Raw genomic sequence first — 216735 nt, forward strand, 5'->3', positions numbered from 1 at the left:
TGTTCCACCCGGCGATGAAGGCCGTCATCGGCCCGCGCAAGGAACTCGGGATGCGGACCGTCTTCAACATCCTCGGGCCGCTAACGAACCCGGCAGGCGCGAACGCACAGGTGCTCGGCGTCTACGACCCCGAACTGGTCCCGATGGTCGCCGAGGCGCTGGCCCGCCTGGACGTCGACCACGCGCTCGTCGTCCACGGCGACGGGCTGGACGAGATCGGTATCCACGGCGAGACGACCGTCGCCGAGGTCCGTGGCACCCACATCGAGGAGTACACGCTGGTTCCCGAGGACATCGGCCTCGAGACGGCCAGCATCGACGCCGTCGCGGGCGGGAGCCCCGAGGAGAACGCCGCGGACCTCCGCGGTATCGTCACGGGCGAGGTCACGGGCGCGAAACGGGACATCGTCCTCGCGAACGCGGGCGCGGCCATCTACGTCGCCGGCGTCGCCGACTCCCATACGGAGGGGGTCGACATGGCGCGGGAGGCCATCGGCTCCGGCGCAGCCGCCTCGAAACTCGACGACCTGGTGGGTGAATGACGCGCGTGAAAGTCTGCGGGGTGACGAACGCGGCCGACCGCGACGCCGTCGTCGCGAGCGGAACCGATGCCGTCGGCGTCATCCACGGCGTCCCGGTGGACACCCCCCGCGAGGTCGACCTCGGGACGGCCACCGACCTCCTGGCGGGCGTCCCCCCGCTCGTGACCAGCGTCCTCGTGACGATGCCACGGACGGTCCAGGATGCCGTCAAGCGCGTCGATACGGTCGAACCGGACGCCGTGCAGGTCCACGACGGCCTCAGTCCGGCGGAACTGGGTGCGCTCGACCGCCGGGTGACGCAGTCCATCATCGCCGTCGTCGACGCCACGGCCGACGATATCGAGGCCTACGCCAGCCACGCCGACGCCCTGCTCGTCGACTCCGTGGACGCCGAGGGCGCCGGCGGGACGGGCGAGACCCACGACTGGGACCGTACCCGCGAGGTCGTCGATTCGCTCTCGGTGCCGGTGATACTCGCCGGCGGCCTCACGCCCGAGAACGTCGGCGAGGCCGTCGAGACGGTCCGGCCCTTCGCCGTCGACGTGGCTTCGGGCGTCGAGGAGTCCGGCGGGTGGAAGGACCATGACGCGGTCGAGCAGTTCGTCGAGGCCGTCGGCGCGGCCGACCGGGAGGTGTCGGCGTGAGCCTCGACGTCACCCGCGAGGAGTTCGTCGAGTACGCCGCGGCCGACCGGCCGGTGGTCGTCCGCGCCGCCGCGCAGCTGGACGTCGATGTCGAACCGCTGACGGCCTACGCCGCGCTGACCGGACGGACCGGCCACGTCGACGCCAACGACTACACCTTCCTCCTGGAGAGCGCCGAGAAGGTCGCCTCCAGCGACCCCGACGGCGCGTTCGCCCCGGAGACCGACGACCGTCACGCGCGGTTCTCCTTCGTCGGCTACGACCCGCGGGCCGTCGTCACTGTCCGGGGCGAGGAGAGCGACGTGGAAGTGTTCGACGAGCGATACGCGGACCTCGTGGGGACAAACGGGGGCGACGTGGTCGACGACCTGCGGTCGGCAATGCCCGACGCAGAGTTGCGCGGGTTCCCGGAGATGAACCGCCAGCACCTCGAGGGCGGCCTCGTGGGCTTTCTCTCCTACGACGCCGTCTACGACCTCTGGCTCGACGAGGTGGGTCTGGACCGCCCGGACTCACGGTTCCCCGACGCCCAGTTCGTCCTGACGACGGCGACACTCCGCTTCGACCACGTCGAAGATTCGGTCGAGCTGGTGTTCACGCCCGTCCTCAGAGTCGGCGAGGACGCCAGCGAGCGCTACGACGAACTGGCCGCCGAGGTCGACCACGTCGAGGCTGTCCTGCGCGACCTGGAACCGCTCTCGACCGGCGAGTTCACGCGGACCGACGAGGTCGCGGGCCCACAAGACGAGTACGAAGACGCCGTCGAGCGCGCCAAGGAGTACGTCCTCTCGGGAGACATCTACCAGGGGGTCATCTCGCGGACCCGCGAACTCTACGGCGATGTCGACCCGCTGGGGTTCTACGAGGCGCTCCGGGAGGTGAACCCCTCGCCGTACATGTACCTGCTGGGCTACGACGACCTGACGATCATCGGGGCCAGCCCCGAGACGCTGGTGTCGGTGGCCGGCGACCACGTCGTCTCGAACCCCATCGCGGGCACCTGCCCGCGCGGAAACTCCCCGGTCGAGGACCGACGGCTGGCCGGCGAGATGCTCGCCGACGGGAAGGAGCGAGCCGAGCACACGATGCTCGTCGACCTGGCGCGAAACGACGTTCGACGGGTCTCCGAAGCCGGGTCGGTGCGCGTCGAGGAGTTCATGAACGTCCTGAAGTACAGCCACGTCCAGCACATCGAGTCGACGGTGACGGGCAAGCTCGCGGCCGAGTGTGACGCCTTCGACGCGGCGCGGGCCGCGTTCCCCGCCGGAACGCTCTCGGGCGCGCCGAAGATCCGGGCGATGGAGATCATCGACGAACTCGAACGCTCGCCGCGTGGCCCCTACGGCGGCGGCGTGGGCTACTTCGACTGGGCCGGTGACACCGACCTGGCCATCGTCATCCGGTCGGCGACAATCGAGGCCGGCGACGTTGCCGACGACGGCCCGGCCGGCGACCGAATCACGGTACAGGCCGGTGCCGGTATCGTCGCCGACTCGGACCCCGAAAGCGAGTACGTCGAGACCGAACAGAAGATGGACGGCGTGCTCACGGCGCTCGAGCGCATCGAGGCGCCGCCGGCACAGCAGCAGTCCGCGAGCGTGGAGGGGGACCGATGAGTTCCGCCTCGGCCGCGACCGCCATGGAGGCCGTCGACGAGGACCTCCGGGTGCTGTTCGTGGACAACTTCGACTCCTTTACCTACAACCTCGTGGAGTACGTCTCGGAGTACGCCGAGACGGAGGTGGTCCGCAACACGGCGTCCATCGAGGACGTCGACGCCTACGACCCCGACGCCATCGTCCTCTCGCCGGGGCCGGGCCACCCGAAGAACGGGCGCGACGTCGGCGTCACGATGGACGTGCTCACCGAACGCAGTCCCCAGGTGCCGACGCTGGGAGTCTGCCTGGGTCTCGAGGCGGCCGTCTACGCCTACGGCGGCACCATCGGGCGCGCACCGGAACCCGTCCACGGGAAGGCCTTTCCCATCACCCACGACGGGAAGGGTGTCTTCCGCGGCCTCGAACAGGGGTTCCAGGGCGGGCGATACCACTCGCTGGTCGCCGTCGACGTGCCGGACGTCTTCGAGGTGAGTGCGACGACGCCGGCCGACGCCGCGGCCGGCAACGACCACGCCGACGGGGCGGACCTGGTGATGGGCGTGCGCCACCGCGAGTACCCAATCGAGGCGGTCCAGTTCCACCCCGAGTCGGTGCTCACGTCGGTGGGCCACGACGTAATCCGGAACTTCCTCGCGGACGTCTAGAGTATCTGGAAGCCCAGGATACCGAGCACCCACAGCGCCGCGACGGCGATGATGGCCAGGACGACCAGACGCCAGGCCACCTTCATCACGACGCGGCCGACGAGCAAGACGACGGCGAGAGCGACCAGGCCGACAAGCAGCGCCGGCGGCGAGGTGAACTGCCCGAGTTGCAACAGGGGAAGCATACGTAGTATGATGCATCCGTGACACAAGTACTTCGTGGCCAGCGAGCCCCTGCCAGCAGGCGGGCGGCCGGCGTGGTCGGGGCGCGCGCCCTGTGGCCACCGAGTTACCGACAAACCGCAGGACGGCAGGCCGTCGTACGCCGACGGGGAGCGACAGGCGCTGTGGCGCCGGCGCGCGATCTCCACCCGAAAACCCCCTCTGATTTCTACTGGATATTCCGACTTCGTCTGTCGGTTCTGTCGGGTCCGGTTTCACTTTCACTGCGGTCTGCTCACCATTAATAAGATGCCGCCGTTTTCTACTGGTCGTACGCGAGTCCGTTCGCGCGATCCAGGCGACGCACCGACAGACAACCACCGTAGTCACCACTCCGAGTGACCGACGGCACGCGAGAAATCTGCAGTTCAACAGGGTTATACGCCATCCATGAATACGTATCTGCCGCCAGAAATGACAGGGATTCGGCCAGCACTCACACGAGGTATCGACCGGCAGCGGGGCGCTGCGGGTGGGAGGACGGACAGATGAGCGACGCGGACCTCTCCGCCGACGAGCTCACGCTCCCGATCAAACGAACCGACGGAGACACGCTCGAAGAGCGTCTGACCGGGAACGCCTACAACAACATCCTCCCGGCGCGGTACCTCCGCAAGGACGCGAACGGCGACATCGTCGAGGCCCCCGAGGACCTCTTCGAACGCGTCGCGAAGAACATCGCGCTCGCCGAGGCCGTCTTCGAGGCCGAGAAACAGGACGTCGAGATCACGGTCACGCCGGCCCAGCTCAAGCCCGACCACCCCCGGCGCGACGAGCTCGCCGCCGAGGTGTTCGGCAAGGGGACCACCACGGAGGACGACGCCGAGACGACGCTCTCGGTGTACAACGTCAACAAGTTCGCCTACGACACCGTCGTCCCCGAGCTCCCCGAGGACGTGCGGAGTCACGTCGAGGAGACCGCAGACGCCTTCCAGGAGCAGATGGAACAGCTCTCCTTCATGCCGAACTCGCCGACGCTGATGAACGCCGGCGACGAGCTCCAGCAACTGTCTGCGTGTTTCGTCGACTCGCCCGACGACGACATCGACGACATCCACCAGACCGCCAAGGAGGCCGCCCAGGTCTTCCAGTCCGGCGGTGGCATGGGCTATGCGTTCTGGCGGCTCCGCCCCTACGGCGACCCCGTCGGGTCGACCGGCGGCATCGCCAGCGGCCCCATCACGTTCATGCGGACCTACGACCAGATGTGCGAGACCATCGCCCAGGGTGGGGCGCGACGGGGGGCCCAGATGGGCGTCATGCGCGTCTCCCACCCGGACGTCATCCAGTTCATCCACGCCAAGAACAAGGACGTCTCGCTGGCCGAGACCCTGCGGCTGAACGATCCCGACGACTTCACGCACAACTCATTCGCCGAGGCCCTAGAGGAGGCCCGCGAGCTCATCGACGACGATGGGAAGGTCCCAAAGCACCTCCGCAACGCCGTCGAGGGCCACCTCTCGAACTTCAACATCTCGGTGGGGATCACCGACGGCTTCATGGAGGCCCTGCGGAACGGCGAGGACTTTACCTTCACCAACCCCCGCACCGAGGAACCGCACGTCGCCACCGCCGAGACCGTCGAGCTGTACGAGATGTTCGACCTCGGCGAGTACGTCGAGGCCGGCGAGGTGCTCTCGATCCCCGCCGAGAGGCTCTGGGAGCGCATCGTCCAGGGCGCCCACGAGAACGGCGAACCGGGCGTCATCTACCTCGAACGCGTCAACAAGCAACACTCGTTCGACGTCGAGAAACACCCCGACCACCGCATCCTCGCGACCAATCCGTGTGTCACCGGAGATACACTCATCAGCACCGAGAACGGTCTCCTTCCGGCCGAAGAACTCTACGAGCAGGGCGCCGCTCGCGACGTCGTCGTCGACGGTCGCCTCAGCGAGGAGACAGTCAAAGAGGCCAGCAGCGTCTACAAAACCGGTGAGAAAGACGTCTACAAGCTGACTACCGAGGAAGGCTACGAACTCCGCCTCACCGCCGACCATCGCGTCATGACCGACGACGGCTGGGTCGAAGCGCGGGATCTCGATACCGGCGATACCGTTCACATCCAGAACCGCAAGGGCGCGTTCGGCCAGCACGGCACCGCTGCGGAAGGGCGCGTCCTCGGTTGGACCGTCGGTGACGGCCATCTCAAGCACGGCGAGGAGCGCGCCGTCCTGAACTTCTACGACGAGGACGCCGAGATATCCGAGCAGTTCGCCGAAGACGTAAACGAGGTCGTCCGCGACCCGGTCGGCAATGCGGACTACGATGTCGGCGTCAGCGAAATAAGTCGGGACGACGACTATCGCGGTGCGCAGGCCGTCGAGCAGCGTATCCGCTCGGCGCGGCTGTACGAGTACGCCGAGGACGCCGGACTCGTCGAAAAGAAACTCCAGGTCCCCGACGCCGTCATGCGCGGCAGCGAGGAGATGGCGCGTGGCTTCCTGCAGGCGCTTTTCAGTGCCGACGGGAGTGTGCAGGGGAGCAGTCGAAACGGGCGGAGTATCCGTCTTTCGAGTTCCGACCGCGAGCTCCTCAAACAGACACAGCGACTCCTTCTCAACTTCGGGATTGCAAGTCGTATCTACGAGGAACGCCGCCCCGCGCAAACGAAAGAACTTCCGGATGGGAACGGTGGTACGAAGGAATACGAGACGAAAGCACAGCACGACTTGGCAATCACGAAGGAAAACCAGATCCGGTTCGCCGAAGAGATCGGCTTCCTCCACGGAGACAAGGCCGATGAATTAGCGGAGAATCTGGAGTCGTACACCTACACGCCGGAAAGCGAGTCCTTCACCGCTACAGTCTCGAGTGTCACTCTTGACGGCCACGAGGAAGTGTATGATCTGACTGAGCCAGAAACCCATTCATTCGTCGCTAACGGCCTTGTGACGCATAATTGCGGGGAGCAGCCACTCGAGGAGTACGAGGCCTGCAACCTCGGACACATCAACCTCTCGACGCTCGCCGCCCAGGACGCCCCCGACTACCGCGTCTGGGCCGAGGAACACGCCGACGAGTACGACGCCACCGAGGACGCCATCGACGCGTTCCTCGCGGAGTCGATGGACTGGGAAGAGTTCGACCGCCGCATCGAACTCGGGACTCGCTTCCTCGAGAACGTCGTCACGATGTCGGACTTCCCGGTCGAGAAGATCGAACAGAAGGTCCGCGAGATGCGCAAGATCGGCCTGGGCATCATGGGCCTCGCGCAACTCTACATCCAGCTTGGCGTCGAGTACGGCTCCGAGGAGGCAAACGAGGTCGCCCGCCAGCTGATGCGCCACATCAACCACGGCTCGAAGGCCGCCAGCCACGACCTCGCCCAGGAACGGGGCGTCTTCGAGGAGTGGGACAACTCGAAGTACGCCGACCCGACGGCGTACCGCGAGTGGTTCGAGAACCAGACCGGCGAGGACGCCGACGACTGGGAAGACGGCTACCCTATCCGGAACCACAACACGACGACCATCGCCCCGACCGGGACGACGTCGATGATCGGCAACACCACCGGCGGGTGTGAGCCCATCTACAACGTCGCCTACTACAAGAACGTCTCCGACGACGTCCAGGGCGACGAGATGCTCGTCGAGTTCGACGACTACTTCCTGCGGGCCCTAGAGGAGAACGGCATCGACGTCGAGGCCGTCAAGCAGGAGGCCCAGGAGCAGATGGCCGAGAACCGCTTCGACGGCGTCGCCGGTCTCTCGACGGTGCCGGACGCCATCGGCGAACTGTTCGTCACCACCGGCGACCTCTCGGCGCGCGACCACGCGGGCGTCCAGGTCGCCTGCCAGGAGGGGGTCGACTCGGCCATCTCGAAGACGGTCAACGCCCCCAACGACTCGACCATCGAGGACGCCGCCGAGGTCTTCGAGTACATCTACGACCACGGCGGGAAGGGCGTCACCTACTACCGCGACGGCACCCGCTCGAAGCAGGTGCTGACGACGCGTGCCCAGAACGCCGAGTTCGCCGACATGGACGCCGACGAGATCGTCGCCCAGATCGAGGAGCTGTTCGGCGGCATCGAGGGCTTCCTCGAGGACGAGGCCGTCCAGGCCGCCCTGGAGGAGTCCGTCGACGACATCCTGAGCGTCGCCGACGGCGAGCAAAGCGAGTACGCCAAGAAGCAGTCCCGACCGGACGTGCTCCACGGCGTCACGCAACGCATCGACACGGGCTACGGGAAACTGTACGTCAACATCAACGAGGACCCCACGGCCGACCGGCCGTTCGAACTCTTTGCCAACATCGGCAACTCCGGCGGCTTCACCGCCTCCTTCACCGAGGCGCTGGCCAAGACCATCTCGACGGCGCTGCGCTCGGGCGTCGACCCCGAAGAGATCGCCGACGAACTGCAGGGCATCCGGTCGCCGAAGGTCGCCTGGGACAAGGGCGAGCAGATCCAGTCCATCCCGGACGCTATCGGCACCGCCCTGCGCCGGTACCTCGACGGCGACGTCGACAAGGCCTACCCGCAGCAGGTGACCCTCGAGGAGACCGCCGAGGACGAGGACGTCGCCGAAGCCGAGGCCGACCCCTCGACGCACACCGACGGCGGTCCGTCGTCAATCGACGACGGAGCACGTCAGACACAGTCTGACGGCGGGCCACAGGCCACACAGGGAAGTGCCAGTACGGACGCCACCGGTGACCAGCAGGAACTCATCGACGCGGGCGAGAGCCCGGAGTGTCCGGACTGTGGGTCGCTGTCGCTGTACTACTCGGAGGGCTGTAAGACCTGCGAGTCCTGTGGCTGGTCCGAGTGCTGACGCGGTCAGTGTGACACGCGGAGTCTGAATTTCGTCTTCGCCGTCGGCGGTTTCTATCGCGGGACGTCCACCCAGCCGCTGATCCAGGACTCTCCCTCGCCGGGGACGTACGCGACCCGGATACCGCCGAACTCGGTTACCTCGACGTCGTCCGGCACGGGGTCCTGCCGGCCGGGTGCCTCCTGGTTGCTCATCGGGGCCCCGTCTGTCGGCCGTCGGCGAGGCGGTTCGGGTGCGGGCGGGCACGATACATGCCAGTTCGACCGGCACTCTGTCGGCGAGCCACCTCGTTATGCACCGGTAAATCGCCGTAATCGACCGTGTACGCGGCCGGTAGTCGGGCGTTTCTACTCCGGGAACTGCTTCGAGACCCACCCGGACGGGCCGCTGGGGAAGTTGCCCGCGATCTCGTCGGTCTGGACCGTCCCGCTGTCGTCGACCATCCGGACGACGACCGTGTGGGTGTCCCCGGGACGGTCGTAGGTGTACTGCCACTGGCGCCAGACGTCCTCGCCCGGCAGCGGGTCCGACAGCGTCGCCCGGTCCCAGGTCGCGCCGTCGTCGGTCGAGACCTCGACGCGGGAGACCCCGCGAAGGCCGGCGTAGGCGTGGCCGCCGACGCGGCGACGGCCGTTCCCCAGCGTCTCGTCGTAGTGTAACTTCGCGACGGGTTTGACCGGGCCGGTGCCGTGCCAGCCGCGTTTCTCCCAGTAGCCGTCGGCCTCGCGTTCCAGCAGTTCGATTTCGGTGAGCCACTTGACGTTGACCTCGCCCCAGTGGCCGGGCACCAGCGCGCGGACGGGGTAGCCGTGCCCTCGGGGGAGGACGGCGCCGTTCATCCCGTAGGCGAGCAGGCCGCCACGCAGGGCGTCGAGCGGGAACTCCTCGAAGTAGCCGTCGGCGGCCCGGAGCATCACGCACTCGCAGTCGCTCTGGACGCCCGCTTGCTCGAGGAACTGGTCGACCGGGACGCCGGTCCACAGCGCGTTGTCCATCTTCTTGCCGTTGAGCATCTCGCCGACACAGCGCAGCGTCACGAAGCGGTTCTCGGCGTCCATCTCGCGGAGGTCGTCGTACTCGAGGGTGACCTCCTGCTCGACGGCGCCGGTGATGGTCAGCGACCACTCGTCGGCGTCGAGGGCGGGGTCGATGGAGTTGATGTCGACCTCGTAGAACCGGTCGCTGACGAGTGGGTCGAGTCCCTCGACGTCGAAGGAGCTGGCCTCGGCCACTGCGAGTTGCTGCTCGACGTCGGCGAGGTCCGCGCCGGGGGCCTCGAGCGTGGGCGCGTCGGCCCCGAAGGCAGTCGCGGGTCGGCGGTTCCCCAGCGTGTAACCCAGCGCGCTCACCCCCAGCGCCGCACCGATGGTCGTCAGCGCGCGGCGGCGCTTTGCCGACACCGGTGAGAGCCGGTCGCTGGCCTCGTCGAGCACCTGGGCGAGGACGACGACGGCCGCCGCCGCCAGGGCCGGCCCGGCCGCGAGGACGAACGCGCCGGTCAGTGCGGCCGCCACCGCCCACGTGACGGCGGCGGTACCGACGCCCGGGACGAGGCGGTTGTTCGTTGCCGCGCCCGTCAGCAGCGCCGCCCGTGCGGCGAGCGCGACGAAGACGACGGCCACGAGCAGCGCCACCGCGAGGTTGAGTCGCTGGCCGAGGTTGCCAAGGTACGTGATGGCGTACGAGACGACGACGCCCGGCATCGACCGGGCGAGCGCCCGTTCGATGGGGGAGGCGACGAACGCCGGCGCGTATCCCGTGACCGCGTACGACCCGGCGAGTCCGGCAATCCCGGCAGCGAGGCTGACCAGCAGACGGCCGCCCCGGGTCTCGAGGACGTCGTTCGACATACGGTATCGAAGGGCGTGGTCGGCAAAAGGGTTTGTTCCAATTTCGACCCGACTCGGCGGCCGGGGCCGTCCGCAAGAGCGAAGCCACCCGGGAACGAGGCGTCGACAATGAGCGATGACGCGGGGGGCCGGCCCTGTCCGATGTGCGACCGGCCGATGTACCACCGCCACTGCAAGTACGTCTGTCCGGAACACGGCGTGGTCTACGACTGCGCGGACACCTTCTACTGAGCCGTGTGTCGGATTTATACGGGCGGCCCTCGCAAGAGCGGGCAATGAGTAGCGACCCGGACGGCATCGACGTCCTGCACGTCGACGACGACCCGGACTTCGCGGCGCTGACCGCGGTGCAGGTCCACCGCGTCGCGGACGACATCGCCGTCACCACCGAGTCGGACCCGTCCGCCGCCCTCGACCGGGTCGAGACGGGACCGTTCGACTGCGTCGTCAGCGACTACGACATGCCGGTGATGAACGGCCTCGAGCTGTTCGAGGCCGTCCGGTCGGCGGCCCCCGACCTGCCGTTCGTGCTCTTTACGAGGACCGGCGACGTCGCGGGCGAGGCCATCGAGGCCGGCGTCACCGAGTTCCAGCGAAAGCGGACCGGGAGCGACCAGTTCGCGGTGCTCGCCAACCGGGTCCGGCGGGCGGTCGAGCACCGGCGGGCGACCGACGGGCTCGCGGCGACCCGACGACAAGTCGACCAGTACGAGACGCTGGTCGAGAACGTCGGGGACGCGATGTACGTCCTCGACCGGTCGGGGGAGGTCCGGGTCGCGAACGACGCGATGGCGTCGCACCTGGGCACCCCGAAAGCCGACATCGTCGGCGCCAGACCGGCGGCGTTCATGCCCGAGGCCGACGTCCAGCGGGCGACGGACGAGCTCCAGCGACTCGCGGACGACGACGAGCGGACGTGGGCCCGCTTCGAGATGCGCACCATCGACGCCGACGGGACGGCGACGGTAAACGAGAACAAGGTCGCCCCGCTGCTGGACGACGAGGGGCGGGTCGTCGGCTCTGTCGGCGTCATCCGGGACATCAGCGAGCGGAAGGCACGCGAAGAAGAGCTCGAGCGGTACGAGACCATCGTCGAGGCGGTCGGTGACCCGGTGTATACACTCGACGCCGACGGCCGGTTCACCTCCGTCAACGAGGCGCTCTGTCAGATGACTGGCTACGACCACGACGAACTGATCGGCGAGCACATCGGCCGTATCATGACCGAGGCTGACGTCGAGGCCGGCGAGTCGGTCATCCGCGACCTGCTCGATGGCGACAGCGACCACGCGACCCTGGAGATGGACGTGGTGACCCAGGCCGGGGACCACGTCCCCAGCGAGAACCACATCGCCCTGCTTCCGCAGGCGGACGGCGAGTTCACCGGGTCGGCCGGCGTGGTGCGGGACATCGCCGAGCGCAAAGAACGGGAGCGACGGCTCGCCGAGTTCGCGTCGGTGGTCAGCCACGACCTGCGGAGTCCGCTCAACGTCGTCCAGGGGCGAATCGAACTCGCACAGTCCTCGGGTGACCTGCAACACCTCGAGACGGCCGCCGAGGGCGCCGCGCGGATGGAGGAGCTCATCGAGGACCTGCTGCTGCTCGCCCGGAAGGGTGAACTGGTCAGCGAGACGGGCCCGGTCGACGTCGAACAGGCCGCCCGGGCGGCCTGGCAGCACGTCGACGCGTCGGCGGCGACGCTCCGGGTCGAATCGACGGCCGTCATCGAGGCCGACGCGGCACGGCTCGGGGAGGTCTTCGAGAACCTGTTCCGCAACTGCCTCGAACACTGTGGCGACGAGGTGACGGTCCGGGTCGGTTCCGTCGAGGGAACCGACGGCACCGTGACCGGCTTCTACGTCGCCGACGACGGCCCCGGCGTCCCCGAGGCGGAACGCGACCAGGTCTTCGAGCGCGGCTACACGACCAACAGTAACGGGACGGGCTTTGGCCTCGCCATCGTCCGGGACGTCGTCGACGCACACGACTGGACGGTCGACCTCCGGGCGAGTGCGGCGGGCGGGGCGCGCTTCGACGTCACGACGACTCCGGCCGACCGGTGACGTGGCGGTAGGCCGGGCCGGCGAGCACCAGCAGTCCCATCGCGCCAAAGAGCAGGACCAGCTGCGGGAGCGCCTCGATGGAGAGGCCAGACAGCGACAGCGAGCGCATCGAGGCCCCGGCGAGCACCTCGACGGCGACCCACGGAATCTCGCCCACGAAGGTACCGACCACGAACGAACGCGTCGAGACGCCGGCGAACCCGGCGCCGTAGGAGACTGGGTCGGCCGGTACGGGCGAGAGGCGCGCGGCGAGCACCCCACGGGTCTCGCCGGTCACCTCGATGATCTGGCGGCCCGAGTCGCCGAGCCACCCGAACATCCCGCCCTGCTCGCCGGCCCGGCGGGCGAACCGGTAGGGGATGAGACAGGTGACCAGCGCGCCCATCAGCGCCACCGGGAACCCGTACTCGAACCCGAGGACGAACCCGACGAACGCCGAGAGCGGCATCGTCGGCCAGGCAAAGAGCGGCCGGACCAGGTACAGGCCGACGATGACCCCTGCCAGGTACACCGGGTGGTCCGCGAGGTGCGTGACCTCTGTGACGACCCGTGCCGGGGAGAGGATCGCCGTCGCGACAGCGACGACGGCAACCAGGGCCGCGGACCCGACCACCTGCCGTTTCGCGAGACGGTCCATCTACCTCCGAGAGTGGGACACAGCGACAAACCTCTTGTGGTAAGGGTTAATCCGTCGGCCCGAGTACGCAGTCGCGTGCCCGACGCCGACCGCGACCCCGTCGAACTCGGGGTCGAACTGCTCGCCCACCTCGAGCACGCCGAGCTGTCGGTGGCCGACGCCATCGACCGCATCGAGACGGTGACGACGAACCCGCAGGTCCAGCGCGAGATTCTCGACACCGCCGCGATGCGCGGGGTCATCGACCGCGAGGACGGCCTCGTCAGGCCCCGCTCGCGGGGCACCTACGTGAACTTCGACGCCGACGTCGTGGTCCGCGAGGGGTCGTTCACCTGCAAGCGCTGCGGGGCCGACATCGGGACCGGCCACTTCGTGCAACTGGACGGCGGCGAACTCGGGGCCTTCGGCTCGACGTGTATCAGGAAAGTGCTCGGCCGGGACGACGAGTGAGCGGCCTCAGCGGCCCTGGCGGAGCTCTTTGATGAGCTGCTGTATCGTCTCTTCCTGGCGCTGAATCCGCTCGTTCTGTCGCTCGACGGCGTCGGTCAGCTCGGCGATCTGGGATTCGAGCGCCGTGATGTCCGGGTCGGACCCGTCGGTCGACCGCGTCGGCGTCGCCTCGGCGGTGGCCGATGCCGTCGCCGGGGACTGTGACTCCGCCGTGGCGCCGGTCGAGGACTGGGGCTGGACGGCCACCTCGTCGGCGTCGGCCGCCCCTTCGCCCTCGTCCTCGTCTGGCTCGTCGCTGACGAGCGGGTCGATGCCGCTCTCGAGGCCCAGGCCGTCGGCCGCGTCACCGTCCTCGTCCTCGTCGGGACCGACCTTCGCTGCGAGCTCGTCCAGCGAGGCGACGTCGTGGTACGCGAAGACGGCGTCCTCGAGCGCCCGCCGGACCGCGTGGGCCTGCTCGTTTGGCGCCTTGATGCGCTCCGGCCGCTCCCCGAAGGCGATGACGATGGCCGTCGCGACGCTCCCCTCCTCGAACTGGAGGTCGGTGAGGTCCGCGAAGGAGAACTGCTCGAAGTCGGCGTCCCAGGTCGCGCTCCCGACGTGTTTGAGCAGCTGCGCCTCGGTGACCACGAGGGTGAGTTCGCTGAAGCGAAAGACCCCGGTGACGCTCTCGTCGGCGTCGACGACGCCGCCGGCCCGGAGTTTCCCCTCCAGCAGCCGTTCGAGCACCGGGTCGCCGCGCTTGAGTGGGACGGTCAGTTCGCGTTTCTCGTCGACGTACAGCAGCGTGAACTTGGTCTTGCGTCGGCCCTCCGAGATGGCGAGGCGTTCGAACTCCAGCGGATAGGCTGTGACTTTCTCGTCGCTGAGCAACCCCTCGCCACGGTAGACGAGCGCCCGGGTCGGTGTGAAACAGACGACGTCGTCGTCTCCGAGTTTCACGCCGGCCCGGACAGCCTCGTCCCCGAGCTCCTGTCGGACGAGGTCCGGAATGTCCATGGGAGGGAATTCCTGCCCTGTGGCTTAAATCCGGGGGTCAGGTGTGGTCTGGCTGACGGTGTGCCCGTGTGAGAGCCCCACAGCCTGCGCGCAGATGAGAACCTTCAAGACGGCAAGCGGCCAACGACAGACTGCACCCGCGCCCGGGTGGCTTAGCTGGACATAGCGCCGCACTCATAGGGTCTTCCGACTCATGCGGTACCTACCCGACATGACCCGTGGGGTGCTCGTCACACCCCGGACCTGGGCCATGCGGAGATCGAGGGTTCGGAGCCCTCCCCGGGCATTTTCCGACGAACCGCGAACGCCAGCCAGCGGTGACGCCGTGAGATGGCCCGCCGGCGACGAACTCGACCGGCGAAGGAAACTACGATTCCGTTTCGTCGAGGTAGTCCTCGATGGCCGCCGTGACTGTCGCCGCTTGCTCCCCGTCGAGCGGTTGCTGCGGGGCCCGCGGGGCGGGGTTGTCGATCACACCGAGGACCTCCAGCCCCTTCTTGATCGTGATCTGTGGATTCTTGACGAGCACAGCGTCCTCGAGGCGGACCATCGCGTGGTGCAGGTCCCGGACGGCGGCCCCGTTGCCGTCCCTCCCGGCCTCGAGGAGTCGAACGGCGTCCCCGGGGAAGAGGTTGGCACAGACCCCGACGAGCCCGACGGCCCCCGCCGCCGTCGCCGGGAGGGCGAGCGAGTCCCAGCCAGACATGACGTCGAAGTCCATGTCGGCCGTCCGGGCACAGAGGTCGTTTAGCTGGCCCATGTCGCCACTGGAGTCCTTGATGCCGACGATGTTCTCGTGGGCAGCCAGCGTCTCGACGACGTCCGGGGTGATGTTGAACCCCATGCCCGCGGGGAAGTTGTAGATGACCAGCGGCAGGTCGACGGCGTTCGCGACGGCCCGGTAGTGTGCCACGGTGTCGTCCTCGCTGGGCCGGGAGTAGTAGGGACCGAGGACGAGCGCGCCGTCGGCACCGACTTCCTCGGCGTGGCGGGTCAGTTCGATGGTCTCCCAGGTCGAGGGCGACCCGGTGCCGGCGATGACGTTCGTCGAGGCTTCCTCGACGGCGAACTCGATGACGTCCCGGTGCTCGTCGGGCGCGAGGGTCGACCGCTCGCCGGTCGTCCCAACGGGGGCGAAGCCGCTCACGCCGCCCGATTCGACGTGGTCGATCACGTCCGCGAGCGCGTCGTAGTCCACGTCGTCGGTATCGTCGAACGGTGTCGGGATCGGAGGAATGACGCCATTGGCAAGTGATGACATACAGGGGGTGGATCGGCGGGCGAGTAATAGGTTCCGATTTGATATGTCGTCGCGGCGTCACACGACCAGCGGTCCGCGATGCTCGCGAACGCGAGTGACCACTCGGAGTGGACGCCACGTGTGGACGCGCTGGACACGCTCTCGGTGATGATTGCTGTCACAGAGTGGCGTACGGCGTCGACGACCACACCCGGACTGTCACTCCCACGGCGGCCCGAGCCACGACCCCGGGTATCCGGTGTGGATATCGTGACGACGGGCCAGTCAGTGTGAAATGTCACGCCGGGGTAACACAGGGGTTAACGTGTCGGCAGACCGTAGTGGACCCATAATGGTCACCGTCACCGGGGCGTGGACGTCGGACGAGGCCGAGCGGTTCCTCCAGTCGACCGTCGTCCCCCTCCGACTCGGCTGTCGGCGGCCGAGCGGCGACCTGTGGATGCTCTCGCTGTGGTACCGGTACGACGACGGCCGGTTCGAGTGTGCGACCTCGGCCGACGCCGACGTGGTCCGCTTCCTCGACGCCGACGCGCACGTCTCCTTCGAGGTCTCGACGAACGAGCCGCCGTACCGCGGCGTCAGGGGCAACGGCACTGCGAGCGTCACGCCGGACGACGAGAAGGCGGTGTTGGGCGCGCTCATCGAGCGATACCTGGACGACACCGACTCGCCCCTGGCCCGGCGCCTGCGCTCGCCAGAGCGTCGCGAGGTCACCATCACGGTGACGCCGGACCGCCTCCACACCTGGGACTACACCGCCAGGATGTAGAGCAAAGCGCGTGGTTTTGATACCCGGAGACCCTAGTCCCTCGCGATGACCGGCCCCGAAACGATTCGCTCGCTCGCGATACACGCCCAGGACCTTGTGGCGGCCGCCGAGGCCAACGCCCGCGAGACGAAACGGGTCGTCCTCCGGGTGACGCCGCCGTACAGCGGTCGGATGCGCGCACGCCTGCACGTGGTAGACGGCGACGGCGGCGAGGACGGAAGCAGCGACGAGGACGGCGACGGCGGCGAGGACGGGACGGTCCACGTCGAACCGGAGACGCTACTCGGCGACGCTGTCCCGCCGTTCCCGACCCCGGACGTGACCGAGGACGAGCTGCGCGAGGCGTCCGACGACGCCTACAGCGTCGAGCGACACCGGACGTACCACGAAGAGCGCGTGCGGGAGTGGCGCGAGGCCGTCCCGACCCACGTGGTCGACGCCGTCGTGGTCCCCGCGGTGGGTCACGAAGTTAGCATCTCGATACTCGGATCCTGAACGACGGGCACCGTCTGTCACCGCCCCGTGGCGCCGTTACCGGACGAGCGGAGCCAATAAAACGTCTCGGAGTTGCTCTCCCGGTGATGAAATGTCCTAGTCGCCGTGTTCGACCCCGTGAAACGAGCCGAAACGTGCCGAACTCTCGCACCGTTATAAGATATTCCCGTCTGTACCTGTGGGTGAGTCCCCCCATGTCGAGTTCACCAGCAAACGAGTTGTTCGCCCTGCTCGACAGGTCGGTCCCGACCTCGAGCGAATCCCTCCTGGTACCGATCCGCGGCATCGCGTTCTGGATGGCCATCGCCCTCCCCTTCCTGTACGTCCCGCTCCTCCTCTCGGGACTGGGGTCTGCGTCCACGCGGACGGCCTTCGTCGCCCTGGTCGCCTGTAACGCCGTCGCGCTGCTGGTCGGACACTCCCACCGCGGTCGCTGACTTTCCCGGGGAATATTTATGATGCAGGTCGAATAAGTAGACGTATGGCCGCATACGGCCGGCCGTCACTTCGGGACCTGTTCGACGAATCACCCACCCCTCACATTGCGCACCCGCCGCGCAGTCACCACCGAGACTTCTACATCGCGACCGACGGCTCCTTCCGTCCCCACGGGACTGGCGCGGGGACAGACGGCGCCTGTGGGGGCCTCGGGATCGTCGTCGAAACGCTAGACGGAGAGCGCGTCGTCCGCCTGTCCGTGCCCGACTCGGCCCCGGACAACAACGTCGCGGAGTACCGTGCGCTCCACCTCGGCCTGGACGTCCTGGCGGCGCGGGCGCCACCGGACGCCAGGGTCGGCCTGCTCATCGACCACGACCAGCTCGCCGAGAACGTCAACGCCGAGGTCCTGGCGACACACGGCTCTACCTACGACCCGCCCCACGCGGTGTCGGTGCCGCGGGGGACCGGGCTCCACTGGCGGGGCATCCAGGCCCGCATCAACGGCTTCCAGGAGGTCCGTGCCGCCCGTATCTCCGGCGACCGGAACCCCGCCCATCCGCTCGCGAACGCGCCCGACCAGTACGCCCACGTCAACAGCGAGGCCGACCGCTGCGTCCGCCCGGGGATGCGAGCGACCGACGAGCAGGTCCCACCGCCCTCCAGGGCCGAGCGCGGCGTCTCGGACTGACCGACACCGGCCACCGGCGTCCCTCTGTCCGGGGGAGCCTCGCCCAGCGCTGCCGATCAGTTCGAGGAGTGATCGTCGAACGAACGCAGCGGCGCCCGTAGCGACGGGTAGCACGTCCGTGAGGCGTTCTGTCCCTGTCGAAGCCTCTCGTTTTACTTACGGATAAGTTATGTGGATAGTCAGAAGCCATTTGAGGGAGAGTCGAACGACGTTCGCTCGTGGTCACGGGGGAAAATTTTACTACCGATCGATACATAGCTAACGACGGGAGGTGGAACGATGAGTACCGGTGACCGACGATACGACCGCAGCAGCGCGTATCGCAGCGAAACGACGCCCCTCGAGTCGTTGACCAGGTACGACCTGGTCCTGCTGGGTATCCCGGTCGCGTTCGTCCTGACGGTAGCCGTCTCGGGACTGTTCGACGTCCCGTTGCGAACGGCCCTCCTCGGCGGGGCGTTCGTCGGTATGCTCGGCGTCCTTGACACCCTCTTTCTCAACCCGCCGACCGGTGGCCGTCGGACGGTCTGACTCTCGCGACCGACGGCACAGACGGAGCGACGGCCCCGAATACCGCAGTCACTCCTGCTGGGCGTCCACGACGGCCACGCCGGCGAGGTTGACGATGTCCTTGACCTCGTCGCCGCGCTGGAGGACGTGGACCGGTTTGTCCATCCCGACGAGCATCGGACCGATGGCCTCGGCGCCGCCGAGTCGCTGCAGCAGCTTGTAGCCGATGTTCCCGGCCTCGAGGTTCGGGAACACGAGGACGTTCGCCGGGTCCTCGAGCTCGGAGAACTCGTAGGTGCCGTTCAGGATGTCTTCGACGACGGCCGTGTCGGCCTGCATCTCGCCGTCGACGGGGAAGTCGACCCGCGAGTCGTCGCGGAGGCGCTCGACGGCGCGCCGTGGCTTCCGGGTGCCGGGGGTGTCGACGCTCCCGAAGTTCGAGTACGAGAGCATCGCCGCCCGCGGGGAGACGTTGAACCGGCGGGCCAGGTCCGCGGTGTGTCGGGTCACCTCGGCCAGGATCTCCGCCGTCGGGTCCTGGTTGACCGTCGTGTCCGCACAGAAGACGACCCGGTTCTTGAACGTCAGCATGTAGACGCCCGCCGCGTAGTTCGCGTCCTCGGCCGTCCCGATGACCTGGAGCGGCGGCCGCAGGGCCGACGGGTAGTGGTGGGTCAGGCCGGTCAACATCGCGTCGGCGTCGCCCATCTCGACCATGACGCTGCCGAGGTAGTTGCCGTTCCGGACCAGCTCGTCGGCCTCGCGGCGGGTGACGCCCTTGCGCTGGCGGAGCTCGTACAGGCGGTCGGCGTAGGCCTCGACGTCGGCCGTCTCGGGGTCGACGACGACGGGGTCGAACTCCAGCCCGAAGCGCCGGCGCGTCGCCTCGATGCGGTCGGCGTCGCCCAGCAGGACGGGTTCGGCGATGCCCTGGTCGACGAGCTGGTAGGCGGCCCGGATCATCTTCTCGTCGTGGCCCTCCGCCAGCACCACCCGCTTGGGGTCGCTCTTTGCCTTGTTGAGGACGACCCGCATCATCTCGCGGGACTTGCCCAGGCGGGCCTCCAGGCGCTCGGCGTAGGAGTCGAGGTCGATCTCCTCGCGGGCCGCGCCGGACTCGACGGCCGCCCTGGCGACGGCGGGCGTCACCTCGAAGAGGACGCGCTGGTCGAGCGGTTTCGGGATGATGTAGTCCGGCCCGTACTGCATCGGCGTGTCGCCGTAGGCCTTGACCACGGCGTCGGGGACGTCCTGGCGGGCGAGCGTCGCCAGCGCCTCCGCGGCGGCGACTTTCATCTCCTCGTTGATCTCCGTCGCACGCACGTCGAGTGCGCCACGGAAGAGGAAGGGGAACCCGAGCACGTTGTTGACCTGGTTCGGGTAGTCCGAGCGGCCCGTCGCCATGATGACCGTGTCGTCGCGGGCGCGCTTGGCGTCCTCGTAGGCTATCTCGGGGTCGGGGTTGGCCATCGCGAAGACGATCGGGTCGCTGGCCATCGACCGGATCATCGACTGGTCGACGATGCCACCGACCGACAGACCCACGAACACGTCGGCGCCGGCCATCGCGTCGGCGAGGTCGCCCTCGGGGACGTCCCGGGCGAACTCCTCCTTGAAGCGGTTGAGGTCCTCCGAACGGGCGCGGGCCTCGGTGATGACGCCCGAGGAGTCACACATCGTGATGTTCTCCTTCCGGGCGCCAAGCGAGACGTAGAAGCGGGCGGTCGCGATGGCCGACGCGCCGGCACCGGAGAAGACGATATCGAGGTCCGCCAGGTCCTTGCCCGCGAGGTCGGCGGCGTTTATCAGGGCGGCCCCGGAGATGATGGCCGTCCCGTGCTGATCGTCGTGGAAGACGGGGATGTCCATCGCGTCGCTGAGGCGCTGTTCGACCTCGAAACACGCGGGCGCGGCGATGTCCTCTAGGTTGATGCCCCCGAAGGTCGGTTCCATGGTCTTTATCGTCTCGACCATGGTGTCGGCGTCGTCGGCGTCGAGTTCGATGTCGAAGACGTCGATGTCGGCGAAGCGCTTGAACAGGACGCCCTTCCCCTCCATGACCGGCTTCGAAGCCTCGGGGCCGATGTCGCCGAGACCGAGGACCGCGCTGCCGTCGGAGACGACGGCGACGAGGTTCCCCTTGGCGGTGTACCTGAACGCGTCTTCGGGGTTCGCCGCGATCTCCTCACAGGGGGCGGCCACGCCCGGCGAGTACGCCAGCGAGAGGTCGCGCTGCGTGTTCGTCGGTTTCGTCGTCGCGATCTCTATCTTCCCGGGCGGGTCCCGGCTGTGGTAATCGAGTGCGTCCTCGTCTAATCCCATAGCAGGAGGTGACACGGACCCAATAAAAATCCCGCTATTGCGTCAAATGACGGGTCTTTATTCGACGTTCGACGAATCCCCGCGGGGGCGTCGACGACCTCCTGGATGCCGTCGGTCACCGCCTCGACCCCATCTTTGGCCGCCGAGAGCACGCGGCCGACGACGCGACCTCGCTGGACGTGGCGGTGACCGCCTCCAGACCGGCGCTGACCTCGTGGACCGCGTCGGCAGCCGTCTCCAGGGCCTCGGTCTGTTCGGCGACGCGGGACCCGGCGGTCCTCGCGGCGGCGGTCTGGTCGATGGCGTCGGCCAGTTCGGCCGTCTGGATGCCGACCTGCCGGGTCATCCTCGCCAGCTGGTCGGCCATCCGGTCGAGCGAGTCGACGACGTCGTGCACAAACCACCGGAATTCGGAGAGGTCTGCCGACGACACGAGCACCGCAGCGAGTGTCGCGGACGAGGCGCACAGCGACCCGCTGGCCCGCGAACCAACGCGGAGAACGCGAGGGCCTGCAGGCTGTCTGTGGCTATCGTCGCTTGACTGGACACCCTCGAGAGCGAAAGGGCCGAAAATATATACCTACAGTCCCGAGGTCCAGCCATGACCGTCCGCTTTCGGCGACTGCTGGCGGCGACGACGGGGCTGACGTTCGCGCTCATCCTGCTCGGCGTGTACACGGGTGCCGTCGGGGCCGGACTGACCTGTGCGGGACGGTGGCCGTTCTGTGACGGGTGGCTCGGCCTCTTTCCCGCCAACTGGATGAGCTTCGTCGAGTGGTTCCACCGGTTCGTGGCGATGATAACCGGCTTCATGATTCTCGGGTCGGCCGTCGCGGCCTGGCGGGGCGAGTACGCGACCCGGATCAGGTACGCCACGGGCGTCGCGCTGGCCGTCCTGCCGGTCCAGGTGCTCCTCGGGGCCAACACCATCTTCAACTTCGGCGCGGTCGCACAGGTGCTCCACCACGCCGCCGCGCTGACGATCCTGACCGCTCTCGTCGCCGGGACGGCCTGGGCCTACACCGACGTCGGCGCCGACTCCGGCCGGGTGGCGGCCGACGCCGGGACCACCGCCAGCGCCGACGACTGAGCCGGTTTCGCCAGTTCGACCTCGTTCGTAACACCTATTCGGACCCTCTCCGACAGTGGGGGTATGTCAGAGTCAACCCTTTCACGCAGGAAGTACCTCACGACCGTCGGCGGGGCGGCAGTGACCCTCTCTGTCGCCGGCTGTTCCGGCGGCGGGGGCAGTTCACAGACCATCACGGCCGGCACCGCACCCGGCTTCCCGCCGTTCGAGATGAAGGAGGGCGGCGACCTGGTCGGGTTCGACATCGACCTGCTCGAGGCCGTCGTCGCCGAGACGGACTACGAGTTCGAGGGCTGGGAGGAGTTCGAGTTCGACTCCCTGATCCCCGCGCTCACCAACGAGAACATCGACGTCATCGCCGCCGGGATGACCATCAACGACGAGCGCGACCAGACCATCGACTTCAGCGACCCGTACTACTCCTCGGACCAGGCCATCGTCGTCCGGACGGACGGGAGCTTCTCGCCGGGTACCCTCGGCGACCTGAGCGACCGCCCCATCGGCGCCCAGAAGGGGACCACCGGCGAGGGCGTCGTCCAGGACGAACTGGTCGGCGACGGGATAACCGAGAACCAGTACAACGCCTACGACAACTACGTGCTGGCCATCCAGGACCTGGAAAACGGGAACGTCGACGCCGTCGTCATCGACGTCCCCGTCGCGGACACGTTCGCGGCGAACCGCCCCGTCGAGGTGGCCTTTACCTACGAGACCGGAGAGCGCTTTGGCTTCGGCATCCGGGACGGAGACACGGACCGCCAGACCGCCCTCAACGAGGGGCTGGCGACGGTCCGCGAGGACGGCACGTACCAGGAACTGGCCGGCAAGTGGTTCGGGCAGTAGCGCCATGCTCCAGGCTGGCGACTGGGCGTTCGTCTTCGCGAACGTAGACTACCTGCTGGCCGGCGCCGGCATCACCGTCGGCCTGACCCTGACCAGTCTGTTGCTCGGCTTCCTCACCGGGTTCCCCGCGGGGGCCATCGAGGTATACGGCGACGGCATCCTGGCGCGCGTGGTGAGCACGGGCGGCGTCGTCCTCCGCGGGACGCCCATCGTCGTCATCATGCTCGTGCTCTTTTTCGTCGTCTCCATCTCGAAGTCGGCGTTTATCACGGCGACGGTCGGACTGGGCCTGCGGAGCGCGGCCTACCAGTCACAGATCTTCCGTGGGGCGCTCCAGAGCGTCGACGAGGGCCAGATGGAGGCGGCCCGCTCGGTCGGCCTGAGCCGGTTCGAGGCAATCCGGTACGTCGTCGTGCCACAGGCGCTGCGCCGGAGCATGCCGGGCTTTCAAAACGAGTTCACCATCGTCCTGAAAGACACGAGCATCGCCTTCGCCATCGGCCTGGCCGAACTGCTGACCAGGGGGAACGACCTGTTCACCCAGAGCGGTCGGTCGACGGCCGTCCTGGAGGTCTTTCTCGCCATCAGCGCCATCTACTTCGTGCTGACGTTCGCGACGAACCGCGGCCTGGACCGGCTGTCCGACTACTACGCGATCCCCTCGGGTGAGAACAGATGACACTGCTACGCGTGGAGGACGTACACAAGTCCTACGGCGACGAGGAGGTACTGAAAGGCGTCAGCTTCGAGATGGACCGGGGGGACGTCGACGTCCTCATGGGTCCCAGCGGCAGCGGCAAGTCGACGATGCTGCGCTGTATCAACCGACTGACCGAGATCGACAGCGGTGACGTCTGGCTCGACGGGACGCCGGTCTACGGCCCCGAGACCGACGTCAACGAGTTGCGCCAGGACGTCGGGATGGTGTTCCAGGACTTCAACCTCTTTGCACACCTCACCGCCGTCGAGAACATCACGCTGGGGCTGAAGCGGGTGCTCGGCGTCCCGGAGGCCGAGGCCCGGGAGCGAGCGATGGAACACCTAGACCAGGTCGGACTGGCCCCACAGGCGGACTCGTATCCGGCCGAGCTCTCCGGGGGCCAACAGCAGCGCGTCGGGATCGCCCGCGCGCTCGCGATGGAACCCAAACTGATGCTGTTCGACGAACCGACCAGCGCGCTGGACCCGGAACTCGTCGGCGAGGTCGTCGAGGTGATGCGTGACCTGGTGGCGGGCGGGATGACGATGCTGGTCGTCAGCCACGAGATGGGATTCGCCCGCTCGGCGGCCGACGACATCCACTTCCTCGACAGCGGCACCGTCGTCGAGTCCGGCCCGCCAGAGCAGCTGTTCGAACGCCCCGAACACGACCGGACGAGGACCTTCCTCACCGGCCTGCAGGCAGAGAACAACCAATGAGCACCGACGAGCCGTCCGTCGCCGACGAGGTCCGGACCACCGTCACCGTCGACACCGACCAGCCCTGGGCGCTCCTCGGCCTCGCGGCGTTCTGGGGGTGGCTACTCGCCCGCTGGACCAACGACTTCCTGCTTCCCGCCGGGCTGGCGGTGCCCAGAGAGCAGTCGTTCTTCCCGGTCGGACCGTTCGAGGCCGCACGGGAGACGCTGCTCTCGGTCGCGGCCTCGCTGGGCCTGCTGGGCGCCCCGTTCGAGTTCTTTGCCGGGCTGTTGTCCTTCGTCGTCGGGGCGATTCCCTCACTGCCGGCGCTCGGTCGCGGCGCGTGGCTCACCATCGTCCTCACCGTCGGCGGCATCGCGCTCGGGTTCGTCCTCGCGGTGCCACTGTCGGTCGCGCGGGTCTACGGCGGGCGCGGGCTGCGGTGGGTCTCGCTGTCGTACACCGAGCTCATCCGCGGGACGCCGCTGCTGGCCCAGCTGTTCGTGCTGTACTTCGGCCTGCCGCTGACGCAGATCATCCGGGAGGTGCCCGGCGTCGGCGTCGGATACGTCCCCGGGACCGCAGCCTGGGTGGCCATCATCGGCTTCACGCTCAACAGCGCGGCCTACCAGGCCGAGTACATCCGGTCGGCCCTGGAGTCGGTCGACGTCGGCCAGCTGACCGCCGCTCGCTCGATCGGTCTCTCGAAGGTGCAGGGCATCCGCTACGTCGTCCTCCCGCAGGGCCTGCGCTACGCCATCCCCAGCTGGTCGAACGAGCTGGTCTATCTCATCAAGTACTCCTCGCTCGCGGCGTTCATCACGGTCCGCGAGCTGTTCTTCCAGGCCGAGTCCATCGCCAACGAGACGTTCCGCTACACCGAGTTGTACGTGCTCGCGGCGCTGTTTTACCTGGTGCTTGTCATCTCCGCGTCCGTCCTGATGAACGGCGTCGAGACCCGGACCGCACTCCCCGGCCTCGGCGGGAAGCGACAGACCTGACGACCGGTCACATGAAATCCGAGAGGCCGGACTGCTGGTCGTCGTCGGCGTCCGCGTCGTCCGCGGCCTCGTCCGCGGCCGGCTCGTCGCCGTCGTCGTCGCTGTCGCCGAGGAGCGTCGCCTGCTGGTCGCCGGCGGCGTCCTCCGCGGCTCCGGCCGCCTCGTCGCCGGCCTCGTCGTCGGCCGGTCCCGCCGCGGTCGCGCCCTCGAAGGCGCCCCCGGAGTGCTCGACGGCCGCGTCCTCCTTTCGCGCCTCGGCGTCCTCGACGATGGACTGGACCTTGTTGGTGTCCTTGCCCGATCCGGTGACGTAGGCGACGTGTTCGGCCTCCAGATCGTAGGCGGCGGCCATCGCCACCGTCAGCTCCCGGTTGCGGCAGTGGTGGGTCATCGTCGAGAGGAAGGGGAGAATCTCCCGGCGGGCGGTCCGCATCGAGACGCCGTCGACGACGGCGATCTGCTGGGCGACGTAGTCGCGGGTGTTGCGCGTCCCCTTCGACCGGCCGAGCTTCGACCAGTAGCTCGGCGGACCGTACCGGGTCCACCCGCCCTTGGTCCCGTCGCGGGCGGCGGCGACCCCCGCGGTCATCGCGTCGCCCGCGTAGCGCCAGAACGAGTAGTTCTGGGTCTCCCGGACCCGCCCGAGCCACTGGTCGGCATTCGAGAGGGCGGCGTAGGCACGGGCGAGTTCGGCGCCCTCGTAGTCCTTTGGCATGTTGTCCTCGATCCAGTTGATGAGGTCGTCGGGCGTCTCGTCGACGTCGTAGCTCGCCTTCAGGGCCGTCTCGGCGTCGGCCTCCTTCAGGACGACGTCCAAGTACTCGAAGATGCCCTCGGTGGTGTCGCGCTCGCCGGTCACCACGTCGTCGGCGGTGAGACGCTCGGCCGTCTCGGCGATGGCCTGGAGGTCCTTGATTGCCCCGCGCAGGTCGCCGGCGTTCTGCTCGGCGAGTTGCTCGAGCGCGTCGGACTCGTACTCGACGTCTTCCTTCCGGCAGATGTCCCGGAGGACGGGGACGATAGAGCGCGGCGAGACGTCGCGGAACTCGATGTCCCGGCAGGCGTTCCGGAGGCCGTTGGACATGTCGTAGAACTCGTTGGCGATGAGGACCATCGGCTGGCTGGCCTCCTTGACCAGCGCCGTCACGGCACGGGACCCGCCGCGGTCGGCGTTCCCGTGGATGTTGTCGGCCTCGTCCATGATGACCAGGCGGCGCCCGCCCCCGCCCGCGGTGAGCGTCCCCGACTTCGCGGCCTCGCCGGCGACCCGCTCGATGACGTCTTTCGTCCGGGAGTCGCTGGCGTTGAGCTCGATGGTGGGCCAGCCCATGTCGTTGGCGAGCGCGTGGGCGGCCGACGTCTTGCCCACGCCCGGCGCCCCGTGGAGGACGACGGCCTTGCGGTGGTCGTCCCACGTCCGGGCCCAGTCCTCGAAGGCGTCCCGGGCCTTGTCGTTGCCGCGGACCTCCGACAGCGTCGTCGGGCGGTACTTCTCCGTCCAGTCCATTACCGGGACGCAGGTGCGTGGCGGGGTTAGTTGTTGCGGAGTCTGCGGTTCGTGCCGTCGCCACCGCGTTCCACGCCGGCCAGAAGACATTTTCTCCCGGCACGACTCGACCGACGTGTTATGAACGAACCCCGCCGTAGCCTCGCGGCCGGCGCCGTCGCCGGGCTCGTGGCGTTCGTCCTCGCGTACGTGTTCGTCTACGCCCTCACCATCTCGACGGTCCGGGACTCACTGCTGACCGGTCTGGCCGAAGCCTTCGGGGACGAGAACGCGTCGTGGAAGATCGTCGGCTGGATACTCTTCAACGCGCAGTTCGTCACGACGACCATCACCGTCGACGTCCCGTTGCTGGGTGGCACCGACGCGGTGAACTTCATCGCCGAGTCCGAGGCGCTGTCGGCGCTGCTGTACGTGATACCCCCGGCGCTGCTGACCGCCGCGGGACTGGCCACCGCCCGACTCGGCGGCGCGACAGACGCCGCCGATGCCCTGCGGTACGGCCCCACCGTCACGCTGGGCTACCTCCCGGCCACGCTCGTCGGCGCCGTCCTGTTCACCGTCAGCGTCGGGGAGGGCAGCGGCGGGTCGCCGACGCTGCTTGCGGCCGTGGTGTTCGCCGGCATCGTGTACCCGGTGGTGTTCGGGAGCCTCGGTGCCGTCGGCGGCGCCGCGCTGGCCGAGTGACCGGCGGGCGACCGTTTTTATACGAGGACGGAACCAGGGCGTCGTGTGTCCGGCACACAGCATTCAGGACCGGACGACCGCGCGACCACGGCCGTCGTCGGCGTCGTCCTGCTGGTCGGTCTCACGGTCGCTCTCGTCGCCGTCGTCGGTGGGGCCGTCGGCGGCCTCGACGTCGGAGCGCTGGCCCCTGGGCCGTCGGTCAGCCACTCGACAGCCACCTTCCAGACCGGACCGTCGGCCGGCTGTGGCGAGAACGCCGTCCGGGTCGTCCACGAGGGGGGCGACCCCATAGCGCCCGCGGCCATCTCACTCGTCGTCAGCCTGCCGGCCCGGGGCGCGAGCGCACGCATCCGCGGCGTGCCCGTGGCCGGGACACAGCTCCAGGACCGCCACGTCGTCGACGATGACCACAACATCGTCTACGACAACTGCGTCGGCGGCGTCATCGCCGACGGCGGCCGGCGCTGGGTCGCCGGCACGGCCATCGCCGTCCAGCTGAACGGCGGGGGCGGGACGATAGCACCGGGCGACCCAATCGAGGTGGCCGTCGTCCACGAACCGACCGGAAACGTCGTCGTCGAGGCGACGCTCTCGGCGACCTGAGCCCCCGAGCGGCCGCCGTTCCGATACGCTTTAGTTCCAGACTCCCAACCCTTCGACCCAATGGCCCGGGGAACGCGAGCCCAGCTCGCCGAGAAGATGGCCGGTGAGGTCGCACTGAGCGACGACCCCGGCGCGACACTCAGGAAGTGGCGCACGGACTTCGAGGTGCCACAGACCGAGCTGGCCGACCACATCGGCGTCTCGCCGTCGGTCATCTCCGACTACGAGAGCGGGCGGCGCGACAACCCCGGTATCGGCATCGTCCGCCGACTGGTCGGGGGGCTGCTCGACATCGACGAACGACGCGGCGGCGAGCACATCCGCCAGCACGCTCGCGTCCTCTCGGCCGGGTTCGACAGCGACGTCGTCCACGACCTCCGGGAGTACCCTGCCAACGTCGGCGTCGACCGGGTGTACGACGCCATCGGCGCCGAGGAACTCTCCCGTGGCGGCCAGGACACCGTGGCGGGCCACACCGTCATCAACTCCATCGCGGCCATCACCACGCTCTCCTCCGACGAGTTCTACCAGCTCTACGGCCAGTCGACCAACCGGGCGCTCGTGTTCACGAACGTCACCCGCGGCGAATCGCCGCTGGTCGCGCTTCGCGTGGTCTCGCCGACCCCCAACGCCGTGATCCTGCACGGCCTCGACGGCGACGCGGTCTGGGACCACGCCGAGGACCTCGCCCGCATCGACGACTTCTCGCTCGCGGTCACGGACGTCGACCTCGAGGACCTGCTGTCGGGACTCCGCTCGCTGCCCTGAAACAGGCGCGTTCGCGATTCGAGTGGGGCAGCGGTCGGTCGACGACCGCTGGGTACGCGCGCCTCGTGAGGCAGCCGTGACCGAGAACCGTGATTCGGGCGTCGTGGGCCAGGCCGAACCTGGGACGCCCGGACCGCGTCACTCGACGAAGCGGTACTTGCGCTCGCCCATGCGGCCCCAGCCGTCGAAGACGAACTCCTGTTCGGGGGCGGTGAACTCCTCGGCGTCGGATTCCTGCTCGTGGTTGTGGACGTCGTGGACCTCCTCGTACTCCGCGAAGGTGAGGTCGTGCCGGTTGCGGATCTGCTCGTCGACGTTCAGCTAGGCGATCTCCTGCTCCCAGCCGGGGACCACGCGCTCGGCGTGGACCTCGGCCTGGGCACCCGAGCCGTAGGAGGCCACGAGCAGTTGCTGGTCGTCCAGGTCGCGACCGTGCTCGCGGGCGTGCTTGAGCCCGGAGGCACGTGCGAGGTGGACCGAACCGGTGTACCAGTTGCCGACGTGGCGCGCGATGTCGAGCGTCGGTTCGATGGTGTCGGCGTACCAGTCACGGTAGCGCTCGGTCTCGGTCAGCGCGTCCGTGTACTCCCTGATGGCGGCGTGCCACTCGTCGTCGGTCTCGAAGTCCGCGGGCATCGGCTGATGGCCGATCTCCTCGGCGAGCAGGTCCTCGACGTCGGTCCCGCGGACGATGTGGCGATACCCCAGCGCCGCGGCCTTCCGGACCATCCCCGGGAAGGGGGTGTGAAACGGGATGAGCGGGTAGTCCTCGGGGTGGATGTCGCCGGCCACCGAGGCGTAGTCGTCGAGCGCTTCGCGCATGCGAGCCAGGTAGACGTTCACCGAGCGCTTGCCGTCGACGGAGGGGAACTGCTGGTTTGGCTTGAGGAAGTCCGTCTCGTCGGCGCTGCCAAAGCCCTGCTCGGCCGAGAGTTCGACCAGACCCGGGTCCTCGGCGACGAGCATCGCCACGGCACCGGCCCCCTGCGTCGCTTCGCCGGGGTCGTCGCGGGCGTAGAGCGCGGTGTCGGTGGCGATGACGATGGCCGCCCGGCCGCGGTTGCGTCCGGCGCGAATCCAGTTGTACGCGTCGTCGAGGCTCTGTGTCCCCGAGATGCACGCGAACTTGCGCTCGCCCTTGTTGGCGTGGTGGAAGTCGCCGTCGTAGACCTGCTCGAGACAGCCCGCGACGTACGTGGAGACGGGCTTCGAGTTGTCGAAGGAGCTCTCCGTGGCCACGTCGATGCGGCCGATGTCCTCGGGCGAGAGCCCCTTGCGCTCCATCAGTCGATAGGCGGCGTTGGCCCCCATCGTGACGATGTCCTCGTAGACGTCCGGGAACGAGGAGGCGTGCAGTCCCAGGCCCTTGGTGTACTTCTCGGGGTCGTCGCCTTGCGCGGGCGCGAACGTCTCGGCGAGGTCGAGTTTGAGTTTGCCGGTCCAGATCTCTATCGCGTCGATGCCGACGGCAGTCATACCTGGAGGGTCACTGCGGCCGCTTAAGGGTTTGTCGACTGTTAGTTCGACGGTCGTCGAAATAGTTTTTCATAGGCCTTGAGAGCCTGTCATAGAAACGTTCACAGGGATTTGATTTCGACCCAGATAGAACGAAATAGACGCTCAATGTGTCTGCGTATCGATCATCTGCCTTGCTTGTCCCAGCTGATCTGCGCCAATACTTAACACACTTCTTGACCTATTCTCAGATGCGGTTAGAACAATGGTAAGAAACGTTATCATCGTCGGAGCTGGTCGCGTTGGCCGCCGCGTTGCAGAACAACTCAGTGAGGTGCAGAACACGGTCACTATCGTTGAATTGGACCCCGAGAAGTGCGAGCAGGTGTCGCCAAAGGTCAGCCAGGTAATCGAAGGTGATGGAACGGACCCCGACATCCTCGAGCAAACTGATCTGGCCACCGCCGATGTCTTTGCTGCCCTCACAAATGACACCCGTGTGAACATCTCTGCCGCTGAGATGGTCCACGAGATGGCCCCTAATGTCCGAACGATCCTTCGGATTTCCCGGGATGGTGAGGAGGATTACGGGCATCGTCGGTTCGTTGACAGCATTGTATATCCTGCGGCCGCGGGTGCAACTGTCGCAGTTGATCAAATCACCAGAGATTGAAGCCGACAAACGGGGCGATAGAGAGGAGCGAGTGGATTACATTTGCCATGAATCCGTTTCGCCCGACCGAGAGAAAGAGCGCGCAAGAGACACCTACTGTACTGAGCGTTCCTTGCTGGACGCGACAGGGTTTGCGAACCGTTCTATGACACGCTGTAGGCCTTGAGGTAAGCCAACCATCGAGCCTAAGCAATGAATCCTATTTCGAGGCGGGAGCATTGATTTTCACTGGAAATTTTACTCACATCACACTCTACCGCTGTCAGGTCAAGTGTTGACGGCGACAGCACACAAGAACAGTCAAATAGGATGGAACGAGCGGGGACGACGAGCCCCAGAATCAGTTCACATTGAACGTATCCGTTGTGGAACTACCATCAGCGCCGGTGAATGTGACTGTGTACTCACCACCCGCGTTGTTGCCCGGAGTTGCGTCAACGTTGACAGTTGCCGTGTCCCCACTCGACTCACCACCCTCAGGTGAGTATGTGATGGTCTTCGCACTGAGCGAAACGGTACCCGAAGCCGTCTCGTCGTAGGTCGAGGCGTCCTCCGTTCCGTTTCGATAGACGTGGATGCGGCACCGAGAACGACGACTGCAGTCAACAGTAGCATCCCGATCAACTCCGATTGCGCACGTCCACGCCACATGCTGACTCTACCACTGTGGACTGTCGGGAAGATAGATGCGTGCGATTACAGCGTCCGAGAACGGAGCGCTATCGCGCTACAATATTCAGCGGCGCAACAATTCGTATCAGTAAATACTGTGATGAGGTGAGATACTCTGTATTAGTTCTGATTCTCGATGTCTGTGTCGACTTGACTGTCTTCGTTGCCGGCCGCGTCCCGTGCGATCACTCGGACCTGTGCAGGTGAGTTGGACCCAGTATCTTTGACGCTTACTGTCCCTGAGACACTGCCCGTCTGTGGATCACTCGGAGACAGGACTTCGACCACGTCGATGTCAGTTCCGCTACTGTCCTCGAGAATTACAGACACCTCCGAGAGATCGCCGTCGGAATCAGTCGCGCTGTAGTCGACCTGGTACTTGTTACCGTCGCCCGGATAACCGTCTGCGTCGGTCACCGATGGTGAGGCCGAACCACCGCCACCGCTCCCGACGGTCACCGTCTGACTCGCCGTCCCTGTCGCCCCATCGTTGTCGGTCACTCTGAGCGAGATGGGCTTGTCGCCGGAGGAACTGTAACTAGTCGAGACGGACTCGCCCGAAAGGTCGTCGTACGCCCCGTCGTCGTCGGTGTCCCACTCGTAGCTGACAATCGAACCGTCCGGATCACTCGAATCGCCCGCGTCGAGCGTAATCGACTGGTCGACATTGGCCGGGTCCGGTTCCGCGGTGAAACTGGCGGTCGGTGCCTGATTGCCACCACTACAACGACTGGAACCACTCGATCCCGCATCGTCGATGGCTGCGAAGTAGGTCCGGTCCTTATCAGCGCCGAAGAACGCGTTCCAGACAAAAAAGTCGCCGTCTCGGACGTCGTACTCACCGGTACCGTCGGCATTGCAGTAGAACTCGACGGTTATCGTACGGGTTTCGCCCGGCTGGAATTTGATGTCGACCGGCTCTAGCCCACCAACCCGCTCGGCGACTGTACCGCCGAACTTCATGCTCTCGGGCAATGTCACACCGGAACCGCTTTGGGCAGAGGCCGAATAGAATGGGAATCTGACCGACGTGATGTTCTGATAGTCGTTCTCGTTCGTATTCCGAAGCTGGAGTTCGACTACGTTGGGGTCGCCGGGGCTGCTGACGTCCTCGAGGACAACATCGTTTCCAAAATTGGGGTTGAGACTGTCCGAGTCTCCGCCGGTAGTCGGTTCGTTGCCAGGCGCTTCCCCTGCACCGGCAGGCGAACAGCGTATCTCGTAGGTCGTGCCGGCGGGGAACGTGATCTCGACGGCCTGCCGGTCGCCACCCACGGGTGCCACGTCGAGACCTTCGTCATCGAGAAGGTCTTCCCACTGACCTGCCGACAGTCGGGTCGGGAGAATAAGATCGAACTCGCCACTAACAGAGCTGTTGACGCCGGTCACGCCTCCCTTCAGTGTGACCGTTGCAGTACCACGCCCGCCTTCGTCGAACTCTCCAACTAGGGGGTACAGATGTATCGTATCGCCGTCCACCAGCTGCTGTTCAGCCTGGAACGACTGACCGCTGAACGCTCCGCTGGTGTAAACGACCGTGTTCTCGTACGAGATATTGCCGACGGAGTCGAGATAGGAGTACCCTGGACGGTACGTTGCTGTCCGCGTCGTCGGCGAATCTATACCACAGATATCAGTGATATCCGCGTCGGTACGTCGTAGTTCGATTTCGTTCGTCGAATCTCCGATAGTCGCTGTTCGTAACGTGCCGTCTGAACCCGCTGGCTGCGCGGCTATGAGTCGTGCTGGATACTCAGTACCGAGGCGGACATCGACGGGAACAGTTCGGCCCGTCTGTCCGGCCTCGATGACCCCATTCCGGAGGTCTTCCATCTCGGCTTGCGTCTGGGTGAAATGGTTGAACTCAACCTGCCGGTTTTGATTCGGCACGACGAACGCCTGATAGCCGGAAAAAGAGACGATGAGGACGGCAAAGAGCAAGACCGCCCCTATCTGGACGGACTGTCCGCGCTCGTCACCCACCAAACCCATGCACACGGCTTACGGAGTCCGCGGTAAAAAGGTATCCACCCCAGTATCAGAAATGTCGTCGCCGGGTCAGTCCTCGTCGTCCGCCTCGACGACTTCCGGGTCCGAGAGCGCCGTCTGGAGGCTGTCGAGGCCGTTGACCCACTCGGAGACGAGGCCGTAGTCGATGTTCTCGGCGACGTCCATCGCCAGGTCGTCGCCGTCGATGATGCGGGTGCCGGCCTGGACGCAGTAGCCCAGTGCGGCGTCGAGGTCGTCTTCGGCCTCGGCGTCGGCCGCGGCCTGGACGTACTCGGCGATAGTCGCATCGTCGGTCACGCCCTCGGCGACGTACTCCTCGGCGGCGTAGAAGACACAGACCAGCGAGGTCTGGACGCCGTCGATGAGCATCAGTTTCTCCTCGTCGTCGATATCGATCTCCGAGAGAACGATCTCGCGGACGTCGGCGAGTTCGCCGAGGGTCGTCTCTTCGTCTATCGTCCCGTCCTCGTAGTCGGTGAGTATCTTCGCGACGGCGATGGCAGCGTCGTCCTGGAGGTTCAACAGGAGGCGCGCGGAGTCCTCGTCCTCGGGGTCGACGTCCTCCTCGTCGATGCGTTCGATCCAGTTCTGCCAGCGTTCGTCGGTGTAATACTCCCCCGGCGGTGTGCTCATACCCACCCGTACGTCCGACCGGGGATAGTAGTTTCGACAGTGGCCTGCAGGTGGGTGACAGCCCCCGTGTGCGGCGGTTGTGCGGCCACGGACATCGTAGACCCGTGCGCCGGGGACGACCGTTGGTCCGGGCCGGTGTCGACCGAGCACACAGACGCGAGCATGTCGGGGATTTATCATTCCAGGGCGTGTGTCGTTATGACATGTCACAGCGGCAGCCCACGCGCGGTCGGCGACCCCCCATCAGTCCCGCACGAGTGGGCGCCGTGGCCCAGCAGGCGGGGCTCGTCGCCGTCGTCGTCACGCTGCCACTCGTCGTCGGCACGCTCGCCGGTCTCCTCGCGTCGGCGAGCTCGCCGCTGGCTGGTCTCGAAGCGGCCACTCGGGCGTTGTACGCCACGCCGGTGGTCGGCACCGGGCACGCGGCACTCTTCCAGCTCGGGACCTACGCGCTGCTCGTCGGGTGCTGGTCGGCCGGCCTGGGCCTCCTCCTGGACGGCCTGTTCGACTAGTCGCCGTCGCCGTCGGCGACGACACGCTCCTCCCCGGTCGCGATTCGCGCGTCGAGGCCGTCGTCGCGCCCCGACAGGGTGCGCTGTGGGAACGGAATCGTGATGCCCTCGCCGTCGAAGCACGTCTTGATCTCCCTGACGACCGACGAGACGGCCCGCCACTTCCGCGGTGGCGTCGGGTGGTCGATCCAGAAGCGCAGTTCCATGACGATCGCCGAGTCACCGAACTGCTTGGGGACGACCTGGGGCGGGGGCGAGTCGACGACGTGGTCCACATCGACCATCGCCTCGTGGGCGACCTCCTCGGCCCACTCGATGTCGGTGTCGTAGTCGACGCCGACGTCGAGCGTCAACCGCAGAAGTCCCTTCTGACTGCGGTTGGTGATGGCCTGGTCGGCCACCCGGTCGTTCGGAATGACGACGAACTCGCCATCGAAGTTCTCGACGCGCGTGTTGAAGATGGTGATGTCCGTGACGATGCCCTCGCTCTCGCCGATCTGGACCCAGTCGCCGATGGTGAACGGCCGGGAGAACATCAGCACGAACCCGGCGATGCCTGCCCCGAGGGTCTGGCGAGCGGCCATCCCGACGACGATGCCGAGGAAGCCGGCCCCGACCAGGAGGCCACTGAGGTTGACGCCCCACAGCGTCAGCGCGCTCGCCACCACCGTCACGACGATAGCGACCTGGCCGACCCGGAGGATGATCTCCTCCTGGTGTTGCGTGATTCGGTTGGAACCGTCGCCGAGGCGGTCGACGGTCGTCTTGAGCTGTTCGGAGACCGCGAACCCCAGGACGACGAGGAACAGCGTGAGACCGCCCTTGAGAAGGTCCGGGACCGCAGAGACGAAGAAGTCACCGAGCGTCACGGCCCACTCGAAGAGTCCCCAGACGACCAGCAACCCGAGGCTGGCGACGACCAGCACACTCAGTTGCGTGATCCGGAGGAGAAGGCTCGAAAACGAGGTCGGTACGTACTTGCCGACCGCGTCCGCCGTGTCGGCGACGTGGCCGGTCATATACCGCGAGGCGATGATCCGATTGATCTGCCTGACGACGAACGGCAGCACGAGGAGTGCGAGGAGGGCAGTCAACAGGAGAAGGCCGACGCTGACGGCAAAGCGGCCCTCGGTAGTGGTCAGCCGTTCCACCAGGTCGAGAGCCTGCTGTGTGACTCTGGCGACCGCTGACTGCTGCATACGCTGTCGCTAGGGGGCGGTTGTCTTGTGTGTTGTCTTCTCAGTAGACGAGAGAAGCGGTCTCACTCGAACGTCCGGTTCGCAAAGCGGTCGCGAATCTCCGGCTCGGGCACCGGACAGGCGTCTTTCTTGCCGAACACGCGATAGCGGTTCTCCGCGACGAGGTCGTACACCCGGTCGCTGACCCTGGTCGGGACCACAGAGAAGGCCGACAGCAGGGGCCAGGGGCCATCGAGGCGGCGGCTGACCCGGAGGACGGCTTCGGACTTCTTGTACACCTGGCCGTCTTCGACGAGGACCACGGTGTCGAAGTCCTCGGTCTCGAGACCGTGGCGCCGGGACAGCTCCTGGCCCACGTCCGACTGCAGCGGGGCAAACAGGAACTCACCGGCGTCGTCGAACTGCACGACGAAGCGGACGAACCCGTTACAGAGGTTGCAGACGCCGTCGAACAGCAGTAGTGGCTGGTCGAGTTCGTCCACGATGGTCGCCGCGTCACGGTCGGTCTCGGCGGGAGGGTCCATACGGGCCTATACGCCCCGGCCCTGCATCTTCTCTTCGTCCGGCAGGTCGACGTTGGCGTCGCCTTTCATCCCCTTGCCGACGTTCGTGCTGATCTCGGCGAGCGTCTCGGGGTCGTCCCAGTTGTTGACGGCCTCGACGACGGCACGGCCCATCGCCTCGGGGTCCTCGGCGCCGAAGATACCGGAGCCGACGAAGATGCCGTCACAGCCGTGATGCATCATCAGGGCGGCGTCGGCGGGCGTGGCGATACCCCCCGCGGCGAAGTTGACGACCGGCAGGCGGCCCATCTCGGCGGTCTCGTGGACGAGGTCGGCGGGAGCCTCGTGCTCGCGGGCCCACTTCTCGCGTTCCTCGTGGTTCATGCCCTCGAGTTTGCGGATCGCGCCCTTGATGTTGCGCTGGTGGTGGACGGCCTGGTTGACGTCGCCGGTGCCGGCCTCGCCCTTCGTGCGAATCATCGCCGCGCCCTCGTCGATGCGCCGCAGGGCCTCCTGGAGGTTGCGGGCCCCACAGACGAACGGCGCGGTGAACTCGCGCTTGTCGATGTGGTAGCGGTCGTCGGCCGGCGTCAGGACCTCGCTCTCGTCTAACATATCGGCCCCGGCGGCCTCCAGAATCTCGGCCTCTTTCACGTGGCCGATGCGAGCCTTGCCCATCACCGGGATGGAGACCTCGTCGATGACCGCCTGCAGGGAGGCGGGGTCGGCCATCCGGGCGACGCCACCGCGCTTGCGGATGTCGGCCGGGACCGCTTCGAGGTTCATGACCGCCACTGCACCGACGTCCTCGGCGATACGGGCCTGCTCTGGCGTGACGACGTCCATGATGACGCCGCCCTTCTGCATCTTCGCGAAGCCGCGCTTGACGAGTTCGGTGCCGCGGCGGAGGTCCTCCAGGTCGGTAGCTTCGGTCATTGAGTGCAGGTTGGGACTGGATTTACTTAACCCGTGTCCTTGGCGGTTCACACACGCCGCCGAGGCTGTGGCGCTGTCGGCCTATTCGTGCGCCCGACCGGTTGCATCGGGCGTTCAGTCGTGAGAGGCGATGGGATGATTTTTTATGAACGAACCGCGCTACTTCGAGTAATGGCGCTTTCGCGGGACCAGTTCGAACCGCCACCGACCGCGCAGGTCGTCCTCGTCGACGACGACCGCGAGTTCCTGGACCTCTCGGCGGAGCTGCTGGCCCGCCACGCCGACGACGTGACGATCACGACCCTCGCGGACCCGCTCGAGGTCCTCGACCGACTGGAGACGGCGACGGTCGACTGCGTCGTCTCTGACTACAACATGCGGCCGCTGAACGGCATCGACCTCCTGCGGCGGGTCCGGGAGGTCGACCCCGACGTCCCCTTCATCCTCTTTACCGGGCGGGGCAGCGAGGCCGTCGCGAGCGAGGCCATCTCGGCCGGCGTCACCGACTACGTCCAGAAGAGCGGGGACAGCGAGACCTTCGAGATGCTGTCGAACCGCATCCAGAACGCCGTCGACCACGCGCGCAGCGAGCGCGAACTGGCCCGCAAGAGCAGCCTGCTGGACAGCATCTTCGCACAGATCCCCCACCACGTCTACGTCAAGGACCGCGAGGGCCGTCACGTCCGGGTGAGCGACGCGTACGTCCGGGACACCGACGAGATGATCGGCAAGACCGACGCGGAGCTGTACCACGGCACACACGGCGAGGAGACGTTTCGCGACGACGTGCGCGTCATCGAAGCCGGCGAGGCCATCGTCCACAAGGAAGAACAGAAGGTCGAGGGCGTGGACGACAACTACAGTTCCGAGTACCTCAACGACAACTACGACCAGAGCGTCGTCGACGACCGGCGGCGCTACGACGAGTGGGTCCTCACCTCGAAGGTGCCCTGGCGCGACGAGGACGGCGAGGTGCTGGGACTCATCGGCGTGACCGTCGACATCAGCGACCGGAAGCACTACCAGCAGTCCCTCGAGCGCCACACCGAGCGGTTAGAGCAGTTCCTCGCCGAAGTCGCCCACGACATCCGGTCGCCGCTGCAGGTCGCCAGTTCGAACGCGGCCTTGCTCGAGGACGTCGACGAGGAGCGCATGACGGCAATCGAGCGGAGTCACGAGCGCATCGCGGCCCTCGCCGACGAGCTCAGCCGGTTCGCCCGCCACGGGGACGCGGACCCGACGCCGGAACCGGTCGACCTGGCCGACGTGGTCGAGCAGGCGTGGGCCAGCCACTCCACCGGGGAGGCGACGCTGTCGGTCGGCGACCTCCCCACAGTCGAGGCCGACTCGACGGAACTGGGGCGGCTGGTCGACAACCTGATCGACAACGCCATCGACCACGCTGGGCCGGACCCGAGCGTCACCGTCGGCCCGCTCGAGGACGGCGGGTTCTTCGTCGCCGACGACGGCCCAGGCATCCCGCCCGACGAGCGCGAGGCGGTCTTCGAGACGGGCTACACGACGGCCCTCGAGGGGACCGGACTCGGACTGGCAATCGTCTCGACGGTTGTCGAGCGCCACGGGTGGACGCTGTCGATAACCGAGAGCGAGGCCGGCGGTGCCCGCTTCGAGATACGGACCTGAGCAGGGAGCGGCGCCGGTGCGGTCGGTTCGCGCGACCGCTACCGTTTTCATCTCGCCTCCCCACGCCACGGATATGGCTACCGAGGAGAGCGTCGGCGGTCGCATCGAGGGCGCCGTCGCCCGGGTCTTCGACGCGCCGCTCCCGCCCCCCGAAGGGTTGCCCCGCTACGTCGCGCCGCTCCCGGAGTGGGTCGAGAACGTCGGCCTGCGGCTGGCCTGGCCCATCGCGCTCGTCAACCTGCTGGGGACGCTCTTTGGCTTCTGGTACTACGCCGGCCGGCCCCTGGAACTCTCGGCGCCGCTGGTCGAGGGGCAACTCGGCGCCGCGCCGGCCCTGGCCTACCCCCTGATCCCGGACTCGCCGGTGGCGACGCTGTTCATCGGACTCTCCTTTGCCGCCTGGAAGCTCGGTCGGGACGCCGAGTGGCTCCACGCGCTGGCCTTCTTTGGCTGTATCAAGCTCGGCCTCTGGACGCCGTTCGTGCAACTGGTCATCAACGGCCCGGAGGGCATCGCGGCGTGGCTCTACTGGTTCCTCGTCCTCTCGCACATGGCGATGGCCGTCGAGGCCTTTGTCATCCACCGCTACGCGTCGTTCAGCGTGCCGGCGGTCGCCGTCGCCCTCTTCTGGTACGGGGTCAACGACGTGGTCGACTACTTCGTTCCGGTGTTCGGCGGTCCACATCACACCTGGCTGCGGGGCGAGCCGCTCGTGGCGGCCGGCCAGTTCGACCACACCGTGCTGGCCCACGACCTGGCGGCCGGCTGGGCCGTCGTGCTGACGCTGCTGGCGACCTTTTTCGCGCTCGCGACCCGCATCGAGAAGCTGAAACGGCGGTCAGACGGGGCCTGATCGGACGGGGCCGGCTGCGGGCCGAGCACTCACCATCCGTCGACGGAGATCGTCAGCCCGGCCGCCCGGAGGCGCTCGACCAGCGGGAGGCCGATGCCCGACGCGGGGGTCAACACGCCTCCAGCGAGCGGCGAGTCGACCGCCCCGTTCGCCAGACACCGGGCGGCTTCACCGATCAGTACGCCGCTGGTGCCGTAGGCGTCCCGGTTGGCGGCGATGCGCCCCTCGACGGTGAACACGTCGCCCCCATCGGCCGCCGCGCCGGTCCCCCGGAGCCGGACCTCGAAGCCGCCGCGCTCGATGGCCTGCCGACTCGGACCCTCGCCCGGGTCCGGGAGCACGTAGCGCTCGAGCTGCCGGCGGAGCGGCCCGACGGACATGATCCCGTCCAGCAGTACCAGCCCGCCGGTGACCGCTCCGGCGAGGGCGGCCCCCGCGGGGCCGTCGCCGGTGACCATGCTCTCGTGGTAGGCGAAACTCCGACCCCACGGATAGCCACGGAGGGCGTTCGAGCGGTGGACCACCTTCTCGTTGACCTTGGCCATGAAAAAGGGCGCCGTCCACGTGCCGGCCTCGCGGTCGTACTGGGGGAGGGCTCCACGGACCGCCGACCGGGGGTCCGGGTGCCCCTCCGGGACGAGTGCGTGGGGGTCGGCGAGCGCCCCGGCCAGCGACGGGTCGTCCTCCAGGACCTCGTAGAGGTCGACCATGGAGGCCGCCGTGCCGCCGCTGAAGCCGCCCCCGTCCAGCGCGACGTTGGCACGGACCGTCGAACAGGGGGCACCGGACGTCTCCATCGCGTGGGTCTGGACCAGCAGCGTGCCGAGGTCGCTGGGCACGGAGTCGAACCCACAGGCGTGGACGATGCGGGTCCCGTCCTCGACGGCGCGCTCGTGGTACCGCTCGACGGTCTCGCGCATCCACTGGAGTTCGCCGGTGAGGTCGCAGTAGTCGGTCCCCGCGTCCAGACAGGCCTCGACCATCGGCGTTCCGTACTCGGCGTAGGGCCCGACGGCCGCACAGACGACGTCGGTCTCCTCGGCGATGGCGGCCAGGCTCTCGCGGTCGGTCGCGTCGCCGACCAGGTACTCGCGGTCCGCGAGCCCCGGGTCGATGTCGGCGAGGTCCTCGCGGAGCGACTCGAGTTTCGACGGCGACCGCCCGGCGACGGTCCACGAGAGGTCGTCGCCGCCCGCGCGCGCCAGGTGTTCGGCCGCGAGTCGGCCGGTGAATCCGGTGGCGCCCCAGACCACCACGTCGGAGGAAGTGTGTCTAGACATCGAGGGTCGTGTGCCGTGTCGGCCCGGAGCGGGGTAAGCGTTGGTCCGGAGTGCGTCGCGGCGCTGGAGGGCATCCCGAACCCGTCGCCGGAATCGAGGTCCCGGAACGCCCAGCGCGGCCGACCGGCTTACCGGACCACGACGACGGCGCGCTCGGTCTCGGTCATCTCGCCCTCGCCGGAGTACGTGCGCGATTCCTCGACGGCGAACATCTCGTCGTCGAGTTCGAACTCCCCGCCGGCGACGACGAGCGTGTCGCCGGCTATCTCGTAGTCGCCCGCCTCGATGGCGGCGTCGATGTCGCCCACGTCACTGCCGAACTCGGGGCCGACGATGGAGTAGTCGAGGTCGATGTCGCTGATCTCGGTGGTGATGTCCGGGGCGTCCTCGAAGACGTCCAGCGTCGCGACGTGCATCGCCTCGGCGATGGCTTGCTCGAAGCCCGCGACGTGGCCGTAGACCTCGACGTGCTCTACGTCCGCGTTCAGCGGGAGGCCGTGCTCGGTCTTGTACCGGCGCAGTGCGGAGACGACCTCCATCGCGGTCTCGCCGGCCTCCAGGTCGGCCTCGTAGCCACCCGGCGTCGGCCAGTCGGTGGTGTGGACCGAGCCCTCCTCGTGGTAGATCTGCACCCACAGTTCCTCGGTGACGTGCGGGAGGAACGGGGCGAACAGTTTGAGGAAGGTCCGGTGGGCGTGGACCAGCGTGTACTCGGTCGAGGCGTCGCTATCTCGCGGTCCCCGACCGCTCGATTGCTCCGAGGCGCTCCGCGCCTCGCTCCCGCCGGCCAGGCGCTGCTTGGCGATCTCGAGGTAGTCGTCGCAGTAGGTGTTCCAGAAGAACGACCGCAGTTCGTTGCGGGCCTTCGAGAAGGCGTAGTCCTCGAACTTCGCCGTCACGGAGTCGACCGTCTCGTCGAGTTCCGCCAGCAGCCAGCGGTCGACCGCCGAGAGGTCGTCGGGTTCGGCCGGCACCTCGGCGGGGGTCAGCTGGTCGACCAGCCGCGAGGCGTTCCAGAGCTTCTGGAGCAGGCGCTCGCCGGCCTCCAGGTCGCCCTCCTTGTACGGGAAGTCGTCGCCGATGGAGGTCCCGGCGGCCCAGTAGCGGGCGGCGTCGACCGGGAACTCCTCGAGCACCTCGCTGGGCGGGATGACGTTGCCCTTCGACTTGGACATCGCCTCGCGGTTCTCGTCGAGGACCATCCCGTTTATCATCACGTTCTCGAACGGGACCTCGCCGGTGTGCTCGTAGCACTTGACGACGGTGTGGAACAGCCAGAAGGAGATGATGTCGTGGCCCTGCGGGCGCAGGTCGAACGGGTAGAGTTCGGGCATCGACATCTCGAACTCGCCGGCCTCGACGCCCACCAGATCGGCTGTCTCGGCCGACCCGTCGGCGTCCACCGAGTCGGCTGTCTCGGCCGACCCGTCGGCGTCCACCGGGTCGGCTGTCTCGGCCGACCCGTCGGCGTGCCAATCCCAGCCAGCGTTGACCAGCGGCGTCAGCGACGAGGTGGCCCACGTGTCGAAGACGTCCTCCTCGGGCGTGAACTCGGCGTGGCCGCACTCGGGACAGGCGTCGACCGGCGGGTCGTCAGAGAGCGGGTCGGCGGGCAGCTGCTCGGGTTCGGCGAGGACGGGGTCGCCGCAGTCCTCGCAGTACCAGACCGGGATAGGGATGCCCGAGTCGCGCTGGCGAGAGATACACCAGTCCCACTCCAGGCCCTCGATCCAGTGCTGGTAGCGCGAGTACATCTTCTCGGGGAACCAGTCCATCTCGCGGCCGGCCTCGAGGTATTCCGCCTTCTTGTCGAGCAGTTTGATGTACCACTGCTCGGTGACGAGGTACTCGACCTCGACGCCGCAGCGCTCGTGAACCTGCACCGTGTGCTCGTGGTCGCGTGACTCGAGCAGGTACCCCCCGTCGTCTAAGTCCTCGATGATGGCCGCGCGGGCCTCGGTGGTGTGCATCCCCTCGTAGTCGCCGGCCAGGTCGGTCATCGTCGCCGACTCGTCGATAGCCAGGCGCAGGTCCAGGTCGTGGGCCTGGTACCACTCGATGTCGTTCTGGTCGCCGAAGGTACAGCACATGACGATGCCGCTGCCGGTCTCCATGTCGACGCGCTCGTCGGCGATGATAGGGACCTCCTGGCCGAACAGGGGGACCCTCGCGGTGCCCCCGACGAGGTGCTGGTTCTCGTCGTCGTCGGGGTGGACGAACACCGAGACGCAGGCCGGCAGGAGTTCCGGGCGCGTCGTCGAGATGGTAAAGGTCTCGTCCTCGACCGGCCCATCGCCGTCCTCGACGAGGTCGAAGGCGATGTCGTTGAACTTGGTGTGCTTGTCCTCGTCTTCCTGTTCGACCTGCGAGATGGCCGTCTCGCAGTCGGGACACCAGATGGTCGGCGCGCGCTGGCGGTACTCCCGGCCCTGCTCGTAGAGGTCGAGGAAGGAGAGCTGGGAGATGCGCTGGACGCGCGGCTCGATGGTCTTGTAGGTGTTGTCCCAGTCGACCGAGATGGCCAGCGACTGGACGTCCTCGGTGAACTCCTCCTCGTACTCGGCACAGACCTCGCGGCACTTCTCCTGGAACTCCCGGCGCGGGTAGTCCTGGTGGCGGATGTCGAGTTCGCGCTCGGTCAGGCGCTCTGAGGCGATGCCGTTGTCGTCGTAGCCGAAGGGGAAGTAGACCGTGTCGTCGGCCATCCGGTGGTAACGGGCCACGAAGTCCTGCAGCGTGAACTGGTAGAGGTGGCCCATGTGGAGGTTCCCCGACACGGTGGGCGGCGGCGTGTCGATGGTAAAGCGGGTGTCGGCGTCCCCGTCGTAGGCGTACGTGTCTGCGTTGACCCAGTGGTCCTGCCACTTGGGTTCGACCTCGCTGGGGTCGTACTCCCCGTCGAGGGCGTGCTGGTCGGCGGTCGATTCCTCCGTCGGTGGGTCCTGTGTGTCACTCATATCTGAAGGCTGCGTGGGTGGTCGAAAACGGTGCGGGCGTCGAGCGGGTGGTGTTAGTGGGGCGAGGGGGCCCCTACTACTGGTACGAGAACGGGCGGCGCGGGTACTCGACGCGGCATCTACCCCTAGATGGGCCAACCGGGGGCTAAACGACTTCGGTTTCTGAACGAGCACGGCGGACCCGGGGCTACGGGGTAGGGTGAAGTGCGTCGATAAAAAAGTGAGCGCGGTTCAGTACTGTCGCCGTCGGCCGACGATGGCCAGCCCGACTGCCAGCATACTCAGCCCGAGGTTCAGCAGCGGCGAGAACTCGCCGAGAGATGCCAAGGGTCCGGACGGCTGTGGGATACTGAGCGTCAGCGTCCCGGTCTCACCACCGGCGAAGGTCCCGTTCGCGACGGCGTACAGCTCCTGCTCGTCGACTTCGTCGTAGTCGAACGGACCCGGGAGGATGAACACCGCGAGGTGGAGGTCTCGCTCCGGGGCCCCCTCCGCGACAGTGAACTCGACGCTGACCTGCGTCGGGGCGTCGGCGTCGTCGAACGTGAACGACCGCCCCTCGATGGTGACGTTCTTCAGCTGGCCCGACCGCTCCTGGCGCAACACCGACGGGTTCTGGGTCACGCCGTCGTCGGAGTTGCCCAGCGCCGCCATCAGGTCCAGCCCGTTCGTCGCGTAATACGGCGGATCCGGCGGCCGGTCGCCCGGACCGAAGTCGACCTGCCAGTAGACCGTCTCCGAGTCGGGTGACTCGGTCGTAGTCGTGGTCTGCGTCTCAGTTTCCGTCTCCGTTTCCGTCTCGGTCTCGGTTTCTGTCTCAGTTTCAGTCTCGGTCTCGGTCTCGGTTTCTGTCTCAGTTTCAGTCTCGGTTTCAGTCTCGGTCTCCGTCTCCGTCTCAGTCTCGGTCTCGGTTTCTGTCTCAGTTTCAGTCTCGGTCTCGGTCTCGGTTTCTGTCTCAGTTTCAGTCTCGGTTTCAGTCTCGGTCTCCGTCTCCGTCTCAGTCTCGGTCTCGGTCTCGGTTTCCGTTTCTGTCTCGGTTTCAGTCTCGGTCTCCGTCTCCGTCTCAGTCTCGGTCTCGGTCTCGGTTTCCGTCTCGGTCTCGGTTTCCGTCTCGGTCTCCGTCTCCGTCTCCGTTTCTGTCTCGGTTTCAGTCTCCGTTTCTGTCTCGGTTTCAGTCTCGGTCTCGGTCTCAGTCGGTTTCGTACAGAACGCGAGGAAGCTGATACCCCTCTCCGTGGTGACTGTCCCGGACGTCGTTGCGGGGTCGTTCTCGATGACCTGCTCGGCCTGGTTACCCCCGCCAGCCTGGACCACGACGACGTCGACAGGTACCGTGGATTCCCACTCCACTTTGGTCGGGCCCTCTGCGGGTTCGTTGTCGGAGTACGTCTGGACGTCGAAAGTCACCACGTCGTCGCCCCGGTCGAGGACGAAGTCGTAGCTGCCGTCGACCGCTGTCCACTCGTACTTCGCGAGGAGTTCTTCCTCCGGGAGACACGGCGAGCTGGGGCTCCGGTCTTCGGAACCGACCTGATTCGACGGTTCGGCGAGGTCGGAGTCGACCTGATTCGACGGTTCGGAGAGTCCACTCACTCCGAGACCACCGCCGATAGTGGCCGAACCGACGACGAGAAGTATAGCCGCGAAGCCGATCGCGACCGTCGCGAGGTCGACGGCGCCCGAATCGCGGCTCATCTGTTCCCCCCTCCCGGACGGCGTGCGTCCGGACCTGCATGTGGAACTAGCACAGGGTGTGAACTGTCACCAGAGTGGTTTTGTAAATATCAAATTTCGACGATAGTGTCCCTGTACCGTACTGGGCGAGACAGCGCCTGTGTACCCCGGACGAGGAGGGGACCTGCACGTGGCTGCCGAACGGATAGGTTACGCCGGTAACAACGTGTTACGATACCGTTCCCCGTGGGACTCGCGGCCGAGAACGCCCGTCCGCTACAGCAGGTCGTGGTCGCGCTCGTCGGCCGAGTGCGCGCGGACCCACAGCTCGCCGATCCGCGAGAGGCGCGTCCGGTACGATTTCCCGTGTTCCTCCTGCTCGATGTAGCCCTTGCCGCCGGGCCCCAGGCGGTCGACGTTGTAGATGACCTTCGAGCGGAAGGAATCGGTGTACTCCTCGCCGAGGTCCCGGGCGAGTTGCTGGGCGAGTTCGGAGACGGACTCGAACTCGTCGTGCTCGCCGAGGGTGAAGAGGATGACCTCCTCGAAGGGCTTGACGTTCGAGAAGGAGGCGACGGGGAGTTCGACGATGTGCGAGTCGTCTATCTCCTTGGCGCCGATGGTGGTACCGCGCTCGTCGAACTCCGCCAGCAGGTCCCGGGCAGTCTCGAGGCGGTCGGTGGCGCGGTCCGCGACGTCGCTGTCACCGGACTCCCGGAGGTCCTCCAGCAGGTCGATCTGCTTGTGGAGTTCCTCGGCGAGTTCCGTCTCAAGGTACTTCTCGGGGACCGTGTAGTAGGTGTGGATGCGGTCGCGGTCCCCCTCGCGCTCGACCATGATGGAGTGGGCGGCCGTCGCGAAGGCAAAGGAGACCGTGCGGGGCATCGCCGAGACGTTGACCCAGACCTCGCTGCCGGCGTCGAGTTCGGCGTTGATGAGTTCGAACGCCTGCTCGAAGGCGTCGTCGTAGTCGTACACGTCCGAGATGACGAACCGCTCGGTCTCGGCGCCAAGCAGGTTCCGGAAGTCCTGCTCCAGTTTCTCGGCGAGGTTGCGCGAGTACTCGACGTTGGCCTCGGACCCGACCGCCCCCTCGAGTAAGATGACGCGGTCGACGCCGAGGCGCTCGCGGACCAGCGGCGCGATGAGCCGGTCGTAGTCGAAGCCGACCGGGACGATGTGGGTCTGCATACTACCACAGCGGCTCGCCGGCTATAAAAACCGTCAGACTCCGGTCCGCCACCAGCAGCTCACTCACACGAGTCGTGGACGATGTCGCCCTGGGCGTTGGGGCTGCGACGCTGGCCCGGGACGATGGGCTCGCCACAGAACGCACAGGTCAGCTGACCCCGCTGGGTCGCCGTCTCGCCGTCGCCACCGACGGCGACTGTCACCGTCTCCGTGTCGTCGGTCGCGGTCTCGTCGATGCTCGCAGTGTCGCTGTCTGCCACTAGGTCGCTCCTGTCCTCGATGTCGATGTCGGCGATGCCCTCGGCCGTGTCGATACCGAGCCGTGCGTTGGCCGGACAGTGCTTCGTGACGGCGGTGAAGCCCGCGACGAGCGCGCCGCCGGCGACGAGGAGGGCGCGCTTTCGCTTCCCGCTCCGGAACGCTCGAACCGCAGCGACGGTGAGGAGGGCCGCGAGCGCGGCGCGGGCCCGGCGGTCGTTTCCACCGACGTTCTCTGGAAGTTCCATACACCCCGGTAGGGCCCGGACGGTCTTGTATATTCACCTCCCGGCGAGGTCAGATACCGGCGCCCGGACGCGGTCGACGGCGCGGTCAGTCGGCCTCGACGCCGTCGACGCGGTAGACGCTGCGGTTCTCGTCGGGGGCCGCGGTGGTGACGAGCGAGACGCCGACGGTCAGCAGGAGGCCCAGCAGGATACCGACGACGCCGGGCGTCCAGCCCATGTAGGTGCCCGGAAGCGCCACCGAGAGACCGGCCAGTCCGGCGAGCGTCTCGACGACGGGGAAGACGTGCAGGACGTAGAACGCCTGCGTGCCCACGACACCGGCGTACATGCCGTAGCGGGTCGTCCCATCCCAGTACAGCGCCAGCGCGACGGGGACGGTGAGCTGCGCGAACCCGCTGAATGCGGTGTCGCCGATCTGGACGAGCGTCCCGGGCGAGTAGAGGCTGGCGACGAACGAGAGCGTCGCGAAGACGACGACGCCCACGCGGGCGATCAGCGCCTCGCGGGCGTCGTCGGCGTCGCTGGAGCCGGATCCGAGGGCGCGCTTCAGCGGCCGGTAGACGTCCCGGGTGAGGTACGACGACCCGGACAGCAGCATGGAGTCACTGGAGGACATCATCGCGGCCATCGCGCCGGCGATGACCAGCGCGGCGAACCAGGTCGGCGCGAACTCGCCCAGCAGGACCGGGACGACGTTGCTCCCCTGTGGGACCTCGACGCCGAGGCCGACGGCCCACGCACCAAGCATGAACGCGGGGACAAAGAGGAGGAGCACGAGCACCGGCCACAGGGCGAAGGTCCGCTTGAGGACCGTCTTGGAGCCGGCGGCGAAGAACCGCTGGTTTATCTGTGGGAACATCGTCACGCCGAAGGCGATGCTCACGGCGCTGGAGATGATGAACTGCGGCGTGTAGAGCCCGCCGCCCAGCGCGAGGAACTCGCCGTTGGCCGCACCCATCTGTTCGGTGGCGACGCCGGCGCCACCGATGTCGGTCAGCAGCCACGCGACGGCGAGCCACACGAGCGAGAGCATGAACAGGCCCTGAATAGTGTCGGTCCAGGCCACGCCGCGCATCCCGGAGACGGCGACGTAGGCGATCATGAAGAGCGTGATGCCGCCAGCGCCGACCCAGAACGGCACCGCGCCCTCGGTCAGACCGACGATGGCCTGGCCCGCGCCCTTCTGCTGGAGCATCACGTAGGGAAACAGCCACACGAGGCTGACACCGGCCACGAGCACGCGCAGCGGCGTCGAGCCGAAGCGGTCGCCGAGCATCTCGCCCAGCGTGACGTAACCGTGGCGTTTGCCGACGAGCCACTGCTTGTAGCCGATGACGTACCACAGGACGGCGAAGATGATGCCGTCCATCAGACCCATCACCAGGATCCACTCGGGGCCGGCGGCAAAGGCGAGGTTCGGGCCGCCGAAGAACGTGAACGCCGACAGGAGCGTTGCGAACGTGGTAAACAGGAGGACGACCGTGCCAAGCGTCCGGCTCGCGAGGTAGTAGTCCTCGGCGCTGCGGTCGGTCAGCCGGTAGGCGACGACGCCGACGGCGAGCGCGACCAGCATGTACGCGCCGACGATGCCAAGCTGGAGGGCGGTCTCGGCCATCTCAGGCCACCTCCTCGACGCCCAGGCCCCAGTCAGTCCGCGCGAAGACGGCGAAGACGACGCTCGCGAGCACCATCCAGCCGACGTGCCACCACAGCCACACGGGGAGTCCGAAGACGACAGTCGCGTCGCGCCAGAGGAACCACGGCACCGCGAGGGCAACCAGCAGCAGTGCGACGACGGTCCACCCGGCAGTCCGCACTAATCTCATATCGATCATGTCTAAACAGTCCGGGTATATATCAATAACGAATCTTCACCCTGTTCCGGTGAAGAATATTTTTCTTCAGTACACCCGTGTGCCAGGTTCGACGTCTCGTTCGGTCGTGAGGTGGACCACGCCGTCGGGGCCGTCGACGCCAGTGACCAGACACTCGCTCTCGAACCCCGCGACGGAGACGGGTCCGAGGTTGACGACGGCGACGACCTGCGCGCCCAGCAGGTCGGCCTCGTCGTAGCAGTCGGTCAGGCCCGCGGCGGACTGCAACACCTCGTCGCCGACGTCCACGCGCAGTCTGTAGAGGTCCTTGCGGGCCTCCGGGAACAGTTCGACGTCGACGACCTCGCCGACGCGCATCTCCACGTCCTCGAGGAACCGCTCCGGGTCGATGTCGGGTTCGGTGAGTCCCATACCCCCGCCACGGGCCCGGGGAACGTGAACCTCCGGGCCTCAGGGGGGCTACGGCCGCGCCCGACGGCGAGATGACAGCGAGCGAGGACGCTCCCGGCCGGTGCGCAAGGTTATTTTGTTGTCACCAACTACGTCTGGGCAGTGACAGCGGTTCGTCGGGTCGTGCCGGCCGACGGACCAGGTTCGGAGTCCGAGGATGAACGATACAACCAAATACCTGATACACGCGAACATCACCGCCGCGGGCGTCGTCGAGCGAAACGACGTAGTCGGCGCCGTGTTCGGGCAGACGGAGGGACTGCTGGGCGAAGAGATGGACCTGCGGACGCTGCAGGACGCGAAGAAAGTCGGCCGCATCGACGTCGATATCCAGTCGGAGGCCGGCCAGACGTTCGGAGAGATAACCATCGCGAGCGGCCTCGATCGCGTCGAGACGGCGACGCTCGCGGCGGCCCTAGAGACCATCGAACAGGTCGGCCCCTGCCGAGCCGAGATCGAGGTGTCGAACATCGAGGACGTGCGCAGCGCCAAGCGCCGCGAGGTCGTCGAACGGGCGACGGAGATCCTGTCCGAGTTCGAGGCCGAGTCGATGGGTGTCGAGGACATCGTCGAGACGGTCCGGCAGAAGGCCCGCGTCGCCGACATCGCCGAGTACGAGGGGCTGCCGGCGGGGCCGCGCGTCGCCGACTCCGACGCCATCGTGGTCGTCGAGGGACGGGCCGACGTGCTCCAGTTGCTGAAGTACGGCGTGAAAAACGCCATCGCCGTCGAGGGCACGAACGTCCCGGAGAGCGTCGCGGACCTGACCGCCGAACGGACCGTCACGGCCTTCCTGGACGGAGACCGCGGCGGCGACCTCATCCTCAAGGAGCTCAGCCAGGTCGGCGACGTGGACTTCGTCGCCGTCGCGCCCCGGGACCGCTCCGTCGAGGACCTCTCTCGGGGCGAGGTGATGGCGGCGCTGCGCGACAAGATACCCTACGAGACGGTCGCCGACGCCGAGTCACCCGCCCACGCCCTCGCGGACCGCGACCGCGAGGCCGCACGCACCGACGGGGCGGCGGCCGTCGAACACGCGCTCGACGCCACGGACGAGGAGGCGGCGGCCGTCGCCGCCGGCGAGGGTGCCACCGAGGCGACCGTCCCCGAAGCCGACGCGGAATCGACGGCCGAGACCGAGACGGAGACGGCCGCGTCCGCCGACTCGGAACCGACGACGCTCTCTGAGCACGTCGCGGCGGTCATCGAGCGCGGGAGCGACACGGTGCGCCTGCTCGACGCCGACGGCAAGATTCTCGACGAGGGGCCCGCTTCGGACGCCGTCTCGCTCGTCGAGGCCTGCGAGGAGCGCCCGAGCACCGTCGTACTCGACGGCGAGTGCACGCAGAAGGTCGTCGACGTGGCCGCACAGCGCGGGGTGGACGTCGTCGTTGCGGCCCGCGACGGCGAGTACGTGAAACAGCCCACCTCGGTGCAGGTCCGGACGGCGGGCTGAGTCGCAGTTCTCCGGACCCAGTCAGAGGTCCAGGACCAGCAACACGCCGTCGCCGTCGTCGTAGTGGTCCGGCAGTTCGGCGCGCTTCTCGAACCCGAAGCCGTCGTAGAACGACCGGACCCGCTCGTCGTCGGCCCGGGCGGTGAGACGAAGCGTCTCGAAGCCCGCCTCGCGGAGGCGTCCGAGGAGCGCGTCCAGAAGGCGACTCCCGTAGCCCTGGCCCTGGAGGCGGGGGTCGACGGCGAGCTCCGCGAGGTAGGCGACCGGGTGGTCGGGGACGACCAGCGCGTAGCCGACGACGACGCCGTCGGTTATCACGAGCAGTGTCGGCGGGCCGTCGACGGCCACGTCCAGCAGGCCCGGCCAGGGTGCGTCGAGCGCGGCGGCCTGAATCCGGCGGAGGCGGTCGTGGTCCTCCGTGGCGGCCTCGCGGATCATACCAGTCCGACGGCGACGACGATGCCGACGCCGGTGAGCGCGGCCACGAGCGTCGCCAGCATGTTGACGGCCTGGTTCCCGACGACACCGCCCTCGACGGTGGCGCCGAGGATGCTGTCGACGAACATCCCGACCAGTCCGCAGGTCAGGACCACCGTCGCGCCGAGCGACCCCATCTCCTCGAGCAAGAGCGCGCCGATGCCGGCGATGATGGCCGCGCCGGCCAGGCCCGCGAGGATGCCCTGCCAGGTTACGCCGCCGTCCGTGCCCGGTTCGACCGGCTGGAGGGTCGTGATGAGCCGCGGGTTGTCGTAGAGGCCGCCGAACTCGCTGGAGAAGGTATCGGTCATCGCCGCCGACACCGCCCCGGCGAAGGCATAGAGGAACAGCGTCGGGTCGACGGCGAGGTGGCTGGGGCTGGCGGCGGCCGCGAGGACCGCAAAGAGCGCGACGATGGAGTTCGCCAGCACGTTCCCGCTGCCGCGGGCTCCCTCGTTTTCCTCGGCGATGCCCCGGTCTTGCTTCTCGTCGTAGCGGTACTTCGTCGAGAGGCCGCCCAGCCCGAAGAAGGCGATGAGCATGGCGAACCAACCGAAGCCGCCGAGCACGATGGTCAGCAGAGAGAGGAGGACGCCGGTGAGCATCCCCGGGAGGGAGGCCGTATCGAGCGCGTACGAGAGGTACCCGAGCGCGGCGGTCACGGCCAGCGCGACGGTGATACGGACCGGGGCGACCGTCGGGTCCAGCTCGAAGAAGAGCCAGGAGAGCAGGCCGACCGAGAGCAACACGAGTGGGTAGTCCCGTTCGAACAGGACCGCCCGGAGCAACGCGGCCACGAGCGCACCCGTGACCGCGAGGAAGACGACCTGCGGGAGCCGTGCAGGCCCGACCTGGAACAGCGCCGCGACGACGAACCCGGTGGTCCCGGCCGCCGCCCCGAAGACGACGAACCCGGCGGTGGCGACGACCCCGTCGCTGCCGTAGGCATACGACAGGCGCTGGCCCAGGTTCCCGTAGGCGACGATGAGCACCGTCGCGACGAACACGGGGACCGGCAGGCCAAACTGGACGGCCAGCAGTGCGAGGCCGGCGACGGCCAGGGCGAACGCCGCGAGGCCGTAGAGTTTCCCGTCCTGGTAGTCGCCCGGGAGCGCGAACAGCTCGAAGACCGCCGAGTCCTGGTCGACGGCGACGAGCGAGAGTACCGCGACGAGCACGAACGGGCCCGTCGCGACGACAGTCGCGAGGGCGGGCGACCGCAGTCCGGTCGCGGCCGGCACGGCGAACGCCAGCGTCGCGACGATTGCGAAGGCCCCCGCTCGTCGGACTGCCGTTGTCACGTCCCGCCGCTATCCCCGAGAGGCACTTACCCTTTCCGAACTACGCGGCACCGGGGGTAGCAGGCGGCGCGGGCGACCTGGCCGCGTCCGTGCGTTTATTTGCGCTCGTCTCACAGTGGTCGTCGTGGGCCTGTACGAACGGTACCTCGCGGTCCGACTCCGCCGGAGCGACGCCGCGCTCCCCGGGACCGTCGCCCTGGTCATCACGGAGCGTGACCTCCTAGCCGAGGGCGCGTACGCGACCCTGGAACAGTTCTTCGAGTGGGCGGTCCAGTACGGCGCCGAGACGCTCGTCGTCTACGTGAGCGTCTTAGACGAGGAGGTGGTCGGGACGCTCCGGCGCGAACTCGACGGCCTCCGGGCGCCCAGATCCATCGCAGTCAGAGGCCCTGGCGACGAGACGGCCGCGGACGCCCCCATCCAGATATCCATCGGCCTCGGCGGGCAGGCCGAGTTCGCGACGGCGGTCGAGAAACTCGCCGAGGGCGTCGAGCGGGGCGACATCGCGCCCGCGGACATCGACGAGGCGGCCGTCGAGGAGCACCTGGTCTTCCCGACGGCGCCGGACCTCGTGGTCAAGACCGGTGCGGAGCGCCTCTCGGATTTCATGATCTGGCAGTCGGTGTACTCCGAGCTGTACTTCACCGACGTGAACTGGCAGAACTTCCGCAAGCGCGACTATCTGCGGGCGCTCCGGGACTACCAGGAGCGCCAGCGCCGGTTCGGACGGTGACGCGGCCACAGAAAGCCTATTCCGCCGGCGCCGGGACCGTCGACCATGTCCCCCTGCACGACCCGACGTGCCCTCCACCGGGCGGGTGGCCTGGCGCTCTGTGGCGTCGGCGGCGGCTGTCCCGGCCGTGACCGCCCGGGTGGCGGGCTCTGGGTCCACCGGCCGCCGTTCGGGAGCGTTCGGGAGCGCCGACTCAGTCGGCCGTCCCGTAGTCGTCCTCGACCTCGGCGGCTTCGCGCTCGCTGCTCGGCAGCGCGTCCCGGAACCGCGAGAGAACCCGCCGCGCGTCGGGCAACTCGCTGTGTTCGAGCGCGCGGACGAGCGCGAGCGCGCGCCGGGCACGCGTGGTCCGCCAGGACTGCTCGCGGTTCTCGTAGGTCCGGATGGCCCGCAGGAAGTCGATCTTCCGGAACTCGGGCCAGTAGGGCGTACAGAAGAACGTCGCCGCCTCGTTGCCGTTGGCGTGCCACGGGAGGAAGTTCGAGGTGCGCTCGTCGCCGCCCGTCCGCACGATGAGGTCCACGTCGCTGGTCGGTCCCTCGTAGAGGAACTCCTCGACGACGTCCGCGTCGACGTCTTCGGGTTCGAGGTCTCCGGCCTCGACGGCCCGGGCCACGTCGCGGGCGGCCCCGAGCAGTTCCGCGCGGCCGCCGTAGGCCAGCGCGACGTTGAGGTGCAGGCGGTCGTACTCCGCCGTACGGCTCTCGGCGTAGTCGATGGCGTCCCGGACCCGCTCTGGCAGCAGGTCCGTCTCGCCGATGGCGCGGATGCGGACGCCGGCGTCGTGGATGCGCTCGGAGTCGGCGAACTCCCGCAGTCGCGACTCCACGAGGTCGAAGATGTGCTCGCGCTCGTCCTCGGGTCGGTTGAAGTTCTCCGTCGAGAACGCGTACAGCGTCACCTCCTCGACGCCCAGTTCGTCACACCAGTTCAACAGCGCCTCCGTCGTCTCGGCACCCTGTCGATGGCCCTCGGTCGTATCCTCGCCACGCTCGCGGGCGTAGCGTCGGTTCCCGTCCTGGATGACGGCGACGTGGCTGGGCGTCCCGGACAGTTCCCATCGAAGCAACCGCTCGTAAGCGGCGTACCCCACCTCGCGGACCCGCTGTCGCATCGTCTGAAGTATATCAACGAGTCGATAAGGATTTTGTGGCTCGCAGCCGCGACCTGATTTCGACCGTCCTGTCGAAACATAGCCACATAATTTTAATACGCCGGTGTTCTACGGCGAGGTGCAATGGCGACCGGTACGGTAGACTTCTTCAACGACACTGGCGGCTACGGCTTCATCGACACCGAAGACGCGGACGAGGACGTGTTCTTCCACATGGAAGACGTCGGCGGTCCGGACCTCGAGGAAGGCCAAGAGGTGGAGTTCGACATCGAACAGGCCGAGAAGGGGCCCCGCGCAAAGAATCTCAAACGACTGTAAGCGAGCGGCTCGCTTCTGACAGCGTGTCTCTGTCGGGACGAGAGTTCGGTCCGTGGCACGCTCGATACCCCACGCCCCCAGCCACAGGCACGGATTTCGAAGTACATTAAGGCGCGCGCGGCCGACCGACAGGCATGACCGACGCCGACGCGTTAGACGAGGACCTGTACCGCCGGACCAAGCAGTTGCTGGAACCCGGCGAGATACAGCTCAACGGGGCCATCGTCCATACCGAGTACGACGGCAGCGACGAGATCGAGATGATGGAGGCGACCATCGAAGTCGGCGAGCTAATCGCCGCGGCCGCCGGCCACGACCCGCAGGACACCTTCGTCTACTCCGGCAGCGACGACCCCGAGTTCGCGTCGAACCAGCACCAGGGGCTGACCCTCGACGGCGAGGAGTTCGTCTGGGAGTGCCAGCAGCTGCTCCGCGAGGGGTCGTTCGACCTGGTCTTCTACTACGAGGCCAGCGCGGACCACGAGGGGATTCTCGCGGACGTCGAGGCGGCGGGCTACGCTGTCACCGGCGTCGAGGGCGAGTAAGGCTACGTCCGGAGCCGTTCCTGGCAGTTGTGGCAGTAGGTGTAGGTCTCGCCGTTGGCGACGCCACAGATGTGGCAGGTGACGGAGTCCGTGTCGGCCCGCTGGAAGTAGGCGTTCAGCTGGCCGGTGTCCATCCCGACGCGCTTCCCGCGGAACTCCTCGACGAGGGGCTCGTGGGCGGCGTAGTCGATGAGCCGGAACATGAGGATAAAGGACAGCGGCGCACCCACCAGTACGAACAGGAAGACCAGCAGCCGAACGGCGAGTTCGGCGGTGGGTATCGACATCGGTGAAACTACGGCCGCAAAGGGGTAAAATCCTCCGCCACCGGGTGCCCGCCCGTCACCGCGTCCCGCGTCCCTTATACTCACCGAGGCCCGAGCACGCGGTATGAGTGAGGACCTCGGGACGGTGGACCGCGCCGTCCTGAACGCGTTCCAGGGCGGGTTTCCGGTGGTCGAACGGCCCTTCGAACCGGCGGCGGCCGCGCTCCGCGAGGCCGGGGTCGACGTCGACGCCGACGCGTTGCTCGAGCGCGTCCAGCAACTGGACGAGGCGGGGGTGTTGAGCCGGTTCGGGGCGCTCATCGACGCCGAGGAGATCGGTGGGACCGCGACGCTGGTGGCGACCCACGCGCCCGAGGACCGGTACGACGAGCACGTCGACCTGATCAACGCCCACCCGGAGGTGGCCCACAACTACGAGCGCGAGCACCCCCACCTCAACATGTGGTTCGTGCTCTCGGTGGCCGACGAGGCCCGCGTCGAGGCGGTGCTGTCCGAAATCGAGGCCGAGACGGGCGAACAGACGTACAACCTCCCGAAACAACAGGAGTTCCACGTCGGCGCGAAGTTCCCCGTCGAGGGGCCACAGACCCAGGCCGTCGACTGCTCGGCCGCCGGGCCGGACGTGACCCCGACCGACCGGCGGTCGCTGACGCCCGAGGAGCTCGACCTCGTGCTTGAGATTCAGGGTGGGCTCCCGGTGACCGAGACGCCCTACGCCGACGTGGCCGACGCCATCGGCGCCGACGTCGAGTGGGTCCTCGAGACCGTCAAGCGGTTCAACGAGGAGGGGAAGGTCCGTCGCGTCGGCCTCATCCCGAACCACTACGCGCTCGGGTACAGCGAGAACGGGATGACCGTCTGGGACGTGCCCGACGACGTCGTCGACGAGGTGGGCCCCGCTATCGCCGAGTTCGACTTCGTCACCCACTGTTACGAGCGCCCGCGCCACGAGGGGGTCTGGCCGTACAACTTCTTCGCGATGACCCACGGGCGCAGCGAAGCCGAGAGCGACGAGCGCATCCAGCAGGTCCACGACCGCATGAACGAGTACTGGGACGTCGGCGAGGCCGACTGGGACACGCTGTTCTCGACGCGCATCCTCAAGAAGACGGGCATCCGCGTAGACGAGCGAGCGAAGGCCAACGTCGAGACACGGTGAGGCGAGCGTTTATATCCGATGCCCAACCACACCCTGACGATGGAACGGACGGCGGGGGAGGTGCCCGGATGATACCGCTGTTGCACGACTTCGAGGGCGAGACCGTACTCGTCCTCGGTGGGGGACCGGTGGGAGCGCGGAAGGCCCGCCGGTTCGCGGCCGAGGCGGACGTCGTGGTCGTCAGTCCCGCCTTCGGCGACCGCGAGTTCGGGGACGCACAGCTGGTCCGGGCCGCCCCGGACGCCGACGCCGTCGCCGGCTACGTCGAGCGACTCGACCCCGCGCTCGTCGTCGCCGCGACGGACGACGCGACGGTGAACGACGCCGCGGCCGACGCGGCACGGGCCCACGGCGCGCTGGTCAACCGGGCCGACGACCACGGTGGGCAGGACGTCGGGACCGTCACCGTCCCGGCGACGGTCCGGGACGGCCCCGTGACCATGTCGATCGCGACGGGCGGTACCGCACCGGCCCTCTCGAAGTACCTCCGCGAGCGGTTCGAGGCGGACTTTGCCGGCGCCGGAGAGATGGCGCGACTCGCCGGCGACCTGCGCGAGGAGCTGCGGGCCCGGGACGTCCCGCCGGCGGAGCGACGCGATGCTGTCAGACGCGTTGTCAGGTCACGAGACGTTTGGAAGGCTTTAGATAGGGGCAGGTCCAAGGCACGACAAGTAGCGGACGACGAGATTGCGGACGTCCCCGGTGATCTGTCGTGAAACACGAGACTGGTGTCATCGTCGGCGCAAGCGTCTCCCACGGGAACGCGAGCGTCGATCAACTGGAGACCGCCGCGGCCGATAGCCAGCGCCACACCGTCGAGTCACTGCTCTCGGAACCGGGCGTCGAGGAGGCCATCGCGCTCCAGACGTGCAACCGGACCGAGGCCTACGTCGTCGCACCGAGTCACGAGCTCGGCCAGCGGGCGCTCGCGACGGTCACGGCCACCGTCGACGACGACGCCGTCGTCGAGCTGGACCACGAGGCGAGTCTCAGACACCTCCTCCGGGTGGCCGCGGGACTGGAGTCGATCGTCCTCGGCGAGGACCAGATTCTCGGCCAGTTGCGCGACGCCTACGAGGACGCCCGTGCCGTCGGCGGCATCGGGTCGACGCTCGAGGACGGCGTCACGAAGGCCATCCACGTCGGCGAGCGCGCCCGCACGGAGACGGCGATAAACGAGGGCGTCGTCTCGCTGGCCTCGGCGGCCGTCAGACTCGTCGAGGCCGAACAGTCCCTGGCGGGCGAGACGGCGCTGGTCGTCGGCGCGGGCGAGATGGGACGGCTCGCGGCGAAGGCGCTTTCCGACCGCGTCGATCGCGTCATCGTCGCCAACCGGACCGTCCCCCACGCCGAACACATCGCGGCGACCGTCGACGCGGCCGGGAGCGCCGTCGCGCTCGACGCCGCCGAGGCCGCCCTCGCGGAGGCGAGCGTCGTAGTCACCGCCACCGGGAGCCCGGACCACGTCTTCGACACCGGGTCGTTCGCCGACGCGGGCGAGACGTACGTCGTCGACCTCGCCCAGCCGCGGGACGTGTCCGCCGACGCCGGCGAGGTGCCAGACGTGACGGTCTGGGACCTCGACGCGCTGGAGTCGGTGACCGAGGAGACGCGAAAGCAGCGCCGGGAGGCCGCCGAGGCCGTCGAGGCGCTGGTCGACGAGGAGTTCGACCACCTGCTGACCCAGTACAAGCGCAAGCGCGCCGACCGGGTCATCTCGACGATGTACGAGAGCGCAGAGCAGGTCAAGGCCGCCGAGCTCAACACGGCGCTGTCGGCCGCGGACTTCGACGAGGACCAGCAGGAGGTCATAGAGTCGATGGCCGACGCCATCGTCTCGCAGCTGCTCGCCGCGCCGACCCGGAGTCTCCGGGACGCCGCAGAGGACGACGACTGGTCGACCATCCACACCGCCCTGGAGCTGTTCGACCCCGAGTTCGGCCCCGAGGACGCCCCGTCGCCGGCCGCACTCGAGGGGGCCAGCCCCGAGGACGTCCCGGCCGAGATGCGCGACCGGATGCCCAAGGCGGCACTCGAACAGCTCACCGACGACTGAGATGGTCGAGCCCGTTCCGGTCGTCGTGGGCGTCGGTATCGTCGTCCTCGCCGCGAGCGGACTCCTGGAGGTGACCGGCTACACCGAACAGCAGCGCCTCGACCACCGCCGCCTGATGCAGGCGTTCACCTACGGGAGCCTTGTCGTGGTGGCCTTCGGCCTCGCCGCGGTGTGGTACGGCCTCCGGAACGCGTCGCTGCCGACCTGGCTCTTCGTCGCCATCAACGTCACCGTCGTCACCGTCGTCATCGCCCAGTGGCGCCTCCGGAGGGCCCTCTCGAACGACGAGTGAGCGGCGGCCGCCACGGGCGACGCAACTGTTTTGCACCTGGCAGCCGACTGATGGGACATGGCAGACGTACTCCCCGACGCCGAGATAGCGGACCGGATGCCGGACGGCTGGGCACGCGAGGACGACGAGATCGTCCGGGCCTTCGACTTCGACGGCTATCTGGACGCGTCGGGCTTCCTGAGCGCCGCGGCGGGACTAGCCGAGGACGCCTGGCACCACCCGGAGATGACCATCACCTGGGGCGAGGTGGCGGTCCGGCTCACGACCCACGACGCCGGCGGCATCACCGAGAAGGACATCGACCTGGCCGAGCGGCTCAACGGCATCTACGGCTGAGATGACCCCGAGCGAGGGAGCGCCGACGCCTCCCCGCGACGCCCCGGCCCGCTACGTGTTCAGAGTCGAGTTCCGACTCGACCCGGCGACACCGGATCTGTCCGCCGACCCCGACACCTTCGAGACGACGCTGTACCGCCGGGCAGACCCCCCGGACGAGGAGGGGTGGCGATTCTTCCGGGACAACTGCTGGCGCGGGAACCTCGCCGACGAGGCGCACTTTTGCCGACTGGCCACGGAGGCGCTCGGCGTCCGGGTCGTCTCGGCGTCGTTCCGCGAGCTGCAGGCGACCGACGACTACCTCGAGGACCTCGAGGGCGCCATCGCGGCGGACCTCGAGGCGTTCAACGCCGACGACGTCACGGAGGTGCTCTCGAAGTACCTCGGGAGCTCGATTCGCAGTGAGGCGAGCGACTGAGGCCGCCGGTCGTCGACCGGGGGTCTGTAAGCCATTCGCTACCCGGGAGTCGGGGCAGAAAGACTTTATCGGTCTCGCCCCTAGTCTCACAGTCCCCTGATGACCGACCAGTACGACTTCTGGTTGTTCGATCTCGACGGCACGCTCGTCGACATCGAGCCCTGGTATCCCCGGCGCGTGATGGACCGGGTCGGCGACCGACTCGGCGTCGGGTTCACCGACCGGGAGGTGCGGTTGCTCTGGTACGGCTTCGGCGGCGCGCGCGACAGGTTCCTCGCGGATGAGGGCATCGACCCGGGGCGGTTCTGGGCGGTCTTCCACGAGGAGGAGGACCCACGGAAGCGCGCCGAGGCCACCTATATCTACGACGATGCCGAGCGGTTCCTCGCGGAGCGTCCGGAACCGGTGGGGCTGGTGACACACTGCCAGGAGTACCTCACCGCCCCCGTGCTCGAGCACCTCGACATCGGCGACTGGTTCGAGACGGTCGTCTGCTGTGACGAGGACATCGGCTGGAAACCCGATCCCACTCCCGTCCAGCTCGCGATGCGCGACATGGGCGTCGCCCACAACGGCCACGTCGGCGCCCTGGCGGGCGACAACCCCGCCGACATCGGCGCGGCGTGGAACGCCGGCCTCGACGGCGTCCACGTCCAGCGCCGCTCCCACGAGGCCGACGGCTACTGCGTGATGGGCGACCACCGCGTCGAGTCGCTGCTCGACTTGCGCTAGGGCAGATAGTCCCAGTTCTCGACGGCCACTGACTCCCCGGCAGGGAACCCCTCGTGCCCCGACGGCACGGCCACCCAGCCGTCGGCTCGCGTCACCGTCTCGAGGTCGGCGCCCGGCATCGGCGTCGCCTCGCCGTCGCCAAGCGAGACGGGGGCGAACGACCGGAGCGACGCGTCGCTCGCCAGCCCGTCGGTCAGCGTCGCCGTCCGGGTCGGGTGGGCCGCGAGCGGGGCCCCGGCAAAGCTCTTGAGTAGCGGCCTGAGCAACTTGACGGCCGCGACGCGGGCGCCGACGGGTGACTCCGGCAGGAGGAGCACTGGGCGGTCCTGGACGACGGCCAGGCCCGTCTCGCCCCCGGGGTCGACGGCGATGCAGTCGGCGGCGACGTCGCCGAGGTCGGCGACCACCGATCGGAGGGTATCGCCCCGTTCGGTGCCCGTCACCACGACCACGTCACGGGTCAGGTCCCGCTGGACGGCCATCCGGAGCGCGGGCGCGTCGTCGGCGACGGCGTTCCGGTAGGTCACCTTGCCGCCCCAGCGGTCGACGTACTGGGCGAGCGTGAACCCGGCGGTCTCGACGCCGCCCTCGCCGCCCGCCTCGGGCGCGGCCACCTCGTCGCCCGTCGGAACGATGCCGACCTGCGGGCGCTGTCTGACGAGCAGTTCGCCGACGCCGGCGGCCTTCAGCAGGCCGACGTCGCCCGGGCGCACCTGCGTCCCGGCCTCGAAGACGACGTCGTCGGGCGCGATGTCGGCGCCCTGGACGGGGGCGTTCGCCGTCGCGTCCGTCGCCAGCACGCGACCCACGGCCACCGACAGGGGGACCCGGTCGGTCCGGTCGACCGGGATCGCGTAGCCGCCGAGGGTCCGTCGCGCTGTCTCGAGCGAGAGGCGGCCCCCATCCCCGGACGATGCTGCGGTCATACCCGCACCTCGGGCCGGTGGGCAAAAAGCGACGGGGCCGAGAGCGGGGCCGAACAAGATTTATCTCCCGTCCAGTTCGCCCAGACACCATGGTCCTCCCGCAGTTGCTCGCCCTCGTCTTCGCCGCCGTCGGCCTCTATCTCCTCTGGTCCGGCCTCCGGCAGCTGGTGCCGGTCTATCACGTCCTCCGGAACGATCCGATGCCGGTGCGGTCGCTGTCGGGTCACGCCGGTCCCGTGGAACTCCTCGGGACGGCCGTCGCCGGCGACGAGGGCACCGTCACCGCGCCGTTCACCGGCAGCGAGTGTCTGGCCTACACCTACGAGGTCGAGGAGCGCCGCTCCTCGGGGAAGACCACCCACTGGGAGACGCTGGATTCGGGGCAGGGCGGCGTCGACTTCGTCCTCGACGACGGCACCGACCGGGTCCGTGTCGACCCCACGGGCGCCGACGTCCACTTCGAGGCCCACAGCGTCACCGTTCCGCCGGGGACGGAGCTGCCCGACCGGCTGGCGCGCTACGTCGCGTCGACCGATAGCGTCGACGCCCAGGATCGGACGGTGAACCTGCTGGTGACGGAACTCGACGTTGGCAACAGGCAGCGGTTCACCGAACGTCGCCTCGACGTGGGCGAGCAGGGCTACGTCTACGGCGTGGCCCGTCGCGGCCCCCCACCGGAGTGGGGCAGTGACCTCGTCGACGCCGTCGTCGGGGCGGGCGACGCCGCGCCGGCGTTCGTCATCTCCGATACGAGCGAGCGGGGCACCGCCTGGCGGATCGCCCGGGAGGCGCTGTGGCGTCTCGTCGTGGGCGCCGTCCTCACGGTGGTGCTGCTCGGGTTTCTCGCCTCGTTCGTTCCGTGACGGAATCCGGTGGAATCCCCGTGCCCTGGTGACGTGGAACACGACGCCGACCGCCGGGTTTAACGCACCGCCACCCCAAGGAGCGGGTATGTCAGCGCTGCGAGAGGCGTTACGAGACCTCCCCGATGCCGTGTTTGCGGACGTACTCGAATCCGAAGACGCGTACCTGTTCGTCCTCGACCTGCCGGGCGTCGATGCCGGGACCCTCGACGTCAGCGTCGAGGGCGGGCGACTCATCATCGAGGGACAGCGCACCAAAGAGGTCCCCCGGGAGTTCCGGTTCGTCCGCGAGGACCGGTCCGTGTTTCTCGACGTCGAGCTCCCGCTCCCGCCGGACGCCACCGGCCGCGGGGCCGAGGGTACCGTCGAGCGCGGCGTCCTCGAGCTCCGGCTCCCGAAGGCATCGTCCGCGCCGAGCACCACGATTCCCATCGACGAGGCCTGACATCGGGGTGCCCTGTCGGTGAACTTCCGCGCCTACTGGCGATTCTTCGTCGTCGCCCGCCAGTTCCTCCCGCTGTTGCTGGCGTACGCCCGCGACCGCAAGCGGTTCGTGCTGTTCGGGTCGTCCCGGCAGGTGACACCCGAGCAGCGTCGCGCCCGCGCACAGTCGCTGCTCGACTCGCTGCTCACCCTCGGACCGACGTTCATCAAGCTCGGACAGCTGCTCTCGACGCGCCCGGACGTCCTCCCGCCCGAGTACATCGACGAGTTCTCGAAGCTCCAGGACCGGGTGCCACCCGCCGCCTGGGCCGAGGCGAAGGTCGTCCTGGAGGAGGACCTCGGCCCGATCGAGGAGCGCTTCGACGAGTTCGAGACGGAGGCGATAAGCGGGGCGTCGCTCGGACAGGTGTACCGGGCGTCCGTCGACGGCGACCCGGTCGCGGTGAAGATTCGCCGCCCCGGCATCGAGGACCTGGTCGAGGCCGACCTCCGGGTCATCAAGTGGTCGCTCCCGATAATCATGTACTTCGTCGGCGAGGCCCGGTCGTTCTCCCTGGAGACGCTGGCCGACGAGTTCAGCAAGACCATCCGCGAGGAGATGGACTACGAGCGAGAGGCCCGCATGCTCACCGAGATACGGGGGAACTTCCTCGAGAACGACCGCATCCGCATCCCCACCGTGCGGGACTCCCACTCGACCCGGCGGGTGCTGACCATGGAGTACGTCCCCGGGACGAAGATTAACGACCTCGACGACCTGGACGAACGGGGCATCGACCGCACCGAGCTCGCAGAGACGCTCCAACGGTCGTACCTCCAGATGATAATCGACGACGGCGTCTTCCACGCCGACCCCCACCCGGGCAACCTCGCGGTCCAGGACGACGGGACGCTCGTCTTCTACGACTTCGGGATGTCCGGCCGTGTCGACCCGTTCGTCCAGGACAAGATCGTCGACTTCTACGCGGCGGTGGCCGACCAGAACATCGACGCCATCCTCGACGCCCTCATCGAGATGGGTACCCTCTCGCCGGAGGCCGACCGGCAGGTGATGGGCGACGTGATGGAACTGGCCATCGCCGACGCCCGCGGGGAGGACATCGAGCAGTACCGCGTCCAGCAGATCGTCCAGCAGGTCGAGGACACCATCTACGAGTTCCCCCTTCGCCTGCCCTCGAACCTGGCGCTCGTCTTGCGGGTCGCGACGGTCGTCGAGGGAGTCTGTGTGACGCTGGACCCGGACTTCGACTTCATCGAGGTCGCGACGGGGTACCTCCAGTCGCAGGGCTTCATCGCCGCCGGCGCCCGGAGTTTCGTCGAAGACCGGGCCCGGGAGGTCCAGGATGCCACGCGGTCGGCGGTCCGCATCCCGCCGAAGCTCGAGTCGGTGCTGGACCGCGTCGAGCGCGAGGACCTGGTCGTCAGGGCCGACATCGAGGACTCCGACCGCCTGCTCGAGCGGATGACCAAACGGCTCATCCTGGGCATGTTGCTCGCGAGCACGCTGTTCTCGACGGCGTTCCTCTATGCCGAGTCGACCCAGCTCGTCGCGGCCGTCGCCGGTGCCGTCGTCCTGGCGCTCGTCGCGGGCCTGTGGTGGTCGTTCCGGACGAAGAAGGGCGTGCGAGCCAAGCCCCAGTTCACCCGCCAGAGCATGCGCGAACGGGAGGTGGAGCCCTCCGGGGGGCTCGCGACCTCGTTCGACGACGAGGGCGGCGACGGGTCCTGAACGGGCCCGACGGCCGCGCTTGCGCCATTCCAAACCGTTTATACCGGCACGGGAGCAATCCCGCCGTATGGCAAAAGAGCAGACCGAGGTTCGTGAACTCGACGAGGGCAGCTACGTGATGATCGAGGACACCCCGTGCAAGATAGACTCCTACAGCACGGCAAAGCCCGGCAAACACGGCAGCGCGAAGGCCCGCATCGACGCCCGTGGCGTCTTCGACAAGAAAAAGCGGTCGCTGTCCCAGCCCGTCGACGCGAAGGTGTGGGTCCCCATCATCACCCGAAAGCAGGGCCAGGTCGTCTCGACGGACGGCGACGACGCCCAGGTGATGGACCTGGACACATACGAGACGTTCACCATGCGCCAGCCCGAGGACGTCGACCTCCAGCCCGACGACGAGATCGAGTACTTAGAGTACGAGGACCAGCGCCTCATCACCCGGTCGTAAGGATGTTCCCCGGCGCTGGCGCGGCGCGCGAGAACGCCCGGTACGCGCTCGTGGGCGCGCCCCTCGACGCCTCCACGTCGTTCCGGCCCGGGGCCCGTTTTGGCCCGCGCCGCGTCCGCCAGTTCGCCGAGCAGTTCGACGACTACGACCGCCACACCGGCCAGCACTTCACGAAACTGGCCGTCTACGACCACGGCGACGTCGGCCCGACGGCCGACACCGCGGAGTACCTCACGTTCCTGGAGAGCGCCCTCGGGGAGTTCGACCGCGAGGGCGCGACGCCGCTGCTGGTCGGCGGCGAACACACCGTCTCCGTCGCCGGCGTACGCGCGCTCGACCCGGACGTGTTCGTCTGTCTCGACGCCCACCTCGACCTGCGGGCGTCCTACGCCGGCGACGTGTACTCGCACGCGACGGTGACCCATCACGCACTGGAGGTCGCGGACCGCGCCGTCGTACTGGGTGCCCGGACCGGGTCCGAGGCCGAGTGGGATCGGGCCACAGAGAGCGACGTGACCGTCGTCCCGCCCGAGGACGTGGCCGACTGGACGCCCGACATCGAGGGCGAGCGGGCCTACCTCTCGGTCGACGTCGACGCGGCCGACCCCGGGTTCGCACCGGGGACCGGGACGCCGGAGCCGTTCGGCCTCGACCCCACCGAGATGCACGACGTCGTCCGGGCGGTTGCGCCCCACGCCGTCGGGTTCGACGTCGTCGAGGTCAACGACAGGGACGACGGCCAGGCGGCGACGCTGGCCGCGAAGCTCCTGCGGGCGTTCGTCTTCGCCCACGCGGCGTAGATACATTCGGGACCGGACTGCTACATACACCGATATAGCCCTGTTAGCAACTGTTTTACGCGGGTCCGGTGTGTGACCAGGTACCGAGGATGGGAAGGGCACTGCACTGTACGGCCTGTCGGCTCCGGAGCGCGTACAACCGGGCCGTGGTCGACGTCGTCCGCGACGAGGCCATCGGCTGTCTCTGTACGAACTGCATCGCGACCTTCTTCGGGAAGTCGCTCGACCGGTACGAGCAGGACGACGGTGGCTGTGTCCTCTGTGACCGCGACGGGTTCATGGCCCTCCCCAAGTGGGAAGCCGTGACCGTCCAGGTCGACGGCGACGTCCACATCCACGGTGTGGACTTCGACGTGACGCCCGAGACGCCGCGGCTCTGTGACCATCACCTCCACGACCTGTGTGACGAGCGGGTGCGCGACGACCTGCCCGACCCCGCGCCCGGGACGCCCTGAAACCACCTGGGGCCGTTTTATTAGGGGCGACGGAATAGACCGACCATGGACCGTCTCTCGTCGTGTTACTTCTGTGGCGTCGCCCACGACGTATCGCTCTCCGAGTATCCGGTCGTACCCAAGCAGCTCCACCCGAGCGAGCAGACCCAGCAGACCGTCGTCCTCTGTTCGACCTGCCGCCGGAAGCTCGCCACCGTCGTCGAGACCGTCGTCACGGCGGCCCGAGAAGACCAGGGCCCCCGGGAAACAGCGGCGACCGGCGACGCGGAAACGGCCGACGGGGACGTGAGCGGTCTCGTCGACGAGTCGGGCCTCGACCCACAGCCGGAGTCGACGGTAGTCCACGATGCGAACGAGACCCCGGTCGAGGAGAGTCCCGAGAGCGACACGGATGCGGTGGCGCCGGCCGAAGACCCGCCGACCGCGAGCGCGGCGGAATCGGGTGACGGTGCCGGGGCCGACGAGCGCGGCTCGGGCGCCGACGTGGCAGGTGCCACGCCGGCGGACCGCGAGGCGGACGCGGACGAGCCCGACCCACCGGCCTCGAGCGACGAGGACGACGGGCAGCCGGCCCTCACCAGACTGGAGTACAGCAAGGTGATGCGCCTGCTCCAGAATCGCCCGTTCCCGGTCGACCGGGCCGAGATTCGCGAGGTGGCGGTCAACGCCTACGACATCGACCCCGAGCAGTTCGACGCCATCACCGAGGCGGCGATAGAGCGGGGCCTCATCGGCGAGGAGGACGGGCAGTTCGTCAGCACGGAGTGAGAAAAGCATACCAGCGGGGGGCCTGAACCCCCGTCTATGAACGCAGGCGACATCGCGGCACGACTCGACGACCGACTGGACATCGACGCCTACGCCGACGTCGACGCGAGTCCGAACGGCCTGCAGGTCGGACCGGCGACGCAACCGGTCGAGACCGTCGCGTTCGCCGTCGACGCGGCCGTCGAGACCATCGACCGCGCGAGCGACGCGGGCGCGGACCTGCTCGTGACCCACCACGGCATCGTCTGGGGCGGCATAGATCGGGTCACGGGGACCCACTACCGGCGGGTCGCGCCGCTCGTCGACGACGACCTGGCGCTGTACGTCGCCCACCTCCCGCTGGACGGCCACCAGACGCTCGGGAACGCCGCCGGCCTCGCGGACCTGCTGGACCTGGACAACCGCGCCCCGTTCGGGACGATGGGCGGCGTCTACATCGGCCAGCAGGGTCGGCTGACCGAGCCGGCCACCGTCGCCGACCTGGCCTCGACCCTGGACGACGCGCTCGACACCGGCGGGCGGGACGTGCGCGTGCTCGATTTCGGCCCGACGACGGTCGAGGACGTCGCCGTCGTCACCGGCAGCGGCGTCGACTGGCTCGACGAGGCCGTCGAGGCCGGCGCGGACGCGCTTGTCACCGGCGAAGGCAAACAGCAGGTCTACCACGAGGCCCGCGAGGCGGGCATCAACGTCGTGCTGGCGGGCCACTACGCCACGGAGACGTTCGGCGTCCGCTCGCTGGAGTCGCTCGTCGGGGAGTGGGGACTCGAGACCACGTTCGTCGACTGCCCGACAGGGCTTTAGCCGGGGCGAGCGAGGCCACGACCGTGCACGAGTCGCCGGCCTACGAGGCTATCGAGGGACACGACGACCTCCTCGCGTGGTCACGGACCTACTGCCGCGAGGTCCGCCGCGAGTGGGGCGTCGACGTTCGGTTCGACCTCGTCGACTGGGAGGTCTCGACGCGGGCCAAGCGGCGGGCGGCGGCTGTCAAGCGACCGAAGCTCCCCGACGCGACGGTCGGCGAGCCCTACGACTGGGAGGCGGTCGAGGGGGCCGACGGGCGGCCCCTCCCCTGCACGGTGTCGCTGACCTGGGCGGCCTTCGAGTCGTTCGACCGGGCGGAGTGGGAGGCGACGCTGCGTCACGAACTCGTCCACGTCGAGCAGTACCAGCGCGACGGGACGACCGACCACGGCGCGGCCTTCCGGGCGCGCGCGGCGGACCTGGAGACCGACGTCACCTGTCCGGCCTTCTCGGAGCCGAAGTACGTCCTCACCTGCGAGTCCTGTGGCGACCTGGTCGCCAGACGCTACCGGGACTGCAAGCTCGTCCGGGAGCGAGCGCGGTACCGCTCTGACTGCTGTGGGGCGGCGCTCGAACTGGCCTGACCGGCCCGGGTCTGGGCTCGAACCACGACGTTCAAGCCCACGGACGGACCAGGGAGGCACAATGACCGACCACGAGGACCGCGAGACGTTCAGCCACGACCCCATCGGCCACGCGGAGGTCCGAGCGGGCATGACCGTCGGCGACCTCGCCGAGAGCTACGGCGAGGCCGGCATCGGCGCGAGCGACCTCCACGAGGCCGTCGACGTCTACAGCGAGATGCTCGCCGATGACGTGACCACCTTCTTCGGCCTGGCCGGGGCGATGGTGCCGACGGGGATGCGCGCCATCGTCAGCGAACTCATCAGGGACGGCCACGTCGACGTGCTGGTGACGACGGGGGCGAACCTGACCCACGACACCATCGAGGCCATCGGCGGCAAGCACCACCACGGCGAGGTCACGCCCGAAGGCCGGACCGAACGGGAACACGACGAGACGCTGCGCGACGAGGGCGTCGACCGCATCTACAACGTCTACCTGCCCCAGGAGCACTTCGCGCTGTTCGAGAGCCACCTCCGCGAGGAGGTGTTCCCGGTCCTCGAATCCGAAGGCACCGTCTCCATCCAGCGCATGACCGAGGCGATGGGACGGGCCAACAGCGAGGTCAACGAGCGCGAGGCCGTCGCCGAGGACGACGGCGTGCTGGCCGCGGCATACGAGAACGACGTCCCGGTGTACTGCCCGGCGTTCCAGGACTCCGTGCTGGGCCTGCAGGCGTGGATGTACTCCCAGACCAGCGAGTTCACCGTCGACGCGCTGGCCGACATGACCCAGATCACGGACATCGCCTACGAGGCCGACAGCGCGGGGGCGATGGTCGTCGGCGGCGGCGTCCCGAAGAACTACGTCCTCCAGACGATGCTGGTGTCGCCGGACGCCTACGACTACGCGGTGCAGTTGACGATGGACCCCTCCAGCACCGGCGGGCTCTCCGGCGCGACGCTGGACGAGGCGCGCTCGTGGGGCAAACTCGAGAAAGACGCCCGGAACGTCTCGGTGTACGCCGACGCCACCATCACCCTGCCGCTCGTCGTCGCCGCGGCCCGCGAACGAACCGGGCTGTAGAGACGGACGCTCCGGCGACGACCGAGCGCTGCCCGTGAGAGCGCGTCATAGAACCGTCCTCACGGGACCTGGTTCATCGATAGTCGATCGATTACCCGGCCAGCAAGGTTGCGTATGTACTGCGCCGATCGCTCAGCGGTCCCCCGCTATTTCCGGAGGCTCAGGTCTGTAGGTCTGTGCCATCGGTACCGCCCGAGCCACCCAGATACTGCACCGCTACATACAGGAATCCGCCAACGAGTGCCCCGAGAACTGCGATGTACACCGACAATAGCAGTTGCTGGGCAACGAAGTACCCCCAGAGGAGTACAGCGACCATGAACATGCCGACGATGGCAAGTGCTACGTTTCGACTCGGCGTATCGGAGGGCATGGGACTAGATTATTGGATGTAAGCAATCGTGATATGTTTTCTGTCTATGTCGAACGCGGGCTGATGGTCGATACGGGGTCGGGAACGGTTCGACGACACGCTGCGGGGACGAATCGGCCCGAGAGACATCGTGGAACCTGCCGACACGCACAACACGAGAGAGCAGTGAGCGACACGATCCACGTCAGCCACGTCCACCGCGCTTCCCTCCGCAACGGCGACGGGAGCCAGGCCGGTGCCGTGGTCGTCTTCGAGACAGACTGACCGGGCGACGTCGGCCCGTGTGTTTGCGACGCACACCCGCTCTCGATGCCTTTGACAACGTTTTAGCCACCGATGCCGCTCTAGACGCCCAATGAGCTACAAGATCGGACTCGTCGGCAAGCCCTCCGTCGGCAAGTCCACGTTCTTCAACGCCGCGACGATGAACGACGTGCCCGAGGGCGCGTATCCGTTCACCACAATCGACCCCGCAGTTGGCGAGGCGTACGTCCGCGTGGACTGTGCCGCCCCGGAGTTCGAACACACCTGTACACCCAACCACGGCTACTGTGCCGACGGCGTCCGGTTCGTCCCGACGAAACTCGTCGACGTGGCCGGCCTCGTTCCCGGTGCCCACGAGGGCAAGGGCCTGGGCAACCAGTTCCTCACCGACCTCAACGAGGCCGACGTGCTCGTCCACGTCGTCGACTTCACCGGCGAGACGGACCTCGAGGGCGAACCGACCGCGGACCACGACCCTCGCGACGACATCGACTTCCTCGAGAACGAACTCGACATGTGGTACCTCGACATCCTGGAGAAGGGCATCGAGCGGTACCGCTCGGGCTACCACGGCGAGGAGAAGGCCATCGAGGCGGACCTCGCCGAGCAGATGTCGGCGTTCAAGATCAACGAAGACGAGATCAAGCAGGTCGTGCTCTCGCTTGCCCTCGAACTCGACCCGGAGACGTGGGACGACGACGACCGGCAGGCGCTGGCCCGCGAGATCCGCATCCGGACCAAGCCGATGCTGGTGGCGGCCAACAAGATGGACACCGCGGCCGCCCAGGCAAACTGGGACGAGATAACCGCGGACCCGGCGTACGATCACCTCACCTTCGTCCCGGTGTCGGCCCACGCCGAGAAGGCGCTCAAGAACGGCGACGAGCAGGGCGTCCTCGACTATCGCCCCGGCGACGACGACTTCGAGGTTACCGCCGACCTCCCCGCCGAGAAGGAGCGCGGGCTCGAACAGATCCGCGAGTTCGTCGCCGACTTCGACGGCACGGGCGTCCAGCAAACCCTGGAGACGGCGCTGTTCGAGGAGCTGTCGGCCATCGCCGTCTTCCCCGGCGCGCGCAAGCCCCAGGACGACGGGACCTTCCTCCAGGACTGTTTCGTCCTGTCCGACGGGTCGACCGCAGAGGACTTCGCGTACTTCCTGCACTCGGACATCGGCGACGGCTTCCTGCACGCCCACGACGTCCGCTCGGGCCGGCAGGTCGGCGCCGACGCCGAGCTGGACCACCGCGACGTCATCGAGATCACGACGACGAACTGACCGGGCCGCTCACCCGTCGAGTGCCGGGAGCGCGCGGCCCGCGAGGACGACGACGACGCCACCGGCCGCGAGCAACGCGAGGCCCGGGAGGAACGACGCCGTCAGGTCGCGCCCCGTCCCGACGAGCACCGGCCCGAGGAAGCCACCGACCTCGCCGACGGCAAAGACCAGGCCGACGGCGAGGCCCGTGCGAGCGCGCCCGATGCCCTCGAGTTCCGGTGGGATGACGCGCACGAGCGGCGCGAGGCCGCCGACCCCCAGGCCCGTCGCGACGACGCCGGCGGTCAGGACGAGCCCGGTTCCGGCGGCGGCGACCGTGCCGACGCCGACCAGGATGCCGCCGCCACACACCAGGATGGCGTCGCGGCGATGGCCCGTCCGGTCCGTGACGGCCGGGACGAGCAGCACGCCCGCGGCGTTCGCGGCGACGAGGAGCGCGGTCGACCGGCCCGCACGCCCGGGGGCCGCGCCGCGGGCCTCCAGAATCGTGGGCAACCAGCCCTGCATCCCGTGGACGACGAGGAGGTACATGGTCCCGACGGCGACGACGAGCAGCAGGTCCCGGTGCCGGAGGATGATCGCCAGGTCACGCCGCATCGAGTCGAGGGAGAACGACGTCTCGCCCGAACCACGACCCGGCGTCGGCCCGACCACCGCTACGGCACCCAGGACGGCGGCGTAGCCCAGTGCGAAGAGGCCGGTGTAGTAAAAGAGCGGTCGCCAACCGCCCAGCGCCGGGCCGAGAATCGGCCGGCCGACGGCGAACGCACTCGCCGTCCCGGCCGAGGCGCCCAGCAGGTACACCGACGAGGGGAGGCCGGTCCGGCCGCTCGGGAACAGGGTCGAGACGAGCTTGGGGAGGCCGAAGGTGACGCCGGTGCCGCCGACGCCCAGCACCACCGTGAACGCGAGCATTGCGGGGAATCCCGTCGCGGCGCTCCGGCCCAGCTGGGCGACACCGACGAGAGCGACGCTGACCGCCAGCCCGTTGAACGGGCCCACGCGGTCGACGACGACGCCGGAGAACAGTGCGACGGGGACGTACGTCAGCGGGACGGCGCCCGCGAGCAACCCCGCCTGCGCGCCGGTCAGGCCGAACGCCTCGATGAGCGTCGAGAGGTACGCCGGCAGCGAGAACCAGGCGAACATCAGGCAGGTGTAGCCCAGCGTCGCGGCCAGCAAGAGCGCGTAGGGCGGTCCGCCTGCGGTCCGGTCGCTACCCATCACCAGGGACGCCCACCGCCGGACGTAAGCCGCTGTCCATTCGCCGGCCTCAGACGTCCACTGGACAGCCGTTTATCTCGCCGCCGCGCATCCCCTCGGCCAGCCAGTACACCGACAGCGTCAGCACGACCAGTGCCAGCAGCGCGAACTCCAGCCCGTCCAGCGGCAGGAAGAGCAGCGACGTCGACACGCCCAGCAGCGACAGCAGGCCCAGCAACACCGCCGAGCCACAGGCCGCACACCCCGCACCGAGCGTCCCCAGGAGCAGGCCCGCGGCCCCGGCGCCCCCCTGCTGGACGTCCAGCCCGTGTTCCCGGAAGTGATAGGCCGCGAGAGCGACGTCGACGCCGGCCAGCAGCGCGACGACCACCAGCAAGAGGCCCTGTGCCGGGTGGAACGAGGTGCCGACGAAGGGGTACAGTTCGGTCAGCACGACCAGGCGACTCGAGAGGGAAAGCGACCCGCTCACGACGAGGTCCAAGACGAGCGTGACGTTGAGCGAGACGACGAACACTGTCAGCGCGACGACGGCGGCCACGACGGCCACGCCGGCGTACGCCGGCAGCGTCAGGACGAGCCGGGCAGTCCGGGCCATCAGTCGCCAGTCGTCGCGCCGGGTCGGAAGCCGTATCGCTCGCCGCGTCGCCCCCATCAGCCTGCCTCCCCCAGCGCCTCGGCGATGACCTCGTAGCTGATGCTCCCGTTGACCTTCGTCACGAAGTTGCCGTCGCGAAAGAGCAGGACGATGGGCGTCGTCTGCCCGAGACCCGCGTCCTCGGCGGCCTGGATGTCGGCCTGGACCTGCTCGTCGTAGGTCCGGTTCTCCGCGTCGGCCGCGACGGCCGCGCCGTCGAGATCGGTCTCGCCGTTCAGATAGTCGGCGGTCAGGTCCAGGACGTTGTCCCTGTCGAACTGCGAGCGCGTCGCGAAGTAGTGTTCCAGCAGCGACCAGAACGCCGACTCCTCCCGGGCGAACGTGGCCTCCAGTGCGTAGGTCGCGGGTTCGCCCCACGGAAAGACGACCGGGTAGGTGCGGACGACGTAGGCCCCCAGCCCCGGGTCGACGAGGTTCGAGCGCATCTGCGGGACGGTGTTCTCGTGGAAGGCGGCACAGCGCTCACAGGACGGGTCCTCGAACGCGAGGACGACGTGGCCACCCAGGTCCCCCTGTCGTGGCTGGGCCTCGAGGTCCGCTGCAGCAGGGTGGTCCTCGATGGACTCCCCCGTCGTCTCGCTGCCCCCACAACCCGCGAGTCCGGCGACGGCACTCGCGCCCGCGAGCCCCAGGAACCGACGTCGCTTCATACCCGTCCGGAGGTTCTCCCGCGGTTTATCGTTTGTTCCCCTGTGCGCGATGGACAACCGTCTTGGCACGGGGGCGTCTACCCCCGCCCGGCCGATGACGAACCTGCAGGGCCGAGGCCGGGTGACTCCCGGTCGGTGACGAGCCCTATGAGTGCCGAGGCCGCTATTTTTGACGGTAGATGGCGTCTCTGAGGGAATCTGGTTGTGGCCGCAGTAGACATAGGCCCCAGTCAAATCTTCGTCGGACGGGTAGACACGGATTTAAGAAGGTTGCCGAGCAATCGTACTGTATGGCCGCCGAAATCTCCGACCGGGTTCGAGAAATCGCCGAGGCTCGCGGCCTTCCCGAATCCGAGGTATTCGAGCGGGCTCTCGAACGCGGGCTCGAAGACCTGTGGGAGGAACTCGTGCTCGCACGGTACCTCGACGGAGATCTCGATCGCGAGGAAGCAATCGAACGGGTCGGTCGGACGAAAGTCGAGCGAGCGGAGCGAGAGCGTGAGGTCGTCGAGGAAGACGTCGACTGGGGCCTGAACGCGTGACGTTCGCGGCTGTCTCGGACGCAGGACCGCTCATTCACCTCGCCGAGATTGATTCGCTCGAACTGCTCGCGACGTTTGACACCCTCCTCGTTCCAGAGACGGTTTACGAGGAAGTCGACGCCGGTGGCGTTCCGGATGGATTGGCCGGGCTCTCATACGAACTCGTCGAAGCCGACGAACGTCGAGTCGGAACTGAAGAGATGGACCCAGGAGAACGCGCCGCGCTAGCAGTCGCGAGAGAGCACGAGGGCGTTCTTCTGACGGACGACCTCGCCGCCCGAGAGGCAGCATCCGACGCGGATGTCGAGGTACGCGGTTCTGTCGGCGTCATCGCTCTCGGTTACGGCCGCGGATTGCTCGACAGGGACGAAGCGGCATCGCGGCTGCGAGCACTCCAGCGTGAGACGAGTCTCTTCGTGACCGACGCGGTCGTGGAGCGGGGCATCCGGCTGCTGGACGAGTAGTAACAGAACGAGTACCGTCTATAGACGCGCTAAACACAGTCACTATGGATAGATCGTGAGCCGTGAATGCCGAGGCCCCCGTATTCCTCGGGCAGACGGCGTCTCTTGGGGCATCCAGCTGTGGCCACAGTAGACATAGGCCCCGGTCAGTTCAGCCTCCGCTCGCCGTGTCGAACTGGAGGCAGTTAGTCGACCGAGAGAACGCGCTCCAAACAGCAGCCGAAGATTGATTAACGCGTATATCCGAGTATACGATACATGAGTAAATCGGTTCGTATCTCCGAGGAGTTCCACGAGTACGTGAAGGCTCACAAGCGCGAAAACGAGACGATGGAAGAGACGCTCCGCCGGCTCATCGGGGGACCACATCCCGAGGATGTCGCAGGGATACTCTCGTCAGAAACGGCGATGGCAATGCGAGACCGTCTCGAAAACAAGCGCAAGACCGATGCCGAAGAGAAACACAAACTCCGGGAGCGGTTTGAGTGATCCTCGATACGTCGTTCCTGATCGACCTCTTCGACGGTCGCGAGGAGGCGTTCGAGAAAGGCAACGAACTCACGGAGACGAAGACCGTTCAGCGGGTTCCATCACCGGTCGTCATGGAGCTCTCGTACGGTGCCGAGTTCGGCGATGAAGACGAACGGAGAAACGTCAGAAACGCGCTCCGGATGTATCCAGTCGTCGAACAGAACGAGACGATAGCTCATCGCGCCGGACAATTGCTCGCACGGGCCGACCAGCAAGCCGACGGTGAAAGCAGCATCGATAAAGTCGATCCGATGGTCGCAGCAGTCTCTGACGTCTACGACGAACCTGTCCTCACCGACAACGTCGGAGACTTCACCGCGCTCGGAGTCGACGTCGAGACGTACTGAGACGTGGATAGATTGTGAGTCGTGGATGCCGAGGCCGTTTCCTCGTGGATCACCGTCCGGGTTGCCTTGAGCAGTCTGAGACGGCCGTCAGCATTGCGACCCGGGGGCGGCCGAGAGACGATTACTCCGCTCAGGGCACGTACCAGATGCCCCGCTCTTCGTCCAGCACCGACCCGACGACGACGTGCGGGAACGCGACGATGCTGATGAAGATGCTCCAGAACGCCACCGCCCCGGGCAGCAGGCCAGCACCGGCCAGCGGATTCGGGACGGTCCAGTAGACGGCCGCCAGCACGGTGAACGTCGCCAGCGCGCCGGCGATGAGTACGCCCCAGGCGCGCAGGGCCACGGTGGCGGCGTCGGCCCCGCCCAGCAGGTCCCAGTCGGCGTCGCCGACGGGGTCGGCGTCGATAGTCTGGGTCCGGGCGACCTGCCGTGCGGAGTACCAGAACGGGAAGTACAGGCCCACTGCCACGAGGACGGGCACGGCGGCGAAGAAGCCGGCCAGGAGGAGCGACTCGCCGGCGTCGACGAGCCACGACCGGCCGCCGCCGCGGACGTACCCGAGTGCCACGTGGGCCACCAGCGCCGCGCCGTAGCCGGCGCCCGCGAGCAGGCGGGTGGTATCGAAGTACTGGGTGTACGGTGCCAGCGCCCCCTGGTCGACCAGCCCCACCATCAGCGAGCTGAACGTGTGGAAGGTGTCGGGCCAGAAAAAGAGGGGGACGAGCATGACCGCCCCACCCCGGACCGCCGCCGCGAGGTACCGCTGGGGGCGAGTGCGCAGGTGGTCGCTCCCGGTCGTGGCGTCCATCACCTTGACACCGCTGAGGCCGCCTTTCGCCATGGCGACGACCAGCGCGAGTCCCAGGCCGGCGACGGGGGCCACCAGCAACAGCCCCACGAAGCCGGCGATGGCGGTCACGTAGAGACCGACGTACCGCCAGCGGAAGGTGGGCCGACGCCGGCGGAGGTTCTCGAAGTGCTCGTACCCCCCGTGGGGGAGGTTCAGCGCCACCATCCCGACGAGGTACACCACCATCTGGGCGCGCAACGGAACGGTGACGCCGACGGCCCGGGCGACGAGGAAGGCGACGGCGAGGACGGCGAGGGTCGCCCGGGAGAGCGTCAGCGACGGATGTGCGTCAGCGCGTCGGTGCCATCGGTCGAGGAACCCCTGGGTGAGCGCACTCATCGGCCGTGTGTTATGGACACACGCCTGATAAACGACCCCCCGAATCCCGCACACTGAAAACGCGGGTTACCCTCTCAAGGCACCGGTCCTGACGCCATGCGTATGGCGAACGGGCTCTCCGCGGACTCGAGGGTGACAGTCGTCGGGGGCGGCTTCGGCGGTCTGTCGGCGGCCGCGTACCTCGCACGGGCCGGCGCCGACGTGACCCTGCTCGAACAGCACGACCGGGTGGGCGGCCACGCGGGCGTCCTCGAACGGGACGGGTTCCGCTTCGACACCGGGCCGTCCTGGTACCTGATGCCCGACGTCTTCGAGCGCTTCTTCGCCCACTTCGACCGCGACCCCGGCGAGTACTACGAGCTGGAGCGACTGGACCCGCAGTACCGGGTCCACTGGAAGGACGGCGACTCGGTGACGGTCCGGCCGGACCGCCAGCAGGTCCGCGAGATCTTCGAGTCCTACGAGGACGGCGCCGGCGAGGCCCTCGAGGAGTACCTCGAGACGGCCGCACGGAACTACGACCTGGCAATGGACCGCGTGGTCTACGAGGGCCGCGAGCGGTTCCGTGACTACGTCGACACAGACCTCCTGCCGCTGGCACCCCGTCTGCGTCTGTTCGGGAACATGGACGACTACGTCAGCCGCTACGTCGAGCACCCGAAACTCCGGCAGTTGCTCGAGTACACCCTGGTCTTCCTCGGCGGGTCCCCGCACAACACGCCGGCGCTGTACAGCATCATGAGCCACGTCGACCTGAACCTCAACGTCTTCTACCCGACGGGGGGCATCGCCGGCGTCGTCGACGCGCTCGCGACGCTGTGCCGCGAGGAGGGCGTGACCATCGAGACGGGCGTCACCGTCGAGGGCATAGACGGGTCGACCGGTGAGTTCACGCTCTCGACCGACGCCGACGAGCGGACGACGGATCTCGTGGTCAGCAACGCCAATCCCGCGTACACCGAGCGCGAACTGCTCTCCCGGGCGGACCGCGACCACGACCCCGGATACTGGGACGACCGGACCTACGCACCCTCGGCGTTCATGCTCTACCTCGGCGTCGAGGGGGACATAGCGCCCCTGGAACACCACACGCTGGTCCTCCCGACCGACTGGGACGCCCACTTCGAGTCCATCTTCGAGTCGCCGCGCTGGCCCGACGACCCGGCGTACTACCTCTCGGTCACGTCCAAGACCGACGACACCGTCGCGCCCGACGGCCACCACGCCGTCGTCGTCCTCGTGCCCATCGCGCCCGGCCTGGACGACAGCCCCCAGGTCCGGGCGCGCGTCCGCGAGCAGGTGCTCGAGGACCTGGCGGACCACGCCGGCGTCGACCTGCGCGACCGCATCGTCGTCGAGGAGTCGGCCTGCGTCAGCGAGTTCGCAGCGCGCTACGGCGACCCCCAGGGGACGGCGCTGGGCCTGGCCCACACCCTGTTCCAGACCGGGCCGCTCCGGCCTGGTCACCGCGCGGGGCTGGACGGGCTCTACTACACCGGCGCCTACACCACGCCGGGCATCGGGATGCCGATGTGCCTCATCAGCGGCGAGCACACCGCCGACGCCGTCCTCGAGGACCACCCCGAACTCGTCGTGGACCCCGCCGCCGTCCCCGGTCGCTGACCGGACGGTCGTGGTTACTCGACCGCTATCGCGGGTGGATGGGGTGTTACAACGGGCTCAGTCCCAGAGGAAACACCTCGATGTCGGCTCGGTTCCGAACCTGAAGCCGGCTGTCGGCGAGGACGGCAGCAATCCGGCCCCGGATGCCCTGTCGACGCAGACGGCTCCGAGACGAAGGGCGACGAGGGCGCCTTTGTGTGCCGTCAATGGCGTGTCCCGCCCTCAGTCGTCTTCAGGTGGCGGTGTGGAAGAAGACCTGTTGAGCTGTCCGGTCGTGGCGCCACTCCAGTCGAACTTGCGCTGGAAGTACAGGGCCACGTTGACCAACGCCAGCAGGACGGGAACCTCGATCAGCGGGCCGACGACGGTCGTGAACGCGACGCCGGAGCCGACGCCGAACACCGCGACGGCGACCGCGATGGCGAGTTCGAAGTTGTTCGAGGCGGCGGTGAACCCGATAGCCGTCGTCGTCGAGTAGTCCGCGCCGATGCCCCTGCCCATCCCGAAGCTCACGAGGAACATCACGACGAAGTAGATCGTCAGCGGGATGGCGATCAGGATCACGTCACCGGGCGAGGCGACGATGTTCTCGCCCTGCGTGGCGAACATCACGATGACCGTAAACAGCAACGCGACGAGCGTGAGTGGGTCGATCTTCGGGACCAGGGTTTCGTCATACCACGCCTCGCTTTTCGCTCGCGTGCCGACGTACCGCGTGAGGAACCCGCCGACGAACGGGATGCCGAGGAAGATAACGATCGCCTCAAACACCTGCATCGGGGTCACGTCGAACGTCTCGATGCCCGCGACGAGTGTTTCCATCCCGAGCAGCGGCGGGAGGAATAGCCCGAAGAACCAGACGTAGACCCCATACGTGATGATCTGAAAGAGGCTGTTGAACGCCACCAGCCCGGTGACGTACTCGGTCGAGCCCTCTGCAAGTTCGTTCCAGACGAGCACCATCGCGATACAGCGGGCCATTCCGATGAACACGAGACCGAGGAAGAACTCTGGGCGAGCAGGCAGGCCGGGCACGAGCCCGCTGAAGAAGATCACGGCGAGTCCGAACATGAGCGTCGGGCCGATCAACCAGTTCTGAACGAGGCTCAGCCCGAGGACGCGCCAGTTGCTGAACACCGCCCGCAGCTGGGAGTAATCGGCCTTCGCGAGTGGCGGGTACATCATCGCGATGAGCCCGATCTCGACGAGGTGCAGGTTCTGAATCGGCCGGGTTACCGACGGGGCGACGAATCCGAGTCCCACGCCGACGGCCATCGCCCCGATGATCCAGACGGTGAGATACTTATCGAGGAAGTCCATCGACCGCGGGTCGCCACAGCTTTGACACTCGCAGTTCGGGCCGTGGTCGTGGGCGTCGACGTTACTCATCGACGACCTCCGGCTTTCGAGCGGTGATTGTCGCAGAGACGAGGAACTCGCTTACGTCGTAGTCGTCGTCCCAGTCACGGATGAACTCGTCACTGTCGTCTCTCGGTGCGATCTGCACCGATTCGAAGCCCGTGTCGGTGAGTTCCGTCTCGAGTCGGTCGACGGTCGACGCGCCGGCGACACAGGATGTCACGGCGTCCGGATCGGCGCGGAGTTCGTGTGGCACCGCAGCAGTCAGTACGACGTCCGAGATCGCGAGTCGCCCACCGGGACGGAGAACGCGAAACGCCTCGTCGAACACCTGGGGTTTGTCGGACGAGAGATTCACGACGCAGTTCGAGATAATCACGTCGATACTCCCGTCCGAAACCGGGAGATGTTCGATCTCGCCGAGGCGGAACTCGACGTTTCCGGCGTCGTTCTGTCTGGCGTTTGCACGCGCTTTCTCGATCATCTCGGGTGTCATATCCACGCCGATCACACGACCCGTCTCGCCGACTGCCTGGGCCGCGAGGAAGCAGTCGAAGCCCGCACCCGAGCCGAGGTCAAGTACCGATTCGCCTGCCTCGAGCGACGCGATCGCCCGAGGATTCCCACACCCGAGCCCCAGGTTCGCGTCGCCGGCGACACTCTCGAGCTCGGTCTCAGAGTAACCGAGTCGGCGGGCCGTCTCGTCAGCGGGAGCCGTCGTCGCTGCGGGACTGCAACAGGAATCGTCGCTCGAACAGCAGCCACGCTCCGCGTTTCCCCTTTCGGCAGCAATGCTGGCGTACCGTTCCCGGACGACCGTCCGTTGGGCCGCTGCGTCGAGCCCAGACGCCGTCGAGGAGTCGCTCGTTTCAGGCACCCGTGGTCACCTCCTGTTCGATTTCGTCGAAGAGGGCACTCACACGGTCGCGGATCTCGTCCCGGATGTCTCTGACTCGGTCGGGGTCTTTCCCGTCGGGATCGTCCAGCGCCCAGTCACGGATGTCGACGTCGGAGTCCTCGGCTTCGAGTTCGAGCGTCGAACAGCCCATCGTTGCGACGTAGTCACACGACTCGAGTTCGGCCGTCGAGATCTCCTGTGGTACGCGATTCGAGAGATCGAAGCCGTCCGCCTGCATCACCTCGACGACGACGTCGTGAACGTGGTCGGCGGGATGGGTGCCGCCGGTGAGAATCTCGACGTCGTCGTCGAGACCGCGACGCTCTCGCTCTCGTTCGGCGTACGCAGTCGACATCTGTGACCGGCCGGCGTTCTGGACACACATGAACGCCACGCGAACTGGTGTGTCGCTCATCGATCACCCTCACGCGTCTCGTCGAGGGCCCGCAGAACCGCCTCGGCCCGGTCGGTCGTCTCGTAGTACCGCCAGGTCCCGTCTTTTCGTCGGGTGACGAGCCCGGCGTCGTAGAGGTCCGAGAGGGCGTGACTGATCGCGCTGTCGCTGACGTCGAAGATCGGGTTGATCTCGCAGACACACAGTTCCCGGTCCGCGGTCTGCAGCAATCGGACGATGTTGTATCGCGTATCGTTCCCTAACGTCTTCAGCGCGGTCAGATCGGCGTCAGGGTCGGTCGGTGTCCCCGATTGAAACGAGCGCAGCGACGCGAGCCGTTCCTCGATATCGGCCTCACAGCACCCACCGCTTTCCTCGGTGATGAGGCGTTCGAGCCGTTCCGTTTGCGAGCTCATGGATGAGTGATTGAACAGTCTCTCATATATGTCTGTCGAGACAGCGAAGACGGGTCGGGTGCGCGATGCGCCCATCCAGAACAGTCTCCGCGATAGCAGCAGCACCGAGGCAGCCAGTCACGACGGCTGAACCGCTGGACTGGAGCATTCAGTGACCCGGGGACGGACACCAGTCCGTGTACACGGCGAGCGCGGGGCAGCGAGGGGGACTGTTAACTGTCGCCCCGCCGAATCGGGGCCGTGGCGCAGAAACTCATCATCGACACGGACACCGCCGTCGACGACGCCCTGGCCGTCCTCATGGCCCTCTGTGCGGGGTCGGTCACCGTCGAGGCGCTGACGGTCGTCGCCGGCAACGTCGAGTTCGAGTACGAGGTCGAGAACGTCAAGTACACGCTCGACCTCGCCGGACGAGCCGAGTCCGTGCCGGTCTACGAGGGAGCGCGCCGGCCGCTCGTGAAGGACCTCGGCCACGCGACCCACGTCCACGGCGAGGGCGGACTCGGCGGCGACCTGCGCCCGGAGACCGGCATCCCGTCGGCCGACGAGCACGCCGTCGACGCGATCGTCGACGCCGCCCGGGCGTCGCCCGGCGAGGTGAGTCTCGCCTGTCTCGGCCCGCTGACGAACGTCGCGCTCGCGCTCCGGCGGGAACCGTCCCTGGGCGACCTGCTGGACGAGGTCGTCGTGATGGGCGGTGCCGTGAACACGCTGGGCAACGAGACACCGGCCGCGGAGTTCAACTTCTGGGCCGACCCCGACGCCGCGAAGGTCGCCCTGCGCGAGCTCGACGTGACCCTCGTCGACTGGGGCCTCACGACGCGGGCTGGCGTCATCGAGGGGACGGCCATAGAGCGCATCGCGGACGCCGAGACGGCCTACGCCGACTTCTTCTCGACCATCACCGCGCACGGACGCGCGTTCGCGCGCGAGCAACGCGGTGTCGACGGCGTCACGTTGCCGGACCCCCTGGCGATGGCCTGCCTGTTACAGCCGGACCTGGTGACCGCGGACGGGACCTACTTCGTCGACGTCGACGAGCGCGAGGGGATGACGCGCGGGTACAGCCTCGTGGACGAACACGGCGTCACCGACGGCGACCCTCGGACGCGCGTGGTCGAAGCGGTCGACGAGCGGCAGTTCGAGCGGATGGTTCTCGACACGCTCCTGCACGGCGACCCCGAACGGTCGCTGTAGGCCGTGGGTCCGCGGCCGTTCCGGGAGCGGGTGGGCACGGCGAGGCGGCCCGGAAACGTGGCGTCCACCTCAGACAGGACACCTGCCCGCGGCCGGGCCGTACCCGAGACTGCGTGACGACAGACTCCGCCGAGGCGAACGGTACGCTCACGGACACGCCCCACCGCCGAGCGAACGACCGTACGACCTCGCCCGTACAGTCGTCCTAACGGGCGAGCGGTGCACGACCGACCCACACGGCGAGTCCGGCGTGGCGAGCAGCGTGCGACGGCGACCGGTCGCCCCGGTGGAGGGACGACTGATGTTGCAGGTACGCCTGGGCGCCGCGCCGCTCGGCGGCGGCGCCGACCTGTTTTAAGATATCGGCGAGCCAATTGGACCGTATGGACCTGGTGCAATATCTCGACGAGGTCGAACCGGTCACGATGGTGCTGGTGGGATTCGTGCTGTTCGTGATTCCCGAGCCGGCAACCTCCTCGCTCGGCCTGGGACTGATGGCGCTGGGCGGCGCGTGGTGGTTCTACGAGTGGAACCGCTAGTTACCAGTCGAACGCCTCGTGGATCGCCCGGCCCGCCTCGTTGCACAGCGGGCCGAAGACGTCGGTGACGCCCGCGAGGATGGCCGCGGACCGGACCGGCGCGCCCTGGCCGGTGAACTCGCCGATCTCGTCGCCCCCGACGCTGTAGACGACCCGACCGAGCTCCGCGTGGCGGATGCCGCCGGCACACATCGGGCAGGGCTCCGTGCTCGTATACAGCACCGTCTCGGCGCGTTCGGAGGGCGTCAACTCGCGGATGGCGCGCGTCGCGAGCGTGAGTTCCGGATGGGCACGGACGTCGTCCTCGGTGACGACGCGGTTGGCGGCCTCCATCACGACCTCGTCGTCGCGGACGAGCACCGACCCGAAGGGTCGGTCGCCGCGCGCGGCGGCCTCGCGGGCGAGCGTGAACGCGCGCTCGAGGTGCGATTCGTGGTCGAACGTGTCGACTGCGCTGGCCATACCCACAGGACAGGGCCGGGAGGGGTATAGCCTCGGGCGGTGGCCGGTCGGACAGCGTCACAGCTTCGTGAGCGACGCCTCCGCCGGTGGCTCGAGTTCGGCGAGTTCGTAGAGGCGGCCGTCCTTGCGGAAGGCGAGCACGAGCGCGTCGACGTCGCCTGCCTCGGCGACGCGCAGGTAGGCGTGGTCGGATGGCGGGTCCTGTCCCATGGCATCTCGTCCACACGCCGACACCGAAGTTATGATACACCTTCTTCCGTTGTCATGAGTGACATTCGGGGGCGGGAACGGGATGCCCGCCTACAGGTCGACGGTGGCGAGGTCGGCTTCGAGGTCGTCGACGTGGTCGTTGTACGCGCACACGAAGTCGCGGAACCGGGGCACGTACTCGCGGATGTCCGCCGCGCTGGGGTGGTCGTACTGGGAGACGAGGTAGACGCCGCTGGACCCGCCGACACGGAGATAGGCGACGCCGTCGCGGTCCCACTTCAGCTCCCAGCGGGTGCCCGCGACCCGCGTCGTGAAGGTGCCGTAGTCGCCGCCCTCGTAGCGCTGGAGCTGACCGGCGATGCGGTCACAGACCTCCCGGACGCGGTCCAGCACCCGGTCGCGTTCGGCCACCACGCCGTCGACCGACTCGACCGCCGGGAAGTCCGTCGAGACGTCGTCGAGGACCCCGCTGAGCGAGCGCACGTAGTCGTTGAACCCGGCCACGAACGCGCCGTAGTCGACGAGCGCGTCGGCCAGGGCCGCCGGGTCCGGCGGGCGCTTGGTCGAGACGACGTACGTCTCCGCGCCGCGGCCGGGGTCGAACCGGAGGTACTCCAGGTCGCCGCCCTCGTATTTGATCGTCCACTCGCCCCGGTCTGTTTCGACGGTCCGCTGGCCGTAGTCCCCGCCCTCGAGGCGGGCGAGCTCGTAGGCGATGCGCCCGGCGTGGTCGCGAACCGCGGCCAGGACCTCGTCGCGGTGCTCGGCGATGGCGTCGGTCTCCGTCGGGTCGACTGGTGGCCACTCGGTCACGACTCCGGGGAGCACCGCGACGGACATAACGGGCCCGGTGTCGCCCTCGCTCACCCGTCTTCGAGCAGGGCGTCGTCGCCGTGGCGCTCGCGAAGCGCCTCGAAGTACTCGCGCTGGGAGTCGAGGTTGGCCGTCGACTCGGCGTAGACGTCCGCAAAGAGGTCCGTGGGGTCGGGCGCGTAGTCGGAGGCCTTCTCGACGACGTCTTCGAGCGTGTCCTCGATGTCGGCGTCCATCGCCTCGAGGCTGGCGTCGTCGACGAGGCCGCGGTCCCGCAGGAACGCCTCGAAGCGGTCGAGCGGGTCGCGTTCGCGCCACCGCTGTACCTCTTCCTCGTCGCGGTACACATCGGGGTCGTCGGCGGTGGTGTGGGCGCCGAATCGGTACTGGACCGCCTCGATGAGGATCGGGCGGGCGGTGCCGGCCGGCGGGTCCAGCGCCCGTTCCCTGGCGGCCGTCGTGACGACGTACGTCGCCAGCGGATCCATCCCGTCGACCTGCACGCCGTCGAAGCCGTAGGCCGCGGCCTTCTGGGCGATGGTCTCGCTGGCGGTCTGGCGCTCGCGGGGGACCGAGATGGCCCACTGGTTGTTGTTGCAGACAAAGAGCGTCGGCGTGTCGAACGCCCCGGCGAAGTTCATCGCCTCATGGAAGTCCCCCTCGCTCGTGGCCCCGTCGCCGAAGTGGACGACGCCGACCCGGTCGTCCCCCCGGCGCTTCGCCGCCCAGGACCACCCGACAGCGTGGGGGATGTGTCCACCGATGGAGATGTTCAGCGGGAAGACGTCGATGGCCGCCAGCGCGGCGTTGCCCACCTCGTGGCCCATCCAGTAGAGGACGTACTCCCAGGGGAGGCCCCGGGCGACGAGCGCCCCGTGTTCCCGGTACTGGAAGAATATCGTGTCGTCGTCGGCCAGCGCGTACGTCGACCCGATCTGTGACCCCTCCTGCCCGGCGAGCGAGGCGTAGGTGCCGAGTCGCCCCTGGCGCTGGAGGCTGATCAGCCGCTCGTCGAGGCGGCGGGCGAAGCGCATGTCCCGGAGCATCTCGACCAGCGTCCCGTCGGACAGGTCGGGGACGAGTCCCGGGGCGACGACGTCGCCGTCCGCGTCGAGGACCTGCACCCGGTCGTCCGGCGCCCTATCGAGCACGTCGCCTGTCATTCGATACCAGTACCCTGGGGCGGTCGGTGTAAAAAGGTGTGTCCAGGCGTCGCGGTCACTCGAGCCACTCCAGGACCGTCCGCCGCCCTGCCCGCTGGTCGTCGGGCATCACCTCGAGGACGACGACGACGCCGTCGTAGTGGCACTCGAGCAGCTGGACTGTCGTCTCGAGGTCGATGTCGCCGCGGCCGATGGCGAGGCCGTCCCGTGTCCGGGTCCCGTCGGTGAGGTGGACGACCGGTATCCGGTCGCCGTAGGTCGTCAGGAGGCGCTCCAGCGCCTCGATGTAGGCCGCTTCGGCCGCATAGAGGTGGGCCGTATCGAGGACGAGTTCGTGGCCGAAGTCGAACAACTGGCGTTCGAGGTGGAAGACGCTCGCTCCGGGGTTGTTCTCGTAGCCGTGTGGCGCCTCGAACCCGTGGGCCTCGAGCTGGGGGATGTGCGTGTGCTGCGCGTACTGGCTGTGGACGACCAGGTAGGCGTCCAGTCGCGTCGCCAGGTCGTCCGCCCGGCGGAAGGCGTCGCCGTCTTCGGGCACCGCGTGGGGCGTGTGGACCGACGCGGCGTCGACCGGCGCCCGGTGTACTGTCGCGGCAGTCGCCCCGACGTCGGCGGGCATCGCCGGGAGGTACAGTTCGACCCTGTCGAACCCCCGGGCCGCCGCCGCGTCGAGCGCGTCGGGGTCGGGAGCGCACTTGCCGACGAGGTCCATGTTGTGTCACCCTGCGGGCGCGAAGGGGTTAACGGTCGGGGCCCGACCGACGGCCCGTGACCCGGGGATTCATCCGCCTCGCCCCCCTCTATCCGGCGATGACAGACCGGGTCGACGGGGACGGGCCGCCGCTGTTTACCCCACGGACGTCGCGCCGGATGACGCGGACCCACGCCGTCCTCTGGACGGTCGTCCTCCTGGCGACGTCGGCCGACGTCGTGCTGACGGTGGGGGCCTCGCGAACGGGTTCCGGGAGGGCAACGCCGTCGTCGCCGCCTCGCTGTCGGCATTCGGCCTCGGCGGCCTCTTCCTCGTGAAGTTCGCGGCGATGGTGTGGCTGGTCGCCGGGTGGGCGCTGCTCTCGGACCGCAACGCCGCGATATTCCTGGCGCTGTTCGCCGTCGTCACCCTCGCCGTCGTCGGCCACAACCTGACGGTCGTCGCTGGCCTGGCGGTGCCGTGGCTCGAGGGCGTCGTGTAACGGTTCGCTTATGTACCACCGGGTGAAATCACCGAGTAATGAGGCGCCGAAACTTCCTGTCAGCGGCGGGCGCGGCAGTCGCGACCACCGTCGCCGGGTGCAGCGGCATCGCGGGACAGACCGAGTCGGACGACGAGCGGACGCTCGTCGTGGGTACCTACAGCGCGTTCATCGACGCGCCCTCGACGAGCCCCGGCGCGTGGCTCAAAGAGCAGTTCGAGGCCGAGTTCGACGCCCGACTGGTCTGGCAGACGCCCGAGAACGGGGTGAACCACTACATCGAGCGCCAGGCCGCCGGAGTGGACACGGAGACGGACGTCTACGTCGGCCTCAACGTCGACGACCTGGTCCGCATCGACCAGGAACTCGAGGAGGGACTGTTCGTCGCGGCCGACGACGTGGACGGCAGCGACGGCGTCAAGTCCAGCCTCGCGTTCGACCCCGAGAGCCGCGCCGTGCCCTACGACACCGGCTACGTCAGCCTCGTCTACGACAGCACGAGGACGACAGCTCCCGAGACGTTCGACGGCCTGCTCGCCGAGGAGTCCGCCGGAGACCTCATCGCACAGAACCCGGCGAGTTCGGCGACCGGCCGGGCGTTCCTGTTGCACACCGTCTCGCGGTTCGGCCCGGACGGCTACCTGGACTACTGGGCGGACCTCCAGGCAAACGACGTGCGGGTGCTGGGGTCCTGGAGCGACGCCTACAGCGCGTGGTCCTCGGGCGAGGCCCCCATGGTCGTCTCGTACTCGACCGACCAGGTCTACGCCGACCGCAACGACGCGGACCTCCAGAAACACCAGGTCCGGTTCCTGGACGACCAGGGCTACGCCAATCCCGAGGGGATGGCCGTCTTCGCGGACGCCAACGAACCCGACCTGGCCCGGGAGTTCCTCTCGTTCATGCTCCGGCCCGAGGTTCAAGGCGAGATTGCGGTCCGGAACGTCGCCTTCCCGGCGACCGAGGACGCCCAGCTGCCCGACGACTACGCTAGGCTGGCTCACGAACCGCCGGAGCCGGTGACCTTTACCTACGACGACCTCGCGGGCAACGTCGGGACCTGGGTCGAGGACTGGGAACGGCAGTTCGCCGAGAACTGACGCCGTGGCGGGGACTGACACGGTCGACGGCGACGAGTGCGCGACCAGCGCGCGGCGTGACGGTCACGGATGGACGGACCGGGTGCGAGCGCGGGCGGTCGAACGCGCCGAGCGCCACGCCCTGCCGGCGCTCGCGGTCACCACCGTCCTGGTGTTGCTCGGCATCTTCTACTACCCGGTCGCGACGGTGTTCAGGGAGAGCGTCGTCGTCGACGGCCGCGCCACGCTGTCGGTGTTCTGGGCCGTCCTCTCGGACCCGTTCTACTTCGGCGAGCTCGGGCGGGTGCTGAATGGGACGCCGCCCTCGGCGGTCCTCGACAGCCTCCTGTCGGGCGACCCGCGCCTCGGCGTCGTCGGGTTCACGGCCTACCAGGCCGCGCTTTCCTCGGTCGCCAGCGTCGCGCTCGGCCTGCCGGCCGCCTACCTGCTGTCGCGCTACGAGTTCCCCGGCCGGCGGACGCTGCGCTCGCTGACCATCCTCCCGTTCGTCCTCCCCTCGATCATGGTCGCGGTGGGGTTCGTCGCGACGTTCGGCCAGAACGGGACGCTGAATACCGTGCTGGGGGCGCTCGGCCTCGGGCAGGTGGACCTGCTCTTTACCCTGGAGGCCGTCGTCGTGGCCCACGCGTTCTACAACGCGCCGCTGGTCGCGCGGGTGACGACGGCCGCCTGGGAGTCCGTCGACGCCAGCGCCGTCGAGACGGCCCGCAGCCTCGGCGCCTCGCCGCGCCGGGCCTTCCGGGACGTGGTGGCGCCCCAGATATACCCGGCCGTGGTGCTCGGGGCGGTGCTGACTTTCGTGTTCACCTTCGGCACCTTCCCCATCGTGCTCGCGCTCGGGGGATTCGAGCTCGCGACGGTCGAGGTGTTCGTCTACCGCCTCGTCCGCGACCTGGAGTACGCCGAGGCGGCCGCGCTGGCGCTCGTAGAGCTGGGCGTCTCGCTGGCGCTGCTGTACGCCTACCTCCGCTACGAGGCGCGCCACACCGTCTCCGCCGAGGGGATTCGCCCGCTCCCGCGACGGCCGCTGCGCCCCCCGTCGCTGTCGTTCCGGGAGCTCGCCCCGCGGGTCGGACTGGCCCTCTATGCCGTCGTCGCGCTGGCGGTGTTCGTCGCGCCCATCGCGAGCATGGTCTCTGCGAGCCTCACCGGGCCGAACGGCCCGACGCTGGCCCACTACGAGTTCCTGCTCGAGCGTCAGGTGTCGGGGACGTCCTTCCAGGTCCAGCCGTGGGACGCGGTCCGGAACTCGCTGCTGTTTGCCGGGGCGGCGCTCGCGGTGGCGCTCCCGATGGGCGTCGTCGTCGCCGTGCTCACGACGCGTCGCTACCGGGGGCGGAAGGTGCTGGACGCCGTGGCGATGGCCCCGCTGGCGGTGTCGGGAATCGTCGTCGGCCTGGGCCTCCTTCGGGGACTGGTCTTCGGCGTCGAGGTGGGCGGGACGCGGGTCGCCGTCGGCGGCGCGCTGGCCATCGTCGCCGCCCACGCCGTCGCGGGCTACCCCTTCGTCGTCCGCACCGTCGCGCCCGGGCTGGCGGGGCTGGACCGCTCGCTGGTCGAGTCCGCGCGGGCGCTCGGCGCGTCGCGGGCCCGCGTGCTCACGGACGTCGAGCTCCCGCTGGTCTGGCCGGCCGTGGTCGCGGGCGCGGCCTTCGCCGTCGCCATCTCCATCGGCGAGTTCTCGGCGACGGTGGTGCTGGCCTCGGGCACCAGCCAGTTCACCATGCCCGTCGCCATCGAGCGGTTCATCGGCCGGCGACTCGGCCCCGCGACGGCGATGGGCGTCGTCCTGCTCGTGGTCACGAGCGCGAGCTTCCTCGTTATCGACCGGCTCGGGGGTGAGACGGATGCCTTCTGAGCCGCCCGCCGTCGAGCTCGAGGGCGTCACCAAGCGGTACGGCGAGACGACGGCCGTCGACGACGTCTCGCTCGCCGTCGACGAGGGCGAGTTCTTCACGCTCGTCGGTCCCTCGGGATGCGGGAAGACGACGACGCTGCGCCTGCTCGCGGGGTTCGAAGCCCCGACGGAGGGGACAGTCCGCTTCGGCGGCGAGCGCGTCGCTGGCGTCCCCCCGGAGGACCGTGACGTCGGCGTCGTCTTCCAGAGTTACGCCCTCTTCCCGCACATGACCGTCGGCGAGAACGTCGCCTACGGCCTCAACTTCGCCGACCCGCCCGGCGGCGTCAGCACCGAGCAGCGCGTCGCCGACCTGCTGGACCTGGTGGACCTCTCGGGCATGGTCGACCGGGGCCCCGAGACGCTCTCGGGCGGCCAGCAACAGCGGGTCGCCATGGCTCGCGCGCTCGCGCCGGGGCCGGACGTCCTCCTGCTCGACGAACCGATGAGTGCCCTCGACGCGAAGCTGCGAGAGCGGCTGCGGGTGCAGGTGCGCGAGATTCAGGAGGAACTCGGCATCACCACCGTCTACGTCACCCACGACCAGGAGGAGGCGCTGGCCGTCTCCGATCGGGTTGCCGTGTTGCGAGCGGGCCGACCGGAGCAGGTGGGGGCGCCGCGAGCCGTCTACCGGGAGCCGGCGACCGAATTCGTCGCCGAGTTCGTCGGCGACAACAACGTCTTCACCGGCGAGGTTCGAGAGGTCGACGACGGCGTGGCGAGCGTTGCCGTCGGCGGCGAACAGTTGTCGGTGACGGTCGCGGACGACGTCGCACCGGACGACCGCGTGACCTTCTGTGTGCGCCCGGAACGACTCTCGCTCGCGGGCGGGGAGAACAGACTCAGGGGGACGGTCCGGAGCGCGGAGTTCCTCGGCGGGACGACCAGGGTGCGGGTGGGCTGGGGCGACAGCGAGCTGCTGGTCCGCACCGAGGACCCCCTGTCCGGGACTGTCTGCGTCGGGTTCGACGCCGACGACGCCCACGTCCTGCCGGAGTGAGCGGAGTCAGTCGTCGGCCGCCGTCAGCTCGGTCTCGGGCGCTGGCGCGCGGACTGCCACCGCGTCCCCGCCCTCGACGTCGACGACGTACCCCTCGTACTCGAAGTCGAGGCGCACGCCGTCGGTCGCTGCCACGCGGTTCAGCGCGTCGACCGGAACGACCGTCTCGAGTGGCTCGAGGTCGTCGGCGTTTGCGTCCGCGGCGTCGGCCACGGCGCTGACGATCGAGACCGCCGGTGAGAGTTCAGTGCCGTCCAGTGTTCGGCGCTCCACCACACCCAGGGTTCGATTCATGTGGAGGTGTATAAATCAAATGACCATAAATCTTGTCGTCGAACCGAACGGTCGGTGCACACGTGGGCAGCAACGGGCGGACGGGCTCGACGGGTCCGAACGCCGAGTCGGTACGACACCGGTGTTCAAGAGCCCGGCCCGCCTGAGAGACGGTAGCCGTGTCTCTCACGCGTCGACGGTTCCTCGCGACGGGGATTGCCGGCCTCGGGGGCTGTCTCGGTTCCGGCCGGGATTCGACGGCTGCGTGTCCCCCGGTTGTCGAGACGGACAGGCGGCACCGCCTCGGGTTCGTCGGGGACGTGATGCTGGGCCGGGGCGTCGACGAGCGGTGGGACGGACGCGACCCGGCCGGCGTCTGGGGCGATACGGCCCAACAGCTCAGTGCCCTCGACGGCCTCTTCCTGAACCTGGAGTGTTGCGTCTCGGCCCGCGGCGAGCGCTACCCGGGCCGAACGTACTACTTCCGTGCCGGCCCCGAGTGGGCCGTCCCCGCGCTTTCCGACGTCGGGACCAGCTTCGCCGGCCTCGCGAACAACCACGTCCTCGACTTCGGACCGGTCGCGCTGCGGGACACGCTCGAGCACCTCGCAACCGGCGGGATACCGACGGCCGGGGCGGGCGACACCCGGCGGGCCGCCTTCGGGCCGACGGTGGTCAGGGCGGGTGACCTCGACGTGGCCGTCGTCGCGCTGACCGACCAGGCGCCGCTGTACGCCGCCCGCGCCAACAGCCCCGGTGCCGCCTTCGTCCCCCTCGACCCCGACAACCCGCTGACCCGCCAGTGGGTCGGCGACGCGCTGTCACGCACCCGCGCGGCCGACCCGGACCTCGTCGTCGCCTCGCTGCACTGGGGGCCAAACTGGGTGACCGAACCCTCGGCCACGCAGCAGGCGTTCGCCCGCTGGCTGGTCGACAACGGCGTCGACGTCGTCCACGGCCACAGCGCTCACGTCGTCCAGGGTGTCGAGGTGTACCGGGGCCGCCCTATCGTCTACGACGCCGGCGACTTCGTCGACGACTACCTCGTGAAGACGGACCTGCACAACGACCGGTCGTTCCTGTTCGAACTCGTCGTCGCGGACGGGGAGCTGGCCGCGCTGGAACTATCTCCAGTCGAAATCGTGGACTCGCAGGTGACCCGGGCCGGCGCGGGCGCCGCGGCGTGGCTCCGCGACCGCATGCGCCAGCTGTCGGCGCCGTTCGGAGCAGCGTTCACCCGGGCGGGCGACGGCCTCAGACTCCCGCTGTCGTGTTGAACCCGGTGGGAGGGACTATCACGGAACCCATTTAGGTTCCAGCCCCGTTTTTCCGGTATGAACTACGACGACGCGCTCGAGAGAGCCTACGACGTACTGCCAGACCAGCCCAGGGAGAGCGGCGAACGCCTCAAGATTCCCGACCCGGAGGGACAGACCGACGGCGCCTTCACACGCCTGACGAACCTCGGGGCCATCGCCGACGCCCTCTCGCGTGACCCCCAGCACCTCCATCGCAGCATCCAGCGCGAGTTCGGGACCAACGGCCAGTTCGACGGCCGCGAGGCCCGCTACAACGGGTCGTTCGACACCGCGGACTTCCAGGCGGCCGTCGACGCCTACGTCGCCGAGTACGTCACCTGCTCGGAGTGTGGGCTCCCCGACACCGTCCTCAAGACCGAGGACGGGGTGGACATGCTGCGCTGTCAGGCCTGTGGGGCCTTCCGCCCGGTCTCGAAGGGCGCGAGCAAGCAACAACAGCAGGACCGCCCGACGCTCGAGGAGGGCGAGACCTACGAGGTCAAGATTACCGGCACCGGCCGCGAGGGCGACGGCGTCGCAGAGAAGGGCAAGTACACCATCTTCGTCTCCGGCGCCCAGGAGGGACAGGTCGTCAACGCCTACATCGAGAGCATCAGCGGGACGCTCGCGTTCGGTCGCGTCCAGTAGACCGTTCCGGTCGGCGGGTTTTTTCGACCGAAAGCACTTACCGGAGCCACGTCGAGCGCCTGCCATGGGTCGGGATAGCAGCGGGACGGGCCTGTCCGTCGTCGCGGCGCTAGCGCTGGGGCTCGGTGCCGTCCACGTGTTCACCGGGACGGTCGAAACACTGGCGGCGACCGGGACGGCGCCGCTCGTCCTCGCGGTCGGGCGGGCACTGCTGGGACTGTTGCTGCTCCCGGCAGGCGTCGGGGTCGCACTCCGGCGGACCTGGGGGCGCTGGGTCGGCGTCACCGCGTTCGTCGGCATCGCCGTCCTCCAGATACTGCCGCTCCTGGCTGGTTCGACGCTCGCCGTCCCCCTGGCGGGCACCTTCCTCGCGACCGGTGCCTCGCTGTATCTCCTGCTGGCCGGCGAGGCGTTCGGGGCCGACGACGACGGCCGGGCGCTGACCGAGGACACGAACCCCCACGAGTTCGTCCGGTGACCGGGACCGTCGCCGGCCTCACGCCCAGAGGTCGGTCACGCTGGCTGCGACTGTGCAGGCCTGTGCTCGCTCTGCGAACGACTGCATACAGTCGATAGTGACCGGTCCGACCGATGAACCTGTACCCCAAGTACTGTGGGGAACGAAACGATTTACTCGCCGCCGAGTATCAATAACTTTACATATATTCCGCCCCTCGGTACAGGCGATGCCCGAGATAACCGTATCAGACGGTCTGTACCGCCAACTCGAAGCGGCCTCGCTGGGGAAGTCCCAGGAGGAGACGCTGTGGGCGATGGTGTACCAGTTCAACCGGCGGAACAGTCCGAGCGAGTGACGACGGCACCGCAGTCGTTCTCTCCGGCGACGCTCCCGGGCGCCAGGTCCGTCCGGTGCGCCGAGTGGTCGCCGACGCCCTCACTCGACTAACCGTCGCGCGGCGGTCGATATCTCATCGACGGTCGCCGCCTGCTGCTGGTTCGCGGCGGCGATGGACTCGACTTCGGCCGTGACGGTGTCGGACTGGTCGACGAGTTCGTCGAGCATGCTGGCGACTTCCTCCGCGGAGGCTGCCTGGTCGTCGGTGGCCTCAGCGACCTCGCGGATGCCCTGGGCCGTCTCCTGGACGGCCTCCGTGATGTCGTCCAGCAGCGCCATCGCGTCCTCGACACGGGCGACCCCCCGCTCTATCCGGTCGGTCGTCTCGCCCAGGCTGGAGACCGTCTCGTCGGTGTCGGCCTCGATAGCGGCGACCAGCGCCTCGATCTCCTGGGCGCGTTCCTGTGACTCGCCGGCGAGTGACTTCACTTCGTCCGCGACGACGGCGAACCCGCTGCCGGCCTCCCCGGCGCGGGCGGCCTCGATGGAGGCGTTCAGCGCCAGGATGTTCGTCTGCTCGGCGATGTCGTTGATGACCTCGACGACGGAGTCGATCTCCCCGACCCGCGTCTGGAGGCCGTCGACGTCCGCGGCCACCTCGTCGACCGCCTCGCCGACGTCGTCCATGACGCGCATCGCCTCGTCGGCCGCGGCCTGTCCGTCGTCGGCCAGCGAGCGGGCCCGGTCGCTGTTGCCCTCGACCTCCGATGCGCTCGCTGCGACCTCCTCGACCGTCGCGCTCATCGACGAGACCTCGGTGGCGATGGTGTCGATGCGCTCGGACTGGTCCTCGGTCAGTTCGGCGATCTCCTGTGAACTGGTCGCGACGTCGTCGGCCGACCGGCGGAGCTCGTCGATGGGGCGCTGGAGGTCCTCCTCGACCTCGGCGGCCAGCCGCTCGCGCTCTTGGACCTGTTCGGACAGCTTCTGGCTGTAGGAGTGGATGTAGGTGTCCGCGACCACCTGCATGTCGAGGTTGATGATGCGCAGCACCGACAGCAGCTCCGCCCGGAACGCCGTGACGTGCTCCTCGACGACGGCCGCGACGTCGTCCGCTCCCGACGCGTCGCTCCCGGTGGTCTCGGCCAGGCCGCCGGTGAGGGCGTCGGCGAGGCGGTCGGTGAGCAACGGCAGGACGAGGTCGTAGTAGACGCCGTACTGGCCGACGTAGTGTTTCATCGGCATCTCGAGCATGTCGTGGAGCTTGCCGATGCGGGCGCGGTCCCGGAAGTACGACTCGTCGTAGATGCCTGCCGCGAGGGTCGCGAAGTAGGCCTGCTGGGTCTCCTTCAGCGCGTCCACGCCCTTCGGCGACCGTTCGATGACCTCGACGGTGTCCGGGTACTGCGTGAGGTTGTCGTAGAAGGCGTCGGCGATTTCCCCGGTGTTTGCTTCGAAGAGCGGGCGCAGGTCCGCGAGACGCGCCGCGTCGGCCTCGTCGAAACCGATGAACTCCTTCCGCCAGGCGATCTCGTCTGCGTCCAGGTCGATGTCGGCGAGCAGTGAATCGACGTCCAGTTGGGGGTTCAGTCCCCCCCCGTCCGAACATCTCGGCGTAGGCTGTCATACACTCGAGTCGCCAGTCCCTGCGATAATCTTTCCGGCTGTATATCAACCGCTGAGAGCCAGCCGTGGGCCCGACGGGCTATCACGGCCCCGCCCCACGGACGCGGTCAGGGTTCGACCTCTTCGATAACCGCCGGGGAGTCGTTGCCGGGGCTGTTGACCGCCGTCGAGACGGGGTAGGTGCGCATCGGACCGTCGTAGGGGTCCAGCAGCTGGGCCGCCTCGTCGACCGACCCGTGGAGCCAGGTCCCCTCCTCGTCCGGGTCCAGGACGACGGCCATCCGGTGGTGCAGGTCGGCGACCGTCTCGTTTGGCTCGGTAGTGACGATGGTGAACGTCTCCACGACGTCGTCCTGGCCGCCATCCGCGCCGCTCCCGCCGAACTCGCCCAGGCCGGTCTGGCGGCGTGGCGGTTCCCACCGCTCGTAGAGCCCGGCCATCGCGAACAGCGCGTCGTCGGGGAGACAGACGCGGTAGGGCTGTTTCCCGCCGTCGTCTCGCGGCGTCGTCGCTCCCCCGTCGGCGGAACGTGGTTCCGCCCGCTCGACCCACTCGTAGAAGCCGTCGGCGGGGACCAGACAGCGCCGGGACTCGTAGGCGTCGGCGAACGACCGCTTTCGCGAGAGGGTCTCCGCGCGAGCGTTGATGTAGCCGTGGGACGAACGGTCCTCGGCCCACGACGGGACGAGACCCCACGCCATGCGCTGGATGGTGTCGTCGGCTTCGCTGGCGACGACGGGCAGCGACTGGCTCGGTGCCGCGTTGTACCGGGGTTCGAAGTCGAAGTCGAACGTGGCGTCGAACCGCGCCTCGACGTCGGCGGGCGGGGCGAAGAGGCTGTAGCGGCCACACATAGGCGAGGAGAGTGGCGCGAGGAGCAAAAACCCACGCCGTGGACCAACAGTTTTTGCGCGTCCGGGTCGACCTTCCAGCCATGGAGACCCGCCCACTCGGTGCGACCGAACACGAGAGCACCGTCATGACCTTCGGCACCATCGCCCTGAACTGGCTCGAGCAAGAGGGGGCCAACCAGATGGTCGAGCACGTGCTGGACTACGGCGTCAACCACTTCGACGTCGCGCCGACCTACGGCGACGCGGAGCTGAAACTCGGCCCGAAGCTTCGCCAGTACCGCGACGACGTCTTCCTGGGCTGTAAGACCCAGGAGCGCGACTACGACGGCGCCCGTCGGAAGCTGGACCTGTCGCTCAACCGCATGGGCATCGAGAAGATCGACCTCTACCAGGTCCACGGCCTCGAGTACGAGTCGGAACTCGAGGAGATCACCGCCGAGGACGGCGCCCTGGCGGCCTTCCGCGACGCCAAGGAGGAGGGGCTCGTCGACCACATCGGCCTGACGAGCCACGGCGACCCGGACCTCATCAAGGCGGCCATCGAGCGCATCGACGACCTGGAGACGGTGATGTTCCCGCTGAACCCCGTCGTCGCCGCGAAGGACGACGCCGAACACGATTACGAGGGCGTGCTCGAACTCGCCGAGGCGAACGACGTCGGCACGCTCGGCATCAAGGCCTTCGCGAAGGGGCCGTGGCCCCCCGAGTCCGAGCGCTACGAGGAGGACCGACCGTTCGCGAACTGGTACGAACCGGTCGCGCGGCCCGACGAGATACGCGAGCGCTTCGACTTCGCGGCCGCCAGGGGCCTGACCAGCGTGGTCTCGCCGGGCGACCCGAAGCTGGTCTCGATGGTGCTCGACGCCGCCGACCGCTCCGACGGGATGGACGAGGCCACCCAGCGGTCCGTCGTGGAGGCGGCCCGCCACGACGACAGCCCCGTGCCCGAGCAACTCCACCACTGACCCGTGCCCGGGGTGACACCGGGGATCGGCGTCCCCGAGACGGTCAGGGCCGCACTCGCCGACCGGCCGGTCCAGGGCCGCGTCTGCCTGGAGGCCGGGGCTGGCGTCGGCAACGCGACGGCCGGCCTGCTCGAGGCGGGCGCACGCCGCGTCTACGCCGTCACCGACGCCGCCGACCACGCGGCGGCCGTCCGGCGGCGCTGCGGCGAGGACGACCGGCTCGAGGTCATCCGGGCCGACCTCCGGGCGACGCCGCTCCGCCCGGATTCGGTGGATCTGGTCACCGCACACGGGCTCTGTAATCTCCTCGGCCCCGCCGCGCTGGAGGCTGTCGCAGCGGAACTCGCGCGGGTCGCCGCGCCCGGGAGTCACCTCGTCGTCGACGACTACGCCCCCCTCCCCGACGACGCGGCGGTGCGGCGCCTCTTTGCCGTCGAGAACGCCGCGAGCGAGCTCGCCGACGGCCGACCGGCGCTGACCTTCTACCCGCCGGCGTTGCTCAGGCGTGTCTTCGGAGGGCACGGCTGGACGTTCGACCGGGAGCGGACGCTGCTGGACCCGGTCCCCTGGACCGAGAGCCACCTGTCGGCCCACGCCCGAACGGCCAGCGAGGCGGCGGGCCGGTTGCGGGAAGAACTGGCGACCCCGCTCGAACGGGAGGCCGAGCGCGTCGCCGCGGACGTCGGCGCGGCGTCCGCCGGGCGGATGTACAGCCTCGCGTTCGGGCGGGCCGAGTAGCCGGGCGACCCCGGCAGAGCGGGTCCGCCCGCGAGTTTAAATTACATGGCGCCGTAGCGTGGCACACAGCCCCATGACGTCGGAGCCGTCCTTCTCGATTCCGCGACGCCCGGAGCGGCGCTTCCCCCACGGGAGCGGCGTCGAGTACGAGGGCGGCACGACGTTCGAGCTCGTCCCGAACAGCGAGCAGTCCACGGCTGCCCTCGCCGCCGTCGTCGCCGACATCCTCGCCGACGGGCCGTACCGCTACGGCGACTTCCACGACCTGCCGATGCCGCTGTGGCTGGTCCGCGACGAGGAGACGACAGACGTGTTCCGGGTCTCCGTGCGCGACGGCACCGTCCGGCTGCACGTGCTTCCCACGACGGAATCAGACGGCCTCAGGCGGTTCTACGACCGCCTTCACGCTATCGACGCGGGAGTCTCCTGGACCGTCGACCGGTCGGTCCAGGATACCTGATAGTGACTGCTGTGAGTCATTTCGGTACCAACCGCACGACTACGTGCGGTCGTACCGGTAAACAGTCACAGCAATCACTATGAGTCGTCGTGGCCCTGCGGTTTCGCCCGGCGCCCAAACCGTCTTACCCTGGAGACGCCTCACTGTGGGTATGACAGTCTCACGCGAGGTCGAGCTCCAGGGTCACATCATCGACTCCGGGACGATGGGTGCCTGTTTCGGCATCGTCATGGACCTCGGCGGCTCTTTCTCCGTCGAAGCGTTCGACATCGGCCGCCACAAGGACGAGGAGTCCTACGCGCGACTGCTCGTCGAGGCCGAGGACGCGGCGACGCTCCAGACCATCGTCCACGAACTCCACCAGCACGGGGCCAACCCCGCGGACCCCAAGGACGTGCAACTCGAATCCGCGCCGGCCGACCAGGTCGTGCCCGAGGGCTTCTACTCGACGACCAACCACCCGACGTTCGTCCGCTACGAGGGCGAGTGGCTCGCGGTCGAACACATGGAGATGGACTGTGCGGTCGTCGTCGAGGACGGCGACGGGAGGCCGCGCGCGTACACGACGGTCCTCAACGCCGTCGAAGCGGGGGACCGCATCGTCACCGGCGAGACGGGCATCAGGGTCGAACCGCCGTCGCGGCCCCGGGATTCCAGCGGGGCGTTCGGGTTCATGCGCGGCGGCGTCTCCTCGGAGCGTCCCTCGGAGACGACCATCGAGAACATCGCGACGGCCATCAGGGAGACCAAGCGTGACGGCGGCACGGTTCTGGCCGTCTGCGGGCCGGCGGTCATCCACACGGGCGCCCGCGAGGACCTCGCCCGGCTGGTCCGCGAGGGGTACGTCGACATGCTCTCGGCCGGCAACGGCTTCGCCGTCCACGACATCGAACGGGACCTCTATGGCACCTCGCTGGGTATGGACACCGAGAGCCTCGACCACCCTCGCCACGGCCACAAGCACCACATCTACGCCATCAGCGAGGTCATCCGCGAGGGCTCTATCGCGGCCGCCGTCGAATCGGGCACCATCGAGTCCGGCGTGATGTACGAGTGTATCGAAAACGACCGCCCGTTCGTCCTCGCGGGGTCGATCCGCGACGACGGTCCGCTGCCCGACACGATCACCGACGCCGTCGAGGCCCAGAACGCCATCCGCGAGCAGGCCCACGAGGCCGACATGGTGCTGATGCTCTCGACGCTGCTGCACTCGGTCGCCGTGGGCAACTGCCTGCCCTCGACGACCCGGGTCATCTGTGTCGACATCAACCCCGCGACGGTCACGCAGTTGCTCGACCGCGGGAGCGCCCAGGCCGTGGGGATGGTCACCGACATCGGCACGTTCGTCCCGATGCTGGCGGACAAACTCATCGAGCGCGGCGCCACACCGTAAAACTCCTCGACTGCGCCCCTCCGGCCGGTCGACCGGCAGGCCGGTCGACGTGTGAAAAATGGTGGGGTAACCGGGACGTTAAGAGGGTGGACCGTCTCGGTCCAGGCATGACCCGGAACATCCTCACGGAGGACCTCGCCGACAGCATCGTCACGACGGCCCGGACGGCCACCGGGGACTCGCTGCGCTCTGTGACGTACTTCACCCGGGCGAACTTCGAGCAGCTCTACCTGCGGGAGGACCTCGAACGCGACGCCGACTTGAACGAGTTCGTCGGCCACGAGTGGCAGGGCTACAAGCAGACCAAGAACGCCTACCAGGACTCCGAGCTCGGCGAGTACGAGTTCACCGTGCGGGCCTTCGAGAACGGCTATCTGCTCCGGGTGACAACGGAACGCCAGGGCGTGCTCATCACCACGGACGGCCTCTCGATGAGTTCCTACGAGGAGATCGCCGAGGCGGTCCAGCGCCTGCTCCGCGAGGAGTCCGGCAAGGAGTAGTCACAGCAGGTTCAGCGCCCAGTTGGCGGCGTTGAGCGCGACCAGTATCCCACCCTCCAGGCGCGTGAGCGTCTCGTCGGTGTAGAACAGCACCGCCACCAGCACCACCGTCCCGAGCAGCCACGCCGTCGACTCGACGCCGACGGCCTCGACGGGCAGCGGTTGGACTATCGCCGCCAGGCCGAGCACGCCCAGGACGTTGAACAGCGAACTCCCGACGAGGTTGCCGGCCGAGAGCCCCATCCGGCCCTGTCTGGCCGCCGCCAGGGAAGTGGCGAACTCCGGGAGGGACGTGCCAGCGGCGACGACGGTGAGCCCGATGACCCACTGCGAGACGCCGACGGCCTGAGCGATGTCCACCGCCGAGATGACGAGCAGGTGGCCGCCGCCGACGACCAGCGCCAGGCCACCGACCAGGCGGCCGCCGTCGAGCCACCCGAACGACCCGTCCGGCGGCGCCGTGACGCGTTCGCTCCCGAGGCGCACGAGCACGACGAGATAGCCCACCAGCATCGCAAAGAGGAGCGCGCCCTCCGGGCGGCTCAGGCGGCCGTCGGCGACGAGCGCGAGCAGGAGCCCCGTCGCGACGATGAGCAAGAGCGCGTCCCGGCGGACGAGCGTCCGGGAGGTGGCCAGCGCCTGGACGAGCGCGACGCCGCCGAGGATGAACCCGAGATTGAGGAGGTTGGACCCGACGACGTTGGCGACGGAGATGTCCGGGCGGCCGGCGAACGCGGCGTCCAAGGTGACCGCGAACTCGGGGGCGGAGGTCCCGAAGGCGACGACAGTGAGCCCGATGATCAGGCCCGGGACGCCGAGGCGTTTCGCGACGCGCGCGGCGCCCGTGACGAACTGGTCGGCACCGAACCACAGCGCCACGACGGCCACGGCGACAAAGAGGACGTCGAACAGGACCATCAGCGACACCTCGGCACGGACTGGGACGGGTTCCGACGGGGCGACACGTGCTGGCCTACCGCCAGCAAGCCCCTAACTGTTGTGCCCCACCAGAGTTATGCCACGCCCGGCGAATCCACGGACATGACACTCGACCCGGTCCACGTCGACGGCATCGCCGAACTGGCCGGTCAGGTGGGCAGGACCGTCGAGACGAGCGACCAGGGAGCCGTCGCCGAGGACGTCTGGGAGCACTTCCTGGACCCGCTCTGGGCGGACGGGGCGAAGGTGCTGGCGCCGCTCGAGGACCAGCGACGCCGGAAGGTGCCCATCGAGGACGTCGCGCTGGAGGACCCCCCGTTCCCCACCCAGCACGGTCTCGATTCGGGGACCATCAACCCGACGACCTTCAAGAACGGCCTCGTCTTAGACGTTGCACAGGCCGCGATGAGCGCCGTCCCCTCGGACGTGGACCTGCACCGGGCCCGGACCATCATCATGGCCGTCCACACGAACGACTCGACGGTGCAGTTCGACGGCGACTGGCGGGCCGACGACCGGGGTTTCGCCCGCCGCCGGGTGCTGGAGGTGCCACAGGTCGACCGGTACGAACAGCGGGTCGTCCACGCGCTGGCGCTGTACTTGGCCGAGAGCCAGCACGCCCTGACGAACGCTGACGTCGTCGAGGACCTGTTCGTCCTCGACGGGCCCATCTACCCGACGGGACTCCTCCGGTGGGCCGAGCGCGACGCGGAGCTGGCGGACCTGCTCGCCGAGGACGACCGGCCGAAGACCGTCGTGGGCAACTACGTCGAGCTCGTCGAACGGTTCGTCGAACGGGACGTCCCGCTGGTCGGGTTCGTCAAGAACTCCGCCGCGAAGACGCTCACTCGGGCCGTCCGGCGCAAGACGGCGGCCCCGTGGGTCGACGACGCATCCTTCTTCCGTCGTGTGCTGGAACGCCGGACCGACGACGGGGACCTCGCCCGGGACTGTCTGACCTTCACCAACTGGTTCGTCTCGCGGGGCGGGACCGACGGCGTGATGGCTGCCGGGGGTGACGCGCTGGGTGTCGAGCGGTCGCTCGACCCCGAGGCCTACGAGGTGACCTTCTTTGCCCTGTACGACCCGCGGACCGACCTCGTGTTCCGCGTCGAGGCCCCGTACGCGTTCACCGAAGACCCCGAGCGCCGGGAGCGACTGACCAGGCAGGTGCTCCACGACGTGGCGGCCGAACGGGGACCGCCCCTGGCCGTGGCCAAGGCCGACGAACTGGCGCGAATCGACCGCCAGGGGAGCGAAGAGCTCGCCCGGCGCATCGAGCGGGAGTTCGACACCGACCGGGAGAAGGCGTACGACGACGAACGGTGGGGCGCGGTCTCGGAAGCGTTCTGACTCATAGTGATTGCTGTGACTGTTTACCGGCACGACCGCACGACTGCGTGCGGTCGATGCCGAACTGACTCACAGCAGTCACTATCAGTGGGCCTCGCTGGTCTGGAGGACCGTTATCTCGACGTCGGCCGCGTCGACGCCGACGCGGGCGAACTGCGTCCTGACGTGGTCCTTGGCGGCCTCGATGGCGGCCTCGCGGGTCTCGAAGCCGCGGGGCATCGGCGACTCGAAGGCGACTCTGAGCTCGCGGTCGCCGATCTGCTGGGTGCTTCCGCCGCTCTCGACCTCGTAGAAGGCGTCACAGACCCAGACGTACGGGGCCCCCTCGTCGGGCGCCCCCTTGAACGACGGGGGCTCTTCGCCAGGTTCGAACAGGGTCCCGGTGAGGCCGGTCCCGCCGGCGTTTCCTCGGATGAGCAACATACCGGACGGTAGGCTTCCCAGCGTCAAAAGGGTCTCTCCGAAACCGTTTTGTCCGCGCGGTGCATGCGCCCCGGGACCACACCACACGAACCAGACGGGCCCTACAGCGTGCAGTCGACGACGACCGGGAAGTGGTCCGACGCGTAGTGGTCGTCGTCCCGGTCCGTGCAGACGGCGTGCGTGCCGACGTCGAACTCGCCGGTGACGAAGACGTGGTCGATGCCCATGTCCGGGAGGAGGTCGTGGAAGTCAGACCGGGTCGTCGTCGGGCCGTGACGGTGGGTCGCGAGGCCGCGGGTGTCAAACAGGCGCCGCCCGTCGGGGAGCTCGTGGTCGACGGCGTAGGCGTGGGCCGGTTCACCGACGACGCAGTTGAAATCGCCCATGACCAGGCCGGGGTCGGCCCCGACGGCGGCGTCGAACCGGTCGAGGACGAGCTCGACGCCCTCCCGGCGGGCCCGTTCGCCCTCGTGGTCGAGGTGGGTGTTCAGGACGAAGAGGTGCTGGCCCGAGTGGCGGTCCTGCAGGCGGGCGTCGGTGGCGACGCGGGGGTAGCGGGCGTCCCAGCCCACGCTGCCGGGCATCTCGGGCGTCTCCGAGAGCCAGAACGTCTCCGTCGATACGCACTCGAACCGGTCGGCACGGAACCCGACGGCGGTGTGTTCGCCGCCCGCCGCGACGGAGTCCCGGGGATCGCCAACCCAGTCGTACCCCGGCAGCAACTCCTCCAGTTCGCGCATCTGGTGGGCCATCGCCTCCTGGACGCCCACCACGTCCGGCCCGTGGAACCGAACGGTACTGGCGACGAGGCGCCGTCGGTGGGACCAGGCGTCGCGCCCGTCGGAGGCCGCGTCGTAGCGCACGTTGAACGTCATCACCCGCAACCCGTCCATACAGGGCGGTCGGTTCCCAGGGGGGTAAGGTTTCACTTCCGCCCCGGTGGGGAAAGCGGTTTGTCGCTCGGCGCCGTCCGGCCCGGTATGTCCGATCTCGGGGACTTCACCGACTTCAGCGCCGACGACGCCGGGGAGGAACCGGCCGACGATGGCGACCCCGCCGGTGAGTCCGCCACCACAGCGACGACAGCCGACACGTTCGAACAGATGGACACCGACCCCGCGACCCCGGATGCCGGCCTTGGCGTCCTCTCGGCGGCCGGCGGCCTCCGCATCAGCGAGGAGGCCGACGAGACCTGTCTGCGGGCCTACGTCACCGCCGCCAACCGGTCGGCGGTCCGCATCGGCACGTACCTGCTCGTCCCCTACCCCGACGGCGAGCGCCTCTTTTGTCGCATCACCGCCCTGGAGTACGCCCAGGAGTTCCGGGCCGACGACGCCACCGAGATCCACGCTCGCCGGGCGATGCGCGAGCAGGGCATCGACGAACAGGACTTCAAGTTCATCGCGGAACTGGACCCCGTCGCGGTGCTGTACACCGATGACGGCGAGCTCAAGCGCCGGATGACCGACCGCGTGCCCAAGCCGGAGACGGTGGTCCGGCAGGCCACCGACAAGACCGAGATAAAGACCGGGCTCAAGATTCCCGAGGACGGCGTCTTCCTCGGGCACCTCTCGGTCGGCGGCGAGAGGGTCCGGACGGCCGCCGAACCCCCGACCATCGACTACCGCCTGAAAGACGACTACGAGGCCGGCGACCCGCTCGTCTTCCGTCACACGCTCGTCGCCGGCGGGACCGGGTCGGGCAAGACCCACAGCTCGAAGAACGTCCTCCGGCAGTACCTCGGCCGGACCTACGAGATGGGCGACGGGCGCACGCCCGAGCTCGCGGTGGTCCAGTTCGACCCCCAGGACGAGTACGCCCAGATGCACGACGACAACCCGGCGATGACCGACGCGTTCGCCCGCCGCTGCGAGCGCGAGGGGGTCGCCCACGGCGGCTACGACGATACCATCGCGTTCGTCCCGAAGGTCGCCGGTGCGGACTACAGCGCCAGCCACCACGGCGCCGAACAGGTGGAGTTCACCGTCCCGTTCTCGCTGGTCTACGAGAACCCGTGGCTCATCGCCGGGTCGGCGCTCAACGACAACCAGTACGGCGCGCTCGTCAACACGCTGCTCCCGCGGTTCCGACGCCAATACGGGTCGGAGGGGACATACGACGAGTTCAAGACGTTCCTCTCCGACCCGGCGATGAAAGAGGAACTCCACGAGGCCGGCGACGTCCACGAGGCCACCTTCGACGCCGTCAAACGCCGGGTTCGCGGGTTCGACGCCGTCTTCGACCAGGACGCCCGGCCAATCACCGACCAGATACCCCAGCTGGTCAGGGACGGCGGCCTCACCGTCATCCCGACCTACCACATCACGGACTCCCGGACCGCCTCGACGGTGGTGCTGGCCGTCTCGAGCCTCCTCATCGACCAGAAGCTCTCGAACGACCCGACCTACGACCGCATCAAGGAGACGCCGCTGGTGGTGGGGATGGACGAGGCCCACAACTTCCTGACCGACGCCGACAGCGTCCAGGCCCGGAAGGTCATCGGCAAGTTCACCGAGGCCGCAAAGCAGGGCCGCAAGGAGCGCCTCGGCCTGTATCTCATCACGCAGGACCCCCAGGACATCGCCGACCCCGTCTTCAAGCAGATAAACACGACGATGGTCCTGAACCTGGGCGACGAGGACGCCATCAAGGCGGTGAACATCCCGTCGAACCTAGAGTCGAAGGTCCCCTACATGGAGAAGGGCCAGCGGGTCGTCTACTCGCCGGACAACTCGGAACCCGTCGAACTCATCGGCCTCTCGACATGCGTGACCCGCCACGGCCGGGACTGACGGCTACCGGAACGCGTCGACCAGCCGGTCCCGGAGCGCCGTCGCGCTGGTGAACCGGTCCCGTGGCTCCGGCTCCATCGCCCGGGTCAGCACGTCGTCGAGTGGCGACGCGGCCTGGTTGACCTGGCCCGGCGGCGTGAGGTCGCCCTCCCGGATGGCCGCCGCCAGGTCGACGTCCGCCTCGAAGGGCGCCCGGCCGACGAGCAACCGGTACGCGAGCGCGCCCAGCTGGTAGGTGCCCGTCGTCGGCGTCGTCTCGCCGTCCAGCTGCTCGGGGGCCGTGTAGGGCGTGACCAGCTGCTCGCCGACGGCATCGGTCACCGCCCACTGGAGCCCCCAGTCCGACAGCGTCCCCCGCATCTCGTCGTCGCGTGCCACGAGGCGGACAGTCTCCGGGCGGACGCCCCGTCGCGGGAGGTCGTACCGCGTCGCGATATCGAGCGCCGACGCGAGGTCACAGACGACGCGGAGTCGCTGGCGCATCGAGAGGTCCGCGACGTGGTCCCCGAGCGTTCCGTCGCCCGCGGAGTACGCGACCCACGGGGCCGGGCCGATGCCGACGTCGCGGACCGTCGTGACGTGGGCCGCGTCGGCGACGGTCTCCCAGTCGGTGACCGCCGACATGAACGCGGTCATCACCGACCGGTCGCTGGTGAACGCCGGCGACAGGGTCGCTATCTCGACCGGCTCGTCGTCCGCGTCGGTCGCCCGGTAGCGGTGGACCGGGCCCGACGTGTCGACGTCGGTGACCGCAGAGAGGTCCGCGATGGCCGCGTCGAGGACGCGTGCCGGTGTCGACGAGTCGTCGTCCGGCGACCCGTCGGTGGGGCCGGCGTCGCCGCCCATCGATTGCTCCGGGTCGTCCGCGGCGCCAGCGCGGGCGGGTCCGGCGGGCGGGTCCTCGACGAACCGGTGGTCGACGACCTGCTGGCGCTCGTCGTCGGGGGAGTACACCTCGAGGTGCTTGAAGTGATACGCGTGCTGAACTGACCGTCCCAGCGAGCAGGCCCGCTGTTTCGCCGGGGCTGTCTCGAAGAGGACGTGGCCCTCGGCCGGGACGACCACCCAGGCCTCAAGCAGGTCGTCGTACCTGATCTCGAGCCGCTCGTACAGCGGGTTCCAGTAGACGTTGCCCAGGCGGTCCGTGGCGTCCCACTGGAGCAGACACGGGTGACCGTCGTCGTCCATCGTCTCCCGACCCGCTCGCATCCCGCCGATTCGGGCCTCGTGCGTCGAGATGGGCGTGGCCGGCCCCTCCCGGTAGGCACGGAGGACCCACTCCCCGTCGTCCTCACGAAGTTCGAGCGGTCTGGTCCGCTCGAGGGCGACCCCTGTGGTCTGCTCGACCGGACCACCGCCCGCTGTCCCCCCGCCCATCGAGTCCCCACCAGCCATGATCGTCCACAACAATTGTCACGTGGGAAGAAATAATTTCCGGGCATGACAGCGCGACTGACCTCGCGCCGACCGCGGCTGGTCGAGCAGGAAGGGACGCCAGCCCCGGACGTCGAGGCGAACATTCAAGCCCGACGGGGTGTCCATTGATATCATGAGCAAGCGGATACTCGTACCAGTCGACGGGTCGGAACAGGCGGCCGACGCCCTGGCGTACGTCTTAGCGGAGTTCCCCGAGTCGACGGTCGTCCTGTTGCACGTCATCAACCCCGCCGAGGCCGGGTACAGCGCCCAGGCGTCCGTCCCCTCCTTCTCCGAGGAGTGGTACGAGGACCAGAAGGAAAGCGCCGAAGCGCTGTTCGACGAGTTCGAGGAGGACGCCTACGAGGCCGGCGTCACGGACGTCGAGCGCGTCCTCGAGGTCGGCCGGCCCACCCAGACCATCGTCGACTACGCCGCCGACCACGACATCGACCAGATCGTGATGGGGAGCCACGGCCGGTCCGGCGTCTCGCGCATCCTGCTGGGCAGCGTCGCAGAACTCGTCGTCCGGCGCGCGACCGTCCCGGTGACCGTCATCAGGTAGGCCTACGCGTGCCGGACGATGTGGACGTCGTACTGGGGGTCCTCGGAGACCGGTGCGCCGACGCTGGTCACCGGCGTCGAGACGCGCCCGGCGTTCTCGCTGCCGATGAAGATGATGGAGGCGTCCTCCCCGTTGGCGACGGTCCGGATGGTCCGGACCACGTCGGTCGTGTTCGACGCCATCGAGCTGACGTTCTCCGGAATCTCGGCGCGAAAGCGAGCCTTCGGAGCGATCTCGGCAGCTTGCCCTTCGAGCTTCTCGGCTATCTTGTCGATGTCGAAGGTCTCCTCGGGGTCGAGCCAGTCCCGCTCGAGTGCGAGTTCCACCGAGTCGGGGATGACGCTCAGCACGACGACTTCCTCCCCGCGGTAGTCGCTGAACTCCGCGGCGCGTTCCAGTGCCGCTTTCGAGAGAGACGACCCGTCGAAGGGGACGAGTAGAACCATACCGGGGGCTTCTCGGGTCGTCAATTAAGTGTTGACGAATCGGCCGCGTCGCCCTCAGAAGATGTTGGCCTGCTGGTAGACGGAGATGCCGTCCCTCGTTATCTCGTAGGGTTTGGTCTCCCGGGAGTGATTGGCGTTCCGTATCTTCTGAATCTCGACGGCCAGACGGGTCTCCTGGGTCGACCCGCGCACGTACTGCAGGACGAACACGGCGTCGGTCAGGTACTCGATGATGCCGTGTCTGGAGGCGTAGGGGTTGTCCTCGCTGGCCTCGGAGGTGAGCATCGTCGTGACGCCCGCCTCCTTCAGCGATCGGGTGAAGTCGAACACCTCGGTCCTGCGTTTGGCCGGCTGGTCGTACATCATCTCGAGCAGGGACACCGAGTCGAGCACCAGCCGGTCCGCGTCGAAGTCCTCGATGAGGGCGGGCAGTTCGTTGCGGATGTTGTCGAGGCTGTTTGCCATCTCCACCGGGTCGAGGTCGATGACCGCCAGTCTGTCGTCGTCCTCGTACTCGCGGAACCCCCACCCCCGGTCGTCGGCGGTGTCGATGATGCTCCGGTAGGACTGCTCGAGCGTGATGAAGATGCAGGTGTCGCCGACCTCCAGACCGTGGTGGAGAAACTGCAGGCCGAACGTCGTCTTGCCCGTCCCGGCCGAGCCGATGGCGACGATGAGGTGGCGCTTCGGGACCCCGCCCTGGATCATCCCGTCGAGCCCCTCGATGCCGATATCGATTCGGGGGATGTCCGAGTCGAAGTCCTCGTCCTGGAACTCCTCGTCGCCCCCGCCGGCCGTGCCGAACTCGCTCGCGAAGTCGTCGTCGAACAGGCTGCCGTCGCCGCCGTCGCCGCCGTCGTCGAACGAGCTGTCGCCGCCGGTGTCGGCGAACGGGCTCTCGCTGTCTTCGTTGTCGCCGAAGGGACTATCCCCGTCGCCGCTCTCGAAGGGGCTGTCGGATTGATCAGACTCGGCGTCGTCGAAGGGGCTGTCCCCGTCGCCGCTCTCGAATGGACTGTCGGATTGGTCAGACTCGGCGTCGGTGTCGTCGGTCGAACTCGCAAACGGTCCGTCGTCGTCGGCCGACGATTCTGCCTCCTCGTCCTCTCGGAACGCCCGTTCGAACCAGTCGTCGTCGGGGCTCTCGTCGCTCATCAGCCCGACCTCCGGCCACGCCAGCGACCCATAGGAACGAGTTCACGTCCGGACCACCATAAGCCCGTCGTAGAGGGTTTATAATCGGTGGGCCGGAACGGTCACGTAATGAGCGTCGGTATCGTCGCACAGCGCGACAACGACAGGGCGGTGTCGCTGGCCGCGACGCTGGTAACGCGCCTCGAGGAAGCGTCCGCGTCCGTCGTCGTCGACGAGACGACCGGGGCGGCCCTCCACGACCACGAGGTGTGGACCGGGTCGGGCGCGTCGACCGCCCCCGTCGAAGCGATGGACGCGTGTGATCTGGTGGTCAGCATCGGCGGCGACGGCACCTTCCTCTTTGCGGCCCGCGGCGCCGGGTCGACGCCCATCATGGGCGTGAACCTCGGGGAGGTCGGGTTCCTGAACGCCATCGCCCCGGAGGAGGCCGTCGAGACGGTCGTCGCGGAGGTCGAACACATCCAGAAAACCGGAAGCGCGCGGACCAGGGCCGTGCCGCGCCTGCGCGCCCGCGGCCCGGACTGGAACCTGTCACCCGCCCTCAACGAGGTGGTGGTCCAGGCCGGCCACCGCGGCAGCGGCGGCGGCGCGACGTTCGAGATTACCGTCGACGGGTCCCAGTACAACCGCGGTCACGCCGACGGCGTGCTGGTCGCGACGCCGACGGGATCGACCGCCTACAACCTCAGCGAGGGCGGCCCGCTCGTCCACCCGGACGTCGCCGGCCTCGTCGTGACGGAGATGGCCGGCGAGGAGCCGATGCCGCCCCTGGTCGTCGGCACGGACAGCGACGTGACCGTCACCGTGGACGACGCACCGCGTGCCGTAGTGGTGAGCGACGGCCGTATCAGAGAAGAGATAACGCCGCCGGAACGCGTGACACTCTCGCGCGGGAGCGAACCGGTCCGGCTGGCCGGCCCACCGCTCGATTTCTTCACCGCACTGAACAAGCTGGGTTAGCGTCGGCCGACGGCGAAAAGCACCGGGGCGATGACCAGCAACACGATACCGAACAGCTTGTACTGGAACGAGGACGCGAGGACGCTCCCGGCGTTCGGTTCCATCGCCGCCGCTGGCGTCAACAACAGAATGACCCCGATGGCGATGGTGTGGAGCCCGAGCATCCGGAGCGAGCGCGTCGGCAGGATGCCGATGGCGCCGAGCACGAACCCGAACAGGAGGATATCACCGATGGTGTATTGCAGCAAAAAGCTGTCGATGACCTGGAGCGGTAGCGCGAGCATTCGTAGGTCAGAATTCACCCTGACGCAATCTTTAAAGTTCCGTTACGCTCCGGACGTGGCCGGTCCAGACCCCGCCAGCGTGTCTACTCCGGAGCCCTGGCGCCGAAATATTATATACGTCGGTGACAGTAGACGCAACCGTGTCAGAGTCAGCAAGTGACGCGACGGTACTCGTCGCCGACGACGAGAAGGACGTCGCCGACGTCTACGCACTGCGCCTCCGCAACGAGTACCAGACGGAGACGGCCTACGGTGGGGCCGAAGCCCTAGAGAAGGTCGGCGAGGACGTCGACGTCATTCTGCTGGACCGGCGGATGCCCGACGTCTCGGGCGACGAGGTACTCGCCGAGATTCGCGAGCGGAACCTCGACACGCGCGTCATCATGATTACGGCCGTCGACCCGGACTTCGATATCCTCGATATGCCGTTCGACGACTACCTCTGCAAGCCCATCGACAAGGACGACCTGGTGGCCGCCATCGACCAGCAGCTGGCCGCCCGCCGATACGACGACCGGATGGCCGAGTACCTCGAGGTCACCTCGAAACTCACCCTCCTGGAAGCCGAGAAGACGGCCCAGTCGCTGGACGAGAACGAGGACATCGGGTCGCTGAAGGCGCGCGCCGAGGCGCTGAAAACCGAGATGGACGAGGCGCTATCGGAGTTTCGCGACGTCGACGCCGCGTTCAAGGAGATCGACCGCCACCCGAACTGACACGCGGGGGCACCCGACCTAGATGCCGGTCACGCCGTCGAGTGTGAGTTTCACCCCGATGAGCGACAGCAGCGCCAGCGCACCCAGGCCGACGTAGCGCTCCTCGAGTCGTCGACGGAGGTGCTGGCCGAGTGTGACGCCAACCAGCCCGGGGACGGCCCCGACGCCAGAGAGCGCGACGAGCGCGACAGCGCCGGTGTCGCCGGCGGTAAACAGGCCAAGCGACCACGCGAGGCCGAGCCGGAGCGCCGAGATGCCGACGAGTATCATCGCCAGGACGCCGACGAACGTCGAACGGTCGAGGTTCAGACTGTCGAGGTAGGCGACGACCTGGACGGCGACGTTGCTCGCCCCGAAGACGACCCCCGAGGCCAGGCCGACGCCCACTTTCGCCGTCGTCCCGGGGCGCAGACAGCGGTCGCGGACCCACCGCTCGCCGGGGAGGCGCACGCGGTCCTGGGTCACCGCGACGTAGCCCAACGTGAACACGCCGAGAAACAGCGCGAGCACCGGACGCGGAATGTGCCCCAGCAGCGCCATCCCGACCACCGTCCCGGCACCGGCCGCGACCACGTAGGGCCAGAACCGCACCAGACAGGTCCGCAGGTCAGTGCGGTCGAGTTCACCGAGCAGACGGACGTTCGCGACCAGCGTCGGGAGGATCATCACGACGACCGCCACCGCCGGCGAGACGAGCGCGGCGAGGACGGCCGTGCTCACGATGGCGTATCCGAAGCCGGCGGTCCCTTTGACCAGTCCGCCCACGAAGACGACGGCGAAGATGGTACCGACCAGCGCCGGCGGAACCCCACCGAACAGCGCCGTCATCGTCCCGACCCCGCGAAACTGTGCCACCTCGCCTCCACCTGCCGATCGTCTCCGGCCATGTGAGCCGCTTCAGCTCCCTCGCGCATAAAGTTACGTGTGGTAAGTAGATTACGTATAGTATCCCTACCGCCGCTGGCGGCGGGCCACCGACCTCGGATTCCCGGACCGACGGCCCTGGTTGCCCGGTCCCGGCCCACGTGTCGACGCCTCGCGCCAGCGGCGCCGCCCGCGAGTTGCGAGACAGACAGAGAACGTCGGATAAAACGTAAAACGCCCGCTCGAAACGTTTTAGCGTCCCGTGAAAGGAGGGGAATGAACCGCCTGCACCGTCGAAAAACGTCCCGAAGGATGCGAATTGTCCGTAACGGTCTGGGGTTTATATCGGGGTACGTGGCATAGCAGTGTTCGAGGAGGATACATATGTCTAGTGTCACGCCCTTCGAATCACCCGCCGAATCGGTCCCCAACGAGAACGCCCCTGTCCGCTCGCTCGTCCAGTCGCTCGCGCTCCGCCCCCTGCGGTTCGTCGGCTTCTGGGTCGGTGTGCTGGCCCCTCTCGCGTATCCACTGCTGCTCTTTGGCGGTCTCGACGCGCAGTCGCTTTTCGTCCTCCTCGGCGTCGTCGTCCTCAACGTGGCCGGCCTGCTCCTCGGCCGTGGCTACGGCGGCCAGCCCTGACTCAGATACCGACGGACTACTCCGCCCGGTCGGCGAGAATCTCGCGTTCGACGTACCGGTCTATCGAACCCTGGAGCGACGGGAGGGGGTCGTCGGTCCGTGTCGCGTTCTTGAAGATGCTCCCTTCGGCTATCGTCAGCAGGAACCTGGCGGTCTGGTCCGGGTCGACGTCGGCGAAGACGCCGGCCTCGATACCGTCCGCCAGCAGGTCGGCCAGCTGGGCGGCAAAGCCCTCGTCCATCTCGGTGAACTTCGCCCGGAACTCGGGGTTTTGAATGGCCTGAGCGCGCAGTTCGAGGTACGTCGAGAGCACCTCGTCGTCCTCGGGGCGGCCGGCGATGGCCGGGTGGTCGCCGGTGATGAGGGCGAGATACGTCCGCAGGTCCTCGGCCGGGTCGCCGGTCGATTCCAGCTGGAAGACGCGGTCGAACTCGGCGAGCATGAACTCCACGAACGAGAGCAGGAGGTCCTCCTTGTCCTCGAAGTGGTGGTAGAACGTCGACTTGCTGAGGTCGGCCTGGTCGGCGATGCGCTGGATGGACAGGCCCGCGTAGCCGTGCTCCTGGAGGGCACAGAACGTCGCTCGCATGATCGCCTCGTGAGAATCGGCCGGTTCGCCAGCGAACGGTAACCCTTCACTCATCCCGACCGAATATTCGTTCGGCCACCGATATATATCTTTTCGGTCGGACCCCGTGGTCGGGTCGAACCACAACGTTGATACTTGAACCGAACGTTCGTTCGATAGAAATGGTTGAACGGTTGTTCGAGCCTCGCAACCGACGAGGAGTGTCGGAGTGGTCGCCCTGGACCGCCCCGTGTGGGAGTGCCGTACCGCCGGAAGTCACACCGACGGACGGGGTGGGTGTATGAAGACCAGGTCGCTCGTACTCACGGTGGGCATGGCCGCCCTGGTCGTCCTCTCCGGGACGGCGCTGGCGGCCGTCACCGGGAGTCCCGACATCGAGGCGACGCTGGTCGACAACACCGTCGCGCCCGGCGAGGAGACGACGCTCGACGTCGTCCTCGTCAACAGCGGGACCGTCGAATCCGGGTCGACGAACGACAACCTCAACAACGAGGTGACGACCGCACGCGGGTTGACGGTCAACATGAACACCGGCGGCGCGCCCATCACGGTCCAGACGAACAAGCAGGCCGTGGGCACGTTCCCCGAAGGCACGACGGAGTTGCCCTTCGACATCTCGGTCGACGAGGACGCCAAGCCGGGCACCTACGAGGTGCCGGTCCGCATCGAGTACGAACACACCGACTACATCTCCGAGACGGACGGCACGCGCGATGAGACCACCGTCGAGCGGACCATCGACGTCACCCTGAAGGTCTCCGAGCAAGCGACGTTCGACGTCGTGGACGTCGAGTCCAACGCCCGCGCCGACTCGACCGGTGCGGTCGCCGTGACCGTCGAGAACACCGGAAAAGAGGCCGCGCGTGACGCGTCGGTGACGCTGACCTCACGCAGTCAGGACATCACCGTCGGCGGTGCCGAGGCCGGGTCCCGCTTCGTCGAGTCCTGGGACACCGGGGAGCAGCGCACCTTCCGCTACCGCGTCGACGCGGCCCCCGCCGCCGAACCGGACGCCTACGAGTTCGGCCTCTCCGTCGAGTTCGACGACGCGGAGGGGGTCCGAAAGACCTCGCCCGGTTCGTCCGTCGGCATCGCCGTCGCCCGGGCCCAGGAGTTTACCGTCACGGACATCGAGAGCGACGCGCCCATCGGGTCCAGTGGCACCTACGCGGTGACGTTCCGCAACGAGGGGCCGGTCGAGGCCAACCTCGCCACCGTGAACATCGTCTCCGAGAGCAGTGACGTCACGTTCGGCCGGGCGTCCTCGGCCAACCAGTTCATCGGGACCTGGGAACCCGGCGAGGAACGGACGGTCCGTGTCGAGGCCAACGTCAGCAGCGACGCCAGGGAGACGGTCTACGCCCTCTCGGCGACCATCGGCTACCAGGACTCCGAGGGCGACTCGGCCGCCAGCGACCCGATACCGCTGGGCCTGCAGCCCGAGCCCGAACAGGCGTTCGAGTTCGGCGACGTCGACGCCTCCCTCCGGGCCGGCACCGACGGCCGCGTCCGGGGGACGCTGACCAACGTCGGCGACCGGCCGGTCCGGAACGTCGTCCTCCACTGGGAGAGCGACCACAGCAACCTCTCGCCACAGGAGACCCAGTACGCCGTCGGTGACCTCGCGCCCGGCGAGTCCGTGCCCGTCGAGTTCGGCGTCGACGTCTCGGACAGCGCGGACGCCGGGCCGCGACAGTTCGACTTCAGCGCGACCTACCGCGCCCCCGACGGCGAACGAGAGCGCGGCGACACCATCGAGGTCCGCGCGTCCGTCGACCCCGGCACCGACGAATTCGCCGTCGACACCGGCAACACGAGCGTCCAGGCCGGGCAGTCGACGACAATCGAACTGACCGTCACCAACGACCGGGACGAACGGCTGACCGACATCTCGGCGAAGCTGTTCGCCGACTCGCCCATCTCGGTGTCCGACGACGAGGCGTTCATCGCGTCGCTCGACCCCGGCGAGTCCACGACCATCCGGTTCGGCATCAGCGCCAGCGGCAGCGCGATGGCCAAGTCCTACCCCGTCTCGCTGGACTTCCAGTACGAGGAACCGGACGGTGATACCCCCATCTCCGACACCTACCGCGTGCCCATCGAGGTGACCGAACGCGGCGGTGGCGGCGGCCTCCCGCTCGGGACCATCGCAGTCGTCGGACTGGTCGCAGTGGTGGCCATCGGCGGCTACGTCAGGTTCAGATAGATGGACTACCAGCGGTACATCGACTGGGCGGACGACCGCATCGTCCACGACTCCCGGAAGGTCATCCTGGCGTTCCTGGTCGTCACGGTGCTGTTCGGTGCGGGCCTCGGGAGCGTCTCGACGGAAGCCGGGACGTCGCAGTTCACGACCGGTCTCCCGGCCGAGGAGGCCCTCGAGCGGGTCAACACGGAGTTCTCGCCGGCCTTCTCGCCGGATACGGGCGCCACCCAGCTCATCCAGGAGGGGAACAACGTTCTCTCGAAGGACGCCATCCTGCGGATGCTGGAGGCCCAATACCGACTGGAGCAACACCAGGACCTCCGGGTGACCACCACGTCGAGCGCGGCAGGCATCGTCGCCCAGCAGCTCGACCCGTCGGCGAGGACCACCGAGGCACAGATTCGCGCCGTCGAGTCCGCGACGGAGCGCGAGATAGACGTCGCGGTCCGCGAGGCCGCCGCCACGAACCCGCGGTTCGGGTCGCTCGTGAGCAACGACTTCAACCGCGGGTCGGCGTCGGCGTCCGCGACCATCGGCCTGGTGACCCACGAGATCCCCGCCGGCATCTCCTCCGGGTCCGGCCAGGGCGGCTCGAGTCCGCTGACCAGCATCCAGCGCCAGGCCGAGTTCACCGTCTCCTCCGTCGACCAGGGGACCATCCGGGTGTTCGGCTCGGGCATCATCGCCCAGGAGTTCTCGAACGTCGTCGGCGACTCGCTCATCCTGACGGTGCCCGCGGCGGTGCTTTTCATCCTCATCTTCCTCTCGCTTGCCTATCGTGACCTCGCGGACATGGCGCTGGGCCTGCTCGCGCTCTTCATGGCCATCGTGTGGACGTTCGGGTTCATGGGCCTGGCCGGCATCGCCTTCTCGCAGATGCTCATCGCCGTCCCGCCCCTGTTGCTCGCGGTGGGCATCGACTTCGGCATCCACGCGGTCAACCGCTACCGCGAGGAACGCGAGGAGGGGACCGACATCGCGGAGTCGATGCGCACCACGACCGACCAGCTGCTGGTCGCCTTCTTCATCGTCACCGGGACGACGGTCATCGGCTTCCTCGCGAACGTCACGAGCGACCTGCCGCCCATCCAGGACTTCGGCTACGTCGCCGCCGTCGGTATCATCTTCACCTTCCTCATCTTCGGCGTGTTCCTCCCGGCCGCGAAGGTCGAGCTGGACCGCCTGCGCCAGCGGTACCCGATTCCGACCTTCAGCCAGTCGGCACTGGGCTCCGACGAGTCGTCGGCGCTCGGTGGCGTCCTCCGGGGCGGCGTGGTCATCGCCGAGCGGGCCCCCGTCGTCTTCCTGCTCGTGATTCTGGTCGTCTCGGCCGGTGCGGGCGTCTACGCGACCGGCGTCTCGACGTCGTTCTCGCAGGAGGACTTCCTTCCGCCGGAGGAGAACCCCGAGTTCATCGAGTCGCTTCCCGAGCCGTTCCGCCCGAACGAGTACAGCGTCACGGAGAATCTGAACTTCCTCGAAGAGAAGTTCGCGACGACCCAGAGCAGTCAGGCCACCGTCTACGTCCAGGGGCCGATGAAGAAAGACTACGCCCTGGAACAGATGTATCGCGCGGGCGACGACCCGCCCGACTCGTTCGTCCGCGAGGACGGGCGCGCGTCCTCGACGTCTATCGTCACGGTCATCCAGGACCATGCCGAGCGCGACCCCGAGTTCCGCGCCCTCGTCGAGGCCAACGACCGCAACGACAACGGCGTCCCCGACGACAACCTCGGAGAGATATACGGGGCCCTGCTGGATTCGCCGGCCCGGGACCGGGCGCTCAACTACATCACCGAGGACTTCCGGAGCGCACGGGTCGTCTACACCGTCGAGTCCGACGCGACGGACGCCGAGGTGACCGAAGACACCCGCGAGGTGGCCGAGGACTTCCGCTACGAGGCGACCGCGACCGGCTCCATCGTCGTCTTCCAGGCCGTCTCCGACGTCATCTTCGAGTCGGCCATCCAGTCGCTGGCCATCGCGCTGGCCGGCGCCTCGCTGTTCCTGGTGTTCATCTACTGGGTGCTCGAGGACCAGCCCTCGCTGGGTATCGCCAACGTCGTGCCCGTCATCGTCACCGTCGCGCTGCTGGCGGGGACGATGCGCCTGCTCGAGATACCGTTCAACGCGCTGACGGCGACGATGCTCGCCATCACCATCGGGCTGGGGGTCGACTACTCCGTCCACGTCACCCACCGGTTCGCCGACGAGATGCACGACAACGACCTGGTGACGGCGCTCGACCGGACCGTCCGGGGGACCGGCGGCGCGCTGCTGGGCAGCATGCTCACCACCGTCTTCGGCATCGGCGTGCTCGCGCTGGCGGTGTTCCCCGCCATCGGCCAGTTCGGCATCCTCACCGCGATGTCGGTGGCCTACGCGTTCCTCACGTCGCTGCTGGTGCTCCCGTCGGTGCTGGTGGTCCGCGACCGACTCCTCCGCCGCCGCGGACTGGTCGGGTCGCTGTTCGACGTCGGCCGCCCGCAGGGGCCACGGCCCACTGAGAGCAACGACGATTGAGACGACCGCACGCCGCTCGTGTCACGCGGGCACACGCGCACTGAAGGCTTTATCCCGGCGCACCACTTTGGCCCGGATATGACCCACGTCGTCATCATCGGAGCCTACGGAAGCGCGGGCGCTGCCGTCGCCGGTGACCTCGTCGAGGCAGACGGAATCGAACTCACGCTCATCGACAACGGCGACCCGGGCGGCGGCCTCTGCATCCTCGAGGGGTGTATGCCCTCGAAGGAGGTACTCTCGGCGGCCGCCCACCGCTTCCAGGCTCGCCACGACCACCGACTGGCGGGCGACCCGCCGGACGTCGACCTGGAGGCGGTGGTCGAACAGAAAGACGACCACACGCTCGGGTGGGCCGGTCACCGCCGGGACTCCATCCACGAGATGGCCGAGCGCGACGACGTCACCTTCGTCCACGACACGGCGACGTTCGTCGACGACCACACCGTCCGGGCCGGCGGCGAGGAGTTCGCGGCCGACTACGTCGTCGTCGCCACCGGGTCGTCGGTGAACGTCCCCGACCTGCCGGGCATCGAGGACGTCGGCTTCATGACCAGCGCCGACGTACTCGACGCCACGGAGTTCCCGGATTCGGGCATCGTGATGGGCTTTGGCTACGTCGGGATGGAGCTGGTGCCCTACCTCGCGGAGGCCGGCGGGATGGAACTGACCGTCATCGAGCACGACGGGCGCCCCATCGACGAGGCCGACCCGGCCTTCGGCGACGAGGCGCGGCGCATCTACGAGGACAACTGGGACGTCGAGATCCCGACGAACTGCTACGAGTGCGAACTCGAACCCACCGACGACGGCGGCGTTCGTCTGCACGTCGAGTTCGAGGATAGCGAGGAACGGAGTTCCTCGGACAGCCGGACGGAGTCCGGCGATGGCCGCGAGGAGACCTACGAGGCCGACCAGCTGTTCTGTTTCACCGGCCGTCGGCCCACAGTCGAGGGCCTGGGGCTGGAGCACACCTCGATCTCGGTCGAGGGCGACTGGGTGCGCGAGACGATGCAGACCGAGGCCGCCGACCACATCTACGCCGTGGGAGACGTCAACGGGAAAGAACCGATTCTCCACGTGGCCAAAGAACAGGGCTTTACCGCCGCCGAGAACATCCTCCGGCAGGAAGCCGGCGGCGAACCGCAGCCATACCAGAACGTCCACCACCACGTCATCTTCTCCGGCCTGGGCGTCTACCCCTTCGCCCGCGTGGGCCACACCGAGGCGTCGGCCGAGGAAGCGGGCTACGACGTCGTCACCGCTCAGCGCCAGGCCAGCGACGACGGCGTCTTCAAGTCGAAAGACGTCCCCGAGGGCCTCTCGAAGCTCGTCGTCGACGCCGAGGACGGCACCGTCCTGGGCTGGCAGGGCCTGCACTACCACGCCGACTCGTTCGCGAAGATGCTCCAGATCGTCGTCGAGAACGGGATGGACGTCCGCGAACTGCCCGACCGGGCGTACCACCCGACGCTGCCCGAGAACTTCGACGGCCTCATCCGGGACTGCGTCGACGCACTGGAGTCCTGAGTAGCGGAGGGAACCGACTTCAGTCCGGCGCCCGGTCGGCAAGCACCGGCATCGCCTCGATGCGCTCCGCGGAGAGCGCCGCCCAGTCGACCCCTGCCGGCCGGTCGTAGGGCGTCGCCGTCTCGACGGTCCGGTCGGACGTCACCACCAGGTCCATCGGCACGTCGTGGGCGTCGACGGGCACGTCGACGGCGGCCGTACCGAGCGCGCTCTCGGGGCCGTCGGCCACCTGCAGCTCGTGGACCGTCGTCGCGACCGTCGTGTCCCCGTCGACCAGGTCAAGTTCCCGGAGGACGGCGAACTCGAGGTCGCTGTAGCCCTCACCCTTGCCGACCCGCGCACCATCCTCGGTGACCGCCACCGACCCCGAGAGGACGAGGTCGACGGCTCCGACGGCCCCGGGTCCGACCTGGCGGGCGTGGTCGGCCACGTGCGAGACGGTCGGCGCGGCCGCGACGTCGTCCAATCGCCCGGGGTCGAGTTCGTAGAAGCACTCCGCCTCGCGGAGTCGGGGCACCGCCATGTAGACGGTCTTGCCCGCCCGGAGTGCGGCCCGGCGGACCGGGAGCTGCGGGGCGTCGGGGTTGGCCTTCACCGTCTCCGCGGCCCGCCAGGCGTCGGTGTCGGCAAGTCGGGCGGCCGCGTCGTCGGCCCCGGCGAAGTTGGGGATACGACCGTGGGGCGGGAACGGGAACCGCGCCGCACCCGACGCCTCGAGCGCGTCCCACACCTGTTCGCGGATGGCCGCTTTCTCCATCGGTAGGCGGTCGTTCGGTCCGGTGCCACTTCAGCGGGGCGGCCGGAACGCAGGGTCAGCGTCGGCGCACTGCCAGGAGTGACACAGCGAGGGCGGCGACGAGTGCGGCCAGCGGCGTGAATCCCGGGCCGCTCTGGCCGGCCGTGGTCGCCGCGCTGGTCGTCCTGGCCGGGGGTGCCGGCGTCACCTCCTCGGTCCCGGTCTCGGTCACCGTCGCTGTCGCCGTCTCCGTCTCGGTGTCGACTGCCACGGCGGACCGCGACACGTAACTGTCGGCGTCGTAGCGCTCGGGGTAGAGCTGGCGCGTCAGGTTGTGCGCGGCGAAGACGACGCTCCGGGGCGCGGGCTGGTTCAGCCAGCGGCGTTCGACGACGACGGTGCTGTTGGTCTCGCCCGCGGTGGTGCTGGCGTACGGTTCCTGGGTGACGAGTGCCTCGTCGCCAGCGGCCAGGACGAGCACCTCGGGGTCCAGCGTGAGGAGGACCTCGTCGCTCAGCTGCGGGTAGCCCGTGAGGTTGCGCGCGGCGACGTTGTCCGCGCCGGCCAGGTCCAGCATCGCGTCGATGAACGTCGCCCCGCCGACGACGTAGCCGCCCCCGAGCGGGTAGAGTACTTCCGGGCGGTCCTCGACGTCGGCGGTCTGGTCGCGGACGGCCTCGACGTTCGCGTCCATCCAGGCGTTGGCCTCGGCCGCTCCCTGGCAGTTACCGGTGATGCGGCCGATGGTCGTCGTCTTCTCGCGGACGTCGTCGATGTCTTCGGCGGCCCGGAGGTGATAGACCGTCAGCCCGACCTCGCGGAGCGGCTCGACGTCACCGGCGCTCGCGTTGGGCGCGACGACCAGGTCGGGGTTCGCCCCGACGACCGTCTCGACGCTGACGCCGAACCCTGCCGAGACGTTGGTCCGGCTCTCGGACCCGTCGAGATACGAGGCGTACTGCGTGAGTCCGACGACCTGCCCGCGGCCGCCGATCTCCCACATCGTCTGGGCGGCCGAGGGGTTCGTCGTGACGACGCGCTCGGGGCGTTCCTCGAGGGTTACCTCGGTCCCCGTCGCGTCGGTCACCGTCACCGGGAACGTGCAGTGCTCGCTCGTCGCCGCCGACGTCGCGCCGGCGGCGGGCGCGGCACCGACGAGCGACGTCACGAGAAGCAATCCGACCAGCAGTGTCGCGTACCGTCTCATCACTCTATCCGCAACGGAGTAACAATAAATATTTACCTACTGCAAGTGGGTTTTCAATAATGCGACTCGGCGGACGACTCCTCACGTGGACGGCCGCCCTCGTGGCGCTGCTCACGGCCGTCGTCACGGTGAGTGCGGGCATCGGGCCGGTCTGGATTCCGCCGGCAACGGTCGGGAAGGTACTCCTCAACGCCGTCGCCCTGCCGACCGGCGTCGAGCTCGCCGGCGGCGTGCCCCGGCTTGTCACCACGTCGCCGTTCGCCTACTCCGTCGAGGAGGTCCAGCGGCAGATCGTCATGCAGGTCCGCCTGCCCCGAATCCTGCTGGGAGCCGTCGTCGGGTTCTCGCTGGCGGCGGCGGGGACCATCATGCAGGGCATCTTCCGGAACCCGATGGCCGACCCCTCCATCATCGGCGTCTCCTCGGGTGCGGCCGTGGGGGCCGTCGGGTTCATCGTCGTCCCCTTCGCCGTCCCGTTCGGTCTGGGCCTGCGTGGCGCGGCCTTCGCGGGGGCGCTCGTCGCCGCCTTCGGGGTCTATCTCATCGCGACGCGAAACGGCGAGACGCCGGTCGCGACGCTGTTGCTGGCCGGCGTCGCCGTCCAGACGTTCCTCGGGGCCGTCGTCTCCTTCCTCCTGCTCCAGGCCGGCGAGAGCATCCGCCGGGCACTGTTCTGGCTGATGGGGCACCTCAAGAGCGCGACGTGGCTCGACGTCTCGACGAGTCTCCTGCTGGTCGCCGTCCCCTTCGTCGTCCTGCTGGCCTACACCCGCGACCTCAACGTGATGTTGCTCGGCGAGGAGGACGCACAGGGCCTCGGAATCGAGGTCGAACGCACCAAGCGCGTCCTGCTGGCCGTCTCGGCTGTCATCACGGCCGCGGGTGTCGCCGTCGCCGGCATCATCGGCTTCGTCGGTCTCATCGTCCCACACGTGATGCGGCTGCTCGTCGGCCCCGACCACCGGATTCTGCTGCCGACGGCGGCGCTCGCGGGGGCCTCCTTCCTCGTCGCGACGGACACGCTCGCCCGGTCGGGCAGCGCGGAGGTGCCCGTCGGCATCGTCACGGCCGCGCTCGGCGCGCCGTTCTTCCTCTATCTCCTCCGCCAGCGGGAGGTGCACGAACTGTGACCGCCGGCGAGTCGCCGATGCTCGACGTCCGGAACCTGTCGGTGTCGTTCGGCGACGTGCAGGTCCTCGCTGACGTCGACTTCACCGTCGACCGGGGGACGCTCGTCGGCCTCGTCGGCCCGAACGGCGCCGGCAAGACCACCACGCTTCGGACGCTCAGGGCGACGCTGACGCCCGACGAGGGGCGAGTCCACGTCGCGGGCAATCCGCTCGCGGACCGGTCGGCGAAGGCGGTGAGTCGCCTCGTCGCGAGCACGCCCCAGGCGACGACGCTCTCCTTCGACTTCACCGTCGAGACGGTCGTCGAGATGGGTCGGACGCCGCACCTCGGCCGATTCGAGCGCCTCGGCCCGGCGGACCGCGAGGCCGTCGAGTCCGCGATGGCGCGGACCGACGTGACCCGGTTCGCCGACCGACAGTTCACCTCGCTCTCCGGCGGCGAGCGTCAGCGCGTCCTGCTCGCGCGGGCGCTGGCTCAGGAGACGCCCGTGCTCGTGCTCGACGAACCGACGGCGAGCCTCGACATCAACCACGCCGTCCGGACGCTCGAACTCGTCCGTGCCCTCGTGGCCGACGGCAAGACCGCCGTGGCGGCCATCCACGACCTCAACCTCGCCGCGCGCTACTGCGACGAACTGCTCCTGCTCACCGACGGGAACGTCCGCGCCGCGGGCGACCCCACGTCGGTCCTCACGAGGGAGACGCTCGCCGACGCCTTCGACGCGGAGACGCTCGTGACCACGCAGCCGGGAACCGACGCACCGCTGGTCACGCCGCTGGCCGAGCGCGACCCGGCCGGGACGAGGGTCCACGTCGTCGGGACCGGGCGGCAGGCCGCGGCGGCCGTCGAGAGACTGGTCGCCGCAGGCATCGAGGTGTCCGTCGGCGTGGTTCCGGCCGGTGACGCCGCCGCCGAGCGAGCGCGGGAACTGGACTGCGAGGTGGTCACGGTCCCGCCCTTCGCCGGCATCGACGAGGGCTCGCGCGACCGGGCGATGGAACTGGCACGCGGGGCCGGGGCCACCGTCGTCGCCGGCGACGTCGGCGACGGGAACCAGGCCGTCGTCGAGGCCGCCCGTCGTCTCGTGGCCGTCGCGGGCGAGGGCGTCCCGGCGATAGACTCGACGCGGACCACGGTCTCGAGCGTCGAGGCGCTCCCGTCGGTCGTCGCGTCGCTTCCGGAGTCGGTTCCGGCGGCCGACCACCAGGCCCGTCGGTAACCAACAGCAAGACCGATACCGTTCGTGGCTGTAGGGCCGGCGTGGACGACACCATCGCGTGGCTCCGGACCCGACCGTACTACGAGGGCCAGATCGTCGACGAGCGGACCGTTCCCGGTCGCGACGCCCGGTTCGCCGACATCGACCTCGACCCGCGACTCGCGAGCGTCCTCGAGGACGAGGGCATCACGGACTGCTACGCCCACCAGACGGCCGCCGTCGAGGCCGTTCGGGACGGACGGAACGTCGTCCTCGCGACGGAGACAGCCAGCGGGAAGAGCCTGGCCTACACGGTTCCGGCCTTCGAGCGGGCGCTCGACCGGCGCGCGACGGCCCTGTACGTCGCCCCGCAGGTCGCGCTCATCAACGACCAGACCGAGACGCTCTCCGAACTCGCACAGGGCCTGGGTTTCGCCTCGGGCGTCTCGGTCGCCCAGTACACCGGCCGGCAGTCGACGTCGGAGAAGGAGGCCATCCGCGACCGCCAGCCCACGGTCCTGCTGACGACGCCGGACATGCTGCACTACGGCATCCTGCCCCACGCCCATCGCCTGTGGGACTGGTTCGTCGAGCGCCTAGAGACCGTCGTCGTCGACGAGGTCCACGGCTACCGGGGCATCTTCGGGAGCCACGTCGCGCTCGTGTTGCGACGGCTCCAGCGCATCGCCGAACGGTTCGACGCCGACCCGGAGTGGGTCTGCTGTTCGGCGACCATCGGGAACCCCGTCGAGCACGCCGCCGGCGTCACCGGCCAGCCCGAGGACTCGTTCGCGCTCGTCGACGAGGACACGAGCGCCAGCGGGCCGCGCCACTGGCTGCTGTGGAACCCGCCGGAGTACGAGGGTGGAGAGGGGTGGGGCAGCGGCCGCCGGAAGTCCAGCCACGTCGAGACGAAGAACCTGTTCGTCGACCTCGTGGCACGCGGGCTCCAGACGGTCGTCTTCGCCGGGTCGCGCCAGACCGCCGAGCGCTACGCCAGCGACAGCGCCGACGAGCTCCGGAGCCGCGGCCACCACGACCTGGCCGACGGCGTCGGCGCGTACCAGGCCGCGCTCACCGACGAGCGCCGGCGCGACCTCGAGTCGAGACTGCAGTCGGGGGACCTCCGTGGGGTGTGGTCGACCAGTGCGCTGGAGCTCGGCGTCGACGTGGGCGGCCTCGACGCCGTCCTCGTCGACGGCTACCCCGGCACGCGGATGCGGGCCTTCCAGCAAGCGGGCCGGGCGGGCCGGGGCACCGACCCGGCGCTCGTCGTACTCGTCGGCGGCGAGGACCAGTTAGACCAGTACGTCCTCCGGAACCCCGACGCGCTGTTCGAGACGGGGGCCGAGCGAGCGGTCACGAACCCCGAGAACGAACAGTTGCTCCCGGACCACGTGCTGGCCGCGGCGGGGGAGAACTGGCTCTCGCCCGACGACGACCGACACTTCGGCGAGACGTTCCCCGACGTGGTCGCGGACCTCGAGTCGGCGGGGAACCTCGACCGCCGGACCACCGACCAGGGGATCCGGTGGCTCTCGAACGCGCGGCCCCACCACGACATGAGCCTGCGGACCGTCGACGACCGGGAGGTGAAACTCGTCGCGAATGGCGAGGTCATCGCGCGCCTGCCGTTCGATGACGCCCTGCGCGACGCCCATCCGGGCGCGGTCTACCACCACCAGGGTCGGCGCTACGAGGTGACCGACCTCGACCTCTCGGCGGGCGTGGCCGAACTCGATCGGACCTGGGCGGACTACTACACGCGGGTGCTCCACGACAAGACGATCACCGTCGAGGCGGACCTCGACGAGCGCGCCCTGCCGGCCCGTGAGGACGTGCCCGTGCGGTTCGCGTCGGTCACGATGCGCAAGCAGATCACCGGCTACGAGCGCAGAGACGGGTCCTCGGGCGAGGTGCTGGGCCAGCGGACGCTCGAGTTACCCGAGACGAGCCTCGAGACCAAGGCGCTGTACTACACCGTCCCCGACGACCTCGAGACGCCGCTCCGGCGCGGCGACTACGAGCGGACCGGCGCGACCGAGACGGCCGCCGACGGCGGCGCGGGGGACTTCCCCGGGTCGATCCACGCCGCCGAACACGCGATGATATCGATGTTCCCCTTCGAGTACCTCTGTGACCGCGGCGACATCGGGGGCCTCTCGACGCCGCGACACCCCCATACCGGCGAGCCGACCATCTTCGTCTACGACGGCTACCCCGGCGGCATCGGGCTGACGCGGGCCGCCTACCGGGAGGTGGCCGGCCTGATGGACACGACGCTGTCGATGCTGCGGTCGTGTGACTGCGCCGACGGCTGTCCGGCGTGCGTGCAGTCACCGCACTGTGGCAACGCGAACGACCCCCTGGACAAGCACGGCGCGATACACCTGCTGGACGGGCTGACCGACGAGTGAGTCACGCCGGGGGGTCGGCTGGCTCGTGGACCGCCATCTCGCCCGAGACGGCGTGCTGGCTCGTCTCGCTGAGATCGATGCCCGCCTCGCGACACGCCTCGTGGACCCCGCGGATGAACGCCGAGCGCACTGCCGGGACCCGATTCCGGCGGTTGTTCGGCACCCAGACGCGACCCGTCATGAGGACGGACGTCGGCGCGAGTTCGCCGACGGCGACGACGGGACTGGGGTCCTCCGCGACGTGGTCCAGGTCGCGGGCCACGTTCCTGACGATAGATTCCAGCTCGTCGAGGTCGGTGTCGTAGCCGACGCCGAACTCGTAGGAGACGCCGATGGGCCCCGTCGCCGTCTCGTTGGTCACCGCGCTGGTCGCAAGGTCGGTGTTCGGGACGATAATCCGTTCGTTGTCGGGCGTCCGAATGCGCGTGACCCGGAGGTCGATGTCGACGACGACGCCGCGGTTGCCGTTCCACTGGATGGTGTCGCCGACGTTGATGTCCGGGTCCGTGACGATGAACGCCCCGGAGACGAAGTTGCCCAGCACGTCCTGGGCGGCCAGGCCGACGGCGATCGTGATACCGGCGGCAATGAGCGTCGATCCGGCGAGGGTGCCCCGGAACCCCGCGAAACTCGCCGCGACGACGACGGCGACGGCGACGATCAGGAGATGCGACAGACTGGTCAGCGCACTCTCCAGCGTCCGGTCGATGTTCGATCGGCCCAGCGCCCAGTGGATGGTCGGGACCACGACGAGTCGGCCGACCGCGTAGAGGAGTGCCGCGACGATGAAGAACTCGGCCCCGTCTTCGACGAGCTGGCCGTACGCCGAAGCGAAGTCCCCCCATCCCGGGTCCGGAATCTGCATACCCCTGCTTCAAACGCGGCCCACATGAATGTCAGGCGGCCGGGGCTCGGCCGTCGCGCGACAGCAAAGCGGGGCGGTTTTGTGCTCCGAATCCAATATTGGAGTGATGAACAGCGTTCGTCCGGACGAACTCGAGCGGTTGAGAGAGTCGTCGAACGGGGAGCAGCCATTCGTCCTCGACATTCGTCCGACGTCGGCGTTCGAGGCCGGGTCGATCGAGGAGAGCCACAATATCCCCGTCTACAACGACCTGCGTCGCGGCGACGACTCGGAACTCCGCGAGCGACTCGGCGAGGTTCCGACCGACAGGGACGTCGTCGTCGTGTGCAAGATGGGGGTGGTCGCGAAACGCGCGACCGGACTGCTTCTCGACGAGGGATACGACGCGGCGACGCTGCGGGGCGGGATGAGCGCCTGGAGCGGCTACCAGCGGGGGTCGCTGGGGTACAAACTCCGGTCGCTGCTCTGGAAGCTCAGGTGAGGACTGCGTTCGCTTCACTCGGTTCGCGGCGTCGCCGGTCGCCTGTCGAGGTCGCTGCGCGACCTCGCTATCGTTCAGCCGACGCGCTCGTCCAGGAGTAGCCTCAGTCGGCTAATCCTCACATCTGCGAGTCGGTTCGCTGCCGCTCACCCGACTCGCTCGTCCAAGATTAGCCTCGTCTTCGTACTCACGACCTCGTCCAGCTCCCGGGCCTGCGTGATGAGGTCGTTGACCGCGCCGGTGTCGGCGGCGTCGACGACCACGACGATGTCCTGTTCGCCCGAGACCTGCCAGACGAAGTCGACGGCGGGCCACTCGGCGATGTGGTCGGTGACGGCGGCCGTGTCGACGTCGACGTCGACGCCGATCTCGATCATCGCCTTGACGTTCCCGGTGCTCGTCGCGACGGTGAAGCGTTCGATGACGCCCTCGTCGACGAGTCGCTCGACGCGGTTGCGGACCGTCCCCTCCGAGGTACCTACCTGGTCTGCGATCTCCGTGTACGGGGTTCGGGCGTCCCGGCGGAGTATCGAGAGGATCTGGCTGTCGAGGTCGTCCATCGAGATGTGTGAGTACCGCACCCCCCGACTTGAGGATTACGAAATTCGTAACTCGTCTTCGAAAGTAACCCTTATCACCCAACATAGTATACGCTTCTCGTAATGGCTGACGCATACGTAGCGCTGGAGGGTGAGCGCGTCATCGAGGCCCGCGCTCGCGCCCCCGGGACCGCTCGCGGCGAAGTGGTGTTCACGACCGCATACACCGGCTACGAGGAGAGTCTGACCGACCCCTCCTACGAGGAGCAGATTCTCACGTTCTCGTACCCGCTGATCGGCAACTACGGCGTCCGGGAAGAGCGCTTCGAGTCCGACCGCGTCCACCCCCGCGGCGCGGTCGCCCGCGAGTTCACCGACGACGTCGCCGAGTGGCTCGAGAGCGAGGGCGTGCCGGCCGTCGACCACCTCGACACGCGCGACATCGTCACCGAGATCCGCGACGAGGGGGCGATGAAGTGTGGCATCGCGGCCGGCCCGGACGTGACCGAGGCGGACGCCCTGGCGGAACTGCGCGAGTGCAAGCACATGTCCGACCACACAGACATCGGGTCGCAGGTCTCCGTGCAGGACACTGTCGTCCACAACGCCGAGGGCGACGGTGCGACCGTCGCGCTGGTCGACTGTGGCGCGAAGGGCTCCATCGCCGAGTCGCTGGTCGAGCGCGACGCCGTCGTCCACGTCCTGCCCTACGACGCCACCGAGGCCGACGTCGCGGCCGTCGACCCCGACCTCCTCTTTGTCTCGAACGGCCCCGGCGACCCCGAGAACTTCGAGGCGGCCGGCGAACTCGTCGAGAAATACGTCGGCGAGGTGCCGCTGGCGGGCATCTGTCTCGGCCAGCAGGTCGTCGCGAACGCCCTGGGCGGACAGACCGAGAAGATGGAGTTCGGCCACCGCGGCGTCAACCAGCCGGTGCGTGACCTCCGCTCGAACAAGGTCGTGATGACGACCCAGAACCACGGCTACACCGTCGCCGAACCCGGCGACACGCTCGAGGTCACCCAGGTCAACGTCAACGACGACACGCCGGAGGGTCTGGAGAACGACGACCTGAACATCATCACCCGCCAGTACCACCCCGAGGCACACCCCGGCCCCCACGACTCGCTTGGCTTCTTCGACGACGTGCTGGCGATGACTGGTGAATAGCGAGGGCTCGAACGCAGTGAGAGGCCTGGGATAGCGAGGGGCTGAGCGCAGCGAAGTCCCTCGAACCGGAGGGAGCGGCCCTCGGATGGCGAGTGGGGAGCGAAGGGACTCGCGAGCAGCCCGACGCCCGCTCAGATAGTGATGAGGACCGCCCCGACGACGACCAGCAGCGCACCGACGACGACGCCGCGAGTGACTCGTTCGACGTCGCGCAGCAGGGCCGCCGAGAACAGGATGGTAAACAGCGGCGCAGTGGCTGCCAGCGGGTCGACGACCGCGACGCGACCGCCCTCCAGCGAGAGCGCGGTGAAGAACGCCAGCAGGGCGACGGCGGTCAGCACGCCGCTCCCCGTGAAGTACCTGAACGAGGCTCGTGGCGCGGAAATCACGTCGATGCGGCCACGCACCAGCGCGTAGGCCGCAAGCGCGGCGAGTGCGGCGGTCTCGTTGACCGCGACGGCCTGCAGCGGCGACGCGCCCGTGTCGACGAAGCCGAACCGCCGGAGGACGTTGCCGGCCGCGAAGACGGCCGCGGCCCCGATCGGAAAGAACAGGTCCCGCGGGTTCCAGCCCGACACGTCGCCCCCCTTCGAGTACGTGAGTACGACAAGGCCGCCCACGAGGACGACCACGCCGAGCGCGGTCAGCGGACCGAGTGGTTCGCCGAGGAACCCGAGCGCGAGGAGCGTCGCGAACAGCGGGCGGGTACTGATGCCGGCGCTGTTGATGCTCGCCCCGACCCGGTCGACGCCCGCGAACACGAAGATGCGCCCCACGGCCGTCCCGAACAGCCCCGCGACGGCGAACACGGCGACGAGTCGCGGCGTCAGCCCCGCGAACGGCGTCGGCCAGGAGCGGGCCGCCAGCGCGAGCCAGTACAGCGCGGTGTCGACGACGACCACGACGAGTGCCGCCTGGAGCGAGCTGCCGCCGGCCTCCATGCCCCGCTTGTCCAGAATCGGGCCGAAGCCCCAGATGACCGCCGGGACGAGCGCGAGCGCGTAGACGAGCAGCGGCGTCCCGGTCATCGCTGCATCACGCGGATGGAATCCATCGAGCGCCGGCGACGTCGGGACACCGGGACCGAGTGGACTGGCATCGTGGCCCTCACTCGTCGGCGAGCCGAGCCGCCCACGGGGCCAGCACGCCGGTCACGGCCTCGTTCATCGGCACCTCGACGTCGATGGCCGCGGCGTGGTCGACCACGGCCGCGTTGAGCGCCTCGAGTTCAAGGGACTTCTCGTGGGTCAGGTCGTAGTGCAGCGACGAGGAGGAGTCGGCGTCCAGGTCGCGGGCGAAGTCCAGCCACTCGTCGACGGTGTCGTCGGGGAGGGCGACGCCCTCGGCGCGGGCGACCGCACAGACCTCCTCGACGATACGGCGGTACATGGTCCACGAGGCGTCCGTCTCGCGGATAGCCCCCACCGGGAGGCGCGTGGCGGCGGTCATCCCGGACTGGGCGCAGATGAACGCGAACTTCCGCCAGAGTTCGACGTGGATGTCGTCGGCGAGGACGGCGTCGACCCCCACGCACTCGCCGAGGGCCGCGTCCAGCGCCTCGATGCGGTCGGTTCGCTCCCCGTCGAGTTCACCGTAGACGAACCGGGCTGGACCGCCGGTGTGTTCGACGACGCCTGGCGAGGCGATCGTCGAGAAGATGTAGGCGACGCCCCCGACGACGTGGGACTCGCCTACCGCTTCGGCGAGCCACCGCTCGTTGTCGACGCCGTTCTGCAGGGAGACGACGGCAGTGTCGTCGCCGAGCAACGGGTCGAGTTCCGTCGCGGCCTCGCGGGTGTCCTGGGCTTTCACACAGAAGAGCACGACGTCGACGGGGCCGATGTCGCTCGGGTCATCCGTCGCGGACAGGTCGACGGTGGTGTCGCCGGCGACGCTCTCGAGGACGAGGCCGTCGCGTCTGAGTGCCTCGAGGTGGGCACCGCGTGCGATGAGGTTGACCTCGTGCCCGGCGTCGGCCAGGCGCGCACCCAGGTAGCCGCCGACGCCACCGGCACCGAAGACTGCGAATTCCATGGGCGGGCTTCGCCGGCGCGTGGTGTAACTCTTGGCCCAGACCCGGAACGTGACGATGGGAGCCCGGTCCTCGGTGACCGCGAGCGCCTTACTCGCCGCCCCACTCGCGCGCGGTCTTCGGGCGCTCGCTGATGGCCTGCACGGCGAGAGGCTGGTCCTGGGAGTTGATGGCCTCGAGTGCGGCCTCTGCGCTCTCGATGGTCGAGAAGTACGTCACCGTGTTCTCGACGCAGGCCTCGAGCACGTCGCGGTTGCGCGAGGCCACGAGGTCGATCTCGTCGTTCTCGATTGCCTCGATGACGGCCTCGACGTCCGCGTAGTCGTCGAGGCTCTGCACGTCGAAGTGCTTCTCGTAGCCCAGCACGGGGAGGTCGACCAGCGCGGTCCCCGAAAGCGGGATGGGCTTGCCGACGCACATCTGGGCCTTCTGGTAGGCCTTGCCGAAGGAACCAGCGGTGCCCATGACCTCACCCGTGGACTTCATCTCCGGGCCGAGACGCGGGTCCGAGCCCGGCAGGCGGTCGAACGGCAGGACGACCTCCTTGACCGAGACCTGCTCGGGGATCTGTTCCTCGACGTCGAGTTCGTCGAGGGAGGCACCGGCCATCACCTTCGCGGCGAGTTTCGCGATGGGGACGCCTGTGGTCTTTGCGATGAACGGGACAGTGCGCGAGGAGCGCGGGTTCGCCTCCAGCACGTACACCTCGCCGTCGCGCACGGCCAGCTGGACGTTCAGCAGGCCGACCGTGTCCAGCGCGTCGGCGATGTCCTCGGTGACCTCGCGGATGCGCGGCATGACGTCCTTGATGTCCTGGGAGCGCGGCGGAATCATACACGCCGAGTCGCCGGAGTGGACGCCGGCGGTCTCGACGTGCTCCATCACGCCGCCGATGAGGACGTCGTCCTCGTCGGCCACGGCGTCGACGTCGAGTTCGACGGCGTCGGCGAGGAACTCGTCGACGAGGATCGGCTTGTCCGGGGAGACGCGAACGGCCTCCTCGATGTAGGTCTGGAGGTCGTCGTCGTTGTAGACGACGTCCATCGCGCGGCCGCCCAGCACGTACGAGGGGCGCACGAGCACCGGGTAGCCGATCTCGTGGGCGAGGTCCAGCGCCTCCGCCTCGGAGGTGGCGGTGCCCCCCTCGGCCTGGGCGATGCCGAGTTCGTCCATCAGCTTGTTGAAGCGGTCGCGGTCCTCGGCTAAGTCCATCGCGTCGACCGACGTCCCGAGAATCTCACAGTCGAGGTCGCGGCGCTCGAGTTCCTGCTCTAACGGGTGGCCGATGTCGACGGAGGTCTGGCCGCCGAACTGGACCATCACGCCGTCGGCCTCCGTCGCTTCGATGACGTCGGCGACCTCCTCTGCGGTGACCGGTTCGAAGAACAGGCCGTCGGAGGTGTCGTAGTCCGTCGAGACCGTCTCGGGGTTGTTGTTGACCACGTGGGCCTCGATCCCGGCTTCCTCGAGTGCCTGGACGGCGTGGACCGAACAGTAGTCGAACTCGACCCCCTGACCGATACGGATGGGGCCGCCGCCGACGACGACGACGCTCTCCAGGTCGCGGTCGATCATCAGTTCGTCACGGTCGATACCCGAGACGGGGTCCCGCGTCGAGTAGTAGTACGGCGTCGTTGCCCTGAACTCGCCGGCGCAGGTGTCGACCAGTTTGAAGTCGCGGTCGGTGGTCTGCGTCTCGACCGTGTCGACAGAGATCCCGGCCCCGTCGGTCGCGGCCTCAACCGCTTCCTCATCTTCGTCGTCGACCGCCGGGAGCCAGGAGGCGTGGGTGTCGTTGAACTCGCCGCCCGCGAGCGCGGTGATCTCCTGGTCGGTGAACCCGGCCTGGGCGGCCGTCTCGAAGTCGCCGTGCTGGGCGGCCTCGGCGGCGTCGGCCACTTGCTCGAACCGCTCGACGTACCACTCCTCGATGTCGGTGAGGTCGACGATCTCCTCGACGGTGTAGCCGCGGTCGAACGCCTCGAACATCGCATAGGGGCGGTCGGGCGTCGGCTTGACGAGATACTCCGACTCGAGTTCGTCGTCGTCGACCTCGTTCCAGTCGACGGCGGGGTCGTACTCCGAGGAGCGCAGCGCCTTCAGGAGGCTCTCGGGGAAGGTCCGGCCGATGGCCATCGCCTCGCCCGTCGATTTCATCGCCGTCGTGAGTTCGAAGTCGACGTCGCGGAACTTGTCCTTGGGCCAGCGCGGGACCTTCGTGACGACGTAGTCGATGGCTGGCTCGAACGCGGCGGTGGTCTCGCCGGTGATCTCGTTCTCGATCTCGTGGAGGCGCTTGCCCATCGCGACCTTCGCGGTCACGCGGGCGATGGGGTAGCCCGTCGCCTTCGAGGCCAGCGCCGAGGAGCGGGAGACGCGGGGGTTGACCTCGACGACGCGGTACTCGCCGCCGGGCGTGCCGTCGTCGCGCCAGGCGTGCTGGATGTTACAGCCGCCCTGGATGCCGAGTTCGCGGATGACCTTCAGCGCCGAGTTGCGCATCTCCTGGTGGGCCTCGTCGGGGATGACCTGGGAGGGCGTTACGACGGTGGACTCCCCGGTGTGGATGCCCATCGGGTCGATGTTCTCCATGTTGCAGATGATGATACAGGAGTCGTCGGCGTCACGCATCACCTCGTACTCGAGTTCGACCCAGCCCTCGATGGACTCGGTGATGAGCACCTCGCTGTTCCGGGAGAGGCGCAGGCCCTTGCGTACGCGCTCGACGAGTTCTTCGAACTCGTGGACGACGCCGGAGCCCGAGCCACCGAGCGTGTAGGTCGTGCGGGCGATGACCGGGAGGCCGCCGACCTCGTCGACGGCGTCCTCGACGCGCCCGCGGAACGCCGCCTCGTCGAAGTCCGTCACGGACTCGCCCTCGTCGAGCGAGATGGTGGTCGACGCGGGGACCGGTTCGCCAATCGACTCCATCCGCTGGCGGAACAGGTCGCGGTCCTCCGTCGCGTAGATGGTGTCCAGCGGCGTCCCCATCACCTCGACGTCGTATTCCTCGAGGACGCCCTCCTCGGCGAGCTCGGCGGTGACGTTGAGGCCGGTCTGGCCGCCCAGGCCGGCGATGACGCCGTCGGGCTGTTCCTTCCGGATGATCTCGCTTATGGCCTCGGTGTTGATGGGTTCGAGGTACACCTTGTCGGCCATCTCCGGGTCGGTCATGATGGTCGCGGGGTTCGAGTTCACCAGGACGACGCGGGCGCCTTCCTCCTGGAGCGCCCGGCAGGCCTGCGCACCGGAGTAGTCGAACTCTGCTGCCTGTCCGATCTTGATCGGGCCACTCCCGATGAGCAGGATTGTGCGGTCTTCCTCGGCTGTCATTACCCGACTCGAGCCCACACATCGTAATAAGCCCGGCGAAATGGTACGAGTCTCGAAGCCCGATTTCGAATTTCGTAATGCGAGTCCGTCACACGGGGCAGATTCACACCCGCCCGGCCAGAGTCAGTTGTCGAGGAACCGGTACCGATATGGCTGCCCCTGGATGACCTCCACGTCGTCGGTCTGGGCGCGCCGACCCAGTACCGTCGCGACGCGGTGAGCACTCTCGAACTCCTCGTCGTGTTCCGACAGCACCTCGAGTATCTCCCGGGCAGTCATGGGCTCATCCGCGTCGGCGTCTTCGAGCACGGACCGGATGCGCTCGAACTCGCCATGACGTATGGCCATATACCCATTCAGGGCCTCATACACCATATAACACCGTCAGACAACCGTCGTACGGCGGTTTCGGCGAAACCGACAGACGGCGGGGTGGCAGCCCGTGTCATACGAAGACGACAATCGTCTGAAATTTTGTCGGCGATAGACCGGGGGTCCGCCGGGGGGCAGTCCCGACCCGGGGCTCAGATGGCGGTGTCGTGACGGTCGTCGAAGTTCCGTTCCCGGCGGTACTGGTCGACGAACGCCGCCACGTCGAACTGGAGCATCTGCCGTTCGAACTCGCTCATCACGGCGTCGTCCTCGGCGTGACTGACCGCGTGTTCCATCAGCTCGACGAGCAGTTCGACGACGATCTCGTGGAGGCGTCGCGAGTCGAAGTCGGTCACCCACGCCATCGCGAAGCCCACGGCGCCGTCGTCTGCGGCGTCGGCAACGGCGACCTGGTCGGGGAACTCCTCGATGACGACGCCCATCAGGTGGGCCATCGTGAACTCGTCGTGGTCGTCGGCCGGTTCGATGGTCTCGGTGAGTATCTCCGCTAAGAACTCGGGGACGAAGCGGGCCAGCGGATGGGCGTCCAGGACGACAGCGTGGGTCCCCCCGCAGTCGCAGTCGAACTCCCGGATGCCCATGTGGAGGTCGTCGTGGGTGTCGACCACCTCGCCACAGGGGAGTTCGAGTTCGGACTCGCGGCCCCCGGGAACGCGCGGTTCTGCCATTGCCAGAGTGTGGGTCCTCGCGTGGTTAAAGGCCGCGATACCGACCGGCAGGGGTCAGAACGCCTCGTCGATAGACGGAGCGGGGCCGGGAGCCTGGCCGGCGGCGACCCGTCGGTAGGCGCTGGTCACGACGGCGATGCCGAAGACGGTCACCAGCTGCGAGAGCGCCGTCGTCACCAGCGTGACCGCGAGCGACTGGCCCGGGATCCCCACCAGCTGGAGCGGCAGCGACACGACGACGCCCAAGACGAACAGCACCGCCGCCAGTGCGAGGACCGGGACGGCGTTGTCCGTCACCAGGCGGATGCTCTCGCGGATCGCATCGATGACGCCACTGTCGTTCAGCGCGATCTCCTGGCGGACGAAAAAGAACAGGAGGGCGAGGACGACCCCGGGGAAGACGAACACCAGCGTCCCGAGTGCGACGGCGACGGCAGTCAGCACGGCGGCGGCCAGCGCGGTCACCATCGTCGGTCCCAGGTCAGCCGTGACCGCCGGGTCGAAGACGTCCGCCTCGCTGGCAAACAGGCGGATTGCGAGGATACGGAGGATTTCGCCGACGGCAAACAGCACGACGAGCAGGGCCAAGACGGCGCCGAGCGAGAGGTCGAGCGCCAGCGGCGACTCGGCGGACACCGCCGGCGGTGCCTGGGTCGCTCCCGGGAACACGCTGGCCAGCGACCGGTCGATGGCGGGAGACGCAGACTGCCAGAGGACGGTGTTGAGGAAACTGTAAACGAGGAAGACGCCGAGGACCGTGACGCCGCGCCGGCTCAGGAGGTCGTCGAGGCCGTCCGCGAGCGCGGCACCGACTCGGAGAGTCATGTCACATTCGGCGCGTGACGGAAAGATAAATCTGGCTTTACGTCGCCCGTGCTCAGGGCCAGTCGTCGCGCCGTTCCTCCTCGTCGTCCGTCGCGTCGGGTGCCCGAGGTTCGCCCAGTTCCCATCCCGCGGCCGCCGCGGCGTCCTCGACGGGCAGGTACTCCCATCCGGCCGACTCGGCCAGTTCGGCGTCGTCGGCGCCGGTGCCGACGAAGACGTGGCGGTCGGTGTCGAACTGGTCTCTGACGTTCGTGAGACTCTCCTCGCGGCCGCGGGGGCCCGAGAAGAAGTCCTGTCGGATGCGGTGTTTCCGCGTGAAGTTCGTCACCACGTAGGTAGGCTGTTCGGAGATGACGCCGACGTACTCCGACCACTGGCGCGCGTCGGTGAACACGCTGTCGGGATAGGCCAGTTGCTTGAGGGCGTCTAGGTCGAACGCGAGGGTCATGTCGCCGCTGCCGCCGTCCATGTCTCAGAGAGTGGGGCCGGCGGAAAAAAGCGCGTCGTTCTCGAGAGCGGGTCAGTCCCGGTCGCGCTCTTCGCGTTCGAGCATCGCCGCCTCCCGCTGGACGGCGGCCAGTTCCCGCTCTGCCGCTGGATTACCGCCGCCGTGGCCCGTCAGGACCGAGGCGTCCAGGACAGACCGGACGAAGCCGCCGTCGTCGCCGTCCTCGGCGTCCGGGTCGGACCTCTCCTCGGGACGGCGGCCCCACAGGTGTTCGAGGAGCGAACGGAGCATACGCGAACTACGGACGGGAGCGAGAAAACGGTGACGACGGCGTCGGGGCCTACTCGGCGGTGGCGGGCGCGGCCTCCTTGACGGCCTCGAGGTCGACTTCCTTCTCTAGGAGCATCTCCTTTTTCTCGGCGACCAGACGCTCCTCGCGGATGAGCTTCTTGAACTTCGACTGCTGGGAGAGGTCACCGATGAGCACGCCGCCGATGAGCTGGCCGTTCTCGAAGGCGAGACGGCGCCACTCGCTGTCGGAGTACTTCCGCGCGGCCTCGTCGTCACCGCGGGCCGGGTGGCCAAAGGAGAGGAACGGGAAGTCGAAGTGCGTGATCGAGTACGAGGAGACCCAGCGGAACTCGCGTTCCTCGCCGTCGGCGACCATGTTCTGGCCGGCGACCGAGCCCTGCTCTTTCGCCGATCCCCACGCGCCGTTCTGGGCGCGGGCGTTCAGGATGGTGTCGTAGAACTGCGTGATGTCCCCCGCCGCGTAGACGTCCTCGGCGGCGGTCTGCATGTACTCGTCGACGACGACGCCGTCGTCGAGCTCGATGTCGGTGCCGCCGAGGAACTCCGTGTTGAAATCGAGGCCGATGGCGACCCCGGCCCACTCGCCGTCGTAGTGGTTACCGTCGGGGTCGACGGCACCGGTGACGTGGCCGTCGTCGTCGACCTCGAAGTGGTCGACGCCGGACTCGAAGACCGGTTCGACGCCGTTCTCGCGCAGGGCGTCGTGGATGATCTCCGCGCCGTCTTTCGAGAGCGCGTAGCGCCACCAGCGGTTGCCACGCATCAGGTACTTCGCGTCGACTCCCTGTGCGGCACAGACCGCCGCCAGGTCGATTCCCAGCAGGCCGGCGCCGACGATGATGCCCTGCTCGGCGTCCTCGGCGTGTTCGGCGATGCGGCGGGCGTCCTGGAACGTCCAGAAGTGGTCGATACCGTCGGCGTCGGAGTTCTCGACGGGCAGCTGGGCGGGCGTCCCGCCGGTGGCGACGAGGAGCTTGTCGTACTCGTAGGTGTCGCCCGTGTGGGTGTTGACCTCGTGAGCGTCGGTGTCGATGTCGGTCACGTGGGTGTTGAGCTGCAGGTCGATGTCGCGGTCGTCGTACCACTCGGGGTCGTGGATGGAGATGGGGGCCTCGGGGAGCTTGCCCTTCGCGAACTCCTTGATGAGGATACGGTTGTACAGCGCCTCGCCCTCGTCGGTGAGGACGGTCACTGACGCGTCCGGGTCCTTCTCCCGGATTGTCTCGGCCGCGGAGGCTCCCGCGATGCCGTCACCGATAATCACGTGCGACGTGCTCATGCACGACGGTAGAGGATAGGGCCTAATGTGGATTGCTATCTGGGTATCGTTTGCGAGAGCCCACAGAGGGCGGTCGAGAGCGGGTAGAGTCGAGGATTTCAAGACCACACGGTCCATAGTCCGGGGCGAGATGAAGCTCCACCAGAACCCGCGCCACTGGGCGAGCAAGAAGGCGCTGACCACCCCCGGCATCCGGTCGGTCGCCAACTACGGGCTCGTGAAACTCCACACCAAGATATTCCTCGGGAAGGCCGACGAGGCCCGCCGGGAGGAACGGCGCGACCATCTCGACGACTTCTTCGACGCCACGATGGACACCTACGTGGCGGCGCTCCAGGCCGACTACTCCGAGGCCGAGGCCCGCGAGATAACCCACCTCCAGGCCAACTTCGACTTCTACAACCACGGGTGGACCGAGATGATGGAGATCCCCGTCGACGAACTCGAGACCCACTACGAGCGCTACGCCGACTTCTTCGAGACACACGACATCACCATCGACGACCCGCTCGGAGCCTTCGCGCCGGCCGACGGCGTCACCGAGGCCCCATCGACCCCCGAGCGACTCGACGACCCAGAGCACCCCCACGCCGTCGGCGGGTTCGCCGACGACGTCTACGTCGAGACGGAGGACGGCGACGTGGTCGTCGGCGGGACCGAGGAACCCGAGGACGTCAGCGTCACCGACTCGCCGGTCGTCGACGACGACGTCGAGAACGCCCGGAGCGACTGAGCCGGGGCCCCGCTCACCGGGAGCGTTCCGCGCCACGGACGTCGATGACGAACGGCGCCTGTAACGCGACGAGCCGTCCCCCCTCGTGGAAGCCGTGGACCCCGAACGAGTAGATGCCCTCCACGGCGTCGATGCTGACGGTCCGCCGGACGGACCGCTCGGCGGGCGTCTCGTTCGCGGTCCCGTCGTCCGTCGCGTTCGCGGCCTCGGTTCGCTCGCCCGCCTCCCCGTCCGCGGTCACCGTCGGCCCTGGCGACGCCTCGCCGTCCGACCCGAGCGCGAGCGTCCAGGTGACCACCTCGTCGGCGCCGACCGCGAGTCTCCTGTCGCGGCGCCCCTTCGCGAGGACGTTCCAGCCGCCCGGGTCGTTCCGAGCGAGCAGCCACCGCCCGATCCGTGTCTCGAAGGCTGTCGTCGAGCGGTTCGTGAGGGTAAACGAGAGCGCGTCGTCGGCGCGTCGGGCCGGGCCGAGGACGAACGGATTCTGGTCGGGGTACAGCTCGAGGCCGCCCGAGTAGGCCCGCGGCGAGCAGACGTACACGTCCGCGTCGCCGGGGAGCAACGGACAGCCCAGCGACGAGGGGAACTGGAAGACCGACACGGGGGTCGAGGCGGCCGTCGCCACCGTCGCTCGCTCGTCGTCGGTGGGGACCGGCGCGGGCGTGACCGAGCGCCTGCGCTCCGGCGTCGTGCGCCCGGGACACCCGGCCAGGGCGCCGAGCGAGGCCCCCACCGACGCGAGCAGTGCTCGACGACGCATACGTCCCGTAGACGGTCCAGCAGTATGGGTTGCTCGCTCCGTCCGCCGGGCTCACCCGTTCGAGACGACGTCGAACATGGCGAGACACTCGGAGTAGAGCGACGAGGCGTCCCCGACCGTCTGGACGCCCAGGGCGTACCGCCCCGGCGAGAGGTCGGCAACGACTGACTCGATGCGGTCGGTGCTGTAGTGTTCGACGGTGTCAAGCACCCAGTAGAACCGCTCGCCGGATTCGAGGCGGCGGACCGGGTCCCGCCCGGCGGCCGTCGCGACGCTCGTCCACTCGTCCCCGCGCTTTCGCAGGAGGTGCCAGCTGTCGGCGAACACCGAGAGGGCCCCGCTGGCGGTCCACTGGAGCGTGAACCGCATCGGCGTGAGGAGGCGGCCGCCGTCCAGGCGTGCGACGGCCCGATCCGGCGTCAGTCTGAGGCTGGCGTCCGATGGCTGGGTGTGTGAACAGACGGTCTGGTGGGTGCGGTGGTCGATGGTCGGACAGCCCTCCGTCGCGAAGCGGCGGCGGCCGACGCCGGGCGTCGATTCCTCGGTCGGCACCGGCGCGGGGGTCACCGTCTCCCGGTCCGCCGGGTCGTCGCTCCCGCGGCCGGCAGCGAAGCCGCCACACCCGGCGAACAGACCTGTCACCCCAGCGAGGAACGCGCGGCGTCGCATACCCGGCGTACGGACCGAACCCTCAAGAGTGCCATGTTCCTGCGGGAGTGGGTGCGGTGGGCGCTACTCCCGGCCGACCGACTGCTCGACGCCGGGCGCGGTGGGCTCCTGCTCTGCGATGCGGTCGGCACACTCGTAGCCGGCGACGATGGCGCCGTTGAGGCTCCGCTCGGGGTACTGCGCCCGGGAGGCCATCCCGGCGTAGTAGACGCCCTCGGCCACCGCCTCGCCCAGGTCGTAGGGGACGACCATGTCGAGGTAGCCCCGCTCGTACACCGGCGCTGTCCGGGGGTTGCGCGCCGTGCGGACCCAGTTGACCGACTCGCGGTCGAAGTCGGGAAAGAGGTCCTCGATGCCCGCGAGCCACGTCTCGCGAACCGCGTCGTCGTCCTGCTGCCAGATGTCCTCCGTGGGCTCCTGGACGTAGCGGGCGACGTAGAGCAGGTGCTCGCCGCCGTAGCGCTCGGCCGGGACGAAGTTCGTGTGCTCGATGAGCGCGCCGAAGGGCGCCTCGTCGGCGATGTTGAGCCAGTAGGTGTCAAGCAGCGACTCGTCCATGCTGACGACCGAGCAGACGGTCCCCTGGAAGTCGATGTCGCAGGGGTAGCCCGTCAGGTCCTCGAGGACGTTCGGCATCGTCGCGACGACGACGCCGTCGACGTCGAGGGTCCGGGTCCCGTCGTCGCTCGCTGCGGTCAGGGCCGAGGCGCGGCCGTCCGTCGTCTCGAGGCCGGTGACCCGCGTCCCCGACTCGACGTGCTCCGGGCCGACGGCGTCGACCAGGGCGTCGAGCAGGCGGCCGAACCCGCCGTCGAGATAGCCCAGGATCTCGCCGTTCAGGATGTCCCGTTCGCCCCGGAACTTCACCCGGCCAAGGAGCCACGCGGCGCTGACGTCGTCTTTCCGGTCGCCGAACTTCGCGTCCAGCAGCGGTTCGAAGAAGTTGTCGTAGACCCCCCGCGTCGTGTGCTCGACGACGAACTCCTCGATGGGGACGTCCTCGTAGTCCTCCAGGCGCTCGTAACTGTCGAAGGAGGGGACGCCGCCCCGGACGTCGACGTCCAGGACGAGCATCCCCAGGCGGAACGTGTCGTACAGCGAGAGGTGCGGGTAGGCCAGGATCTCCCAGGGGGTGTCCATCGGGTGGACGACGCCGTCGACGTAGTAGGCGTTCTCCCCGACGCGCCACGCCACGTCGTCGCCCAGGCCAAGTTCCGCGGCCAGTTCGACGATGGTCTCCTCGGACTTCGAGAGGTGGTGGTAGAACTTCTCGATGGGATCGCCGGCCGTCTCGTAGACGGCGGCCAACCCGCCCAGGTCGTCGCTGGCCTCGAACACCCGGACCTCGTGGCCGCGCTGTTGCAGCCGATAGGCCGCAGCCAGTCCGGCGATGCCGCCGCCGACGACGCCAATCATACCCCGGGATACCCGGGGCCCGCGGATTTACCTTGTGTTTTTGGGCTGTCACCCCGTGGCCGGGGTTGAAGCGGTTCGCTACCTTTTTGCCGTCACTGGAAAAATTCGCAGGCATGCTGACCGTCCGGGCGCCGGCGACCAGCGCGAACCTCGGGAGTGGCTTCGACGTCTTCGGCGTCGCGCTGGAGCGGCCGGCGGACATCGTCCGCCTCTCGAAGGCCGACCGGACGACGATCGAGGTGGTGGGCGCGGGGAGCCAGTTCATCCCCGAGGACCCGGAGAAGAACACCGTCGGTGCCGTCGCAGAGGCCCTCGAGGCGCCCGCACACATCCAGATAGACAAGGGGGTCCGCCCGGCCTCGGGGCTCGGGTCCTCGGCCGCCAGCGCCGCCGCGGCGGCCGTCGGCCTCAACGAACTGTACGACCGGGGGTACACGCGCGAGGAACTGGTCCCCGTCGCCGCGAAGGGCGAGGCCGTCGTCTCCGGGGACGCCCACGACGACAACGTCGCGCCCTCCATCATGGGCGGGTTCACCATCGCGACGCCCGACGGCGTCACCCAGGTCGACGCGGACATCCCGCTGGTGGCCTGTCTGCCGGACATCGTCGTCTCGACGCGGGACGCCCGCCGGGTGGTCCCCGAGCAGGCCCGCGTCGAGCAACTGGTCGAGACCGTCGGGAACGCGGCGACGCTGACGACCGGGATGCACCGGGACGACCCCGAACTGGTCGGCCGGGGGATGCACGACACCATCGTGACCCCGGCACGGGCGAAGCTCATCGACGGCTACGCACAGGTCCGGGAGGCCGCGCTCGCGGCGGGCGCGACCGGCGTCACCATCTCCGGGGCCGGTCCCACCGTCATCGCGGCGTGTCACGCCGGCGACCAGCGGGCCATCGCGAGCGCGATGCTCGACGCGTTCGGCGACCGGGGTGTCGACGCCCGCGTCTACCAGACGCACATCGGGTCGGGCGCGGAGCTGTTCTGAGGCGCGGCTACCAGAATCCCAGGTCGCGCTCGCTGGGCGTCTCGTCCATCGGGGTGTCGCAGTCGGGGCAGGTGTCCCGCTCCTCGACGATGAACGTCCGCTCGCAGTCCGGGCAGGTACGCAGGATAGTCGTCGTCGGTTCCGGACCGTCGTCGGTGCCGTCCGTTTCCTCCTCTGTACCGTGGAAGAGCGTCAACACTTGTCGAAGCAGCGAGGACCCCATCACGCGTAGAATTGTTGACTGTACTGATATTCTTTTTGACCGAATTGATCCGGGTGCGGCGACCGACTGACACCGGCGCGGTTTGGACAACCATTTAACCGGCGCCCGAGAACCGGCGACTATGTCGAACCCGCGAATCCTGATTCTGGGCCCGCCGGGAGCGGGCAAGGGGACACAGAGCGCGAACATCGCCGAGACCTACGGCGTCGAGCACATCACGACCGGCGACGCGCTCCGCGCGAACAAGGACATGGACATCAGCGACATGGACACGGAGTACGACACCCCCCGCGAGTACATGGAGGCCGGCGACCTCGTGCCCGACGCGGTGGTCAACGCCATCGTCGACGAGGCGCTGAACTCGGCCGACGGCTTCGTGCTGGACGGCTACCCGCGCAACCTCGAACAGGCCGAGGAGCTCGAGGACATGACCGACCTCGACGTGATCCTCTCGCTCGAGGTCCCCCGCGAGGAACTGGTCGACCGCCTCACCGGCCGACGGGTGTGTGACGACTGCGGCGCGAACTTCCACGTCGAGTTCAGCCCGCCCGAGGAACCGGGCGTCTGTGACGAGTGTGGCGGCGACCTCATCCAGCGCGACGACGACAACGAGGAGTCCGTGCGCAACCGCCTGGACGTCTTCGACGAGAACACGGCGCCGGTCATCGCCCACTACGAGGACCACTCCGGATTCGTCGCTATCGACGGCGAACAGGCGCCAGACAGCGTCTGGGCGGATATCCGGGCCGCCATCGACGCCGAGACGGCCTGATATCGCTCGCGAACGAACAGTAAAAACTTGATAAGCCGCCGTCGCTGAATACACCGTAATGGCAAGCACCGCGCCGAAGGTAGAACGGCTCGCCGACGACGGCGAGGAGCTGACCGAGGCGCTCGCGACGGCGCTCTCGGTCGCAGAGGAGAAGGGCACAGTCACCTGGGCCGACGTCAGCGACGATCTCACGAGCGGCGAGTGGGGCCGACTCATCGAGTCGGGCCTGCTCGTCGACGCCGACGGCGAGGGGTTCGTCATCGAGGACCCGGAGGGCGTCCGCGATGCGCTCTCGGAGTCGGAGGCGGCACCCAGCGAGGACGACGACGGGGACGGGGGCTGGTCGACCTGGGACAAGCTGGCCGGCCTGGCGACGCTCGGCCTCTTTGCCGGGTACTCCATCAACTCCGTCCGGGACGCCATCGGTGGCGTCCTCGACATCGCGCTGGGGCCGCTGGCCAACATCCTCCCCTTCTATCTCGTCATCCTGGTCCTGGCGGTCATCACCGGCGCGAACTCCACCATCCTGCAGGACAACCTCATGGACATGTCCGGGATGGGCGACCACCAGGAGAAGATGGAGGACCTCAAGGAGCGCCGCAAGAAGGCCAAGGAACGCGACGACCAGGAGGCCCTGGACAAGCTCGAGAAAGAGCAGATGGAACTCATGTCCGACCAGATGGGCATGTTCAAGAAACAGTTCCGCCCGATGGTCTGGATCATGCTCATCAACATCCCCATCTTCCTGTGGATCTACTGGATGGTCTTCGGTCCCGGCCTGTCGGGCCTCCAGTCGCCCGTGGCCGTCCTGCCTATCATCGGTGAGGTCACCACCTGGAAGGCCGGCGCCGTTGGCCCGATGCAGGCCTGGATCGTCTGGTACTTCCTGTGCTCGCTCTCCTTTACCCAGGTCATCAGGAAGGCGCTGAACGTCAAGACGTCCCCGACCGGGTAGGAACAGACAGCCTCTTTTACGCGGGTCACGCGAACTCGGATATGTTGATCACAGTCTCCGGGCCGGCCGGGAGCGGCAAGAGCACGCTCGCGAAGAGCCTCGCCGACGCCCTGGGGTACGAACACGTCAGCGGCGGGGACATCTTCCGCTCGCTGGCAGAGGACCGGGGGATGACGCCCCTGGAGCTGAACAAGGCCGCCGAGGAGGACGACCAGATCGACCGTGACCTGGACCGCCGCCTGCGCAACATCGCAGAGGAGCGCGACGACCTGGTCCTCGAGTCCCGGCTGGCGGGGTGGATGGCCGGCGAGTACGCCGACATGAAACTCTGGCTCACGGCGCCACTGGACGTCCGCGCCGACCGCATCGCCACCCGGGAGAACAAGCCCTTCGAGCAGGCCCGCACGGAGACCCGCGAGCGAGGCGCCAGCGAGGCCCAGCGCTACAGCGACTACTACGACATCGACTTCGACGACCTCTCCATCTACGACCTCTCGGTGAACACGGCCCGCTGGGATCCCCAGGGCGTCCTCAGTGTCACCCTGCACGCCGTCGAGTCCTACAGCCCCGACGGCGACGAGGGCAAGGCACCCATCGAGGACGTCCGCTACGAGTTCTGAACCGATGTCCCTCCGTGACCCACCTGACGACCGCTCGCCCGACGACCTGCTCGCGTTCGGCGTCGTCAACCTCGACAAGCCCCCCGGCCCCTCGGCCCACCAGGTCGCCGGGTGGGTCCGCGACGCCACCGGCCAGGAGCGGGTCGCCCACGGGGGGACCCTCGACCCGAAGGTAACCGGCTGTCTCCCCACCCTGCTGGGCGACGCCGCCCGGATGGCCCGGATCTTCGACGAGGCCGAGAAGGAGTACGTCGCCGTCCTCGAGCTCCACGAGACGGCGCCCGCGGACTTCGACGACGTCGTCGCCGAGTTCGAGACCGAGCTCTACCAGAAACCGCCCCGAAAGAGCGCGGTCAAGCGAACGCTGCGCAGCCGCCGCATCCACGCACTGGACGTACTCGAGCGTGCCGACCGCCGGGCGCTCCTGCGGATTCGCTGCGAGTCGGGCACCTACGTCCGGAAGCTGTGTCACGACCTCGGCCTGGCGCTGGGGACCGGCGCCCACATGGGCGACCTCCGGCGCACCGCGACCGGGATCTTCGACGACTGCGACCTGGTGACGATGCACGACCTGGTCGACGCGCTGGCGTTCGCCGAGGAGGGCGACGACGCGCCCCTGCGTGAGGTCGTCCAGCCCGCCGAACGGGCGCTCGTGCACCTCCCTCGTGTGACCATCGCCCCGAGCGCCGCCCGCGAAGTCGCCAACGGCGCGCCCGTCTACGCCCCGGGCGTCCTCGACGTCGCCGACGCCGAGGTCGGCGACCGCACGCCCGACAGCGACGCGCTGGTGGCCTGTTACACCCCGGACGGAGCAGCCGTCTGTCTGGGGACGCTCGCGGGCGACCCGGCGGCCCAGTCGGGCGTCGTCGTGTCACTCGAGCGGGTGCTCGTATAGCGGGCCCACCGGCGGACAGACGCCGTCTGCAGCAAATCCGGTGTAGACTGGGGACGGATGGCACAAGAGACGGGGACCGACGTCGGGAGATGGCCGCCCGAGTGAGTCTCTGTGGCCGCTTGCTGTCGCTGCTCCCGTTCGTCCACGTCGTCCGGCACTCACAGATGCGCCTGGCGATGGCACTGGGCGTCCTCGCGCCAGCGGCCCTCGCCGGCCCTCTCGTGGCTGCCGGCCCCTGGCTCTACCGACGGGGGTTCCCGGCGTCGGGCCCCGCCCGCATCTCCCGGTGGACCTTCGCGGACGCTGGTCAACCGTGAGGCGGGCGCCGTCGAACTCACCGACACCAGCCCCCGCGGATCGGTGGCCGTGGTCCGGTTCCCCCGCGTCGACGACGTGCCCGCGGCGGCGGCGAAACGACACCCATAAGTCGGGGACCACCGTCTGCCGAAGTGCGGGACCGTGGGGTAGCGGTATCCTCGGCGCATGGGGTGCGTCGGACCTGAGTTCGAATCTCGGCGGTCCCACTGCCACTTTTTACGGCGTCGCCCTTCCTCGCGAGCCGCCGGCTCGCTTCGGAGAGGGCTCCTTGTAAAAACGTGGGGAAAAACGGCCGGACGCTCACTGCGTTCGCGTCCGGTGAAACGGCGCGCAGAGCGCGCCGTATGCGCATGTCGGAAAGAATGACGACTCGGTGCAGCACGCGCTCGGCTGGGTGGCGCCCATCGGCTGGGCCTGGAAGTACGGCGGGCGGTCGGCAGTCGTCGACACCTTCGGGGCGCTGGGGTGACCGACCAACTGGCGGTCCGCTTCGAGGAGATCGACGGTCGCGCAGTGATCACAGTCGACGGGACCGACGAGATTCTGAGGTGCGACCCGGCAGCGGTCGTCGACGTGCCGAGATAGCACGCCCGAGAACCCCCATTCTCCAGCAGAACATTTTGTCTGCAGATCCAAGCAAAGTTCAAGTAACATCCAGACGTTGCCGTTGAAAAGATGGGTGTACTACCTGGGCCCCTGGATGACCTTGCACCCTATGCAGATTATTGGACGGTCGCGTTTGCTTGTATCCTACTCGCCGTTCTCTCATTGCCAGTAATAACCAAGACCATTGGAATACTTCCGAACGTCAGCCCTTCTTATGTAATTGCTATAATTACGTCTGTCACAGCATTTGTGGCTCTGTATCGGATTCGAAGACCGAGTGATGGGAACACTCCTTCAGGTGTTAGACAAGATTTTTCGCAGACTGAAGATGGTGAACATCTGGATTTCGGTCTTTTCAATTATGGCCCTGGTGTGGCAATGTATTTACAAATTGTCGCTATTGCTGCTGACTCTCCGGAAGAGGCGGAGGAATCTGGTGAAGTGGTCTTCTCACTCAGACCCCGAGAATATCCCGTTCATCTCGAAGAAGGCGAGTTTCTCGGGTTTATTCATGATGAGAGACTCGGGGGAAGCGCATTCGACTTAGACACGATTCAGCAAAGCGAAGAGATTCCAAAGTACATACTCCTATACTTTAGCTATCGCTCTGGTGAGGGAACTCGTGTCCCAAAGAGCAAATCAGGTGAGATGGATCGAATTGATGAAGACATTCTAGATGAGCTCGTAGAAGACGAAGATAACCCCCGGCGAATGGAAACGTCCAGAATTATCGAGTGTTGTCATTGATTAAACTATCTCAGATAGTCCAATCCTATTTATTCACTTGAGGACCATCTGCCCGAGAAGCCCGTATTCTGGTGCACTCTTGCTCGATCAGGCCCCGACTGATCCCCCGAATTCACCGAAAAACTAGCTGGTTTGCATTAGAACTGAAGAACGAGTGCATGAGACTGAAGCAATACGGCAGTGACATCGGATGGAGGATCGATCTCGCCGTCCAAGTTACCCTTCCCGCGTTCTGTGATTACGTACATTCCGTTACCGAGGTGTTCCAGCAGCCCGTGATCGATGAGTGTCTTACAGCGGGTTCGGATAGACTGCCGTGAGTAGCATACGTATCCGCTATCTCCCGTTTCCAGGCTAAATAGCCGGTCAAAAGCCGGTCGTTGACGTTGGTGTGGTCGGCGTCACCACCGCTCGGTACCGGCGTCGGCATGACCGTCGCCGGCCGTCAGCGGTCGAGCCGGTACGACTCCAGTGCGGTCTCGTCGAAGGTCACCCCGTGGCCCGGCCGGTCGGGGACGACGAGGTCGCCGTCCTCGGGTTCCATGGGGTTTTCGAGCACGTCGTCGAACGCCTTCACGTCCGAGTCGCGGTAGAAGTACTCCGCCCACAGTCCGTTCTCGATCGCGCCGAGCAACTGCACGTGGAGGTCCCAGTTGTAGTGTGGGGCCACCGGGACGTCGTGACTCGCGGCGGTGTTGGCGACCCGGAGCCACTCGGTGACCCCGCCCACCACGGAGACGTCCGGCTGGACGATCTCGATGGCGCCCTCCCGGAGGAGGTCGGCGAAGCCGTACCGGGAGAACTCCAGTTCGCCCGAGACCACGGGGTAGGAGAGAGCGTCGTTGACCTCGGCCATGAGTTCGACGCTGTCAGGCATCACCGGTTCCTCGATCCAGTAGGGGTCGTACTCGGCGAAGGCCCGACAGGCCCGCACCGCCTCCTGTTTGGTGTCCCACTTGCCGTTGGCGTCCATCAGGAGCGTGCGGTGGGGACCGACGGCGTCGCGGACGGCCGCGACGCGTTCGACCTCGCGTTCGATTGGTTCGCGCCCGACTTTCATCTTCACCGCGTCGTGGCCGCGCTCGACGTACCGCTCCATCTCGTCCCGGAGGCCGTCCAGTCCCTTCTCGTCGCGGTAGTAGCCGCCGCTGGCGTAGGCGGGGATCCGCTCGTTGCTCCCGCCCAGCAGTTTGTAGAGGGGCATCCCCGCGGCTTTCGCCTTGATGTCCCAGAGCGCGGTGTCGACGATCGAGATCGCCCGCAACACGACGCCTTTACGGCCGATCTGGACGGTCCCGTCGAACATCTCCCGCCAGAGGCGCGTCGTGTCGCGTGGGTCCTCGCCCTCGACCATCGGGGCGAGCAGTTCCGCCACTGTGTCGGCGACGATACCGGCGCCGCCGTACCCGAGGGTGTAGCCGACGCCTTCGAGGCCGTCCTCGGTACGGATGCGGACGATAGCGTGGTCACGTTCCTCCACGACGCGGGTCGCGAAGGCCACCGGTTCCTCGAGCGGGATCGATATCGCGAAACTGTCGACTTCGCGGACTTCCATGGCCAACGTCGTGTCGCCATCCTAATGAGTGCTGGTGCAGTGCCCATCGCGTCCAGCACCGGACTACTGGCCCGGCGACGGGCTGCCGTCTCACCGCGCCGGTGAGGGTTGATAGAGCGTCGGACCGGTTCGAGCGTCCGCAGTGTCCCGGACCACGATGTCGACGGGTCGACCCCATCCAGACATATTTACCCGGTCCCGACGTGGAACCGACATGGTCGATTTCCAGTCCCGCGACACGCGCCGGGGACTCGGCGGGCGCGACGACGAAGAGGACGTGGCCGAGGATTCGACGGACGAGAGCGACGCCCCGGACGCCGAGGAATCGGGCGACCCGACCGAGGACGACGAGACGGAAGCCGACGAGACGGCGGCCGATCAGTCGGACCCCCTGACGGCCGAGGAGGCAGGGGCCACCCGGTCGACCGAGGACGACGAGACGGAAGCCGACGAGACGGCGGCCGATCAGTCGGACCCCCTGACGGCCGAGGAGGCAGGGGCCACCCGGTCGACCGAGGACGACGAGACGGAAGCCGACGAGACGGCGGCCGATCAGTCGGAGGCGACGACGGCCGAGGAGGACGGACCGGCGACGGAGGGGACCGAACGGGACAGCGCGGAGGGGGCAGGCGACACAGAACAGACCGAGCGGTCGGCCCAGCGGGGCCGAGCGTCGAACGCCGGCCAGCCAGCGCCGTCGGGCCCGGTGGGGAACAAGTCGGCGCACCCACAGCAGGGTGCGTCGACCCGGTCCCAGTCCCGGTCGTCGGGCGTCGACGCGGCGGTCGTCACCATCGGCACCGCCGGCGACGAGGGCGACCCCACGGGTGAGAAGATCGTCGCGGCGCTCGAACGGGCCGGGCACGCGGTCACCGCCCGCGAGCGCCTTCGGGGCGACCTAGACGGCGTGCAGCAGTCTGTCGACGCGCTCGTCGGCCGTGACGACGTCGACGTCGTGGTCACGGCGGGCGGGACCGGCATCCGGAGCGACGAGGTGGCCATCGAGGCGGTCCACCCCCTGCTGGAGAAGGCGCTGCCGGGCTTTGGCGAGGCGTTTCGCACGCTCCTGTTCGAGCACATCGGGACCGGCATCGTCGCGGTGCGGACGACCGCCGGCATCGCGGAGTCGACACCGGTGTTCTGTCTGCCCGGCGACCAGGAGGCCGCTGCGCTCGGCGTCGAGGAGATCGTCGCGGCCGAGGCGGGCGAGCTGGTCGCTTACCTGCGAGCCGAGTAGCCGGCCCCACCATCGGCGTTTTGTCCGTCGCGCCCCTGGGTGACCCATGGAGGAGATTCAGGTCCAGGGCGCCTCGGTCCCCGCGCTCGGACTGGGAACCTGGCAGCTGACCGGCCGGGCGTGCCGGGAGACGGTCGCGACGGCACTCGAGATGGGGTATCGGCACGTCGACACCGCGCAGGCCTACGGCAACGAGCGGCAGGTCGGTCGCGGCATCGAGGACGCCGCCGTCGACCGCGACGACCTCTTTCTCGTGACGAAACTCGACGTGCGAAACCGCACTCCCGAACGCGTCCGCCGGTCGACCCGGCAGAGCCTCGAGCGCCTCGGTACCGACTACCTGGACCTGTTGCTCATCCACCAGCCGAACGTGCCGCTCGTGGCCTCGCTGGCCGACACGCTGGGGGCGATGAACGAGCTCGTCGAGGATGGCCTCGTCCGGCACGTCGGCGTCAGCAACTTCCCGCGGTCGATGCTCCGGCGGGCCCGCGAGACCTCGAGCGCGCCCATCCTCACCGACCAGGTGCAGTACCACCCCTACTGGGACCAGCGGGATCTGCTGACCTACTGTCGCGTCCACGACGTCCTGCTGACCGCGTACAGCCCGCTGGCCCGTGGGGGCGTCCTCGACGACCCGGTGCTCGTCACCATCGGCAACCGCTACGACAAGACCCCGGCACAGGTCGCGCTCCGGTGGCTCGTCCAGCAGGCGGGCGTGGCGACCATCCCGAAGGCCTCGAGTCGCGAGCACCTGGCGGAGAACCTCGCGGTCTTCGACTTCGAGCTGACCGACGCGGAGATGGCGCGCATCCGGAACCCGAACCGGCTGAAGACGGGGTATCACTTCCTGCGCTCGCAGTTGCCCATCTGAGCGGGCCGGCCGAGAGAGCAACTGTTAGGGGCCTCCCCCGCTACCGGCCTGTATGACCGATTCCGAGGCCGTCGCGCTCGCCGAGCGGGTCCGCGAGGGCGAGTTGCGACTGTACGAACTCGAGGCGCACGCCGACGCCGGGACGGCCGCGGCCGCACGCCGCCACCTGCTGGCCGAGGAGACGGGCGCCGACCTCGAGACGGTCGGCGCGTACGCCTTCGAGGCCGCCGACGCCGAACCGAACATCGAGAACATGGTCGGGGCCGCCCAGGTTCCGATGGGCGTCGTCGGCCCCCTGCCCGTCGACGGCGGGGCCGCGTCGGGCGACCACCACCTCCCGCTGGCGACCACCGAAGGCGCGCTGGTCGCCTCGGTCAACCGCGGCGTCTCCGCGATTCGGAACGCCGGCGGGGCCACCGCCCGCGTGCTCAAGTCCGGGATGACCCGCGCGCCTGTCTTCCGGGTCGAGGACGTCGCCGAGGCCGGCGCCGTGTCGGCCTGGGTTCGCGAACACGTCGACGACCTGGCCGCGGCCGCCGAGGCGACGACCAGCCACGGCGAGTTGCAGGACGTGACCCCCTACGTCGTCGGCGACAACGTCTTCCTGCGCTTCTCCTACGACACCAAGGACGCGATGGGGATGAACATGGCCACCATCGCCACCGAGGCCGCCTGTGAGGTCGTCGAAGCGGAGACGCCCGCGGACCTCGTGGCGCTGTCGGGTAACCTCTGTTCGGACAAGAAACCCGCCGCCATCAACGCCGTCGAGGGCCGGGGCCGGACCGTCGCCGCCGACGTGCTGATCCCACACGAACAGGTCGAGGAGCGCCTCGATACGACGACGGCGGCCATCGCCGAGGCCAACACCCGCAAGAACCTCGTCGGGTCCGCGAAGGCCGGCGCGCTCGGATTCAACGCCCACGCCGCCAACGTCGTCGCCGCCGCCTTCCTCGCGCTGGGCCAGGACGCCGCCCAGGTCGTCGAGGGGAGCAACGCCATCACCACCGTCGACGCCCGCGAGGCGGGACTGTACGCCTCCGTGACCCTCGCCTCGCTGGAGGTCGGCACCGTCGGGGGCGGAACGAGTCTCCCCACGCAGTCCGAGGCGCTGGACGTGCTGGGCTACGCCGGCGGGGGCGACCCGCCCGGGAGCAACGCCGACGCCGTCGCCGAGGTCATCGCCGCCGGCGCGCTGGCGGGCGAGCTCTCCCTGCTCGCGGCGCTGTCCTCGCGGCACCTCTCGTCGGCCCACGCGGAACTGGGCCGCTGACGGCCGAGAGACCACTTTCAGTTCCGGACCGGGGCTGGATCCGATTTATGCGTCGCCGGCTGCGACGGTGCCGTGCGTCCGTCGGGCCGCCCCCGCGGGCGCACCACCACCATGTCCCTGAACACCCCCGACGCCGAGACGGCGGTATCGCGCGTCCATCGGTTCCGCCACCTCCTGAAGGTGCTCGCGACGACGCTCGCGGCGCTGGCCGGCCTGGCGACGACGCTCGGCGTGGTCTGACCGGCCAGCGGTCACCGCCGCTGGCTCACCAGGAAACCGACGCCGGCGACGAGGACGACGACGCCCGCGAGCAGGACGCCGCCGCTACCGACGAGCGGTCCGACGACCAGCAGCGCCCACGCCACCGCGAAGACGGCGTGGGCCAGCGCGAACAACCGGTGCCCGCGTCCGGCGAAGACGACGGCACCGAGCGTGAAGCCAGTGGTCAGCACCGCCGCCGAGAGGAGCACCGTGCTCACCGCGACATCGCCGACGGGGACCGGGTTCGGCCGCACGACCGGAGTGAGAAGGTACAGCAGACCGGCGAGGCCGACGAGGACGCCGACGGCGGCGGGCCCGGGTTCGACGTCGAGCGACCGGGTCATAGCAGGCGGTAGGTCCCGCCCGTCTCCGTGATCTTACCCGCCCGGCGGAGTTTCTCGAGCGCGGCGCGGGTGTAGTCGGCCGGGACGTCGCGCTCGCTGGCGTAGGCGACCACGTCGTCTTCGGTCGGGTCCTCGAGCGCTCGCAGGGCCGCACGGACCGTCTCCTTGCGGCTCGACCCGCTTCGTGCGCCCCGTTCGGCGCGCTCGCCGGCGGCGGCGACGGCCTCGCTGTCGATGCCCGAGGACTCGAGGTACGTCTCGTCGTCGACGCCCGACGACTCGGCCTGGCGGTCGAGTTCGGCGTAGGAGTCCAGCTCCGCGAACGCGTCGCCCTCGCCCTGTCGGTTGGCCAGCATCGAGGCCCGGACCTCGCGGGCGTGGGCCTCGTCGTCCGTCTCGACGAACTTCCGGCGCTTGGCGTGTTGCTTGCGCGTCCCACACCGGGGGCACCGGGTCGTCTCCGGGCGTCCCTCGACGACCCAGAGTGCGCTGCACTCGCTACAGCCGACCACCGCGTACATGACCGTGCGTCGGGGCGCGAGCGTAGTGAATCCACCGACCCAACGCTTATACTGCCGGCTGTAACTTCGTACCAATTCTCGGCACCTGGGGGTTCCGAGTATTTGCTAACTGTTACAGCCGGCAGTATTAGGTACGGCGGCGGTGTCGGGGCGGGCATGGAAGAGGTCCCCCAGGCGGCAACCGAGACAGTCGAAGTCGTCGACGGCGTCCACCTGACGGAGATGGCGGCCGGCGAGCGCATGAGCGTCCAGCACTTCCACTTCGAGTCGGGCGCGGTCATCCCGGAGCACAGCCACGACCACGAACAGGTGGGTTTCGTCGTCCGCGGCACGTTCACCTTCGTCGCCGACGGCGAGGAGTACGTCATCGGCCCCGGCGACTCATACGTCGTGTCCGGCGGCGAACCCCACCGCGCGGAGAACCGCACCGACGAACCGGTGACCGGTATCGACGTGTTCAGCCCGCCGCGGGTCGACGTGGACTGGCAGGCGGGGTAACCCGGCGGTGCAGGGAGCGGCCACCCCCGCGAAAGGGGTTTGTCGCTCGGACCCCCAGATGGACGAATGGGCCGGGCCACGCTCCTGGTCGCACTCGGCGTCCTGCTCGCCGGCTGTGGCGGCGGCGTCTCCTCGGGGCCACCGGAGACAGTGACCCCTGCGCCGGTGCCGACTGACGCGGTGCGGTATCCGCCCGGCGTCACCGCCGACTACGTCGACGCCGCGACGCTGGCCGACGCTCACGCCCGTGGGCTCTCGACGACGAACTACACGCTGACCACGCGCCAGCGAGTCCGGACGCCCGATGGACAGTCGCTCCTCCGGATCAATCAGACCCGGCACGTCTCGCGGGATGCCGAGTCGTATCGCGGCCACTTCGCTCTCGAGACGAACCTGTACGACGACGCGGGCGGGTCGACCATCGAGTTCTGGGGTAACCGCTCCCTGGTGGTCACGCGCTACACGACGGCGAATCCCTACCGGGAGCCCGAGATCCGGCGGTGGCCCGGACAGCGTGACCCCTCGATTACGGACCTGACGGACCGGCAGCACATCGAGGGGTTCCTGGCCGGCGTCAACGTCGCCCCGGTGCGGCAAACGCCCGACGGTGGCGTCCTGCTCGCTGGCAGTGGCGTGCAAGACAGGACACTGCTTATCGTCCCGCTCGTCGTCACCGAGCCGCGCAACCTCACGCTGTCGATGCGGGTCCGCCCCGACGGCGTCGTGCGGGCGACACGTGTCACCTACGACGCGACCCACAACGGGGAGCGAGTCCGCGTCGGACGGACGATGCGCGTGACGGCGGTGGGCACGACACCGGTCACGAAGCCGTCGTGGGTCGAGGACGGCACCCCGGGCGACGAGTACACCGGTTTCTCCTGACCGGAGACGTTCCGGACGGGGGGACGGGGCGCCTGAATGAACACGGCCGCGACGTCTCCCCGGTCCACAGACGGCGCCCTGCCTGCCGTGGGCCCGCGAAAACGGTTTGTGACTGGCTCCCCTGGCACGACCAATGGGCCGGTACGCCGTACTCCTCGCACTGGCCGTCCTGCTTGCCGGCTGTAGCGCCGTCGTCTCCTCGGACGAGCGAGCGACGGTGACGCCGGCACCGGTGCCCACCGACGGCACTGGGTACCCGCCGGGCGTCACCAGCGACGGCGTCGTCGCGACGGAGCTGGTCGACGCACACGTCCGGTCGCTGGCGACGACGAGCTACACGCTGACGACGGTCCAGGAGATACGGGCCGAAGACGGGACGGTGCTGCGCCGGACCAACGAGACGCGGACGGTCGAACCCGGCCCCGGGGCCTACCAGGGGCGGTTCTACCAGGAGCGGGAAACGGCCGGGGGCGGGCAGGAGCGGGGGGTGGTCAAGTTCTGGAGCAACGGGACGTACGTCGTCACGCGCTACTGGAACCAGGAGGGTGACGGCGAGCGGGACGTCCGCCAGTGGAGCACCGAGAGCGACGCCCCGATAACGGACCTGACCGAGCGGCACCACCTGAAGGGGTATCTCGCGGGGGTGAACGTCGCACCGACGCGGCGGACGCCCGACGGCGGCGTCCTGCTTGCCGGCAGCGGGTTCGACAACCGCGAGTACTTCGTCGTCCCGATCGTCCTCAGCGACCTGTCCGACCTCAGACTCCAGATGCGCGTCCGGTACGACGGCGTCGTCGTGGTCGCCCACGTCACCTACTCCGCGATACAGAACGGTCGGCCGGTCGAGGTGCGGCGAGAGACCCGCGTGACCGACGTCGGGAACGCGTCGGTCGAACGGCCCGCCTGGACCAGCGAGCCGTCTACCGTCGGGGACCGCACCGGCCAGCGACTGCCGCTGTACGTCCGGGACGGATGACCCCGGTGCGCGACCGTCGGGAAAGTCCCCGCGTTCCCGCCACAGAGGCGATCGGACAGGGCAGAGAACGTCTGGAACAGGTCCCCGTCCGGCAGTAACGGGCTGGGGAGTGCCGCGTCCGGGTCACGGTTTTTCCACCGGGCCGGGCTCACTCGTCGGGAGCGCCAAGGAGTCCGCCGCGTCGAACGGGGAGTCTGAGTGAGACGCAGGTCCCGGGCGCCGTCGGCCAAAACGGGTTCGATCGTGGCGGTGTCGGGCGAGGAGGGTCTCCGACGACCAGCCGCCGTCTCCACGCTCGCCTCGACGACCGACGCGATGCCCCGGCGGCGACGCCGCCGGAGTCAGACGCTCGCTATGCGAGCTTCTCGATGTTCTCACGGTTGCACCGTGAGAGGACGAGAAATTGGCTTACGCCAATTTCTCGATATTCTCGACGACCTTGTCGGCGAACTCGCTGGTGGCGAGCTTCGTGCCGCCCTCGATCTGGCGCTCCAGGTCGTAGGTGACCTGCCCGGAGGAGATGGTCTCCTCGACGGCGTCCCGGACCAGCTGGCCGGCGTCCTTCCAGCCCATGTACTCGAGCATCAGGCGGCCCGAGAGGATCATCGCGGTCGGGTTGACCTTGTCCTCGCCGGCGTACTTCGGCGCGGAGCCGTGGACCGGCTCTGCGAGACAGCGGGCCTCGCCGAAGTTCGCGCCGGGGGCGATGCCGAGGCCACCGATCTGTGCGCCGGCGGCGTCGGACATGTAGTCCCCGTTGAGGTTCATCGTCGCGATGACGTCGTACTCGCCGGTCCGGGTCAGCAGCTGCTGGAGCATGTTGTCGGCGATGCGGTCGTTGACGACCAGCGTGCCCTCGGGCTGTTCGCCGTCGTACTCCTCCCAGAGCTCGTCCTCGGTGATGACGTCCTCGCCGTACTCCTCCTCGGCGACCTCGTAGCCCCAGTCACGGAAGGCACCCTCGGTGAACTTCATGATGTTACCCTTGTGGACCAGGGTGACGGTGTCCTTGTCCTCCTCGATGGCGTAGTCGATGGCCTCGCGGACCAGGCGCTTGGTCCCGAACTCGGTGATCGGCTTGACGCCGATGCCGACCGGGCCGTCGTGGATGGTCTGGTCGAAGTCCATCTCGTCCTCGACGAATTCCTTGACCTGCTCGACCTCCTCGGTGCCGGCCTCCCACTCGATGCCGGCGTAGACGTCCTCGGTGTTCTCCCGGAAGGTGATCATGTCCATCTGCTCGGGTTCCTTGACGGGGGAGGGGACGCCGTCGATGTGGTAGGTCGGGCGGACGTTCGCGTAGAGGTCGAGCGTCTTTCGCAGGGCGACGTTCAGCGAGCGGAAGCCGGCGCCGACGGGCGTCGTCAGCGGCCCCTTGATGGCGACGTTGAACTCCTTGATTGCCTCGACGGTGTCGTCGGGCAGGTTCTCGCCGTACATGTCGCGAGCGGACGACCCGGCGTAGACGCGCATCCAGGCGATGTCGCGACCGGTCGCCTGCGCGGCGGCCTCCAGCACCTTCTGGGCGGCCGGGCCGACGTCCGTCCCGATACCGTCCCCGTGGATGATGGGGATGATCGGTTTCTCGGGGACGTCGAGCGTCTTGTCTTCCGTGACCTCGATCTGTTGTCCCTCCTCGGGGACGTCGACCTTGTCGTAATCGTAGCCCATATCGCGGTGATTGACAGTCGGCGGTAAAGGATTGCCGTTTTGCGCCTGACACGGTAACGAGGACCATACGACTGCGGCGGCGTCGGTGGCTCACCGCGATGCTTGGGATACCAGGGGATCGCTGGCGAGACGTTTTCTCCCCGGCGCTCGAGCTGTGGGTATGCACGTCGTCGTCCACGGCGGGGCCGGCAGCGCGCCCGCGGACCCCGTCGCCCGACAGGAGACGCTCGGTGCGGCCGCGGCAGACGCGAGCACCGTCGAGGACCCGCTCGAGGCAGTCTGTGCGGCCGTCCGGCCGCTCGAACGGGACCCGGCGTTCAACGCGGGCGTCGGCGGCGCCGTCCAGAGCGACGGGACGGTCCGGACCGACGCGGGCGTGATGACCGCCGACGGCGTCGCCGGGGGGGCCTGCGCGATGCCCGGCGTGGCACACGCCACCGACGTGGCGTGCGTCGTCGCCCGCGAGACGCCACACCTCCTGCTCGCGGGCGACCCGGCGGTCGAGCTCGCCCGGGCGGCCGGTATCGAGACCGACGAGACGCTGCTGACCGACGAGACGCACGATCGCTGGACGGCGGCCGACCCGCCCGGCGGCGACCGGCTCGACCACCTCGCGTGGGTGCGCGAGCACTTCCAGGGGACCGACACCGTAGGCGCGGTGGCGACCGACGGCGACCGACTCGCCGTGAGCACCTCGACGGCCGGCCGGTGGTTCGCGCTGGCCGGTCGGGTCGGCGACGTCCCGCAGCTGGGCGCGGGCTTCTACGCCGACGAGCGCGGCGGGGCGAGCGTGACCGGCGACGGGGAGGCCATCGCGCGGTTCGGTCTCGCCCGGCGCGTCGTCGCGGCGCTGGAGACCTTCGGACCGCGACGGGCCGTCGACGAGACCCTCGCGGCCTTCGACGCCGAGACCGGCGGCAAGGCCGGCGTCGTCGTGATGGACGCGGCCGGCCACGTCGGGGTCGAGTACAACACCGAAGCGATGCAGACCGCGCGAGCCCAGCGGTAGGGAGTGTCCGAGGGCGGCCCCAGGGCATCGTCGCGACCGTTCGGCCCGCTGTCGAGTTGAACGGTCCCGTCGGACGGTGCGTATCAACCGCCGAAATCGGACCGAAATCGGCAGTTTCAGACCGGCTCCGTCGGGACGTCGACGCCAGGGGCGGACTCAGGAGTTGTTGGCCTCGCCGCCGAACGGCGGGCCGTGAGTCTCGCTCTCCTCGCACTCGCCTGAGGGTTCGCCGTCCTGGCCGCCACCGTCGCCGCCCGCGACGCAGCGCGCCGCAGCGGCCCCTGGCTCCAGGCCGGGGCCGCCACGGGCTGTGTCGTCCTGTTCGGGTGCAGCGTCCTCGTGCTGTACGTCGACCCGCTGGCGACGCGCTACGCGCTGGTGACCGGCCGCCCCGGGAGCGCGCTCTCGCCCCGCGAACTCGTCGGCCTGTTCGCCGGCGCCGCCGCGGTACTGACGGTGGCTGTCCTCGCCGCCGACGGGACCCTGACCCGGAGGCGGCGGCCGGCGTAACGACAAACGCTTTCAGTCGGACCCGCTAACCCGGAGCCATGAGCGATGTGGACTTCGACTCCGAGCAGTACGAGAAGTGCCGCGAGGCCGGCGAGATTCTGGCGCAGGTCCGCGACGAGGCAGCAGAGCGCGTCGAGGTGGGCGTCTCCCACCTCGAGGTGGCCGAGTGGGCCGAGGACAAGATCCGCGAACTCGGCGGCGAACCCGCGTTCCCGGTCAACATCTCCATCGACGAGGAGGCCGCCCACGCGACCCCCGGGCGCGACGACGAGACGGTCTTCGGCGAGGAGATGGTCAACCTTGACATCGGCGTCCACGTCGACGGCTGGCTGGCCGACACCGCGGTGACGGTCGACCTCTCGGGCCGCGACGAACTGACCGCGGCGTCGGCGGAGGCGCTGGACGCCGCGCTCGAGGTGGCGGGCCCCGGCGTCGACGTCGGGGAGATCGGGGCGGCCGTCGAGGAGGTCATCGACGGCTACGGGTACAACCCCGTCGTCAACCTCACCGGCCACGGCCTGGGCCACTGGGAACAGCACACCTCGCCGAACATCCCGAACCGCGAGGTCTCCCAGGGCGCGACGCTCGAACCGGGGATGGTCGTCGCCATCGAACCGTTCGCCACCGACGGCCGCGGGAAGGTCCAGGAGGGCGCCGACGAGGAGATCTTCGCCCTCGAACGGGAGGGGTCGGTCCGGAATCGACAGGCCCGCCAGGTCCTCGAACAGGTCGTCGAGGAGTACAGGACGCTACCCTTCGCCGCCCGGTGGCTCGACTCGCCGCGGGCCAGCATGGCCCTGCGACGGCTCAAGCAGGCCGACCTCGTCCACGGGTACCCCGTCCTCAAGGAGGAAGACGGGACGTACGTCAGTCAGAAGGAACACACCGTCATCGTCACCGAGGACGGTGTGGAAGTGACGACCCGGTCGCGATAGGCCAAACTTAGGCGTTGTTCATCCGCGTGATCTCGGTCGTGCCACAGACCAGGCACGTGCTCACCCGGTAGGGTTCCCGGGAGAAAGCGGCGTTCGCCGACTCGGTATCGGGACTCTCGGTCAGTATCTCGACGCTGACCGCGTGCGGCGTCTCGGATTCACAAGCCGTACAGCCTTCCTCGTGGTCGACGCCTTGCTTCGTTGTTGCCATACTACGTTCGTCTCGGGGCGAGATGTGCATAAATACCCCATTCGGTTCGCCACCGTTCAGTTCGTTTTACGGCACTCAAGCCCGGTTTGAGCCGGTTTTGGACGGGATTTCGGGGGACGACAGGGGTCGATTTCGGCCGTGAACGAACCGTTCGCCGGCGTGAACGGCCGACGCCTTTATGTACCCCTATCGACGACGGCGAAGCCGTTTAGGACACCGGGGCGGACTGTCGCCACATGGACCAGGTGTTTGCGCCGTGGCGGATCGAGTGGGTCGAACGGGACGAGAAGAACCCCGACGTCGATTGCGTGTTCTGTTCGTTCCGCGACGACGACGCGGACCGGGAGCACAACGTCGTCGCCCGGAGCGACCACGCCTTCGTCCTGCTGAACAACTACCCGTACAACCCGGGCCACGTGATGGTCATCCCCCACGCCCACACCGGGTCGTACGGCGACCTCGACGACGAGACGCTGCTGGACCACGCCCATCTGAAACAGCGAACCTTCGCAGCCCTCGAGTCGGCGATGGAGCCAAACGGCTTCAACGCCGGCCTGAACCTCGGCGGGCCGGCCGCCGGCGGTTCCATCGGCGATCACCTCCACACGCACGTCGTCCCGCGCTGGGAGGGCGACACCAACTTCATGCCGGTCGTCGCGGACACGACGGTCATCGTCGAAGCGGTCGAGGACACCTACGACCGCCTCCGCGGGGCGTTCGCCGAGCAGGACGGGACCACCCTGCCCGGGCCCGATGCCGCCGTCCGGGTCGAGACGCCCCCAAAGGGTCTTTGAGCAGCCCCCGCTACCTCCGGATAGATGTCGCGCCGTAGTACCCTCCGGCGGGTCGGCCTCCTCGTGCTGACGGTCAACCTGGCCCTGGTCGTCCTGAAGGGGGTCGTCTGGATGGCCTCGGGCAGCCTCGCCGTCCAGTCCGAGGCGGTCAACAGCGCGGCCGACACGACCTACTCGCTGGTCATCGTCGCCGGCCTCTACCTGACGACCCAGCCGCCGGACTTCGAACACCCCCACGGCCACGAACGCATCGAACCGTTCGTCTCGCTGTTCGTCGCGGCGGGCATCTTCGTCGCCGGCGGCGTCGTGCTCTGGCAGGCCGGCAGTGCCCTCCTGACTGGGAACGTCAGCGTCACCAGCGGGCCGGCCGCAATCGGCGTGTTGCTCCTCTCGGCGGCCGCGAAGTACGGCCTCTATCGCTACTGTCTGGCGGCCGGCCGGGAGCGCAACTCCCCGGCGCTGGTCGCGACGGCCAAGGACAACCGCAACGACATTCTGACTGCTGGCGCGGCGCTCGTCGGCGTCGCCGGTGCACTGCTGGGCTTCCCCGTCGCCGACCCGCTGGCGGCCATCGTCGTCGCCGTCGGTATCCTCTACACCGGGGTCGAGGTGGTCCGGGACAACGTCACCTACCTCGTCGGCGGCGCGCCGCCGGAGGAACTCCGCCGGGAAATCCTGAACCGCGCGCTCGCCCACCCGGACGTCGAGGGCGCCCACGACGTCATCGCCCACTACGTCGGCCCCGAGATCGACGTGAGCCTCCACATCGAGGTGGAGGGCGACCGGACCCTGAACGAGGCCCACGACATCGAGACGGCCGTCATCCAGGCGGTCAAGGACCTACCGGAGGTCGACGACGTCTTCGTCCACGTCGACCCCAAGGAGCTCGGGGAGTGGAAGGAGGACGACGAGGTGGAGCGACTGGCCGACTGGTGACCGGCCGCTGGTCAGTCGGCGAGTCGTGCCCGGGAGAGCGGTTCGCCGAAGGCGTAGACGGTGTTGTGGCTCGTCACCTCGACGTCGACGACGTCGCCGACCGCCAGCCCGCGGTCCTCGGCGTCGGCGACGACGACCTGCCGGTAGGCCTCGTCGTAGCCCACGAGCGAGGCGTCGGTGCCGTCCTCGACCAGCAGGACCGACGACTCGCGGCCGATCATCTCCTCGTAGGCCGCGCCGGTCAGGTCCATCTTCAGCTCGGTCATCGCCTTCGAGCGGTCCTTCTTCGTCTGGCCGCCCAGCCCCTTCATCTCGGCGGCGTCGGTTCCGGGCCGCTTCGAGAAGCGCGTGACGTTGATCTTCTCGGGGTGAGTCTCCCGCAGCAGGGCCATCGACTGCTCGTGGTCCTCGGGATCCTCGGTGGGGAAGCCGACGATGAAGTCCGTCGAGAGCGTCCAGTAGTCGAGCGCCTCGTCGAAGGCCTCGACGACCTCCAGATACTCGTCCACGTCGTGTTGACGGCGCATGTCCGCGAGCACGTCGTCGCTGCCAGACTGCACGGGCGCGTGGATGAAGTTGTACAGCTCGTCGTGCTCGGCGAAGACGGCCGCGAGGTCCTCGCGCACGCCGTGGAGTCCCTTCGGGTTGGCCATCCCGACGCGGACGCGGAACTCGCCGTCGATCTCGGTGCAGATGCGGTCCAGCAGTTCGGGCAGGCGACTCGTCCCCTGGTTGGTGTCCCAGCCGTAGACGCCGGTGTCCTGGCCGGTGATTCGGAGTTCCTTCGCGCCCGCGTGGACGAGTGCGCGGGCCTTCTGGACGTTCTCTTCGACGCTCGGCGAGTCGATGCGGCCGGTCGCCTGCTTGGTGATGCAGTAGGAGCAATCGGACATGCACCCGCGAGCGATCGGGAGGATGCCGACCACCCCGTTCAGTACCGTCTCGGTGTCTGGCGTCACGGTCGGACACTCGCCGTTGAGGACGTGCTGGGGCACGTCGTCCCAGTGGAGCACCTCGGCGTCGACGCCCGCCTCGCGGAACTGCTCACCCTGGGCGAGCGCCATACAGCCGGTTATCACGAGGTCCGCGGGCGTCTCCGCGTCGAGTTCCCTGGCTCGCTCGAGCATGTTGCGCTCGGTCTTCTCGAGGACCGTACAGGTGTTGAGGATGGCTACGTCCGCCGACTCGGGGCCGTCGGCGGGGTGGTGGCCTCCCTCGCGGAGCGCCTGCTCGATCTGCTGGGTCTCCCCTCTGTTGGAGGTACACCCGTACGTCTCGATGTGGTAGCGAGCCATCTGCGGTCACCCGACTGTTCGTGCCGGGAGCAAAAAGGGCGACGGTTGGCGGGTTCGTGCCGCCCGGTCAGGCCGCGTCGGTCGCCGCTCCGTCGCGCTGGCCGCGCCACTCCTCAACGATGACGTCGCCGCTCGACGCCCCGATTCGTTCGGCCCCGGCCTCGAACAGTGCCTCGGCCTCGTCCCACGACCCGACGCCGCCACTGGCTTTCACCGGTCGGTACTGACTCAGTATCTCGACGTCGTGGACGGTGGCGCCACCCTCGCTGAACCCGGTGGCAGTCTTGAGGAAGTCCGCGTCGGCCTCGGCGACGAGCGCACCCACGCGGTGGAGTTCCGCGTCGGTCAGCAGCGGCGCCTCGACGATGATCTTCACGGGGACGGGGACGGCCGCGACCACCTCGGCGACCTGGTCGCGGACGGCCTCGTCCGCGCCGGCTTTCAGCAGGCCGACGTTACACACCACGTCGAGCTCGTCGGCCCCGTCGTCCCAGGCCTGCTGGGCGGCCCGACAGACCGGGACCGTCGCGCCCTGGCCGTGTGGAAAGTCGAGCACCGTCACGAGCGGGACGTTCGCGTACTCGGCGGCGAGCGGGACGTAACCCGGGGGGACGCACGCTCGCATGCCGTGGCGACGCGCCGCGTCCAGGCAGGCCCGCACGTCGTCGGGCGTCGTTGTCGGTCCGAGGACGGTGTGTTCGATGCGCTCGGGGACGTCCATGGGGACTAGACACCGGGAAAGCACGTAAACGTCCCGACGAGCGGGCCGTCTCCGGAAAGTTTTCCCCCCTCCGGGTCCGCGTGGAGAACGATGATACTGCCTACGGGGTTCGGACTCCCGCCGTTGCTGTATCTCCTCGTGCTCGTCGGCGGGACGGTCCTGGTCGGGTCGCTCCTGTGGGCGCTGGAACCGCCAATCGACCAGCGCACGGTCGTCGCCCTCGCGCCGTGGATGGCCATCGGCGGGGTGCTCCACGCGTTCAACCAGCGCCCCATCGCGGCCTACGACGCGACCGTCCAGCCGCTGTTTGGCACGCCGGCGGTGTACATGTCGACGTTCATCACTGTCGGGCTGACCTGGGTCGTCCTCTCGCTGGTGGGCGTCCAGCGCGGGTCGGCGAGGAACATCAGCCGCAACCTGGGCCTGGTCGGGACGGGGGTCCTGACGGTCCTGCTGGTCATCGCCATCGCGATGGCGGTGCAGTCGGACCGCCTGAGCGTCATCTGGCCGACGGCCTCTGTCGTCGTCGCCGCCGTCGTCTCGCTGGTGACGGTGGCCGTCGTCGCGTTCTGGCGGACGCCGGTCTTCGTCCGTACGCGCTACGCCGCGCCGGTGGTCGTGTTCGCCCACGCGCTCGACGGGGTCTCGACGGCCGTGGGGACCGACGTCCTCGGCATCGGCGAGCGCTCGCCGCTCCCGCGGGAGATAATGGAGTTCGCCGGAACGCTCCCGACGGCTCCCTTCTTCGGGTCGGGGTGGCTCTTCATCCTCGTCAAACTGCTCGTGGCCGTGGCCGTGGTCGTCCTGATGCACCAGTACCTCGAGGACGAACCGGCCGAGGCGAGCCTGCTGGTCTCGTTCGTCGCCGCCGTCGGTCTCGGCCCGGCGAGCAACAACGTGGTGCTGTTCCTCTTTCTCCCCCAATAACGCGGGTTCAAAACGCTCTTTGTCCCCCCTGCCGACGCGGTAGGTATGCTCACCCTCACGCTGGGCCAGTGGGTCGTTGTCTGTCTGCTCTCGGGGTTCGTCGCGGCGGTGCTGATGAACGTCCCGATGGTCGTCCAGCCCGAGGGGTACCTTCCGGCCTACGTCGCCGCCGCCGGCCTGACCGGTACCGACCCGACGGAGGTCGGTCGGGGACTCGCCGTCGCCGTCCACCACGTCACCGGGACGGTGGCGCCCCTGCTGTACGGCGCCGTCGTGCTGATCCTCTCGCTGGTCCTCCCGACGGTGGCCTCGCTGAACGGCGTCCCGGCGATCCCGCACCTGGTCGGCGTCGTCGGCCTCGTACTGTTCGTCTTCTATTTCTTCGAGCGGGTGGCGATGCCCCGCGCGGGCGGCCGACTCGAAGCCGACCGGGAGCGAATCGTCCAGCAGTGGGCGCTCTCGTCGTTCATCTACGGGGTGACGGTGGCGCTGCTCGTCCCGGTGATGGTGACCCTGCTGGGGATGTAGCCGCGAATCCCCACCGGTTTTGAAGGTGCTTGTCGAACCACGTCACATGGCGAAACAACCCCACCTGCTCGTCGAACCGGGCGACCTGAACGACCTCGCGCTCGTCCCGGGCGACCCCGGTCGCGTCGACCGCATCGCCGGCCACTGCGAGGACAGCGAGGTCGTCGCACAGAACCGCGAGTACAAGCTCGTCAACGCCACCTACGAGGGACGCGACCTGACGATCTGCTCGACCGGCATCGGGTCGCCCTCGACCGCCATCGCCGTCGAGGAACTCGAGGCCGTCGGCGTCGAGACGCTCATCCGCGTCGGCACCACCGGCGCGCTCCAGGAGGGCATCGAGATCGGCGACATGGTCGTCGCCACCGGCGCCGCGAAGGACGAGGGGACGACCGGGCGCTACGAGGACGACACGGTTCCGGCGGTCCCCGACTACGACGTGCTCTCGGCGCTCGTCGACGCGGCCGAGGCAAACGACGAGGACGTCCACGTCGGCCCCATCGCGACGGACGACGCCTTCTACGCCGAGACCGACGAATACGTCGAGAACTGGGAGGGTGCGGGCCTCCTCGCGGTGGAGATGGAGGCCGCCGCGCTCTTCTCGCTGGCCCGCCGGAAGGGCCTCCGTGCGGGCGCTATCTGCACCGTCGACGGCAACCTCGTCGAGGGGACCCAGAAGGGCGAGACCGAGGCCGACGAGCTGCCCGCGAAGGCAAAGGACAACGTCGAGCGGGCCATCGAACTCGGCCTGAGCGCCGCGGCGTCGCTGTAGCCGCCCGCCGCCGGTGCGTTTAACCGACGCTCGCCCGTTCCCCGGGATATGCTCGACCGAATCGCCGAACGGGTCCGTCTCGCCGCGGCGCGGGCCCGGCGATTCGAACGGCGCGAACTCCAGGACCTGCGGCGGTGGCTCGAGCGGACCGACCACCTCGTCCACCTCTCGGTGCTGGTGTTCGTCCCGCTACTCATCTGGGTGGTCACGGCCGTCGCCAACGCCATCCCGTCGCTGAGCTTCCTGCTCTTCCCGCCGCTGGCGGCCGGCACCTTCACGCTGTTCGTCGACCCACACGGCAAGTACTCGAACCCGGGCCAGTTCGTGGCCGGGTTGACCATCGGGGCCGCCTGCGGGCTGGCGGCGCTGTGGCTGTCCGGCGCCGTGCTGACGCCGCGAACCGGCACCTTCCAGGTCAACGCGACGGCCGCGGCCTTCGCCGTCTTCGCGACGGGCGCGATCACGTGGCCACTGGACATCGAGGAACCGTCGGCCCACGCGACGGCGCTGCTGACGCTGCTCGTCCAGCCCGACCAGCGCCTCGCGTTCCTGGGCAGCATCTTCCTCGCGAGCTCGCTCGTCGCCGGCGTCTTCGTCGTCTGGCGCGACCAGTTCTACGACCGGCGCGCCACCTACATCTACGAGTCGACGCAGGGCGACGACCGGGTGCTCGTTCCGATGCGCGGGGACCACGCCGGCCGGACGGCGATGCTTGGGGCGCGACTCGCCGCCGCCCACGAGGCGGGCAAGGTGGTCCTGCTGGACATCGTCTCGGACACGGCGGCCGCCGAGGCCGAACGCTCGCTGCTCGAGGACTCCGACGAGACGCCCCAACACGACGGTGGTCACGCCCTGGACCCGACCGGCGGCGACACGCCGGGCAGTCTCACGGGCGCGGACAACCTCAAGGCCCAGGTCGACTGGCTCGAGACCCACGCCGCCCGCATCGAGACGCAGGTCGGGGTCCCCTGCCAGGTGGCCGTCGCCGTCGACACGGGCACGCCCGCCGCGACGGCGATCCAGACGGCCGACGAGGCGAGCTGCGACCTCGTCGTCGCGCCCTACGAGAGCGAGCACGGCGCCCTCTCTCCGTTCCTCCGGCGCCTGTTCCGGGCCGAGCTGGACGTCGTCGTCCACCGCTCGCGAAGCGAGCGGACCCGCTGGAAGGAGGTCCTCGTCCCGGTCCGGCGGGCCAGCGACGTCGCCAACCGGATGGTGGACTTCGCGACGCGGTTGGCGGGCAAGAGCGGTCGAGTGGCCGTCGGCACGTGCATCGGCGACCGGGACGACAGGCGGCGGGCCGAGGAGATGCTGGCGAGCCTCGTCGATCCCTTCGACGGCGACATCGAGACGCGGGTCAGTCGCTCGGCCATCACCGACTTCCTCTCGTCGACCGGGGGCGCCTACGACCTGGTCGTCATCGGTGCCAGTCAGGACCGCAGCGCCGCATCGCGGTTCGTCTCGCCGCCGACCTTCGAGCGGCTCGAGGACGTCGAGACGGACGTGGCCATCGTCGACAGCGGCCACGTGTAGGCGCCCTACTCGTCCTCGTCGGTGAACTCCGCGGCCGTCTCCTCGTCGTCGACCTCGGTGATGTGGTCGGCCAGGCTCTCCATCCCCTTCTGGCCCAGCGCCGACTGGACCAGCAGATGGCCCCCGATGACCATCGGGCTGATGACCGTATCGGCCCCGGCACGGCGGAGCTTCTCGATGTTCTCGCGCTCGGCGGCGGCCGCGACGATGTTGACGTCGGGGTTGAGGTTGTTCGCCGTCAGTATCGCCAGGGCGTCCTGCGCGTCGTTGCTCGTGGCGACCACCACCGCCCGCGCATCGGCGATGCCGGCCCGTATCAGCGGGTCCTCGTCGCTGGGGTCCGCGGTCAACACCGGGATGTCCCGTTGCTGGAGGCGCGAGGCGACGTCCTTGTCCTCCGTGATGACGATGTAGTCCACCGCGTCCGCGAACTCTTCGAGTACCGGTTCGGTCATGTCGCCGTAGCCCAGGACCAGCACGTGGTCCTCGAGCAGGTCTAGTTGTGCGTCAGTCATGCGTCCGAGTGCCTCCGAGAGGCGTTGTTCGATGGCCGGCCCCAGCAGCGATCCCAGCGCGATGGCGAAACTGGCCGTCCCGAGGACGACGACCGACATCGCGAACAGTTTCGCCTGCTGAGTCTGGGGCGTGAGGTCGCCGTAGCCGACCGTGCTGGCGGTGACGATGGAGTAGTAGAAGGCGTCGGTCAGCGTCGAGACGTTGCCGAACTCGTCGCGCAGCGCGTACGTGCCGACGGTCCCGTACACCTGCGCCGCGACCAGGGCGGCCCCGGCGGCCAGCTGGGCCGTCGTCAGGTCGACGGACCGCGTGAACCGATGACGGTTCAGCAGCATCGTCGGCAGCGAGACGAGCGACAGGACGACCAGCGGGAACGAGAACGCCGACGTCTGGACGAGCCCCTGCACCGCCGACACCGGGAGCAAGACGACGGTTGCGTACCAGGCGATACGGAGTCGGCGGCGCAGGCCGACGACGCTCAGCAGCAACGAGAACCCGGTGAGCGCGCCGGTGAAACCGGCGGTCCGCTGGATCGTCTCCGGGATGTACACCGCGAGCGGGCCCGAGACCGTGACGTCGCTGATGTTGATGACCCCCGTCGCAAAGGAGAGGACGGCCACCAGCGTCGGCAGGAGTATCGTCGCCCGTGCCCCGAGCCAGTCGCGCGACCAGTCCATACCTGCTCGATACCCGGTCGACGGGCTATATATGCTGTCATTCGCCCGGCAGACGACCCCGAACTGCCGGAACCCATTTGGCACTCGCCGCTCACGGTGGGGACATGGCTTCCCTTCCGCTCGAAATTCTCATGGGAATCTATCTGGGGTTGCTCGTGGGCGTCATCCCGGCGCTCGTCTCGTGGGCGCTCGGGTTCGGGTTCAAGTACTTCACCGGGGTGACGCTCCCCGGATTCCCGGTGGCCCTGCTCGCCATCGCGCTGGCGGGCGTCAGCGGGGGACTCCTGGCGCTCGCGGACCAGTCGATAACGCAGTTGCCGAACGCGGAGCGCATCGTCACGGCGATACTGCTCGTCGGAATGGTGTCGATGTACGCCCACAGCAAGGGCGACAAGATGGGTGCCGAGTTCCCCAAGCGACTCTCGCTCGAGAAGTTGCGCGACCGGCGCATCTCGACCGACGTCATCGAGATGATGGGCGGGCGAGACGAGGTCCGCATCCGGGTCGTCGGCGAAGTGGCCGACATGGAGGGGTACCCGCCACTTTCCGAGCCGCTCCGGGCGGAGGTTCGGGGCAGCGAGTGGACCTTCCCGGCCGACCTCAGGATCGGCGAACTCGAGGCCCGGCTGGCAGACCGGCTCAAGACCGAGTTCGACCTGGGCGACGTCTCCGTCTCCGTCGACGAGCGGGGGCGGGCAACCGTGGTCGCCGCCCCACCGTTCTCCGGGCTCTCGAAGCGCGTCGGGACCGGTCGCCACGCCGTCTCCGTCGACGCGCTGTTGCCGACCGGGCTGGCGCGAAACGACGAGGTGACGATTCTGACGACGGACGCGCAGATCCGGGGGACCGTCGTCAGCGCGTGGTGTGGCGAGCCCGACGCGGCCGTCGAGACGCCGGCGGAACCCGAAACGCCCGACGAACCGGAGGTCGACGGCGTCGAGCAACCGCCCGTGCCGGTCCGCGCGCCGACGACGACCGGCGGCGAGGGTCGACTCACCGTCGCGGTCACCCGGACGGACGTCCAGCCGCTGTTGCGGGCCGCCGAACCGAAGGTGGTCGTCGAGCCCCGCGGCGTCCGCCGGGAGTACGAACTCGTCTCGCTCCTGCGGCGCGCCGGGAACCGGTTCCGTAAACTCAGCGTCCGCGCCGGCGGCGCCCTCGACGGGACCACCCTCGGCGAGGCCGGCATCCGCGGGACCTACGGCGTCGGCGTCCTGGCAGTCAGGAAACAGGGGGGCTGGACGGTGGGGCCCGGCGGCGACACCGCCGTCGAGGCCGGCGACGAGCTGTACGCGGTCGGGGCGCGCGACGATCTCGAGGCGTTCGCGGAGGGGGTGGCGTGACGGGGCCCGTGATCCTCCAGAGCGGCGGCGCCACCGCGATGTTGCTCCAGGAGGGGGCCGAGCTGCTGGGGCTGGGCATCGCCGTCGCCACCGTCTCGGGACTCGTCGCGCTCCTCTATCGCTGGTACGTCCGCGAACACGTCCCGAACGGGCTGGCCGTGCTCTTTGGCCTGACCGTCGTCGCGCTGTACCTCGGGACGACGACGGCGCTCGGGCAGGTCATCGGTGGCGAGGAGGGCGTGCTCCAGTTGCGTGCGGTCCTGCCGAACCTCGCCGCGTTCGCCGTCGGCGGCGTCGCCTCGTACGCCGGGCTGAAGATCGGTGACCGACTCGGGACGGACCTCTTCGTGACGGCGGGCGGGCGGCAGGTCGAGGCCGACGTCAGTGAGATCGTCCAGACGGTCGGGCGCGTCACCTCGGTCAAGCTCCCAGAAGAGATAGACGACATCGTCGGGTACGACCCGATGCCCGAGGCGACCAAGGAGACCCTCGAGAACCGGCGGTTCCTCTTTCCCCGCCGGCTGACCAGAGACGAGCTCCGGAGCCGACTGGTCTCGCGGCTGAAGGCCGACTACGGCGTCGGCCACGTCGACGTCGAACTCGACGACGGCGGGACGGTGACCTACCTCGCCATCGGGTCGCGGGCGGCCGGCATCGGCCCGACGCTGCCGCCCTCGACCAACGCCGTCGCCATCCGGGCCGACCCGGCCAACGCCGCCAGCGCCGGCGACCTGGTGCAGGTCTGGGGGACCGACCCGCCGCGGCGACTCCTGACGGGCGAGCTGCGCGGCGTCGCCGGCGAGACGGTCACCGTCGCCATCGACGCGGCCGAGACGCCGAAGGTCGACCAGACCGAACGCTACCGCCTCGTGACCCTGCCCGTCGAGGACCGTCCCGACCGCGAGTTCGCCTCGCTCCTGCGGGCCGCCGACGAGACGATGGGTACCGTCACCGTCGGCCCCGGGAGCGCCCTGGACGGCGCGACGGTCGACAGCGTCGACGCGACGGTCGTCGCGATAACCCAGGACGGGACTACGCCGCGGACGATTCCCGCTTCCGGCGAGTCGCTGTCGGCCGGCGACGTCCTCTATCTCATCGCGAAACCGGCGGCACTCAGGAGCATCGAGACGGCCGCCGAGGGCACGGCGACGGACGCCGGCGTGGACGCGCCCCCCGAAGTGTCACCAGCCACCGACCCGGGAGGTGACGGCGACCTCCCGGACGGGGCGGACGACGGCGGAAAGCAAACGGGCGGAACCGAACCGGCGGACGACGACACTCCCACGGACCCGACGGACGGCGCGACGCCGGACGCGAGTGTGGCCGCCGATGTGGCGACCGGTGCGGCGGCCGACGCCGAAACGGCAGACGACACCGGCGGGACGGTGCCGCCGGACGCCGACGCCGGGGACGCCCCGGCCACGGAGCGCGATGCCGGGGACGTCCCGGCCACTGAACTCGAGATCGGAGATGTGGACGGCGCCGGCGCTCGCGAACCAACCGACGGCGACGGCCCCGAATCGGCCGACACGGACGACGACCGGGAGCCGGCCGACGGCGGCCCCGACGCGAGCGACGAATCGACGCCGGGACCGGACGACGGGCACGCCGGCGGCGAAGACAGTACCGACCCCCCGACGGAGGAAGGTGGCGTGGTCGGGGCCGACGAAGACGTCGCTCCCGGGGCCGACGGAGACGACGACACCGACCCGCTCGAGGACGACGGCTTCGGTTCGCTGACGGACGAGGCGGGCGACGAGGCCGTCGACATCGACGACTTCCTCACCTCCTCGGCCGACGTCGAGGTCTGGGACCCGGAGGACCGCCTGCCGTCGGACGACGAGGAGCGCGACGCTGCCGACACCGACGCCGCCGGAGGCAAGGAGACGGGCGGCGCTGCCGACGAGACGCCCGAGAACGGCGTGGCCGATGAGCAAGCCGACGGCGAGGACGAGGAGGAGGACGCGGCCGACGACGCGACCGACACCGGGGAACGCTGAGTCGACGGAACGCTCTTTAGGCGCGGGCCCCCCTGCCAGACTATGGAGTGGAAACTGTTCGCACACCTGCGCGACGTCGCCGGCGGCGAGTCGGTCACCGTCGACGTCGAGGGCGGCGCCACCGTCGAGGCGGCGCTGGAGGCGCTCCTCGCGGCCCGCCCGGGGTTGCGCGAGGAGGTCCTCGACGAGGGTGGCGACCTGGCGCCACACATCCACGTGCTCGTCGACGGCGAGGACCCGTTCGCCGGCGGCGACGGCTTCGAGACGGTCGTCGACCCCGGGACGGAACTGGCCCTGTTCCCCCCTGTCAGCGGCGGCTAGGTTCCTGTCAGGTCCGCCGTGAGCACGAAGTCCGGCCACTCGCTGATGCCGGCGCGGGCGAACGCCGCCTCGGCCACGTGTCGCGGGGTCTCCGGGATCAGCACCCGCGTCCGCTCGACGCCCAGCGCCGCGGCGTCGCTGCGAATCGCGTCGAACAGCGCCGCCGCGGCGTCGGCGTCCGCCCACGCACCGACGGCGTACTCGGCCAGCGACCCGTCGCCCGCGGGGTCCTCGGTGGTCCGGACCCGGCAGGCCATGCCCCGCGTCCCCGCCGCTTTGACCGCGAAGACGGCCGCCTCGTCGGCCAGTCGGGCGAGCGTCGCCCGGGTCAGCTCCGAGAGCGCCCAGCTCCGGCCCGGATCCAGCGCCAACCCGGACAGCGCCGTCCGGGCGTCGCTGCGGGTCCAGTACGACCAGGCCGCCGCCGGGTCGGACGCGACGGCCATCGCCGGGTCGGCGTCACGGGGTTCGGGGTGGACCCACCGGAACTCGCAGGTCGGCTCGAAGCCCGCGGCGACCGACTGCCCGAGGCCGGCGTCGTTCCACGAGAACACCATGTTCCGGGCGACCGTCGCACCGCCGTCCCGCGCCCACTCGAAGAGGTCCTCGACCATCGCCAGACCGTGCCCACTGCCCCGGTGGTCGGGGGCGATCCGCATCCCCTGTAACCAGGCCTCGGTATCAGAGAGCAGGAGGCCCTGGCAGACGCCCACCACCGACCCGTCGGCGGCCTCGGCGACGACGGTCCGCTGGTCCGGGCCGTCGCTGTCGACCCACCAGTCGAACGCGTCGGGGACGTAGTCGACCATCTCGCGGTCCGGCCAGACGTCGGCGGTGAAGGCGGCCACGTCGTCGGAGTCCTCGTGGCCTGCCTGGCGAACCCGTGGTGACATAGACGGACGTCGGTCGCCATCGGGCAAAAACCTACGGCGCCGCCCGGGGTGTCCGCGGGCGACGGCGGGACCATCGGAGCGGGTTGCCCCGGACGGTCTGAGCGCGTCTCAGAGTGGGCAGCGAGCGCGACACCGCGGTAGAGACCTCCCAGTGCCGACTGCGCGTCGTCCTCGACCGCCGCCATGGACGACACCCGGACCGCGGGTATACGCTCGACGACGACGCGCTCACCTGTACCACAGTTAGCATAAATTTATATACTTGTCAGTAATCTAATTATCATGGCGTTCGATATGCCAAACCGACGGACGTTCCTGCAGATAAGTGGTCTCGCAGCCGGCGCGGCGTTGCTTCCCCTGTCCGCGACAGGTGTCCAGGCAAAGAAGCCCAACGCCGTGTTCGACCTCGACTTCAGCGACGCCGACGACGCCGCTGACAACACGAGTTCGAGCGCGGGGTGGGTCGTCGACCGCCGGGCCCCGGAGTCGTGGACGACGGATTCAGGACGGCTCTGCATCGACATCGACGAATCGGCCGAGAAGAGCGGGTTCTACCGCTATCAGGGCAAGAAGTACCAGGACGCAGACGGCGAGTACTGGAACGCCGGCACCGGCTCCCGTCTCTCGTACAGCTTCTACATCGACCCTGCCTGGGAGACCGACGGCGAAGCACACGAGTCCGGCGTCTGGCCCGTCCTCGGAAACGCAAACGGGGGCATCAGTGCCTATCCCATCCTCGCGTATCAGGACAGCGACGCGAGCGACACTGGTGACCCACAGTTCCGTACCTACGTCTACGAGTCCGACGAGGACGGCAACTTCGACGGCGCCAAGTGGATCGACCTCGGCCTCCCGAAGAAGCTCGGCATCGACCCCGAGGCGGGCGGCTGGGTCGACATCGAAGCCCAACTCCAGCAGTTCAGAGACGGCGCTGCACTCAAGTGGCGAATCAACGACAAACTCGTCGTCGACGAGCGCGGATACAACGTGTTCGCACCGAGCACGCAGTTCCTCGAGTTCATCTTCAACAGCATCAACTTCGGGACCGACGCGACGTACCACTACGACGACGTCGTGCTCTCGACGCCCGGCAACGCCCGGAACAAGTAAGGACGGACCGCACCGGGTACGGTACCCGAGACCCCAATTTATGCGATACCCGATCAGAGCCAAGGCGTCGAGCGGGCCTGGATCTCCCCGGCGAGCGATTCGGCCATCGTGTCTTCGACGTCGCCGCTGTTTGCGAGCGCCCACATCAGCTTGACCTTCGCCGTGCCGGGGAGCATGTCTTCGCCCTCGAGGACGCCGGCGTCAAGCAGGTCCCGGCCGGTGTCGTAGACGCGGTCACAGACCCGCCCCTCGAGACACTGGCTGGTCATGACGACGGGGACGTCCAGGTCTTCGATGACCGATATCCACTCGGTGTTGACGTGGCCCAGGCCCGTCCCCTCGATGACGATGCCCTCGCTGTGCTCGGCGGCCGTCTCGAGCAGCGTCGTGTCCATCCCGGGCGTGAACTTCACGAGTTCGACGTCGGTCTCTACGTCGTCGGTCAGGGCGAGGTCGGTCGCCCCGCGCTCGGTGTACTCCCGGCGGAAGGTCACCGCGTCGTCGCCGTCGACGTCGTAGTCGACCCGGCCGAGCGGTTTCGCGCCGACCGTCTCGAAGGCGTCACGGCGGGAGGTGTGGTTCTTGCGGACGCGGGTGCCACGGTGGAGCGCACAGCGGTCGTCCGACTCGTCTTCGTGCATGCAGACAAGCACTTCCGCACAGTCGCTCGTGGCTGCCTCGACCGCCGAGACCGCATTCATTACGTTGTCCGAGGAGGGACGGTCCGCCGAGCGCTGACTGCCGGTGAAGACGATGGGCACCGGCGTGTCGAGCATGAAGGCCATCGCCGCGGCGGAGAACTGCATCGTGTCGGTGCCGTGCATGACGACGACGCCGTCCGCGCCGGCCTCGATCTCCTCGTAGATGGCGGTCGCGAGGTCACGCCAGACGGCCGGCGTCATGTTCTCCGAGAGGATGTTGGCGACGACGCGGCCCCGGTAGTTGGCCATCCCGGCGAGGTCCGGCACCGCCCGGAGGACGTCCTCGGCGTCGAACTGCGCGGTCACCGCACCCGTGCGGTAGTCGACGGTCGAGGCGATGGTCCCACCGGTGGAGATGAGCGACACCGTCGGGAGGTCGTCGTCGAACTCGATCTCGGACTGGGCCTGCTCGTCCTGTGCGCTCTCGACGTCGTAGACGCCCGACTCCAGGACGTCGACGTCGGCGTCCGTGCGGTCGATGCCGACGTTGTACCCGCCGTCGAGCTTGACGACGAGGTGGTCGGGCGTACTGGAGGGGAGCAAGACGCCCTCGTAGGTCTGGCCCGCGCGGTCGACGCGGACCCGGTCGCCTGCGTTCATGCGCGCCCCTTCCTGCCCGTGCGACTTGAACCCACTCGTTTCGAGACGGCGCAGGGTTCTGACACGCGCCCGAAAGGACCATAGGCGTCCCACCCCCAGAGGGAGGTATGTCCGAGCGAACGGAGGAACGGACCCGCGACCGCGAGCCGTCGGGTGATTCGACTGCCGGTGACGACACCCTGGGACTCGACGTGGGGAGCGTGGGTCAGTCGACGGACGAGGCGGCGGCCCGCGAGTCGACGGCGAACGGCGAGCGCGGCCTCGGCCGGTTCTTCTCGCTCCGGGCGCTCGTCGGGTCGTTCGTCGCCGTCGCGCTCGGGATGGGCGTCGGGGGCGTGATTCCGCTGATCCCGTTCACCGGCGTCCTGGGCATCGCCCTGGGCGGGTTCGTCTACGGGCTGCTCTCGAAACGGGGCCGGTACGTAGAGATCGCGCTGGCCGGGGGGACCGTCGCCGGCCTCGCCATCTCCCTCCAGTTCCTCCCGCGTGCCCTCGTCTTCGAGGGGTTCGACGGGACCCGACTGTTCGCCATCGCGGCCGGTATCGGCCTCGTGTTGGCCGTCGTCGGTCACTACTTCGGCCGCGACCTCCGGGACGGCCTCACGCGGGACCTATCGTAACTCCCAGCCGTCGCCGTCGGACTCGACGACGTCCTGGCGCTCGAGTCGCCTGAGCGCCTCCTCGACCATCTCGGGCGGCGCCTCGATGTCGCGGGCGATGGCCTCGACCGACCGGTGCCCGTTCGAGAGCGCGCTGACGATCTCGGCGAACAGGCGCCCGTCCCCGTTCTCGACGCGCTCGTCGATCCGGTCGCGGACCTCGGTGACGCGGCCCTGGACCCACCGCTGGGCCAGCGACAGCTCGTTTTCCAGCTGTTCTAGGCGCTGCAGTTCCCGCGTGAGGTCTTTCAGGTCGCCGGCGTCGCCGCCGCTGACGTCGATGGAGAGATAGCGGCACGTGGACATGTCGAAACTCGGGCTGGCGGGGTAGGCGCTTTTGGTCCCGAACTCGTAGGGCGAGACCCGGACCTCGAGCCGCAGGTTCCGGGCGATAGAGAAGTACTTGCGTCGCTGCTCGTCGGTCCGGGACTCGACGAGGCCGGCGTCCTCGAGCTTCTTCAGGTGGTCGATGACCGCCTTCGGACTGACGCTGAGGTACTCGCTTATCTCCGTCACGTAACAGGGTTTGTGTGCCAGGAGCCGCAGAATCCGGCGGCGGTTGGCGTTTCCCAGGAGGTCGAGTAACGCAGCAGAGTCCATTCACCTGAGGTTAGGGGCCGCCACTAAAAAGGGTGACTCTCGCACTCGCCTCAGACGAGGTCGTCGGCGACCAGTATCTCGATGGTCCTGCCGGCCATACCGTCACTGTCGGGGCTGGTCTCTGTCGCGCTGTCGGTTCCGGTCTCGGTTTCCGTAGCGTCCGGCTGCCCGCCCTCGCCGGGGTTCCCCGGCGGGCCGGGTTCCTTCTGCCCCTTGGTGGTGTTCTCGCCGTCCTTCGGCGCGTTCTCGCCGTCCGCAGTGGTGTTCGCCGCGGTGCCGTTGTTGCTCACGCCCACCTCGGCCGGTGGGCCGGGGCCGTTGGCGTCCGGGCCGGGGGTCCCCTTCCCGGGAACCCCGAGGTCCGGCCCGCCGGCGATACCGCGAGCGACGTCGGCAATCCGGGGCCCGCGCAGCTCGCTGGCGCTCCGCTTGAGCTGATCGAGTCTCCCGTCGTCGACCCCGACATCGGCGGCCGCGCTATCTGTGTCCGCGACGGCACCTTTCAGCGCGTCGATGCGGGCCGACAGGCGGCTCTGCTGGGCGACGTACGCCGGACGGGACAGGTCCCCGTTTTCGTGGCGTCGCTGAAGCGTCTCGTTCCTGGTCTCCAGGCGCTCGATACGGCGTTCCAGAACCCCCGCCCGCTCCGTGACGAGCCGTTCGCGCTGTGTAGCGTCGGCCCGTTCGAAATTCGCCTTCCACATCCCGTTTTCCACGGAGTCGTTGGTCGCGGCCGAACTGGACTGGAGGAAGGCGGTCAACTGCGTCCCGAGAGCCGGCCCGGCGGCCTCGCTGTCGTTCGCCGTCGGGGCTTCCGTCGGCGACGGCGTCGTCTCGGTGGCGGTCTGGGCCGATGCGGCCGGGGCCACGACGACAGCGAGAACCGCGATCAGCGCGAGGAGAACGACCTGCAGTTGGTTCATCGTGTCGCCAGGTACGTCCAGATACACTAAAAATCGACAGCTCCGTTCACGCTGTTCACCGACCGTCCCCACCCACACAGACCGTCCAATAGCGTTTATCGAGCCCCCTCACCGAGTCTCGGCAACAGATACCACGCGATGGCGACGGCGCCGACAGAGAGCCCGACGGAGGCAGCGACGAGAGCGAGACCGGGCTCGTACCTGAGCGGCGGGAAGTACCCGAACCCGTAGTCGACCACGTCGTTTGCCAGAGCGACGACCAGCGCCGTCGCCAGCGCGCCACGGGTCGTCCGGGCGTAGTGTGGGACCAACAGCCCCTCGGCGACGAACCCGAGGTGGGTGACGATGATGCCGAAGTACGCCCACGGGGCCGGGAAGTAGGCGTCGAACCCGAGGTTGAGCGCGACGAACGTCCACAGGCCCATCTTGACCAGCCAGACGAGGGCGATGGTATGGAGGTACGCGAGTGGAACCGAGACGGGGACGTCGTCCAGCGACCGGCCGAGAAACGGCACCAGCGTCACCAGCGACAGCGTCATCAGGAACAGCGCGGCGGGCGAGTCGGCGTACAGCGGCCAGAGGAACGTCGAGACGTCCGGCATGGTCTCGACGTAGTAGCGGACCCCGACCAGCATCGCGACGACGTTGACGACGATGAGCCACACCAGGCTCGGCGTGTTCTCCAGGTAGTACCGGGCGTAGCGGCGCGGGAGCGGCCCCCGTTCGGGCTCCATGTCACCGTTCGGGGCGCCTCGGGGGAAAGCCCTGTCGGAATCGCGGTCACAACCGCCACACAGCGGCGGTGTCATTGTACGACGATATAACTGTGTGGGCCAATTACTATATGCTATCGTGCTGTATGTTCACACGAACCGATGTTCGAACAGTTCTCCCGCGGATATTACCTCGGTCGGCTCTACGTCGAACCGACCGACGACCGTGCGGCCACGATGTGTCGCGAACAACACGAGCGAGTCAACCAGCAGCTGTACGCCACCGGCGAGGGCATAGAGCGCACAGACCTCCCGCTGGTGATGAAGCTCGGCGCCCGACACTTCGCGGTCCACGGGGACCAGGAGGTCCCCGCCGACACGCTGGCGATTCCCCGGGACGTCCTCGAGGAGATGGGCGTCCGGAACCCGCCGAGTCTCCGCGAGGTCTTCCTCGCGAAGGCCGACCACGCCGCCCAGCTGCTCTCGGTCGCGGAGGGGACGCCGGCCACGCCCGAGCGGGCCGAGTAGCGTGGTCGGCAGGATTTAAGCCCGTCCCCCGACGCCTTCCAGTCGATGCTGGACCGGTTGCTCGGCCGAGCGGCGCTGAAAGAGCGCGTCGAGGCCCTCGAAGCGGAGAAGCACCACCTCGAACGGCAACTCGAGGCCGAGGAGGAACGGCGGGCCGAGGCCACGACGAAGCGCCAGGAGGCTGAACGCGAGGTCAACCAGCTCGAGGACCGCGTCGCGCAACTCGAGGACCGCGTCAGGCGCCTGGCCGACAGCGACGGTGACCGGTCCTTCCGCAGCGAGGAACAGCTCCGGGGCGAGCGCCTGACCGCGGTGCTCGACCGCCTGGAGTCCTTCGAGACGGGTCCGGAGGGCGTGTTCACTGCCTACGTCGCCGCCGAGAGCGACCTCCCCGAGTCGGTCCGCGACGCCTTCGGCGACCGGGCCGAACTCGTCGCGCGTGCCGCCCCCTGCCTCGCGGTCACCGACGACGCCGGCCTGCTGTCGGCCTGTCTCTCGGTCCCCGTCCCACCGGACCCGTTTGCCTCGTGGGGGGACCAGGTGCGACTGGAGCGGTCGTGGTTCGAACCCACCGGCGAGTACGCCGTCGCACTGGTACGGTCGGACCTCTTTGCCCTCGGGGAGTACCGGGGCCGCGAGCGGACCGGCTTCCACGGGTTCGACTCGGACCTGAAGAGCCAGCACTCGAAGGGCGGGTTCTCCCAGTCGCGGTTCGAGCGCCTCCGCGACCAGCAGATCGACACCCACCTCGACCGGTGTCGGGCGGCCATCGAGACGGTGTCGCCGGAGCGGCTGTACGTCGTCGGGGAGCGGTCGGTCATCCACGAGTTCGCGGCTCTCGCCACGGTGACCCGCGCCGTCGACGCGACGGGCGACCCCGAACCCGCGCTCGACGACGCCGTCCGGTCGCTGTGGACGGTCCGCCTCCGAGTGCCATAACTTTAGGCGCGGCGGGCGCGTCGATTCGGCCATGGAACTCGCAGTCCTCGCCCACGAGACGTTTCCCGACCACGCGAAGACCGCCGTGGGACTGCTGCGCTACGGCGACCACGAGGTGCGGGCCGTCCTCGACCGCGACCTGGCCGGCGACAGGGTCCACGACCACCTCCCCGACGTCCAGGACGCCCCCATCGTCGCCTCGATGGCCGACGCCCCCGACGTCGACGCACTCCTCATCGGTATCTCGCCCATCGGCGGCGGGTTCGACGAGTCCTGGCGACCCGACGTTCGCGAGGCGCTCGAACGCGGCTGTGACGTCCTCTCGGGCCTGCACTTCTTCCTGGCCGAGGACGAAGAGTTCGTTCGACTCGCCGACGAGCACGACGCCGAACTCCACGACATCCGCGAGCCCCCCGAAGACCTCACCGTCGCCGAGGGCACCGCCGGCGACGTCGACGCCCGCGTCGTCACCACCGTCGGCACGGACTGCTCGACGGGGAAGATGACCGCCTCCTACGAACTCAGGGACGCCGCCCGCGAACGGGGCATCGACGCCGAAGTCGTCCCGACCGGACAGACCGGCGTCGCCATCGAGGGGTGGGGCATCGTCGTCGACCGGGCCATCGCCGACTACGCGGCCGGGGCCGTCGAGCGCCTGGTCCAGACGCCCACGGACGCAGACCTGCTCATCGTCGAGGGTCAGGGGGCACTCGCCCACCCCGCCTACTCCGGCGTGACGACGAGCATCCTCCACGGGTCGGCCCCCGACGCGCTCGTCCTGTGTCACGAGCAGGACCACCAGGCGATCCGGGGCTACGAGTCGGTCCGCATCCCGCCGCTGGACGAGTACGTCGAGCTCTACGAGCGCCTGGCCGACCCCGTCGCCGAGGCGTCCGTCGTCGCCGGCATGTTGAACACGCGCGGCTTCGACGGGCCGGCCGCCGAGGCCGCCGTCGCCACCTACGGAGAGGCCATCGACGTCCCGGCGACCGACCCCGTCCGCTTCGGCGTCACCGACGACGTCCTCGACGCAATCCTATGAACGGGTCCGTCGAACGGTTCGACCTCCCGATCGCCGCGCCCTTCGGCATCGCCCGCGGGACGACCCGCACGAGCGCGTCCGTCGTCGTCGAGCTGACCCACGAAGGGACGACCGGCGTCGGGGCCGTCACCCCCTCGTCGTACTACGACGAGACGGCCGAGAGCGTCGTCGCGGTGCTCCCCGATCTGCTGGGGATCGTCGAGTCGGTGGGCGACCCCCACGCCGGCCAGCACGTCGAGCGGCGACTGCGCGCGCACGCGCCAGACCAACCCGCGGCCCGCAGCGCCGTCTCCATCGCCCTGGCCGACCTGTCGGCCCGCACGCTCGGGGTCCCGCTCTACCAGCAGTGGGGCCTCGACCCGGACGCCGTCCCGCCGACCACCTACACCGTCGGCATCGACACCCCCGCGGAGATGGCGAGCAAGGCCGAGGCGGCCGTCGAAGCGGGCTTTTCGCTCCTGAAGGTGAAGCTCGGGACCGACGACGACCGGGGCCGCCTCGACGCCGTGCGGGACGCGGCCCCCGACGCCGAGCTCAGGGTCGACGCCAACGCGGCCTGGTCGGCCGACGAGGCCGTTTCGGCCGTCGACTGGCTCGAGGACACCGGTGTGACCATGCTGGAACAGCCGGTCGCTGCCGACGACCTGGATGGACTGCGGACCGTGACCGAGGCCACGTCGATTCCCGTGGCGGCCGACGAATCGTGTGTCGCCCCGAGCGACGTCCCACGGGTGGCCGACGCCTGCGATATCGTCAACGCGAAACTCGTCAAGTGCGGCGGCGTCCGGGCCGCCAAGCGCCTCTTGCATGCGGCCGACGCCCACGGCCTCGAGACGATGCTCGGCTGCATGGTCGAGTCGAACGCCGCCATCGCGGCGGCCGTCCACCTCGCGCCGCTGGTCGACTACGTGGACCTCGACGGGGCGCTGTTGCTGGCCGCGGACCCCTACGAGGGCGTCGCGCTGGAGGGGGAGGTCTTCGACCTCCGGTCGGTCCAGGCGGGGACGGGCGCCCGGCGGGCGGACGGACTCGAGTCGACGACCGAGACCGTGAACTAGGTGCCTGACATCTCGACGACGACGCAGTTCAAAAAGCGGCGACGGCCGATCCTACGCGTTCTCGACGGCCTCGATCAGTTCCGCGTAGTCGGGCTCGTTGGTCGGGTCGTCGGCGACCCAGCTGTAGGTCACCGTGCCGTCGTCGTCGACGACGAACACCGAGCGGTTCGCGACGCCCAGCAGGCCGAGGTCCTCGATGTCGATGCGCTGGTCGTAGGCCTCGATGGCGTCGCGGTCCATGTCGCTGACGAGGGGGAAGTCCAGGTCGTGCTCGTCGCGGAAGGCGTTCTGGGAGAACGCGGAGTCGGCGCTGACGCCGAAGATGGTCGCGCCGGCGGCCTCGAAGTCGTCGAGGTGGTCCTGGAGCGCGATCATCTCGTTCGAGCACGGCGGCGTGAACGCGCCGGGGAAGAAGGCGAGGACGACCGGGCCGTCGCCTAGTTCGTCGTCCAGGTCGAACGCTTCGACTTCGCCGTTTGCGACCGTTGCGGTAAACGTCGGGGCTGTGTCACCAGTGGAAACCATCGCTTCACCCTTCGTATCACGGGCGAATAAATGTGCCTGGAGAGAGTGTGCCACGCCCCGGCGCGCGATCCGCAGGCCGTGTCCAGTTCGCCGAAGACGAGGGGCACACCCTCCGCTCACAGCCACTCGTCGAAGGAGTGGTGGTCGCGACAGGCCGCGAAGTAGTCCCGCTGCATCTCGGTGATGGCCGCCTGCAGGGTCGCACCGTCGTCGAGGGACTCCCGGACGCGGGCGATCTTCCACGAGCTGGGCGTCTCGCCGGCCGCGTAGCGGTTCTCGATGGGCGCGAGGTACTCGTCGATGCGGGCCTCGGGTACGTCCTGTTCGCCGAGGCCGAGGCGGGCGTACCGGAACACCTCCTCGAATATCTCGTCGTGGTCGGTGATGCGCCGGCCGTCGACGGTGACCCACGAGAGGTCCGCGTCCAGCCCCTCGTGGGCGGCGCTGTAGAAACTCCGTTCGGCCTCCTGCCACGGGAGTTCGCCGAGCGGGTGGTCCGCGGCGACCAGCCCCCGGACGAGGCCGACGGTCAGCGCCTGCAGGCCGATCATGTCGTCGACGTGGGGCTGGGTGGGCAGCGGGCGGTACTCGATGCGTAGCGACCGCTCGTCGCAGGCGCCCTCGACCGGCGTCCCGCCGACGACACAGCGCAGCCACCGCCAGTAGGTCCCCCGCTTGTGGTCGAACTCCCAGAAGTCGTCCTCCAGACCGTCCCGTGGCCCGTCCTCGAGCCACTCCCGGAGGAAGGGGCCGAACTGGTCGTCGGCGACGACCCGGTCGACGACGTCGGTGACGCTGTCGATGTCCCGTGGCACCCGGACCTTGGGGTTCGCGCTGGTGTTGACCGACTGCTCGAAGGCGTCGATGCGGAGTTCGTGGTGCGTGTTGGCACAGAGCCACTCGCCGTCGACGTCCTCGTCGTACAGGTCCGCCGGCAGGAACGGCGAGTTCGTCGAGAGGGCGAGCAGCGGCCCGAGCGTCCTGATCGCGGCGTTGTAGTACGCCGGGAACGCGGCGGCGTCGGGAATCCCGAGGTGGGGCTGGATGGAGGTGGCCAGCGACTCGAAGAGGATGCTCGGGAACGACCCGCTGTAGCCGGGGACGTCGAGGTCGATGGCGCCGGCGGCGTGGTGCAGCGCCTCGTTGTCCAGGGCGACGTACCGCGGCGCCTGACGCATGTTCTCGGCGAGGGTCACGCCGTCCCGGACCTCGTGGGCCGAGAGGTACGCCCGGCTGCCCTCCTCGGGCGGGATGGTCCAAATCGCGTCGAGGACGAGGTCGCAGTTGTGCTTCTCGGCCTGCTGGCGGGCCTGCTTGGTCTGCATCTCGACGGCCGTGGTCTGGACCTCCATCCCCGTCTCGTCGAAGGTGTTGGGGGCGGTGTTGACCTCGGCGTTGTGCAGGCCCAGCTCCTTGTTGGCCTCGCCCTCGAAGACGACGTCGGGCAGGCGAGTGAGCCGGCCCTCCCAGTCCTCGGGGTCCATGTAGGGCTCGTCGTCGTCGGCCTCCTCGGTCGCCTCGACGGCCGGTTCGTCGTCGCTCGGGTCGGGTGCCTCGACGCCCGGCTGGTCCTCGGCGAGCGGGCTGTCGGGGTCGATATCCAGCGAGGGGCCCTCGCCGGGACCGAACCGTTCCCTGCCGTCGCTCTCGTCGGCGTCGTCGGCGTCGTCGGCGTCGTCGACTGCCCCGGGCGATGGCGTGTCGCCCGCCGGTTCCAGCGAGGCACCCCCGCTCGCTGACTCGGTCTCGGCCGGGGCCTCGAGCGACCCGTCCCAGGCGGCACTGCCCGTCGACGACCCGGTGAGGTCCTCGTCCAGGTCCGCCGGATCGATCTCGCCGTCATCGTCGTCGGCCGCCGTGTCCGGGGCCAGGTCCGGTGGCTCTGGTTTCGCGTTGACGGCGTAGAGTTCGACCTCCAGCCCCACCGAGAAGCCCTCGTTGTCGAACTCGCCGGCCGCGATGGCCTCGCGGAGGGCGTCGGCCTGCTCGTCGACCCGGGCGGCGAACTCGCGGTCCGTCTCGTCGGCGAGCGACTTGGTCACCAGGTCGACGATCTCGTCCATATCTGCAGTGTGTACACGCGCGGTTTATAATTGCCTCGTCGGTAGCGGGCCGCCAGGGGTGTCACTCGAAGAGGTCCTCGTGACGCGCGGCCAGGTTCGCGTAGTCACCCGACGAGAACGCCTCGAACACCTGGTCGGGATCGATGTTCGTCTCCGCCAGGGGCGTGACCGTCGCGGGACTGCCCCGGACGAACGACTCCGCCGGCACCTCGTAGCCCGGGGGGACGACGGTGCCCATCGCGACGATGGAGTGATCGCCGATGACCGCCTCGCTGACGGTGGAGTTGAAGCCCACGAGCGCGCCGTCGCGGACCTCGGCGTCGTTGAGCACGGCGCCGTGGCCCACCATCACTTTCTCGCCGACCATCGAGGCGTGGAGAATCGCGCCGTCACCGATGGCGCTCTGTCTGCCGACCTCGACCGGGCCGACGTCGCCCCGCAACACGGCCCCCGGCCAGACGTTCGCGTTGGCCCCGATAGTCACGTCGCCGACGACGGTCGACTCGCGGCTGACGTGTGCGTATCCGTGTATCTCCGGCGAGTCGCCCTCGAACTCGTACTCACGGCTGTCCATACAGCAACAGCGAGTGCGCGGTCCGAAAAGATACCGGTCGTCATGCTGCCCGTTGAACCTCGTTCCGGGTTTTGCTACCCGAGACGCGCGTATCATGGCGTCTCCAGTAGCGTGTGTCACTCGACCAGGCAGTACAGTCTCTCTGTCGAGCGGAGGTGGGATTCACCGCCGGGTGATCGTTCCCGGTGAGTGAATGTCAAACGCGATCTCGTCGGAGTCCCCGTCATCTCCCGGGTAGAAGTGAACGTGGCCTTCGTCGGTCGGGGTGTGATTGTTCTCGAAGACCTCGTATCGGACCACGTACTGGCGGGATTCGGCCACGTCCTCGCGTCGTGTCTGTCCCTGTGGGCCGACACTGATGGATTCGGAATGGACTCTCGCGTCGCTCCGGGATCGGGTACCATCGGCACGGAACAGGCCGATCTCGACCGCGTACGGCTTATCGGTGTGGTTGAAGAGCACTATCTCGAGCATCGAGGAGTCAGTCGGCGGCGTGGAACAGCCGGCAATCGATGCTATCGAACCCGCACCAGCGGTCAGCACTACTCGCCGAGATGCGAAGCGGGGAAGCCGTTCAGACATGGAGGGGGCGAGACACCCTCGATACGTATGTTTTCGGGTCGGAGACCCGTTGTTGGCCCCCTGCCACAGCTCGGTCGTGGATGACCACACCATCGCGTTCGAACGGTTCTGTGACACGCCAGGAGTGGAACAATCGTCACGTGATACAGCCGGCAGTATCAGGCACAGTCGACGGCCTCGTCGAAGACCGGCTTCAGCCGACTGATAGTCTGGTCGTCGTGGGCACCGGGGTCCAGATGGAAGTGCGCAACCGCGCCCACCTCGCGCAGCTGGCCGGTGAACATGTGGAGGAACTTGAACGCCGACTGGACGTCGGCGAACTGGAGGAGTTCGGTCAGCGAGTCGAAGCAGACGGCCAGCTGGCTCTCCGGTTCGACGTCGGCCAGGTAGTTGTTGAGGCGCATCCCCAGGCCGGTGATGTCGTTGGGGTTGGCCGTCGTGACGAAGACGCTCTCGGGCAGGTCCTCGTCGCTCGGCCGCCCGATTCCCGCGCCGTCCCCGACGACGACGATGCCCATCCGGCCGGGGAGAGTGCCGTGGGTCTCGCGCCAGGACTCGACCAGTTCCGCCGGCGACGCCGAGTAGGTGATTCGCAACACGTCGAGTCGCTGGCGCCTGTCGGCCTCGAGCAGGGAGAGACAGGTCGACCGCTTGGCGCTGCTCAGCGACGGCGCCATCACGAGGGTGTTCGTCCCGGGCCGGGGGTCCGGGTCTGTCATCTACTGACCCTCCGGAGAGGTGGGTGACTCGCGCCGGGGAACGCTCGTCCCCGCGCCCGGTGGCTGCTGAATCCGCATGTAGGGCTCGCTTTGCACGTACTCGACGAGGCGAGTCGCACCCATGAATCCGCTGGGTGACTTCTGGAGCTCGAGGTACTGCAGTCCGTTCTCCGAGACCCACGTCTCCAGGGTCTGCCAGGCCCCGTTCTCGTAGAACGCCGCGAGTTCGTCCGACAGCGTCGCGGGGTTGAACAGGTACATCGTCGTGTCGTCGGCCCGGTAGAAGTTCTGCTCCTCCCAGAAGCGGACCTGCCGGAGTTCGTCGTTCTCCAGGACCGGGAGCTGTGACTCGACGTTGAGGACGGTGAACATCGACTGGTCGCCCCGCCGGTCGTCGATGGTCCGGAAGACCCCGGCCGTGTCCTCGTCCTCGTACGTGTGGGGCTTGAACACGTTGCGGCGGGTGTTCTCCCAGATGTCGGCAAAGTCGATGAGGAAGAGCTGGTCGTCGTTCAACATCTCGTCCATGTCGCCGATTCGGTCGTCGATGATACTGCGGAGCCGCTTCGGCGGCAGTTCCACGGGCGGAGCGATGCCGATTGCCATCCCGTCGTCGACAGCCTGCGCCATGAGGTTCGTCAGGATAGAGTGGGGACTGGCCTGCCCGTCGTGTTTCAGCAGCAACGTCCCGCCGTAGACGATACCCCCACCCAGGAGCGCATCGAGGCCCGGGATCCCGGTCGCCATGTGGTCCGAGGGGACGAACTCCCCGGGGTGGGTCCGCAGGCGCGGCGAGACGCGGATACCCGCCGGCGTGAACGTCAGCTCGTGGATACGCGAGTCGTGGTCGACCCCGCGCATCTTCACCACCTCGAGGAACCGGTGGTAGTCGCCGCCGACGTTCTTCCGCCAGAGTCGCAGGACGCCGTGGGCGTTGAACTGCACCGCGTCGCTGGCGGCGACCGTCTTGACGTCCGACTGGGCCAGCGACGGTTCGGACTCCTCGGCGGTGAACATCGCCGTCGCGCCGAACTCGTCGTTGAGGAGGCGGATGAAATCGAGCAGCGTCCGCCGGAAGACGTCCCGGTCGTCCCCGATGGCCGACAGCCCCGACACCGAGTCGAGCACGACGCGGTCGGCCGGGGCGAACCGCTCTAGGTACTGGGTGATGTACTTCGACTCGAACGGGGCGGAGTACTCGCCGCCCAGCATCGTGCCGCCCTCGAGCGTCTCCAGGGTCAGCTCGCGCTCACTGTCGCCGTCGACGGTCTGTCCCGGCGTCGCGTGCAGCGACGTGACGGTGAGGTTCTCGTCGTCCATCCGGAAGTCGAACGCGGAAAACGAGTCCGCGAGCTCCTCGAACGTCTGCTCGGTGCTGATAAAGAGGCAGTCTTCGCCGCGGTCCAGTCCCGCCTGCAGGAACTGCATCGCGAGCGTCGACTTCCCCGTCCCCGGCCCTCCGGTGACGAGCACGGTCCGGTTCTCGGGGATGCCCCCGTCGAGGATTTCGTCGAGCGTCTGACTCCCTGTGTGAACAGGCATGTAGTTCTATCAGTGGGTAAGACTCCTGGATAAAAGACGTGGTGCCTAACGAGGCACCGCTGCTCACTCGATGTGGACGATCAGCACCGGGACCGGCGAGTTCTCGACGACCCGTTCCGAGACACTCCCGAGGTTGGCGACCCGGTCGCGCCCGGTCCGGCCGTGGGTCCCGATCGTGACCAGATCGACGTCCTCGCGGTCGGCGTACTCGACGATGGTCTTGTACGGGATACCCTCCGCCATCGTCGTCCGGACCTCCAGACCCGCCTCCTCGCCGCGGACGGCGACGTCGTCGAGCGCCACCTCGCCTTCCTCTTCGAGCGACTGTCGGACGTCCGCTTTAGCGTCTTTCTCGGCCGCCTGATGCAGTCGCTTGTCGACGACATAGAGGCCGTGTAACACCGCGTCGTTGTCGCGTGCGATGGCGATCGCGTGCGAAATCGTCTCGACAGAGCCCGAACTGCCGTCGGTCGCGACGAGTACGTGGTCGTACATGGTTGCTCGTGCGGGAGTGCGTCCCCGGCCCACATAGTTCTCGGTGGTCGCTCTCACCCGACGGGAGTGGTACCACGCGGCGATCGTCGTTTCGCGGGTCCTGCGTCGATCGCGCCGCTCGCTTTTCTCGATGGGGCTGCCTCCGGTCGGTGCCTCGCTGCTCGCGGGTCGTTTCGCTCCCCGCGTCACTTCGAGGGCCGCTCACTCCGTTCCCCGCTCGCTATTGTCGAGGCCCTTCGCTGCGCTCAGGCCCTCGCTATCTCAATACACTTATCCCCGGCCGCTATCGTATGCAGGTATATGAGTACGGTCACGGTCACGCTGCCGGACGGCTCCACGCTCGAGATGGAGTCCGGGAGCACGGTCGAAGACGTCGCCTACGAAATCGGGCCCGGACTCGGCAAGGACACCGTCGCCGGCGTGGTGGACGGCGAGCTGGTCGACAGACACACGCCCATCGAGTCCGACGTCACACTGGAGATCGTCACGGAGAGCAGCGACGAGTACCTCGACGTGCTCCGTCACTCCGCCGCCCACGTCTTCGCGCAGGCGCTCCAGCGCGAGTTCCCCGAGGCGACGCTCACGATCGGACCGTGGACCGACGACGGCTTCTACTACGATATCACCGGCGTCGACCTGGACGAGGACGACCTGGAAGCCATCAGCGAGGAAGCCCAGGAGATCATCGAAGCGGACTACGACATCGAGCGCGAACTGGTCGACCGCGAGGCGGCCTTCGAGCGCTACGAGGACAACCCGTTCAAGCAGGACATCCTCGAAACGGAAGCGGCCGACGAGGACCCCGTCTCCTTCTACACCCAGGGCGAGTTCTACGACCTCTGTCAGGGCCCCCACGTCGAGTCGACCGGCGAGATCGGCGGGTTCGCCCTGCTGGAGATCTCGGCGGCGTTCTGGCGCGGCGAGGAGGACAACGAGACGCTGACGCGCGTCTACGGGACGGCGTTCCCAACCGAAGACGAACTCGACGAGTTCCTCGAGAACCGCCGGAAGGCAAAGGAACGGGACCACCGGAAGATCGGCCAGGAGATGGACCTGTTCTCCATCGACGACACGACCGGGCCGGGCCTGCCGCTGTACGAGCCAAACGGCAAGAAGATCCTCAACGAACTGTCCGAGTACGTCGCCGGCCTCAACCGCGACGCCGGCTACGACGAGGTCGAGACGCCCCACGTCTTCCGGACGGAACTCTGGAAGAAGTCCGGGCACTACGACAACTACGTCGACGACATGTTCCTGCTGGACGTCAACGACGAGGAGTACGGCCTGAAGCCGATGAACTGCCCGGGCCACGCGACCATCTTCGACCAGAAGTCCTGGTCCTATCGCGACCTCCCGGTCCGGTACTTCGAGGACGGGAAGGTCTATCGGAAGGAACAGCGCGGCGAACTCTCGGGACTCTCGCGCACCTGGGCGTTCACCATCGACGACGGCCACCTGTTCGTCCGCCCGGACCAGATCGAGGAGGAAGTGCTGGCCATCATGGACATCATCCTCGACACGCTGGACACCTTCAACCTCGACTACACCGTCCAGTTCGCCACCCGCCCCGAGAAGAGCGTCGGGGGCGACGAGATCTGGGAGAAAGCCGAGTCACAGCTCGAATCGGTCCTCGAGGGCCAGGACATCGACTACGTCGTCGAAGAGGGCGACGGTGCCTTCTACGGCCCGAAGATCGACTTCGCCTTCGAGGACGCGCTTGGCCGCCACTGGGACGGCCCCACCGTCCAGCTGGACTTCAACATGCCCGAGCGGTTCGACCTGACCTACACCGGCGAGGACAACGAGGACCACCGCCCGGTCATCATCCACCGCGCGCTCTTTGGCTCCTACGAGCGGTTCTTCATGGTGCTGACCGAGCACTACAACGGGAAGTTCCCCACGTGGCTGGCGCCCGAACAGGTCCGCATCCTCCCGGTCAGCGACGACAACATCCCCTACTGCGAGGCGATCGCCGACGACCTGGGCGACGTCCGCGTCGAGATCGAGGACCGCTCGTGGACCGTCGGCCGCAAGATCCAGCAGGCCCACGACGACCGGGTGCCCTACATGCTCATCATCGGTGACGACGAGGAGGACGACGGCACGATATCCGTGCGCGACCGCAAGGAGAACGAGGAGAAAGACGTCGACCTCGGCGAGTTCCGCGACCACCTCCACACCGAGATCGACCAGAAGCGGACCGCCGTCACCTTCTTTGCCGGACGGTAACGGAGCGATCCCGGACCGGGGCGCGTGGGTTTTATGTTGTACAATTTACAAGGCGGCAGAGAAGACTCGGCAGACCAGCCGAGCGATACGATGGAGGAACGGGCAGCGGAGAGCACGCAGTTCCTCTGGCTGTTGCTCGACGCCGACAGGCGCGTCGTCGCGGGCGTCCTCTCGGCGGTCCTGTTCGTGGCCGTCGTGGCCGCCGGTCTGCTCCACCCGGGCCGGCACAGACGCTGCGCACGCGGGGCGACCCCGTCGAGACGCTCTATTGGGCGCTCATCACGGGCACCAGCACCGGCGTGACCATCGTCCTCACCCTGAGTCAGCTGGTCCTGTCACAGGAGCTTGGCGCCGTCGGCGACCAGCGCGACCGGATGGGTGGCGCGATGCGGTTCCGCGCCGACGTCGCCGACGCCGTCGGGACGACCGTGAGCCCGGCCGAGCCCTCGGCGTTCCTGCGCTCGCTGGTCCGGGCGACGGGCGAGCAGGCCGAGACGATCCAGAACAGCATCGACTGGAGCGACCTGAGCGGGGACGCGAAGACGTCGCTGGCACGGTACGTAGACGCCGTCGTCGGGAACGTCGAGACGGTCACCGACGCGCTCCCGGCCGACGTCGACGAACAGCTCGGGGACCTGGCCGAGTCGCTGGCACTGTTCGGCCCCACCCGCGAGCACTTCAACACGCTGTACTTCCAGTGGGAGCTGTCGAACCTCTCGAGGACGCTGCTGTACGTCGCGGTACCGGCACTGGCGGTCGCAATTGTCACTCAGGTCTTTTTCGACCCGCGAGACTTCACGGCAGTGACGCTGGGCGTCCCGGACTCGCTGTGGATCCTCGCGGTGACGACGACGCTCTCGCTCATCCCGTTCACGATTCTGCTCGCGTACGTCCTCCGCATCGGGACCATACCAATCGGACCCTCTCCATCGGCCCGTTCATCCTCCGTGAGACGGACCGCTCGGTCGACGTCGACTGGGGCTGAGGCCCCCGCGCGAGGGGTGGCGGCCTACGGTTTTTTCTACCCAACGGTCGTCTCGCCGGCACATGGCCTCCCTGTCGACCGGCGCGCTCATCGTGTTCGCGCTGGTCGGGGCCGCCCTGGTGCTGTTCGTCACCGAGTGGCTCCCCCCGGACATGACCGCCATCGCCGTCCTGGTCGCGCTCGCGGTGCTCGAGCCGCACACCGGCGTCTCCGCACGGGCGGCCATCGAGGGCTTTGCCAGCCCGGCCGTCGTCACCATCGTCGCGATGTACATCCTGAGCGCGGGCGTCGAGGACGCCGGCGTCGTCGACTGGCTCGGCGGGAAACTGGCGACGGCGACCGGTGGCGACGAGCGCCGCCTGCTGGCCGCAATCGTCGGGACGACGGGGCTGAGTGCGGGTTTTGTCAACAACACGCCCGTCGTCGCCGTGTTCATCCCGCTGGTGACCGGGCTGTCGAACCGCTACGGGCTCTCGCCCTCACGGCTCCTGCTCCCGCTCTCGTACGCCGCGATGCTCGGCGGGACGCTCACCCTCGTGGGTACCGCGACGAACCTGCTGGCGAGCGACTTCGCCGCCCAACTGCTCGGACGGCGCCTCTCGATGTTCACGCTGACGCCCGTCGGCGTGGTGGTCCTGCTGGTCGGCGTCGCCTACCTCCTCACCGTGGCCCGGTGGCTGGTTCCCGAGCGGGTCCACCCCGCGGCGGACTTCACCGAGGAGTTCGACATGGACCGCTATCTCGCGCAGTGCCAGGTCCGGGAGTCGTCCCCGCTGGTCGGCCTGACTGTCGCCGAGGCGCTCGACCACACCGTCGGCGAGGAGGCCCTCGAAGCGGCGGCCGAGACGCTCGGCGAGCAGCTCCCGGCTGAGGCGGACATCGAGGCCGTGGCCGCGGTGCGAAGCCTCGTCGACGTGGACGTCCTCCAGGTGGACCACGACGGCGACTCGTATTTCGCGACGGTGACCGACCGTCCTCTCGAGGCGGGTGACGTCCTGACGGTCCGGGGGAGCCGCCAGTCGGTCAACCGCTTCAGCGAGACGTTCGGCCTGCGCCAGCTGCCCCGGGAGTCGGTGACCGAGGAACTGCTGGCCGAGAGCGGGCACGCCGGCATCCTCGCAGAAGCCGTCGTCCACGGCGAGTCCAGATTCCGCGGGCGGACGCTCGCCGACGCGCAGCTGCGCTCGCGTTTCGACGTGACGGCGCTGGCCATCCGGCGTGGCGACTCCATCATCAGAGAGGCCCTCGCGGACGTCACGCTCGAGGCGGGCGACACGCTGCTCGTCCAGACTCCCGTCGACGAGATTCTCCACTTGGACGAGGAGGGATACCTCTCGCTCACCGAGGGGCCGCCGGAGCTGTTCGACGTCATCCACGACGTGGAACCGCCCGACCTCGACGCCGGTACCTTGCTCCCCGTGGGGTTCCTGTTTGCGGCCATCGCCCTCGCCGCACTCGACGTCGTCCCCATCTACATCGCCGCGCTCGGGGGCGTGGTGGCGATGGTCGCGACGAACCGGCTGACCGCCTCGCGGGCCTACGACGCGGTCAGCTGGAACGTCGTCTTCCTGCTTGCGGGTCTCCTCCCGTTGGGCCTGGCGATGCGCGAGACGGGCGGGGCGCTGTTCGTCGGCGACGCGCTCGTCGGCGTCGCCAGCCACCTCCCACCGCTGCTCGTCCTGGCGCTGTTTTACCTCCTGACGGCGGCGGTCGCCGCCGTCATCACCCCCGTCGCAACCGTGGTGTTGATGATACCCATCGCCGTCGCCACGGCCACGCAGATCGGCGTCAGCGGGTTCCCGTTCCTGCTGGTGGTCACCTTCGCCGTCGCCCACGCGTTCGTCACCCCCATCGGCTACCAGACGAACCTCATGGTCTACGGGCCCGGCGGCTACCGCTTCACCGACTTCCTCCGGGTCGGGGTGCCCCTGCAGGTGCTCCTCTGTGTGGTCACCACGCTCGCGGTGGCGTTCGTCTGGCCGTTGTGACGATAGTGCCGCGCTCAGGTCTGCTCGTCCTCTTTCAGTTCCTCGAGCTCGGCGTCGACCTCGCTGTCCTCGACGGTGGACGTCTCGGCTGCGCCCTCGCCGTTCTCATCCAGCTCTGCTTCCAGGTCCTCCTCGTCCGCTGACTTCGATGCCTCGTCTGCCTTCCCCATCTCGGCTTTCAGCGTGTCCAGTTCGGCGTCGACCTCCCCGTCCTGCTGGAGCTCCTCCAGTTCGCGGTCGAGCTGGTCCTTATCGGAGAGCTGGTCGTCGAGGACGCCGTCCTCGCGGAGCTCGTCCATCGCCTGGGCGCGGGCCTCCATGTCCTCGGTCTGTTCCTCGGCGCGTTCGATGGCACGGCCGACGTCGGCCATCTCCTCGCCGGCGCCGGTCATCGCCTCGTTTACGCGCGCGGACGCCTGGGCCGCCTCGTGGCGGGCCTTCATCGTCTCTTTCTTCGTCCTGAACTGCTCGATCTGGCGCTGTAGCTCGTCTTTCTGCTCGACCAGGCGATCTTGCTGGGACTGGAGGTCCTGGATCTGACCGTCCAGCTCCTCGATCTGGGTCATCTTCTGTTTCTTCTTCTCTAAGGCCTGGCGCGCGAGGTCGTCGCGGTCCTGCTTGACCGCCTGGCGGGCCTGGTCGTTGTGCTTCTCGACGTTCTCCTCGAGGCGGCGCTTCTGAATCTCGAGGCGCTTTTTCTGTGTCGTGAGGTCCGCGATGCCCTGTTTGACGTCCTGGAGTTCGTTGCGCAACTGCTCGTAGGAGTAATCGAGCGTCTCAGTCGGGTCCTCGGCACGGTTGAGGACCGCGTTGAGCTTCGACCGGATGACGTAGGACGCACGCGAGAGGATTCCCATACCACCAGATTCGGGGCCGTAGACTTAAATTTCTTACACGCAGGGCACGAGTGACAGACGATGAGCGAGCCAGTGCGTCTCCCCGGCGGGCGCGACGTCGCGGGGACGCTCGATTCGCCGGCCGCCGACCGCGCGGTCGTCGCCTGTCCGCCACACCCCCGCTACGGTGGGTCCCGGTCGGACCAGCGTCTCCGGGCCGTGAGCGACGCGCTCGCGCCCGACGTCGCCGTCCTCCGCATCGACTACGGGCCGTGGGACGAGGGACGGGGCGAGCGCACCGACGCCGAACGGGCCGTCGCGTGGGCCGCCGAGCGATACGCCTCGGTGGGGCTGTTCGGGTACAGTTTCGGCGCGGGCGTCGCGATTCGGGCGGCCGCCGAGCCGGGCGGGAGAACCGAAACCGCCGCGCCGAACGCCCTCGCGACGCTCGCCCCGCCCGCCGAGAGCGGTGGCGAGTCGGTGGCCGACGCGCTCGAGGGTGTCCGGTGTCCGACCCAGGTCGTCTACGGCGAGCGCGACGACACCGTCGACTGGCGGCCGGTCGTCGAGCGAGCACGGGACCTGGGCCACGCGGTCGAGTCGTTCCGGGCCGACCACCACTTCGTCGGCCGGGCCGCGACGGTGGGCGACGTCGTCGCCGCGTTCTTCCGCACGAACCGTTGAGCGGCAGCCGGCTGTCTGGAGCGCGGGTGCGTGACCGTGAGCAGTAGCCTTAATATCCATAATAATAAATAATATCATATGTCGTTCGTCGACCGGAGACGTGTCGCCCGGGAGACCCGTCACGGGACCGTCTCGTTCCTGGCCGGGTTCCTCACCGGGTTCGGGTTGTTCATGGCCGTCGGGGCCACGCCCGGGGACGCCCTGTTCTCCGCCGTCGCGGCCGCGACCCTGGTCACCGTGAGTCGGGCCTTGCCCGGGTGAGCGAGCGTCGGGCGGGGACCAGGCCCCGGGCGACGTGCCGGGGTCACACGGCGTCACGCCACAGCTATCTGGCCGCTGACAGTGCGACGCGGTGGCGAAGATGGCGCGCTCCGAAACCGTTTTGACGACACGGGATTCACCGTCAGTATGCCGACCGAACCCGAAACGGACTACGACCCGGAGCTGGGTCGGAAGTTCATCTTCGTCACCGGTGGCGTGATGTCGGGCCTGGGCAAGGGCATCACCGCCGCCAGCACGGGCCGTCTTCTCAAGAACGCGGGGTTCGACGTGACAGCGGTCAAGATTGACCCCTATCTCAACGTCGACGCCGGGACCATGAACCCGTTCCAGCACGGCGAGGTGTACGTGCTGAAAGACGGCGGCGAGGTCGACCTCGACCTGGGGAACTACGAGCGGTTCCTCGACATCGACATGACGTTCGACCACAACGTCACGACGGGCAAGACCTACCAGCACGTCATCGAGAAGGAGCGCGCCGGCGACTACCTCGGTCGCACGGTCCAGATCATCCCCCACATCACCGACGACATCAAGCGGCGCATCCGCGAGGCCGCCGAGGGCAACGACGTCTGTATCATCGAGGTCGGCGGCACCGTCGGCGACATCGAGGGGATGCCCTACCTCGAAGCGCTTCGCCAGTTCGCCCACGAGGAAGACGAGGAAGACATCCTTTTCACCCACGTCACGCTCGTCCCCTACTCGAAGAACGGCGAGCAAAAGACCAAGCCAACCCAGCACTCCGTGAAGGAACTCCGGAGCATCGGCCTCCAGCCGGACATCCTGGTGGGCCGGTGTTCTGACAAGCTCGACATCGACACGAAAGAGAAGATCGCGCTGTTCTGTGACGTCCCCACCGAGGCCGTCTTCTCGAACCCGGACGTCGACGACATCTACCACGTCCCCCTGATGGTCGAAGAAGAGGGGCTCGACGAGTACGTGATGGAGCGCCTCGACATCGTCGACGAGGCCCTGCCAGAGGGCGAGCGCGAGAACCGCTGGCGGGAACTGGTCACCCAGAACACCGAGGGTGAAGTCGACGTCGCCCTCGTGGGCAAGTACGACCTCGAGGACGCCTACATGTCGGTCCACGAGGCGCTGAAACACGCCGGCCTGGAGAAGAACGTCGACGTCAACGTCACCTGGGTCGACTCCGAGAAGATGAACGACCGCCACACCACGCGGATGGAGGAGGCCGACGCCATCGTCGTCCCCGGCGGCTTCGGTTCGCGCGGGACCGACGGGAAGGTCGAGGCCATCCGCTACGCCCGCGAGAACGACGTGCCGTACCTCGGGCTCTGTCTGGGCTTCCAGCTTGCCGTCATCGAGTACGCCCGGAACGTCCTCGACCTCGAGGGCGCCCACTCGACGGAGCTCGACGAGGACACGCCCCATCCTGTCATCGACATCCTGCCCGAGCAGTACGAGGTCGAGGACATGGGCGGGACGATGCGCCTGGGCGCCCAGGAGACCGACATCGAACCCGGGACGCTCGCCGCCGCGCTGTACGGCGGTGGCTCCTGTACCGAGCGCCACCGCCATCGCTACGAGGTCAACCCCGAGTACATCGACGACCTGGAGGACGGCGGCCTGCGGTTCTCCGGCCGGGACAACAACCGCATGGAGATCCTGGAACTCGACCACGACGACCATCCGTACTTCATCGGGACGCAGTTCCACCCCGAGTTCCGTTCCCGACCGACGCGGGCGAGTCCACCCTTCGTCGGCTTGCTGGAGGCAGTGCTGGGCGAGGATCCACGCGCGGTCGACGCCGAGCAGGAGGTGAGCCACTGATGGTCGACGTCGAACCCTTCATCGAGGAGGCCAAGGCCGAGATCGCCGAGGAGATCGGCGACAAGCACGCCGTCATCGGCCTCTCGGGCGGCGTCGACTCCTCTACCGCGGCCGCCCTGGCCTACGAGGCCATCGGCGACCAGCTCACGGCGGTGTACGTCGACACCGGTCTGATGCGGAAAGGCGAGACCGACGAGATCCGCGAGACGTTCGACTACATGGACTCGCTGCGCATCGTCGAGGCCCAGGACCGGTTCCTCGAGGCACTCGAGGCCGAGACCGACCCCGAGGCGAAGCGCCACATCATCGGCGAACAGTTCATCCGGGAGTTCGAGACCGTCGCCCGTGAAGTGGACGCGGACTACCTCGTCCAGGGGACCATCTACCCCGACCGCATCGAGAGCGAGGGGACCATCAAGTCGCACCACAACGTCGGCGGCCTCCCCGAGCGCATCGACTTCGAGGGCATCGTCGAACCGATGCGGGACCTCTACAAGGACGAGGTCCGCGAGGTCGCCCGCGCGCTCGACCTGGAGGAGATCATCTCCGAGCGGATGCCGTTCCCCGGTCCGGGCCTGGCCGTCCGTATCATCGGCGAGGTCACCGAGGAGAAACTCGAGGTGGCCCGCGAGGCCAACCACGTCGTCGAGGAGGAACTCGAGGAGTACGACCCGTGGCAGGCCCTGGCCGCCGTCATCGGCAAGGCGACGGGCGTCAAGGGCGACAACCGCGTCCACGGCTGGGTCGTCGCCGTGCGGTCCGTGGAGTCACGCGACGGGATGACCGCCCGCGCCCAGGAGATAGACTGGGAGACGCTCCAGCGCATGCAGAGTCGCATCACCGGCGCCCACGAGAACGTCGCTCGCGTCGTCTACGACGTGACCCACAAACCGCCCGCGACCATCGAGTACGAATGAACGTCACGCTGGTCGGAACCGATCCCGAGCGGATGGCAGATGCACTGACAGCCCAGGGCCACGCGGTCACCGTCGCGGACGTCGGCAACCGCCCCGGGCTGGAGGAGGCGGGCGTCCACGACGCCGAGGTGTACCTGCTGACCGAGATGGAACAGGCCACCTCCATCGTCGTCGCCAAGGACCTCAACCCGGACCTCCGGGTGGTCGTCTACGCAGAGGGGTCGCTGCCGGACTTCGCGAGCCGGCAGACCGACCTCGTCGTCGACCCGAACCTGCTGAGTCCCGAAGCCGTCGCCGAGGAGCTGTAGCCCGTCTACAGCGTCTCGGCCAGCGCCGCGAGCCGCTCGCTCCCCCGCACCCGGAAGGGGACGCCGTGGCCCGGGCCGGCCACGTCGAACGCCCCGGTCCGGTGGGACAGGCGCCGGATGCTCACCGGGACCTCGCGCGTGTTGTCGCTGAGATACCAGGGCGACGGAGCGAAATCGCCGCCGGACTCGCGCACGCAATCGCCGAGGAACGCCACCCCGAGGTCCTCGCTGACGTAGGCGACGTGCCCCCTGGTGTGGCCCGGGGTGTGGTAGGCGGTGAAACTGCCGAGGGTGTGCCCGTCGGCGACGGTCTCGACGGGATTCGACGGTGCGTCGATGGTGACCGAGGCCATCCGCTGGACCGCGCCCTTCAGCGTGCTCAGCGGGGGCGTCCGTTCGCCGGTCACCATCGGGGCGTCGGCCACGCCGGTGTAGATGGTCAGGTCGACGCCGTCGAACGACGGGAGCCCACCCACGTGGTCGAAGTCGTAGTGTGTCAGCAGGATGCGGTCCAGGTCGGTGAGCTCGTAGCCCGCCCGGTTGATACCGGCGACGAGCGCGTTCCCGTGCCAGGGCATCCCCGCGTCGACAAGCGTCAGCGTGCCGCCGTCGTCGACGAGGTAGGCGTTGACCCCGCCCAGGTCGTACCACCACACGCCGTCCGCGAGTTCCGTCACCATACTACAGCGTTGGACGAGCGGGAACAAATACTGTCGGGCTGTCAGGTCGTCCGGAGACGGGCCGAACCGCGAGCGGGGGAGGGGGCGCTTACTGATCGTCGGGCATCGCATACGAGAGCCGATGGGGGACCAGGCTCAGCGTGCGGACGATGGCCGCCAGCGCGACGAAGATGCCGACCAGGATGTGTGCGATGCCGCCGAGTTTCAGCCAGAGCAACAGCGAGGGGAACTGGTGGATGGTCGCAAGCTGGGCGTTCAGCGCGGCCGCTCCGGCGCGGTCGGGGCCGCCACCGGCCACGCTGTGGGCCGTCTGCGTGGTGAAGAACTGTTCGAGCAGCGGGTGGAACTGGGTGAACTCGAGGACGAGCGCCATCCCGACCAGCAGGTAGCCGACCGCCGCGAAGGCGGCCCCGACCACGAGCATCTTCTTGATGGAGCTCATCGCCGAGAGGATGGTCTCGGGACTGTACGTCTGCATCGTCTGTGGGGTTTCGGTCGCCATTACACCTCGAGAGACGAAAGGTTACTACGTATAACTAAGTTACTAATGCAAACCACAGACCCGACGGCAGTACATTTATATACCGTCTCCGATTCCAGCAGCGGCGGTGGGCCGTGGCCGACTCAGATCGAGCTCGTGGCTGTCGACCGGACAGCGGTACCGGGTCAGGAGCCGCCGGCTGGCGTCCGTCGAGTCGGTCGCACGGTCGACGGCGTACGCCGAGAACGTACACGCTTCGGGCGTGAACTCGACAACCGCGCACCCCCAGCGGTGACTGTCGAAGAACTCGACGTGGGGAATTCTCGTCGGTCACGTAGTCGGCGATGAGTCGCCGGGTCTCGCGGTCGTTCGGCAGCGAGAGGCGGTCCCTGCGGTTCTGACTCGTCACCGCCGGCGTCATGAACTCCACGCCTGTGCGTTCCCCGTCGTGCTCGACGTGGCCAGTGAGCGTGCTGTGCATGTCGCCGGTGGGCGCGACGGAGGCGGCGTCGCCCGCCTCGGCGCTCTCGAGGATCCGCCTGCGCTCCCCGGGGAACGCGTCCCGGCGTCGTCGTTCAGGACGTCGACGCCGTCGGGCGCGACGCGTCCGGAGCACGACGCCGCGTTCCGTCGGGTCCCCGCTGGCGACGCCCTGGGGGAAGACCGTCGCCGGCTGGTCGTCGCTCCCGTCGCCGCCAGGACCCGCCGGCGGCCCGCATCGAGGGCTGGGTCGTCAGGCATACCCGCGACGGGCGTCGCGGCCAGATTGTAATCCGAGTCGTAGCGAACCGGGGAGTACGCTACGCGAGGCGGGAACGCGACCACTCTCGGCGCTCCGCCCGTCGCGACTCCGTACGGCACCGGGCGGGTCTCGAACCGTCGTTCGTGATAGTTCCGTGCACGAATCCGAACCCCTAAGTAAACGCTTGGGAGTCGCCTAGTCGATGACACGCCCAGGTACTCACACCGACGGGTCGGCGTATCCCCAGCTCTCCGGTCCCCTCTTCGAGGCCGTCCAGCGGTCGAGTACCTTCGCGGACTCGAAGACGTTCGTCGACAGTGTGCCGACGACGGCCCCCGAGACCATCCGCGAGCGGTTCGCGGCGGCCGAGGACCTCGACCTCGGGCCGTTCGTCGCCGAGCACTTCGACATCCCGGACCGCGACCCGCCCACGCTGGAGACGCCGACGGACACGTCGATGCTGGCACACATCGACGACCTCTGGTCGTTCCTGGACAGTCCGGCCGACGACGGCCGGGCGCACTCGACGCTCCTGCCGCTCCCGCGCCCGTACGTCCGGCCGGGCAACCGGTTCCGCGAGATATACTACTGGGACACCTACTTCACGGCCGTCGGTCTGGCCGCGGACGGGCAGACACAGCGGGTACGGGACATGGCCGACAACTTCGCCGCGCTGGTCGACCGCTACGGGTTCGTCCCGAACGGCAACCGGTGCTACTACCTCGGGCGCTCCCAGCCGCCCGTCTTCTGCCAGTACGTCAAACTGCTGGTCGAAGCCGAGGGGACGGACGCCGGCCTCGAGTACCTGCCGCAGTTGCGCCGCGAGCACGAGTACTGGCTGTCGGGCACCGACGCCCTCGGCCCGGAGACGCCGGCCCACCGTCGCGTCGTCCGTCTCGACGACGGCGTCGTCGCCAACCGCTACTGGGACGACCACGCTGGCCCGCGCCCGGAGTCATATCGCGAGGACGTCGAACTCGCCGAACGGGTCGCGCCCGACCGGCGCGAGTCGCTCTCCCGCGACGTCCGCGCGGCCGCCGAGTCGGGGTGGGACTTCTCCTCGCGCTGGCAGGCCGACCCTGGCGAGATGACCAGCCTGCGGACCACCGACCTCGTACCGGTGGACCTCAACGCACTGCTGTACGACCTGGAGGCGACGCTTGCCGACTGGTGTCGCCGGACCGGGGATGTGGCCGCCGCGGACCGATACGAGTGCCTCGCCGGGCGCCGGCACCACGTCCTCGCAGAGTACTGCTGGGACGAGACGGCGGGCTTTTTCCTCGACTACGACTTCGCCGCTGGCGAGCGCACGGACCGCCGGACGCTGGCCGCCGTCGTCCCGCTGTTCGTCGAGGTCGCCACCGACGAGCAGGCCGCCGCCGTCGCCGCGACGCTCCGCGAGGAGTTCCTCCAGTCCGGGGGTCTGGTGACCACGCTCACGGAGACGCACCAGCAGTGGGACTGGCCACAGGGCTGGGCCCCGCTGCAGTACATGGCCGTCGTCGGCCTGTGCCAGTACGGCTACGACGACCTGGCCCGCGAGATAGCCGACCGGTGGCTGGACCTGAACCGCCGGGTGTACTGGGAGAGCGGCGCGATGCTCGAGAAGTACGACGTCGTCGCCGGCCGCGCGGCCGCCGACGTCGGGGAGTACGACGTCCAGGTCGGGTTCGGCTGGACCAACGGCGTGGCGCTGGCGCTCTCCCGGACCTTCGAGGGGAGCGACGAGACGCCCCTCCCCGGACGGGCGCGGGCGACGAACTGAAACGCCACCGTCACCGACGACGAGGCGATGCCCGACGCTATCGCGCGCTGTCCCACACACGGCTACCACGAGAGGACGACCTGCCCGGACTGCGGGGCCGAGAGCGAGCACGTGCTGGACGGGGCGCGCCGCCGGCGCCTCTCGAAGTTCACCAGCGGCGCGCTCAGACACTTCCCCGACGACGCCGGTATCGAGCTCGACGCGGCGGGCTGGACGCCGTTCGACGCGCTCGTCGCGGCGGTCAGGGAGAAGTACGGCTGGGCGACCCGTGCCCACGTCGAGGGCGTCGTCACGACCGACCCGAAGGGGCGGTTCGAGGTGGCCGGCGAGGCTCCGGCCCGGCGGGTGCGTGCCGCGTACGGCCACTCCGTCGACGTCGATCTCGAAGTGAGCGACGGCCCGGTTCCCGACGAGCTGTATCACGGGACCGCACCGCGGAACCTGGAGGCTATCTTCGAGACGGGACTGAAGCCCATGGGACGCCAGCAGGTCCACCTCTCGGGGACGGTTGCCGACGCGCGAGAGGTGGGCGCACGCCACGCCGCGGACCCGGTGGTGCTCGCGGTCGACGCCGCGGCCATGTGGGCCGACGGGCACGCGGTCAGCAGGCGGGGCGACGCGACGTACACGACCGACCGCGTCCCGCCGCGGTACCTTTCCCGGGTCGACTAGAGGGAGACGTCCTCGCCGCGGACGTCGTCGACGCCGACCTCGACGCCGGCCCGGTCGTCGTAGTACTTCCGGCCGACGAACCCGTCTTCCAGGTTCCCCATCAGCGACGCGTAGAGGTCGTTCGGCGACACGTACGAGGACTCGTCGGTCCGGTGCAACACGTCGGAGACCGTGGTCGACTCGCCGGCCGGCGTCACCAGCTCCACCTCGCCCAACTGCCCGACGACCGTCGTCCGGTCGGCCGGAAATTCGAACGTCTGTTCGAACAGCTGCATGGTATCGGAGTACTCCATCTGGGCGGTGCTCAGTTTTATTAATTAATAAGGATTATGATTTCTGCGTGAGAAATGGGCGGCTCCCGGTGGTCGCACGCACAGAGGACACTGCCGGCGGGAGAACGGTTCGGGGCCCCTCTTCACTCCACCAGCGACTCGCCGGTCATCGCCGCGGGCTGGTCGATCCCCACGAGCGCGAGCATCGTCGGCGCGAGGTCGGCCAGCGTCCCGCCGTCACGGGCCGTGTACCCGCCAGCGGTCTGGTCGGGACCGAGGTAGATGAACGGGACGGGGTTGGTCGTGTGGGCGGTGTGCGGGTCGTCTTCGGTGCCCATGTCGTCGGCGTTGCCGTGGTCCGCACAGACGAGGACGTGTCCCCCGGCCGCGGTGATGGCCTCGACCAGGCGACCGAGTTGCTCGTCGACGGCCTCGACGGCCGCGACCGCGGCCTCGAAGTCGCCGGTGTGACCCACCATGTCCGGGTTCGCGTAGTTGAGCACCAGGGTGTCGGGGTCCTCGGCCTCGATGACCGAGATAGCGGTGTCGGTGACCGCCGGCGCGCTCATCTCGGGCTGGAGGTCGTAGGTGGGGACGTCGGGGCTCTCGATTATCTCGCGCAGTTCGCCGTCGAACGCCACCTCGCGGCCGCCGTTGAGGAAGTAGGTGACGTGTGGGTACTTCTCGGACTCCGCGAGGCGCAACTGGGTCTTCCCGGCGCCGGCCAGCACCTCGCCCAGCACGTTCTCGGGCTGGTTGGGCGCGAAAGCCACCGGAACGTCGAACGTCTCGTCGTACTGGGTCATCGTCACCATGCGGACGTCCGGCGGGTGGGTGTCGTCGCCCCAGTCCTCGGGCCGGATGTCCGCTAGCATGCGGGTGAGCTGGCGGGCGCGGTCCGATCGGAAGTTGAAGAAGACGACGGCGTCGCCGTCCTCGATGCCGGCGTGGTCGCCGACGGTCGTGGGTTCGACGAACTCGTCGGTGACGTCGCGCTCGTAGGACTCGGTGACCGCCGTGACGGGGTCGGCAGCGTGGTGGTCGGCCTCCCGGTGGACCAGGGCGTCGTAGGCCCGCCGCGTGCGCTCCCAGTTCTGGTCGCGGTCCATCGCGTAGTAGCGGCCGACGACGGTGGCGACGTGGCCGGTCCCGTGGTCCTCGGCGTGAGCTTCGAGTTCGGCGAGGTAGCGCTCCCCGCCCGTCGGCGAGGTGTCGCGACCGTCGGTGAAGGCGTGGGAGACGGCGTCGGTGCCGCGCTCGCCGGCGAGCTCGACGAGTGCGTGGAGGTGGTCCTGGTAGGAGTGGACGCCGCCGTCCGAGACCAGGCCCATGAAGTGGACCCGGCCGTCGTGGTCCTCGGCGTACTCGAACGCAGAGAGGATCTCCTCGTTCTCGAAGAAGGGCGGGTCCTCGGCGGCGTCGTCCGGCGGCGACTCGCCCCGTGAGCGGGCGATGCTGTCGGAGACGCGCGCCGAGTCCTGCTTGACGACGCGGCCCGCGCCGATGTTGAGGTGGCCGACCTCGGAGTTGCCCATCTGTCCCTCCGGGAGACCGACGCGTCGCCCGTGGGTCTCGAGCGTCGAGTGGGCCCCGTCGGCCCAGTAGCGGTCGAAGTTCGGTGTCTCGGCCGCCGCGACCGCGTCACGGACGTCCGTCTCGGGGTTCAGCCCCCAGCCGTCGAGAACAATCAGCCCTGCGTCCATGCCTGTGGGAAGTCGTGACCGGGGTAAGTTACTGTCGGTCAACGACCTGGTTCGAGACGCTGTGGCCGCCGGTGACCGCCGAGTCCCGCGTCAGACCGACTGGATGCCGTCGCGGACCTGGTCGGCGCTGGACGACTCGTCGTGCATGTCCTGGGCGTGTGTTCGCACCAGTTCGATGACTTCGTCCTGGTCTTCGGACCGAACCTGGAACTCGCAGTATTGGTGTGCCATGGTGGGACCCACCAAAGAGAGCCGTCGGTGGGTCGTAGTGAGCAGGGACCTGGGTCCGGTACGGTCGGGGACGGGCGGGGGCGCCGGCCGCGCACGACTGCCGTACGGACGCGGCACCATCGGTGGGTAACCGCGTCATATCGGCAGTTTCCCACCCAGGCCGAGGGGGTGTCGCTCAGACGCCCTCGAGGTCGGACCGGTAGGCGTTGAGCTGGTCGTCGGCGTCCTCGAGCGTCGCCGCGACGTCGGCGCCGTCGCCGTCTTCGAGGTCCGCCAGCGCCGACTGGATGCGCGCGAGACGGCCGTGGTCGGGCCCCCGGTCGCCCGTCGACAGGCGGTCGAGCTGGTCGGCCAGGTTCGACAGGCGCTCGCGGGCGTCCTCGCTTGCGGTGTCCTGGGCTGCCGATTCGAGCAGGTCGCTCGCTGTCGCGAGTTCCTCACGTGTCATACATGGTGGTTCTGCGATGAGGGATAAAACGGTTCGGCTGGTGGGCAATCCTGCAGATATCCCAGACGCCCGACCGAGCCCACATCTTTAGGGGTCGTCCGGTCCCACGGCCGGTATGCGACGGTCTCGTTCCCGCGACCACCCGGACGGGTCCCGAACGGGGAAGCGGCAAACCCTCGGCGGCCGGGGCGCCGCCCGGCCCATATCGACCGCCGTCTAACTCAGACCGATGGAACCCAAGCACTTCCTGTTTGTCTCCGCGGACGCCGCACTGATCACCGACCTCGCCTGGCAGGTCCACCGCGAGGGCCACGACGTGAAGTACTACATCGAGGCGGAGCGCGACAGGGAGATCGGCGACGGGTTCGTGCCCAAGTCCGACGACTGGCGTGCCGACGTCGCGTGGGCCGACGTCGTCGTCTTCGACGACATCTGGGTCGGAACGGATATCGGGACGGGGCAGCTTGCGAACGAGCTCCGTGAGCGAGGGACGGCGGTCGTCGGCGGGACGCCCAACACCGACCATCTCGAGGAAGACCGTGGCTACGCGATGGAGGTCCTCGAAGACCACGGCGTGAATACCGTCGACCACCACATCTTCGACGACTTCGACGCCGGTATTCAGCACGTCCAGGCGAACCCGGCTCCGTACGTGATCAAGCCGCTCGGTGAGGTCCAGAACGTCAAACGGCTCCTCTACGTCGGGAACGAGGACGACGGTAGTGACGTCGTTGAGGTGCTGAAAGCCTACAAGAAGGCGTGGGGGCACCGGATGAAGGGTTTTCAGCTGCAGCGAAAAGTCGAGGGGGTCGAGATCGCCATCTGCGGGTTCTTCAACGGCAACGAGTTCATTGACCAGGTCAATTTTAATTTCGAGCACAAGAGATTGTTCCCGGGGAACATCGGTCCGTCTACCGGTGAAATGGGGACCTCGATGTTCTGGGCGGCCCAGAACAAATTGTTCCAGGAGACCTTCGGCAAGCTCGAGGGCTGGCTGGCTGATGAGGGGTACGTGGGAAGTATCGACATCAACTGCATCGTCAACGAGAACGGAATCTACCCACTGGAGTTCACACCGCGGTTCGGATACCCGACGATTGCGCTACAGGAAGAGTCCATCGAGTCGTCGACGGGCGAGTTCTTCTACGACCTCGCACACGGGAACGACCCCGAGCTGGAGGTCCACCACGGCTACCAGGTTGGCGTCCGGGTCGTCCTGCCGCCGTTCCCGTTCGAAGACGGCAAGACCTACGACGAGAACTCCCGGAATGCAGCCGTCGTCTTCCAGACCGAGAGTCGAGACGGGATTCATCTCGAAGACGCCAAGACGGTCGACGGCCAGTGGCGCGTCGCGGGCGAAAACGGGATGCCCATCGTCGTGACCGGCAAGGGCGAGACGATGCAGGCCGCCCGCAGACAGGCCTACGACCGCATCGACGACATCGTGATACCGAACATGTACTACCGGGACGACATCGGCGAGCGCTGGACCGCGGGCGACGGCGACCGTCTGCAGGCGTGGGGCTATCTGGGCCCGGGCGAGGACTGAGCGGGGGCAGGCCGCGGTCCACAAGGGCTATTGGGCCGATGGCACAACCCACTCCTAATGACCACCGCGCCTGACGGAGCGACGGAGTCGCTGCCGACGCTCCGCGGGTCGATACCCCCGGTTCGCGAATGGGCGAAGACCTTCCTCATCGGACTCTGTATGGGTGCCGCCGACGGCGTCCCCGGCGTCTCGGGCGGGACCATCGCACTCATCGCCGGCATCTACGAGCGTCTCATCGCCGCGGTCACCGCGGTGACTCCCGAACGAGCCGTCGCCCTGCTCCGGGCGCTGACGCCGGTCGACGGTGGCGTCTCAGGACGGCGGGCGCTGGCCGTCTTAGAGGAGTTCGACGTCTGGTTCCTCCTCGCCCTGCTTGCCGGTATCGTCACGGCCGTCGTCGCCGTCACCCGCATCATCCACGTCGCCAACCAGGAGACGCCGGCGCTGTTGTTTGGCTTCTTCTTCGGCCTCATCGCCGCCTCGGCGGTCATCCTGCTTCGCGCGCTCGACGTCGAGAACGGCCTGCAGGTCGTCGCGGGCGTCGTTGGCGTCGTCGTCGCGTTCCTGCTGTCCGGACCCGTGTCCTTCCTCGACGGCGGCGGCCTGCTGGTCGTATTCGTGGCCGGCGCCGTCGGCGTCAGCGCGATGATCCTCCCGGGCATCTCCGGATCGCTCCTGCTGGTCGTCCTCGGCCAGTACACCCGGATGTCGACGACGCTCAGCGAGTTCGTCGACTCGCTGGCCGCGCTCGTGACCGGCGGCACCGTCACCCGGGTCGTCGAGTCGGGCACCGTCGTCGTGACCTTCGTCCTCGGGGGCCTGGTCGGCCTGTTCACCATCTCACGCGTCGTGAGACGCGCGCTCGACCGGAACCGGCGGGCGACGCTGGCGTTCCTGGTCGGCCTGGTCGTGGGGGCGCTCCGCGCGCCGGTCCAGCGCGTGGCCGAGGACCCCGGCTTCTCCCAGGACGTCCTCCTGGCGTTCGCCGGGGCTGGCGTGGTCGGCGCCCTCGTCCTGCTGGCCCTCGAGTGGTATGCCGTCGATCTGGACCTCGACTCGGTGTGAGCAGTCGGCGACTCGCTCAGAACCCGATGGCACGGCGGTACTGTGGCGGCCCCTGGAGTTCGTCGGTGGCGTCGAGCGCCTCGGCCGCGCGAACCGTAAAGTAGGGGTCACGGAGGTGCTCGCGGCCGACGATGGCGAGGTCGGCCCGCCCGTTGGCGACGACGGCCTCGGCCTGTTCTGGCGTAGTGATACCGCCGACGGCACCCACCGCGATATCGGCCTCGGTCTCCGCGCGGATTCGTTCGGCGTACTCGACCTGGTAGTTCGGCCCCGCGTAGTCGGGCCGGGAGTCGGGCAGGATGCCGCCGCCGCTGACGTCGACGAGGTCGGCGCCCACCTCGGCCAGACGGTCCGACAGTCGGACCGAGTCCTCGACGGTCCAGGACTCGCGCTCGGGGAGCCAGTCGGTCGCGGAGATGCGGACGAAGACGGGTCGGTCGTCGGGCCACACCTCGCGGACCGCCGCGGTCACCTCGCGGACGAGGCGGGTCCGGCCCGCGAAGTCGCCGCCGTAGTCGTCCTCGCGGCGGTTGGTGACCGGCGACAGGAACTCGTGGAGGAGGTAGCCGTGGGCGGCGTGGACCTCGGCGACGTCGACGCCGACGTCGCGGGCCCGCTCGGCGGCCGTCCGGAAGGCGTCGACGACGCCCTCGATGCCCGTCTGGTCTACCCGTTCGGTCGCCGGGGGCGCCTCGTCCTCGTACGGCCATGGCTCGTCGGTCGGGCCGACGACGGACCAGCCGCCCGCCTCGGGGCCGAGCGGGGCGTGCCCCTCCCAGGGCCGCCGGGTCGAGGCCTTCCGGCCGGCGTGGGCCAGCTGGACGCCGATCGTGCTCCCCTGCGAGTGGGCGAAGTCGACGATGGGGGCCAGCGCCGCCGCGTGATCGTCGCTCCAGAGCCCGAGGTCCTCGGGCGAGATGCGCCCGCGGGGCTCGACGGCCGTCGCTTCGGTCATCACCAGGCCGGCCCGGCCGACGGCGCGCGAGCCGAGGTGGACGCGGTGCCAGTCGGTCGCGATGCCGTCGCGATCCTCGCAAGAGTACTGGCACATCGGCGAGACCATCACGCGGTTGGGAACCGTCGTCCCGCGCAGCTCCAGCGGGGTGAAGAGTTCGCTCATCGCCACCGCTTGGGAGGGTGGGCTCAAAACCCCGTCGTCCGGCTACCGCAGGACGCTCCGGCCCAGTCGCGACTCCGAGAGGTCGAAGTCGAAGCGGTCGGTCACCAGCAGGCCCGCGCCCAGCAGCGCCGCCAGCGCGACCGGGATCCAGTTGGCGTAGTAGAGGTTGATGGCCCCCCACAGGACGACGAAGCTCACCAGGTCGTCGAGCATGAACTCGCACTCGTCGAGGCGCCGCCGGAGGCCCGCCCGCTCGAAACCGACGTCGAAGAGGACGACGGCGACGGTCCCCGAGAGGAGCCATCCCTGGTAGTTCGACCACGGGACGCCGTAGAACTGCCCGACCTCGTAGGTCCAGAAGCCGAGGCCGACGGCGCCGGGGTCCAACACCAGGTCGACCAGCAGCACCGTCGACAGCGTCGCGAGCAGGCGAATCGGGGTCGACGCCGCGCGCCGGCCCAGCAGGAGGATGACCAGGAGGTAGCTGTTCAGCACCAGCGGGAAGAAGAATACAGGGAGACCCAGCGGCACCTCGCCCAGCAGCATCGGACCGAGGTCCACACCGTAGGCGAAATCGCCGTAGGGCCACCCGGTCCGGACGCCGACCAGTTCGATGCCGTAGGCGTAGGCCGTCAGCGCCAGCAAGGCGAGGCCGGCCCGGCGGGTGACGAGCGGGAAGACGCCGGCGACGAGCGGCAGGCGCATCACGAGCGTCCCGAAGAGGACGAAAAAGGGGTTGAAGGCGAGCGGCGGCGGCAGCAGACCCTCGGCGCTTCCCAGCAGCGTCACCGCGCCCACCAGCGGGAAGACGACCGCGATGGTGAAGCGGTGCTCGCGGACCAGCGCGTCCAGCCGGGCGGTGGCCTCGGCCCGCGTCCGGGGCGGCGACCAGTCCAGGTCAGCCATAGAGCATCACCCACAGACCGCCCAGCGTGAAGACCATGCCCACGAGCGTGTTGATGGCCGGGTACCACCAGTAGGCCTCGTCGATGTCGACGCCGATGGCGAGGATGCCGAAGACGAGTCCCGGGTACAGCAACAGGACGAGACCGAACGCCCAGTGCGTGTAGGTGAACACGAACGCGGCCAGCAGCCACGTCATCACGCAGTAGTAGTACGTGTTGGACTCGCCGAGGAACGTCGCCGTCGTCCGGATGCCCGCCTCGCGGTCGGGTTCGATGTCGGGGATGGCCGAGAAGGTGTGCATCCCCATCGTCCAGAGCCACGCGCCGGCGACGGCGGTGGCGGGCGGTGCGACCCCCTCGATGGCGGCGAAGGCGACGACGCCGGGGAGGATGTACAGGCCGTTCGAGATGGAGTCGAGGAACGGCGTCGTCTTGAACCGGAAGGGTGGGGCCGAGTACTCCACAGAGAGGGCCGCCCACGCGAGCAGTGCGAGGACGCCCAGCGGCGGGAGCCACGGGAGGAAGGCAAGCGCGAGCACCCCCGAGAGGACGATAAGGGCCAGCGCCACCCGGTCGCCCTGGTAGCTGACCTCCCGGCCCTCGTCTTTCTTCGGGTTGTGTTCGTCGACGTCGGCGTCGAAGACGTCGTTGACGCCATAGAGGAAGACGTTCGCCGGGAGCGTGAAATAGAGGAACAGCGCCACGGCGAGCGGCGAGAACAGGTCGGCGGGCCCGTCGGCGGCGTAGGCAACGGCGACGATGACCGGGCCGCCTAAGTAGAGCCAGAAGCGGGGTCGCGAGAGCCGCAGCAGGTAGCCCACACGCGACTCGGCGGAGGGCACGACGTCCGAGAGGCGGTCCGTGACGGTGTCCATACGTTATTCGCAGTCCTCGATGAGCGCCTCGGCCGTGTGCTCACCGCTGATGAGACACATCGGCATCCCGATGCCCGGCGTCGTGAACGACCCGGTGAAGTACAGGCCGTCGACGGCCGACGAGCGGTTGTTCGGCCGGAGCAGGGCCGTCTGCCGGAGCGTGTGGGCCAGGCCGAGGGCGGTACCCTCGCTGGCGTTGTAGCGCTCGCCGAACTCGGAGACGGCGAACTGCTCTTCGAAGACGATGCGGTCGCGCAGATCGACGCCCGTGTTGGCGGCGATGTCCGCGAGAATCTTCTCGCGGTACTCCTCGCGAATCGCGTCGCCGTCGTGCAGGCCCGGCGCGATGGGGACCAGCACGAAGAGGTTCGAGTGGCCGTCGGGCGCGACGGTTTCGTCGGTCTTGGAGGGGACACAGAGGTAGTAGGCCGGGTTCTCGGGCCAGTCGGGGTCGTCGAAGATGGTCTCGAAGTGGGGGCCCCAGTCGGTCGGCAGGACGAGCGTGTGGTGAGCCAGCGGGTCGACGTCGCCCTCGACGCCCATGTACATGAGGAACGCCGACGGGGCGTAGGTCCGTGACTCCCAGTAGTCGTCGTCGTACTGGCGCTCGTGTTCGGGAAGCAGTTCGCGCTCGGCGTGGCCGTAGTCGGCGTTGACGACGACGCGGTCGGGGTGGAACTGCTCGCCGTCGACCGTCTCGACGAGGAAGCCGTCCTTCCGGCGGTCGATCTCGGTCACCTCGGCGTCGGTCTGGTAGGTCACGCCCATCTCCTCGCCCAGTTCGACCAGCGCGTCGACGACGGCACCGATGCCGCCCTCGGGGTAGTAGACGCCGAGGTTGAAGTCGACGTGGCTCATCATGTTATAGAGCGCGGGCGTGTTCTCCGGCGATCCGCCGAGGAACACGAGCGTGTACTGCATTATCTGCTGGAGCTTGGGGTGCTCGAAGTAGTCCTCGACGTGACCCTGCATCGACCCGATGAGCTGGAGGCCGACGGGCGCGGCGGTCATCACGTCCAAGTCGACCCAGTCGCGCAGACTGGAGCGGTCCTGGTAGACGAACTTGTTCATCGCCGTCTCGTAGTGGCGCTCGCTGGTCGCGAGATACTCGTCGAAGGCCTCGCCGGCCCCCGGTTCGTAGGACTCGAACGTCTCGCGCATCTCGGCGTGGTCGCCGTTGACGTCGAGGCGGTCGCCGTCCTTGAAGAAGATGCGGTAGTGCGGGTCCAGTCGCTGCAGGTCGTAGTAGTCGCTGGGCTCGCGCCCGAAGTACGCGAAGAAGCGCTCGAAGACGTCGGGCATCAGGTACCACGAGGGGCCCATGTCGAAGCGGAACCCGTCTGTTTCGAGTCTGGAGGCACGGCCCCCGAGCTGCTCGTTTTTCTCGAGCACGTGGACGTCGGCACCGGCGTCGGCCAGGTAGCACGCGGCGGAGAGCCCGCCGAACCCGCCACCGACGACCAGCACCTCCGTCCCGGACAGATGACTCATTGCGTACATGTCCGCACTGGACCGACAATAAAGGCGCGCCATACTGGGTTGGTGTGAGACCGACAGGCACACGCGACCGGCATCGGGCACCTGTTCGGGCCACGGTCGAATCGACGCGCCGCGCCCGTCCCTGCGGGGGGCCACAGCGCCAGAGGTACTGGCGGGAAAACCCTGAACATGACAGCCGTCCTCACTACCGGTATGGCCGACCGAACCGCCGTCGTCACGGGGGCGAGCCGGGGCATCGGCGAACAGGTAGCACGGACGCTGGCAGCGGCCGGGGTACACGTGATACTCTGTGCCCGGGACGCCGAGGAGATACAGGCCGTCGCGGACGACATCGAGTCCGCGGGCGGGGCAGTGACGGCGCTCCGGGCCGACGTGCGCGACCAGTTCGACGTCGAACGCCTGGTCGAACGGGCGGCCAGGGCAGGCGGACCGATATCGTACCTCGTCCCCAACGCCGGCGTCTACCACGGGTCCCCCGGCGAGACGCCGCTCTCGGCGGAGTCCTACGCCGCCTTCGACGACCACATGCGGACGAACGCGCGGGGCGTGTTCGTCACCGTCCGCGAGGCGATGCCCCACCTGGCCGACGACGCGCGCATCGTCGTCCCCACGGGCGCCGTCGCCCGCGAGGGTATGCCCGGATACGGGTCATACGCCGTCTCGAAGGCCGCGGCGGAGGCCATCGTCCGGGGGTTCGCCGTCGACCTGGACGTGCCCGTCGGCGCCGTCGACCCCGGACAGGTCTCGACGGCGTTGTCCGGCGACGGCGGCCGGGACCCCGAGGCCGTCGCCCGGATGGTCCGATGGGCCCTGGAGGACCGCCCCGGCGAGGACCTGAACGGGAACGTGTTGACCTGGCGCGACTACCGGGACGCAACGCGATAGGGGCACCGACGGATTTATTACTAATAACACCACTTCTCTGAACCAATGGCTAATAATGGAGTTACATTTTTTAATAACACGCGGGAGATATCAGTGGCCGGCGTCGCCAGCGTCGTCGGGCTGGTCGCGCTGACAGCGCTGGCCGTCGCCGGCGGGGCCCAGAAGGTTCTTGTCATCGCCTGGGTGGCCTTCGCGGCGATGGCGCTGGGCGCGTGGCTCGGCGCGAACGCCGACCGGACGAACCCACACCGGCTGGTCTGGGGCTACGGCCTCGCCAGCGGGGCGATGATAACGTCGGCCGCGATGTTCCTCGTGCCACAGGCGATGGGGCTGGGGTCGGCGGCTGGCACCCCGCGCGTCGGCGGCATCGGTATCGCGCTGGGCGTCGTCGCCGGCTACGCCACCCACACCATCGGTCACCGCCTGACCCACCTCGACGCGGGCATCGACACGACGACGGCCGCCATCGCCGCCCACGCGCTCTCCGCGGGGCTCATCATCGGCCTGGTCTACGCCTCGATGCCGTCGCTGGGGCTCTTGCTCGGCCTGGCCATCGTCTCGCACAAGGGGCCCGCCGGCTACGCCGCCGCCCGGCGCCTGGCCCGCAACGACCAGTCTGTCACCGGGCTGTTGCTCCCCGCTGCCGGGGTCGGCCTCACCGCCATCCCCATGGCGCTGGTGACGGTGCCCGACGCGCCCGTCGTCAACGCGCTCGTGTTCGGCTTCGCCGCCGGCATCTTCCTCCACGTCGCGATGGACTTCCTGCCGAGCTGCGAGGCCGGCAGCGAGATCGACGAGGCCTGCTCGCTGCACGAACACTCCCACGACCTGCTGGACGAGCTGCGGACCCACGCCGTCGGGTCCACCGTCGTCGGCGCGGCGGTCGTCGTCGTCGCCTGGACGCTCGTTTGACCGGCAGCCCACCACGGGTCCTCGGACCGGCGCCAGCGGGACGCTACGGGGGCGTCACGTGAGCGCGGTCCCGCCGGGTCGCCGTCCCGGTCGGTTCCCCGGCCGGCTCCATTCGCAGTGTCGCGT

General features: G+C 68.4%; 230 protein-coding genes, 2 tRNA genes and 2 pseudogenes (2 of these 234 running past the window's edge). 130 read left to right on the forward strand and 104 right to left on the reverse strand.

Annotated elements, in window-relative coordinates:
- The 4 genes in view from trpD to trpG are tightly spaced (each overlapping or abutting the next) and all read left to right on the forward strand, a layout consistent with a single transcriptional unit that may run on beyond the window.
- Positions 1-542, forward strand: partial view of an anthranilate phosphoribosyltransferase gene (gene trpD, locus P1K88_RS15125; protein WP_276411054.1) — the 3' portion only. The gene continues 454 nt to the left of window position 1, outside the view; 542 of the gene's 996 nt are visible here — the last part of the coding sequence; its start codon lies beyond the left edge, outside the window; its stop codon occupies positions 540-542.
- Positions 539-1186, forward strand: a complete 648-nt coding sequence (locus P1K88_RS15130; RefSeq protein ID WP_276411055.1) for a phosphoribosylanthranilate isomerase — start codon at positions 539-541, stop codon at positions 1184-1186. Before trpD ends, P1K88_RS15130 begins: the two co-directional genes overlap by 4 nt.
- Entirely contained in the window at positions 1183-2802 is a 1620-nt protein-coding gene (gene trpE / locus P1K88_RS15135; protein WP_276411056.1) for an anthranilate synthase component I, read from the forward strand. Before P1K88_RS15130 ends, trpE begins: the two co-directional genes overlap by 4 nt.
- On the forward strand, positions 2799-3449 hold the full coding sequence (gene trpG / locus P1K88_RS15140; RefSeq protein WP_276411057.1) for an anthranilate synthase component II: 651 nt from the start codon (positions 2799-2801) through the stop codon (positions 3447-3449). The genes trpE and trpG overlap by 4 nt, the downstream gene beginning before the upstream one ends.
- On the opposite strand, the gene P1K88_RS15145 is transcribed toward trpG, so the two are convergent.
- Positions 3446-3634: a DUF8029 family protein gene (locus P1K88_RS15145; protein ID WP_276411058.1), complete on the reverse strand. Its 189-nt coding sequence runs from the start codon at positions 3632-3634 to the stop codon at positions 3446-3448. The two genes, trpG and P1K88_RS15145, sit on opposite strands and share 4 nt — an antisense overlap.
- A 525-nt stretch (positions 3635-4159) precedes the next feature.
- On the opposite strand from P1K88_RS15145, the gene P1K88_RS15150 reads away from it, so the two are divergent.
- On the forward strand, positions 4160-8449 hold the full coding sequence (locus P1K88_RS15150; RefSeq protein ID WP_276411059.1) for an LAGLIDADG family homing endonuclease: 4290 nt from the start codon (positions 4160-4162) through the stop codon (positions 8447-8449).
- Between the two features lie 53 nt (positions 8450-8502).
- Here the strand turns inward: P1K88_RS15150 and P1K88_RS15155 are convergent, their stop codons facing one another.
- Both P1K88_RS15155 and P1K88_RS15160 read right to left on the reverse strand, forming a co-directional pair.
- Positions 8503-8643, reverse strand: coding sequence for a hypothetical protein (locus P1K88_RS15155; protein WP_276411060.1), 141 nt, complete (start codon positions 8641-8643; stop codon positions 8503-8505).
- 153 nt (positions 8644-8796) lie between these two features.
- Entirely contained in the window at positions 8797-10299 is a 1503-nt protein-coding gene (locus tag P1K88_RS15160) for a molybdopterin-dependent oxidoreductase (RefSeq protein WP_276411061.1), read from the reverse strand.
- 108 nt (positions 10300-10407) lie between these two features.
- Between P1K88_RS15160 and P1K88_RS15165 the strand changes: the two genes are divergently transcribed.
- Both P1K88_RS15165 and P1K88_RS15170 read left to right on the forward strand, forming a co-directional pair.
- Positions 10408-10530: an HVO_2523 family zinc finger protein gene (locus P1K88_RS15165; protein ID WP_276296639.1), complete on the forward strand. Its 123-nt coding sequence runs from the start codon at positions 10408-10410 to the stop codon at positions 10528-10530.
- A 44-nt stretch (positions 10531-10574) separates the two neighbouring features.
- Entirely contained in the window at positions 10575-12362 is a 1788-nt protein-coding gene (locus P1K88_RS15170; RefSeq protein ID WP_276411062.1) for a PAS domain S-box protein, read from the forward strand.
- Here P1K88_RS15170 and P1K88_RS15175 read toward each other — a convergent pair.
- Positions 12337-12999, reverse strand: coding sequence for a TVP38/TMEM64 family protein (locus P1K88_RS15175; protein ID WP_276411063.1), 663 nt, complete (start codon positions 12997-12999; stop codon positions 12337-12339). The two genes, P1K88_RS15170 and P1K88_RS15175, sit on opposite strands and share 26 nt — an antisense overlap.
- A 75-nt stretch (positions 13000-13074) precedes the next feature.
- Here P1K88_RS15175 and P1K88_RS15180 point away from each other — a divergent pair, with 75 nt between their 5' ends.
- On the forward strand, positions 13075-13449 hold the full coding sequence (locus tag P1K88_RS15180; protein ID WP_276411064.1) for a DUF5830 family protein: 375 nt from the start codon (positions 13075-13077) through the stop codon (positions 13447-13449).
- 6 nt (positions 13450-13455) lie between these two features.
- On the opposite strand, the gene P1K88_RS15185 is transcribed toward P1K88_RS15180, so the two are convergent.
- Positions 13456-14448 (reverse strand): DUF7115 domain-containing protein, encoded by a 993-nt coding sequence (locus P1K88_RS15185; protein ID WP_276411065.1) that lies wholly within the window; start codon positions 14446-14448, stop codon positions 13456-13458.
- Between the two features lie 141 nt (positions 14449-14589).
- On the opposite strand from P1K88_RS15185, the gene P1K88_RS15190 reads away from it, so the two are divergent.
- Positions 14590-14734 (forward strand) — tRNA-Met (locus P1K88_RS15190).
- 81 nt (positions 14735-14815) lie between these two features.
- Here P1K88_RS15190 and dapA read toward each other — a convergent pair.
- A complete protein-coding gene (dapA, locus tag P1K88_RS15195) occupies positions 14816-15709 on the reverse strand; it encodes a 4-hydroxy-tetrahydrodipicolinate synthase (protein ID WP_276411066.1) in 894 nt (297 codons plus the stop codon).
- A 331-nt stretch (positions 15710-16040) separates the two neighbouring features.
- Here dapA and P1K88_RS15200 point away from each other — a divergent pair, with 331 nt between their 5' ends.
- The 5 genes from P1K88_RS15200 to P1K88_RS15220 all read left to right on the forward strand — a co-directional run bounded on the left by P1K88_RS15200 (position 16041) and on the right by P1K88_RS15220 (position 18633).
- On the forward strand, positions 16041-16478 hold the full coding sequence (locus tag P1K88_RS15200) for a pyridoxamine 5'-phosphate oxidase family protein (protein ID WP_276411067.1): 438 nt from the start codon (positions 16041-16043) through the stop codon (positions 16476-16478).
- 45 nt (positions 16479-16523) lie between these two features.
- Entirely contained in the window at positions 16524-16973 is a 450-nt protein-coding gene (locus P1K88_RS15205; RefSeq protein WP_276411068.1) for a DUF8009 family protein, read from the forward strand.
- 194 nt (positions 16974-17167) lie between these two features.
- Positions 17168-17410: a DUF8028 family protein gene (locus P1K88_RS15210; protein ID WP_276411069.1), complete on the forward strand. Its 243-nt coding sequence runs from the start codon at positions 17168-17170 to the stop codon at positions 17408-17410.
- Between the two features lie 44 nt (positions 17411-17454).
- Positions 17455-18102 carry a ribonuclease H family protein gene (locus P1K88_RS15215; protein ID WP_276411070.1) on the forward strand — a complete coding sequence of 216 codons (648 nt, stop codon included), beginning with the start codon at positions 17455-17457 and terminating at the stop codon, positions 18100-18102.
- Between the two features lie 279 nt (positions 18103-18381).
- Complete coding sequence (locus P1K88_RS15220; protein ID WP_276411071.1) at positions 18382-18633, forward strand: DUF8015 family protein; 252 nt, start codon at positions 18382-18384, stop codon at positions 18631-18633.
- Between the two features lie 48 nt (positions 18634-18681).
- Here P1K88_RS15220 and P1K88_RS15225 read toward each other — a convergent pair whose 3' ends face one another.
- Positions 18682-20934 carry an NADP-dependent malic enzyme gene (locus P1K88_RS15225; RefSeq protein WP_276411072.1) on the reverse strand — a complete coding sequence of 751 codons (2253 nt, stop codon included), beginning with the start codon at positions 20932-20934 and terminating at the stop codon, positions 18682-18684.
- 115 nt (positions 20935-21049) lie between these two features.
- A complete protein-coding gene (locus P1K88_RS15230; RefSeq protein ID WP_276411073.1) occupies positions 21050-21331 on the reverse strand; it encodes a hypothetical protein in 282 nt (93 codons plus the stop codon).
- A gap of 177 nt (positions 21332-21508) precedes the next feature.
- Here P1K88_RS15230 and P1K88_RS15235 point away from each other — a divergent pair, with 177 nt between their 5' ends.
- From P1K88_RS15235 to P1K88_RS15255, 5 genes are all read left to right on the forward strand, one after another.
- Positions 21509-22024 carry a COX15/CtaA family protein gene (locus P1K88_RS15235; RefSeq protein WP_379786725.1) on the forward strand — a complete coding sequence of 172 codons (516 nt, stop codon included), beginning with the start codon at positions 21509-21511 and terminating at the stop codon, positions 22022-22024.
- A gap of 63 nt (positions 22025-22087) precedes the next feature.
- Positions 22088-22867, forward strand: a complete 780-nt coding sequence (locus P1K88_RS15240) for a basic amino acid ABC transporter substrate-binding protein (RefSeq protein WP_276411075.1) — start codon at positions 22088-22090, stop codon at positions 22865-22867.
- 4 nt (positions 22868-22871) lie between these two features.
- Positions 22872-23546: an amino acid ABC transporter permease gene (locus tag P1K88_RS15245; RefSeq protein ID WP_276411076.1), complete on the forward strand. Its 675-nt coding sequence runs from the start codon at positions 22872-22874 to the stop codon at positions 23544-23546.
- Positions 23543-24286, forward strand: a complete 744-nt coding sequence (locus P1K88_RS15250) for an amino acid ABC transporter ATP-binding protein (protein ID WP_276411077.1) — start codon at positions 23543-23545, stop codon at positions 24284-24286. Before P1K88_RS15245 ends, P1K88_RS15250 begins: the two co-directional genes overlap by 4 nt.
- Positions 24283-25266 (forward strand): amino acid ABC transporter permease, encoded by a 984-nt coding sequence (locus tag P1K88_RS15255; protein WP_276411078.1) that lies wholly within the window; start codon positions 24283-24285, stop codon positions 25264-25266. The genes P1K88_RS15250 and P1K88_RS15255 overlap by 4 nt, the downstream gene beginning before the upstream one ends.
- Before the next feature lie 7 nt (positions 25267-25273).
- On the opposite strand, the gene P1K88_RS15260 is transcribed toward P1K88_RS15255, so the two are convergent.
- Complete coding sequence (locus P1K88_RS15260; RefSeq protein ID WP_276411079.1) at positions 25274-26773, reverse strand: replication factor C large subunit; 1500 nt, start codon at positions 26771-26773, stop codon at positions 25274-25276.
- A gap of 120 nt (positions 26774-26893) precedes the next feature.
- Here P1K88_RS15260 and P1K88_RS15265 point away from each other — a divergent pair, with 120 nt between their 5' ends.
- Genes P1K88_RS15265 through P1K88_RS15275 form a run of 3 tightly spaced genes read left to right on the forward strand, consistent with a single transcriptional unit; the run spans position 26894 to position 28828 of the window.
- Positions 26894-27457 (forward strand): DUF7978 family protein, encoded by a 564-nt coding sequence (locus P1K88_RS15265; protein WP_276411080.1) that lies wholly within the window; start codon positions 26894-26896, stop codon positions 27455-27457.
- Positions 27458-27502: 45 nt separating this feature from the next.
- A complete protein-coding gene (locus P1K88_RS15270; RefSeq protein WP_276411081.1) occupies positions 27503-28060 on the forward strand; it encodes a type IV pilin domain-containing protein in 558 nt (185 codons plus the stop codon).
- 60 nt (positions 28061-28120) lie between these two features.
- On the forward strand, positions 28121-28828 hold the full coding sequence (locus P1K88_RS15275) for a helix-turn-helix domain-containing protein (RefSeq protein WP_276411082.1): 708 nt from the start codon (positions 28121-28123) through the stop codon (positions 28826-28828).
- Between the two features lie 138 nt (positions 28829-28966).
- On the opposite strand, the pseudogene hmgB reads toward P1K88_RS15275, so the two are convergent.
- Positions 28967-30304, reverse strand: a pseudogene (hmgB, locus tag P1K88_RS15280) (hydroxymethylglutaryl-CoA synthase).
- A gap of 244 nt (positions 30305-30548) precedes the next feature.
- Here hmgB and P1K88_RS15285 point away from each other — a divergent pair.
- Positions 30549-30956 carry a potassium channel family protein gene (locus P1K88_RS15285; RefSeq protein WP_276411083.1) on the forward strand — a complete coding sequence of 136 codons (408 nt, stop codon included), beginning with the start codon at positions 30549-30551 and terminating at the stop codon, positions 30954-30956.
- A gap of 792 nt (positions 30957-31748) precedes the next feature.
- Here the strand turns inward: P1K88_RS15285 and P1K88_RS15290 are convergent.
- Both P1K88_RS15290 and P1K88_RS15295 read right to left on the reverse strand, forming a co-directional pair.
- Positions 31749-33620 (reverse strand): PKD domain-containing protein, encoded by a 1872-nt coding sequence (locus P1K88_RS15290; RefSeq protein ID WP_276411084.1) that lies wholly within the window; start codon positions 33618-33620, stop codon positions 31749-31751.
- Between the two features lie 66 nt (positions 33621-33686).
- Complete coding sequence (locus tag P1K88_RS15295) at positions 33687-34271, reverse strand: DUF2150 family protein (protein WP_276411085.1); 585 nt, start codon at positions 34269-34271, stop codon at positions 33687-33689.
- Between the two features lie 203 nt (positions 34272-34474).
- Here P1K88_RS15295 and P1K88_RS15300 point away from each other — a divergent pair, with 203 nt between their 5' ends.
- The gene (locus tag P1K88_RS15300; protein ID WP_276411086.1) at positions 34475-34783 is read left to right on the forward strand and encodes a hypothetical protein; all 309 of its coding nucleotides are present in this window, start codon (positions 34475-34477) and stop codon (positions 34781-34783) included.
- Here P1K88_RS15300 and P1K88_RS15305 read toward each other — a convergent pair.
- The 3 genes from P1K88_RS15305 to pdxS all read right to left on the reverse strand — a co-directional run bounded on the left by P1K88_RS15305 (position 34780) and on the right by pdxS (position 37421).
- A complete protein-coding gene (locus P1K88_RS15305) occupies positions 34780-35982 on the reverse strand; it encodes a mechanosensitive ion channel family protein (protein WP_276411087.1) in 1203 nt (400 codons plus the stop codon). The two genes, P1K88_RS15300 and P1K88_RS15305, sit on opposite strands and share 4 nt — an antisense overlap.
- 62 nt (positions 35983-36044) lie before the next feature.
- Complete coding sequence (locus P1K88_RS15310; RefSeq protein WP_276411088.1) at positions 36045-36506, reverse strand: thiol-disulfide oxidoreductase DCC family protein; 462 nt, start codon at positions 36504-36506, stop codon at positions 36045-36047.
- 6 nt (positions 36507-36512) lie between these two features.
- Positions 36513-37421 (reverse strand): pyridoxal 5'-phosphate synthase lyase subunit PdxS, encoded by a 909-nt coding sequence (gene pdxS, locus P1K88_RS15315; protein ID WP_276411089.1) that lies wholly within the window; start codon positions 37419-37421, stop codon positions 36513-36515.
- Between the two features lie 171 nt (positions 37422-37592).
- Between pdxS and P1K88_RS15320 the strand changes: the two genes are divergently transcribed.
- Together P1K88_RS15320 and P1K88_RS15325 are read left to right on the forward strand one after the other, a co-directional pair.
- Positions 37593-39065, forward strand: coding sequence for an ATP-binding response regulator (locus P1K88_RS15320; protein ID WP_276411090.1), 1473 nt, complete (start codon positions 37593-37595; stop codon positions 39063-39065).
- Between the two features lie 73 nt (positions 39066-39138).
- Complete coding sequence (locus P1K88_RS15325; RefSeq protein WP_276411091.1) at positions 39139-39918, forward strand: DUF1405 domain-containing protein; 780 nt, start codon at positions 39139-39141, stop codon at positions 39916-39918.
- A 29-nt stretch (positions 39919-39947) separates the two neighbouring features.
- Here the strand turns inward: P1K88_RS15325 and P1K88_RS15330 are convergent, their stop codons facing one another.
- The 8 genes from P1K88_RS15330 to P1K88_RS15365 all read right to left on the reverse strand — a co-directional run bounded on the left by P1K88_RS15330 (position 39948) and on the right by P1K88_RS15365 (position 49772).
- Positions 39948-41198, reverse strand: coding sequence for a saccharopine dehydrogenase family protein (locus P1K88_RS15330; RefSeq protein WP_276411092.1), 1251 nt, complete (start codon positions 41196-41198; stop codon positions 39948-39950).
- A 128-nt stretch (positions 41199-41326) separates the two neighbouring features.
- Positions 41327-44155: a valine--tRNA ligase gene (locus P1K88_RS15335; protein ID WP_276411093.1), complete on the reverse strand. Its 2829-nt coding sequence runs from the start codon at positions 44153-44155 to the stop codon at positions 41327-41329.
- A gap of 231 nt (positions 44156-44386) precedes the next feature.
- Complete coding sequence (locus P1K88_RS15340) at positions 44387-45850, reverse strand: hypothetical protein (protein WP_276411094.1); 1464 nt, start codon at positions 45848-45850, stop codon at positions 44387-44389.
- A 255-nt stretch (positions 45851-46105) separates the two neighbouring features.
- A complete protein-coding gene (locus tag P1K88_RS15345; protein ID WP_276411095.1) occupies positions 46106-47020 on the reverse strand; it encodes an HFX_2341 family transcriptional regulator in 915 nt (304 codons plus the stop codon).
- 59 nt (positions 47021-47079) lie between these two features.
- Positions 47080-47526 carry a YgaP-like transmembrane domain gene (locus P1K88_RS15350; protein ID WP_276411096.1) on the reverse strand — a complete coding sequence of 149 codons (447 nt, stop codon included), beginning with the start codon at positions 47524-47526 and terminating at the stop codon, positions 47080-47082.
- Between the two features lie 85 nt (positions 47527-47611).
- The gene (locus P1K88_RS15355) at positions 47612-49141 is read right to left on the reverse strand and encodes a sodium:solute symporter family protein (protein ID WP_276411097.1); all 1530 of its coding nucleotides are present in this window, start codon (positions 49139-49141) and stop codon (positions 47612-47614) included.
- Between the two features lies 1 nt (position 49142).
- A complete protein-coding gene (locus P1K88_RS15360; RefSeq protein WP_276411098.1) occupies positions 49143-49352 on the reverse strand; it encodes a DUF3311 domain-containing protein in 210 nt (69 codons plus the stop codon).
- A 75-nt stretch (positions 49353-49427) separates the two neighbouring features.
- Entirely contained in the window at positions 49428-49772 is a 345-nt protein-coding gene (locus P1K88_RS15365; RefSeq protein ID WP_276411099.1) for a tRNA-binding protein, read from the reverse strand.
- Positions 49773-49968: 196 nt separating this feature from the next.
- Between P1K88_RS15365 and dnaG the strand changes: the two genes are divergently transcribed.
- Positions 49969-51267, forward strand: a complete 1299-nt coding sequence (dnaG, locus tag P1K88_RS15370) for a DNA primase DnaG (RefSeq protein ID WP_276411100.1) — start codon at positions 49969-49971, stop codon at positions 51265-51267.
- A gap of 21 nt (positions 51268-51288) precedes the next feature.
- On the opposite strand, the gene P1K88_RS15375 is transcribed toward dnaG, so the two are convergent.
- Positions 51289-51705 carry a GNAT family N-acetyltransferase gene (locus P1K88_RS15375; protein ID WP_276411101.1) on the reverse strand — a complete coding sequence of 139 codons (417 nt, stop codon included), beginning with the start codon at positions 51703-51705 and terminating at the stop codon, positions 51289-51291.
- Entirely contained in the window at positions 51702-53045 is a 1344-nt protein-coding gene (locus P1K88_RS15380; protein ID WP_276411102.1) for a DUF92 domain-containing protein, read from the reverse strand. Before P1K88_RS15380 ends, P1K88_RS15375 begins: the two co-directional genes overlap by 4 nt.
- A gap of 124 nt (positions 53046-53169) precedes the next feature.
- On the opposite strand from P1K88_RS15380, the gene P1K88_RS15385 reads away from it, so the two are divergent.
- Positions 53170-53778 carry an undecaprenyl diphosphate synthase family protein gene (locus tag P1K88_RS15385; protein WP_276411103.1) on the forward strand — a complete coding sequence of 203 codons (609 nt, stop codon included), beginning with the start codon at positions 53170-53172 and terminating at the stop codon, positions 53776-53778.
- Positions 53779-53971: 193 nt separating this feature from the next.
- Here P1K88_RS15385 and uppS read toward each other — a convergent pair whose 3' ends face one another.
- Positions 53972-54892, reverse strand: coding sequence for a polyprenyl diphosphate synthase (gene uppS, locus P1K88_RS15390; RefSeq protein ID WP_276411104.1), 921 nt, complete (start codon positions 54890-54892; stop codon positions 53972-53974).
- Between the two features lie 123 nt (positions 54893-55015).
- On the opposite strand from uppS, the gene P1K88_RS15395 reads away from it, so the two are divergent.
- Both P1K88_RS15395 and P1K88_RS15400 read left to right on the forward strand, forming a co-directional pair.
- Positions 55016-55210: a cold-shock protein gene (locus P1K88_RS15395; protein ID WP_276411105.1), complete on the forward strand. Its 195-nt coding sequence runs from the start codon at positions 55016-55018 to the stop codon at positions 55208-55210.
- A gap of 134 nt (positions 55211-55344) precedes the next feature.
- Entirely contained in the window at positions 55345-55755 is a 411-nt protein-coding gene (locus P1K88_RS15400) for a DUF5778 family protein (protein ID WP_276411106.1), read from the forward strand.
- Positions 55756-55757: 2 nt separating this feature from the next.
- Here the strand turns inward: P1K88_RS15400 and P1K88_RS15405 are convergent, their stop codons facing one another.
- Entirely contained in the window at positions 55758-56042 is a 285-nt protein-coding gene (locus tag P1K88_RS15405; RefSeq protein WP_276411107.1) for a DUF7577 domain-containing protein, read from the reverse strand.
- A 103-nt stretch (positions 56043-56145) separates the two neighbouring features.
- On the opposite strand from P1K88_RS15405, the gene ahbB reads away from it, so the two are divergent.
- From ahbB to P1K88_RS15440, 7 genes are all read left to right on the forward strand, one after another.
- Positions 56146-57201 (forward strand): siroheme decarboxylase subunit beta, encoded by a 1056-nt coding sequence (ahbB, locus tag P1K88_RS15410; protein ID WP_276411108.1) that lies wholly within the window; start codon positions 56146-56148, stop codon positions 57199-57201.
- Between the two features lie 68 nt (positions 57202-57269).
- Positions 57270-57917, forward strand: a complete 648-nt coding sequence (locus P1K88_RS15415; protein ID WP_276411109.1) for a precorrin-2 dehydrogenase/sirohydrochlorin ferrochelatase family protein — start codon at positions 57270-57272, stop codon at positions 57915-57917.
- The gene (hemA, locus tag P1K88_RS15420) at positions 57914-59257 is read left to right on the forward strand and encodes a glutamyl-tRNA reductase (protein ID WP_276411110.1); all 1344 of its coding nucleotides are present in this window, start codon (positions 57914-57916) and stop codon (positions 59255-59257) included. Before P1K88_RS15415 ends, hemA begins: the two co-directional genes overlap by 4 nt.
- Before the next feature lies 1 nt (position 59258).
- Complete coding sequence (locus P1K88_RS15425) at positions 59259-59549, forward strand: hypothetical protein (protein ID WP_276411111.1); 291 nt, start codon at positions 59259-59261, stop codon at positions 59547-59549.
- A 57-nt stretch (positions 59550-59606) separates the two neighbouring features.
- Positions 59607-59885: a 4a-hydroxytetrahydrobiopterin dehydratase gene (locus tag P1K88_RS15430; RefSeq protein WP_276411112.1), complete on the forward strand. Its 279-nt coding sequence runs from the start codon at positions 59607-59609 to the stop codon at positions 59883-59885.
- 1 nt (position 59886) lies between these two features.
- Positions 59887-60303, forward strand: coding sequence for an LWR-salt protein (gene lwrS / locus P1K88_RS15435; RefSeq protein WP_276411113.1), 417 nt, complete (start codon positions 59887-59889; stop codon positions 60301-60303).
- Between the two features lie 99 nt (positions 60304-60402).
- Complete coding sequence (locus P1K88_RS15440; protein WP_276411114.1) at positions 60403-61035, forward strand: HAD family hydrolase; 633 nt, start codon at positions 60403-60405, stop codon at positions 61033-61035.
- On the opposite strand, the gene P1K88_RS15445 is transcribed toward P1K88_RS15440, so the two are convergent.
- Positions 61032-61961: a molybdopterin-binding protein gene (locus tag P1K88_RS15445; RefSeq protein WP_276411115.1), complete on the reverse strand. Its 930-nt coding sequence runs from the start codon at positions 61959-61961 to the stop codon at positions 61032-61034. The genes P1K88_RS15440 and P1K88_RS15445 overlap by 4 nt on opposite strands.
- Before the next feature lie 89 nt (positions 61962-62050).
- On the opposite strand from P1K88_RS15445, the gene P1K88_RS15450 reads away from it, so the two are divergent.
- From P1K88_RS15450 to P1K88_RS15495, 10 genes are all read left to right on the forward strand, one after another.
- Positions 62051-62824 (forward strand): GIDE domain-containing protein, encoded by a 774-nt coding sequence (locus P1K88_RS15450; protein WP_276411116.1) that lies wholly within the window; start codon positions 62051-62053, stop codon positions 62822-62824.
- An 88-nt stretch (positions 62825-62912) separates the two neighbouring features.
- Positions 62913-63269, forward strand: coding sequence for an Hsp20/alpha crystallin family protein (locus tag P1K88_RS15455; protein ID WP_276411117.1), 357 nt, complete (start codon positions 62913-62915; stop codon positions 63267-63269).
- An 18-nt stretch (positions 63270-63287) separates the two neighbouring features.
- A complete protein-coding gene (locus P1K88_RS15460) occupies positions 63288-64997 on the forward strand; it encodes an ABC1 kinase family protein (RefSeq protein WP_276411118.1) in 1710 nt (569 codons plus the stop codon).
- Positions 64998-65064: 67 nt separating this feature from the next.
- Positions 65065-65445, forward strand: coding sequence for a translation initiation factor IF-5A (locus P1K88_RS15465; RefSeq protein ID WP_276411119.1), 381 nt, complete (start codon positions 65065-65067; stop codon positions 65443-65445).
- Positions 65446-65447: 2 nt separating this feature from the next.
- Positions 65448-66245: an agmatinase gene (speB, locus tag P1K88_RS15470; protein ID WP_276411120.1), complete on the forward strand. Its 798-nt coding sequence runs from the start codon at positions 65448-65450 to the stop codon at positions 66243-66245.
- Between the two features lie 89 nt (positions 66246-66334).
- Positions 66335-66700 (forward strand): hypothetical protein, encoded by a 366-nt coding sequence (locus P1K88_RS15475; protein WP_276411121.1) that lies wholly within the window; start codon positions 66335-66337, stop codon positions 66698-66700.
- A gap of 45 nt (positions 66701-66745) precedes the next feature.
- Positions 66746-67468: a prolipoprotein diacylglyceryl transferase gene (locus tag P1K88_RS15480; RefSeq protein WP_276411122.1), complete on the forward strand. Its 723-nt coding sequence runs from the start codon at positions 66746-66748 to the stop codon at positions 67466-67468.
- A 36-nt stretch (positions 67469-67504) separates the two neighbouring features.
- The gene (locus P1K88_RS15485; RefSeq protein ID WP_276411123.1) at positions 67505-68272 is read left to right on the forward strand and encodes a Nif3-like dinuclear metal center hexameric protein; all 768 of its coding nucleotides are present in this window, start codon (positions 67505-67507) and stop codon (positions 68270-68272) included.
- 23 nt (positions 68273-68295) lie between these two features.
- The gene (locus tag P1K88_RS15490) at positions 68296-68859 is read left to right on the forward strand and encodes a SprT family zinc-dependent metalloprotease (protein ID WP_276411124.1); all 564 of its coding nucleotides are present in this window, start codon (positions 68296-68298) and stop codon (positions 68857-68859) included.
- 61 nt (positions 68860-68920) lie between these two features.
- Positions 68921-69925: a deoxyhypusine synthase gene (locus P1K88_RS15495; RefSeq protein ID WP_276411125.1), complete on the forward strand. Its 1005-nt coding sequence runs from the start codon at positions 68921-68923 to the stop codon at positions 69923-69925.
- Positions 69926-70085: 160 nt separating this feature from the next.
- On the opposite strand, the gene P1K88_RS15500 is transcribed toward P1K88_RS15495, so the two are convergent.
- A complete protein-coding gene (locus tag P1K88_RS15500) occupies positions 70086-70298 on the reverse strand; it encodes a hypothetical protein (RefSeq protein WP_276411126.1) in 213 nt (70 codons plus the stop codon).
- A gap of 355 nt (positions 70299-70653) precedes the next feature.
- Here P1K88_RS15500 and P1K88_RS15505 point away from each other — a divergent pair, with 355 nt between their 5' ends.
- Entirely contained in the window at positions 70654-71841 is a 1188-nt protein-coding gene (locus P1K88_RS15505) for a redox-regulated ATPase YchF (protein WP_276411127.1), read from the forward strand.
- A gap of 9 nt (positions 71842-71850) precedes the next feature.
- On the opposite strand, the gene P1K88_RS15510 is transcribed toward P1K88_RS15505, so the two are convergent.
- Genes P1K88_RS15510 through P1K88_RS15520 form a run of 3 tightly spaced genes read right to left on the reverse strand, consistent with a single transcriptional unit; the run spans position 71851 to position 74370 of the window.
- Positions 71851-73065 (reverse strand): MFS transporter, encoded by a 1215-nt coding sequence (locus tag P1K88_RS15510; RefSeq protein ID WP_276411128.1) that lies wholly within the window; start codon positions 73063-73065, stop codon positions 71851-71853.
- A 49-nt stretch (positions 73066-73114) separates the two neighbouring features.
- Complete coding sequence (locus tag P1K88_RS15515; RefSeq protein ID WP_276411129.1) at positions 73115-73717, reverse strand: hypothetical protein; 603 nt, start codon at positions 73715-73717, stop codon at positions 73115-73117.
- On the reverse strand, positions 73717-74370 hold the full coding sequence (locus tag P1K88_RS15520; RefSeq protein ID WP_276411130.1) for a DsbA family protein: 654 nt from the start codon (positions 74368-74370) through the stop codon (positions 73717-73719). Before P1K88_RS15520 ends, P1K88_RS15515 begins: the two co-directional genes overlap by 1 nt.
- 290 nt (positions 74371-74660) lie before the next feature.
- Between P1K88_RS15520 and P1K88_RS15525 the strand changes: the two genes are divergently transcribed.
- The 4 genes from P1K88_RS15525 to P1K88_RS15540 all read left to right on the forward strand — a co-directional run bounded on the left by P1K88_RS15525 (position 74661) and on the right by P1K88_RS15540 (position 76254).
- Entirely contained in the window at positions 74661-74912 is a 252-nt protein-coding gene (locus P1K88_RS15525; RefSeq protein ID WP_276411131.1) for a hypothetical protein, read from the forward strand.
- Complete coding sequence (locus P1K88_RS15530; protein WP_276411132.1) at positions 74909-75376, forward strand: PIN domain-containing protein; 468 nt, start codon at positions 74909-74911, stop codon at positions 75374-75376. The genes P1K88_RS15525 and P1K88_RS15530 overlap by 4 nt, the downstream gene beginning before the upstream one ends.
- Positions 75377-75634: 258 nt before the next feature.
- On the forward strand, positions 75635-75865 hold the full coding sequence (locus tag P1K88_RS15535; protein WP_276411133.1) for a hypothetical protein: 231 nt from the start codon (positions 75635-75637) through the stop codon (positions 75863-75865).
- Positions 75862-76254 (forward strand): PIN domain-containing protein, encoded by a 393-nt coding sequence (locus tag P1K88_RS15540; protein ID WP_276411134.1) that lies wholly within the window; start codon positions 75862-75864, stop codon positions 76252-76254. Before P1K88_RS15535 ends, P1K88_RS15540 begins: the two co-directional genes overlap by 4 nt.
- A gap of 130 nt (positions 76255-76384) precedes the next feature.
- Here the strand turns inward: P1K88_RS15540 and P1K88_RS15545 are convergent, their stop codons facing one another.
- Positions 76385-77449, reverse strand: a complete 1065-nt coding sequence (locus tag P1K88_RS15545; protein ID WP_276411135.1) for a Brp/Blh family beta-carotene 15,15'-dioxygenase — start codon at positions 77447-77449, stop codon at positions 76385-76387.
- Positions 77450-77551: 102 nt separating this feature from the next.
- On the opposite strand from P1K88_RS15545, the gene P1K88_RS15550 reads away from it, so the two are divergent.
- Positions 77552-79072 carry a phytoene desaturase family protein gene (locus P1K88_RS15550; protein ID WP_276411136.1) on the forward strand — a complete coding sequence of 507 codons (1521 nt, stop codon included), beginning with the start codon at positions 77552-77554 and terminating at the stop codon, positions 79070-79072.
- A 222-nt stretch (positions 79073-79294) separates the two neighbouring features.
- Here P1K88_RS15550 and arsB read toward each other — a convergent pair whose 3' ends face one another.
- From arsB to P1K88_RS15570, 4 genes are read right to left on the reverse strand one after another with little or no spacing between them, the layout of a single operon-like run.
- The gene (arsB, locus tag P1K88_RS15555) at positions 79295-80461 is read right to left on the reverse strand and encodes an ACR3 family arsenite efflux transporter (RefSeq protein WP_276411137.1); all 1167 of its coding nucleotides are present in this window, start codon (positions 80459-80461) and stop codon (positions 79295-79297) included.
- Positions 80454-81308 (reverse strand): arsenite methyltransferase, encoded by an 855-nt coding sequence (gene arsM / locus P1K88_RS15560; protein ID WP_276411138.1) that lies wholly within the window; start codon positions 81306-81308, stop codon positions 80454-80456. Before arsM ends, arsB begins: the two co-directional genes overlap by 8 nt.
- Positions 81301-81744 carry an arsenate reductase/protein-tyrosine-phosphatase family protein gene (locus P1K88_RS15565; protein WP_276411139.1) on the reverse strand — a complete coding sequence of 148 codons (444 nt, stop codon included), beginning with the start codon at positions 81742-81744 and terminating at the stop codon, positions 81301-81303. Before P1K88_RS15565 ends, arsM begins: the two co-directional genes overlap by 8 nt.
- Positions 81741-82139 (reverse strand): ArsR/SmtB family transcription factor, encoded by a 399-nt coding sequence (locus tag P1K88_RS15570; RefSeq protein ID WP_276411140.1) that lies wholly within the window; start codon positions 82137-82139, stop codon positions 81741-81743. Before P1K88_RS15570 ends, P1K88_RS15565 begins: the two co-directional genes overlap by 4 nt.
- A 240-nt stretch (positions 82140-82379) precedes the next feature.
- On the opposite strand from P1K88_RS15570, the gene P1K88_RS15575 reads away from it, so the two are divergent.
- Together P1K88_RS15575 and P1K88_RS15580 are read left to right on the forward strand one after the other, a co-directional pair.
- Entirely contained in the window at positions 82380-83336 is a 957-nt protein-coding gene (locus P1K88_RS15575) for a nucleoside hydrolase (protein ID WP_276411141.1), read from the forward strand.
- A 383-nt stretch (positions 83337-83719) separates the two neighbouring features.
- Complete coding sequence (locus P1K88_RS15580; protein WP_276411142.1) at positions 83720-83875, forward strand: hypothetical protein; 156 nt, start codon at positions 83720-83722, stop codon at positions 83873-83875.
- On the opposite strand, the gene P1K88_RS15585 is transcribed toward P1K88_RS15580, so the two are convergent.
- From P1K88_RS15585 to P1K88_RS15605, 5 genes are all read right to left on the reverse strand, one after another.
- Positions 83876-84337, reverse strand: a complete 462-nt coding sequence (locus tag P1K88_RS15585; protein ID WP_276411143.1) for a nucleoside deaminase — start codon at positions 84335-84337, stop codon at positions 83876-83878.
- 57 nt (positions 84338-84394) lie between these two features.
- Positions 84395-84547 carry a hypothetical protein gene (locus P1K88_RS15590; RefSeq protein ID WP_276411144.1) on the reverse strand — a complete coding sequence of 51 codons (153 nt, stop codon included), beginning with the start codon at positions 84545-84547 and terminating at the stop codon, positions 84395-84397.
- A 90-nt stretch (positions 84548-84637) separates the two neighbouring features.
- Complete coding sequence (locus P1K88_RS15595) at positions 84638-85360, reverse strand: profilin-fold protein (RefSeq protein ID WP_276411145.1); 723 nt, start codon at positions 85358-85360, stop codon at positions 84638-84640.
- A 50-nt stretch (positions 85361-85410) separates the two neighbouring features.
- Positions 85411-86523, reverse strand: a complete 1113-nt coding sequence (gene pdhA / locus P1K88_RS15600) for a pyruvate dehydrogenase (acetyl-transferring) E1 component subunit alpha (RefSeq protein WP_276411146.1) — start codon at positions 86521-86523, stop codon at positions 85411-85413.
- 55 nt (positions 86524-86578) lie between these two features.
- Positions 86579-87235 (reverse strand): sugar phosphate isomerase/epimerase family protein, encoded by a 657-nt coding sequence (locus tag P1K88_RS15605; RefSeq protein WP_276411147.1) that lies wholly within the window; start codon positions 87233-87235, stop codon positions 86579-86581.
- Between the two features lie 98 nt (positions 87236-87333).
- Here P1K88_RS15605 and P1K88_RS18500 point away from each other — a divergent pair, with 98 nt between their 5' ends.
- From P1K88_RS18500 to P1K88_RS15625, 5 genes are all read left to right on the forward strand, one after another.
- Positions 87334-87552 carry a hypothetical protein gene (locus P1K88_RS18500; RefSeq protein ID WP_379786717.1) on the forward strand — a complete coding sequence of 73 codons (219 nt, stop codon included), beginning with the start codon at positions 87334-87336 and terminating at the stop codon, positions 87550-87552.
- Positions 87553-87563: 11 nt separating this feature from the next.
- Positions 87564-87716 (forward strand): hypothetical protein, encoded by a 153-nt coding sequence (locus P1K88_RS18505; protein WP_419181077.1) that lies wholly within the window; start codon positions 87564-87566, stop codon positions 87714-87716.
- Between the two features lie 38 nt (positions 87717-87754).
- Positions 87755-88816, forward strand: coding sequence for a thiamine ABC transporter substrate-binding protein (locus P1K88_RS15615; protein ID WP_276411148.1), 1062 nt, complete (start codon positions 87755-87757; stop codon positions 88814-88816).
- A gap of 82 nt (positions 88817-88898) precedes the next feature.
- Positions 88899-90674 (forward strand): ABC transporter permease, encoded by a 1776-nt coding sequence (locus P1K88_RS15620; protein WP_276414156.1) that lies wholly within the window; start codon positions 88899-88901, stop codon positions 90672-90674.
- On the forward strand, positions 90664-91713 hold the full coding sequence (locus P1K88_RS15625; protein WP_276411149.1) for an ABC transporter ATP-binding protein: 1050 nt from the start codon (positions 90664-90666) through the stop codon (positions 91711-91713). The genes P1K88_RS15620 and P1K88_RS15625 overlap by 11 nt, the downstream gene beginning before the upstream one ends.
- Positions 91714-91719: 6 nt before the next feature.
- Here P1K88_RS15625 and P1K88_RS15630 read toward each other — a convergent pair whose 3' ends face one another.
- On the reverse strand, positions 91720-92007 hold the full coding sequence (locus tag P1K88_RS15630) for a HalOD1 output domain-containing protein (RefSeq protein WP_276411150.1): 288 nt from the start codon (positions 92005-92007) through the stop codon (positions 91720-91722).
- 158 nt (positions 92008-92165) lie between these two features.
- Here P1K88_RS15630 and P1K88_RS15635 point away from each other — a divergent pair, with 158 nt between their 5' ends.
- From P1K88_RS15635 to P1K88_RS15650, 4 genes are all read left to right on the forward strand, one after another.
- On the forward strand, positions 92166-93263 hold the full coding sequence (locus P1K88_RS15635) for a CapA family protein (RefSeq protein ID WP_276411151.1): 1098 nt from the start codon (positions 92166-92168) through the stop codon (positions 93261-93263).
- Positions 93264-93320: 57 nt separating this feature from the next.
- Complete coding sequence (locus tag P1K88_RS15640) at positions 93321-93932, forward strand: translation initiation factor IF-2 subunit beta (protein WP_276411152.1); 612 nt, start codon at positions 93321-93323, stop codon at positions 93930-93932.
- Between the two features lie 64 nt (positions 93933-93996).
- A complete protein-coding gene (locus P1K88_RS15645; RefSeq protein ID WP_276411153.1) occupies positions 93997-94410 on the forward strand; it encodes a hypothetical protein in 414 nt (137 codons plus the stop codon).
- A gap of 208 nt (positions 94411-94618) precedes the next feature.
- Positions 94619-94747 carry a hypothetical protein gene (locus P1K88_RS15650; protein ID WP_276278228.1) on the forward strand — a complete coding sequence of 43 codons (129 nt, stop codon included), beginning with the start codon at positions 94619-94621 and terminating at the stop codon, positions 94745-94747.
- Positions 94748-94827: 80 nt separating this feature from the next.
- Here the strand turns inward: P1K88_RS15650 and P1K88_RS15655 are convergent, their stop codons facing one another.
- Positions 94828-96318, reverse strand: coding sequence for a globin-coupled sensor protein (locus P1K88_RS15655; protein ID WP_276414157.1), 1491 nt, complete (start codon positions 96316-96318; stop codon positions 94828-94830).
- 143 nt (positions 96319-96461) lie between these two features.
- Positions 96462-97208 carry an SOS response-associated peptidase gene (locus P1K88_RS15660; protein WP_276411154.1) on the reverse strand — a complete coding sequence of 249 codons (747 nt, stop codon included), beginning with the start codon at positions 97206-97208 and terminating at the stop codon, positions 96462-96464.
- A gap of 80 nt (positions 97209-97288) precedes the next feature.
- Here P1K88_RS15660 and P1K88_RS15665 point away from each other — a divergent pair, with 80 nt between their 5' ends.
- From P1K88_RS15665 to P1K88_RS15685, 5 genes are all read left to right on the forward strand, one after another.
- The gene (locus tag P1K88_RS15665; protein ID WP_276411155.1) at positions 97289-98173 is read left to right on the forward strand and encodes an aldo/keto reductase; all 885 of its coding nucleotides are present in this window, start codon (positions 97289-97291) and stop codon (positions 98171-98173) included.
- Between the two features lie 24 nt (positions 98174-98197).
- Complete coding sequence (locus tag P1K88_RS15670) at positions 98198-98911, forward strand: class I SAM-dependent methyltransferase (protein WP_276414158.1); 714 nt, start codon at positions 98198-98200, stop codon at positions 98909-98911.
- A 73-nt stretch (positions 98912-98984) separates the two neighbouring features.
- Positions 98985-99371: a hypothetical protein gene (locus P1K88_RS15675; protein ID WP_276411156.1), complete on the forward strand. Its 387-nt coding sequence runs from the start codon at positions 98985-98987 to the stop codon at positions 99369-99371.
- 151 nt (positions 99372-99522) lie between these two features.
- Complete coding sequence (locus tag P1K88_RS15680; protein ID WP_276411157.1) at positions 99523-100764, forward strand: ornithine cyclodeaminase, nickel-pincer nucleotide-dependent; 1242 nt, start codon at positions 99523-99525, stop codon at positions 100762-100764.
- A gap of 107 nt (positions 100765-100871) precedes the next feature.
- Positions 100872-101264: a DUF7522 family protein gene (locus tag P1K88_RS15685; protein ID WP_276411158.1), complete on the forward strand. Its 393-nt coding sequence runs from the start codon at positions 100872-100874 to the stop codon at positions 101262-101264.
- Here P1K88_RS15685 and P1K88_RS15690 read toward each other — a convergent pair whose 3' ends face one another.
- The gene (locus P1K88_RS15690) at positions 101265-102182 is read right to left on the reverse strand and encodes a sodium:calcium antiporter (RefSeq protein ID WP_276411159.1); all 918 of its coding nucleotides are present in this window, start codon (positions 102180-102182) and stop codon (positions 101265-101267) included.
- Between the two features lie 123 nt (positions 102183-102305).
- On the opposite strand from P1K88_RS15690, the gene P1K88_RS15695 reads away from it, so the two are divergent.
- Positions 102306-103556 (forward strand): DNA double-strand break repair nuclease NurA, encoded by a 1251-nt coding sequence (locus P1K88_RS15695; RefSeq protein ID WP_276411160.1) that lies wholly within the window; start codon positions 102306-102308, stop codon positions 103554-103556.
- A gap of 84 nt (positions 103557-103640) precedes the next feature.
- On the opposite strand, the gene P1K88_RS15700 is transcribed toward P1K88_RS15695, so the two are convergent.
- Both P1K88_RS15700 and P1K88_RS15705 read right to left on the reverse strand, forming a co-directional pair.
- The gene (locus P1K88_RS15700) at positions 103641-103979 is read right to left on the reverse strand and encodes a DUF7113 family protein (RefSeq protein WP_276411161.1); all 339 of its coding nucleotides are present in this window, start codon (positions 103977-103979) and stop codon (positions 103641-103643) included.
- A 101-nt stretch (positions 103980-104080) separates the two neighbouring features.
- The gene (locus P1K88_RS15705; protein ID WP_276411162.1) at positions 104081-104872 is read right to left on the reverse strand and encodes an endonuclease/exonuclease/phosphatase family protein; all 792 of its coding nucleotides are present in this window, start codon (positions 104870-104872) and stop codon (positions 104081-104083) included.
- 87 nt (positions 104873-104959) lie between these two features.
- Between P1K88_RS15705 and P1K88_RS15710 the strand changes: the two genes are divergently transcribed.
- Positions 104960-106771, forward strand: coding sequence for an ATP-binding protein (locus P1K88_RS15710; RefSeq protein ID WP_276411163.1), 1812 nt, complete (start codon positions 104960-104962; stop codon positions 106769-106771).
- Between the two features lie 3 nt (positions 106772-106774).
- On the opposite strand, the gene P1K88_RS15715 is transcribed toward P1K88_RS15710, so the two are convergent.
- A complete protein-coding gene (locus tag P1K88_RS15715; RefSeq protein WP_276411164.1) occupies positions 106775-108166 on the reverse strand; it encodes a protein kinase family protein in 1392 nt (463 codons plus the stop codon).
- A 154-nt stretch (positions 108167-108320) separates the two neighbouring features.
- Here P1K88_RS15715 and P1K88_RS15720 point away from each other — a divergent pair, with 154 nt between their 5' ends.
- Positions 108321-108752, forward strand: coding sequence for a universal stress protein (locus tag P1K88_RS15720; RefSeq protein ID WP_276411165.1), 432 nt, complete (start codon positions 108321-108323; stop codon positions 108750-108752).
- A gap of 2 nt (positions 108753-108754) precedes the next feature.
- Here the strand turns inward: P1K88_RS15720 and P1K88_RS15725 are convergent, their stop codons facing one another.
- Complete coding sequence (locus tag P1K88_RS15725) at positions 108755-109198, reverse strand: universal stress protein (RefSeq protein ID WP_276411166.1); 444 nt, start codon at positions 109196-109198, stop codon at positions 108755-108757.
- A 54-nt stretch (positions 109199-109252) separates the two neighbouring features.
- On the reverse strand, positions 109253-110356 hold the full coding sequence (locus P1K88_RS15730) for a KaiC domain-containing protein (RefSeq protein WP_379786722.1): 1104 nt from the start codon (positions 110354-110356) through the stop codon (positions 109253-109255).
- Positions 110357-110461: 105 nt separating this feature from the next.
- Between P1K88_RS15730 and P1K88_RS15735 the strand changes: the two genes are divergently transcribed.
- On the forward strand, positions 110462-111313 hold the full coding sequence (locus P1K88_RS15735; RefSeq protein WP_276411168.1) for an NAD(+)/NADH kinase: 852 nt from the start codon (positions 110462-110464) through the stop codon (positions 111311-111313).
- Here P1K88_RS15735 and P1K88_RS15740 read toward each other — a convergent pair.
- Complete coding sequence (locus tag P1K88_RS15740) at positions 111310-111597, reverse strand: DUF8006 family protein (RefSeq protein WP_276411169.1); 288 nt, start codon at positions 111595-111597, stop codon at positions 111310-111312. The two genes, P1K88_RS15735 and P1K88_RS15740, sit on opposite strands and share 4 nt — an antisense overlap.
- A 140-nt stretch (positions 111598-111737) precedes the next feature.
- On the opposite strand from P1K88_RS15740, the gene P1K88_RS15745 reads away from it, so the two are divergent.
- A complete protein-coding gene (locus P1K88_RS15745) occupies positions 111738-112313 on the forward strand; it encodes a response regulator (protein WP_276411170.1) in 576 nt (191 codons plus the stop codon).
- An 18-nt stretch (positions 112314-112331) separates the two neighbouring features.
- Here P1K88_RS15745 and P1K88_RS15750 read toward each other — a convergent pair whose 3' ends face one another.
- Positions 112332-113168 (reverse strand): sulfite exporter TauE/SafE family protein, encoded by an 837-nt coding sequence (locus tag P1K88_RS15750; RefSeq protein WP_276411171.1) that lies wholly within the window; start codon positions 113166-113168, stop codon positions 112332-112334.
- Between the two features lie 393 nt (positions 113169-113561).
- Between P1K88_RS15750 and P1K88_RS15755 the strand changes: the two genes are divergently transcribed.
- Positions 113562-113819: a DUF8028 family protein gene (locus P1K88_RS15755; protein WP_276411172.1), complete on the forward strand. Its 258-nt coding sequence runs from the start codon at positions 113562-113564 to the stop codon at positions 113817-113819.
- Between the two features lie 16 nt (positions 113820-113835).
- Here the strand turns inward: P1K88_RS15755 and P1K88_RS15760 are convergent, their stop codons facing one another.
- On the reverse strand, positions 113836-114462 hold the full coding sequence (locus P1K88_RS15760; RefSeq protein WP_276411173.1) for a TetR/AcrR family transcriptional regulator: 627 nt from the start codon (positions 114460-114462) through the stop codon (positions 113836-113838).
- Positions 114463-114688: 226 nt separating this feature from the next.
- Between P1K88_RS15760 and P1K88_RS15765 the strand changes: the two genes are divergently transcribed.
- The 3 genes from P1K88_RS15765 (at position 114689) to P1K88_RS15775 (ending at position 120667) form a co-directional block, all read left to right on the forward strand.
- Entirely contained in the window at positions 114689-116614 is a 1926-nt protein-coding gene (locus P1K88_RS15765) for a COG1361 S-layer family protein (RefSeq protein ID WP_276411174.1), read from the forward strand.
- Positions 116615-119137 (forward strand): efflux RND transporter permease subunit, encoded by a 2523-nt coding sequence (locus P1K88_RS15770; protein ID WP_276411175.1) that lies wholly within the window; start codon positions 116615-116617, stop codon positions 119135-119137.
- 78 nt (positions 119138-119215) lie between these two features.
- Positions 119216-120667: a dihydrolipoyl dehydrogenase family protein gene (locus P1K88_RS15775; protein WP_276411176.1), complete on the forward strand. Its 1452-nt coding sequence runs from the start codon at positions 119216-119218 to the stop codon at positions 120665-120667.
- Between the two features lie 19 nt (positions 120668-120686).
- Here the strand turns inward: P1K88_RS15775 and P1K88_RS15780 are convergent, their stop codons facing one another.
- Positions 120687-121424, reverse strand: coding sequence for a 5-formyltetrahydrofolate cyclo-ligase (locus P1K88_RS15780; RefSeq protein WP_276411177.1), 738 nt, complete (start codon positions 121422-121424; stop codon positions 120687-120689).
- A 55-nt stretch (positions 121425-121479) separates the two neighbouring features.
- Positions 121480-122610 (reverse strand): PGF-CTERM-anchored ABC transporter substrate-binding protein, encoded by a 1131-nt coding sequence (locus P1K88_RS15785; RefSeq protein ID WP_276411178.1) that lies wholly within the window; start codon positions 122608-122610, stop codon positions 121480-121482.
- Between the two features lie 59 nt (positions 122611-122669).
- On the opposite strand from P1K88_RS15785, the gene btuC reads away from it, so the two are divergent.
- From btuC to P1K88_RS15800, 3 genes are read left to right on the forward strand one after another with little or no spacing between them, the layout of a single operon-like run.
- Positions 122670-123740, forward strand: coding sequence for a vitamin B12 ABC transporter permease BtuC (btuC, locus tag P1K88_RS15790; protein WP_276411179.1), 1071 nt, complete (start codon positions 122670-122672; stop codon positions 123738-123740).
- A gap of 17 nt (positions 123741-123757) precedes the next feature.
- Positions 123758-124960, forward strand: a complete 1203-nt coding sequence (locus P1K88_RS15795) for a heme ABC transporter ATP-binding protein (protein WP_276414159.1) — start codon at positions 123758-123760, stop codon at positions 124958-124960.
- A gap of 41 nt (positions 124961-125001) precedes the next feature.
- Complete coding sequence (locus tag P1K88_RS15800) at positions 125002-127356, forward strand: DEAD/DEAH box helicase (RefSeq protein WP_276411180.1); 2355 nt, start codon at positions 125002-125004, stop codon at positions 127354-127356.
- A 1-nt stretch (position 127357) separates the two neighbouring features.
- On the opposite strand, the gene P1K88_RS15805 is transcribed toward P1K88_RS15800, so the two are convergent.
- The gene (locus tag P1K88_RS15805; RefSeq protein ID WP_276411181.1) at positions 127358-128221 is read right to left on the reverse strand and encodes a mechanosensitive ion channel family protein; all 864 of its coding nucleotides are present in this window, start codon (positions 128219-128221) and stop codon (positions 127358-127360) included.
- A gap of 106 nt (positions 128222-128327) precedes the next feature.
- On the opposite strand from P1K88_RS15805, the gene P1K88_RS15810 reads away from it, so the two are divergent.
- On the forward strand, positions 128328-128702 hold the full coding sequence (locus tag P1K88_RS15810) for a rhodanese-like domain-containing protein (protein WP_276411182.1): 375 nt from the start codon (positions 128328-128330) through the stop codon (positions 128700-128702).
- Between the two features lie 146 nt (positions 128703-128848).
- Here P1K88_RS15810 and P1K88_RS15815 read toward each other — a convergent pair whose 3' ends face one another.
- Complete coding sequence (locus tag P1K88_RS15815; protein WP_276411183.1) at positions 128849-129262, reverse strand: Lrp/AsnC family transcriptional regulator; 414 nt, start codon at positions 129260-129262, stop codon at positions 128849-128851.
- Between the two features lie 102 nt (positions 129263-129364).
- Between P1K88_RS15815 and carA the strand changes: the two genes are divergently transcribed.
- Positions 129365-130411: a glutamine-hydrolyzing carbamoyl-phosphate synthase small subunit gene (gene carA / locus P1K88_RS15820; protein ID WP_276411184.1), complete on the forward strand. Its 1047-nt coding sequence runs from the start codon at positions 129365-129367 to the stop codon at positions 130409-130411.
- A 131-nt stretch (positions 130412-130542) separates the two neighbouring features.
- Here the strand turns inward: carA and P1K88_RS15825 are convergent, their stop codons facing one another.
- The 9 genes from P1K88_RS15825 to P1K88_RS15865 form a co-directional block, all read right to left on the reverse strand.
- Positions 130543-131439, reverse strand: a complete 897-nt coding sequence (locus tag P1K88_RS15825; RefSeq protein WP_276411185.1) for an EamA family transporter — start codon at positions 131437-131439, stop codon at positions 130543-130545.
- Positions 131440-131518: 79 nt separating this feature from the next.
- Positions 131519-132445 carry a 2-dehydropantoate 2-reductase gene (locus P1K88_RS15830; protein ID WP_276411186.1) on the reverse strand — a complete coding sequence of 309 codons (927 nt, stop codon included), beginning with the start codon at positions 132443-132445 and terminating at the stop codon, positions 131519-131521.
- Positions 132446-132533: 88 nt separating this feature from the next.
- Positions 132534-135776 carry a carbamoyl-phosphate synthase large subunit gene (carB, locus tag P1K88_RS15835; protein ID WP_276411187.1) on the reverse strand — a complete coding sequence of 1081 codons (3243 nt, stop codon included), beginning with the start codon at positions 135774-135776 and terminating at the stop codon, positions 132534-132536.
- Between the two features lie 123 nt (positions 135777-135899).
- Positions 135900-136124, reverse strand: a complete 225-nt coding sequence (locus P1K88_RS15840) for a hypothetical protein (protein WP_276411188.1) — start codon at positions 136122-136124, stop codon at positions 135900-135902.
- A 176-nt stretch (positions 136125-136300) separates the two neighbouring features.
- The gene (locus P1K88_RS15845; protein ID WP_276411189.1) at positions 136301-136837 is read right to left on the reverse strand and encodes a DUF5815 family protein; all 537 of its coding nucleotides are present in this window, start codon (positions 136835-136837) and stop codon (positions 136301-136303) included.
- 54 nt (positions 136838-136891) lie between these two features.
- Positions 136892-137662 (reverse strand): DUF7847 domain-containing protein, encoded by a 771-nt coding sequence (locus P1K88_RS15850; protein WP_276411190.1) that lies wholly within the window; start codon positions 137660-137662, stop codon positions 136892-136894.
- A gap of 52 nt (positions 137663-137714) precedes the next feature.
- Positions 137715-138131 (reverse strand): DUF7124 domain-containing protein, encoded by a 417-nt coding sequence (locus P1K88_RS15855; protein ID WP_276411191.1) that lies wholly within the window; start codon positions 138129-138131, stop codon positions 137715-137717.
- 51 nt (positions 138132-138182) lie between these two features.
- Positions 138183-138401, reverse strand: coding sequence for a hypothetical protein (locus P1K88_RS15860; RefSeq protein WP_276411192.1), 219 nt, complete (start codon positions 138399-138401; stop codon positions 138183-138185).
- Between the two features lie 49 nt (positions 138402-138450).
- Positions 138451-139701 (reverse strand): NAD(P)/FAD-dependent oxidoreductase, encoded by a 1251-nt coding sequence (locus P1K88_RS15865; protein ID WP_276411193.1) that lies wholly within the window; start codon positions 139699-139701, stop codon positions 138451-138453.
- A gap of 130 nt (positions 139702-139831) precedes the next feature.
- On the opposite strand from P1K88_RS15865, the gene P1K88_RS15870 reads away from it, so the two are divergent.
- Positions 139832-140434 carry a DUF6149 family protein gene (locus P1K88_RS15870; protein WP_276411194.1) on the forward strand — a complete coding sequence of 201 codons (603 nt, stop codon included), beginning with the start codon at positions 139832-139834 and terminating at the stop codon, positions 140432-140434.
- A 13-nt stretch (positions 140435-140447) separates the two neighbouring features.
- Here the strand turns inward: P1K88_RS15870 and P1K88_RS15875 are convergent, their stop codons facing one another.
- The 3 genes from P1K88_RS15875 to P1K88_RS15885 all read right to left on the reverse strand — a co-directional run bounded on the left by P1K88_RS15875 (position 140448) and on the right by P1K88_RS15885 (position 143279).
- Complete coding sequence (locus tag P1K88_RS15875; protein WP_276411195.1) at positions 140448-141194, reverse strand: hypothetical protein; 747 nt, start codon at positions 141192-141194, stop codon at positions 140448-140450.
- A gap of 51 nt (positions 141195-141245) precedes the next feature.
- Positions 141246-141863 carry a hypothetical protein gene (locus P1K88_RS15880; RefSeq protein WP_276411196.1) on the reverse strand — a complete coding sequence of 206 codons (618 nt, stop codon included), beginning with the start codon at positions 141861-141863 and terminating at the stop codon, positions 141246-141248.
- 63 nt (positions 141864-141926) lie between these two features.
- Positions 141927-143279, reverse strand: a complete 1353-nt coding sequence (locus P1K88_RS15885) for an NAD(P)/FAD-dependent oxidoreductase (RefSeq protein WP_276411197.1) — start codon at positions 143277-143279, stop codon at positions 141927-141929.
- Between the two features lie 113 nt (positions 143280-143392).
- Between P1K88_RS15885 and P1K88_RS15890 the strand changes: the two genes are divergently transcribed.
- A complete protein-coding gene (locus tag P1K88_RS15890) occupies positions 143393-144268 on the forward strand; it encodes a homoserine kinase (protein ID WP_276411198.1) in 876 nt (291 codons plus the stop codon).
- Between the two features lie 7 nt (positions 144269-144275).
- On the opposite strand, the gene P1K88_RS15895 is transcribed toward P1K88_RS15890, so the two are convergent.
- Positions 144276-144491 (reverse strand): hypothetical protein, encoded by a 216-nt coding sequence (locus tag P1K88_RS15895; RefSeq protein WP_276411199.1) that lies wholly within the window; start codon positions 144489-144491, stop codon positions 144276-144278.
- Between the two features lie 121 nt (positions 144492-144612).
- Here P1K88_RS15895 and P1K88_RS15900 point away from each other — a divergent pair, with 121 nt between their 5' ends.
- The 7 genes from P1K88_RS15900 (at position 144613) to P1K88_RS15930 (ending at position 149404) form a co-directional block, all read left to right on the forward strand.
- Entirely contained in the window at positions 144613-145263 is a 651-nt protein-coding gene (locus P1K88_RS15900; RefSeq protein WP_276411200.1) for an adenylate kinase, read from the forward strand.
- Positions 145264-145321: 58 nt separating this feature from the next.
- Positions 145322-146218: a DUF106 domain-containing protein gene (locus tag P1K88_RS15905; protein ID WP_276411201.1), complete on the forward strand. Its 897-nt coding sequence runs from the start codon at positions 145322-145324 to the stop codon at positions 146216-146218.
- A gap of 41 nt (positions 146219-146259) precedes the next feature.
- Complete coding sequence (cmk, locus tag P1K88_RS15910) at positions 146260-146838, forward strand: (d)CMP kinase (protein ID WP_276411202.1); 579 nt, start codon at positions 146260-146262, stop codon at positions 146836-146838.
- 4 nt (positions 146839-146842) lie between these two features.
- Positions 146843-147733 carry an RNA-guided pseudouridylation complex pseudouridine synthase subunit Cbf5 gene (locus P1K88_RS15915; protein WP_276411203.1) on the forward strand — a complete coding sequence of 297 codons (891 nt, stop codon included), beginning with the start codon at positions 146843-146845 and terminating at the stop codon, positions 147731-147733.
- A gap of 89 nt (positions 147734-147822) precedes the next feature.
- Positions 147823-148050, forward strand: a complete 228-nt coding sequence (locus tag P1K88_RS15920) for a hypothetical protein (protein ID WP_276411204.1) — start codon at positions 147823-147825, stop codon at positions 148048-148050.
- 136 nt (positions 148051-148186) lie between these two features.
- Positions 148187-148257, forward strand: a tRNA-Pro gene (locus P1K88_RS15925).
- Between the two features lie 469 nt (positions 148258-148726).
- A complete protein-coding gene (locus P1K88_RS15930) occupies positions 148727-149404 on the forward strand; it encodes a hypothetical protein (protein ID WP_276411205.1) in 678 nt (225 codons plus the stop codon).
- Positions 149405-149849: 445 nt separating this feature from the next.
- On the opposite strand, the gene P1K88_RS15935 is transcribed toward P1K88_RS15930, so the two are convergent.
- Positions 149850-150959: a mandelate racemase/muconate lactonizing enzyme family protein gene (locus P1K88_RS15935; RefSeq protein WP_276411206.1), complete on the reverse strand. Its 1110-nt coding sequence runs from the start codon at positions 150957-150959 to the stop codon at positions 149850-149852.
- 214 nt (positions 150960-151173) lie between these two features.
- Between P1K88_RS15935 and P1K88_RS15940 the strand changes: the two genes are divergently transcribed.
- The 4 genes from P1K88_RS15940 (at position 151174) to P1K88_RS15955 (ending at position 154577) form a co-directional block, all read left to right on the forward strand.
- A complete protein-coding gene (locus P1K88_RS15940) occupies positions 151174-152196 on the forward strand; it encodes a molybdopterin-binding protein (protein WP_276411207.1) in 1023 nt (340 codons plus the stop codon).
- Positions 152197-152242: 46 nt separating this feature from the next.
- Complete coding sequence (locus P1K88_RS15945) at positions 152243-153067, forward strand: aldo/keto reductase (RefSeq protein WP_276411208.1); 825 nt, start codon at positions 152243-152245, stop codon at positions 153065-153067.
- 52 nt (positions 153068-153119) lie between these two features.
- On the forward strand, positions 153120-154337 hold the full coding sequence (hmgA, locus tag P1K88_RS15950) for a hydroxymethylglutaryl-CoA reductase (NADPH) (protein ID WP_276411209.1): 1218 nt from the start codon (positions 153120-153122) through the stop codon (positions 154335-154337).
- Between the two features lie 111 nt (positions 154338-154448).
- Complete coding sequence (locus P1K88_RS15955) at positions 154449-154577, forward strand: hypothetical protein (RefSeq protein WP_276411210.1); 129 nt, start codon at positions 154449-154451, stop codon at positions 154575-154577.
- A gap of 11 nt (positions 154578-154588) precedes the next feature.
- Here the strand turns inward: P1K88_RS15955 and P1K88_RS15960 are convergent, their stop codons facing one another.
- Together P1K88_RS15960 and P1K88_RS15965 are read right to left on the reverse strand one after the other, a co-directional pair.
- Entirely contained in the window at positions 154589-154942 is a 354-nt protein-coding gene (locus P1K88_RS15960; RefSeq protein ID WP_276411211.1) for a hypothetical protein, read from the reverse strand.
- Positions 154939-155463: a DUF5817 domain-containing protein gene (locus tag P1K88_RS15965; RefSeq protein WP_276411212.1), complete on the reverse strand. Its 525-nt coding sequence runs from the start codon at positions 155461-155463 to the stop codon at positions 154939-154941. The genes P1K88_RS15960 and P1K88_RS15965 overlap by 4 nt, the downstream gene beginning before the upstream one ends.
- 156 nt (positions 155464-155619) lie before the next feature.
- On the opposite strand from P1K88_RS15965, the gene P1K88_RS15970 reads away from it, so the two are divergent.
- From P1K88_RS15970 to P1K88_RS15980, 3 genes are all read left to right on the forward strand, one after another.
- Positions 155620-155961: a cupin domain-containing protein gene (locus tag P1K88_RS15970; protein WP_276411213.1), complete on the forward strand. Its 342-nt coding sequence runs from the start codon at positions 155620-155622 to the stop codon at positions 155959-155961.
- A 66-nt stretch (positions 155962-156027) separates the two neighbouring features.
- Positions 156028-156843 (forward strand): hypothetical protein, encoded by an 816-nt coding sequence (locus tag P1K88_RS15975; protein ID WP_276411214.1) that lies wholly within the window; start codon positions 156028-156030, stop codon positions 156841-156843.
- Positions 156844-156976: 133 nt separating this feature from the next.
- A complete protein-coding gene (locus P1K88_RS15980) occupies positions 156977-157819 on the forward strand; it encodes a hypothetical protein (RefSeq protein ID WP_276411215.1) in 843 nt (280 codons plus the stop codon).
- Between the two features lie 408 nt (positions 157820-158227).
- Here P1K88_RS15980 and icd read toward each other — a convergent pair whose 3' ends face one another.
- The gene (gene icd / locus P1K88_RS15985) at positions 158228-159490 is read right to left on the reverse strand and encodes an isocitrate dehydrogenase (NADP(+)) (RefSeq protein WP_276411216.1); all 1263 of its coding nucleotides are present in this window, start codon (positions 159488-159490) and stop codon (positions 158228-158230) included.
- A 160-nt stretch (positions 159491-159650) separates the two neighbouring features.
- Between icd and P1K88_RS15990 the strand changes: the two genes are divergently transcribed.
- Positions 159651-160499, forward strand: coding sequence for an isoaspartyl peptidase/L-asparaginase (locus tag P1K88_RS15990; RefSeq protein WP_276411217.1), 849 nt, complete (start codon positions 159651-159653; stop codon positions 160497-160499).
- 156 nt (positions 160500-160655) lie between these two features.
- On the opposite strand, the gene P1K88_RS15995 is transcribed toward P1K88_RS15990, so the two are convergent.
- Complete coding sequence (locus P1K88_RS15995; protein ID WP_276411218.1) at positions 160656-161015, reverse strand: hypothetical protein; 360 nt, start codon at positions 161013-161015, stop codon at positions 160656-160658.
- A 32-nt stretch (positions 161016-161047) separates the two neighbouring features.
- Between P1K88_RS15995 and map the strand changes: the two genes are divergently transcribed.
- Complete coding sequence (gene map / locus P1K88_RS16000; protein WP_276411219.1) at positions 161048-161944, forward strand: type II methionyl aminopeptidase; 897 nt, start codon at positions 161048-161050, stop codon at positions 161942-161944.
- A gap of 7 nt (positions 161945-161951) precedes the next feature.
- Here map and P1K88_RS16005 read toward each other — a convergent pair whose 3' ends face one another.
- Positions 161952-162155, reverse strand: a complete 204-nt coding sequence (locus P1K88_RS16005; protein WP_276411220.1) for a DUF7835 family putative zinc beta-ribbon protein — start codon at positions 162153-162155, stop codon at positions 161952-161954.
- A gap of 236 nt (positions 162156-162391) precedes the next feature.
- Here P1K88_RS16005 and P1K88_RS16010 point away from each other — a divergent pair, with 236 nt between their 5' ends.
- Together P1K88_RS16010 and P1K88_RS16015 are read left to right on the forward strand one after the other, a co-directional pair.
- A complete protein-coding gene (locus tag P1K88_RS16010) occupies positions 162392-162949 on the forward strand; it encodes an HIT family protein (protein WP_276411221.1) in 558 nt (185 codons plus the stop codon).
- A gap of 24 nt (positions 162950-162973) precedes the next feature.
- The gene (locus P1K88_RS16015; RefSeq protein ID WP_276411222.1) at positions 162974-163885 is read left to right on the forward strand and encodes a cation diffusion facilitator family transporter; all 912 of its coding nucleotides are present in this window, start codon (positions 162974-162976) and stop codon (positions 163883-163885) included.
- A gap of 11 nt (positions 163886-163896) precedes the next feature.
- On the opposite strand, the gene P1K88_RS16020 is transcribed toward P1K88_RS16015, so the two are convergent.
- Together P1K88_RS16020 and deoC are read right to left on the reverse strand one after the other, a co-directional pair.
- Complete coding sequence (locus P1K88_RS16020; protein ID WP_276411223.1) at positions 163897-165180, reverse strand: tRNA (N(6)-L-threonylcarbamoyladenosine(37)-C(2))-methylthiotransferase; 1284 nt, start codon at positions 165178-165180, stop codon at positions 163897-163899.
- Positions 165181-165247: 67 nt separating this feature from the next.
- Positions 165248-165901, reverse strand: a complete 654-nt coding sequence (gene deoC / locus P1K88_RS16025) for a deoxyribose-phosphate aldolase (protein ID WP_276411224.1) — start codon at positions 165899-165901, stop codon at positions 165248-165250.
- Between the two features lie 90 nt (positions 165902-165991).
- Between deoC and P1K88_RS16030 the strand changes: the two genes are divergently transcribed.
- Genes P1K88_RS16030 through P1K88_RS16045 form a run of 4 tightly spaced genes read left to right on the forward strand, consistent with a single transcriptional unit; the run spans position 165992 to position 169661 of the window.
- Positions 165992-166828, forward strand: coding sequence for a DUF63 family protein (locus tag P1K88_RS16030; protein ID WP_276411225.1), 837 nt, complete (start codon positions 165992-165994; stop codon positions 166826-166828).
- 45 nt (positions 166829-166873) lie between these two features.
- Positions 166874-167356 (forward strand): hypothetical protein, encoded by a 483-nt coding sequence (locus P1K88_RS16035; protein ID WP_276411226.1) that lies wholly within the window; start codon positions 166874-166876, stop codon positions 167354-167356.
- A gap of 46 nt (positions 167357-167402) precedes the next feature.
- Entirely contained in the window at positions 167403-168128 is a 726-nt protein-coding gene (locus P1K88_RS16040; protein ID WP_276411227.1) for a nucleoside phosphorylase, read from the forward strand.
- 48 nt (positions 168129-168176) lie between these two features.
- Entirely contained in the window at positions 168177-169661 is a 1485-nt protein-coding gene (locus P1K88_RS16045; protein WP_276411228.1) for an HPP family protein, read from the forward strand.
- A gap of 5 nt (positions 169662-169666) precedes the next feature.
- On the opposite strand, the gene P1K88_RS16050 is transcribed toward P1K88_RS16045, so the two are convergent.
- Positions 169667-170854, reverse strand: a complete 1188-nt coding sequence (locus P1K88_RS16050; RefSeq protein WP_276411229.1) for an NAD-binding protein — start codon at positions 170852-170854, stop codon at positions 169667-169669.
- 104 nt (positions 170855-170958) lie between these two features.
- Between P1K88_RS16050 and P1K88_RS16055 the strand changes: the two genes are divergently transcribed.
- Genes P1K88_RS16055 through P1K88_RS16065 form a run of 3 tightly spaced genes read left to right on the forward strand, consistent with a single transcriptional unit; the run spans position 170959 to position 174518 of the window.
- Positions 170959-172197, forward strand: coding sequence for a potassium channel family protein (locus P1K88_RS16055; protein ID WP_276411230.1), 1239 nt, complete (start codon positions 170959-170961; stop codon positions 172195-172197).
- Positions 172194-174197: a DUF8167 domain-containing protein gene (locus tag P1K88_RS16060; RefSeq protein ID WP_276411231.1), complete on the forward strand. Its 2004-nt coding sequence runs from the start codon at positions 172194-172196 to the stop codon at positions 174195-174197. Before P1K88_RS16055 ends, P1K88_RS16060 begins: the two co-directional genes overlap by 4 nt.
- A gap of 42 nt (positions 174198-174239) precedes the next feature.
- Positions 174240-174518 (forward strand): ubiquitin-like small modifier protein 1, encoded by a 279-nt coding sequence (locus P1K88_RS16065; RefSeq protein ID WP_276411232.1) that lies wholly within the window; start codon positions 174240-174242, stop codon positions 174516-174518.
- Here P1K88_RS16065 and P1K88_RS16070 read toward each other — a convergent pair.
- Positions 174515-175411: a GNAT family N-acetyltransferase gene (locus tag P1K88_RS16070; protein WP_276411233.1), complete on the reverse strand. Its 897-nt coding sequence runs from the start codon at positions 175409-175411 to the stop codon at positions 174515-174517. The two genes, P1K88_RS16065 and P1K88_RS16070, sit on opposite strands and share 4 nt — an antisense overlap.
- Positions 175412-175693: 282 nt before the next feature.
- On the opposite strand from P1K88_RS16070, the gene P1K88_RS16075 reads away from it, so the two are divergent.
- Positions 175694-176521 (forward strand): hypothetical protein, encoded by an 828-nt coding sequence (locus tag P1K88_RS16075; RefSeq protein ID WP_276411234.1) that lies wholly within the window; start codon positions 175694-175696, stop codon positions 176519-176521.
- A 53-nt stretch (positions 176522-176574) separates the two neighbouring features.
- Here the strand turns inward: P1K88_RS16075 and gatD are convergent, their stop codons facing one another.
- A complete protein-coding gene (gene gatD, locus P1K88_RS16080; protein WP_276411235.1) occupies positions 176575-177822 on the reverse strand; it encodes a Glu-tRNA(Gln) amidotransferase subunit GatD in 1248 nt (415 codons plus the stop codon).
- A 107-nt stretch (positions 177823-177929) separates the two neighbouring features.
- Here gatD and P1K88_RS16085 point away from each other — a divergent pair, with 107 nt between their 5' ends.
- Positions 177930-178442: a YybS family protein gene (locus P1K88_RS16085; protein ID WP_276411236.1), complete on the forward strand. Its 513-nt coding sequence runs from the start codon at positions 177930-177932 to the stop codon at positions 178440-178442.
- Here the strand turns inward: P1K88_RS16085 and P1K88_RS16090 are convergent.
- The 3 genes from P1K88_RS16090 to P1K88_RS16100 form a co-directional block, all read right to left on the reverse strand.
- Entirely contained in the window at positions 178434-179081 is a 648-nt protein-coding gene (locus P1K88_RS16090; RefSeq protein WP_276411237.1) for a metalloregulator ArsR/SmtB family transcription factor, read from the reverse strand. The two genes, P1K88_RS16085 and P1K88_RS16090, sit on opposite strands and share 9 nt — an antisense overlap.
- 50 nt (positions 179082-179131) lie before the next feature.
- Positions 179132-180004 carry a hypothetical protein gene (locus tag P1K88_RS16095; RefSeq protein WP_276411238.1) on the reverse strand — a complete coding sequence of 291 codons (873 nt, stop codon included), beginning with the start codon at positions 180002-180004 and terminating at the stop codon, positions 179132-179134.
- A 95-nt stretch (positions 180005-180099) separates the two neighbouring features.
- Positions 180100-180738 (reverse strand): DUF1405 domain-containing protein, encoded by a 639-nt coding sequence (locus P1K88_RS16100; RefSeq protein ID WP_276411239.1) that lies wholly within the window; start codon positions 180736-180738, stop codon positions 180100-180102.
- Between the two features lie 141 nt (positions 180739-180879).
- Here P1K88_RS16100 and P1K88_RS16105 point away from each other — a divergent pair, with 141 nt between their 5' ends.
- From P1K88_RS16105 to P1K88_RS16120, 4 genes are read left to right on the forward strand one after another with little or no spacing between them, the layout of a single operon-like run.
- Positions 180880-181245: a DUF5802 family protein gene (locus tag P1K88_RS16105; RefSeq protein WP_276411240.1), complete on the forward strand. Its 366-nt coding sequence runs from the start codon at positions 180880-180882 to the stop codon at positions 181243-181245.
- A 45-nt stretch (positions 181246-181290) separates the two neighbouring features.
- A complete protein-coding gene (locus tag P1K88_RS16110) occupies positions 181291-182184 on the forward strand; it encodes a Vms1/Ankzf1 family peptidyl-tRNA hydrolase (RefSeq protein ID WP_276411241.1) in 894 nt (297 codons plus the stop codon).
- Positions 182185-182215: 31 nt separating this feature from the next.
- Positions 182216-183226: an N-acetyltransferase DgcN family protein gene (locus P1K88_RS16115; RefSeq protein ID WP_276411242.1), complete on the forward strand. Its 1011-nt coding sequence runs from the start codon at positions 182216-182218 to the stop codon at positions 183224-183226.
- Positions 183223-184284, forward strand: coding sequence for a dipeptide epimerase (locus P1K88_RS16120; protein ID WP_276411243.1), 1062 nt, complete (start codon positions 183223-183225; stop codon positions 184282-184284). Before P1K88_RS16115 ends, P1K88_RS16120 begins: the two co-directional genes overlap by 4 nt.
- Positions 184285-184335: 51 nt before the next feature.
- Here P1K88_RS16120 and P1K88_RS16125 read toward each other — a convergent pair whose 3' ends face one another.
- The 7 genes from P1K88_RS16125 to P1K88_RS16155 all read right to left on the reverse strand — a co-directional run bounded on the left by P1K88_RS16125 (position 184336) and on the right by P1K88_RS16155 (position 190784).
- Complete coding sequence (locus tag P1K88_RS16125) at positions 184336-184809, reverse strand: redoxin domain-containing protein (protein ID WP_276411244.1); 474 nt, start codon at positions 184807-184809, stop codon at positions 184336-184338.
- A gap of 116 nt (positions 184810-184925) precedes the next feature.
- Positions 184926-186872 carry a glutamate-cysteine ligase family protein gene (locus P1K88_RS16130; protein WP_276411245.1) on the reverse strand — a complete coding sequence of 649 codons (1947 nt, stop codon included), beginning with the start codon at positions 186870-186872 and terminating at the stop codon, positions 184926-184928.
- Between the two features lie 61 nt (positions 186873-186933).
- Positions 186934-187446, reverse strand: a complete 513-nt coding sequence (locus P1K88_RS16135; protein WP_276411246.1) for a gamma carbonic anhydrase family protein — start codon at positions 187444-187446, stop codon at positions 186934-186936.
- A 162-nt stretch (positions 187447-187608) separates the two neighbouring features.
- The gene (locus tag P1K88_RS16140; protein WP_276411247.1) at positions 187609-188028 is read right to left on the reverse strand and encodes a hypothetical protein; all 420 of its coding nucleotides are present in this window, start codon (positions 188026-188028) and stop codon (positions 187609-187611) included.
- Positions 188029-188186: 158 nt separating this feature from the next.
- Positions 188187-188747 carry a DUF7504 family protein gene (locus tag P1K88_RS16145; protein WP_276411248.1) on the reverse strand — a complete coding sequence of 187 codons (561 nt, stop codon included), beginning with the start codon at positions 188745-188747 and terminating at the stop codon, positions 188187-188189.
- Positions 188748-190289 carry an ATPase domain-containing protein gene (locus tag P1K88_RS16150; RefSeq protein ID WP_276411249.1) on the reverse strand — a complete coding sequence of 514 codons (1542 nt, stop codon included), beginning with the start codon at positions 190287-190289 and terminating at the stop codon, positions 188748-188750.
- Between the two features lie 63 nt (positions 190290-190352).
- Entirely contained in the window at positions 190353-190784 is a 432-nt protein-coding gene (locus tag P1K88_RS16155; RefSeq protein ID WP_276411250.1) for a universal stress protein, read from the reverse strand.
- Positions 190785-191084: 300 nt separating this feature from the next.
- Between P1K88_RS16155 and thrS the strand changes: the two genes are divergently transcribed.
- From thrS to P1K88_RS16170, 3 genes and pseudogenes are all read left to right on the forward strand, one after another.
- Positions 191085-193013, forward strand: coding sequence for a threonine--tRNA ligase (thrS, locus tag P1K88_RS16160; protein WP_276411251.1), 1929 nt, complete (start codon positions 191085-191087; stop codon positions 193011-193013).
- A 33-nt stretch (positions 193014-193046) separates the two neighbouring features.
- Positions 193047-193998 (forward strand): annotated as a pseudogene (locus tag P1K88_RS16165) (DUF7972 family membrane protein).
- 62 nt (positions 193999-194060) lie between these two features.
- Positions 194061-195986 (forward strand): SLC13 family permease, encoded by a 1926-nt coding sequence (locus P1K88_RS16170; RefSeq protein ID WP_276411252.1) that lies wholly within the window; start codon positions 194061-194063, stop codon positions 195984-195986.
- A gap of 14 nt (positions 195987-196000) precedes the next feature.
- Here P1K88_RS16170 and P1K88_RS16175 read toward each other — a convergent pair whose 3' ends face one another.
- Positions 196001-196843, reverse strand: a complete 843-nt coding sequence (locus P1K88_RS16175) for a PspA/IM30 family protein (RefSeq protein ID WP_276411253.1) — start codon at positions 196841-196843, stop codon at positions 196001-196003.
- Positions 196844-196903: 60 nt separating this feature from the next.
- Between P1K88_RS16175 and P1K88_RS16180 the strand changes: the two genes are divergently transcribed.
- The 5 genes from P1K88_RS16180 to P1K88_RS16200 all read left to right on the forward strand — a co-directional run bounded on the left by P1K88_RS16180 (position 196904) and on the right by P1K88_RS16200 (position 200804).
- Positions 196904-197506, forward strand: coding sequence for an alpha/beta hydrolase (locus P1K88_RS16180; RefSeq protein ID WP_276411254.1), 603 nt, complete (start codon positions 196904-196906; stop codon positions 197504-197506).
- Between the two features lie 78 nt (positions 197507-197584).
- Entirely contained in the window at positions 197585-197767 is a 183-nt protein-coding gene (locus P1K88_RS16185) for a hypothetical protein (protein ID WP_276411255.1), read from the forward strand.
- A gap of 147 nt (positions 197768-197914) precedes the next feature.
- Positions 197915-199579: a glutamine hydrolyzing CTP synthase gene (gene pyrG, locus P1K88_RS16190; protein ID WP_276411256.1), complete on the forward strand. Its 1665-nt coding sequence runs from the start codon at positions 197915-197917 to the stop codon at positions 199577-199579.
- Positions 199579-200496 (forward strand): glutamine-hydrolyzing GMP synthase, encoded by a 918-nt coding sequence (guaA, locus tag P1K88_RS16195; RefSeq protein WP_276411257.1) that lies wholly within the window; start codon positions 199579-199581, stop codon positions 200494-200496. Before pyrG ends, guaA begins: the two co-directional genes overlap by 1 nt.
- On the forward strand, positions 200493-200804 hold the full coding sequence (locus tag P1K88_RS16200) for a DUF7126 family protein (protein WP_276411258.1): 312 nt from the start codon (positions 200493-200495) through the stop codon (positions 200802-200804). Before guaA ends, P1K88_RS16200 begins: the two co-directional genes overlap by 4 nt.
- A gap of 5 nt (positions 200805-200809) precedes the next feature.
- Here P1K88_RS16200 and P1K88_RS16205 read toward each other — a convergent pair whose 3' ends face one another.
- Both P1K88_RS16205 and P1K88_RS16210 read right to left on the reverse strand, forming a co-directional pair.
- Positions 200810-201484, reverse strand: a complete 675-nt coding sequence (locus P1K88_RS16205; protein ID WP_276411259.1) for an MBL fold metallo-hydrolase — start codon at positions 201482-201484, stop codon at positions 200810-200812.
- 88 nt (positions 201485-201572) lie between these two features.
- On the reverse strand, positions 201573-201986 hold the full coding sequence (locus P1K88_RS16210) for a hypothetical protein (protein WP_276411260.1): 414 nt from the start codon (positions 201984-201986) through the stop codon (positions 201573-201575).
- A gap of 923 nt (positions 201987-202909) precedes the next feature.
- Between P1K88_RS16210 and treF the strand changes: the two genes are divergently transcribed.
- Together treF and P1K88_RS16220 are read left to right on the forward strand one after the other, a co-directional pair.
- Entirely contained in the window at positions 202910-204472 is a 1563-nt protein-coding gene (gene treF, locus P1K88_RS16215; RefSeq protein ID WP_276411261.1) for an alpha,alpha-trehalase TreF, read from the forward strand.
- A 27-nt stretch (positions 204473-204499) separates the two neighbouring features.
- On the forward strand, positions 204500-205144 hold the full coding sequence (locus tag P1K88_RS16220) for an RNA 2'-phosphotransferase (RefSeq protein ID WP_276411262.1): 645 nt from the start codon (positions 204500-204502) through the stop codon (positions 205142-205144).
- Here the strand turns inward: P1K88_RS16220 and P1K88_RS16225 are convergent.
- From P1K88_RS16225 to P1K88_RS16240, 4 genes are all read right to left on the reverse strand, one after another.
- Entirely contained in the window at positions 205141-205437 is a 297-nt protein-coding gene (locus P1K88_RS16225) for a DUF5789 family protein (RefSeq protein ID WP_276411263.1), read from the reverse strand. The two genes, P1K88_RS16220 and P1K88_RS16225, sit on opposite strands and share 4 nt — an antisense overlap.
- A gap of 122 nt (positions 205438-205559) precedes the next feature.
- On the reverse strand, positions 205560-207119 hold the full coding sequence (gpmI, locus tag P1K88_RS16230; RefSeq protein ID WP_276411264.1) for a 2,3-bisphosphoglycerate-independent phosphoglycerate mutase: 1560 nt from the start codon (positions 207117-207119) through the stop codon (positions 205560-205562).
- A gap of 90 nt (positions 207120-207209) precedes the next feature.
- Positions 207210-207350, reverse strand: coding sequence for a DUF1059 domain-containing protein (locus P1K88_RS16235; protein WP_276411265.1), 141 nt, complete (start codon positions 207348-207350; stop codon positions 207210-207212).
- A 175-nt stretch (positions 207351-207525) separates the two neighbouring features.
- On the reverse strand, positions 207526-207798 hold the full coding sequence (locus P1K88_RS16240) for a DUF7553 family protein (protein WP_276411266.1): 273 nt from the start codon (positions 207796-207798) through the stop codon (positions 207526-207528).
- A 229-nt stretch (positions 207799-208027) separates the two neighbouring features.
- Here P1K88_RS16240 and P1K88_RS16245 point away from each other — a divergent pair, with 229 nt between their 5' ends.
- Together P1K88_RS16245 and P1K88_RS16250 are read left to right on the forward strand one after the other, a co-directional pair.
- On the forward strand, positions 208028-209347 hold the full coding sequence (locus tag P1K88_RS16245) for a phosphoribosylamine--glycine ligase (protein ID WP_276411267.1): 1320 nt from the start codon (positions 208028-208030) through the stop codon (positions 209345-209347).
- 57 nt (positions 209348-209404) lie between these two features.
- Positions 209405-210412: a DUF368 domain-containing protein gene (locus P1K88_RS16250; RefSeq protein ID WP_276411268.1), complete on the forward strand. Its 1008-nt coding sequence runs from the start codon at positions 209405-209407 to the stop codon at positions 210410-210412.
- A gap of 16 nt (positions 210413-210428) precedes the next feature.
- Here P1K88_RS16250 and P1K88_RS16255 read toward each other — a convergent pair whose 3' ends face one another.
- Genes P1K88_RS16255 through crtD form a run of 4 tightly spaced genes read right to left on the reverse strand, consistent with a single transcriptional unit; the run spans position 210429 to position 214803 of the window.
- A complete protein-coding gene (locus P1K88_RS16255; RefSeq protein ID WP_276411269.1) occupies positions 210429-211532 on the reverse strand; it encodes an NADH:flavin oxidoreductase/NADH oxidase in 1104 nt (367 codons plus the stop codon).
- Between the two features lie 42 nt (positions 211533-211574).
- Positions 211575-212438: a bisanhydrobacterioruberin hydratase gene (gene cruF, locus P1K88_RS16260; protein WP_276411270.1), complete on the reverse strand. Its 864-nt coding sequence runs from the start codon at positions 212436-212438 to the stop codon at positions 211575-211577.
- Positions 212431-213312, reverse strand: coding sequence for a prenyltransferase (locus P1K88_RS16265; RefSeq protein WP_276411271.1), 882 nt, complete (start codon positions 213310-213312; stop codon positions 212431-212433). Before P1K88_RS16265 ends, cruF begins: the two co-directional genes overlap by 8 nt.
- A 3-nt stretch (positions 213313-213315) precedes the next feature.
- Positions 213316-214803: a carotenoid 3,4-desaturase gene (crtD, locus tag P1K88_RS16270; RefSeq protein WP_276411272.1), complete on the reverse strand. Its 1488-nt coding sequence runs from the start codon at positions 214801-214803 to the stop codon at positions 213316-213318.
- A 201-nt stretch (positions 214804-215004) separates the two neighbouring features.
- Here crtD and P1K88_RS16275 point away from each other — a divergent pair, with 201 nt between their 5' ends.
- Positions 215005-215697, forward strand: coding sequence for an SDR family NAD(P)-dependent oxidoreductase (locus tag P1K88_RS16275; protein ID WP_276411273.1), 693 nt, complete (start codon positions 215005-215007; stop codon positions 215695-215697).
- 45 nt (positions 215698-215742) lie between these two features.
- Complete coding sequence (locus P1K88_RS16280; protein WP_276411274.1) at positions 215743-216609, forward strand: ZIP family metal transporter; 867 nt, start codon at positions 215743-215745, stop codon at positions 216607-216609.
- Between the two features lie 43 nt (positions 216610-216652).
- Here the strand turns inward: P1K88_RS16280 and P1K88_RS16285 are convergent, their stop codons facing one another.
- A protein-coding gene (locus P1K88_RS16285; RefSeq protein WP_276411275.1) for a hypothetical protein crosses the window boundary here: on the reverse strand, positions 216653-216735 show its final stretch. The gene runs 799 nt beyond the window's last position; only the last 83 of its 882 coding nucleotides appear in the window; the start codon falls outside the window, past its right edge; its stop codon occupies positions 216653-216655.

The sequence above is a fragment of the Haloarcula halobia genome (assembly GCF_029338255.1).
Classification (GTDB): Archaea; Halobacteriota; Halobacteria; order Halobacteriales; family Haloarculaceae; genus Haloarcula; species Haloarcula halobia.

What these genes read in the sequence shown, in the direction of transcription:
- P1K88_RS15130 (WP_276411055.1), top strand. Translation starts at nt 539, where the DNA reads ATGACGCGCGTGAAAGTCTGCGGGGTGACGAACGCGGCCGACCGCGAC.
- trpG (WP_276411057.1), top strand. Translation starts at nt 2,799, where the DNA reads ATGAGTTCCGCCTCGGCCGCGACCGCCATGGAGGCCGTCGACGAGGAC.
- P1K88_RS15145 (WP_276411058.1), bottom strand. Translation starts at nt 3,634, where the DNA reads ATGCTTCCCCTGTTGCAACTCGGGCAGTTCACCTCGCCGCCGGCGCTG.
- P1K88_RS15150 (WP_276411059.1), top strand. Translation starts at nt 4,160, where the DNA reads ATGAGCGACGCGGACCTCTCCGCCGACGAGCTCACGCTCCCGATCAAA.
- P1K88_RS15155 (WP_276411060.1), bottom strand. Translation starts at nt 8,643, where the DNA reads ATGAGCAACCAGGAGGCACCCGGCCGGCAGGACCCCGTGCCGGACGAC.
- P1K88_RS15160 (WP_276411061.1), bottom strand. Translation starts at nt 10,299, where the DNA reads ATGTCGAACGACGTCCTCGAGACCCGGGGCGGCCGTCTGCTGGTCAGC.
- P1K88_RS15165 (WP_276296639.1), top strand. Translation starts at nt 10,408, where the DNA reads ATGAGCGATGACGCGGGGGGCCGGCCCTGTCCGATGTGCGACCGGCCG.
- P1K88_RS15170 (WP_276411062.1), top strand. Translation starts at nt 10,575, where the DNA reads ATGAGTAGCGACCCGGACGGCATCGACGTCCTGCACGTCGACGACGAC.
- P1K88_RS15175 (WP_276411063.1), bottom strand. Translation starts at nt 12,999, where the DNA reads ATGGACCGTCTCGCGAAACGGCAGGTGGTCGGGTCCGCGGCCCTGGTT.
- P1K88_RS15185 (WP_276411065.1), bottom strand. Translation starts at nt 14,448, where the DNA reads ATGGACATTCCGGACCTCGTCCGACAGGAGCTCGGGGACGAGGCTGTC.
- dapA (WP_276411066.1), bottom strand. Translation starts at nt 15,709, where the DNA reads ATGTCATCACTTGCCAATGGCGTCATTCCTCCGATCCCGACACCGTTC.
- P1K88_RS15200 (WP_276411067.1), top strand. Translation starts at nt 16,041, where the DNA reads ATGGTCACCGTCACCGGGGCGTGGACGTCGGACGAGGCCGAGCGGTTC.
- P1K88_RS15205 (WP_276411068.1), top strand. Translation starts at nt 16,524, where the DNA reads ATGACCGGCCCCGAAACGATTCGCTCGCTCGCGATACACGCCCAGGAC.
- P1K88_RS15210 (WP_276411069.1), top strand. Translation starts at nt 17,168, where the DNA reads ATGTCGAGTTCACCAGCAAACGAGTTGTTCGCCCTGCTCGACAGGTCG.
- P1K88_RS15215 (WP_276411070.1), top strand. Translation starts at nt 17,455, where the DNA reads ATGGCCGCATACGGCCGGCCGTCACTTCGGGACCTGTTCGACGAATCA.
- P1K88_RS15220 (WP_276411071.1), top strand. Translation starts at nt 18,382, where the DNA reads ATGAGTACCGGTGACCGACGATACGACCGCAGCAGCGCGTATCGCAGC.
- P1K88_RS15225 (WP_276411072.1), bottom strand. Translation starts at nt 20,934, where the DNA reads ATGGGATTAGACGAGGACGCACTCGATTACCACAGCCGGGACCCGCCC.
- P1K88_RS15240 (WP_276411075.1), top strand. Translation starts at nt 22,088, where the DNA reads ATGTCAGAGTCAACCCTTTCACGCAGGAAGTACCTCACGACCGTCGGC.
- P1K88_RS15245 (WP_276411076.1), top strand. Translation starts at nt 22,872, where the DNA reads ATGCTCCAGGCTGGCGACTGGGCGTTCGTCTTCGCGAACGTAGACTAC.
- P1K88_RS15250 (WP_276411077.1), top strand. Translation starts at nt 23,543, where the DNA reads ATGACACTGCTACGCGTGGAGGACGTACACAAGTCCTACGGCGACGAG.
- P1K88_RS15255 (WP_276411078.1), top strand. Translation starts at nt 24,283, where the DNA reads ATGAGCACCGACGAGCCGTCCGTCGCCGACGAGGTCCGGACCACCGTC.
- P1K88_RS15260 (WP_276411079.1), bottom strand. Translation starts at nt 26,773, where the DNA reads ATGGACTGGACGGAGAAGTACCGCCCGACGACGCTGTCGGAGGTCCGC.
- P1K88_RS15265 (WP_276411080.1), top strand. Translation starts at nt 26,894, where the DNA reads ATGAACGAACCCCGCCGTAGCCTCGCGGCCGGCGCCGTCGCCGGGCTC.
- P1K88_RS15275 (WP_276411082.1), top strand. Translation starts at nt 28,121, where the DNA reads ATGGCCCGGGGAACGCGAGCCCAGCTCGCCGAGAAGATGGCCGGTGAG.
- P1K88_RS15285 (WP_276411083.1), top strand. Translation starts at nt 30,549, where the DNA reads ATGGTAAGAAACGTTATCATCGTCGGAGCTGGTCGCGTTGGCCGCCGC.
- P1K88_RS15290 (WP_276411084.1), bottom strand. Translation starts at nt 33,620, where the DNA reads ATGGGTTTGGTGGGTGACGAGCGCGGACAGTCCGTCCAGATAGGGGCG.
- P1K88_RS15295 (WP_276411085.1), bottom strand. Translation starts at nt 34,271, where the DNA reads ATGAGCACACCGCCGGGGGAGTATTACACCGACGAACGCTGGCAGAAC.
- P1K88_RS15300 (WP_276411086.1), top strand. Translation starts at nt 34,475, where the DNA reads ATGTCACAGCGGCAGCCCACGCGCGGTCGGCGACCCCCCATCAGTCCC.
- P1K88_RS15305 (WP_276411087.1), bottom strand. Translation starts at nt 35,982, where the DNA reads ATGCAGCAGTCAGCGGTCGCCAGAGTCACACAGCAGGCTCTCGACCTG.
- P1K88_RS15310 (WP_276411088.1), bottom strand. Translation starts at nt 36,506, where the DNA reads ATGGACCCTCCCGCCGAGACCGACCGTGACGCGGCGACCATCGTGGAC.
- pdxS (WP_276411089.1), bottom strand. Translation starts at nt 37,421, where the DNA reads ATGACCGAAGCTACCGACCTGGAGGACCTCCGCCGCGGCACCGAACTC.
- P1K88_RS15320 (WP_276411090.1), top strand. Translation starts at nt 37,593, where the DNA reads ATGGCGCTTTCGCGGGACCAGTTCGAACCGCCACCGACCGCGCAGGTC.
- P1K88_RS15325 (WP_276411091.1), top strand. Translation starts at nt 39,139, where the DNA reads ATGGCTACCGAGGAGAGCGTCGGCGGTCGCATCGAGGGCGCCGTCGCC.
- P1K88_RS15330 (WP_276411092.1), bottom strand. Translation starts at nt 41,198, where the DNA reads ATGTCTAGACACACTTCCTCCGACGTGGTGGTCTGGGGCGCCACCGGA.
- P1K88_RS15335 (WP_276411093.1), bottom strand. Translation starts at nt 44,155, where the DNA reads ATGAGTGACACACAGGACCCACCGACGGAGGAATCGACCGCCGACCAG.
- P1K88_RS15340 (WP_276411094.1), bottom strand. Translation starts at nt 45,850, where the DNA reads ATGAGCCGCGATTCGGGCGCCGTCGACCTCGCGACGGTCGCGATCGGC.
- P1K88_RS15345 (WP_276411095.1), bottom strand. Translation starts at nt 47,020, where the DNA reads ATGCAGACCCACATCGTCCCGGTCGGCTTCGACTACGACCGGCTCATC.
- P1K88_RS15350 (WP_276411096.1), bottom strand. Translation starts at nt 47,526, where the DNA reads ATGGAACTTCCAGAGAACGTCGGTGGAAACGACCGCCGGGCCCGCGCC.
- P1K88_RS15355 (WP_276411097.1), bottom strand. Translation starts at nt 49,141, where the DNA reads ATGGCCGAGACCGCCCTCCAGCTTGGCATCGTCGGCGCGTACATGCTG.
- P1K88_RS15360 (WP_276411098.1), bottom strand. Translation starts at nt 49,352, where the DNA reads ATGAGATTAGTGCGGACTGCCGGGTGGACCGTCGTCGCACTGCTGCTG.
- P1K88_RS15365 (WP_276411099.1), bottom strand. Translation starts at nt 49,772, where the DNA reads ATGGGACTCACCGAACCCGACATCGACCCGGAGCGGTTCCTCGAGGAC.
- dnaG (WP_276411100.1), top strand. Translation starts at nt 49,969, where the DNA reads ATGAACGATACAACCAAATACCTGATACACGCGAACATCACCGCCGCG.
- P1K88_RS15375 (WP_276411101.1), bottom strand. Translation starts at nt 51,705, where the DNA reads ATGATCCGCGAGGCCGCCACGGAGGACCACGACCGCCTCCGCCGGATT.
- uppS (WP_276411104.1), bottom strand. Translation starts at nt 54,892, where the DNA reads ATGCGACAGCGGGTCCGCGAGGTGGGGTACGCCGCTTACGAGCGGTTG.
- P1K88_RS15395 (WP_276411105.1), top strand. Translation starts at nt 55,016, where the DNA reads ATGGCGACCGGTACGGTAGACTTCTTCAACGACACTGGCGGCTACGGC.
- P1K88_RS15400 (WP_276411106.1), top strand. Translation starts at nt 55,345, where the DNA reads ATGACCGACGCCGACGCGTTAGACGAGGACCTGTACCGCCGGACCAAG.
- P1K88_RS15405 (WP_276411107.1), bottom strand. Translation starts at nt 56,042, where the DNA reads ATGTCGATACCCACCGCCGAACTCGCCGTTCGGCTGCTGGTCTTCCTG.
- ahbB (WP_276411108.1), top strand. Translation starts at nt 56,146, where the DNA reads ATGAGTGAGGACCTCGGGACGGTGGACCGCGCCGTCCTGAACGCGTTC.
- P1K88_RS15415 (WP_276411109.1), top strand. Translation starts at nt 57,270, where the DNA reads ATGATACCGCTGTTGCACGACTTCGAGGGCGAGACCGTACTCGTCCTC.
- P1K88_RS15425 (WP_276411111.1), top strand. Translation starts at nt 59,259, where the DNA reads ATGGTCGAGCCCGTTCCGGTCGTCGTGGGCGTCGGTATCGTCGTCCTC.
- P1K88_RS15430 (WP_276411112.1), top strand. Translation starts at nt 59,607, where the DNA reads ATGGCAGACGTACTCCCCGACGCCGAGATAGCGGACCGGATGCCGGAC.
- lwrS (WP_276411113.1), top strand. Translation starts at nt 59,887, where the DNA reads ATGACCCCGAGCGAGGGAGCGCCGACGCCTCCCCGCGACGCCCCGGCC.
- P1K88_RS15440 (WP_276411114.1), top strand. Translation starts at nt 60,403, where the DNA reads ATGACCGACCAGTACGACTTCTGGTTGTTCGATCTCGACGGCACGCTC.
- P1K88_RS15445 (WP_276411115.1), bottom strand. Translation starts at nt 61,961, where the DNA reads ATGACCGCAGCATCGTCCGGGGATGGGGGCCGCCTCTCGCTCGAGACA.
- P1K88_RS15450 (WP_276411116.1), top strand. Translation starts at nt 62,051, where the DNA reads ATGGTCCTCCCGCAGTTGCTCGCCCTCGTCTTCGCCGCCGTCGGCCTC.
- P1K88_RS15455 (WP_276411117.1), top strand. Translation starts at nt 62,913, where the DNA reads ATGTCAGCGCTGCGAGAGGCGTTACGAGACCTCCCCGATGCCGTGTTT.
- P1K88_RS15465 (WP_276411119.1), top strand. Translation starts at nt 65,065, where the DNA reads ATGGCAAAAGAGCAGACCGAGGTTCGTGAACTCGACGAGGGCAGCTAC.
- speB (WP_276411120.1), top strand. Translation starts at nt 65,448, where the DNA reads ATGTTCCCCGGCGCTGGCGCGGCGCGCGAGAACGCCCGGTACGCGCTC.
- P1K88_RS15475 (WP_276411121.1), top strand. Translation starts at nt 66,335, where the DNA reads ATGGGAAGGGCACTGCACTGTACGGCCTGTCGGCTCCGGAGCGCGTAC.
- P1K88_RS15480 (WP_276411122.1), top strand. Translation starts at nt 66,746, where the DNA reads ATGGACCGTCTCTCGTCGTGTTACTTCTGTGGCGTCGCCCACGACGTA.
- P1K88_RS15485 (WP_276411123.1), top strand. Translation starts at nt 67,505, where the DNA reads ATGAACGCAGGCGACATCGCGGCACGACTCGACGACCGACTGGACATC.
- P1K88_RS15495 (WP_276411125.1), top strand. Translation starts at nt 68,921, where the DNA reads ATGACCGACCACGAGGACCGCGAGACGTTCAGCCACGACCCCATCGGC.
- P1K88_RS15500 (WP_276411126.1), bottom strand. Translation starts at nt 70,298, where the DNA reads ATGCCCTCCGATACGCCGAGTCGAAACGTAGCACTTGCCATCGTCGGC.
- P1K88_RS15505 (WP_276411127.1), top strand. Translation starts at nt 70,654, where the DNA reads ATGAGCTACAAGATCGGACTCGTCGGCAAGCCCTCCGTCGGCAAGTCC.
- P1K88_RS15510 (WP_276411128.1), bottom strand. Translation starts at nt 73,065, where the DNA reads ATGGGTAGCGACCGGACCGCAGGCGGACCGCCCTACGCGCTCTTGCTG.
- P1K88_RS15515 (WP_276411129.1), bottom strand. Translation starts at nt 73,717, where the DNA reads ATGGGGGCGACGCGGCGAGCGATACGGCTTCCGACCCGGCGCGACGAC.
- P1K88_RS15520 (WP_276411130.1), bottom strand. Translation starts at nt 74,370, where the DNA reads ATGAAGCGACGTCGGTTCCTGGGGCTCGCGGGCGCGAGTGCCGTCGCC.
- P1K88_RS15525 (WP_276411131.1), top strand. Translation starts at nt 74,661, where the DNA reads ATGGCCGCCGAAATCTCCGACCGGGTTCGAGAAATCGCCGAGGCTCGC.
- P1K88_RS15535 (WP_276411133.1), top strand. Translation starts at nt 75,635, where the DNA reads ATGAGTAAATCGGTTCGTATCTCCGAGGAGTTCCACGAGTACGTGAAG.
- P1K88_RS15545 (WP_276411135.1), bottom strand. Translation starts at nt 77,449, where the DNA reads ATGAGTGCGCTCACCCAGGGGTTCCTCGACCGATGGCACCGACGCGCT.
- P1K88_RS15550 (WP_276411136.1), top strand. Translation starts at nt 77,552, where the DNA reads ATGGCGAACGGGCTCTCCGCGGACTCGAGGGTGACAGTCGTCGGGGGC.
- arsB (WP_276411137.1), bottom strand. Translation starts at nt 80,461, where the DNA reads ATGAGTAACGTCGACGCCCACGACCACGGCCCGAACTGCGAGTGTCAA.
- P1K88_RS15565 (WP_276411139.1), bottom strand. Translation starts at nt 81,744, where the DNA reads ATGAGCGACACACCAGTTCGCGTGGCGTTCATGTGTGTCCAGAACGCC.
- P1K88_RS15570 (WP_276411140.1), bottom strand. Translation starts at nt 82,139, where the DNA reads ATGAGCTCGCAAACGGAACGGCTCGAACGCCTCATCACCGAGGAAAGC.
- P1K88_RS15580 (WP_276411142.1), top strand. Translation starts at nt 83,720, where the DNA reads ATGGACCTGGTGCAATATCTCGACGAGGTCGAACCGGTCACGATGGTG.
- P1K88_RS15585 (WP_276411143.1), bottom strand. Translation starts at nt 84,337, where the DNA reads ATGGCCAGCGCAGTCGACACGTTCGACCACGAATCGCACCTCGAGCGC.
- P1K88_RS15590 (WP_276411144.1), bottom strand. Translation starts at nt 84,547, where the DNA reads ATGGGACAGGACCCGCCATCCGACCACGCCTACCTGCGCGTCGCCGAG.
- pdhA (WP_276411146.1), bottom strand. Translation starts at nt 86,523, where the DNA reads ATGACAGGCGACGTGCTCGATAGGGCGCCGGACGACCGGGTGCAGGTC.
- P1K88_RS15605 (WP_276411147.1), bottom strand. Translation starts at nt 87,235, where the DNA reads ATGGACCTCGTCGGCAAGTGCGCTCCCGACCCCGACGCGCTCGACGCG.
- P1K88_RS18500 (WP_379786717.1), top strand. Translation starts at nt 87,334, where the DNA reads ATGACAGACCGGGTCGACGGGGACGGGCCGCCGCTGTTTACCCCACGG.
- P1K88_RS18505 (WP_419181077.1), top strand. Translation starts at nt 87,564, where the DNA reads ATGGTGTGGCTGGTCGCCGGGTGGGCGCTGCTCTCGGACCGCAACGCC.
- P1K88_RS15615 (WP_276411148.1), top strand. Translation starts at nt 87,755, where the DNA reads ATGAGGCGCCGAAACTTCCTGTCAGCGGCGGGCGCGGCAGTCGCGACC.
- P1K88_RS15625 (WP_276411149.1), top strand. Translation starts at nt 90,664, where the DNA reads ATGCCTTCTGAGCCGCCCGCCGTCGAGCTCGAGGGCGTCACCAAGCGG.
- P1K88_RS15630 (WP_276411150.1), bottom strand. Translation starts at nt 92,007, where the DNA reads ATGAATCGAACCCTGGGTGTGGTGGAGCGCCGAACACTGGACGGCACT.
- P1K88_RS15640 (WP_276411152.1), top strand. Translation starts at nt 93,321, where the DNA reads ATGAACTACGACGACGCGCTCGAGAGAGCCTACGACGTACTGCCAGAC.
- P1K88_RS15645 (WP_276411153.1), top strand. Translation starts at nt 93,997, where the DNA reads ATGGGTCGGGATAGCAGCGGGACGGGCCTGTCCGTCGTCGCGGCGCTA.
- P1K88_RS15650 (WP_276278228.1), top strand. Translation starts at nt 94,619, where the DNA reads ATGCCCGAGATAACCGTATCAGACGGTCTGTACCGCCAACTCGAAGCG.
- P1K88_RS15660 (WP_276411154.1), bottom strand. Translation starts at nt 97,208, where the DNA reads ATGTGTGGCCGCTACAGCCTCTTCGCCCCGCCCGCCGACGTCGAGGCG.
- P1K88_RS15665 (WP_276411155.1), top strand. Translation starts at nt 97,289, where the DNA reads ATGGAGACCCGCCCACTCGGTGCGACCGAACACGAGAGCACCGTCATG.
- P1K88_RS15675 (WP_276411156.1), top strand. Translation starts at nt 98,985, where the DNA reads ATGACGTCGGAGCCGTCCTTCTCGATTCCGCGACGCCCGGAGCGGCGC.
- P1K88_RS15680 (WP_276411157.1), top strand. Translation starts at nt 99,523, where the DNA reads ATGACAGTCTCACGCGAGGTCGAGCTCCAGGGTCACATCATCGACTCC.
- P1K88_RS15685 (WP_276411158.1), top strand. Translation starts at nt 100,872, where the DNA reads ATGACCCGGAACATCCTCACGGAGGACCTCGCCGACAGCATCGTCACG.
- P1K88_RS15690 (WP_276411159.1), bottom strand. Translation starts at nt 102,182, where the DNA reads ATGGTCCTGTTCGACGTCCTCTTTGTCGCCGTGGCCGTCGTGGCGCTG.
- P1K88_RS15695 (WP_276411160.1), top strand. Translation starts at nt 102,306, where the DNA reads ATGACACTCGACCCGGTCCACGTCGACGGCATCGCCGAACTGGCCGGT.
- P1K88_RS15700 (WP_276411161.1), bottom strand. Translation starts at nt 103,979, where the DNA reads ATGTTGCTCATCCGAGGAAACGCCGGCGGGACCGGCCTCACCGGGACC.
- P1K88_RS15705 (WP_276411162.1), bottom strand. Translation starts at nt 104,872, where the DNA reads ATGGACGGGTTGCGGGTGATGACGTTCAACGTGCGCTACGACGCGGCC.
- P1K88_RS15710 (WP_276411163.1), top strand. Translation starts at nt 104,960, where the DNA reads ATGTCCGATCTCGGGGACTTCACCGACTTCAGCGCCGACGACGCCGGG.
- P1K88_RS15715 (WP_276411164.1), bottom strand. Translation starts at nt 108,166, where the DNA reads ATGGCTGGTGGGGACTCGATGGGCGGGGGGACAGCGGGCGGTGGTCCG.
- P1K88_RS15720 (WP_276411165.1), top strand. Translation starts at nt 108,321, where the DNA reads ATGAGCAAGCGGATACTCGTACCAGTCGACGGGTCGGAACAGGCGGCC.
- P1K88_RS15725 (WP_276411166.1), bottom strand. Translation starts at nt 109,198, where the DNA reads ATGGTTCTACTCGTCCCCTTCGACGGGTCGTCTCTCTCGAAAGCGGCA.
- P1K88_RS15735 (WP_276411168.1), top strand. Translation starts at nt 110,462, where the DNA reads ATGAGCGTCGGTATCGTCGCACAGCGCGACAACGACAGGGCGGTGTCG.
- P1K88_RS15740 (WP_276411169.1), bottom strand. Translation starts at nt 111,597, where the DNA reads ATGCTCGCGCTACCGCTCCAGGTCATCGACAGCTTTTTGCTGCAATAC.
- P1K88_RS15755 (WP_276411172.1), top strand. Translation starts at nt 113,562, where the DNA reads ATGTCTAGTGTCACGCCCTTCGAATCACCCGCCGAATCGGTCCCCAAC.
- P1K88_RS15760 (WP_276411173.1), bottom strand. Translation starts at nt 114,462, where the DNA reads ATGAGTGAAGGGTTACCGTTCGCTGGCGAACCGGCCGATTCTCACGAG.
- P1K88_RS15765 (WP_276411174.1), top strand. Translation starts at nt 114,689, where the DNA reads ATGAAGACCAGGTCGCTCGTACTCACGGTGGGCATGGCCGCCCTGGTC.
- P1K88_RS15770 (WP_276411175.1), top strand. Translation starts at nt 116,615, where the DNA reads ATGGACTACCAGCGGTACATCGACTGGGCGGACGACCGCATCGTCCAC.
- P1K88_RS15775 (WP_276411176.1), top strand. Translation starts at nt 119,216, where the DNA reads ATGACCCACGTCGTCATCATCGGAGCCTACGGAAGCGCGGGCGCTGCC.
- P1K88_RS15780 (WP_276411177.1), bottom strand. Translation starts at nt 121,424, where the DNA reads ATGGAGAAAGCGGCCATCCGCGAACAGGTGTGGGACGCGCTCGAGGCG.
- P1K88_RS15785 (WP_276411178.1), bottom strand. Translation starts at nt 122,610, where the DNA reads ATGAGACGGTACGCGACACTGCTGGTCGGATTGCTTCTCGTGACGTCG.
- btuC (WP_276411179.1), top strand. Translation starts at nt 122,670, where the DNA reads ATGCGACTCGGCGGACGACTCCTCACGTGGACGGCCGCCCTCGTGGCG.
- P1K88_RS15795 (WP_276414159.1), top strand. Translation starts at nt 123,758, where the DNA reads ATGCTCGACGTCCGGAACCTGTCGGTGTCGTTCGGCGACGTGCAGGTC.
- P1K88_RS15805 (WP_276411181.1), bottom strand. Translation starts at nt 128,221, where the DNA reads ATGCAGATTCCGGACCCGGGATGGGGGGACTTCGCTTCGGCGTACGGC.
- P1K88_RS15810 (WP_276411182.1), top strand. Translation starts at nt 128,328, where the DNA reads ATGAACAGCGTTCGTCCGGACGAACTCGAGCGGTTGAGAGAGTCGTCG.
- P1K88_RS15815 (WP_276411183.1), bottom strand. Translation starts at nt 129,262, where the DNA reads ATGGACGACCTCGACAGCCAGATCCTCTCGATACTCCGCCGGGACGCC.
- carA (WP_276411184.1), top strand. Translation starts at nt 129,365, where the DNA reads ATGGCTGACGCATACGTAGCGCTGGAGGGTGAGCGCGTCATCGAGGCC.
- P1K88_RS15825 (WP_276411185.1), bottom strand. Translation starts at nt 131,439, where the DNA reads ATGACCGGGACGCCGCTGCTCGTCTACGCGCTCGCGCTCGTCCCGGCG.
- P1K88_RS15830 (WP_276411186.1), bottom strand. Translation starts at nt 132,445, where the DNA reads ATGGAATTCGCAGTCTTCGGTGCCGGTGGCGTCGGCGGCTACCTGGGT.
- carB (WP_276411187.1), bottom strand. Translation starts at nt 135,776, where the DNA reads ATGACAGCCGAGGAAGACCGCACAATCCTGCTCATCGGGAGTGGCCCG.
- P1K88_RS15840 (WP_276411188.1), bottom strand. Translation starts at nt 136,124, where the DNA reads ATGGCCATACGTCATGGCGAGTTCGAGCGCATCCGGTCCGTGCTCGAA.
- P1K88_RS15845 (WP_276411189.1), bottom strand. Translation starts at nt 136,837, where the DNA reads ATGGCAGAACCGCGCGTTCCCGGGGGCCGCGAGTCCGAACTCGAACTC.
- P1K88_RS15850 (WP_276411190.1), bottom strand. Translation starts at nt 137,662, where the DNA reads ATGACTCTCCGAGTCGGTGCCGCGCTCGCGGACGGCCTCGACGACCTC.
- P1K88_RS15855 (WP_276411191.1), bottom strand. Translation starts at nt 138,131, where the DNA reads ATGGACGGCGGCAGCGGCGACATGACCCTCGCGTTCGACCTAGACGCC.
- P1K88_RS15860 (WP_276411192.1), bottom strand. Translation starts at nt 138,401, where the DNA reads ATGCTCCGTTCGCTCCTCGAACACCTGTGGGGCCGCCGTCCCGAGGAG.
- P1K88_RS15865 (WP_276411193.1), bottom strand. Translation starts at nt 139,701, where the DNA reads ATGAGCACGTCGCACGTGATTATCGGTGACGGCATCGCGGGAGCCTCC.
- P1K88_RS15870 (WP_276411194.1), top strand. Translation starts at nt 139,832, where the DNA reads ATGAAGCTCCACCAGAACCCGCGCCACTGGGCGAGCAAGAAGGCGCTG.
- P1K88_RS15875 (WP_276411195.1), bottom strand. Translation starts at nt 141,194, where the DNA reads ATGCGTCGTCGAGCACTGCTCGCGTCGGTGGGGGCCTCGCTCGGCGCC.
- P1K88_RS15880 (WP_276411196.1), bottom strand. Translation starts at nt 141,863, where the DNA reads ATGCGACGCCGCGCGTTCCTCGCTGGGGTGACAGGTCTGTTCGCCGGG.
- P1K88_RS15885 (WP_276411197.1), bottom strand. Translation starts at nt 143,279, where the DNA reads ATGATTGGCGTCGTCGGCGGCGGCATCGCCGGACTGGCTGCGGCCTAT.
- P1K88_RS15890 (WP_276411198.1), top strand. Translation starts at nt 143,393, where the DNA reads ATGCTGACCGTCCGGGCGCCGGCGACCAGCGCGAACCTCGGGAGTGGC.
- P1K88_RS15895 (WP_276411199.1), bottom strand. Translation starts at nt 144,491, where the DNA reads ATGGGGTCCTCGCTGCTTCGACAAGTGTTGACGCTCTTCCACGGTACA.
- P1K88_RS15900 (WP_276411200.1), top strand. Translation starts at nt 144,613, where the DNA reads ATGTCGAACCCGCGAATCCTGATTCTGGGCCCGCCGGGAGCGGGCAAG.
- P1K88_RS15905 (WP_276411201.1), top strand. Translation starts at nt 145,322, where the DNA reads ATGGCAAGCACCGCGCCGAAGGTAGAACGGCTCGCCGACGACGGCGAG.
- cmk (WP_276411202.1), top strand. Translation starts at nt 146,260, where the DNA reads ATGTTGATCACAGTCTCCGGGCCGGCCGGGAGCGGCAAGAGCACGCTC.
- P1K88_RS15915 (WP_276411203.1), top strand. Translation starts at nt 146,843, where the DNA reads ATGTCCCTCCGTGACCCACCTGACGACCGCTCGCCCGACGACCTGCTC.
- P1K88_RS15920 (WP_276411204.1), top strand. Translation starts at nt 147,823, where the DNA reads ATGGCCGCCCGAGTGAGTCTCTGTGGCCGCTTGCTGTCGCTGCTCCCG.
- P1K88_RS15930 (WP_276411205.1), top strand. Translation starts at nt 148,727, where the DNA reads ATGGGTGTACTACCTGGGCCCCTGGATGACCTTGCACCCTATGCAGAT.
- P1K88_RS15935 (WP_276411206.1), bottom strand. Translation starts at nt 150,959, where the DNA reads ATGGAAGTCCGCGAAGTCGACAGTTTCGCGATATCGATCCCGCTCGAG.
- P1K88_RS15940 (WP_276411207.1), top strand. Translation starts at nt 151,174, where the DNA reads ATGGTCGATTTCCAGTCCCGCGACACGCGCCGGGGACTCGGCGGGCGC.
- P1K88_RS15945 (WP_276411208.1), top strand. Translation starts at nt 152,243, where the DNA reads ATGGAGGAGATTCAGGTCCAGGGCGCCTCGGTCCCCGCGCTCGGACTG.
- hmgA (WP_276411209.1), top strand. Translation starts at nt 153,120, where the DNA reads ATGACCGATTCCGAGGCCGTCGCGCTCGCCGAGCGGGTCCGCGAGGGC.
- P1K88_RS15955 (WP_276411210.1), top strand. Translation starts at nt 154,449, where the DNA reads ATGTCCCTGAACACCCCCGACGCCGAGACGGCGGTATCGCGCGTCCAT.
- P1K88_RS15960 (WP_276411211.1), bottom strand. Translation starts at nt 154,942, where the DNA reads ATGACCCGGTCGCTCGACGTCGAACCCGGGCCCGCCGCCGTCGGCGTC.
- P1K88_RS15965 (WP_276411212.1), bottom strand. Translation starts at nt 155,463, where the DNA reads ATGTACGCGGTGGTCGGCTGTAGCGAGTGCAGCGCACTCTGGGTCGTC.
- P1K88_RS15970 (WP_276411213.1), top strand. Translation starts at nt 155,620, where the DNA reads ATGGAAGAGGTCCCCCAGGCGGCAACCGAGACAGTCGAAGTCGTCGAC.
- P1K88_RS15975 (WP_276411214.1), top strand. Translation starts at nt 156,028, where the DNA reads ATGGGCCGGGCCACGCTCCTGGTCGCACTCGGCGTCCTGCTCGCCGGC.
- P1K88_RS15980 (WP_276411215.1), top strand. Translation starts at nt 156,977, where the DNA reads ATGGGCCGGTACGCCGTACTCCTCGCACTGGCCGTCCTGCTTGCCGGC.
- icd (WP_276411216.1), bottom strand. Translation starts at nt 159,490, where the DNA reads ATGGGCTACGATTACGACAAGGTCGACGTCCCCGAGGAGGGACAACAG.
- P1K88_RS15990 (WP_276411217.1), top strand. Translation starts at nt 159,651, where the DNA reads ATGCACGTCGTCGTCCACGGCGGGGCCGGCAGCGCGCCCGCGGACCCC.
- map (WP_276411219.1), top strand. Translation starts at nt 161,048, where the DNA reads ATGAGCGATGTGGACTTCGACTCCGAGCAGTACGAGAAGTGCCGCGAG.
- P1K88_RS16005 (WP_276411220.1), bottom strand. Translation starts at nt 162,155, where the DNA reads ATGGCAACAACGAAGCAAGGCGTCGACCACGAGGAAGGCTGTACGGCT.
- P1K88_RS16010 (WP_276411221.1), top strand. Translation starts at nt 162,392, where the DNA reads ATGGACCAGGTGTTTGCGCCGTGGCGGATCGAGTGGGTCGAACGGGAC.
- P1K88_RS16015 (WP_276411222.1), top strand. Translation starts at nt 162,974, where the DNA reads ATGTCGCGCCGTAGTACCCTCCGGCGGGTCGGCCTCCTCGTGCTGACG.
- P1K88_RS16020 (WP_276411223.1), bottom strand. Translation starts at nt 165,180, where the DNA reads ATGGCTCGCTACCACATCGAGACGTACGGGTGTACCTCCAACAGAGGG.
- deoC (WP_276411224.1), bottom strand. Translation starts at nt 165,901, where the DNA reads ATGGACGTCCCCGAGCGCATCGAACACACCGTCCTCGGACCGACAACG.
- P1K88_RS16030 (WP_276411225.1), top strand. Translation starts at nt 165,992, where the DNA reads ATGATACTGCCTACGGGGTTCGGACTCCCGCCGTTGCTGTATCTCCTC.
- P1K88_RS16035 (WP_276411226.1), top strand. Translation starts at nt 166,874, where the DNA reads ATGCTCACCCTCACGCTGGGCCAGTGGGTCGTTGTCTGTCTGCTCTCG.
- P1K88_RS16040 (WP_276411227.1), top strand. Translation starts at nt 167,403, where the DNA reads ATGGCGAAACAACCCCACCTGCTCGTCGAACCGGGCGACCTGAACGAC.
- P1K88_RS16045 (WP_276411228.1), top strand. Translation starts at nt 168,177, where the DNA reads ATGCTCGACCGAATCGCCGAACGGGTCCGTCTCGCCGCGGCGCGGGCC.
- P1K88_RS16050 (WP_276411229.1), bottom strand. Translation starts at nt 170,854, where the DNA reads ATGGACTGGTCGCGCGACTGGCTCGGGGCACGGGCGACGATACTCCTG.
- P1K88_RS16055 (WP_276411230.1), top strand. Translation starts at nt 170,959, where the DNA reads ATGGCTTCCCTTCCGCTCGAAATTCTCATGGGAATCTATCTGGGGTTG.
- P1K88_RS16065 (WP_276411232.1), top strand. Translation starts at nt 174,240, where the DNA reads ATGGAGTGGAAACTGTTCGCACACCTGCGCGACGTCGCCGGCGGCGAG.
- P1K88_RS16070 (WP_276411233.1), bottom strand. Translation starts at nt 175,411, where the DNA reads ATGTCACCACGGGTTCGCCAGGCAGGCCACGAGGACTCCGACGACGTG.
- P1K88_RS16075 (WP_276411234.1), top strand. Translation starts at nt 175,694, where the DNA reads ATGGCGTTCGATATGCCAAACCGACGGACGTTCCTGCAGATAAGTGGT.
- gatD (WP_276411235.1), bottom strand. Translation starts at nt 177,822, where the DNA reads ATGAACGCAGGCGACCGGGTCCGCGTCGACCGCGCGGGCCAGACCTAC.
- P1K88_RS16085 (WP_276411236.1), top strand. Translation starts at nt 177,930, where the DNA reads ATGTCCGAGCGAACGGAGGAACGGACCCGCGACCGCGAGCCGTCGGGT.
- P1K88_RS16090 (WP_276411237.1), bottom strand. Translation starts at nt 179,081, where the DNA reads ATGGACTCTGCTGCGTTACTCGACCTCCTGGGAAACGCCAACCGCCGC.
- P1K88_RS16095 (WP_276411238.1), bottom strand. Translation starts at nt 180,004, where the DNA reads ATGAACCAACTGCAGGTCGTTCTCCTCGCGCTGATCGCGGTTCTCGCT.
- P1K88_RS16100 (WP_276411239.1), bottom strand. Translation starts at nt 180,738, where the DNA reads ATGGAGCCCGAACGGGGGCCGCTCCCGCGCCGCTACGCCCGGTACTAC.
- P1K88_RS16105 (WP_276411240.1), top strand. Translation starts at nt 180,880, where the DNA reads ATGTTCGAACAGTTCTCCCGCGGATATTACCTCGGTCGGCTCTACGTC.
- P1K88_RS16110 (WP_276411241.1), top strand. Translation starts at nt 181,291, where the DNA reads ATGCTGGACCGGTTGCTCGGCCGAGCGGCGCTGAAAGAGCGCGTCGAG.
- P1K88_RS16115 (WP_276411242.1), top strand. Translation starts at nt 182,216, where the DNA reads ATGGAACTCGCAGTCCTCGCCCACGAGACGTTTCCCGACCACGCGAAG.
- P1K88_RS16120 (WP_276411243.1), top strand. Translation starts at nt 183,223, where the DNA reads ATGAACGGGTCCGTCGAACGGTTCGACCTCCCGATCGCCGCGCCCTTC.
- P1K88_RS16125 (WP_276411244.1), bottom strand. Translation starts at nt 184,809, where the DNA reads ATGGTTTCCACTGGTGACACAGCCCCGACGTTTACCGCAACGGTCGCA.
- P1K88_RS16130 (WP_276411245.1), bottom strand. Translation starts at nt 186,872, where the DNA reads ATGGACGAGATCGTCGACCTGGTGACCAAGTCGCTCGCCGACGAGACG.
- P1K88_RS16135 (WP_276411246.1), bottom strand. Translation starts at nt 187,446, where the DNA reads ATGGACAGCCGTGAGTACGAGTTCGAGGGCGACTCGCCGGAGATACAC.
- P1K88_RS16140 (WP_276411247.1), bottom strand. Translation starts at nt 188,028, where the DNA reads ATGTCTGAACGGCTTCCCCGCTTCGCATCTCGGCGAGTAGTGCTGACC.
- P1K88_RS16145 (WP_276411248.1), bottom strand. Translation starts at nt 188,747, where the DNA reads ATGACAGACCCGGACCCCCGGCCCGGGACGAACACCCTCGTGATGGCG.
- P1K88_RS16150 (WP_276411249.1), bottom strand. Translation starts at nt 190,289, where the DNA reads ATGCCTGTTCACACAGGGAGTCAGACGCTCGACGAAATCCTCGACGGG.
- P1K88_RS16155 (WP_276411250.1), bottom strand. Translation starts at nt 190,784, where the DNA reads ATGTACGACCACGTACTCGTCGCGACCGACGGCAGTTCGGGCTCTGTC.
- thrS (WP_276411251.1), top strand. Translation starts at nt 191,085, where the DNA reads ATGAGTACGGTCACGGTCACGCTGCCGGACGGCTCCACGCTCGAGATG.
- P1K88_RS16170 (WP_276411252.1), top strand. Translation starts at nt 194,061, where the DNA reads ATGGCCTCCCTGTCGACCGGCGCGCTCATCGTGTTCGCGCTGGTCGGG.
- P1K88_RS16175 (WP_276411253.1), bottom strand. Translation starts at nt 196,843, where the DNA reads ATGGGAATCCTCTCGCGTGCGTCCTACGTCATCCGGTCGAAGCTCAAC.
- P1K88_RS16180 (WP_276411254.1), top strand. Translation starts at nt 196,904, where the DNA reads ATGAGCGAGCCAGTGCGTCTCCCCGGCGGGCGCGACGTCGCGGGGACG.
- P1K88_RS16185 (WP_276411255.1), top strand. Translation starts at nt 197,585, where the DNA reads ATGTCGTTCGTCGACCGGAGACGTGTCGCCCGGGAGACCCGTCACGGG.
- pyrG (WP_276411256.1), top strand. Translation starts at nt 197,915, where the DNA reads ATGCCGACCGAACCCGAAACGGACTACGACCCGGAGCTGGGTCGGAAG.
- guaA (WP_276411257.1), top strand. Translation starts at nt 199,579, where the DNA reads ATGGTCGACGTCGAACCCTTCATCGAGGAGGCCAAGGCCGAGATCGCC.
- P1K88_RS16200 (WP_276411258.1), top strand. Translation starts at nt 200,493, where the DNA reads ATGAACGTCACGCTGGTCGGAACCGATCCCGAGCGGATGGCAGATGCA.
- P1K88_RS16205 (WP_276411259.1), bottom strand. Translation starts at nt 201,484, where the DNA reads ATGGTGACGGAACTCGCGGACGGCGTGTGGTGGTACGACCTGGGCGGG.
- P1K88_RS16210 (WP_276411260.1), bottom strand. Translation starts at nt 201,986, where the DNA reads ATGGCGACCGAAACCCCACAGACGATGCAGACGTACAGTCCCGAGACC.
- treF (WP_276411261.1), top strand. Translation starts at nt 202,910, where the DNA reads ATGACACGCCCAGGTACTCACACCGACGGGTCGGCGTATCCCCAGCTC.
- P1K88_RS16220 (WP_276411262.1), top strand. Translation starts at nt 204,500, where the DNA reads ATGCCCGACGCTATCGCGCGCTGTCCCACACACGGCTACCACGAGAGG.
- P1K88_RS16225 (WP_276411263.1), bottom strand. Translation starts at nt 205,437, where the DNA reads ATGGAGTACTCCGATACCATGCAGCTGTTCGAACAGACGTTCGAATTT.
- gpmI (WP_276411264.1), bottom strand. Translation starts at nt 207,119, where the DNA reads ATGGACGCAGGGCTGATTGTTCTCGACGGCTGGGGGCTGAACCCCGAG.
- P1K88_RS16235 (WP_276411265.1), bottom strand. Translation starts at nt 207,350, where the DNA reads ATGGCACACCAATACTGCGAGTTCCAGGTTCGGTCCGAAGACCAGGAC.
- P1K88_RS16240 (WP_276411266.1), bottom strand. Translation starts at nt 207,798, where the DNA reads ATGACACGTGAGGAACTCGCGACAGCGAGCGACCTGCTCGAATCGGCA.
- P1K88_RS16245 (WP_276411267.1), top strand. Translation starts at nt 208,028, where the DNA reads ATGGAACCCAAGCACTTCCTGTTTGTCTCCGCGGACGCCGCACTGATC.
- P1K88_RS16250 (WP_276411268.1), top strand. Translation starts at nt 209,405, where the DNA reads ATGACCACCGCGCCTGACGGAGCGACGGAGTCGCTGCCGACGCTCCGC.
- P1K88_RS16255 (WP_276411269.1), bottom strand. Translation starts at nt 211,532, where the DNA reads ATGAGCGAACTCTTCACCCCGCTGGAGCTGCGCGGGACGACGGTTCCC.
- cruF (WP_276411270.1), bottom strand. Translation starts at nt 212,438, where the DNA reads ATGGCTGACCTGGACTGGTCGCCGCCCCGGACGCGGGCCGAGGCCACC.
- P1K88_RS16265 (WP_276411271.1), bottom strand. Translation starts at nt 213,312, where the DNA reads ATGGACACCGTCACGGACCGCCTCTCGGACGTCGTGCCCTCCGCCGAG.
- crtD (WP_276411272.1), bottom strand. Translation starts at nt 214,803, where the DNA reads ATGAGTCATCTGTCCGGGACGGAGGTGCTGGTCGTCGGTGGCGGGTTC.
- P1K88_RS16275 (WP_276411273.1), top strand. Translation starts at nt 215,005, where the DNA reads ATGGCCGACCGAACCGCCGTCGTCACGGGGGCGAGCCGGGGCATCGGC.
- P1K88_RS16280 (WP_276411274.1), top strand. Translation starts at nt 215,743, where the DNA reads ATGGCTAATAATGGAGTTACATTTTTTAATAACACGCGGGAGATATCA.